Source organism: Luteimonas colneyensis (assembly GCF_014836665.1).
In the GTDB taxonomy this organism is placed as follows: domain Bacteria; phylum Pseudomonadota; class Gammaproteobacteria; order Xanthomonadales; family Xanthomonadaceae; genus Luteimonas; species Luteimonas colneyensis.
In genome coordinates this window covers 8,950-228,739 of record NZ_JACSQJ010000005.1, presented here as the reverse complement: position 1 = coordinate 228,739, position 219,790 = coordinate 8,950, and the positions used below count along the sequence as shown (strand labels likewise).

Sequence of the window (219,790 nt, the reverse complement as noted above, 5' to 3'; positions counted from 1 at the left end):
CGGCCATGGATGGCCGGCGGCCGGAAGTGGGAGCAGGACAGCGCAGATTCCGGCTGGGCATCCCCCCTGCGTCCGCGTCGGGCCGCCGCAGCCCGAAAAACACCAACGCGAACATTCCCCACGATTGGGCGAAGAACCAAGAAAAAGCCGCGGCCCCCCGGGGAGCCGCGGCTTCGTGCTTGCCTGATCCCCTCGCGGGAAGTCGGCGGGCCTCAGTCGAGGCTGTTTGGAGAGTCCTCGCCCGCGAACGCACCCAGCTTGCGCAGCGCGGCCTCGACGCCCGCGCCATAGGCCGGGTCGGCCTTCGTGCAGTTCTCCACGTGCCGGCGCTTGATGAAGTCCGGCGCATCGCCCATGGCGCGGGCGGTGTTGTCGAACAGCAGCTGCTGCTTCTCCGGGGTCATCAACCGGAACAGGTCGCCGGGCTGCTTGTAGTAGTTGGAATCGTCGTCGCGGAAGTTCCACCAGTCGGCGTCGCCGGTGATCTTCAGCGGCGGCTCGCGGAACTGCGGCTGCTCCTGCCACTGGTTGAAGCTGTTGGGCTCGTAGTGGGGCAGGCTGCCGTAGTTGCCGTCCACCCGGCCGATGCCGTCGCGGTGGTTGCTGTTGACCGGGCAGCGCGCCTTGTTGACCGGGATCTGCTGGTAGTTGGTGCCCAGGCGGTAGCGCTGCGCATCGGCGTAGTTGAACAGGCGCGACTGCAGCATCTTGTCCGGCGAGGCGCCGATGCCCGGCACCAGGTTCGACGGTGCGAAGGCGCTCTGCTCGACGTCGGCGAAGAAGTTCTCCGGGTTCCTGTTGAGCTCGAACTCGCCGACCTCGATCAGCGGGTAGTCGCCCTTCGGCCACACCTTGGTCAGGTCGAAGGGGTGGTAGGGCACCTTCCCGGCGTCCTCCTCCGGCATGATCTGCACGTACATCTTCCACTTCGGGAAGTCGCCGCGCTCGATCGCCTCGTACAGGTCGCGCTGGTGGGTCTCGCGGTCGTTGCCGATGGCCTCGGCGGCCTCGGCGTCGCTGAGGTTCTCGATGCCCTGCTGGGTGCGGAAGTGGAACTTCACCCAGTAGCGCTCGCCGGCCTCGTTCCAGAAGCTGTAGGTGTGCGAGCCGAAGCCGTGCATGTGGCGGTAGGACTTCGGGATGCCGCGGTCGCTCATCACGATGGTGACCTGGTGCAGGGCCTCGGGCAGCAGGGTCCACCAGTCCCAGTTGTTGGTGGCCGAACGCAGGTTGGTACGCGGGTCGCGCTTCACCACCTTGTTGAGGTCGGGGAACTTGCGCGGGTCGCGGATGAAGAACACGGGGGTGTTGTTGCCCACCATGTCCCAGTTGCCTTCCTCGGTGTAGAACTTCAGCGCGAAGCCGCGGATGTCGCGCTCGGCATCCGCCGCGCCGCGCTCGCCGGCCACGGTGGTGAAGCGGGCGAACATCTCGGTCTGCTTGCCGACCTTGGAGAAGATCGCCGCGCGGGTGTATCGGGTGATGTCATTGGTGACGGTGAAGGTGCCGAAGGCGCCCGAGCCCTTGGCGTGCATGCGGCGCTCCGGAATCACCTCGCGCACGAAGTTGCCGAGCTTCTCGTGCAGCCACACGTCCTGCGAGAGCAGTGGCCCGCGCGGGCCGGCGGTCAGGCTGTTCTGGTTGTCCGGCACCGGGGCGCCGAAGTCGGTGGTCAGATAGGTGACGGGACACTTCTTGTCGCGGTCGTGGTTGCTCATGCTGCTGGCTCCCCTTGGAGTTGGGTGGCGGACGAGGATCTGCAATCGACTCTACGGCGATGCGATAGAAAGTTGAAATCGAATGATGGAACTCGATTGATAGATGTTCTCTATCGAAGGATGGGTCACTTCCTGCCGAACAGTCCGCCGAGCTTCATCAGGTCGCCGATGCCGAGTTCGCCATCGCCGTCCTGGTCGAGCACGGCGCCGAGCAGGCCGCCGCCGAGGCCGCCTTCCTGCCGGATCTGCTGCTGCTCCTGGCCGAGAAGACCGCCCAGGGCCTGGGCGCTGCCGGCCTGCTGCGTGGATCCGCCGGACATCACCCGCCTGGCCAGGTAGGCCATCACGATCGGCGCCAGCATCTTCAGCAGCTGGCTTGCCTGGCCCTGGCCCAGGCCGGTGGCCTGGGCGATGCCGGCTTCGGCGCGCGGCTGGCTGCCGCCGAAGATATGGCCGAGGATGCCGGCGCCGTCGGTCTGCCGGCTGCCGGCGCCTCCCAGCACCGCGCCAAGCACGCTGCCGATGTCCATGCCGGCGTGGTCCTTCTGCAGCGCACCCAGCAGGGCCTGCGCACCCTGCGGCTGGCTGGCGCTCTTTCCGAGTGCTCCCATGAGCAGCGGCAGCGCGGCGCCGATCGCCGCGGACGACTGCTCCTGGCTGATGCCCAGCTGCTGGGCGAACTGGCTGGCGGGCACGCCCTGCAACTGGGCGGCAAGGTCATCGGTAAGGGTGGCCATCGGCGGGGCTCCTGTCAGTGGAACGTCCGATGGTACGCGCCGTGCCCTGCGCTGCGGCGACCGTCAGTCCTTCGGTGGACCGTCGATGCGTCGCGCCCAGTCCTCGACCTGGCGGGACTCCAGGCGGCGCTCCACCAGCGTCCGCCACGAGGGCACCAGCGGCAGTTCCAGCGCTTCGCGCAGCGGCCCGTGGTCGAGCACGCGATCGGCCAGCAGGCGCATCAGCCGGCGCAGCGGCCATGACGGCCAGGGGCGCTCGATCAGCGCCAGCATGTCGCCCGCCTGCGCGGCGCCGGGCTGCACGACGCGGTAGTACCAGCCGGTGCGCCCGGTGTCCTGCACGCGCCTGGCCATGTCGCGCACGCCGAAGCGGTCGTTGAGCTTCCAGCAGGGCTGCCGGCCCTGGCTCACTTCCAGCACGGCGCTGCCCAGCGCGTACCGGTCGCCGATGCAGACCGTGCCCTCGTCGAGGCCGTGGCTGCTCATGTTCTCGCCGAAGGCGCCGGGCGCGGCCAGCACCGGCAGCTCGCCCAGTTCGGCGCGCCAGGCGACGTAATGCTCGAAGGGGTAGTGGTGCACCGCCTTGTCGACGCCGCCGTGTACGCGGGTGTCACCCTGCTCGTCGCCTTCCAGGCCAAGCCTGCCGATGCGCACCGGGCCGCTGCGCGGGGCCTTGGCGATGCCGCTGCGGCTGCCCGGGCGCGTGTATGGCACGGCGACGCCGGTGAGCAGGGCATCGATGCGCACGCCGGCTCCCGCATCCAGCGGATGGCCGGCGCCGGCGGCATCGCCGCTGTGCGGCGTGTTCACGTCAGCGCCTTGAGCCGGTACAGCGCCTCGAGGGCCTGCTTCGGCGTCAGGTCGTCCGGGTCGATGCCGGCCAGGGCTTCCAGCGCCGCGGACGAGGGTGCGAACAGCCCGAACTGCTGCGGAGCATCCAGGACTTCCGGCGACAGCGGCGGCGAGGCCGGCGGCCCCTGCTGCTCAAGCTCGGCCAGCCGTGCGCGCGCCTGCCGCAGCACCGGCTTCGGCAGCCCCGCCAGCGCCGCCACCTGCAGGCCGAAGCTGCGGTTGGCCGGGCCGTCCTTGACCGCGTGCATGAACACCAGCGCATCGCCGTGCTCGACCGCGTCCAGGTGCACGTTGGCGATGCCGCTGCCGGGCGCGGCCAGCGCGGTGAGTTCGAAATAGTGGGTCGCGAACAGCGTGTAGCAGCGGTTGTGCCCGGCCAGGTGGCGCGCGCAGGCCTCGGCCAGGGCCAGGCCGTCGTAGGTCGAGGTGCCGCGGCCGATCTCGTCCATCAGCACCAGCGACTGCGCGGTGGCGTGGTGCAGGATGTGGCTGGTCTCGCTCATCTCGACCATGAAGGTCGACTGGCCGCGCGCGAGGTCGTCGCCGGCCCCGATGCGGGTGAGGATGCGGTCGATCGGGCCGATGCGCGCGGCGCTCGCCGGCACGAAGCTGCCGATGTAGGCCAGCAGCACGATCAGCGCGTTCTGGCGCATGTAGGTGCTCTTGCCGCCCATGTTCGGGCCGGTGATGACCAGCATGCGGCGCTCGTCGCCCAACACCAGGTCGTTGGGTTCGAAGGGCTCGTCTCGCACGGCCTCCACCACCGGATGGCGGCCGCGCTCGATCTCGAGGCAGGGGGCGTCCACCAGCTCGGGCCGCGCCCAGTCCAGGGCCTGCGCACGCTCGGCCAGGCCGGCGAGCACGTCGAGCTCGGAGAGCGCGCCGGCGCAGCGCTTCAGCGACTCCAGGTGCAGGTTGAGTTCGTCCAGCAGCTGCTCGTACAGCAGGCGTTCGCGGGCCAGCGCGCGCTCGCGGGCGGACAGCACCTTGTCCTCGAAGCCCTTGAGCTCCTCGGTGATGTAGCGCTCGGCGTTGGCCAGCGTCTGCCGTCGGGTGTAGTGCGTCGGCGCCTTCGCCGAGTGCGCCTTGCCGATCTCGATGTAGTAGCCGTGGACGCGGTTGTAGCCGACCTTGAGGCTGGCGATGCCGCTGGCTTCGCGCTCGCGGGCCTCGAGGTCGACCAGGAACCGGTCGGCATTGGTGGACAGCCGGCGCAGCTCGGCCAACTCGGCGTCGAAGCCGTCGGCGAAGACGCCGCCGTCGCGCGCCAGCACCGGCGGCTGAGCGACCAGGGCATCGGCCAGCAGCGCAGCCTGCGCGGCGTGCTCGCCCAGGCTGTCGATGAGCGCCTGCAGCCGCGGCGAATCGACCCGCGCGAGCTGCGCGCGCACGCCCGGCAGCATGCCCAGCGCGTCGCGCAGCGTGGACAGGTCGCGCGGCCGCGCCGAACGCACCGCGATGCGCGACAGGATGCGCTCGACGTCGCCCAGGCCCCGGAACAGCTCGCGCAGGTCGCCTTCGGCGCCGGCGTCGATCAGCGCGGCCACCGCCTGCTGGCGCTGGCCCACGGTGCCGCGGTCGCGCAGCGGGCGGTGCAGCCAGCGTCGCAGCAGGCGCCCGCCCATCGGCGTCACGGTGCTGTCGAGCACGCCGAGCAGGGTGTGCTTCTGCTCGCCGTCGATGCGCGTGTCGAGCTCGAGGTGGCGGCGGGTGGCGGCGTTCATCGCGATCGCGCCGTCGCTGGACTCGAGCGCGATCGAGGTGAGGTGGGGAAGGCGCTGCTTCTGCGTCTCCTCGACGTAGCCGAGCAGGGCGGCCGCCGCGGCGATCGCCTGCGGCCGGTCGTCGATGCCGAAGGCGGTCAGGTCATGCAGCTCGAAGAAGCGCAGCAGCTGGCGGCGGCCGCTGTCGGCGTCGAACAGCCAGGGCGCGCGGCGACGCACGCCGCTGCGCGCGGTGGCGCAGGCCGGCCAGCCTTCCTCGTCGGGCAGCAGCAGCTCGGCGGGGTCCAGCCGCGCGAGCTCGGCCTCCAGCGCGTCGTCGCCGACGACCTCGTTGGCGAGGAAGCGCCCCGCCGACAGGTCGGCCCAGGCCAGTCCGTAGCCGTCGCGGCCGCGGCTGAGCGCAAGCAGCAGCGTGTCGCGGCGCTCGGACAGCAGGGCCTCGTCGGTCACCGTGCCGGGCGTGACGATCCGCACCACCTTGCGTTCGACCAGGCCCTTGCTGGTGGCGGGGTCGCCCACCTGCTCGCAGATGGCGACCGACTCGCCCAGCGCGACCAGGCGCGCGAGGTAGCCTTCGGCGGCGTGGTGCGGCACGCCGGCCATCGGGATCGGCTGCCCGCCGGAGCTGCCGCGCTGGGTCAGGGTGATGTCGAGCAGGCGCGCGGCCTTGCGCGCGTCGTCGTAGAACAGCTCGTAGAAGTCGCCCATGCGGAAGAACAGCAGCACGTCGGCGTGCTCCGCCTTGGCGGCGAAGAACTGCTTCATCAGCGGGGTGTGTTCGGGCGTCTTGTCCAGCGTCATGCGTCCGGCGTGCGGGGCGCGCGGCGGTCGCGCGCGGGACACCGGATTGTAGCCGGGCAGGGTCGGGGCTTCAGCGCTGCAGGGCGCGGACGCCGGGCGGGTCCGGCAGGCCGCCATCGTCCACGACGACGCGGTCGCGTCCGGCCCGCTTGGCGGCGTACATCGCGGCGTCGGCGCGCGCCAGGACGCGCTCGTAGTCCGGGTGCCCGTCCTGGATCGCGGCGCCGATGCTGCCGGTGAGCCGCAGCGTGCTGCCGTCGGCCAGCGTCACCGGGGACGAGGCGATCGCGTTGCGCAGCCCTTCGGCGATCGCCAGTGCGTCGTCGCGGGAGACCGAGCCCAGCACCACCACGAATTCCTCCCCGCCGTAGCGGAAGAGGTAGTCGCTGCCGCGGGTGTTCTGCACCAGCAGCGCCGCGACGTGCTTGAGCGCACGGTCGCCGGCCTCGTGGCCGTGGGTGTCGTTGATCGCCTTGAAGTGGTCGAGGTCGAGCATCAGCACGGCGAACTGGCGCCCGGTGTTGGCCTGCAGCGCGATCTCGCGGCGCAGGATGGTCGGCAGGAAGCGGCGGTTGAGCAGGCGCGTCAGTGCGTCCCGGCCGGACTCGAGGTCGCCGATGCCATCGAACATGATCGACACGAGGCTGCGGATGGCGTCGGCCGGAGCGCAGTTCGTCCAGTAACTCGCGGCGTTCGGCCATGCCGGTGGCGTCGGGCAGGCGCGCGCGCAGGATGCTGTCCAGGCGCGCGGCGATGAGGTTGACTTCGCGGGTCTCCGCCGTGTCGCCGAAGCTCGCCATGCCCTTGTGCAGGAACCACAGCCCGAACTCGGAGCGCGAGATCTGCAGCGGCGCCGGCGGGCCGGGGTGCTCGGAGGTCAGGGCATAGATCAGCGCGTTTTCCCAGGTCAGCAGCAGGGCGCGCTGGCGTTCGCGTTCGGTGCCGATGTTCTGGATCAGGGAGAACAGCCGGAACGCGCCGTCGATCTGGCCCGAGGCCTCGCGCGAACGGCTGTAGGCGCGGGTCATGGACTCCAGCGCCAGGTCGACCAGGCCGTCGGCGCAGACGATGGCGTCCAGGGCCTGCGGAGCGTTGGCGGCGTGCCGGCGGATGCCGGCGTGGAGGTCGTCCTTGAGCCTGCGGCCACCGCGGGCGACGAGGTCGACCGGGATGCCGATGCGGGCGTGGACCTTGCCGACGTGTTCCTGCGTGGCCTGCAGCGCGTCGATGTCGTCCGGGCGGGCCGACAGCAGCGCCGAGAGCCAGCGCTGGAGCGACGGCTTGAGGCGCTCGCGCACCTGGACGACGTCGAGATAGCGCGACGCCCGCGGGTCTTCGAGCATCTCGCCATAGAAGTGGTCGGCCACGGTGGGGCCGCCCTCGGCGACCACCGCGGCCAGCAGGTCGCGGATCCCGTCCGACAGCGCTCCGACCCGGCGCGCCCAGTCGGCGGCCAGCCTTGGATCGGGCGGGGATTCCGGCGCGGGACCGGCGTCGTCGGAGGCGTCGGACGCGGGGTCGGCGTGGGCGTTTCTGAAGGACATCGGCATATTGTCCACCGCCCGCGCGCCCGGTTGGTGAACGTGCCAGGCCCGGCGCTGGAACGCACATACGCGTGCGTCCGGAATTGTGCTAGCGTCGCCCGCAAGGTCGCGGTACCGCAGCGCCAGGCCAGTCCCCCACGCAGGCCCGGCGCATCCACCATGGATCGCATGGTGGCGCCCGCACCGACGTCGATGACATCAATCCGTAGGGGGACACCATGGTCTCAGGCCATCCGCAACGCCACGCGCTCGCAACCGCGCTCCTCGCCATCCTCGCAAGTCCCGTCCTGCTGTCCACGGCGCACGCCCAGGACGCCGCGCCCGCGGCCGAAGACGAGCGACCCACCACGCTTGCCGGCATCACCGTCACCGCGCAGAAGCGCGAGGAGGCGCTGCAGGACGTGCCGATCGTGGTGAACGTGCTCGACGGCCAGCTGCTGCAGGACACCGGGGTGCGCGACATCAAGGACATGCAGGTACTGGTGCCCGGCCTGACGGTGACCAGCACGCAGTCCGCGGCGCAGACCACCGCGCGCATCCGCGGCATCGGCACCGTGGGCGACAACGCCGGCCTCGAATCCTCGGTGGGCGTGGTCATCGACGGCGTGTACCGCGCGCGCAACAGCGTCGGCTTCGGCGACCTCGGCGAGGTCGAGCGGATCGAGGTGCTGAAGGGTCCACAGGGCACGGTGTTCGGCAAGAACACCTCGGCCGGCGTGATCAACGTGGTCACCCGCCGCCCGAGCTACTCGCAGAGCGCCGAGGCCGAGGTCACCGTCGGCAACTACGGGCTGCTCGGCGTATCGGGCGCGTACAGCGACGCGATCGGCGAGTCGGCCGCGTTCCGGGTGTTCGCGGCCAAGCGCGAGCGCGACGGCGTCGACGAGGTCGGGACCGGCGGCGGCCCGCGCCGGGAAACCGACGACGGCGACCAGAACTACCACACCGTGCGCGCCCAGCTGCTGCTGGAGCCGACCGATACCCTCGACATCAACTTCAGCGCCGACTACACCAGCCGCGAGGAAAACTGCTGCGTCACCGTCACCACCCATCGCGGGCCGACGGCGGCGATCATCAACGCGCTGACGCCGGGCGGCGAGGGCATCATCCCGGTCGCCGATCCCGACCGGCGCCTGGCCTATGCCAACCGCTCCACCGAGCAGGACCTGAAGGACAAGGGCGCGTCGGTGCAGGTCGACTGGGACTCGTCCTGGTTCGGCGACGCGACCCTGACCTCGATCACGGCCTTCCGCGACTGGCAGGCCATCAATGGCCTGGACTTCGACTACAGCGGCGCCGACATCCTCTACCGCGCGCCCGATGCCGACGAGTCTCTGACGCGCTTCGAGACCTTCAGCCAGGAGTTCCGGCTGACCGGCTCCACCGATCGCCTCGACTGGATGGTCGGCGTGTTCTATTCGGACGAGGACCTGGACCGCAACGATTCGTACCGGTTCGGCGCGGCCTACGAGCCCTACCTGTCGACCCTGGTGGGCAGCCAGGTGCTGGCCGGCGTCGCCGCGCAACTGGCGCCGCTGGGCCTCACGGTCAACCAGGCGAACCCGGCGACCTTCCTGTCGCAGGTGTCGGGGCAGCCGTTCGGGACCAACTACCAGGGCCTGGCCGCGCTCGACCGCCACGACCAGAACGCGCGCAGCACGGCGATCTTCACCAACAACACCTTCCACGCCACCGATGCGCTCGATTTCACCCTCGGCCTGCGCTACACGCACGAGAAGAAGGAGCTGCATTCGGTCTACAGCAACCCCAACGGCAGCATCGGCTGCGGCTCCACGCTGGCCAACCCGGCCGCGCGCGTGGGCGGGGCGCTGGCGCAGCGCATCGACAACTTCGCCTTCCTGCCGCCTGCCCTGCAGCAGCAGCTGCTCGGCGCGCTGGTGCCCGCGGTCGCGCCGCAGGTCGCCGGCTTCATGTGCCTGCCGTGGGCCAACATCGCCCACCACGGCCGCGACGTCGGGCAGTCGCGTACCGAGAAGGAGTGGTCGGGGACCTTCAAGGCGGCCTACGACTGGTCCGACGAGGTCATGACCTACGCGTCGGTCGCGCGCGGCTACAAGGCCGGCGGCTTCAACCTCGACCGCGTGCAGTCGTCCAACGGCCTGTCGAGCGGCGTCCAGGGCATCACCCCGGTGGACGACACCTCGTTCCCGGGCGAGTTCGTCAACAGCTTCGAACTCGGCATGAAGACGATCTGGGCCGGGGGCAACCTGCTGTTCAACGCCGCGCTGTTCTACCAGGACTACGAGGACTTCCAGCTCAACAGCTTCCTGGGCACGAGCTTCGTGGTGCGATCGATCCCCGAGGTGGTGTCGCAGGGCTTCGAGGCCGACCTGATGTGGCAGACGCCGGTGCAGGGCCTGATGCTGCAGGGTGGCCTCACCTACGCCGAGACGGAGTACGGCGACGACCTGCTGCCCGATGCCGACCTGGCGCTGCTGCCGGGCAGCCAGATGAGCTTCGCGCCGAAGTGGTCGGGCAATGCCTCGGCCACCTACGAGTGGGATTTCGGCGCCGACTACCAGGGGCGCTTCAACATCGGCGCCAAGTACATGTCCGACTACAACACCGGATCCGACCTCGATCCGCAGAAGGCGCAGGAGGCCTACACCCTGCTCAATGCGCGCATCGGCTTCGGTCGCCAGGACAAGCGCTGGATGGTCGAGTTCTGGGGCCAGAACCTGACCGACGACACCTACAAGCAGGTGGGCATCGACGCGCCGATCCAGGCCGGCTCGTGGAACGCCTTCCTCGGCGCGCCGCGCACCTATGGCGTGACGTTCCGGGTCAACTATTTCTGATCCCGTCCCGACCCATCGCGACACCGGACGGCCCGCCCATGCGGGCCGTCCTTTTTCCGGCGAGGCGACAAACCCCGTCCCGAGCGCGGATACTGCGCGCTTTCTTCACGGATTCACGCCATGCACGCTCCCGGCGACGAGGCCCTCGCACAGCTCGCGCACGACACCGGCCGTCGACTCCAGGCCAGCCGCGACATGCTGGTCACGGCCGAGAGCTGCACCGGCGGCTGGATCGCCAAGGTGGTCACCGACATCGCGGGCTCATCGGCCTGGTTCGATTGCGGCATGGCGGTGTACAGCTACGAGGCCAAGCAGGCGCTGCTGGGCGTGCGCCCGCAGACGCTGGAGGAACACGGCGCGGTCAGCCGCGAGACCGCGATCGAAATGGTCTCGGGCGCGCTGGTGCATTCGGGCGCCACCGTCGCGGTGGCCGTGACAGGCATCGCCGGCCCGGGCGGCGGCACCGGGGACAAGCCCGTGGGCACGGTGTGGATTGCATGGAAGCGTCGCGGTGGCTATCCACAGGCGGAAGTCTTCCACTTCGATGGCGACCGCGATGCGGTGCGCCGGCGCACGGTCGCCGAGGCCCTGCACGGCCTGGACCGGCTGCTGTGAGCGGGCGCGCGCCGTGACCATGCTCGACGCGCTCGCCGGCGTCCGCGACCTCGGCCGGCTGCAGGAGATCGCCAGCGTCTTCGTGCGCCACGGCTTCGGCGACCTGGTCCGGCGAAGCGGCATGGCCGGGGTGCTCGAGCGGGCCGGGCGCCTGCTGCACTGGGAGCACGCGGAGGAGCGCCCTGCATTGCTGCCGCCGGCGCGCCTGCGCCGCGCGCTGCAGGAGCTGGGGCCGACCTTCGTCAAGCTGGGCCAGGTGCTGGCCACGCGCGTGGACCTGCTGCCGCCGGAGTGGATCGCCGAGCTGGGGCTGCTGCAGAACGCGGTCCCGGCGCTGCCCTGGGAGACGGTGTATCCGCAGCTGGTGGAGGACCTGGGCATGGCGCCCGAGGTGGCCTTCGCCCGCGTGGAGACGGTGCCGGTGGCCGCGGCATCGCTGGCGCAGGCGCACCGCGCGTGGCTGCACGACGGCAGCCCGGTGATCCTGAAGGTGCGGCGGCCTGGAATCACCGCCACGGTCGAGGCCGACCTGCGACTGATGGCGCGGCTGGCCGAGGTGATCGAGTCGCAGCTCCCCGACCTGCGCCGCTATCGCCCGGTGGAGGTGGTGCGGCAGTTCCGCGACTCGCTGCGCCGCGAGCTCGACTTCGCCGCCGAATGCCGCAACGCCGAGCGCATCGCCGCCAACTTCGCCGACGACCCCGGCCTGGTGGTGCCGCGGGTGCACTGGCAGTGGACCTCGGAGCGGCTCAACGTCCAGGACTTCATCGACGGCATCCCGGCAGGCGACCTGGCCGCCGTCGATGCCGCCGGGCTGGACCGCACGGCGCTGGCGCGCGCGGGCACCGGCATGGTGCTGGAAATGCTGCTCGAGGACGGGCTGTTCCATGCCGATCCGCATCCCGGGAACATCTTCTTCCTGCGCGACGGGCGCATCGCGCTCATCGATTTCGGCATGGTCGGCCACCTCGGCGAGCGCCGCCGGCTGGAGATCGCGCGCCTGCTGCACGGCATGGTGGTGCAGGACGCCGAATCCGCCGCCGACATCCTGCTGGACTGGAGCATGGGCGGCGAGGTCGACGAGGAGCGGCTGGAGTCCGACACCGCGACCCTGGTCGACCGCTACCGCGGCGTGCCGCTGAAGGACCTGCGCATGGGCACGATGCTGTCCGACGCCGCCGGCCTGCTGCGCGCCCATGGCCTGGTGCTGCCGCCAGACCTGGCACTGGTGATCAAGGCCTTCCTGACGCTGGAAGGATTCGGGCGCCAGCTCGATCCCGGCTTCGACATGGCGACGGAGGCGAAGCCCTGGCTGGAGCGGGTGCTGATGCGGCGGTTCGCGCCCTCGGTGCTGGCGCGGCGCGGCCGCCGCGGCCTGGCCGGGATGCTAGAGTTCGGCGCCGAGCTGCCGCGCGACCTGCGCCGGCTGCTGCGCGCCGCCCGCGGTGGGCGCCTGGGTGCACGCATCGACATTCCCACGCTCGACGCTTTCGGCGACCGCATCGACCGGGCGGCCAGCCGGCTGACGATGGGCGTGATCACCGCGGCGCTGATCATCGGCTCCTCGATCGTGATGAACAGCGTCGGCGGCGGCGCGCGCAACCAGTGGCTGATGGCGCTGGGCGTGGCCGGCTTCGTGGGCGCGGCGGCGCTGGGCGTGTGGATCGTCTATTCGATCTGGAAGGGCGCGCACCGGCGTTGATTCCGTGGTCGGTTAGTAGTATTACTACTAACCATGGACATCACCGAGACCCAGCAGGCGGTCCTCGCCCTGATCGCCGAGCGCATCGCGGAGGAGGGCATGCCGCCCTCGCAGGCCGAGATCGCCCGTGCCTTCGGGTTCAGCAGCGTGCGCGCGGCGCAGTACCACCTCGAGGCGCTGGAAGCCGCCGGCGCCATCGAGCGCGTGCCGGGTCGCGCGCGGGGCATCCGGATCCTGCGCGCCCCGGCGCTGCCGCAGACGGCCCTCGATTTCCCCGAAGCCGTCGCCGGAGCCACTGCCGGAGACGACGTGCTCGAACTCCCCGTCCTCGGCCAGGTCGCCGCCGGCGTCCCCATCGGCGCCGACATCGGCAGCGACCAGATGGTGCTGATGGACCGTGCCTTCTTCTCCCCCGCGCCGGACTACCTGCTGCGCGTGCGCGGCGACTCGATGCGCGACGAGGGCATCTTCGACGGCGACCTGATCGGCGTGCACCGCACCGCCAACGCGCGCTCGGGCCAGATCGTGATCGCGCGCATCGACGACGAGATCACCGTCAAGCTGCTGAAGGTCGGCAAGGACCGCATCCGGCTGCTGCCGCGCAACCCGGACTACGCGCCGATCGAGGTCGCGCCGGGCCAGGACTTCGCCATCGAGGGCCTGTACTGCGGCCTGGTGAGGCCGAACCGGTGAGTGGCCGGGCCCTGCGACGCAAGCGGCGACAGGCGCGACCGCCGTTCCCCCACGCAACCGCGGGCGATCGACTGCTGTCCGGCGCCATTGCCACGCCCTAGTTTGAAACCGGCACTCCACGTCGCAGCTCCTGCGACCACCCGCCGGCACACTGACCACATTCCCCGAGACATGAACTGAGGACACCACGATGGACGAGAACAAGAAGCGCGCGCTGGCCGCCGCACTGGGCCAGATCGAGAAGCAGTACGGCAAGGGCTCGGTGATGCGCATGGGTGACCGCGTCGCCGAGACCATCCCGGTGATCCCCACCGGCTCGCTGCTGCTCGACGTCGCGCTCGGCATCGGTGGCCTGCCCAAGGGCCGCGTGGTCGAGATCTACGGCCCCGAGTCCTCGGGCAAGACCACGCTGACCCTGCAGGCCATCGCCGAGTGCCAGAAGCAGGGTGGCACCGCGGCCTTCATCGACGCCGAGCATGCGCTCGATCCCACCTATGCGCAGAAGCTTGGCGTCAACGTCGACGACCTGCTGGTCTCGCAGCCCGACACCGGCGAGCAGGCGCTGGAGATCGCCGACATGCTGGTGCGCTCGAACGCGGTCGACATGGTCGTGGTCGACTCGGTCGCCGCGCTCACGCCCAAGGCCGAGATCGAGGGCGAGATGGGCGACCAGCTCCCCGGCCTGCAGGCGCGCCTGATGAGCCAGGCCCTGCGCAAGCTCACCGGCAACATCAAGCGCTCCAACTGCCTGGTGATCTTCATCAACCAGCTGCGCCACAAGATCGGCATCATGATGCCGGGCCAGAGCCCGGAGACCACCACCGGCGGCAACGCGCTGAAGTTCTACGCCTCGGTGCGCCTGGACATCCGCCGCATCGGCGCGATCAAGAAGGGCGACGAGATCATCGGCAACCAGACCCGCATCAAGGTGGTCAAGAACAAGATGGCGCCGCCGTTCAAGCAGATCATCACCGAGATCCTCTACGGCGAGGGCATCAGCCGCCAGGGCGAACTGATCGACATGGGCGTGGATGCCGGGCTCGTGGAGAAGGCCGGCGCCTGGTACAGCTACGGCAGCGAGCGCATCGGCCAGGGCAAGGAGAACGCCCGCCAGTACCTCAAGGAGAACCTGGCGGTGGCCGAGCGCCTGGAATCCGAACTCCGGGCGAAGATGGCGCCGCTGGCGGGCGCGGTGGCCGACGTCGACGACGAGGATGAAGCCGCCGGCGACGAAGGCGCGGGCGAGCCGACCGCGAAGCGCGGCCGGGGCGCCAAGGCCTGAGCATGGGCGGTGCCGGCGCCTTTGGTGGCCGTCGCCGCGGCCCCGGTTCCAGCGACGGGGGAGGGGAGGGCGCGGCCGGTCCCGGACGCAGGCGCCGGCCCGAGCCGACGCCCGCGCAGCGGGCGATGGGCCTCCTGGTCCGGCGGGAGCATTCGCGCAAGGAGCTGGCACGCAAGCTCGAGGCCCGGGGGGTGGACGGCGACGAAGCCGAGGCCACGGTCGCGCGCATGGCGGAGGCAGGCTGGCAGGACGACGCACGCTTCGCGGCGGGGCTGGCGCGTTCACGCGCGCTGGCCGGATACGGTCCGCTGCGCATCCGCGCCGAGCTGGGCACCCACGGACTGGGCGAGGACCAGGTCCGGGCCGCATTCGAGGCCCTGGCCGAATCCGGTGACGACGACTGGCGGGCCATGGCCCGCGGCCTGGTGCAGCGCCGGCACGGTCCGGGCGTCGCCGATGATCCGGTGCTCCGCCGCAAGGCCGCCGACTTCCTGTTCCGCCGGGGCTTCGACGGCGACACCGTGCGCGCCGCCACCGCCTTCGACCTCGACGACGCCTGAGGGCGGCGGGTCCCGGCGCCTCGGGGCGTGACGGTCCTGCTAACCTAACGGGGACCCGAGCGCCAGCGCCCGGCACCCCCGCGGGCCACGGCCGGCAAGGGCGCCGGGATTTCCGCGCCCCCACCTTGTCCGCAGCCGCACATGCCTTCCGAACAGACCCCCGCGCGTCCCACCACGGCCGATATCCGCCGTGACTTCCTCGAGTTCTTCAGCACCCGTGGCCACACTATCGTGCCCTCGGCGCCGCTGGTGCCCGGCAACGATCCGACCCTGCTGTTCACCAACTCCGGCATGGTGCAGTTCAAGGACGTGTTCCTGGGTGCGGAGAAGCGCAGCTACGTGCGCGCGGCCGACGTCCAGCGCTGCCTGCGCGCCGGCGGCAAGCACAACGACCTCGACCAGGTCGGTTACACCGCGCGCCACCACACCTTCTTCGAGATGCTCGGCAACTGGTCGTTCGGCGACTACTTCAAGCGCGATGCCATCGCCTGGGCCTGGGAGCTGCTGACCGGCGTGTGGAAGATCCCGGCCGAGAGGCTGGTGGTCACCGTCTACCACACCGACGACGAGGCCTACGGCATCTGGCGCGACGTGATCGGGGTGCCGGAGGACCGCATCATCCGCATCGGCGACAACAAGGGCGCGCCGTTTGCCTCGGACAATTTCTGGCAGATGGCCGACACCGGCCCCTGCGGCCCGTGCACCGAGATCTTCTACGACCACGGCGCGCACCACTTCGGTGGCCCGCCGGGCTCGCCGGACGAGGACGGTGACCGCTTCATCGAAATCTGGAATCTGGTGTTCATGCAGTTCGACCGCCAGCCCGACGGCCGCCTCGAGCCGCTGCCCGCGCCCTGCGTCGATACCGGCATGGGCCTCGAGCGCCTGGCCGCCGTGCTCCAGGGCGTGCACGGCAACTACGAGATCGACCTGTTCCAGGCCCTGATCGCCGAGGCCGCGCGCCTCACCGGCACCGCCGACCTCGGCAACAAGTCGCTGCGCGTGATCGCCGACCACATCCGCGCCTGCAGCTTCCTCGTCGCCGATGGCGTGCTGCCCTCGAACGAAGGCCGCGGCTACGTGCTCCGCCGGATCATCCGCCGCGCGCTGCGCCACGGCTGGATGCTGGGCGTCCGCCAGCCGTTCTTCCACCGGCTGGTCGCCACCCTGGACGCGCAGATGGGCGAAGCCTACCCGGTGCTGCGCGACCAGCGCGCGCTGGTCGAGCGCGCCCTGCTGGCCGAGGAGGAGCGCTTCGCCGAGACCCTCGACAGCGGCATGCGCATCTTCGACGAGGTCGCGTCCCGCAGCGATGCCGCCTCCAGCGGCGTGATCCCGGGCGCCGATGCCTTCCGCCTGTACGACACCTACGGCTTCCCGCTCGATCTTACCGCCGACATGGCGCGCGAGCGCGGGATGGAAGTCGACACCGCGGGCTTCGACGCCGCGATGGCGCAGCAGCGCGAGACCGCGCGCGCCGCCGGCAAGTTCGGCGGCGGCACCACGCTGCCCGCCGAGCTGGTGGCGCGCATGCAGCCCACCGGCTTCCTGGGCTATGACCAGGTGCAGGCCGGGGGCCTCGAAGTCGTGGCCCTCCTGCGCGATGGCGTTCCGGTCGAGCGGATCGACGCCGGCGACGAGGCCATCGTCTTCCTCGACCGCACCCCGTTCTACGCCGAGTCCGGCGGCCAGGTCGGCGACACCGGCGAGCTGGACGGGCAGGGCGTGGCCTTCGCCGTCGAGGACACCCGCAAGTTCGCCGGCCAGTTCCATGGCCACGTCGGCCGCCTGCGCAGTGGCGCGCTGGCGGTGGGCGACCACGTGCTGGCCAGCGTCGACGCGGCCCGCCGCGCCACCACGGTGCTCAACCACAGCGCCACCCACCTGCTGCACGGCGCGCTGCGCGAGCGCCTGGGCACCCACGTCGCACAGAAGGGTTCGCTGGTCGCGCCCGACCGCCTGCGCTTCGACTTCTCGCACTTCGAGCCGATCAGCGCCGACGAGCTGCGCGACGTCGAACGGCGCGTCAACGACGAGGTCCGGGCCGACCATGGCGTCGAAATCCGCGAGATGGGCATGCAGGAGGCGATCGACGCCGGCGCCATCGCGCTGTTCGGCGAGAAGTACGGCGAGCGGGTGCGCGTGGTGACGATGGGCGACTCGGTCGAGCTCTGCGGCGGCACCCACGTCGGCCGCACCGGCGAGATCGGCCTGTTCAAACTGGTGTCCGAAGGCGGCGTGTCCGCCGGCGTGCGCCGCATCGAGGCCCTGACCGGCCGCGCCGCGCTCGAGCATGTCGCGCGCGGCGAAGCGCGCCTGGACGAGGCCGCGCGCCTGCTGGGCGGCACCGCGGCCGAAGTCGGGGACAAGCTGCGCACGCTGCTCGACCGCCAGAAGAAGCTGGAGCGCGAGCTCGAGACGCTGAAGGCGCGCGCGGCCAGCAGCGCCACCGCCGACCTGTCCGCGGGCGCCGTGGACGTCGGCGGGATCAAGGTCCTGGCCGTCCGCATCGAAGGCCTCGACGCGCGCGCGCTGCGCGACGCGCTGGACCGCTTCAAGCAGCAGCTCGGCGACGCCGTGGTGCTGCTGGCCGGCGCCAGCGACGGCCGCGCCGCGCTGGTGGCGGGTGTCAGCGGAGCTGCGCTGGGACGCGTCAAGGCCGGCGAGCTGCTGTCACACGTGGCGGCCCAGGTCGGGGGCAAGGGCGGCGGCCGCCCGGACATGGCCCAGGGCGGTGGCGAGGACGGGCCCGCGCTGCAGGCGGCGCTCGCCGCCGTGCCCGGCTGGGTGGCGGCGCGACTGGCCTGAACCCTCACGCTCCCCGTTACTTTTTGCATACAGCACGGCGGGCTCGTCGCTCGCTATCATGTTCAGCTGAAGCATCACGGACGGCGCCGCCCGGCGCCGTTCTTCCAGGACCGGGCGCAGACCCGGCGCAGGAGTACCCCACATGTTGATTTTGACCAGGCGGGTTGGCGAGACGCTCATGATCGGTGACTCGGTCACCGTGACCGTGCTGGGCGTCAAGGGCAACCAGGTGCGCGTCGGCATTACCGCGCCGAAGGATGTCTCGGTCCACCGCGAGGAGATCTACCAGCGCATCCACCGCGACGACGACGTTCCGGCGGTCGACCAGGAGGAAGGCGCCAACTGAGGTTTGCCGGTTTCGCATCAAGCCGGTATCCTTGCGCCCCTCGACGGCGCAAGCCAAGAGAGCATCACCCGGAGACTTGCCCGAGAGGCCGAAGGGGCTCCCCTGCTAAGGGAGTATGGGGTCAAAAGCTCCATCGAGGGTTCGAATCCCTCAGTCTCCGCCATCTCCAACGAGATGGGTTCCACCGAGATGATTGACGAACGTCATTCGCCTCTTCATAATTCCGCTTCTGCACAACGCGCCCGTAGCTCAGCTGGATAGAGCACCAGGCTACGAACTTGGGGGTCGGAGGTTCGAATCCTTCCGGGCGCGCCAAGTGCAGACCGCATCGTGGACGTGACCGATGCGGATGCTCGACCAGCAGGTCGAAGCCATCTCCTCATTTTGTGAACCCGGTCACCCATGGCCGGTGACCGTGCGCCCGAACGCACGAATTTCCCGGGCGTGGCTGCTAAAACGTCGTTTGGCGTTAAGTCCGGCCATGTCATAGTCTCCGGGCTCCCGGCCACTGGATCCGGCCTGGTCCGACAGGGCCAGGCACGGACTGCTGCTGGGGGAACAGGGGGGAACCTGTCTATCCTGGAGCCACCATCGATGCATCGATTATCCACCTGCGTCACGCTGGCATGCGCCGGCCTCTTCTTACCCTCACTGGCGCTCGCCGCCACGTACACCGTCGGTCCCAGCGGCCGCGACTACACCCAGCTGACCACCCTCGTCGACAACGTCAACCTCGAGCCCGGCGATGTCGTGCTGGTCGACGGAGGCGCCACCTACACCGGCGGCGTCGTCATCCGCAGCAATGACGGCGGCAGCGCGCAGAATCCCGTGACCTTCCGCTGGAGCGGCACCGGCTCCTCGCGGCCGCGGATCCAGGGTGGCACGCATACCGTCAAGTTCCAGCAGTCGAACCATGTGGTCTTCCAGGGCTTCGACGTCCGTGGCGGCAGCAGCACCTGCCTTTTCAACGAGGCCAACGACGTGGTGGTGCGCGATTCCATCATCCGCGACTGCCCGGGCCACGGCATCCTCGCTGCCGACCAGCTTTCCGGCTCGTTCACGCTCGAGCACAGCGAGATCTTCAACGCGGGCGCCGGCTCCACGAAGCACGCGATCTACATGCAGTCCGACGAAGTGGCGTTCCCGAACGCCGTCTTCACCATGCGCTTCAACTACGTGCATGACGGCAACGGCGGCAACCTGCTGAAGACGCGCCACCAGCGCAGCCTGGTCCACTACAACTGGTTCGAGGGCGCCGCCTACCAGGAAATCGAACTGATCGGCCCCGACTGCTTCACGCAGCAGGATGGCTGGTCCCCGGAACTCAAGCGCGAGGACGCCGAACTGGTCGGCAACGTCATCGTGCACACCTCCGACTGGGGCAATGCGATCCGTGCCGGCGGCGACCTCAACGGCCGCAGCAACGGCCGCGTGCGCATGGTCAACAACACGATCCTGTTCAACCGGTCGGGCAGCGCCACGGCGTTCCTCGCGCAGCTCGGCGTGGGCTCGGTGGAGATGCACAACAACGTCGTGTACCAGACCACCGGCGGTGCTCCGAGCATCCTCCGCGAGAATCCCGCGTCCGGCATGGAAGATCCCTATTGCGCGCCTTACTCCCGCGAGCCGTGGGCGGCGGGCCGCAAGGTGGCGGGCAGCAACAACTGGGTGCAGTCGGGCGCCACCAACGTCCCGGGCGAGTGGACGGGAACGGTGTACGGCTCCAATCCCCAGTTCGCCAACGTCGGGCAGCTCCAGCTGAAGCCGGCCGAAGGCAGCGCGCTGGTGCTCGCGGGCAATCCGTCGCCGCAGACGGCGAGTGCCTTCCCGTTCCCGTCTCCGCTGGCGCGGCCGCTGTTCAACGCGCCGGCGAGGGCGAAGCTCGCGATCGGTGCCCAGACGGCGCGTCCGGCCGCCGGGCAGATCGACATCGGTGCGGTGGCCTCGGGCCAGGCGCCGGTCAGCCAGGTGCCGAGGTCGCTGCGCGGTTCCAAGCCGCTCATCCCCGGCAACAGTCCGGCCCCCGGCTTCATGCGCTCGAAGGATGTCGCGGCTCCGGCGGCGGGTCCGTCGGCTGCCGCGCCGGTGGTGACGCAGCCGCAGGCGGATGCCGCGGTGGCGCCGGCCGCGAAGTCCCTGAGGATCACCCCGCCGATCCTGCTGCTGTGGCAGCGGATCCAGGGACTGTGGGACGAACAGCTGCGCTGATCCCGCAGCCAGCCTGGCGGGTTCCGGGGCGAGTGCCACCGGCGCCCGCCGAGGCTGTCCTCGAGCCGCCGTTCCTTTCGTTGTCCCCAGCGTTCCCCCGCTGGGGGAGGACCGGTGGCGAGGGGAACGATCCCGATGCATGACGCAGCACGACCCGCCGCCACGTGCGGCGGCAGGCCGTTCCCACGACCCGTGGCGGCCGACCCGCGGCCGCTGCGCATCCTGCATGTCGTCGACTCACTGGAATTCGGCGGTCTCGAACGCGTCGTGACCGACCTCGCGATCGCGCAGCAGGCGCGCGGCCACGATGTGGGCGTACTCAGCATCCTCGATACGAGGGGCTTCCGTGACGTGCTCGAAGCCGCGGGCATTCCCGTGGACGTCGCCGGCAAGCAATCGGCCATGGACCTGGGCGTGCTGCGTCGCATCCGCGACGTCGTGCGCGCGCGCCATGTCGACGTGGTGCACACCCACAACTTCGTGCCGAACTACTACGCGGCCGCCGCGACGCGATTCGCGGGTGGGCGGCACGTGCTCGTCAACACCTGCCACAACATGGGATCGCGGCTGGCCGGCCGCAAGCTGCGCTGGCTGTACCGGATCTCGCTGCGCGCGACCGCGCGCGTCGCCCTCGTCGGCGACATGGTCCGCGACCATCTGGTCGCGACCGGCATCGTGCCCGCCGCGCGCGCCACCGCCGTGTTCAACGGCATTCCCACCGCGCGGTTCGGCCCGGATCCACTGCGTCGCGCCCTCGCGCGAACGGCCCTCGGCGTGTCACCCGACACCGTGCTGCTCGGCTGCGTGGGGCGGCTGGTCGAACTCAAGAACCATCGCTTCCTGCTCGAGCGGATGCCGGCGCTGTGCCGGGTCCACCCGGGCATCGCCCTCGTGCTCGTGGGCGGAGGGCCGCTGGAGGACGAGCTGCGGGCCCACGCCGATGCGCTCGGGCTGGGGGACCGGGTGCGGATCCTCGGCGCCCGCACCGACACGGCCGAACTGCTGTCGGCAATGGACGTCTTTGTGCTGCCGTCGCTGACCGAAGGCCTTTCGATCGCGCTGCTCGAGGCCTGCGCCGCGGGGCTTCCCGTCGTCGCCACGGCCGTCGGCGGCAATCCCGAGATCGTCACGGACGGCGTGACCGGCCGCCTGGTCGAGCCCGGTGACGCCGGCGCGCTGCACGACGCGCTGCTCCAGCTGGCGACCGACGCCGGCATGCGCCATCGCCTCGGCGACTCCGCGCGTCGATGGGTCGAGGCGCATGGTTCGGTGGAGGCGATGCAGCAGCGCTACCACGCGCTCTACCTCGATGCGCTGGACGGGGCCGCGGCACCCGCCTGAGCGCGGATGCGCCACCCCGGCGACGCACCGCCATCAGGCCATCGCCTCCCGGATCACCGTGCCGCTCATCCACTGGCTGGCGTCGATGCCCTGCAGCGCCAGCAGCGTCGGCGCCACCGAGGTCAGCGGCACGACGTTCCCGGCGCGCCGGTGCCGGCGGCTGCCGGCGTTGCGGATCCAGAGGCAGCCTTCGCCGTGGTGAATGCCGCTCTTGAGGCCGTCGATCGCATAGAAGAGGTCGGACATGGCGCGGACCGGGCTTCCCGCCGCGGTCAGGCGGGCATCGGGCGCGACCTTCGAGAAGATCCCGCAGCCCACGGTGAGCGCCGCCTCTTCGCGGCGGACGGTCAGCGCGCGGACGCCGTCGATCGCCACCGTGGCCAACTGCGCTTCCGCGGCGGACGCCTCGGCGGCGGACGGGAACAGGAGGCGGAACTCCTCCGACATCACCGGCTGCACCTCGCAGGGTCCGGCCACGCCGGCCCACTGCCGGAACGCGTCGCAATCATGCGGCCGGTAGGCGACCTTGCCGCCCTGTCCCTCGTACTTCAGGCAGGGCTGCTGGCCCAGGGCGGATGACAGCACCACGGCGTGCCTGTCGCCCGCCAGCGCCAGCGCCTGGCCGACGATGCGGTCCATCTGCCGGTAACCGAACAGCACCGCGTCCGCGTACTCGTCCTGCTCGGCCTCCGACGGCCTGACCTCGAACTCGCCCGGCTCCATGTTCCGCCAGTAGACGTGCTGGAAGTGCGCCGTGCTGTTGAGGAAGAACGTGCTGAAGTCGGGGCGACCGCGCCTGAAGTAGTGGCGGAACACGTCCCACTGCAGGCGGTCGAGCAGCACCGCGCGCTGCCAGCGGAAGCGACCGGACACGCGTTCACGCGCGAGCTGCCTGGCGATCGCGGCCAGGGTGCCGGCCGAGAGGCCGTGGCGCAGCATCCAGGCCAGGAAGCCCAGCTGTTCGCGCAGGCCGATCCGGGCGCTGGCATTGGTGTGCTCCTGGACGTTGCTGCGCACGAAGCGGACGTAGGGGCCGAACTCGTCCTGCGGGTGGGCGTCGGCACCGACCGTCCACGGGTCGGGCAGCAGGTGGCCATTGAACCCCTGGGCGTAGCCGGTGTTCATCGAGCCGCAGATCCAGTTGGCGCGGCCATGCGCGGAGAGGATGTCCCAGACCCGCGGCCGCGTGCACTGCGGGCCGTCGCCCAGGAAGAACACCTTGTGCTCGGCGAACGGCAGGCCGCTGTGCACCGTCACCCACTGGATCCAGGGCTCCAGCCGGTCCTGGGGCTCGCCGGCGTCGGTGACGCAGACCAGGGCTTCGTCGTGCAGCCGCTTGAAGTTGGGAAGCAGGCCCTGGCCCATGAAGCGTTCGAGCAGCCGCGGCGACAGCTCGTTGAACTCCAGGTGCAGGATCGGTTGGGGGGTCGTCATGGTGCTCGCTCCAGTGCTTGCAGGAACAAACGCAAACCGGGCCCGGGACATGACAGCCCGGGCCGCCAGCCCGCCTGTCCGCTTGTCGCGGGCAGGTGCGTTCTGACCGGTAACAGGCCACCAGCGTGGCCCCAGGGCCGGCGTCCCGGTTCCTGGCGACCAGTGGGGGGGATGGCCGTGATCACTGCGTTTCCTGGGCGGATCAACCGCATCATGCGCCTGGTGTGGTTCGCCGAGCTGTCCCTGCTGTACCTGGCGGTCCTGGTCGCGGTCTGGCTGCGCTACCTGGACGAGCCCGACAACCTCGCGGTGTTCATGCAGACGCTGCCGCTGCGCGCGCCCCTGCTTGCGCTGTCCATCACCGCGGCGATGGCCGCCTTCGGGCTGTACCAGCCGCATGTCCGCCATGGCTGGATCGACCTGTTCCTGCGCCTGGGGCTGGCGTTCGCGCTCGGTGGCGCGGCGCTGTCGGTCGTGTACTACCTGGTGCCGCAGACCTACATCGGCCGCGGCGTGGTCGCGATCTCGCTGGTGCTGGGCTTCCTGCTGGTGGCCGGGCTCCGGCTGGCGCTGTTCGGCCTGCTCAACATCGAGGCGCTCAAGCGACGGATCCTGGTGGTGGGGGCGGGCGACAACGCCGACTGGATCAACCGTCGCCTGCGCCGGCGCAGCGACCGCAAGTCGTTCACCATCGTCGGCTACCTGCCGATCGGCGACCAGAAGGTCACGGTCGGCAGCGACCAGCTGGTGCCGGCCGGCCGCGACCTGCGCGAACTGGCCCGCGACCTCGGCGTCAACGAGATCGTGATCGCGCCGGACGAGCGCCGCGGGAGCCTGCCGATGGACGAGATCCTCGGCTGCGCGCAGAACGGCATCTCCGTGATCGACCTGCCGGGCTTCTTCGAGCGCGAGGCCGGCCTGATCAAGCTGGAGGTGGTCGATCCGTCCTCGCTGATCTTCTCCGGCGGGTTCGACCACTCGCTGGTCCGACGCCTGAACAAGCGCTTCTTCGACCTGGCCGCGGCCTCGGCGCTGCTGCTGCTGGCGTGGCCGGCGATGCTGCTGGTCGCGCTGGCCGTCCGGCTCGAGTCCCCCGGGCCGGTGCTCTACCACCAGGTCCGGGTGGGCGAGGGCGGGCGCAGCTTCCGGCTGACCAAGTTCCGCAGCATGCGCACCGACGCCGAGAAGAATGGCGTGGCGCAGTGGGCCACGACCAACGACGACCGCACCACGCGCGTGGGCCGCTTCATCCGGCAGACGCGGCTCGACGAGCTGCCGCAGCTGTTCAACGTGCTCATCGGCGACATGAGCTTCGTCGGGCCGCGCCCCGAACGCCCCCAGTTCGTCGACCAGCTCAACGACGCGATCCGCTATTACCCGGTCCGCCACTCGGTCAAGCCTGGCCTGACGGGATGGGCGCAGCTGCGCTATCCCTATGGCGCCTCGGTGGAGGATGCGAGGGAGAAGCTCACCTTCGACCTCTTCTACGTCAAGAACCAGGGCCTGATATTCGACATGATGATCCTGCTGCAGACGGTCGAGGTGGTCCTGTTCCGGCGCGGCGCGCGCTAGCGCCGCACCACCGCCACGCCATCGCCAGGCGCGCGCGCGGCAGCCTGCGGCTCCCCGGCCAGCAGCAGCGTCGAGAGGATGCCCACGAACGCCTGGTTCTCGGCGAAGCCGGTGACCCGGCCCGCGCGCGCCTTCTCGTAAAGGCGGGTCGTCGCGGCGACGTCGAACAGGCCCGAGGCGCGCAGGTGGGAGGCGTCGAACAGCGCCGCCACGTAGTCCAGCGGCCGGCCGTCGACGAAGAAGCTCAGGCTGTCGGGGGCGCGATAGGGCTGCTTGGTGCGATGCAGGATCTCCGCGGGCAGCAGGTCGGCCAGCGCCCGCCGCAGGAGGTATTTCTCGGTGAGACCCCGGATCTTGTACGAGGGCGGGAGGCGGTTGGCGAACTCGACCAGGGTGTGGTCGAGGTAGGGGAAGCGGGCCTCGATCGAGCCGGCCATGGCGGCGCGGTCGCCCTGCGACGCGAGCAGGTAGCCGGCCAGCAGCGACTTCGCCTCCACGTACTGGTCCCGGGCCAGTGGCGACCAGCGCATGATGCCGTCGGGCAGCCGCGACTCGGCGAAGGCCAGCGCGTCCCAGGGGCCCGCTGCGGCCCGCAGCTCCGGTGACAGGAACGCCAGCGCGCGCTGCGAGGTGGTCCATCGCGGCACGTGCGCGAAGACCGGGCGGTCGAGGTGCTCCATGCCCTGGCCGAAGAACGCCGACGCGAAGGCCGGATGGCTGGCGGGCGACCTGTCGAGATAGCCGTAAAGCCGGCCCAGCAGCTTCGGGCGCAGGGTCGAACCGGGCTGGCGTGCCCAGAAGCGCCGCACCTTCGCCTCCTTGAACAGGTCGTACCCGCCGAAGACCTCGTCCGCGCCCTCGCCGGTGAGCACCACCTTGAAGCCGTGCCGGCGGACGCTGTCCGCCAGCAGCATCAGCGGGACCGCCGCGGTGCGCAGGACAGGGGTTTCGGCGTGCCTGACCAGCCGCGGGAACGCGTCGCCGATCGCAGCGGTGCCGATCCTCAGCGTGGTGTGCTCGGTGCCCAGGTGCCGCACCATCGCCTGCTGGTGTGCGCTCTCGTCGAACTCCGCGGCGTCGAACGCCACCGAGAACGTCCGCACCGGGGTGCGGGTGAAGCCGCGCGCCAGCGCCACGATGCCGGACGAGTCCAGGCCCCCGCTCAGGTAGGCGCCGACCGGGACGTCGGCGCGCAGCTGCAGGCGCACGGCGTCGACCAGGCGCTCGCGCAGCTCACCGGCGGCGTCCTCGAGGCTGGCGAACCCCCGCGCGCGGGTGGATGCCTCGTCCGGGAAGGTCCAGTCCCAGTAGCGGACCAGGCGTTCGCTGCCGTCGGCCTCAATCGCGAGCAGGTGGCCGGGTGGAAGGCTGTGGACACCGGTGTAGACGGTGTCGGGGTCGGACGGAGCCCAGTAGGAGAACGTCTGCAGCAGCCCCCGCGGGTCGAGCTGCCTGCGTTCGGGCACGACGGCGAACAGGGCCTTCATCTCCGAGGCGAACCACAGGCTGCCGCGCGCACGCGTGTGGAACATGGGCCGGATGCCGGCACGGTCGCGCGCCAGCACCAGGCGGCCGCGCCGCGCATCCCACAACGCGATCGAGAACTGGCCGTTGAGGCGTTCGACGAAGGCGTCGCCGTCGCGATCGTAGAGGTGGACGATGACCTCGGTGTCCGAGCGGGTGTAGAACCGGCGGCCTTCGGCTTCGAGCTCCGCGCGCAGTTCGACGTAGTTGAAGATCTCGCCGTTGAACACCGTCCAGACGCTCCGGTCCGGATTGTGGATCGGCTGGTCGCCGGTCGCGAGGTCGATGATCGACAGTCGTGCGTGCGCCAGGCCGACGCCCGGCTGCACGTGGAAGCCGTAGCCGTCGGGCCCGCGGTGGGCGAGGGTGTGGATCATCCGCTCGAGGAGGGCGTGGCCCTCGTCGGAAGACGTGGGACCGCCCAGGTAGCCCGCCAGGCCGCACATGCCTCAGGCCCCCGGCACGGCGGCGGGACAGGGAAGGGGCGACCGCGGCTGCGGCGAGGCATCCGCCTGCGGTCGCATGGACGTGGTGCGCAGCGGCTTCAGCCGTGAGCTGTACCAGTCCACGACCACGCCGCATTCGAAGCGGATCCAGGAGGGACCATAGATCCAGCGTCCGTCCGATTCGCGGCTGATCGGTGCACCCTGCAGGTCCATCACCGCGTCGGCCTCCATGCCGCGCTTCAGGCGGATGGGGTCCGCGTGCTCCGCGTCCGGAGGCCATGGCCGCGTGGCATGTGGCGGACCGGCCTGTGGACCGGATGCATCCGCCGCCGGGCCGTCGTCCCGTCCGTCGCCGGAGTCCGCTCCCAGCATCCACGCCCCGGAGATGACCGCCAGCGCCGCCAGAAGCCGTTTGCTCCAACGTGGGGAGGCGGAGGCGGGCACGTCGCGCGGATCGGGGATGGAAGGACTGGCCGCATGCACCGGCGCGGCGGTCCGCGGCGGCAGCCCGGGCAGGCGCCCGTGCAGCCGGTGGAAGTCGAGTGCGGCGGCGTAGGCGAGGTTGAGTTCCTTGAGCCGGTCCGTGGTCTGCGCCGCGGCGTGCGTGCGGTCAGGATGCAGCGCCGCCACCTGTCGCCGGTAGGCCTGCTTGAAGGCGTCCAGGGTGCAGCCGGGATCGATCCCGAGCACGCGATAGAGCCTTCCGAAATCGGTCATGGTCCGGGTCCAGTTACGAAGAGGGTTGGAAGAAGATGCTTCGACATGCGGCGTTCCCCATCGCGATACGCCGATCCACGCGGGAAAAAACGGGAATGGCCGCGACGGGCGGACAACCTGCGGTCGCGGCAAGCGCGGGGCGCCGGTCTCGATGAAGCCGCTGTTCAACGCGGATTCCGCGATGCGCTCGGCGGTGGTGGTGATGGTGTCCACCTATGTCGCCTTCGCCCTCGGCCTGGTGACCAGCGCGCTGGTGGCGCGAAGCCTCGGCCCCGAGGACTTCGGACGCTATTCGTACCTGGTCTGGCTGGTCGGACTGCTGGTGGTGCTGGGCAACAACGGCCTGCCGACCACGGCGATCAAGTTCGTGTCCGAGGCGCTGGGCCGCGATGCCATCGGCTCCGCGCGCGAGGTGCACGGCCTCCTGGAGCGCAGGAGCTGGCTGTTCCTCGGCATCCTGTCGCTCGCCTTCTTCGCGCTGGTGCCGTTCTTCCTTCCGACGGGATGGGAAAAGGCCCGGTGGGTGTTCATGGCGATCGCGGTGTTCTCGGTCGTCACCAAGGCGGGCTACATCTTCAAGGTGTCGGTCGCGAAGGGCTACGGTCGCTTCGACGTCGAGGCCTGGACGACCGTCGCCGCGAGTGCCCTCAACGTGGTCGCGGTGGGCGTGCTGATGGCGCTGCGCGCGCCGCTGCTGGCGTTCATGGCGCTGTTCGCGGCGATGTGCCTGGTCCACCTGCTGCTGTCGGCGGCGATGCTGCGGCGCGGGGGCATCGTGGCCGCGAGGACCGCGGCCGTGCCTTCGGACCGGGTGCGGCGCCACCTCTTCTGGACCGCCGTGGTCACGATCGTCTACGGACTCAGCAACCGCGCGATCGAGACCTACATGCTCAACCGCTTCGCCGGCCCGGCCGCGGTCGGCCATTTCTCCATCGCGCACGCGCTCAGCGGGGCGGGCATCTCCCTGCTGGCCTCGGGGCTGACCACGATCCTGATGCCCATGATGTCCCACGGGCTCGGTGCTGGCGGCCCGGGTCGGGTCAACCAGATCATGGCGGCGTCGCTGCGCTACTTCACCTTCCTGGGGCTGCTTGCGGCCGGCATGGGCGCCTTCCTCTCCGCGCCCGTGGTGGAACTCATGTACGGGACGCGCTATGCGCCCGCGGTTCCGGCGCTGCAGGCACTGTTCGTGGTCGCGGGCGCGACCATCGCCGATGGCGCCTTCTACGCGCTGTTCGCGACCATGGACCTGCAGCGCGAGCGCGTCGTGCTGACGATGGCGTCGGTGCTGGTGACGCTCCTGCTGTCGCTGGTGCTGATCCCGCGCTTCGGCCTGGCCGGCGCGGTCTGCGCCTATGCGGCCACGCGCGTCTTCGTGTTCGCGGGCCTGGTCGCGTGGACGCGTCGCGCCACCGACCTGGACATTCCATGGAAGGAACTGGCGCTGCTCTACCTGTCGGCGCTGCTGGCCGCGGCGTCGGCGCTGGCGGTGGCGGCGGCCTGGGACGGCTACTGGGCGGACATCGCGTGCTGTGCGCTGTTCGCGGGCATCTTCGTGTCCACCACGCTGCTGCTCAAGGCCTGGTACGCCGAGGACGTCCTCCGGCTCGAGGGGCTGCTGCAGCGCCACCCGAGGCTGTCCGCGATGTTCGGCGCGCGCCTGGCCTGGCTGGCGGGGCGGCTGCCATGACGGGGCCGCACGCATGAGCGTGGTCTTCTGGCTGGGTGCGGGGCTGCTGCTGTTCGCGTTCGCGGGGTATCCGGCATGGGTGCTCGCCCAGGCCAGGCTGCGCCCGCGTCCGGTGGCGCTGGCCGATGTCACGCCTGCCGTGACCGCGATCCTGGCCGTCCACGACGCCGGCGACGCGGTCCGCGACAAGCTGCTGAACCTGCTCGCGCTGGACTATCCGGAGTGCCTGTTCGATATCGTCGTCGCCTGCGACGGCTGCACGGACGGCACCGCGGACGCCTGCCGTTCCATCGGCTCCGACCGGATCACGGTCCTCGAGTTCGACACGCGACGGGGCAAGAGCGCCTGCCTCAACGATGCCGTCGCCCGCGCGCGCGGCGAGGTGCTGCTGATGGTGGACGTCCGCCAGGTGCTCGATCCCGCCACCCTGCGGCTGCTGGTCCGCAACCTCGGCGATCCCGGGGTCGGTGCGGTCAGTGGCCGGCTGGCCTTCAGGGACGTGGACGGAGGCTTCGCGGCCAGCGTCGACGCCTACTGGCGCTACGAGTCCCTGGTGCGCGCCGCCGAAGGCAGGAGCGGATCCGTCGTCGGCGTGACGGGTGCGCTCTATGCGGTACGACGGCGGCTGTTCCCGCGCCTGTCGGACGGCACGGTGCTGGACGACGTGCTGGTGCCGATGGCGGTGGCGAAGTCCGGGCACCGCGTGGTCATCGAGCCGGCCGCCATCGCCTGGGACCGGCCCTCGCAGGACGCGCGCGCCGAGCGCGCGCGCAAGGTCCGGACCCTGGCCGGCAACTACCAGCTGGTGCGGATCGCGCCGTGGCTGCTGCTGCCCGGGACCAATCCGCTGTGGTTCCGCTTCGTGAGCCACAAGCTGCTGCGCCTGGCCGCGCCCTGGCTGACGCTCGCCGTCGGCGTCTCGGCGCTGGCGCTGGCGCCCCGCGACGGCTTCTACGCTGCCTGCCTGGCGGCGCTTCTTGGCTGCCTTGGCGCGGTGCTGGCCGGCAAGTGCTCGCCCGCCGTCGCCCGCCTGCTTCCGGTGAGGCTGCTGACCGCGTACTGGCACATGAACGCCTACGCCGCGCGCGCCCTGTTCGCGTTCGCGTCGCGTCGGCGGCTCCACCTCTGGTAGCACGTGCACTGGCCGGATCGCGGGCCGCGCCGCGTTGTCCTGGTGGGGCCACGGCCGCGTCGACCGCCTGCCAGGCAAGGCGTGGCCGCCCATGGAATGGATCACATGCACCGGAAGACGCCCCCGCCAGTCCGCTTTGCTTCGTTCGCCTGCGCCTGCGCGCTGGTCGTGTGCGCGGTCGCCACGGATGCCGCCGCCGCGGAGTGGCACGTGTCCACCTCGGGCGACGACGGCGACGGCGACGGCAGCCTGCAGCGCCCGTTCCGGACGCTGGACCACGCCGTCGATGCGGGCAACGGCGTGGTGGCCGCGGGCGACACGGTCATCGTCCACGCCGCGCCCGGGAACGGCCGCTACGAGGAATGCATCCGCATGCGGATCCCGCTGACGATCCGCGCACGCCAGGGCGAGCGCCCGCACATCCACTGTCCGCTCGACACTCCCGACACGTCGACCATCCGCATCGACGCCGCTGCGTCCGGCTCCCGCCTGATCGGGCTCGAGATCAGCGGCGGCCACGAGTACGGCGTGATGATGCACACCGACTGGTATGCCGGCGGCGGCGAGGAGTGGACCGGAGCGTCGGACGTCCTCATCGACGACCTGCTGATCCACCACACCGGGCGCGACGGCATCAAGATCGCCCCGCGGGCCGACCGCGTGACGATCCGGCGCACGCGCATCCACCACACCGGTGCGCGCTATCCCGCGGGCACGCCGGCGGCCGATCGCAACGCCGACGGCATCGACAACGTCAACGGCGCGCGCATGGTCGTGGAGGACTGCCATATCCATGACGTCCCCAGCAACGGCCTCTACTTCAAGGGCGGGGCCAGCGACGTGGTCGTGCAGCGCAACCGGGTGGAGGACATCGGGGCCGCCGGCATCCGCGTGGGCTTCGACACCAGTCCCGAGTTCTTCGACCTGCGGGCCAATCCCGACTATTACGAGGCGGTCCGCGGGATCGTTCGCAACAACGTGGTGCGCAACACGCGCTACGCGGGCATCGCCATGCATGCCGCCAAGGAGCCCGTCATCGCCAACAACACGCTGGTCGACACCGCCAGGGACGGGCAGGCGGCGATCTTTTTCGGGCTGACGTTCCAGGACGGCGCCGAAGAGGCCGGCCGGCCGGCCACGGTCGATCCGAAGATCGTCAACAACATCATCAGCCAGCGCTCCGGCGGCGACTGCGTGGCGATCGCCTGGTCCGACGAACATGGCGGGCTCTCCGCACTGGCCGGTGCGACCGGCATGGACTGGAACGGCTACCAGGCAGCGGGGGGCTGCCGCTTCGTCGACCAGCGCAAGGGCGACGCGATGCCGTGGGAGGGCACGCTCGAGCAATGGCGGATGCGCCTGGCCGCGGATGCGCATGCGGTCGTCGGCGACTTCCGGCTCGACGCCGAGGGGCGTCCGGCGGCGGGCAGCGCGGCGGCGGGCGTGGGCGTGGCGGTCGACGAGGTCGTGGACGATTTCGACGGGCGCCCGCGCCCCGGCATTCCTGGCCTGGGAGCCTTCCTGGCCTCAGGGGCCGCGGCGGCCGGCGTCGTGGCGCCCGCGGCCGCGACCACCCTGCCTGCGGCGGCGCCGGACCCGGCCCTGGCCGCGGAGGCGCCCGCGATGCTGCTGGCCGGGGCGGGTCCGCTGGAATGGCTGCTGGTCGCGCTCGGACTCGTACTGCTCTCACTGGGCCTGCTTGCCGTCCAGCTGGTGCGCCGGCGCAACGTCGCCGGCTGGCTGCCGGCCTACCTGAAGCAGGACTGGCGCGGGAAGGTCGCGCCCGGCACGACTCGGCACCTCATGTTCTGCTTCGTCGACCACTACGAGCCGGCGTGGCGCAAGCCCCCGTACGAGCGCGAAGTCGCCCGCGTGGCGCGTTGGCACCAGGATCTGCCGCGGGTATGCGCGGGCCACGTCGATGCCGATGGTTCGCCGCCTGTGCACACCTTCTTCTATCCGGAGGAGGAGTACCGGCCCGAACACATCGACCGGCTCGTCGACCTCTGCCGGGCAGGCCTGGGCGAGATCGAGATCCACCTGCACCACGACCACGACACCGAAGCCGGGTTCCGGGAAAAGCTGTCGCGCTTCACCCGGGTCCTCGCCAACCGCCATGGCGCCCTGCCGGTCGATCCGGTGACGGGGCAGCCACGCTGGGCCTTCATCCACGGCAACTGGGCGCTGGACAACAGCGATCCCTCGGGCCGGCACTGCGGGCTGGACAACGAACTCACGCTGCTGCGCGAAGAGGGCTGCTACGCGGACTTCACCCTGCCGTGCGCGCCGAACCCCTGCCAGACCAGCACCATCAACCGGATCTACTACGCCAAGGACGATCCGTCGCGTCCCAAGTCGCACGACCGTGGGCCGCGGGTGCGCGTGGGCGGCGCGCCGGAAGGCGACCTGATGATCATCCAGGGGCCGCTGGGGCTGCGCTGGCGGAGCCGCAAGTTCGGCATCTTTCCCCGCATCGAGAACTCCGACGTGCGCACCAGCCACCCGCCGACGCGCGACCGCATCGATGCCTGGGTCCGGACCGGCATCCACGTCGAGGGCCGGCCGGAGTGGACCTTCGTGAAGATCCACACGCACGGGGCCGAGGAGCACGACATGGACGTGCTGCTGGGGCCGGCGATGGACGAGGCCTTCAGCTACCTGGAGTCGCGCTACAACGATGGGCGCGACTGGAAGCTGCACTACGTCAGCGCGCGCGAGGCCTACAACATCGCGCGGGCCGCCGAGGCGGGCGTGGCCGGCGAGCCCGGCGAATACCGCGACTTCGTGATCCCGCGCCCGGCCTGCCGCGAGTCGATGCGGGGTGCGGCGTGAGCGTGGATGCACCGGCGCCTGTGCGGCCACCGCGCGGGGCGACGCGCTTTCGGGCCGGGGCATGAAGCGGGACCTCGCGGCCAACTTCTTCGGCGTCACCGGCCTCGGCCGCGCGCTTGCCTCGACCTGGCGCGACCAGCGCGTGGTGGTGCTGAACTACCACCGCATCGGGGATGGCAGCCGGTCCGAGTACGACCGCGAGCTGTGGAGCGCGACGGAGGAGGTCTTCGACGAGCAGGTCGCGTTCCTGGCCAGGCACTGCGACGTGATCGGGCCCGGCGACATCGAGGCCGCGCTCGGCTCGCGCCGCGGGCGCCACGTCCTGATCACGTTCGACGACGGCTACCTCGACAACTACGAGCTCGCCTTCCCGGTCCTGCGGCGCCACGGGGTGCCGGCGGTGTTCTTCGTGGCGACCGGCTTCATCGACCGGCCTTCGCTGCCCTGGTGGGACGCGATCGCCTGCCGGGTACGGCGTACGCACGCCGCGCGGCTGGACCTGCGGCCCTGGATCGCCGAGCCGCTGGTCCTGTCCGACGACAGCCGCGCGCAGCCGGTCAAGCGGATCCTCACCGCCTACAAATCGCTGCCGGAGGACGAGGCGCGGCGGTTGCTCGCGCGCCTCGCGGAAGAGACCGCAGTGGATGTCCCCGGGCGCGTCGACGGGCACTGGATGGACTGGGACATGCTGCGCGAGATGAGCCGGGCGGGAATGACGATCGGCGGCCACACCGTGAACCACCCGGTGCTGGCCCGCCTCGCGCCTGGGCGCCAGGCCGAGGAGATCGAGGGATGCGCGGCGCGCATCGCCGGGGAGATCGGGCGGCCGATGGAGTACTTCGCCTATCCCGTGGGGAGCAGGGACGCCTTCGACGACGCCACCGAGGAATGCCTTGGCAGGCTCGGCGTGCGTTATGCGTTCTCCTACTACGGCGGCATCGTGTCGCCGTCGTCGCGCCGGTACGACATGCAGCGGGTCGCAGTCGAATCGGACGTGCACAGGAATCTTTTCCGCTCGATGCTGCAGGTGCCGCGCGTGTTCTGCCGTGAACCATGAACGTCCGTACCGCCATCGCGCTCCGCGCGGCCCGGGGCGCTTCGCCCGTGCCGTCGCCGTCGTCCGGTACGCCGCGGCGCGCCGACATCCGCCTGAAGATCAGGCTGGGCGAGATGGTGCTGGCCAGCCCCGCCCTGCGCGCGATGGTGCTGGACTGCGATCCCTTCGCCAGGGAGCGCCCGGCCTGGCCACTGCGGCAGCTGCGGGACCTGCCCGGCGACGTCGACGCGGCCTTCCTGCCGTCGTGGCCGCTCGCCGCCGGCGAGGCCGTGCCGGACGTGCCGGGGCTGTGGCGCTACGTGCCCGCGCGCTATCGGCGCTACTACATCGACCTGGGGATGGGCTTCGATGCCTACATGGCGACGTTTTCCGGCAAGTCGCGGTCGACGCTGAAGCGGAAGGTCCGCAGGTTCCGCGACGCCGGCGGCGGCGAGCTCGACGTGCGCGAGTACGCCACGCCCGAAGCGATGCCGGAGTTCCATGCGCTGGCGCGCTCGCTGTCCGAGCAGACCTACCAGCACCGGCTGATGGACGCGGGGATGCCTGAAGGCGATGCCTTCCGGGAAGAGCTCGTGGCGCGTGCCGCCGCGGGGCGGGCGCGTGGCTTCGTGCTGATGATGCAGGGACGCCCGGCGGCCTACATGTACTGTCCAGTCGACGACGGCGTGGTGGCGTACGAGCGCGTGGGCTACGCCCCGGAACTGCGCCACCTGTCGCCGGGCACGGTGCTGTTCCAGCACGCCATCGCGACGCTGTTCGCCCTCCCGGGACTCGCCGTGTTCGATTTCACGGAGGGCGAGGGAGAGCACAAGGAGTTCTTCTCCACCGGCTGCGTGGAGTGTGCCGACATCTACTTCCTCCGCCGGAACCTCCGCACCTGCGTGCCGGTCACCGCCCAGCGCGCGGCGGCAGCGGGTTCCAGGCTGGCGGCCGCGGCGCTGGACGCGCTCGCGGTCAAGCCACTGGCCAAGCGGCTGCTGCGGCGCCTGGGCCGCGCTCCCATCCACTCTGATCGCAATGGAACATCGTCATGAGCCTGGATTCAACGTTGAAGGTCATCGGGAAGTCGCTGCGGATGCGCGGCGCATGGGGGACGCTCGTGTTCGCGGGCGGGGTCGCGAAGGACGGCGTCTCGCAGATGATGCCGGCGCGGCGCGCGGCCCCGCGCGCCGCGCGGCGTGCGGACGAGGCCTTCGACGAGCAGTTCGGCACCGATACCGCCGGTCGGATCAGCACCTCCAAGCTCGACATCGAGTCGAGCGACTGGGTGTTCGGCCACGGCTACCAGGCGGCGTCGGCCGAATGGCTGCGCGAGGTGATCGGCAGGCTGGGCATCCGTCACGCTGACTACCACTTCTTCGACCTGGGCTGCGGGAAGGCGCGGCCGGTGCTGGTCGCGTCGGACTTTCCCTTCGCCCGGGTGGTGGGCGTGGAATGGTCGCCGGAGCTCGTCGAGGTCGCGCGGAAGAACCTCGAGGTCTATGCGCACCCCGCGCAGGGCTGCCGCGACATCGAGGTGCGCCGTGGCGACGCCACCACCACGGCGTTGCCTGCGGCACCGCTGGTGATCTACATGTACAACCCGTTCACCAGCGAGATCATGTCGCGCTGCATCGAGAACATCGAGCGCCGGGTCGAGGGCGGCGGCGGGCCGGTGGTGGTGCTGTACGCGAATCCGCTGCACCTGGATCTCTGGACCGCCTCGCCGGCCTTTCGCCTGCTGCACACCGAAGAGGACCTCGCGGTGCTCGTCGACCACGGCCATGCCGACGGCTTCCCCTGGCGCGCCGATGAGTGAACTGGAGGATGGCGTGCTGCAGGTCCTGATCACGATCGACACCGAGGTCTATCCGCTGCTGCCGGGATGGCGCGACGACGGCCTGCGGCGCGACATCGACCGGGACATCTACGGGCTCACCCCGGAGGGCGAGGTGGGCCTGCGCCACCAGGTCGAGACCTTCGCCAGGCACGGCATCAAGGCCGTGTTCTTCGTCGAAAGCCTGTTCGCATACTTCGCGGGGCCGGGCCCGCTCCGGGAGATGGTCGGGCTGATCCAGGGTGCCGGCCACGAAGTCCAGCTGCACCTGCATCCGGAATGGCTGCAGTGGGTCGATGATCCGATCATGGCGTTCGAGGGCCGGGAGACGATCCGCGAGTATTCGGCCGACGAGCAGTCGCGGCTGGTCGGCGCCGCGCTGCACAACCTGCGCGCCGCCGGTGCCGTGGATGTCTGCGCGTTCCGCGCAGGGGACTTCGCGGCCGGCAGCGACACGCTCGATGCGCTCGTCCGCAATGGCCTGCGCTTCGATACCAGCCTGAACCATCATTACCCCGCCTCGCTGCCCGAACTCGGCGCGCGCCGGCGGGAGACGCAGCCCTTCGCCGTGCGCGGGCTCACCGAGCTGCCGGTCAGCTACTGGCATACGCCGCCCATGGGCAGCCGGCCCGCGCAGCTGACCAGCGCGTCGTTCGCGGAAATGAAGGCTTCGCTGCTGCACGCGCACCGCGAGGGCTGGGCGGCCTTCACGATCGTCAGCCACAGCTTCGAGCTGCTGCGCGCCCGCCGCCGGAATCCCGCGCGCCCGGTCGCCGACCCCGTCGCCGTGTCGCGGCTGGAGAGGCTGTGCGAGTTCCTGCAGCGGAACCCGGACAGGTTCAGGACCTGCGGCTTCAACGACCTGCGGCTTCCGCCGCCGCACGCGGTGCCGAAGCCCGCGCTGCGCTCGCCGCTGCTGCGCACGCTCGCGCGGCAGGCGGTGCAGGCGCGGCGCCGGCTGGCCCGCGCCTAGGTCTGCTCTCACGCCATCGCGAGCAGCACCTTGACCACGATGTAGAAGCCGACCACGGCCAGGGCGCCGACCGTGGGCCAGAGCAGGATGCCCTGTCGAACCGGGAAGCCCTGGATCCCGGGGAAGCGGTCGCGGACGCCGGAAAAATGCGCGACGACGAAGGCCGCGATCAGGTACAGCAGGATGTTGTAGCTGCGGCTGAGGAAGAAGGCGCAGGAGAAGAATCCCACCAGCGAGATCAGCAGCGTCAGCGCGATCGAGCGGTCCAGGACGAAGACCTCCAGCGACTCCTCGTCCTCGATGTCCGGGACCGTGGCAAGGATGCGCATCATCATCCAGAAGCAGTAGCCGATGAAGGCGAGCCACAGCACCAGGCCGATGAAGCCGTTCTCCGACAGCACCAGGATCAGCGAGTTGTGCGCGGTGAGGTGGTGGTATTCGATGAACCGCCCGGTGCCGACGCCGAACAGCGGGCTGGACAGGAACATCTCGATGCCGTGGTACCAGGCATAGACGCGGTCCATCGCCGACGCCTCCTGCACCTCCAGCTCGCTCAGGCGCGACGGCAGCAGCTGCAGGACCAGGAAGGCGCCTCCCGCCAGCAGGCCCGCGGTCATCGGGCCGCGCCTGAGGAGGATGTAGGCCCCGACCATGGCGATGATCGCGAGCATCGAGCCGCGGGAGTCGGTCAGCAGGATCCCGTAGAGGAGCAGCACCAGCACCGCGCCCCAGAACAGGGTCCGGAAGCCGAAGCCGCCGCGCAGGGCGAGGAACACCGACATCGGCACGCAGGCCACGAACAGCAGCCCGAGGTCGTTGGGGTCGGAGAAGATGCCGACGTACTGGATGCGGGACGTGCCGAGGATGCCCGTCATGCCCGTCCAGCCGGTCCCGGTCAGGGAGATCTGGATGCCGTGCATGGCCAGGACCGCCGCGCTCAGCGCGAAGACCTTCATCACGAAGAGGGTGCGCGCCTGCGTGGTCGCGACATTGGCGAGCACCGTGAAGCCCACCAGCGTCGGATAGAAGGCGATCAGCTGCGCATAGGCGCCGCCCGGCCAGCCGCTGACCACCAGCGACATGCAGGTGGCGAGGGTGAACAGCAGCAGCAGCACGTATTGCGGCGCGTCGAAGCGCTTGTCCCTGGAAAACAGCCAGGTGACGAAGGCGGCCACCAGCGCGATGGTCAGCACCGGCGGGCCCGACCAGCCCGGGTAGTCCTGCGGGCGCAGCAGGACCAGCGCCAGGTAGATGACGATCAGGACGTAGGGGAGCATGGGAACTCTTCGTCCGCGGGGGTGATGGCCCGGCCCAGGGCGGCGGTCCTGCCGAGCACGGTGGCGGCGAGCCGCTCGGCGACCATGCGCGGCCCGCGCGGGCGGATGTCGATCCAGTGCAGCGTCCTCGACGACGTGGCCAGGCGCCGCTTGTAGTCCTGGCTGCCGGCGAGGAAGTCGATCGCGTCGTATCCCTGGCCGATCCCGGCCTCGATCAGCGCCAGCAGGGACACGGTGCCCGGGTTGTCGTAGCGGTCCAGCAGGCCGTAGTCGAGGCCTGCGTTGTAGAAATACAGGGTTCCGCGCCACTCGAGGTTGTAGAGATAGCCGACCACCAGTTCTCCGGCGGAGATGCGGGTGATCCGGGTGAAGCCGGATGGGGCCCCCTGCGCGACCAGGCGCTGGTGGAAGGCCTCGAAGAAGCGGCTGCTGAACGCTCCCGCCCCGCTGCGCGCGGTCCAGCGGCGCTGGTGCAGCTCGCGCAGCCTGTGCAGCCAGTCGAGCGCCTGCGCCGGGTCCGTGGCCACCTCGACGCGCAGCGGCCCATGGCGCTCGTAGGCGCGACGGATCCTGCCGAGGTTGCCCCGGGTCTTCCGCGGCAGGGTGGCGGCGTAGGGCGTTCCCCGCATCCGCAGCCCGGCCAGGTCGACGAAGTAGGACGGCTGGCGGCTCACGGAGCTCGCCTGCAGCGTCGCGGGAATCACCGCGTCGATCACGGCTGCATCCGCGGTCGCGGCGATGCGCAGGCGCCGCCAGTCCCGGGGTCCGTCAGCCAGGCATGCGAGGAAGGACGCATAGGCGGCGGATTCGCCGCCGCGCCGGGCCAGGAGACCGGTGTACTCGACGGTGATCTCGTCCATGTCCACGTCGCCGGTGCCCTGCATGTGCAGGGACCTGCGCCAGACCAGCCTGCCGGGGCCACGCTGCCTGCGCTCCACGACCAGGCCGAGCGCCAGGAGACCGGTGTCGTCGGTGGCGCGGAATACCGTCGGCCGGATCGCCTCGGGCAGCAGCTCCAGCCAGGTCGACACCCAGTGCCACGAGGTGAAGGGAGCGCCTGCGGCACGCTCCTGGAGCGCGGTCCAGTCGCCGGCCAGCGTGGGGTAGGCGTGTGCGGGGATCAGTTCGCCACGGACCGGGCCGTGGCCAACGGGCGCACGGTGCGGGTGTGCGGTCGTCATGCGGGTCCTTCCGCGTGGTGGGGAGGGCTACTCATCTTCATCGGCCGCGGTGATGTGCAGCGGCCCGTCCGCGGGCAGGGAGCCCGCGAGGGCGCGCCCGTACAGCGGGCGCCTGCCGCGCTCCACGAAGCCGGCGCCGGTCCAGCCGGCCAGCATCGGCGGAGGCGCCGCATACTCCACCGCCACCGAAGCGGCACCCGCCCGCCAGGCCGCCAGCAGCAGCGCGTCGACGAACCGTCGACCGATGCCGTGCGCGGCGTCCACCGACCAGAAGTCGATGACGTCCAGGCTGCCGTTGGCCCCGTCCTGGCAGGCGAACCATGCCAGCAGCCGGTCGTCGCCGGGGCTGGACAGCAGCAGGTAGCGCGTCTTCCCGAGCGGGGACTGGTCGAAGCGCCAGCGGGCGAAGGCTGCGTCGTGGATGCCGCACATGCCCTGCCGCGGGGCCGAGTCCGACCAGAGATCGTCGAAGCGGGGATCGGCGGAGTCCGCCCACTGCACGCGCAGCGCGTCGCGTGCCAGCACCCGGGAGGCCAGCACGAGGTGGCGGGCCCGGTCGACCAGCACGCCGGCCGCGCCGGCGAGCGCTGCGGGGACGTGTCGCGCGAGGTAGCGGGCGTGGCGCAGCACGCGCACGTACCGGACCATCTCGCCCAGGCGCACGTGGCCTGCGCGGCGGAACACCGGCTCGGCCTTCCCGTTGGGGAATCCGTAGAGCATGTCGAAGCGTTCATCGCCGTGTTCGACGAAGTGCCCCTGGAGCATCAGTGCGGGTCCGAAGGCGCGGTGGCTGGGGGCGACCGCGAGGTCGACGAGCAGGCCTCCTCGCACCTCGCGTCCGTCCAGCAGCATCCTCCGTGGCCCGGCGCTGGCGGCGCCGACGACGCGGCCGCCGGGAACCAGGCGCAGCAGGCCGAGCATCGGCGGCCCGCCCGGCGAGCCGAGGTAGAACCAGCCGTACTTCCGCCGCATCCGCTCGTCGTGGCCGAGGTTGCCGCTCCACACGGCCAGCACGGCGTCGCGGTCGCGCTCGACCACGCCGCGCGTGACCTCGTAGGCCAGGGCGTTCACGGCGCCATGCCGTCTTCGATCAGCACCGGAGCCAGGTGCAGGTAGCGGGTGGTCCGGCGCTTGTTGCCGATGTCCACGTACACCGCCTCCGCCTGCGCCACGGTGATGGACAGCGCCGCGGCCAGCTCCTCCGGGGGACGTCCGTGCTCGAGCGCCCACAGCGCGAGGTCCATCTCCCGGTACGGCAGCGCGAAGTAGAACTCGTCCTGTCCCTGCGCAAGGCTGTAGGTGTCGGTGGTGGGCACGGCGTCGCAGACGCGCGCCGGCAGCCCGAGGTGGCGCGCCATGCCGTAGACCTGGCTCTTGTAGAGGTGGGCGATGGGCTTGACGTCGGCCGAACCGTCGCCGTTCTTGACGAAGAAGCCCTGGTCGTATTCCAGCCGGTTGGGCGTGCCCACGACGGCGTAGTTGAGGCGGTCGGCGTGGTAGTACTCGAGCGTCTTGCGGATGCGCTGCTTGAAGTTGGTGGCCGCGACGATCTGCAGGTACTCGGGCAGGGCGAGCCGGCACCCGTGCACGGCGCCCTGCGGGTCTTCGGCAACCAGCCGGAACTGGTTGATGCGGCCCTCGAGGCCGCCGTCGATGACGATCTTGAAGCGCCAGCCTTCGCCGTAGGCCGGCAGCGCCCGGCGCACCGCCTCGTCGCGCGCGGCGTAGCAGCCGATGGCCGCGAGGGTCGGGGCGATGTCCACGGTCCCGGTGGCCACGCCGAGGTGCGCCGCAAGGATCCGCGCGCGCGCAGCGCTGTCGTCCGAGGAGTCGCGCTCGGGAAGGATCAGCGCATGGACCCGTTCGGGTCCGACCGCGCGCACCGCGAGGGCCAGGCAGCAGGACGAGTCGATGCCGCCCGAGATCGCGACCACCAGGCCGCGGCGGCGCAGCGTCCGCGCCGTCGTCTCGCGCAGCCAGGCCGCGATGCGGTCGGCCTCCTTGGCATAGTCCAGGTCCAGGACGTCGAAATCGAGCCTGCTCACGTGTGCTCCTCGGGGATGGGGTCGGCCAGTGCGAAACGCCGGATCTTTCCGGACGCGGTCCTGGGGAGGTCTTCGACGAACCGGACGTCGGCCGGCACCTTGTATCCGGCAAGCCGCGACCGGCAGTGGCGCTTCACGCGGTCGGCATCGAGCACCGCGCCGGCGGCGGGCACCACGAACGCCCGGATCGACTGGCCGAGGGCGTCGTCGTCGACCCCGACCACCGCGGCTTCGCTCACTTCGGGAAGCTCGCAGATCGCCTCTTCGATATCCACGGGATGGATCCGGTGGGCGCCACTCTTGATCATGTCGCTGCGGCGGCCGGAGAGATACAGGTAGCCGTCGGCGTCGAGATGGCCCATGTCGCCGGTCCGCAGCCAGCCATCGACGAGCACCTCGCGGCTCGGCCCGGGAGCGTTCCAGTAGCCGGCCATGATGTTCGCGCCCCTGGCCCAGACCTCGCCGTGCGTGCCGGGAGGCAGGGGGCGCCCGGCCTCGTCGCGGACATCGAGCACCACCCCGTCGATCGCCTTGCCGGCCGAACGCGGCCTGGCGGCGCGCTCCTCCGGGGGCAGCCAGGCGAGGCGCGCGGTGGCCTCCGTCTGCCCGTACATCACGAACAGGCGCGCCTGCGGGAAGGCCTCGCACACGCGCTGCGCCAGCGCCGGCGCCATGGCGCCCCCGGCCTGGGTCAGGTAGCGCAGCGAGGACAGGTCGTAGTCGCCGATCGCCACCCGGTCGAGCAGCAGCGCGAACGTGGAGGGCACGCCGGAGAAGCCGGACGCGCGGTGGCGCGCCATCGCGTCCATCACCGCGTGCGGGAACACGAAGTTCGGGTGGATCACCACGCGCCCGCCCACCCGCAGGTGGGTGTGCAGCACGGACGCGCCATACGAGTAGTAGAACGGAAGGACCGACACGATGACGTCCGCCGCGGTCAGGCCCAGGTATCCGACGATGGACTCGACGTTGCTGGAGAGGTTGCGGTGGGTCAGCGTCACGCCCTTGGGGCTGCCGGTGGTGCCCGAGGTGTAGAGGATCGCCGCCGGCGCATCGGGATCCACGTCAGGGGCTTCCAGCGGCGCGTCGCCCTGCGGCAGGCCCAGGCGGACCCGCGGCGCGGCGTCGGCATCGGCGCCCAGGGTGATGGCGAGGCTGCGCTGGCCATTCTCCAGCAGGGCGGTCATCGCCTCCGGGTTGCCGGCCTCGTGGACGAGCACGCGCGCGCCGCAGTTGGCGAGCTGCGGCGCCAGGTCGCGCGACTTCGCCTGTGCGTTCAGCGGCACGAAGGCGCAGCCCGCCAGCCAGGTGCCATAGCAGGCGACCACCGCCTCGAGGCCGTTGGGCAGGTGCACGGCGACGCGGTCGCCGGCGCGGATACCCCGTGCCTGCAGGTGGCGTGCGAACGCCATCGCGTCGCGGGCAAGCCCGCCGTAGCCGAGCTCGCGCCGGCCGTCGACGAGCGCGACCGCGTCGGGCGTGTCCGCCGCGCGATCGAGGAGGTGATGCACGAGCGTGTCCAACGCGGGCATCCTCAGCCGCCGACGCGCCGGCCGAGGAAGGTGCTGATCGCGTCGATGGACTCGAAGTTGGCCGGGACCATCTCTTCGGCGGCGACCCGGATCCGGTACGACTCCTCGATGAATTCGATGAGCTCCAGGATGCCGGTGGAATCGATGATCCCGCCGCTGATCAGCGGACTGTCGTCGGCCAGCAGGCTGTCGTCGTCGGAGAAGAGGTAGTTCTTCAGCACGAAGGGCTTGATCGTCTCTTTGAAAGTCATCTGCGTCCCCTGTCACGGATGGGTGGGTTCGGGTGCCGGTACGGCTGCGGCTTCGTGCGTCGTGGCGTGGCGGGCGCGCTTGACCCGCATGACGTTGGCCTCGATGCGCGCGATCTGGTGTTCCCAGTCCTCGTCCTGCATGGCCGCCGAGCGGGCGCGCCTGGCCTCCGGCGAATCGGCGAGGATCGCCTGCTCGCACAGCGCGATGAATTCCTCCGGGTCGTGGGCCACGCTGCACCAGTCGCCGCAGAGCTCGACTTCGGGCAGCGCCGTGGACACCACAGGCAGGCCCGCGCTGAGGTATTCGCGCAGCTTGATTGGATTGACGTGCCGGGTGAGCTCGTTGATCCGGAACGGGATGATGCCCACCGAGAAGCCACGGCAATACGCCGGCAGTGACTCGTAGGTGCGGCGGCCGATCCAGTGGACGTTGGGCAGTCCCGTCGCGCGCGCGATGTCGGTCTCGACCCGGCCGATCATCACGATGTTCCAGTCCGGACGGCGGCGGGCGACGTGCGCCACGAGGTCGATGTCGATCCAGTCGTGGATGAAGCCGAAGAAGCCGATGATCGGCCCCCTCAGTCCGGCGAGATCGGGCGCGACGGGGGCATCACCCTCCAGCGCCGTGGCGAAGTGCGCGTGGTCGACGCCGTGCGATGCCAGGTGCGTTTCCCGGTTGAACGGGCGCTTGGCTTCGAGGAGCGAGCGCGAGGTCGTGAACACGATGTCGGCCTGCTCCATCAGGCGCCGCTCCTTCTCGACCATCGCCTTGCCGTCCATGTACGAGAACTGCGAGAACTCGTCGGTGCAGTAGTAGACGCGAAGCTGCTCGCCGAGCATGCCGAAGTACTCGACCGAGTTCGGCAGGAACGCCCAGAGCTGGAAGTCCTCCATGTCGAACCTGCGACGATGGCGATTGATGTCGGCCTTGAGGATCCGGCGGTTGGCGGCGATCGCCATGCGGTTGTGCGGGAAGGGCAGGACCAGCGGGGTGAAGACGTGCAGGTCGTCCTTCACCCGCTTCGGGCCGCCCGCGTACTGCGCGATCTTGCGGCGGATCTTGCCGAGGTCGCCGCGGTTGCCCAGCGCCGGCGCCCGCATGGAGATGGAATTCAGCCAGAGGACGCGGTTGCGCCGGGCGAGCATCCGCATGACGTGGTTGTTGGACGTGGGATCCTCGGTCCAGTCCTTGGCGAAGCAGACGATGTTCTCGCCCGCCATGCGCGCGTGCGGGGACGTGCCTGGCAATGGGTCGTTCATGGTGTTCCGTGGCAGTGGCAGTGGCAGTGGCGATGGCAGGGCCGGCATGTCCATCAGGCGCGGCGTCCGGTTGCGCGTGCGGAGGCGTGCTCCACGACGGCGGCAAGCAGGGTGGCGGAGAGCTGCTCGACGTTCGTCGACCACCTGAAGCCGGCGCCGTGTGCCGCGATCGCGTCGCGGTCCCAGCGTCGCGCGATCGTCTCGCCGAGCGCATCGGCGAGCGCGGCCGGTTGGCGCGGTTCGACGAGGATTCCTGCATGCGGAGGCACCACCTCGGGGATGCCGCCGACGCTGGTCGCGACCACCGGCGTGCCGCAGGCCATCGCCTCCAGCAGCACGTTCGGCACGCCTTCGCTGTGGCTGGGCAGGCAGACCACGCTGGCCGCGCGCATCAGCGGCGCCAGCCCGGCGTGCTCGATGGTGCCCGCGAAGCTGACGCTGGACGCGATCGCCAGCGAAGCAGCGCGCCGGCCCAGGCGCGGCCGGTCCGAGCCGGAGCCGGCGAAGACCAGCCGCGCGCCGGGATGGCGCTCCAGGAGCATCGGCATCGCCTCGAGCAGGTCGAAGCAGCCCTTCGAGGCCAGCAGGTTGCCGACGAAGAGGATGACCGGGGCGCGCGGGTCGCGCTCCTGGCCGCGCCCGTCCGCGGGAGACGGGGCGAACAGGCTGGTGTCGACGCCGTTGTAGATGACGTCCACGCGCTCGGCGCCCAGCGCGCGGCACTTGGCGGCCAGCGCCCGGCTCACCGCGACCACCCTGCGGCACTGCCCGAAGGCCTTCGACACCTGCCGCCCCCGCGCCGGGTCGGCGGCCGCGACGTTGATGTCGTTGCCGTGGACCTTGACCACCAGCGGGATGCCCAGCCAGCGCGACACCCAGGCGGCGCCGACGCCGTCGGGATGGGCCCAGCTCGCCAGGATGCAGTCGTAGGACGAGGTGCGCAGCCGCAGCCCGCGCTGGAGCAGCAGCGACGCCAGCCAGAAGGCCGGATGCAGGCGGCGCAGCAGCACCGGGAGGTACCACGACACGACGTAGTCGACCTTGATGCCCTCGAGCGCCGGTTCGCCCCTGCGCCCGCGCAGCCAGTCGCGGAAGCCGACGCCGGCGATGACCTCGACCTCGTGCAGCGCCGCCAGCCGCGTGAACTGCTGCCGGTTGAACGGGGCCCGGTGCGGCAGCCACGGACTCGGGAACAGGTTGGTCAGGATCAGCACTTTCACGGGTGTTCCAGGCTCCGGCGCGCCGGTCATGGGCGCGCCCGTGGTCAATGGTTGCTGTACGCGATGCTCAGGTAGATCAGGGTCTGGTCGACGTCGCTGCCGAGCACGGGGTTTTTCCAGCGGTTGTGCTCCACGGCCAGGCTGGAACTCCAGCGTCGCGACCACTGCTTGCTCAGCGCGAGTCCGTAGCGGGTGGTGTGGAAGCGTCCGTCGACGAGGTCGTAGCGGATCCGCTCACTCGAATAATGCAGGCCCAGCGACAGCGTCGGGCGCAGCGTGCGGCCCAGGTCCAGGGCCACGCCCTCGCGGTCCTCGTCGGGGTCGACGGCGTCGATGTAGTCGAGCCGGCGCGCGTATGCACTTGCGCCGAAGGTCGTGGCGTCACCCAGGTAGGTATAGCCGGCGGTGGCGCTGCGCTCCTCGTAGACGGCGGCGGTGATGATGTCGGTGCCGATCAGGACGCTGGTGGGGATGCCGCCGGGTGCCTGCACGCCGCCGAGGAAGGTGGTGGCCGCGTCCGAGTACTGGTCGACGACGTCCAGCGAGAAGCGGCTGCGCTCGCTCGGGCGCCAGGTGAGCCCGGCGCGCAGCAGGGGCGCGGAGTGGTGGTCGCCGTCGTCGAACGACACGCGCGACCAGCCGGCATCCAGGCTGAGCGAGAGGATGTTGAAGCCGTGCTCGTAGCGCGCGAACAGGTCGTCGCGCCGGTGGTCGCGCGCGAAGGCGTCGTCATCGAAGTCCACGTCCTGGGACTGGACGTTGATGGAGGCGCGGCGGGATTCATCGAATTCCTTGAACGCCCTGGCGGCGAGCCCGATGCGCTGCGAGTTGAACTCCTCGGTCTCCTCGGCGCGGCTGTCGATATAGCGCATCTCGAGCTGGCCCTGGAACGTGGAGCCGCGCATGAAGTACAGGTTGGGACCGATCGAGAACACGTTGACCTGCTGCCGGTTGTCCGGCGTGTCCTCCGCGAAGGGATTGATCGCCTGCAGCTCGAGCCGGTTCTCGGCGGTGATGCTCAGCCGGTCGGGGATCGCGAACCAGTTCGCGAGCGCGCCGAGCTCGCCTTCGACGCCGTCGGAGTACAGGTCGTCCTCGTGGTTCCGGTACTCGGCGCGACCCTCCACCCGCAGCTGCAGCGCCGAGGTGTCCTCGGTCGCGAGGAAGCCGAGCCCGGTGCGGAGGATGTTCTGGCTGACGGGTGCGCCGTCCACCAGGGTCACGTTGTCGTTGTGCTCCACGCCGGCGTCGATCGTGTAGTCGATCCGGACGGCCTCGGCGCTGCCCGGCGGGAGCGCCAGCAGGACCGTGCCCACGGCCAGTACGCAGTTCTTTTTCGACATGTCGCTTCCTCGGAGAGTGCGTCTGCGACGGCTAGACCCGGTTGTTGAACACGATGCCGGCGACCTTCTCGGCGCTGAAGTTCGCCATGGCCTTGTCGATCTGCTCCTGGGTCGTGCGGCCGTAGCCGGCGACCAGCACGACGAAATCGGACAGGTCGGCCAGGATCCGCGCGTCGGGGCTGGTGAGCGCCGGCGGGCTGTCCAGGATCGGATAGACGCCGGGCGACGTGCTGCGCAGCGAATCGATCATGGTCCGTGCCCGCACCGAGCTGAAGTGCTCGCCGGTCGATTCGCGGCGCGTGCCGCTCGGGACCACCCGCAGCCTCGGGATGCCGGTGTCGTACTGGATCTCGGAGAGCTGGCGGCCCTCGTCCTCGAGGTAATCGACCAGGCCGCAGTGCGCGGCGTCGACGCCGAAGGCGGCGCGCTGGCTCGGGTAGAGCACGTCGCAGTCGAGGAGCACCGCCATCTTGCTCTCGTCGAACGCGAACGCCAGCGCCAGGTTCCTGGCCACGAAGCTGCCGCCGCAGCCGGCGGTCACCGGCACCACCAGGGTGACGAAGTTGCGCTGGTCCGACAGCGCCAGCAGCTGCGTGCGCAGGTCGCGGAACGCGTCGGCCTGGGCGCGGACGGAGTCGTTGCGATGGATGAGTCGGCGATCCTCCAGCGTCCTGGGGCTCGGCAGCGCGGGCATGGCCATGTGCGTCGCCGTGCCGGTGGCGCGGGGCAGGGCGACGGCGAGGGAGTCGTGCTGTGCGTGCATGCTTGCTTCCTGGGACGGGCGATCGCCGCGGACCGCGTGGTGGTCAGGCGGAGGCGATCTTGTAGGCATAGACCAGGCCGTAGGTGACGAAGACGCCGGCCACCATGGCCATCGCGCTGGCCAGCCGCATGAACGTCCGCCGGCGTTCCCGCGGCGTCGGGAAGGAGGGGATGGTGGTCAGCAGCCGGTGTCGGTCGGCGATCAGCTGGGGCGAGCGGATCCGCGGGTCGAAGCGGACGAGCGCGAACACCAGTGCCAGCGGCAGCAGCACCGCCACGAGCATGCCGGCCGCGGCGATATGCATGAAGCGCAGGCCGGACGGGCGGAGCGGCATGACCGCCGGGTCCTGGATGCGCAGCGTCAGGCCGCGGTTCTCCTGGTCCAGCCCCATGGACACGCGCGCATTCTCGCGGCGACGCAGCAGGTCCTGGTAGATCTCGCGGTTCACCTCGTAGTCCCGCGTCAGCTCGGCCAGCGCGCTTTCCGACGAGGCGATGCGGCGGCTGCGGTCCAGCTCGTCGTTGAGCATGGACTCGGCGATGCCCATCCGCGTCCGCGTCGCCGCGATCTCGCGGCGGATCAGCGACAGCTGGCTGCGCAGCTCCTGGTACATCGGGTTGAGCTGTGCGTCCTCCGAGATGGCGTTCGGCCGCCCCGAGGTCTCGCGTCGCTCGCGTTCGGCCACCAGGGTCCGCTGGATGTCCTCGAGCTGGTGGTTGATCCGGCGCACGTCGGGATGCTGCTCGGTGAACTGCAGCAGCAGCCGGTCGCGTTCGGCCTGCAGCTCGATCATCCGCGTGCGGTACAGGGTCTCGCGGCTCTGCACGGCGGTGACCGCGGCCTCGCCGCTGAGCTGCGCCTCGATCGAGGACTGGCGCGACTCCTGCTCGAGCAGCGACATGCGGGTCTGCTCGAGCTGGGTCCTCAGCGCGCTGATGCGCGCGCTGACGTCGTCGGCGCTGCCGGGCTGGGCATCGGCGTTGCGGGACTGGTAGTCCTGCAGGTTGCTTTCGGCATCCGTCAGCTTGCGGTGGTACTCCTGCACCTGGGCATCGATGAACTCGTAGGCTTCGCGGCTTTCGCGCTCCTTCGTGGCCAGGGCCTCCGAGATGAAGAGCGACCCGAAGGCCTGGGCGAGCTCGAAGCTGCGTTCCGGGTCGACATCGCGGTAGCTGATCTCGACCAGGTCCGGACGCGGGCTGACGATGACCGTGCGCTTGCGGATCTCCTCCATGGCCATGTCTTCCTGGATCGGGCTGAGATCCTCGGCGGCCCAGCCACCGATCTTCAGCGCCTCGGACATGACCTTCTGGCCGTAGATGATCTGGCGCGCCATGCCGGCGCGGTCGGTCACGCCGGTGGGCACCGCGCGCCCCTCCAGGAGCGGCTGGATGATGTCGCTTTCCTGGGCCAGCACGGTGACGGAGGTGGTGTAGTAGCGTGGGATGACGAAGAGGCCGATGACCAGGGTCAGCAGTGCGATCGTGGTGAAGATCGCCGCCATGCCGAAGGCGCGGATGCGGAACTCCTTCAACAGCACCAGCACCAGGTCGTGCGGGGACAGCTCCGGGTTGCGCGGCCGCGCGACGGAGCCGACGCGCAGCGACGGGAGCATGGCGGCCTTGATCACAGGACGCGCTCCGGGATGGTGATGACGTCGCCCGGCGCGACCCGGTGATTAGTGGACAGGTCGCCGCGGTTGAGGATGCGGTCCAGGCGGATCGCATAGGGCGTGGTCGCGCCGCTGCTGCTGTTGCGCCGGAACAGCGACGCGCGGTCGGGCGCGGCGAACTCGTTCAACCCGCCCGCCGCCAGCACGGCGTCGAGCACCGTCATCCCCTGGCGGTAGGGCAGGGAGACGGGTTGGCGCACCGCACCGGTGACGCGGACCCGCGACAGGTACTCGTGGCTGCGCAGGTCGGTCAGGATCACCGCGACCTGGGGATCGCGGACATAGGCGGCGAGCTTGCTTTCGATGTCGCGCGCCACGGCCTCGGGCACCAGGCCGCCGGCGACCACGTCGCCGACCAGCGGGACCGAGATCCGCCCGTCGGGCCGGACCGGGACGGTGACCCCGAGCTCGGGGTTGCGCCAGACGGTGACCTGGACGATGTCGTCCACGCCGATCAGGTAGTCGGCGACGGAGGCGTCGCTGTCGGGCGGCTGCGGCACGCTGCTGCTTCCGCCGCCGGAGGCACAGGCGGCGAGGACCAGCAGGAGCAGCAGGGCGGACGCGTGCCGGATCAGGCGCATGGCGGATTTCCAATCGAGTGATTCCCAGCCATGGAATACGTTGTTCGCGCACGGATGCGGCCAGCGGCGCGCACGTCGCGCCGGCCGTCATCGAGAGCGTGCGGCGGCATTTGCCGTATCCTCCCGAAGCTGATCCAAGGGGGAAGGTGCCGATGCGAATCCTGGTCACCGGCGGCGCCGGCTACATCGGCAGCCACACATGGACGGTCCTCGCCGAGCGCGGCTTCGAGGCCACCATCGCCGACAACTTCTGCAACAGCTCGCCGCGGGTGCTCGGGCGCCTGGAGGCGATCGCCGGCCGGCGTCCGGACCTGCGCCGCGTGGACCTGCGCGACCGCGCGGCGGTGGACGCGCTGTTCGCCGGCGCCGGCTTCGACGCGGTCATCCACTTCGCGGCGCTGAAGGCGGTGGGCGAATCCTGCGAGCGCCCGCTGGACTACTTCGACAACAACATCGCCGGCACCATCCACCTGCTGCAGGCGATGCGGGCGCATGGCGTCGGGCGCCTGGTGTTCAGCTCGTCGGCGACGGTCTACGGGGACCCGGACTCGGTCCCGGTGCGCGAGGATGCGCCGCTGCGCGTGACCAATCCATACGGCCGGACCAAGCTGGTGATGGAGCAGCTGATCGGCGACCTGTGCGCCAGCGACCCGGGCTTCCACGCCGTGAACCTGCGCTACTTCAACCCGGTGGGGGCGCATGCGTCCGGCCTGATCGGCGAGGCGCCGGGCGGCGTGCCGAACAACCTGATGCCCTATGTCTGCCAGGTCGCCGTGGGCCAGCGCGAGCGGCTGTCGGTCTTTGGCGGCGACTGGCCGACCGTGGACGGCACCGGCGTGCGCGACTACATCCATGTCGTCGACCTGGCCCGCGCGCACGCCGATGCGCTCGATTTTCTGGTGCGGGAGAGGCGCAGCGCCAACATCAACCTCGGCACCGGGCGCGGCTCCAGCGTGCTGGAGCTGGTGCGGGCCTTCGAGAGCGCGTCGGGGCGCGAGGTGCCGTTCGAGGTCGTCGCGCGCCGGCCCGGCGATGTCGCCGAGGTCTACGCCGATCCTTCGCTTGCGCACGAGCTGCTCGGCTGGCGCGCCGGGCACGACATCGACGCCATGTGCCGGGACGCCTGGCGCTGGCAGTCGCGCAATCCGCGCGGCTACGAGGACGGGGCCGGCGGCGACTGAGGCCTCGCCGCGTCGGGCCGCGCTCCGCGCCCGGGCTCAGCGGTCGAAGAAGTCCGCGACCGCGCCGGGCGACTTCATCCACTGGAAGTGGTCGGCCGGCACGCCCAGCGCCGCCGTGTCGAGGGTGGCGACCTCGGCCTTCGCCTGCGGCAGCCTGGAGAGCAGGTGGCGCAGCGACGAGGCCGGCGCCAGCCAGTCGCGATCGAAGAGCACGGCGCGCAGCTGCACGCGCGCCGCGGCCATGCCCGGTTCCAGGTCGCCCAGCCCGGCCGCGGCATAGCGGCCGCTGAGGGCGGTGCCGGCCCAGTCGCGCATCACGCCGCGGGCCTCGTTGCCGCCGAAGCCGATGCGGCGTCCGGGCAGGCTCCCGGCGCGGTCCGCGAGCCACGGCAGCACGCGGTAGGCCAGTGGCAGCCACAGCCGCTCGCGTGCGGGGAAGGCGCGCCAGTACGGGGCGCCGCAGCCGGCCAGCCAGAGTTCGCCGCAGGCGTCGGGCGCCAGGCCGGCGCGGCAGGCGGCGAGCTGCCCGCCCAGGCTGTGGCCGCCGGCCACGCGCGGCAGCGCCGGGAGCGCGGCGGCCACCGCGGCCTCGCTGGCCGCCAGGTCGAGCTGCAGCAGTTCGCGATAGCCCCAGTCGCAGTCGCGGCCGGCGCGCAGGCTGCTGCTGCCGTGGCCACGCCACTCGTGCAGGAACACCGCCGTACCGCGCCGGGCGAGGGCCTGCGCCAGCGGCAGGTAGTGGCGCGCGGCCACGCCCAGGGCCGGCAGCCAGAGCAGGCTGCGCCGGGCGTCCGCGGGAATGATCGCGATGAGTTCGAAGCGGTGGCCGTCGCCGGCCTGCAGCGGGATGGCAGCCGGCGCCGCGTCTCCGCCGGCTGGCGTCATGCCGACGGGCGCGCCGCGAAGTGGCCGAGGACCAGCACCTCGCTGCGGCCGGGGCGGATGCCCAGGCGCAGCGCGTCGCGGATGTAGTCGACCGCGCCCGCGCAGGCCTCGGGCAGGGTCTGGCCGAGGCAGAGGTTGGCCGCGATCGCGGACGCCAGGGTGCAGCCGGTGCCGTGGCCGTCCACGCGCAGGCGCGGGCCGCGGAACGACCTGCGGAATCCCGCGTCGGCATAGCGGTCGACCACGTCCGCGCCCTCGTCGAGATGGCCGCCCTTGAGCAGCACCGCGGCGCTGCCGGCGGCCAGCAAGGCGTCGAGCGCGCGCTCGGCGTCGGCGGCGTCCGCGATGCGGCGGCCCAGCAGCAGTTCGGCCTCGGGGACGTTGGGCGTCAGCAGGCTGGCCATCGGCAACAGGCGGGTCCGCATCGCGTCCAGCGCATCCGCTTCGAGCAGGCGCGCGCCCGAGGTCGCCACCATCACCGGGTCGACGACCAGGTGGGACGGGCGATGCGCCTCGAGGGCATCGGCGACGGCATGGATCACCTCCGCCGACGCCAGCATACCGAGCTTGACCGCGCCGATCCGGAAATCGTCGAAGCAGGCGTCGATCTGGGCGCGCAGGAAGTCCGGCGGCGGCACGTGCACGGCGGTGACGCCGCGGGTGTGCTGGGCGGTGAGCGCGGTGATCGCCGACAGGCCGTGCACGCCATGCGCGGCGAAGGCCTTGAGGTCGGCCTGGATGCCGGCGCCGCCGCCGGAGTCGGAGCCGGCGATGGTCAGCGCGGAGACGATGTCGGTGCTTGGCATCCCCCGATTATGCCCGATGGGCAGGGCCGGCCCGCCCGCACGGCCGGGTCCGGAGCGGGCGGGCTTGCCGGACGCGCCGCGTTCCCGCGTTTGCGGGGGAGCGGCGCCACGTCGGCAGCCGGCAATGGAGGATCCACATGCCGCGCCATCTTCCCGGGCTGGATGGCGTGCGCGCCGTGGCGGTCCTGATGGTCATCGCAGGGCATGCGTCGCGGCTGCCGGGATTCCCCGAGGCAATGAAGGCCCTGCTGGTGGTGGACATCGACGAACTGGGCGTCACCGTCTTCTTCGTGCTGTCGGGCTTCCTGATCACGACCCTCCTGATCGACGAGCGCGAGCGGACCGGGCGCGTGTCGCTGCGCGACTTCTACGCGCGCAGGACGATCCGGATCTTCCCTGCCGCCTATGCCTATATGGCCGTCGTGGCCCTGGCCGCGCACGCGGGACTGGTGGTCCTGGCGCCGGGCGACATGCTGCATGCGCTCACCTACACCATGAACTACCACCATGAGGCCGCATGGACGCTCGGGCACCTGTGGTCGCTCGCGGTCGAGGAGCAGTTCTACCTGCTCTGGCCACTGGCCTTCGTGTGGGCCGGGAGGCGGGCGCTGGTGGTGGCACTGCTCGTGCTCTGCGCCGCGCCGCTCCTGCGCGTGGTCGGCTGGGTGGTCCTTCCCTTCCCGCACGAAGGCCTGGACCGGCAGTTCCAGTTCGTGTGCGATGCGCTGGCGACCGGCTGCGTGCTGGCCCTGGTGGCGCGCCAGGTCGGCCTGCAGCGCCTGGGCGCGATGGTGCCCGGGCGACTGGTGGTCCTGGCCCCCGTGGTGGCGCTGGCGGCGGCGGCGTGGAAGGACCGGCCCTCGTTCTACCTGCCGCTGGGGGTCACGATGATCCACGTGGCGATCGCGGCGTGCATCCTGTGGGTGGTGGCCAACCCCTCGGCGCGGGTGGGACGCGCGCTGAACTCCCGGGTCGCGGTGGTGATCGGGGTGATGAGCTACTCGCTGTACCTCTGGCAGCAGCTGTTCCTCGATCCGGACACGTTCAGTGCGACGCTCGCGACGCGTCTGCTGCTGGTGCTGGGCGCGGCCGCGGCCAGCTTCCATCTCGTCGAGAAGCCGCTGATGGCGCTGCGTTCCAGGTATCGGCCCTGAGCCTGGTGGCATCCGGCGCCCGGTGCGTCAGAATGGTGGGCCACGGAATTCGCACGGGATTCCTCCGGGGAGGACGCGCACATGATCGCCATCGTGGAGGCCGGCCGCGCAGGCCTGCTCGGGCCGGCCAACTGGGCGCGGAACATCTCCGCCGGCGTGGTCGTCGGCGTGGTCGCGCTGCCGCTGGCGATGGCCTTCGCCATCGCCTCGGGGGTGAAGCCGGAGCAGGGGCTGTACACCGCGATCATCGCCGGCATCGCGGTGTCGCTGTTCGGCGGATCGCGCGTGCAGATCGCGGGGCCCACCGGTGCCTTCATCGTGATCCTCGCCGGCGTGGTCGCGCAGTTCGGCATCGGCGGCCTGCTGGTGGCGACGCTGATGGCGGGCGTGATCCTGGTGGCGATGGGCCTGGCGCGCCTGGGCGGCGTGATCCGCTACATCCCCGACCCGGTCATCGTGGGCTTCACCGCGGGCATCGCGGTCATCATCTGGGTCGGGCAGTGGCAATCCTTCTTCGGCCTGCCGGCGCCCGATGCCGGCCCGTTCTACCTCGAGACCTGGCGCCTGCTGGGGTCCTTCGCGCAGCTGCACTGGCCCACCACGCTGCTCGGGCTGGGCAGCCTCGCGCTCGCGCTGTACGGACCGCGGGTTCCAGGGCTGGCGAAGGTGCCGGGACCGCTGCTGGCGATGGTCGCGGCAACCGTGGTGACGGTGGTCTTCGAGCTTCCCGGCGTCGCCACGATCGAGTCCACCTTCGGCGCCATCCCGCGCTCCCTGCCCACGTTCGCGGTGCCGTCGATCGGCTTCGACGACGTGATGCTGCTGCTCCCATCGGCCTTCACCATCGCCATGCTGGGCGCGATCGAGTCCCTGCTGTCGGCCGTGGTCGCCGACGGCATGGCCGGAACCCGGCACGACGCCAACCAGGAGCTGGTGGGGCAGGGCATCGCCAACATCGTCTCGCCGCTGTTCGGCGGCATCGCGGCCACCGGCGCGATCGCGCGCACGGCCACCAACATCCGCAACGGCGGCAATGCCCCGATCGCCGGCGTGGTGCACGCCCTGGTGCTGGTGCTGGTCCTGCTGGTGTTCGCGCCCTGGGCGGGCAAGGTGCCGCTGGCGTCGCTGGCCGCGATCCTGTTCGTGGTGGCCTGGAACATGAGCGAGGCGCCGCGCTTCATCCGCATGGTGCGCAGGGCGCCGACGGCGGATGCGGTGATCCTGCTGATCACCTTCGCGCTCACCATCCTCACCGACCTGGTGGTGGCGGTGAACATCGGCGTGATCCTGGCGATGCTGCAGTTCATGCGCCGGATGAGCGCGTCGGTCGAAGTGGTCGAGCACACGCAGTCGAGCCTGCGCCACGAGCTGGCGGATGCGGGCATGGACTCGCTCCCGAAGGACGTGCTGGTCTACTCGATCGACGGGCCGTTCTTCTTCGGTTCGGTGGATTCGCTGGAGCGTGCCCTGTCGTGGTCGCGGCAGCCGCCGCGCTTCGTGGCCCTGCGCATGGAGCGGGTGCCCTTCATCGATGCGACCGGATTGAAGCGGCTGGAGTCCACCATCGGCAGCCTGCGTGCGCGCGGCGTGCAGGTGCTGCTCAACGGCGCGAACATGGCGGTGCTGCGCAAGCTGGTGCGCGCGGAGGTGGTGAGCCGGGACATTCCCGGCAGCTACTTCAAGGACCTGTCCGAAGCGCTCCTGTATGCCGAGGCGCAGCGGGTTTCGAATGACGACGAGGCTGCGGCTTCAAAGGTGCCCTGACCCGGTTGGCGTAGCCTGTATGCGTTGGCAACACCGCGGCGTGGCGGATCGATGGGGATTCCGTGGGCGTCGCGATGAAGCCGCTCCCAATTGCCCACTCCATCCCCATCGACCCGCCATCGGGACGCTTTCGCAGTCCCGGTTCAAGCGCGCTCCTGCTCCTGCCCCTCCTCCCACCCCACGGGACGGGTGGCAGGCGGAGGGTGTGCGGGTTCCTGGCCGGCAATCAGGAGCAGCTCCACCGCGACGCCGGCCAGGTGCCTGCACACCCTCCGCTTCCCGACACCCGCCCTACAACACCTCGGACGCGTAATCGGCCAGCCGCGAGCGCTCGCCCCGGCGCAGGGTGACGTGCGCGCTGTGCGCCCAGTGCTTGAAGCGGTCGACCGCATAGGTCAGGCCCGAGGTGGTCTCGGTGAGATACGGCGTATCGATCTGCTCGACGTTGCCCAGGCACACGATCTTCGTGCCAGGGCCGGCGCGGGTGATCAGCGTCTTCATCTGCTTGGGCGTCAGGTTCTGCGCCTCGTCCAGGATCAGCCAGCGGTCGAGCAGGGTGCGCCCGCGCATGAAGTTCAGCGAGCGGATCTTGATGCGCGAGGCCAGCAGGTCGTTGGTCGCCGCGCGGCCCCAGCTGCCACCGTCCTTGTTGTTCGGCAGCAGCACCTCGAGGTTGTCGGTCAGCGCGCCCATCCAGGGCGTCATCTTCTCCTCCTCGGTGCCGGGCAGGAAGCCGATGTCCTCTCCGACGCTGATGGTGGCGCGGGTCATGATGATCTCGCGGTAGCGCTGCGCGTCCATGGTCTGCGCAAGGCCTGCCGCCAGCGCCAGCAGCGTCTTGCCGGTGCCGGCGGTGCCGAGCAGGGTGACGAAGTCGATCTCGGGGTCCATCAGCGCATTGAGCGCGAAGTTCTGCTCGCGGTTGCGCGCGGTGATGCCCCAGACCGCGTGCTGCTGGCTGCGGTAGTCGTCGACGATCTGCAGCACCGCGCGCTCGCCGTCCACCGAGGCCACGCGGAATTCGGACTCCTCGTCGCCGGGCAGGTACAGGTACTGGTTGGGATGCCAGCCGTCGTCGTCACCGTGGCGCACTTCGTAGAACGTGCGGCCCTTGTCGGTCCACGAGCGCAGGTCCTTGCCGTGGCGCTGCCAGAAGTCGTCCGGCAGCGCGGTGGCGCCGGTGTAGAGCAGGCTGAAGTCGTCCAGCGCGCGGTCGTTCTCGTAGTCCTCGCTGGCGATGCCGGCGATCGCGGCCTTGATGCGCAGGTTGATGTCCTTGGACACGAACACCACCGGCAGGTCGGCGCCCGCTTCGGCGCGCAGGGCGAGGATCGCGCCGAGGATGCGGTTGTCCGGGGCCACCGCGCCGAACGAGGTCTTGTCCTCCTTCGGCACCGTGGTCTGGAAGCGCAGCACGCCGCTGGAGCCGGCGCCGCGCAGCTGCAGGCCGCCCGGGCGCTCGAGCCGGAGGCCCGGGGCGATGCGGTCGGCGCCCTGTTCCTCGATCAGCTCGTTGATGAAGCGGCTGACCTGGCGCGCGTTGCGGCTGGCCTCCGAGGTGCCCTTCTTGCCGTTGTCGAGTTCCTCGATCACCTGCATCGGCAGGTAGACGTCGTGCTCCTCGAACTTGAACAGCGCGGTGGGGTCGTGCATCAGCACGTTGGTGTCGAGTACGTAGATCCGCTTGCCGTGGTTCATCAAGGCCTCAGTCCGTGCGGGTGTGCGTTGCGAAGGGTGGCGCTGGAACGCGTGTGGCCCACGCGAAGGCCGCCGCGGCCCGCGGGGCGGGGCGGCGCAACGGGCGGGCGGGGCGGTGGGTCACCGGGCGCGGGCTTGCTTCAGCGCCTCGAGCACGGCATCGGCATGCCCGGGGACGCGCAGCTTGCGCCAGGCGCGCGCGACGCGGCCCTCCGGGTCGATCAGGAAGGTGCTGCGCTCGATGCCCATCACCTTGCGGCCGTACATGTTCTTCTCGCGGATCACGTCGAAGGCGCGGCACAGCGCCTCGTCGGCGTCGCTGACCAGGGGGAAGCGGAAGCCCTGCTTCGTGCAGAAGTTGTCGTGCGACTTCACCGAGTCGCGCGAAACGCCCATCACGCCGGCGTCGAGCGCCTCGAATTCCGGTAGCAGGGCGTTGAAGTCCAGGCCCTCGGTGGTGCAGCCCGGCGTGGAGTCCTTCGGATAGAAGTACAGCACCAGCCAGCGGCCGGCGTGGTCGGCGAGGGTCGCCTGCGCGCCACCCGACAGCTGCAGCGGGAGCGCCAGGGTGCCGGGGTCGAGCGTGTCGCCTTCGTTCATTGGTTCCTTCGCCTGCGCGATCAGAACTTCATCGGGTCCATGATCGCGTCGAGATTGAGGTGGTCGCAGAACTCGAGGAAATCGTCGCGCAGCGCGGCGATGTGCATGTCCGCCGGCACGCCGATGGTGACCTGGGCCGAGAACATGTCGGCCCCGGTCTGCATGGCGCGGTAGCGCGAGCAGTGCAGGCTCTCGATGGTGATGCCCTGGCGGTCGAAGAAGTCCGCCAGCTGGTAGAGGATGCCGGGCTTGTCGGACGCCACCACCTCGACGATGTAGGGCAGCAGGTTGGACTGGATCGGCTTCGGCCCGGTGCGGTACCAGACCAGCTTCAGGCCTTCCTCGCGCTCGAGACGGGTGAGCATGGCCTCGAGCTTGGCGACCGCGTCCCACGAACCCGTGGCCAGCGCGGTGACCGAAACGTCGCGCCCGACCGTCGACAGGCGGGTGTCGACCAGGTTGCAGCCGCTGTCGGCGATGCGCCGCGACACCGCCAGCAGGGGCGAGCGCGGATGCGTCGTGTAGGCGTTGATCAGGAGGTGGTTCTCGGTCGGCGCGGGCCGGGATGTCTCGGTGTCGGTCAAAGCGGAGTCCACGGAGTGCGGTGGGGGCGCCGGTTGCCGGCTGCCGTGCGGCCCTGGACGCGGGCGCTGTCGCCGCCCTGAGGCTGCGGCCAGCATACTTGCCCGTGCTTCGAGGCCGCAAGTAAGATCCCCGGAGCCGCGCGGCAGCCGCGCGGCGCTCCGCACGGCTTCCCAAACGCAGGTCCAGCTTGCATCTTTCCGGCAGCATCACCGCGCTGGCGACGCCGTTCACGGCCGCCGGCGACCTCGATACCGACGCCTGGCTGCGTCTGGTCGACGCGCAGCTCGCGGGCGGCACCCAGGCGCTGGTGGTGGCCGGATCCACGGGCGAAGCCGCCGCGCTCACGACGGCGGAATACGAGGCGCTGCTGCGCGCCGCGGTCGAGCGCGTCGCCGGGCGCGTGCCCGTGGTCGCGGGCACCGGCCAGTCCGCGACCGCACACACCATCGAGCGCACGCGCCTGGCCGCGGCCTGCGGCGCCGACGCCGCGCTGGTGGTCACGCCACCCTACGTGCGCCCGACGCAGGCCGGCCTGCTGGCGCATTACCGCGCGGTCGCCGACGACGGCGCGCTGCCGGTGGTGCTGTACAACGTGCCGCCGCGCACCGGCTGCGACATGCAGCCCGGCACGGTCGCAGCGCTGGCCGGCCACGAGGCGATCATCGGCATCAAGGAGGCGGTGGCCGACGAAGCGCGGATGCAGGCGCTGCTGGCGCTTGCCGGCCAGGGCTTCACGATCCTGGGCGGCGACGATGCCACCGCGGCGCGCGCGATGCTGGCCGGGGCCGATGGCCTGGTCTCGGTGGCGTCGAACGCCGCGCCGGCCGCGTTCCGCCGCCTGTGCGACCTCGCCCGCGGCGGTGACGCCGCCGGCTGCGCCGCGCATGCCGCCGCGCTTGCCGCGCTGGTGGACTTCTGCGGCGTAGAATCCAATCCCATCCCGGTGAAGGCGCTGCTGGCGCGGCTCGGCTTCGGCCACTCCGACGGCATCCGCCTGCCGCTGCTGCCGCTCCCGGCGGCACACGCGGCCGCCGCCGACTGCATCGCCGGCGACATCACCGCACTCGAACAGACCTGCCGCGACGCGCTCGCGGCCTGACCGATCCAGCAGGAGACAGCCATGCAGCCTTCCCGTTCCATGATCCGTCCGGCGCTCGCCGTGGCCATCGCCGCGACCCTGGTCGCCACCGCCGGCTGCAGCTGGTTCCGCAAGGACAACGCGCTGTATGCCGCCGCCCCGCAGGACCGCCCGCTGGAAGTGCCGCCGGACCTCGACCGTCCCGACACCAGCTCGGCGATGGCGGTGCCGTCCACCGGCACCACCAGCGTGTCGCGCTCGGACATGGCGTCGCCCGCCGCGGCGCCGCAGGCTTCGAACGGCTTCAGCCTGGCCGCGCCGCGCGACGAGGTCTTCGGCCGCATCGAGCCGGTCCTGGCCGGCATCGAGGGCGTGACGGTGGTCAGCAAGGCGCAGCTGCTGGGCACCTACGACGTCGATGCCGGGGACAGCAAGTTCCTGGTGCGCGTCAGCCAGACCGATTCGGGCAGCTACGTCTCGGCGGTCGATCCGCGCGGCGTGGCGGCGACCGGCGCGGACGCGGTGCGGGTGATCGAAGCCCTGCGCGCGGCGCTGGCGCAGTAATCCCGGGCGGGATTCCGCCCCGGAACGCGAAAGGCGCGGCCATGGCCGCGCCTTTTCCGTGTCCGGACCGATTCCGGCCTCCCGGATCAGCGCTCCAGCAGCGGAAGCTTCCCGGGTTTGCCGTCCCAGTCCTCGGCGCCGGGCAGCGGCTCCTTGCGGGTGGTGATCACCGGCCATTCCTTCGACAGTTCGGCGTTCAGGGCCACGAAGCCCTCCTGCCCGGCGGGGACGTCGTCCTCGGCGTAGATGGCGTTGATCGGGCACTCCGGCTCGCACAGGGTGCAGTCGATGCACTCGTCGGGGTCGATCACCAGGAAGTTCGGGCCTTCGTGGAAGCAGTCCACCGGGCACACCTCGACGCAGTCGGTGTACTTGCACTTGATGCAGTTCTCGGTGACGACGAAGGGCATGGTTCGCTGGGCTCGCTGCGATGAAGAGGGCGGGATGCGCATTGTAGCGCCGGGCCGCCGGCGATGAACGGCGCGCGACGGGTGCCGGACCAGCACGTGCCGGACCGGCGCATCCTGGTCCTGAAACGGACAGGGCCCGCGACGTTGCCGGCGCGGGCCCTGGGAAGATGGCGCTCCCTACGGGATTCGAACCCGTGTTTTAGCCTTGAGAGGGCCACGTCCTGGGCCTCTAGACGAAGGGAGCGGGTGGTGCTTGCCGCGATGCCGGGAACTTCCCGGAGCCGTGGCGCCGGCTGGACGGCCGACCCGCGAAGCCGTGCTGGCCTTGCGAGCTTGCTAGTATAGCAACGACAGGCTGCCGCTGGGCAACCCGAGCAGGTACTTTTTTCCAGATGCCCAACGACACTCCATACGACACCCCCGTCCTGCGGGCGATCCCGCGCGAACAGCACACCATCTCCCGCAAGGACATCAGCCCCAACGCGCTGCGGGTGCTGTACCGCCTGCGCGAGGGCGGCCACGAGGCCTACCTGGTCGGCGGCGCCGTGCGCGACCTGCTGGCGGGCGGGCGGCCCAAGGACTTCGACATCGCCACCGGCGCCACCCCGGAAGAGGTGAAGGCGCTGTTCCGCAACTGCCGGCTGATCGGCCGCCGGTTCCGCCTGGCGCACGTGGTCTTCGGCCGCGAGATCATCGAGGTCGCGACCTTCCGTGCCAACAGCGACGACGGCAGCGGCGACCGCGAGACCCACGAGGACGGCCGCCTGCTGCGCGACAACGTCTACGGCACGGTGGAGGACGACGCGGTGCGCCGCGACTTCACCGCCAACGCCCTGTACTACACGATCGAGGACTTCTCGGTCCGCGACTACGTCGGCGGCTTCGAGGACGTGCAGAACCGCGTGCTCAAGCTGATCGGCGACCCGGAGACGCGCTACCGCGAGGACCCGGTGCGGATGCTGCGCGCGGTGCGCCTGGCCGCCAAGCTCGACTTCAGCATCGATCCGGCCACCGCCGCGCCGATCCGCGCGCTGGCCCCGCTGCTGTCCGAGGCCGCCCCGGCGCGGCTGTTCGAGGAGTGCCTGAAGCTGTTCCTGTCCGGCCACGGCGTGGCCAGCTTCGAGGGCCTGGAGCGCCACGGCCTGCTGCCGGCGCTGCTGCCCGAGGCCGCTGCGGCGATGAAGGCCAACCGCAGCGGCGCGCTGCGCGCGGTGGTGCTGGAAGGCCTGCGCGGCACCGACGCGCGCGTGGCCGCCGACGAGCCGGTATCGCCGGCCTTCCTGTTCGCGCTGCTGCTGTGGCCGGCCTACTGCCGCACGCTGATGTCGCTGCAGGCGCAGGACGTGCCGCCGGCCGATGCCCAGCGCCGCGCCGCGGACCGGGTGACCGTGCACGAGCTGCAGGCGGTGGCGTTGCCGCGCCGGTTTTCGGTGCCGATGCAGGAGATCTGGCTGCTGCAGTCGCGATTCGGCCTGCGCCAGCGCAAGCGCGTGATGCGCATGCTCGCGCACCCGCGCTTCCGCGCCGCCTTCGACTTCCTGCAGGTGCGCCAGGCCGGTTCCAGCGAGCACGCCGCCGACATCGCCTTCTGGCGCGAGGCCCAGCTCGATCCCGACATGGCGATCGCCCACACGCCGCCGGCCGAGGACGGCGAGGCCCCGCGCGCACCGCGCCGGCGCCGGCGTCGTCCGGCCTCCGCGTCCGCGGGATGAGCGCGCCCGTCCGCGCCTGCATCGGCCTCGGCGGCAACATCGGCGATGTCGACGCGGCGCTGCGGGCCGCGCTGGCGGCGCTCGACGCGCTGCCCGGCACGCGCCTGCTGCGCGCCTCGCGCTTCTACCGCACGCCGGCCTGGGGCGTGGAGGCGCAGCCGGACTTCACCAACGCCGTCGCCGTGCTGGACACCACGCTGCCCGCACGCTCGCTGCTCGACGCCCTGCTGGACATCGAGCGCGCGCACGGCCGCGAGCGCGCGGCCGACGGCAGCCGCTGGGGGCCGCGCCCGCTCGACCTCGACCTGCTGCTGTACGGCGAGTCGGTGATCGACGAACCCGGACTGGTCTTGCCGCACCCGCAGCTGCATGCGCGCGCCTTCGTGCTGGTGCCGCTGGCGGAGGTCGCGCCGGATGCGATGGTGCCGGGGTGGGGAGGCGTATCGACCCTGCTGGCAGGGCTGGAAACGGACGGCATCGTTCCGGCCTGAGCGGTCTCAGCGCCATGTCGCGGGCGTAAGATGGCGTCGACCCGACCACACCATGGATGCACGTCGCCATGAGCAAACGCGCTGCCGCAGGGCAGGACGTCCGCCGCCCGATGACCGTGCCCGGCCTGGCCGAGGCGCGCGCCGCCGGGCACAGGCTTTCGATGCTGACCGCCTATGACGCCGGCTTCGCCAGGGTGTTCGATGCCGCGGGCGTCGAACTGATCCTGGTCGGCGACTCGCTCGGGATGGTGGTGCAGGGACGCACGTCGACCCTGCCGGTGACCGTGGACGACATCGAGTACCACACCGCATGCGTTGCCCGCGGACTGACGCATGCGCTGCTCGTCGCCGACCTGCCGTTCCAGGCCGACGCCACGCCGGAGCGCGCGCTGGATGCGTCGACGCGCTTCCTGCGCGCCGGCGCGCAGATGGTGAAGCTGGAAGGCGCGGGGCCGAAGCTCGAGGTCATCCGCTTCCTGGTCGAGCGCGAGATCCCGGTCTGCGCGCACCTCGGCCTGACCCCGCAGTCGGTGCTGCGCTTCGGCGGCTTCAAGGTCCAGGGGCGCGAGCAGGCGGCGGCCGAGCGACTGCTCGCGGAGGCGCGCGCGGTGGCCGAGGCCGGCGCCGCGCTGATCGTCCTCGAGGGCGTGCCGGCACCGCTGGCCGCGGCGATCACCCGCGACAGCGCGGTGCCGACCATCGGCATCGGCGCCGGCGCGGACTGCGACGGGCAGGTGCTGGTGATGCACGACATGCTCGGCCTGGATTCGGGCCACCGGCGCCCCAAGTTCGTGAAGGACTTCCTGGCCGAGGGCGGTTCGGTCGCCGGCGCGGCGCGCGCCTTCGTCGCCGCCGTGCGCGACGGCAGCTTTCCCGGTGCCGAGCACGCCTACGCATGACGGGCGCGGTCGAAGCGGTAAGCCGGCTGGACGCGCTTCGCGCGCGTATCGACGGCTGGAAGCGCGAGGGCATGCGCATCGGCTTCGTGCCGACCATGGGCAACCTGCACGAAGGCCACTACAGCCTGGTGCGGCTGGCGCGGGCCCATGCCGATCGCGTGGTCGCGAGCGTGTTCGTCAATCCCACCCAGTTCGGTCCGGGCGAGGATTACGAGCGCTATCCGCGCACGCCCGATGCCGATGTCGCCGGACTCGCCGCCGCGGGCTGCGACCTGGCGTGGATGCCGGCGGTGGACGCGATGTACCCGCTCGGGCTCGAGTGCGCGGTGCGCGTGCACGTGCCGGGCATCACCGGCGTGCTCGACGGTGCGCATCGTCCGGGCCACTTCGACGGCGTGTGCACGGTGGTCGCGCGCCTGTTCAACCAGGTGCGGCCCGACGTGGCCGTGTTCGGCCGCAAGGACTACCAGCAGCTGGCGGTGATCCGGCACATGGTCCGCGACCTCGCGTTCCCGATCGAAGTGCTGGGTGCCGACATCGTGCGCGAGGACGACGGCCTGGCGCGCAGCTCGCGCAACCAGTACCTGTCGGAGGAAGAGCGCGCGAAGGCCCCGGCGATCCACCGCGCGCTGCTGGCGATGCGCAACGCGGTGCAGGGCGGGCAGGGTTGGCGCGAGGCGGAGTCCGCAGCGGCTTCGCAGCTGCAGGCCGAGGGCTTCGAGGTCGACTACGCCGTGCTGCGCACGCCGCTGCTGGCCGAGCCGCCGGGCGCCGGGGCACCCGGCGACGACGGCCAGCGCGTGGCCCTGGTCGCCGCGCGCCTGGGCCGCACGCGCCTGATCGACAACCTCGAGTTCAGCTCCAACAGCTGAATCGTTGCCGCGAGCGCGGAGCCGCGGCGCCCCGCGCGTCACTGGGCGCCCGCCGCCATCTTGTAGAATCGACGGTCGACGCCGGAGTCCCGGCCCCCAGCGGTTCCCCACGATGCTCCTGACCCTCCTCAAAGCCAAGATCCACCGCGCCACCGTCACCCACGCCGAGCTGCACTACGAAGGCTCCTGTGCGATCGACGGCCTGCTGCTCGACCTGTCGGGCATCCGCGAGTACGAGCGCATCGAGATCTACAACATCAACAATGGCAAGCGTTTCGCGACCTATGCGATCCGCGCCGAAGAGGGCAGCGGCATCATCTCGGTCAACGGTGCGGCGGCGCACCAGGCCGAGCCCGGCGACCTGGTGATCATCTGCGCCTACGGCGCCTGCGACGAGGCCGAGGCGGCGGCGTTCAAGCCCAGCCTGGTCTACGTCGACCGCCAGAACCGGATGACGCATACCAACGACGCCATCCCGGCACAGGCCGCCTGAGGCGTGGCCGGCGAAGCGCTCGTCCGGCAATTCCTCGACCACGCGGAGCGCCTTGCAGGCGCCCGCATCCCCGATCTCGTCGCGGCCGATCCGGCACGCGCGGGCGCGCTGTCGCTGCGCGTGGGGCCGGTGTACGCGAACTTCGCGCGCCAGCGCATCGATGCCGCGACCCTCGCCACCCTGGGCGGCCTCGCGGGCCACGTGCGCCTGTCGCTGGCGCTGCGCGCGCTGGTCGACGGCGCCGAGGTCAATGCGTCCGAGGGCCGCGCCGCCCTGCATACCGCGCTGCGCTCCGACCTCGGCCGCGGCGACGTCGCGCGCGCCGCGCACGCCGAGGCGCTGGCCGCGCGCGGACGCATGGCCGGCCTGGTGGACGGGCTGCGCGCATCCGGCGTCACCGACGTCATCAACATCGGCATCGGCGGTTCCGACCTGGGCCCGCGACTGGCCGTCGATGCGCTGAAGGATTTCGGCGACGGGCGCTTCCGCCTGCACTTCGTCAGTAACGTCGACGGCAGCGAGGTGCAACACGTGCTGCGCGGGCTGGACCCGGCGCGCACCGCGGCGATCCTGGTGTCGAAGAGCTTCGGCACCCAGGAGACGCTGCTCAACGGCGCCCTGGTGCGCGACTGGCTCGGCGGCAGCGAGCGCCTGTTTGCGGTCAGCGCCAACGTGCCGGCGGCGGAGGCCTTCGGCGTCGACCCGGCGCGCGTGCTGCCGATGTGGGACTGGGTCGGCGGCCGCTACTCGCTGTGGTCGTCGGTCGGTTTCGCGATCGCGCTGGCGATCGGCATGGACGGCTTCGAGGCGCTGCTGGCCGGCGCGGCGGAGATGGATGCGCATGCGGTCGAGGCGCCGCTGGAGGCGAACCTGCCGATCCTGCACGCGCTGGTGGCGGTGTGGAACCGCAACGCGCTGCGCCTGCCGACGCAGGCGGTGCTGCCCTACGACCAGCGCCTGGCGCGGCTGCCCGACTACCTGCAGCAGCTGGTGATGGAGAGCCTGGGCAAGTCAGTGCGCAGCGACGGCCGTTCGCCGGGCGTGGCCACCGTGCCCGTGGTCTGGGGTGGCGCCGGCACCGGCGCGCAGCACAGCTTCTTCCAGGCCCTGCACCAGGGCACCGACGTGGTGCCGGCCGATTTCATCGGCGTGGTGCGTCCCGCGCACGGTTACCGCGGCAACCACGAGGCGCTGCTGGCCAACCTGCTGGCGCAGGCCGAGGCGCTGGGCAATGGCCACGCCGCCGAGGATCCGCAGAAGGCGTACCCGGGCAACCGTCCGTCCACGCTGTTCCTGCTCGACGAACTGACGCCGCGTTCGCTCGGCGCGCTGCTGGCGATGTACGAGCACAGCGTCTACGCGCAGTCGGTGCTCTGGGGCATCAACGCCTTCGACCAGTGGGGCGTGGAGCTGGGCAAGCGCATCGCCGGCGAGCTGCTGCCCGCGCTGCGCGGCGAGGGCGACGCCGGCGACGCGGTGACGCGCGCGCTGATCGGCGAGATCCGCGCCCGCCGCTGATCGCAACCCGCCTCCTGTAGGAGCAGCTACAGCTGCGACCCGGCCCGCGCGAAACCCGGCTGGCGCCCGATGCGTCGCTCGCAGCTGTAGCTGCTCCTACAGGGGAGGGGCGGTGGAGTGCCGTGCAAGCGCCCAAGCCACGTGTTCGCGGATCACCGGGTCCGGATGGTCCCGGCGCGTCTCCAGGGCAGCCAGCACGTCCGGCGTGGTCGGTGCGTTGCCCAGCGCCACCGCGATGTTGCGCAGCCAGCGCGCATGGCCGCTGCGGCGCAGCGCGGTGCCTTCGGTGCGGCGCAGGAACTCGTCCTCCTCCCAGGCGAACAGGCTGGCCAGGCTGGCGGTGTCGAGGTCGTTGCGGGCGCGGAAGTCGGGCTCGTCGCTGCGGCGCGCGAACTTGTTCCAGGGGCACGCCAGCTGGCAGTCGTCGCAGCCGAAGATGCGGTTGCCCATCAGCGGCCGCAGCTCCTCGTCGATCGATCCTTCGTGCTCGATGGTCAGGTAGCTGATGCAGCGCCGCGCATCCAGCACGTTCGGCCCGAGGATCGCCCGCGTCGGGCAGACGTCGATGCAGCGCGTGCAGCTGCCGCAGTGCGCCGTGGCCGGCGGGTCCGGCGGCAGTGGCACGTCGAGATAGATCTCGCCGAGGAAGAACCAGGAGCCGCCGTCGCGGTCGATCAGGCAGGTGTGCTTGCCGATCCAGCCCAGGCCGGCGTTGCGCGCCAGCGCGCGCTCGAGCACCGGCGCCGAGTCGACGAACACGCGGTGGCCGAACGGGCCGATCTCGGCGGCGATGCGTTCGGCCAGCTTCTGCAGGCGGTTGCGCATGAGCTTGTGGTAGTCGCGGCCCAGCGCGTAGCGGGCGACGTAGGCGCGCTCGCCGTCGGCCAGCGTCTCCCAGGCCTCGACGTCGTCGCGGCGGCCGTAGTCGAGGCCGACCGAGAGCACGCTGATCGTGCCCGGCACCAGTTCCTGCGGGCGCGAACGCTTGTCGCCGTGGCGCGCCATCCAGTCCATCGAGCCGTGGAAGCCGCGCGCGAGCCAGTCGCGCAGGTGGGCTTCGTCGTCGCCGAGGTGGATGCCGGTGATGCCGCAGCGCTGGAAGCCCGCCTCGCGCACCAGCGTCCGGATCCGCGCGGCGAGCGCGGACGGGTCGGGCCGGCCCGCGGCACCCGCGGTGGCGGGTGCGGCGCCGTCGTCGGAGGAGGGCGGGAGCATGCGGCAAGTATAGAATCCACGCGATGCACGCTCCCCGCGCTGACGCCACGACGCCGCTGTACGACATCGCCGGCGTGCGCCGCGCGGAGGCGCAGGCGATCGCGGCGCTGGGCGGTGACGGATTCGAGCTGATGCGGCGCGCCGGTGCGGCCGGCTGGCGCGTGCTGCTCGAGCACTGGCCGCAGGCGCGGCGCATCGTCGTCGCCTGCGGGCCCGGCAACAACGGCGGCGACGGATACGTCCTGGCCCTGCATGCGCTGCAGGCGGGGCGCGAGGTCCGCGCGCTGCACGCCGAAGGGCACCCGCCGCGCAGCGTGCTGGCGCGGCGCGCCTGCGCGGCCTTCGTCGACGCCGGCGGCGTGGCCCTCGCGGCGGACGCGGCGCTGCCCGACTGCGACCTGGTCGTGGATGCGATGTTCGGCATCGGCTTCGACGGACGCGCCGACGACGCGGCCAGCGCGATGCTCGCGGCCCTGGCCGGCTGCGGGGTCGACGTGCTGGCGCTGGACGTGCCTTCCGGCGTGGATGCATCGAACGGCAGCGTCCCGGGCATCGCGGTGCGCGCCACGCGCACCCTGCAATTCATCGCCGACCACGCCGGCCTCGCCACCGGTGCCGCGCTCGACCACGTCGGCGCGCTGGCGATGGCGCCGCTCGAACTGCCTGGGGGCAGCTTCGAAGGCGTCCGGCCGGTCGCCTGGCGGGTGCGCGCCGCGGCCCTGGACGCGCTGCTGCCGCGGCGCGCACGTACGGCGCACAAGGGCGGCGCAGGCCACGTGCTGGTGGCGGGCGGCAACCACGGCATGGGCGGGGCCGCGCTGCTGGCGGCCGAAGCGGCCCTGCGCGCGGGAGCGGGACTGGTCAGCGTGGCCACGCGCGCCGCCCACGTGGCGCCGCTGCTGGCGCGCACGCCCGAAGCGATGGCGCACGCGATCGAGGATCCGGAAGACCTGGTGCGCCTGTCCGCGCCCGCCGACGTCTGCGCGATCGGCCCCGGCCTGGGCCGCGACGCCTGGGCCGCGGGCATGCTGCGCGCGGCGATCAACCGCGCGCATGCGCTGGTGGTGGACGCCGACGCGCTCAACCTGCTGGCGACCAGTCCGCGCGGGCTTCCCGCGGACACCGTCCTGACCCCGCATCCGGGGGAGGCCGCGCGCCTGCTCGGCCGTTCGACGGCGGAGGTGCAGCACGACCGCCTCGCCGCGGCGCATGCGCTGTGCCTGCGCTTCGGCTGCGTGGTGGTGCTGAAAGGCGCGGGCAGCGTGGTCGCCGCGCCGGACGGGCAGGCCTGGATCGTCGATGCCGGCAATCCCGGCATGGCGGTCGGCGGCATGGGCGACGCGCTGACGGGCATCATCGCGGCCCTGCGCGCGCAGGGGCTCCCGGCCGCGGAGGCGGCGGTGGCGGGCGCGCTGCAGCACGCCGTGGCCGGCGACCGCGCCGCGGAGACGGGCGGCATGCGGGGCCTTCTGCCCAGCGACCTGATCGCGGCCCTGCGCCAGCCGGGTGGCACGCCATGAGCCTGACGCGCAGCCTGTTCCTCCCCGATCCGGAGGCCACCGACGCGCTCGCGGCCGCGCTCGCCGCCAGCCGGCCCGCTTCGGCCGTGGTGTACCTGCATGGCGACCTGGGCGCGGGGAAATCGACGCTGGCGCGTGCCTGGCTGCGCGCGCTGGGCATCACTGGACCCGTGCGCAGCCCCACCTACACCCTGGTGGAGCGCTACCCGCTGGCCGAAGGGGGCGAGGCGCTGCATCTCGACCTGTACCGGATCGGCGACGCCGGAGAGCTCGAATTCCTCGGGCTCGACGATGCCGACGCCCGCCTGTGGCTGGTGGAATGGCCCGAGCGCGGCGCGGCGGCGCTGCCGGCGGCCGACCTGGAGGTGGCGCTGGAGGTCAGCGGGAGCGGCCGCGGCTGCCGGTTGGCGTTCCGGGGGCCTGCCGGAGCCGCATGGCTGTCCGCGTTCGACTCCGAGTGTCGTTTGCGGGGGGTTCCTGAACCGTAGCCGCAGGAAGGGTGGGCAGGTGACGGATTCCTAAGGGAAAAGTGGTTGCAAAGATCGCGGCATGGTGCTTCACTTGCGGCCATGCGCGTCCGGGGAATCCATCTCCAGCAAGTCCTGCTTGGTGCGGCCCTCATTGCCGCGCTGGCCTGGAATCTTGCAAAAGCGTCCGAAATCAATGACCTGCGCGTGAGCGCTGGTCCAACCGGCACCCGCGCCGAACTGAAGCTCGATGCCGAGGCGGAGTACAGGCTGATTCCGCTGTCCGCGCCCGACCGCCTCGTGGTCGACTTCCCCGGCAGCCGCCTGGCGCCGCGCGTGTCGCCGCCCGCCGGCACCGGAGTGGTCAAGGCGGTGCGCACCGGCCAGCCCACGCCGGGCACCACCCGCATCGTCTTCGACCTGGCCATGCCGGTGGTCGCGCTGAAGCCGCGTTTCGAGACGGGCGCCGACGGCGTCCGCCTGGTGCTGGAATGGCCGGGCGACCACGGCCCCGGCCCGGCCGCAGCCGCGCCTGTGGCCACCGCAACGCCGGCGGCCGCCGATCCGATCGCGCGCATCGCCGCGGCGACCCAGTCCGGCACGGCTTCGGCCGCTCCGGCACCGACACCCGCGGACACCGCGCGCGCCTCCGCGGATGCCACCTCGCGCCTGATTGCAAGCCTTCCCGCCGCCGGCGCCGGCGCGCCGTCGGCTACGTCCACGGCATCGCCGCAGCGGCCGCAGCCATCGAGCGATCCGTCGCCGCGGCCGGCGGTGCCGACCACCGTCGCGACCGGTGTGCCGACCACGGTGCAGCGCGAGCCCGCCGCCCAGGCTGCGCCGCCGCCGCGTGGCAATGCCGCGGAGGCCGCCGCGGCGGGCGCCACCCGGCCGCTGGTCATCGCCATCGACGCCGGCCACGGCGGCCAGGATCCCGGCGCCGTCGGCCCCACCGGCAAGCGCGAGAAGGACATCACCCTGGCCATCGCCCGCGAACTCGCGCGCCAGGTGAACGCCACGCCGGGCCTCAAGGCCCACCTGGTGCGCGACACCGACGTCTTCATCCCGCTCAACCGCCGTGCCCAGCTCGCGCGCGCGGCCGGCGCGGACATGTTCATCTCGATCCACGCCGACGCCGCCGAGAACCGCAACGCCAAGGGCTCGTCGGTGTACGTGCTGTCGCTGAAGGGCGCGTCCTCGCAGCGCGCGCGCTGGCTGGCCGACAAGGAGAACGCGGCCGACCTGATCGGCGGCGGCAAGGTGGCCACTTCGGACAGCACGCTGACCAACGTCCTGCTCGACCTGACCCAGAGCGGGCAGATGAAGGCGTCCGAGGATGCAGGCAACCACATCCTGGCCGGCCTCAAGCGCATCGGGAACAACCACAAGCCGCACATCGAGCGCGCCAACTTCGCCGTGCTGCGCACCTCCGACATGCCTGCGATGCTGGTGGAGACCGCCTTCCTGTCCAATCCCGAGGAAGAGCGCCGCCTGATCGACCCGGCCTTCCAGGCCAACGTCGCGCGCGCGGTGCTGGACGGGGTCAAGACCTACTTCACCAGCCAGCCGCCGCCGGGCACGCTGTTCGCGACCCAGGCCGCCGAGCGGGGCGGATCGTCCGCCGGCGTCAGCGGCGGCAGCCGCTGAGGGCAGCCACCTCGCTTATCATCGGGGCTGGCCCACACCGGCCCGGCGCACATGCCGGGTGACCGCTTTCCTTGAGCATCCGCCAGCTTCCCGACACCCTCGTCAACCAGATCGCTGCCGGCGAAGTCATCGAACGCCCCGCGTCCGTGGTGAAGGAACTGGTGGAGAACGCGCTCGACGCCGGTGCGCGCCGCGTCGACATCGACCTCGAAGAGGGCGGCGTGCGCCTGGTGCGGGTGCGCGACGACGGGCTCGGCATCCCGCCCGACGAGCTGCCGCTGGCGGTGTCGCGTCACGCCACCAGCAAGATCGCTTCGCTCGATGACCTGGAGGTGGTGGCCACGCTCGGCTTCCGCGGCGAGGCGCTGCCGTCGATCGCCTCGGTCAGCCGCTTCGTGCTCAGCTCGCGCCGCGTCGGCGCGGAGCACGGCGCGTCGCTGCAGGTCGACGGCGGGCGCGTGGGCCAGGTCGCGCCGCGCGCACATCCGCAGGGCACCACGGTCGAGGTCCGCGACCTGTTCTACAACGTGCCTGCGCGGCGCAAGTTCCTGCGCGCCGAGCGCACCGAGCTCGGGCACATCGAGGAGTGGCTGCGTTCGCTGGCGCTGGCGCGGCCCGAGGTCGAGCTGCGGGTGTCGCACAACGGCAAGCCCTCGCGTCGCTACCGCGGCGGCGGCGAGGAGCGCCTGGACTTCGACGACGGGGCCGCGCGCCTGGTCGAGACCCTGGGCGAGGCGTTCGCGCAGGCGGCGCTGCGGGTCGAGCATGCGACATCGCCGCGGCCGGCGGAGGATGGACGCGAGGCCGCCCCGGCGCTGCGCCTGCACGGCTGGATCGCGCAGCCGACCTATTCGCGCGCCAGCGCCGACCAGCAGTACCTCTACGTCAACGGCCGCGCGGTGCGCGACCGCAGCGTCGCGCATGCGGTGAAGCAGGCCTACGCCGACGTGCTGTTCCACGGCCGGCAGCCGGCCTACGTGCTGTTCCTGGAGCTGGACCCGGCGCGCGTGGACGTCAACGTGCATCCCGCCAAGCACGAGGTGCGCTTCCGCGACGCGCGCATGGTCCACGACTTCGTCTATCGCGCCCTGCACGACGCGCTCTCGGCCACGCGCGCGGGCAACGCGCCGCTGGTGGCGGCGGTGAGCACGCAGGCGCAGGTCTCGCGCGAGCTGGCCGCGCGCGTGGGCGCAGGCCAGTCCAGCCTCGCGCTGCGCGACGAGGCCACGCGCGATGCGATGGCCATGCTCTACGGGGCGGGTGCCGGGATGGGCGCGGCCGCCGCCAGCGGCGCGGGCGACGCCTCCACGGACGGGTGGAGCCAGACCGCGGGCACTGCATCCGACGCCGCCGGGGCCGCCGGCCGCGCCTGGCCGCAGGCGGGCGCGGCAGCGGGGTCGATGCCGGACACCGGTGACGACGGCATCCCGCCGCTGGGGTTCGCGATCGCCCAGCTGCACGGCATCTTCATCCTCGCCGAAGCCGCCGACGGCATGGTCGTGGTCGACATGCACGCCGCCCACGAGCGCATCGGCTACGAGAAGCTGAAGGCCGCGCACGACGGCAGCGGCTTGCGCGTGCAGCCGTTGCTGGTGCCACAGGCGGTGGCGGTGAGCGAGCGCGAGGCCGACATCGCCGAGCGCGAGGCGGCGACGCTTGCCGAGCTCGGCTTCGAGGTCACGCGCACCGGCCCGCAGTCGCTGCTGCTGCGCGGCGTGCCGGCGCTGCTTGCGCAGGGCGACACCGAAGCCCTGCTGCGCGACGTGCTGGCCGACCTGCGCGAGCACGGCGAAAGCCGCCGCGTGCGCGCCGCCCGCGACGAACTGCTCTCCACGATGGCCTGCCATGGCGCGGTGCGCGCCAACCGCCGCCTGACCATCGCCGAGATGAACGCACTGCTGCGCGACATGGAGGCGACCGAGCGCTCCGGGCAGTGCAACCACGGCCGTCCGACCTGGACGCGCATTCCGCTCGCCGATATCGACCGCTGGTTCCTGAGGGGACGCTGATGACCCGATCCATCCCGCGCACGGCCTCCGCCGTCGCATGCCTCCTCGTCGCCGCAGGACTTGCCGCGTGCGGTGCCGGTTCTCCGGGTGGCGCATCCGCTGACGCCACCGTGCCCGAGCCCCAGGTCAGCGCGGCCTTCGCCGCCTCCGAGGCCGAATGGCGGGAGGAACGTCGCGCGAAGCTGCTGGCCGAGGACGGCTGGGCCAGCCTGGTCGGCCTGCACTGGCTGGAACTGCGCGCGCACTACGTCGGCAGCAGCGCGACCAGCGGCATCCGTCTGGCGCAGGGGCCGGAGAAGCTCGGCCTGGTGCAGCAGGACGGTGGCCGGGTCTGGTTCACACCGGAGCGCGATGTCGCCGTCAGCGTCGACGGCGAGGCGGTGAAGGGCCGCATCGAGCTGTGCGACGATCGTGACGCCGAACCCACCGAGCTCCTGTTCGACGAAGGCCGCGGACGCATGTCGCTGATCCGCCGCGGCGAACGCCGCGCACTGCGCGTCAAGCATGCCGATGCGCCGGCGCGCACCGGCTTCGGCACGATCGAGCACTGGCCGGTCGATGCCGGCTGGGTGCTCGAAGGCCGGTTCACGCCGCACCCGCCGGGTCGCACGCTCGAGATCGCCAACATCGTCGGCGGGGTGGATGCGATGCCCAATCCGGGCACCGTGGCCTTCACCCGCGACGGCGTGGAGTACCGGCTCGAAGCCCTGGGAGGCACCGACGGCGGCCTGTTCCTGGTGCTGGCCGATCGCACCAGCGGACAGGGCAGCTACGGCGCGGGCCGCTACCTCGACACCGTGGCCCCGGATGCCCAGGGCCGCGTCATGCTGAACTTCAACCGCGCCTACAACCCGCCCTGCGCCTTCACCGCCTTCGCCACCTGCCCGCTGCCGCCGCCGGACAACCGGCTGGACCTGGCGGTGACCGCCGGAGAGCGCGCCTACGCGAAGCCGGCGAGCTGATCCCGCCTGGCGGGTCACCCCGCGGCCCGCCGACCACCGAACCGAAAGGAAGCACATGACCATGTTCCGCACGCGCACCCCGTCTCCCGTCCTCGCGGCGGCGCTGACCGCCTCGATCGCCGTCGTCACCGCGACCGCCGCGCTGGCCGCGCCGCAGGCCGCTCCGCCCGCCACTGCCGCCGCCCCCTCCGCCGCCACGGCGCCCCCGGTGCCGCTGCTGTGGAAGGTCTCCGACGACGACAACTCGCTGTACCTGCTCGGCTCCTTCCACCTGCTGCTGCCCGGCGACTACCCGCTGTCGCGCGACGTGGACATGGCCTTCGCCGACGCCGAGAAGCTGGTGTTCGAGATGTCGCCCGACGAGCTGGCCTCGCCGCAGCTGGCGATCCAGATGGCGCAGGCGGCGATGCGCACCGACGGCAGCACGCTCGACCAGCAGCTCGGCCCGGAGCTGGCCGCCAAGCTGGCCAGCTGGGGCCAGGCCAACGCCGCTCAGCTCGCCGCCACCGGGATGACGGTCGAGGTGCTGCAGCGCTTCGAACCCTGGTTCGTCGGCATGATGGTGACCATCACCCAGATGATGGGCATCGGCTTCGACCCGGCGCTCGGCCTCGACGCGCACATGGGCGGGCTCGCCTACCAGGCGCAGAAGCCGGCCACCGGCCTGGAGACCGGCGCGCAGCAGATCGCCTTCCTCGACGGCATGGAAGCCGGCGAGCAGCTGCAGATGCTGGAGCAGGCCCTTGACCAGGCCGGGGCGGGCGCGGAGCAGACGCTGGCGCTGCACGCCGCGTGGCGCGCCGGCGACGTCGACGCCCTCCTCGCCGGCACGGTGGCCGAGCTGCGCCGCGATTTCCCCGCGCTCTATCGCGCGATCAACGTCGAACGCAATGACGCCTGGCTGCCGAAGCTCGAGGCGCGCCTGCGCGAGGACGGCGACGACGACACCCTGGTCGTGGTCGGCGCCATGCACCTGCTGGGCGAGGATGGCGTGGTCGAGAAGCTGCGCGCGAAGGGCTACACGGTCGAGCGCGTGTGCTCGGCCTGTGCGCGGCCGTGAGCGCGGATCCGCGCACGCGCTATCACCAGGCCTTCGATGCACTGAACCGCTCCGACTGGAGGACGGCGCAGTCACTGGCGATGGCGTTGTTGCGCGAGGTGCCGCCGCACGCGGGCGTGTGCTTCGTCGCCGGCGTGGCGTCGCGCGAGTTGCAGCAGCTTCCGCTCGCGATCGAGCTGCTGGAGCACGCGGTGCGGCTCGATCCGGTGCGGCCGGACTGTGCCGCGCAGCTGGCGCGCGCCCTGGCCCAGGCGGGAGAGCCGGCCAAGGCGCGCGCGATGGCGGAGCGCGCGGCGACGCTGCCGGGCGGGGATGCCGCCACCTTCGACGCGCTGGGCCTGGTCTACACCACGATGCACGCCTACGCCGACGCCGCCCGGATGTTCGAGCGGGTCGCCGCACTCGCGCCCGGCTCGGCGCGGGCGCAGTACAACCATGGCGTGGCGCTGGTGCATGCCGGAGAGTCCGGAGCCGCCGCGCAGGCGTTCGACGCATGCCTGCGCCTCGATCCCCGGTACTGGAAGGCCTACCTCTCGCGGGCGCAGCTGCGTCGCTGGGGACCCGGGGACAATCATGTCGCGGAGCTGCGGGTGGCGCGCGAGCAGGCAGGCGACGATGCGCTCGGCGCGCTGTACGTCGACCTGGCGCTGTCCAGGGAACTCGAGGACTGCGACCAGCACGCGGAGGCCTTCGCGCGCCTGCTGGCCGGAAAACAGGCCTGGCGCAGGCCATCGCCACCGCATGCCGGCGCCACCGACGAAGCCCTGATGGACGCGCTGGTGCAGGCCTGCCCATCTCCTGCGCCCGGCACCGGCGCGGCCACCGACGAACCCGTGTTCGTCATCGGCCTTCCGCGGTCGGGCACGACGCTGGTCGAACGGGTCCTCACCAGCCATTCGCGGGTGCAGGGCGCCGGCGAACTGCGGAACTTCAGCGTGGCGCTGAAGCGCGCCAGTGGGAGCACCAGCCCGTCAGTGCTCGACCTGGACGTGGTCGAGCGGACGCGCGGCGGGCTGGACTGGACCCGGCTGGGCGAGGACTACCTCGCCAGCACCCGTCCCGGCACGGGTGCCACCCCGCACTTCGTGGACAAGCTGCCGCACAACTTCCTCTATGCCGGCTACATCGCCGCGGCGCTACCCAACGCGCGGATCATCTGCCTGCGGCGCAATCCGATGGACAGCGTGCTGGGGAATTTCAGGCAGCTCTTCGCGCCCGGCTCGCCGATGTACGCGTACTCCTTCGACCTGATGGACACCGCGCGCTACTACCTGCTCTTCGACCGGATCATGCGGCAGTGGCAGGAGCGCCTGCCGGGGCGGATCCTCGAGGTGTCCTACGAGGCGCTCGTGGACGACTTCGAAGGCGGCGCCCGCCGGATGCTCGACTTCTGCGGCCTGCCGTGGGAAGAGGCCTGCCTGCGCTTCGAGGACAATCCCATGCCGGTGGCCACCGCCAGCGCGATGCAGGTGCGGGAGCCGGTGCATCGCCGCGCGATCGGACGCTGGAAGCGTTACGAGCGCGAGCTCCAGCCGGTGCGCGAGCTGCTGGAGTCGGCCGGCATCGCGATCGCCTGAACCGGCAGCATCACGATGCAGTCCACCGGGCAGGCCGGCACGCACAGCCGGCAGCCGGTGCACAGCGGTTCCAGCACTACGTGCATGCGCTTGTTGCCCCCGACGATGGCGTCGACCGGGCAGGCCTGGATGCACTTGGTGCAGCCGATGCAGTCGGCCTCGACCACCAGCGCGACCTCGGGCGGCCGGTGCTCGCCCAGCGCGCGGTCGTAGGGCAGGGGCGTGACGCCTAGCAGGCGCGCGAGGGCGCGTGCACCGGCGTCACCGCCCGGCGGGCAGCGGTCGATGCCCGCGGAGCCCTGGGCCATCGCTTCGGCATAGGGCCGGCAGCCGGGATAGCCACATTGACCGCACTGGGTCTGCGGCAGCAGCCGGTCGAGGCGTTCGACCAGGGCGTCGGCGTCGAGCGCGCCCATCGGGATCTCAGCGCACCGGCATCCCGGGCGCCGCACCGTCGTCGGCGTCCAGGAGCGCCAGCGCGCCGCCGTCGAAACCGGCCGACAGGATCATCCCCTCGCTCAGGCCGAAGCGCATCTTGCGCGGCGCGAGGTTGGCGATGAACACCACGTGGCGCCCGACCAGCGCGGCCGGATCGCCATAGCTCGCCCGGATGCCCGAGAAGATCTGGCGGGTGCCGAGCGGACCGGCGTCGAGCTCGAACCGGAGCAGCTTGTCCGAGCCTTCGACGAACTCGCAGGCGGTGACGCGACCGATGCGCAGGTCGAGTTTCGAGAAATCGTCGATGGCGATGGTGGGCGTGGCCGTTTCGGCTGCCGTGGCCGGGGTCGAGGCCGCGGCGGTCGCGGCGGGGGCTGCTCCTGCCCCCGCCGAGGCTGCGGTTCCCGTCGCCTTCGCCGGGGCTCCCGTCTTCGCAGGCGCTGCGTCGGCGGGCTTCAGGTCGTCGCGGCTGGCTTCGGTCATGGCGTCGATGCGCTTCGGGTCGATGCGGGTGAACAGCGGCTTGTAGTCCGCGATGCGGTGGCCCAGGAGCGGGGCTTCGAGGTCCTCCCAGCGCGCCATCGGCGCGGCGAGGAAAGCCTCCACGTCCGCTGCCATCGCGGGCAGCACCGGGCGCAGGGCGCCGGCGAGCACGCGGAACAGGTTCAGGCCCTGGGTGCACACGGCCTGCAGTTCGGCGTCGGCGCCGTCCTGCTTCGCGATCACCCAAGGCTTGCGCTCGTCGATGTAGCGGTTGGCCTCGTCGGCCAGCGCCATCACCTGGCGCAGCACGCTGGCGGGCTCGTTGGCCTCGTAGGCCTCGCGGATCGGCGTCAGCGCGGCGGTGAAGCGCGCGTACATCTCCGGCTCCGGCAGCGCGGGCGCCAGCAGGCCATCGAACCGCTTGCCGATGAAGCCGGCGCAGCGGCTGGCGAGGTTGACGAACTTGCCGACGATGTCCGAGTTCACCCGCGCCACGAAGTCGGCGAGGTTGAGGTCGATGTCCTCCACGCCGCCGCCGGACTTGGCCGCGAAGTAGTAGCGCAGCGCCTCGGCCGGCAGTCCGGCGTCGAGGTAGGTCCGCGCCATCACGAAGGTGCCGCGCGACTTCGACATCTTGGCGCCGTCGACGGTCAGGTAGCCGTTGACGTGCAGGCGCGTGGGCGCGCGGTGGCCGCTGCCGTGCAGCACCGCCGGCCAGAACAGGCCGTGGAAGTTGACGATGTCCTTGCCGATGAAGTGGTGCAGCTCGGCGGCGCTGTCCGGCGCGGTGAACGCGGCGTAGTCCAGGCCCTCGCGCTCGCACAGCGACTGGAAGCTGGCCAGGTAACCGATCGGGGCGTCGATCCAGACGTAGAGGTACTTGCCGGGATGGCCGGGGATCTCGAAGCCGAAGTAGGGCGCGTCGCGCGAGATGTCCCAGGCGCGCAGGCCGCCCTCGCCGTCGACCCACTCCATGAGCTTGGCCTTGACGCCCGGCACGGCGACGTCGCCGGCCAGCCACTCGCGCAGGAAGGCCTCGAAGTGGCCGAGCTCGAAGAAGAAGTGCTCGCTCTCGCGCAGCTCGGGGGTGGCACCGCTGACCACCGAGTACGGCTGCAGCAGCTCGGTCGGCGAGTAGGTGGCGCCGCAGTGCTCGCAGTTGTCGCCGTACTGGTCGGCGGTGCCGCAGCGCGGGCAGGTGCCCTTGACGTAGCGGTCAGGCAGGAACATGCCCTTGGCCGGGTCGTAGAGCTGCGCCACCGAGCGTCGGCTGACGTGCCCCGCCGCCTCCAGGCGGCGGTAGATGTCCTCGGTCAACGCGCGGTTGCGCTCCGAGTTCGTCGAGTCGTAGTTGTCGAAGGCGACGCCGAACTCGGCGAAGTCGCGCTCGTGCCCGGCCTGGATGCCGGCGACGAAGGCCTCGGGCGTGGTCCCGGCCTTTTCCGCGGCGAGCATGATCGGCGTGCCGTGGGTGTCGTCGGCGCAGACGTAGTGCACGGTGCCGCCCGCCATCCGCCGCGCGCGCACCCAGATGTCGGCCTGCACGTAGCCGACCAGGTGGCCGATGTGCAGGGGACCGTTGGCGTAGGGCAGGGCATTGGTGACGAGCGCGGGGCGGGGCATGGCGGGACTGCGTGCGGAAAGGCGCCGATTATCGCATGCCAACCACCGCCGGCCGGGCGGTGCCCCGGACCCTGGAACGACGAGGCCCGGCATCCGCCGGGCCCGTGCGTGGACGCTGGGGTGCCTCCGGGATCAGATGCGTTCCCAGAGCTGCGACTTGCAGATGAAGGCGATGCAGCCCGACACCTTGAGCTTCGCCCCGTTCTCCACCAGCTCCATCTTGGACTTGTAGACCTTGCCCTCGTCGGGCTTGAGGATGGTGCCACCCGACCAGGATCCGCCGTCGGGCTTCATGCCGCGGATGATCTCCATGCCGGTGATCGGCTTGTCCTTGCGGTCGTCCCGGCACTTGTCGCAGGTCGGGTTGGGCCGGCTGGGGTCGAGCAGCTCGACGATGCGGCCGGTCAGGGTGCCGTTCCCGGCGCGGGTGATCTCGACGATCGACTTGGCCTGGCCGGTCTCGTCGTCGATGGTCTTCCAGCGCCCCGTCGGCGAGGCCTGGGCGAAGGCGAGGGTGGGCAGGGCGAGCAGCAGCGGCAGGGCGAGACTGGTGATGCGCATGGTGGGGATCCGGTGACGGCCGACGGGCCACGATGGTGCCCGTTATACCGCAACCCGCGCGCCCGGCAAGCGGGCAGACGGAAAGGCCCCCGCATCGCTGCGGGGGCCCGGTGCAACGGCAGGCTGCGGAGGGCTTACTTCCCGCCGAACTTCAGCTTGGCTTCCAGGTAGATCGAGCGGCCCAGGATGTCGTAGTAGTAATTGTTCCAGGGCGTGCTGGAGGTGCCCGGGAAGTTGGCCGCCTGGTCGTCCGGCATCTTGTTCAGCAGGTTGTTGACCATCAGCGAGAGCGTCAGGTCGTCCGTGGCGCGGTAGTTCAGGCTGGCGTTGTAGGTGGTGTAGGAACCCCACTTGCCCGCGCGCTGGCCCGACGGGTGCTCGTAGTCGTAGCTGCCGCCGGCGTAGGCCAGGTAGTTCGGCGTCGAACCGATGCGGTTGGCGTAGAGCGTCGTCGTCCAGTCACCGGTCGCCCACGCCATCGATGCGTCGAGACGCGTCTTGGCATAGGAATCGTAGATCCACATGGAGTAGGGATCGCGAAGCAGGTCGACGGCCGGGCTCTCCGGATCGGTCTGCAGGCGGTGGCGGATCTTGTTGGTGTAGTTGCCCGCGAATGCGAGGCTGCCGAACCTGCCGATGTCCAGCATGTAGTTCAGTTCGGCCGTGACCAGCTCCAGGCTCTGCTTGGCGATGTTGACCTTCGGCGTGAACAGCGAGATCAGGTCGCCGGACGGGCCGCGGTTCACCCATTCGGCGATGTTGGCGCACGAAGTGATCGGCGTGCCCGCGGCACCGGTGCGGCAGTAGTACTCGCCGAGCAGGAGCTGGTCGCCGCTGATCGCGGACACCTCGTTCTCGATCTGCCAGCTGTAGTAGTCCATCGAGATCGAGAAGTTGTGCGTCGGCGCCCAGACCACGCCGGCGTTCCACACGTCGGCCTCGATCGGTTCGAGTTCTTCGTTGCCCGCCTGCTGGCCGAAGTACTGCACGGAGTCGTAGGTGCACCCTTCGGTGTCCTCGGGCGTATAGCCCTCGCCGGAGCAGCGGTAGTAGTCGGTCGCGAAACTGTAGAAGCCGCTTACGCCCTGGAAGGTGTCGGCCAGGGACGGTGCACGGAAGGCCGTGCCGATCTTGCCGCGCAGCAGCAGGCTTTCCACGGGCCGGTACTCGATGCCAACGCTCCAGGTCGGCTTGTCGATCGTCTCGCCGGCGATGTCGAACGAGTCGTAACGGGCCGATGCGGTCACGGTCAGCGGATCGAACAGCGGCATGCGCAGTTCCGTGGTGAGGGCGTAGCGGCTGCGACGTCCGTTGCCGCTGACCGAGGTCTGGCCCCAGATGTCGGAGAGCAGCGTGTCGGGGTCGGCGACCATGCGCGAGTCGGGCGTGTAGTCCCAGCCCTCGTTGCCTACTTCGCCGACCACCGCGAAACCGGCGTCGCCACCCGGCAGCGTGAACAGCGCGGTGTTGGTGAACTGGACGTGGGCGAGGTTGTCCCAGGTGCGCGACTTGTTGTCGACGAAGCCGGTGAACGAACTGAAGTCTTCCGGGCTGATCGGGCTGTAGAACGCCGCGTAGTCGGGAGTGAAGACCGGGTAGACGCCGAAGAAGGGATCCACGCCCTGCTGCGGCCCGAGCACGTTCTCGAGGAAATAGTTGTCGATCGGGCCGCGGAAACGGACCCAGTTGTTTTCGGTCAGGCGGTATTCCGCGCGCGACACGTAGGCGTCGTAGTCCCAGTTGCCGAGTCCGCCGCGGGCACCGAGCGTGACGGTGTACGCCTTGTTGGTGTCCGTGTTCATGATGTCGCGGTACCCGCCGCCACCGATGTCCTCGGGGCCGAAGGCGCGCTGCAGGTTCACCAGGGTGTCCGGCAGGCGCGGATCGTAGAACGCGCCGAAGCTCGTGCCGGTGCCCCACCAGGTGTAGTTGGAGCCGGTGGCGTACTCGACGTCCTCGTACAGGCCCATCACCTCGGCGTAGAGCTGGGTGGTGTCGCTCACGTCGAACGTGCTGTAGGAGTAGATCTGCCCGGCGTCCTTGCCGTTGCGGATGGTGCGGTAGCCCGGGGAAATGTAGGAGCCGCAGTACGAGCCCAGGCCCGGCCGCGTCCACAGCTCGGTGGTGCCGCCGAAGTTGCCCGCCGCGTTCTCGCAGTTGTTCGGGTCCATGAAGTAGTAGCCGCCGGTGAAGGCGTCCAGCACCACGAAGTCGCGGCTGGCCGGCGAGAAGTTGTAGCCCTCGGCGTTGTAGCTGTCGGACAGGTCGCGCTGGTAGCCCCAGACCGGGTCTCGCGTGTCGAGCTGGATGCCCAGCAGGGAGTTGAAGCGGCCGTCATCACTGCCGAAGCTGTTGGCGAAGGTCAGGCGCACGCTGTCGCCGCCGCCTTCGCTGAAGAAACCGCCGCGCACCGAGAGCTCGGCCTGGTCCACCGACTTCTTCAGGATCACGTTGACCACGCCGGCGATGGCGTCCGAACCGTACAGCGACGACTGGCCGCCGGGCAGCACTTCGATGCGCTCGATCAGCGCCACCGGGATGCCGCTGATGTTGTTGAACACGTCCGCGCCGTTGTAGAGCGCGGGATAGTTCGCCATCGGGCGGCCGTTGATGAGGTATTTGGTGTAGCCGGGATCGAGGCCGAACATGCTGGCGGCTTCGGCGCCCTGTGTGAACGAGGCGCTGGTCTGGCCGCCCTGGACGCCGCCGGTGGAGAAGCTGGACTGCTGGAGGACGTCGGCGACGCTCTGGAAGCCGCGCATCTGGATGTCCTCGGCCGAGATCACCATGACCGGCGTCGCGGTCTCGATCTGCGTCTGGGGAATCAGCGAGCCGGTGACCATCACGCGGTCGAGGGTGGTCGCGTCCGCCTGCGTCGCCTCGTCGGCGGGCTGCGGCGTGTCCTGCGCCAGTGCCAGGCTGCTGGCACCCATGGCGAGTGCCGCGACCAGCGCGACGCTGAGGGAGCTGGGCTTGAGGCTGCTACGACGTCGTTCAGTCATTCGATATCCCCTGGTAGATCCAACTGGTTGATCCCGAAAGGCATTTCATGGCTGGAATGGTGCATTCCAAGCCATGTCACCGAACGTTAACATGGCCTTAACCGCATTTCCACGCGAAGCGCAAGAGCGGATCCACGTGCCGGCGCCCTGCCGTATTCGCCCCCACGCGTGCATTGGCGCAAGCTATGGGCATCACGTTCCCAAGGAGACGTTGTGCCGTCCTCGAACAACCCCCTGCGTTCCGGGGCCCGCATTCCCGCCCATGCCGTCCAGGGCAGCCTCAAGCCCCTGCCGCAGGTCCGCAACATCATCGCCGTCGGCTCCGGCAAGGGCGGCGTCGGCAAGTCCACCACCGCGGTGAACCTGGCGCTGGCCCTGGCCGCCGACGGCGCCCGGGTCGGCATCCTCGACGCCGACGTCTACGGGCCCAGCATCCCGACGATGCTCGGCCTGTCCGGCCGCCCGGAGAGCCCCGACAACAAGACGATCCTGCCGCTGCGCGCGCACGGCATCGAAGCGATGTCGATCGGTCTGCTGGTCGAGCAGGACACGCCGATGATCTGGCGCGGCCCCATGGCCACCTCGGCGCTGACCCAGCTGCTCAATGACACCCGCTGGGGCGGCGACGACGGCCTGGACTACCTGATCGTCGACCTGCCGCCGGGCACCGGTGACATCCAGCTGACGCTGGCGCAGAAGATCCCGGTGGCCGGGGCGGTGATCGTCACCACGCCGCAGGACGTGGCCACGCTCGACGCCCGCAAGGGCCTGAAGATGTTCGAGAAGGTCGAGGTGGCGGTGCTCGGCCTGGTCGAGAACATGGCCGTGCACGTGTGCACGCAGTGCGGGCATGCCGAGCATGTGTTCGGCGAGGGCGGCGGCGCGCGCATGGCCGAACAGTACGACGTGCCGCTGCTGGGCTCGCTGCCGCTGGAGCGCGGCATCCGCGAGCACGGCGACGCGGGCACCCCGGTGGTGCTGGCGGCGCCGGATTCGCCCGCGGCCGCGGCCTACCGGCAGCTGGCCGCGAACCTGGCCGCCGAGCTGGCCAAACGCCCGCGCGCGCCGGCGGGGATCTCCGCTTCGCTGCTGTAGTCGAGGAGGGCGGCCGCGGCCGGGGTGCCGGGGCGGCCGCCATTCCCTACAATCGCCGGTCCTGCTCCGCGGCGCCCCGTCGCCGGAGCGTCGCACGCCGCACGGGAATCGCATGAGCATCAAGTCCGACCGCTGGATCCGCCGCATGTCCGAACGGCCGCAGGGCATGATCGAGCCGTTCGAGCCCGACCAGGTCAAGCAGGCCGGCGGCCAGCGCATCGTCAGCTACGGCACCTCGAGCTACGGCTACGACGTGCGCTGCTCGCGCGAGTTCAAGGTCTTCACCAACATCAACTCGACCATCGTCGACCCCAAGCACTTCGACCCGAAGAGCTTCGTCGACATCGAGGCCGACGAGTGCATCATCCCGCCGAACTCGTTCGCGCTGGCGCGCACCGTCGAGTACTTCCGCATCCCGCGCGACACCCTGGTGGTGTGCCTGGGCAAGAGCACCTATGCGCGCTGCGGGATCATCGTCAACGTGACCCCGCTCGAGCCCGAGTGGGAGGGCCACGTGACGCTGGAGTTCAGCAACACCACGCCGCTGCCTGCGCGCATCTACGCCAACGAGGGCGTGGCGCAGATGCTGTTCTTCCAGTCCGATGCCGACGACGTCTGCGAGACCTCGTACAGGGACCGCGGCGGCAAGTACCAGGGCCAGACCGGGGTCACCCTCCCGCGCACCTGAGGCCTCAGGTCAGCAGGGCGGACTGCAGCTCGCGCACGCGGGCGACCAGGGCTTCGGGCGGGTAGGGCCGGGCCGCCACGCGGCCCCAGACCGGTGCCGGCCAGGCCGGATCGTGCTCGAAGCGCGCGATCACGTGCACGTGCAGCTGCGGCACCAGGTTGCCCAGCGCGGCGACGTTGAGCTTGTGCGGTTGGAAGACATCGAGCAGCAGCTGCTCGCAGCGGGCGATCTCCTCCATCAGCAGGCTGCGCTGGCCGGCGTCCAGGTCGGTGAGTTCGCGGGCGCCCGGCACGCGCGGCACCAGCACCAGCCACGGGTAGTTGTCGTCGTCCATCAGCTGCAGGTCGCACAGCGCCAGCGCCGCGACCGGATGGCTGTCGGCGGCCAGCTGCGGATGCATCGCATGGGGCTCGGGCGGCTGTGGCTTGCGCCTGGTCATGGCGGTCTCCCGGTCAGGGGCTTGCGGCGGGTGCGGACGCGCGCCGCAGGAAGTCGAGGGTGCGGGCGTGGGCGAGGCGGGCGGCGGCGGCATCGTGGTGGCGGGGGTCGACGTCGCGGTTGAAGCCGTGGCCGGCATCGTAGACGTGCAGCTCGGCGCCGGAATGGGCGCGGCGGTGGGCCTCGACGTCGGCGGGCGGGATGCTGTGGTCGCGGGCGCCGAAATGGAACAGCATCGGCGCCCGCAGCGGCTCGCCGAGGAAGGGCACGGTACGCGCGCCGTAGTAGCTCGCGGCCGGCAGGCCGAGGCGGGTGTTGGCCAGGTAGGCGACGCTGCCGCCCCAGCAGAAGCCGACCACGGCGACGCCCGCGCCGGCCTCCGCAGGACCTGGCCCGGCGGCGGCCGCGGCGGTGCCGATGGGGGCTGCGGCCAGCAGGGTCCGCAGCCGGACCGCCGCGGCATCGACGATCGCCACCGCGCGGTCGAAGCCCAGCGCGGCGGCCAGCGCCCGCCCGCGCTCGAACCCGGCCTCGTCATAGGCCAGTTCGGCGTCGCGCTCGACCGGATCGAACAGGGCGGGGGCGAGGGCCAGGAGGCCTTCGCGGGCGTAGCGCTCGGTGACCGCGCGCATGTGCGCGTTGACGCCGAAGATCTCCTGGACCACGACCAGTGCGCCCCGGGGCGGACCGTCGGGCCGTGCCAGCCAGCCGCCGACCCCGCCGATCCCCGGCACATCGAGCTGCACGCGCGCTCCCATCGTCGCCTCCGGGTGGCCGGCCGGGCGAGGCCGGCCCTCGGGCGGATTCTAGCCCGCCGGTATAATCGCCGCCCGGACCCCGGGTCCGTCTCCCGCCGTTCCCACACCGCGCTCCGCCCCCCGGCGGACCGCACCGCCGAGCCGTCGCCAGCGCATGACCGATACCGCCACCTCCAACCCGCCCCGCGTGGGCTTCGTCAGCCTCGGCTGCCCCAAGGCCCTGGTCGACTCCGAGCGCATCCTCACCCAGCTCCGGGTCGAGGGCTACGACCTGTCGCCCAGCTACGACGACGCCGACGTGGTGGTGGTCAACACCTGCGGCTTCATCGACTCCGCCGTGGCCGAGTCGCTGGACGCGATCGGCGAGGCTATGGCCGAGAACGGCAAGGTGATCGTGACCGGCTGCCTGGGCAAGCGCGCGGACGTGATCCGCGAGGCGCATCCCGGGGTGCTCTCGATCAGCGGCCCGCAGGACTACGCCAGCGTGATGGACGCCGTGCACGCGGCGCTGCCGCCGCGGCACGATCCCTTCGTGGACCTGGTGCCCGCGCCGCGCCTGTCCGGCGAGGACTACGCCGCCGGCATCAAGCTCACGCCGAAGCACTACGCATACCTGAAGATCTCCGAAGGCTGCAACCACCGCTGCAGCTTCTGCATCATCCCGTCGATGCGCGGCGACCTGGTCTCGCGCCCGGTGGACGAGGTGCTGCGCGAGGCCGAGCGTCTGGTGCACGGCGGCGTGCGCGAGCTGCTGGTGGTGTCGCAGGACACTTCGGCCTATGGCGTCGACCTGCGCTATGCGCCGCGCACCTGGCGCGGCCGCGAGTACGCCACGCGCATGAAGGCGCTGTGCGAAGGCCTGTCGGAGCTGGACGCCTGGGTGCGCCTGCACTACGTCTATCCGTATCCGCACGTCGACGACGTCATCGAGCTGATGACGCAGCGCAAGCCCGACGGCACGCCGCGCCTGCTGCCCTACCTCGACATCCCGTTCCAGCACGCCAGCCCGCGCATCCTCAAGCTGATGAAGCGCCCCGGCGCCGTCGAGCGCACGCTGGAGCGCGTGCAGTCCTGGCGCGCCGCCTGCCCGGAGCTGACCGTGCGCTCGACCTTCATCGTCGGCTTCCCGGGCGAGACCGATGCCGAGTTCGAGGCGCTGCTGGACTTCCTCGACGAGGCGCAGCTCGACCGCGTCGGCGCCTTCGCCTACTCGCCGGTGGAGGGTGCCGCCGCCAACGCGCTGCCCGACCCGGTGCCCGACGAGGTCAAGCAGGAGCGCCTGGCGCGCTTCATGGAGCGCCAGGCTGAAATCTCCGCGCAGCGTCTCGAAGCGAAGGTCGGCACCGTCCAGCGCTGCATCGTCGACGCGATCGACGGTGAGCTGGCGATCGCGCGCTCGATGGCGGACGCGCCCGAGATCGACGGTCTGGTCCAGGTGCAGGACGGCCGCGACGCCGGGCTGGTACCGGGCGAGTTCGTCGACGTGCGCATCATGGGCAGCGACGAGCACGACCTGTACGGCGAGGTCGAGTACTGAGGTCCGCGGCGCCGACGGGTCGATCTGCAAAGGGTCCCGGCCTGCGGACGTCGCCGCGCGCGGTGGCCTGCCGCGATGGCCGATACGGCTGCCGCTACGGAGTCGCCGATCCGGCGGCAGGGTAGTTGACCGAGACCACCGCGAAGCGACGCACGCCGCCGGGCAGCGCCGCCTCCAGCTCGTCGTCCACGCGCTTCTTCAGCAGCGCGCGCGCCAGCGGCGAGTCGATGCTGATCCAGCCGCGCGCGGCATCGGTCTCGTCCGGCCCGACGATGCGGTAGGTGGCGCATTCGCCGCTGTCGGCGTCCTCGACCTCGACCACGGCGCCGAAGTAGACGGCCCCGGGGTCGGACGGGACGGTGTCGACCGCGCGCAGTTCCTGCAGCCGCTTCGACAGGTAGCGCACCCGGCGGTCGATCTCGCCGAGCTGTTTCTTGCGGTAGGTGTATTCGGCGTTCTCCGAGCGGTCACCTTCGGCGGCCGCGGCCGACAGCGCGCGCACCACCTCCGGCCGGCGCACGCGCCAGAGCTCGTCGAGCTCGGCCTTCAGGCGCGCGTGGCCCTCAGGCGTGACCAGCGCCGTGGACTTCTCGGCGGGCGGACGCCAGCGCGACATCGCGCTCAGCGCCCCGCGGGCACGGCGGTGGGGTGGTTCCCGGGCACGGTCACCTCAGGCACGTCACTTCCTGCCGGTGATCCCGCCGAAGATCCCGCGCAGGATCTGTCGGCCGATCTGGTTGCCGACGGTGCGCGCGGTCTGCTTGGCCATGGTCTCGACCATGCCCTGGCGCCGCTTCGTGCCGAACACGGCGTCCTTCACCGCCTGCGCGAAGCCGCCGCCGGCCTCGTCCTCGTCCTGCTTCGCGGTGCGGGCCTGCGGCGCGTCGGCCTGTTCGGCCAGGCCCCCGGCCTTCTTCGCCAGGATCTCGAACGCCGACTCGCGGTCTACCGGCGTGTCGTACTTCGCGCCCACCGGGCTGCCCGCGCGCACCTGGGCGCGCTCGGCGTCGGTGATCGCACCCATGCGGCAGCGCGGCGGCGCGACCAGCGTCTGCTCCACCGGCATCGGCGCGCCCTTGCCCTGCAGCGTCGACACCAGCGCTTCGCCGGTGCCGAGCTGGCCGATGGCCTTGGCCACGTCCAGGCCCGGATTGGACACGAAGGTCTCGGCCGCAGTGCGCACCGCCTTCTGGTCGCGCGGTGTGTAGGCGCGCAGCGCGTGCTGCACGCGGTTGCCGAGCTGGCCGAGCACGTCGTCGGGCACGTCGTCGGGGAACTGCGAGCAGAAGTACACGCCCACGCCCTTGGAGCGGATCAGGCGCACCACCTGCTCGATGCGCTGCAGCAGGGCCGGCGGTGCATCGTCGAACAGCAGGTGGGCCTCGTCGAAGATGAAGGCGAGCTTCGGCTTGTCGAGGTCGCCGACCTCGGGCAGCGTCTCGAACAGCTCCGACAGCATCCAGAGCAGGAAGCTCGAGTACAGCCGCGGCTTCAGGATCAGCTTGTCTGCGGCCATGATGCCGATCACGCCGCGGCCGTCGGGCGTGGTGCGCATGATGTCGGCCAGCTCCAGTGCCGGCTCGCCGAAGAAGGCTTCGCCGCCGTCGGACTCCAGGCGCAGCAGGGCGCGCTGGATGGCGCCGATCGAGGGCGTGCTGACCAGGCCGTACTGCGCCGAGACCGCCTTACGCTCCTCGGCCACCAGCGCCAGCAGCGCGCGCAGGTCGGCGAGGTCGAGCAGCAGCAGGCCGCGGTCGTCGGCGAGCCTGAACACGATGTCGAGCACGCCCGACTGGGTGTCGTTGAGCTCCAGCATGCGCGCCAGCAGGGTCGGGCCGATTTCGCTGACCGTGGTCCGCACCGGGTGGCCGAGCTTGCCGTAGATGTCCCAGAAGACGACCGGGCTGGCCTCGGGGCCGTAGCTGTCGACGCCGATCATCGCGGCGCGCTCGCGCAGCTTGTCGCCGATGTCGCCGGGCACCGCCAGGCCGGCCACGTCGCCCTTCACGTCGGCCATGAACACCGGCACCCCGATCCGCGAGAAGCCTTCGGCCAGGGTCATCAGGGTCACCGTCTTGCCGGTGCCGGTGGCGCCGGCGACCAGGCCGTGGCGGTTGGCAAGCTTCGGCTGCAGGAAGACGCGACCGCCGGTGTCGGGCAGGGAATCGGGGGTGGTGACGGCCTTGCCGACGAGGATCGGGTGCATGTGAGCTCCTGGCGTGATGGGGCGATTCTAGCCACAAGCCGTGGCGACTCCCCGGCCAGTCGCGGTCTTTGCGCTGGGCGCGGGGCCTCGATACCCTGCTGTTCGCGTTCTTGCAGTCCCGGTCGTCGCATGTCCCCACATTCCGCTGCCCTCCGCCGGCTCGTGCTCGCCACGGCCGTCGTGCTTTCCCTGTCCCACACCCCCGATGCCGCCGCGCAGTCCCGCCGCGACCGCGCCGCGGCCGCCGGCCTGGCCGAGCGCATGTCCGCCGCCGAGGCGCGCTACCGCGAGTCCCTGGTCAAGGCCGCCAACGCCGATCCCGACGCGCTCGCCCAGGGCGACGCCGCGCTCGAGGACATGGAGGACGTGCTGCTGGACTGCGAGAAGCAGCGTGGCTGCCAGCTGGCCTCGCTGCTGCCGGGTGTGAAGCGGCTGCTCAAGGCCCAGGCGGACGACGCCGCCGGCCTCGATGGCGCGGATGGCGAGGACGAGGACGTCCTGGCCGCGGATGGCATGCCCACGGGCGAGGTGCCGGAGGCGGCAAGTGCCGCCGCGCTCCTGAGCGAGGACGGCCAGCGCTTCGTGCGCATGGTGCAGTTCAACCCGGCGGTGCAGGAGGGCATCCGCCGCTGGCTGACCGACATGCGCGTGTCGCTCATCACCAGCCACGAGAACTACCAGTACATGCGCCACCTGATGGCGCCGGCCTTCGAGAAGCGCGGACTGCCCGAGGCGCTGCTGTTCGGGATCATGGCCAAGGAATCCACGGGCCGGGTGCACGTGGGCTCGCGCGCCGGCGCCGTGGGACCGCTGCAGTTCATGCCCGCCACCGGCCGCCGCTTCGGCCTGGGCCCGGACGGCAGCGGCTTCGACACCCGCTACGACCCGGCGCAGTCGGCCGACGCCGCCGCCAGCTACCTCAGTGAACGCTTCGCCGAGTTCGGCAACGAGGTCGAGAAGTGGCTGGCGGCCTACAACGGCGGCGAGGGCCGGGCCAGGCGCATCCACGAGGCCAGCGGCGGCCGCCAGTTCTGGGACGCCGACGTCTACAGCCAGTTCCCGGCCGAGACCCGCGACTACGTGCCGATGGTGATCGCCGCCGCCTGGCTGTACCTGCATCCGAAGGAGTACGGGCTGAACTTCCCGAAGATCGACGTGCGGCCCGCGAACTTCGCGCTGTCGCGGCCGGCGTCGATCTACGAGTTGACCATCTGCATGGGCGACAGCGGCAGCCGCCACGGCTACATGCGCCAGCTGCGCAACCTCAATCCGCGCTTCGAGGCCGACCAGGTGATCCCGGCCGGCGCCGTACTCGCCGGCACCACGCGCATGGCGGCGCTGTACAAGCGCTGGTGTGCCCAGGGCCGGCGCGCGGACCTGGCGCAGCAGCTGATGGGCAGCCGGGTCGATGCGGCCCTGGTGCGCACGGGCCCGGTCGAAGTGGTGCGGCCCGCCGGCACCACCGTCGCCACCGGCGTGCCGACGCCGACCGCGGCGCCGCGCGAGCATCGCGTGGTGCGCGGCGAAACCCTGGTCGGCATCGCCCGCAGGTACGGCTGCGAGGCCCGGGAACTGGCCCAGGCCAACCGCCTGAAAGCCCCGTCCTACGCGATCCGCGTCGGCCAGCGGCTGCAGCTGGAGGGCTGCGGCGGCTGACGCGCACGGCGCGTTCGCGCGCCGCGCGTCAGGCTGTGCGTATGCGCCTGCGCTTCGACAACGCCTTCCTGCGCGAGCTGCCGGGGGATCCCGCCACCGGGCCGGGGCTGCGCCAGGTCCACGGCGCCGCCTGGTCGCGCGTCGAACCGACCCCGGTCGCGGCGCCGCGCCTGGTCGCGCATGCGGCCGAGGTCGCCGGCATGCTGGGGCTCGCCGCGGGCGACGTGGAGTCCCCGGACTTCGCGGCGGTGTTCGGCGGCAACGCGCTGCTTCCCGGCATGGACCCGTGGGCCGCGAACTACGGCGGCCACCAGTTCGGCCATTGGGCCGGCCAGCTCGGCGACGGCCGTGCGATCAGCCTCGGCGAAGCGCTGGCGGCGGACGGTGCCCGCCACGAATTGCAGCTGAAGGGCGCGGGGCCGACGCCGTACTCGCGCAGCGCCGACGGCCGCGCGGTGATGCGCTCGTCGATCCGCGAGTTCATCTGCAGCGAGGCCATGCACCACCTCGGCGTGCCGACCACGCGCGCGCTGTCGCTGGTGGCGACCGGCGAGGCGGTGGTGCGCGACATGTTCTACGACGGCCACCCGCGGCCCGAGCCGGGCGCGGTCGTGTGCCGGGTGGCGCCGTCGTTCATCCGCTTCGGCACGTTCGAGCTGCCCGCCTCGCGCGGCGACGTGGCCCTGCTGCGCGCGCTGGCGGAATTCTGCGTCTGGCGGGACTTCCCGTGGCTGCTGGGCGAGCACGCGGGGCGGCCGCTGGGGCACCTGCGGCTGGAGCAGCTGTTCGACGAGACACTGTTGGCCGCCTGGTTCCGCGAAGTCTGCGAGCGCACGGCCAGGCTCGTCGGCCACTGGATGCGAGTGGGCTTCGTCCACGGCGTGCTCAACACCGACAACATGTCGATCCTCGGGCTCACCATCGACTACGGCCCTTACGGCTGGATCGACGACTACGACCCGGACTGGACGCCCAACACCACCGACGTGCAGCACCGCCGCTACCGCTTCGGCTGGCAGCCGCGGGTCGCGCACTGGAACCTCGGGCGGCTGGCGCAGGCGCTGTCGCCGCTGTTCGCCGACGCGGCGCCGCTGCAGGCCGGGCTCGACGCCTACGCGGCCACCTGGGCGGAGTGCGAACGCGACAACGCCTGCGCCAGGCTCGGGCTGCAGGCCGGCGACGATGACGGCCTTGCGCTGATGCGCGAGCTGCAGGCGCTGATGCACCGGGCCGGCGCCGACATGACGAACCTCTTCCGCGCGCTGTCGGATGTCGACGTCGAGGCCGATGCCCCGTCGCTGGAGCCGCTGCGTGCGGCCTTCTATGCTCCGGAACGGCTCGCAGCGGAGGCGGCCGCGCTCGAAGCCTGGCTGGCGCGCTACGCCGCGCGCTGCCGCGCCGACGGCCTGCCGCGCGAGGCGCGGGTGGCCCGGATGCACGCGGCCAGCCCGCGCTACGTGCCGCGCAACTACCTGGCGCAGCAGGCCATCGACCGTGCGGCCGCGGGCGACGAGGGCGGCATCCACGAGCTGCTCGATGTGCTGCGCGATCCCTACGGCGAACAGCCCGGGCGCGAGGCGTTCGCCGCGCTGCGTCCCGACTGGGCGCTCGACCGGGCCGGCTGCTCGATGCTCTCCTGCAGCTCCTGAGCCGCCGGCCTCCGGGCGCCGCCCGGTAGAATGCGCGGATGCCTCTCATCACCCTGAATGCCGTCGACTACAGCGTCGGCGGCCCGCTCCTGCTCGAGAAGGTCGAGCTGTCCATCGACTCCGGCGAGCGGATCGCGCTGATCGGCCGCAACGGCGCCGGCAAGTCCACCCTCATGCGCCTACTGTCCGGCGAGATCCGTCCCGACGACGGCGACATCCGTCGCGACGGCAGCGTCCGCGTCTCGCGCCTGGAGCAGGAGGTGCCCGCGGGCGCCTCGGGCACGGTGTTCGACGTGGTCGCCGAAGGCATGGGCGAGCTCGGCGCCTGGCTGGCGGAGTTCCACCACCTGAGCCACGGGGACCACTACGACGCCGATGCCATGGCGGCGGTGCAGGCGAAGATCGATGCCGCCGATGGCTGGGCCGCCGACCAGCGGGTCGAGGAGACCCTGCAGAAGCTCGACCTCGACGGCGAGCTGGCGTTCTCGCGCCTGTCCGGCGGCATGAAGCGCCGGGTGCTGCTGGCGCGCGCGCTGGTCTCGGCCCCCGACCTGCTGCTGCTCGACGAGCCCACCAACCACCTCGACATCGAGGCCATCGACTGGCTGGAAGGGTTCCTCAAGGGCTGGTCGGGCGCGCTGGTGTTCGTGACCCATGACCGCCGCTTCCTGCGCGCGCTGGCCACCCGCATCGTCGAGATCGACCGCGGCCAGGTCACCAGCTGGCCCGGCGACTGGGACAACTACCTGCGCCGCAAGGAGGAGCGGCTCAACGCCGAGGCGCAGGAGAACGCGCGCTTCGACAAGCTGCTGGCGCAGGAGGAAGTCTGGATCCGCCAGGGCATCAAGGCCCGCCGCACCCGCGACGAAGGCCGCGTGCGTCGGCTGAAGGCGATGCGCGTCGAGCGCGCCGCGCGCCGCGAGCAGGTCGGCACCGTTCGCATGGACACCGCGCAGGCCGGTGCCTCGGGCAAGAAGGTGATCGAGGCCAAGGACGTGTCCTTCGCGTTCGGGGACCGCGTCATGGTGCGCGACTTCTCCACCACCATCCTGCGCGGCGACCGCATCGGGCTGATCGGCGCCAACGGCAGCGGCAAGACCACCCTGCTGAAGCTGATGCTCGGTGAACTGGAGCCGCAGGCGGGCGAGATCCGCGTGGGCACCCAGCTCCAGGTCGCGTACTTCGACCAGTACCGGGCCACGCTCCGCGAGGACTGGAACGCGCTGGAGAACGTCGCCGAGGGCCAGGATTTCGTCGAGGTCGGCGGCAAGCGCAAGCACGTGATCGGGTACCTGCAGGACTTCCTGTTCACGCCGGAACGCGCGCGCGCGCCGATCACGCGGCTGTCGGGCGGCGAGCGCAACCGCCTGCTCCTGGCGAAGCTGTTCGCGCAGCCCTCGAACCTGCTGGTGATGGACGAGCCCACCAACGACCTCGACGTGGAGACGCTGGAGCTGCTGGAAGAGCTGCTCGCCGACTACCCGGGCACGCTGCTGCTGGTCAGCCACGACCGCGACTTCCTCGACAACGTGGTGACGTCGACCCTGGTGATGGAGGGCGACGGGCGCGTGGGCGAGTACGTGGGTGGCTACAGCGACTGGCTGCGGCAGCGCGGCACGGAGCGACCGCCGGTCGCCGCGCGCCCGCAGCCCGCGGAGCGCTCCGCGGCACCGGCCGCGGGCCCGGGTGCATCGGCGGCGACACGTCCGGCCGCGTCCGTGACCCCGGCCACGGCCGGCAGCGCGCCGGGTGAAGCCCGCCGCAAGCTCTCGTTCAAGGAAACGCGTGAGCTCGAGGCCCTGCCCGAACGCATCGAAGTCCTCGAGACGCGCCTGGCGGAGATGGCGGCCACGATGTCCGACCCCGACTTCTTCCGGGCCGACACCGCAGCCATCGCCGCGCACAACGCGGCGATGGCGGAAGCCCAGACCGAGCTGGACGCCGCGTACGCGCGCTGGGAGGCGCTGGACGCGGCGTCGGGCTGAGGCCGGCACTCAGCGGTAGGACGGGAAGATGCCCTGGTCGCAGATGTAATACGTCATGTTGTTGGGCGCGACCGGGCGCAGGTCCGGTAGCCGGAAGGTGGTCATGCCATCACCGCCGTAAGTGGTGCCCAGCAGTGCGAACAGCGCAGTGTTCTGGGAGATGGAGAGGACCTGCCCGTTGGCGGGGATGCCCTCGCCGACCCGGGCCGCACTCAGCATGATCGTGCCCATCACGCACATGCCACTGCCGTTGCCGGCGCCGCCCTGGCCGGTATTGGCACCGAAGTGGCCCGAGAGCTGCGAGTTGCCCGGGAGGCCCTGCGGCCCCATGGGTCCCGTCGGGCCCTGCGGTCCGGCGGGTCCCGTGGCGCCGGCCGGACCCGTGGGCCCCTGGGTGCCCGGTTCGCCGGACGGGCCGGCCGGTCCCGTGGCGCCCGCGGGACCCGCGGCACCCTCCGGGCCGGCAGGGCCGATCGCACCGGGAGCGCCCTGGACGCCCTGGGGACCGCGTTCACCCGTCGCGCCCGCGGGCCCGATGGGGCCGGCAAGGCCGGTGGCGCCGACTGGACCCACGGGACCCATGGGACCCTCGATGCCGGCTGGGCCGACTGGACCGACTGGACCGACGGGGCCTGCGATGCCTGCGGGGCCGACGGGACCTTCGGGGCCGACGGGTCCCTCGGGACCTGCGGGGCCAACCGGTCCGGCGGCGCCGGCAGGGCCGACGGGTCCGGCCGCACCCGAGGGACCGGCCGGCCCCGTCGGTCCGGTTTCGCCGCGCGGCCCCTGCGGGCCGACCGCGCCGATGGTCAGCGCGTACTCCGCGCCGCTGCCGGAGCGGGTATTGGCGACGCGCAGCAGGTAATCGCCCGTCGGCGGCAGCCCGCCGGCGAAGCGGCAGGTGACCGCCCGCATCAGCGGCGAGACCGGCTGGCAGGAGGCGCTGATGTCGCCGGGTTCGCCGGCCGCGCCGAGATGCACCGACAGGTCGCGGCGGTTGGCGGGCAGGTTGCGGCCGACGATCGCGATGGCATCGATGTCGTCCATCACCACGACGGTCTCGATGGCGGGCGAATCGTAGCTCTCGGCAGCGAGCGCGCCGAAGGGCAGGATCGCGAACGCGATCGCGGACGCGAGGCGCGCCCGGACTGGACTGGTCATGCTGGTTTCCCCCTGGAGGCCGCCCGGAGCGGGCGGACGGCCGGATGGTAAACCCGGAAGGGGGGCGCACGGAACAATCGTGACGCAGTTCCCCCCCGACTTGCCGGCCCCTGCGTTCACGCCCACTCTGCGCGGATGCAACTGACCGAAGATAGCCACCTGCGCCAGCGCGAACTCCGTTTCGCGGGGCGCGTGCACCACGTGCGGACGCTGGGCGGCGCGCTCTCCGCGCTGCTGGTGGCCTCGGTGCTGGCGGGCAACGGTGCCCCGGCCTGGGCCTGGGCGCTGTGGGCGTTCAACGGCTTCGCGTGGCCGCTGCTCGCCAACTGGCTGACCCTGCGCGCGCCCGAGCCGTCGCAGGCGGCGCACCGCTACCTCGTGGTCGACTCCGCGGCCGCGGGCATGTGGATCGCGGTCATGCAGTTCAACCTGGTGCCGAGCGCGGTGCTGCTGGCCATGGTGTCGACGGACAAGATCGCCGTCGGCGGCTGGCGCTTCCTGGCGCGGACGACGCCGGCGCTGCTCGCGGCCTGCGTGCTGACGTCGGCGGTGCTGGGCTTCCCGGTCCGGCTCGACAGCAGCATGTCCAACGTGCTGGCCACGCTGCCGTTCCTGTTCGTCTATCCGGTGGCACTGGCCACGATCACCTACGGCCTCGGCCGCAGCGTGGCGCTCAAGAACCGGCAGCTCGAGCGCCTGAACCGCATCGACGTGCTCACCGGCCTGCAGAACCGCCGCGGCTGGAACGAGACGCTGGGCGCCGAACTCGCGCGCCATGCGCGTACGCGCAGGCCGGCGGTGCTGATGCTGGTCGACGTCGACAACCTGAAGGCCGTCAACGACACCCACGGCCACGCGGTGGGCGATGCCGTGCTGCGCAGCGTCTCGTCGGTGCTGCGCGCCTGCACGCGCGAGATCGACACGCCGGCGCGCTACGGCGGCGACGAGTTCGGCGTGCTGCTGGCGGAAGCCAACCTGGTCGATGCGATGCGGGTGGCGGAACGGGTGAGGACGGCCTTCATCGCGGGGCGCCCTGCGCAGGCGGCCGCCGAGGACTGCACGCTGAGCATCGGACTCGCGCAGGCCGACCTCTCCGTGGTCAACGCCGACGAATGGCTCAAGCGCGCCGACACCGCCATGTATCGCGCCAAGGCCGGCGGGCGGAACCGGGTCGAGCCGGACGCGACCCTGGTCCGCCAGCTGCGCTGAGCGCCTGGCCGGCCGCTCAGCGCGGCACGGTGGCGGTGCGGAAGACCGGATAGAGGCCGAGGCGCTCGTCCCAGCTGGAGTGCCGGCGGTGGAACCACTCCAGGCGCGCGGCCGGGCTGGCGGCAAACTCCGGATCTTCGGCCAGCCTGCGATCGAAGGCCGCGCGCACTTCCGGATCGCGAAGCATGTCGAGCGCGACGTCTTCGGCGACGTAGGCCTCCATGTATTCCTTGCGCTCGAAGGCGTTGTTGAACGCGCCCCAGGCCAGCATCGAGTCGGGCGCCTGCGGCTCCAGGACGGCCATCGCGAGGCGCGCGCGCGGCTGCGCGATCGGCACGAACAGCGCGCCCGCGCCCAGCGTCCGCGTCTCCGGGGCCCAGGCGCCGTCGACCTCCAGCCGCTGGTGGCCTTCGGTGGACGTCGCGGACGGCCGCCATGCGCTGGCCCTGAAGACCTCGAGCGCGGCGTCGGGCAGTGGGGTGTCGAGGCGGCGATAGCCGATCCCGTGCAGGTCGAGCGAGCGCGACACGGACGCCGCGTGTGCGGCCGGCACCAGATAGCCGCCGGCGGGCGCGTCCACGCTGCGGCCGGGCACGACCTCGTCGCGCAGTGGCATCTTCCAGATCTGCGGCGTGTTCTCGTCGTAGCGGGTGGCCAGCGCGCCGGAGACGTCGGAGGGCGTGCGCGTCCAGGCGTAGCCGCGGAAATCGACGGTGCGCACGCGGTCGGTGGCCACCCAGTCGAGCGGCACGTCGCGTCCGCCCAGCGCCGCGGCACGCGCGTCGGCGTCGGCCGCCGCGCGCAGCCAGTCGCGGCCGTGGCGCGCGGTCTGTTCCAGCATGCCCACCACCAGGTTGCGGGTCACGCGTACCCGCACCGGGTATTCCTTCCAGGAGTGGGTCTCGACGAGGATGCCGAAGCGGTTGCGCAGCGCAAAGTAGCCGTGCGAGAAGCGCGGTGGTGCGACCCCGTCGACGATGCCCGAGGACGGGTCGTCGTGGGTCTCGAACGAGGGGTAGAACGGCAGCGGCAGCGAGCCCTTGGCCTCCAGGTCGGCCAGCAGCGCGTCGCGAAGCGCACGTCCGGCCTGCGCGAGCGCGGGGTCGCCGGAATGCAGCGGCTCGATCTGGACCGAGATGTCGTGTTCGAACTGCGCGCCGTTGGTGGCGTGCAGGTCGACGTAGGCGATCGGGTCCCAGGCCTCGACCAGGCCGAGCATCGCCTGCATCTCCGGCGCATCGGCCTTCACGTAGTCGCGGTTGAGGTTGTAGTTCTGCGCCGTGGTGCGCCAGCCCATTTCCTCGGGCCCGCGCTGGTTGGGCCGGTTCCAGCGGCCGAAGCGCTCGTGGCCGTCGGCGTTGAACACCGGCACGAAGACCAGCACCACGTCCTCCAGGGCGCCGGGCGCGGCCTCGCCCCCGAGCACCTCGCGCAGCGCCAGGAAGCCGGCGTCCTTGCCGTCGACCTCGCCGGCGTGGATGCCGCCCTGGACCAGCAGCACCGGCAGGCCGCGCGCACGTGCGGCTTCCGGCGTGAGCGCGCCGCTGCGCGAGGCCACCAGCGCCTTCATCGGCCGGCCTTCCGGCGTGGTGCCGAAGTCGATGCAGCGCACGGCATCGGGATGGCGGGCCGCGAAGGCGTCGCAGAGGGCGATGACCTCGGCATAGCGCCCGGTGCGGAGGAAGCCGGAGCGCTCGGCTTCGGTCACGAGCGTGGCGTCCGTCGCGGCGGAGCCGGCCGGCGCCGGGGCCGCGTGCCCCGGCGTGGCGGGCATGATGGCCAGAAGCAGGGCGAGTGCAAGTGCGGCGGGCGCAGCGGGGCGGGGACGGATCATCGGACGGACAGCCGGGCTGGAAAGGACCCGCCCATGATGACCGCACATGACCTTTCGGCCAAAGCGCCGCGGTTCCCGATGCGCTAGCCTTCACGCTTCCGCCCCGAAAAGCGCCCGTATCGCATGAGCACAGCCCAGGTTGCCACCGACTCCGGCAGGATGCCGCGCCAGATCCGCTACATCATCGGCAACGAGGCCTGCGAGCGCTTCAGCTTCTACGGGATGCGCAACATCCTGGTGCCGTTCCTCATCAGCTCGGTGCTGCTCGGCTACCTGCCCGCCGGCCCGGACCGCGAAGGCGCCGCCAAGGACATCTTCCACAGCTTCGTCATCGGCGTGTACTTCTTCCCGCTGCTGGGCGGCTGGCTGTCGGACCGCTACTTCGGCAAGTACAACACCGTGCTGTGGTTCTCGCTGGTGTACTGCGCCGGCCATGCCTGCCTGGCGCTGTTCGAGAACAACGCCACCGGCTTCTACACCGGCCTGTTCCTGATCGCGCTGGGCTCGGGCGGCATCAAGCCGCTGGTGGTGAGCTTCTGCGGCGACCAGTTCGACCAGAGCAACAAGGACAAGGCGAAGCTGGTCTTCGACGCGTTTTACTGGATCATCAACTTCGGCTCGTTCTTCGCCTCGCTGCTGGCGCCGCTGTTCCTGCGCCACTATGGCCCGGCGGTCGCGTTCGGCATCCCCGGCGTGCTGATGTTCATCGCCACCTTCGTGTTCTGGATGGGGCGCAGGCAGTACGTCAACGTGCCGCCGTCGACGAACGACCCGCACGGCTTCATGAAGGTGGTGCGCAGCGCGCTGGCCTGGCGCGCGGACGGTGGCAACGCGGGCGGCATCGTGGCCCGCGGCGCGCTGGTGCTGGCGGTGGCCATGCTGCTCGGCTGGGCGGGGCATGCGACGGCGGGCTGGCCGACGTGGTGGCCGGAGTCCTTCGGCTTCGTCATCACCGCCTGCCTCGCGCTGGGCGTGATCATCGCCGGCGGCGGCATCGGCGCCTCGATGCAGCTCGAGCGCGCGCGCGGGGCGCATCCCGACGCCGCCGTCGACGGCGTGCGCGCGGTGCTGCGCATCCTGATCGTGTTCGCGCTGGTGACGCCGTTCTGGTCGCTGTTCGACCAGAAGGCGTCGACCTGGATCATCCAGGGACGCGAGATGGTGATCCCGCACGGCGCCTGGTGGTGGCCGAGCTGGCTCATCCAGGACGCGGCGCAGATGCAGGCGCTCAATCCGCTGCTGGTGATGCTGCTCATCCCGTTCAACAACCTGGTGCTGTACCCGGCGCTGCGGCGCATGGGCTTCCAGGTCACCGCGCTGCGGCGCATGGGCTGGGGCATCGCGATCTCCGGCGTCTCCTGGATCGTGGCCGGCGTGCTGCAGCTGTGGATCGACGGCGGCGAGCAGGTCTCGATCACCTGGCAGGCGCTGCCCTACCTGCTGCTGACCTTCGGCGAAGTGCTGGTGTCGGCAACGGCACTCGAATTCGCCTACAGCCAGGCGCCGATGGCGATGAAGGGCGTGATCATGGCCTTCTGGTACCTCACCAGCACCTTCGGCAGCCTTTGGGTGCTGCTCACCAACGCCGGCGTGCGCAACGACGCGGTGACCGCGGCCATCGCCAACACGGGGCTCAGCGAGAACGCGTTCCTGATGTTCTTCTTCGCCGGCTTCGCCTTCGTGGCGGCGGCGGCGTTCGCGGCGTACGCGCGACGCTATCCGATGCAGGACAACTACCGCGTGTCGGGAGCCGGCTGATGGGCGAGGGGATGGTGACGCTTGCGATCCTCGCACTGACGGTGCTGGTGTCCTGGCAGGCCTTCGGCAACCGGCGCCTGCTGGAGCGGCTGCTGCTGTGGCCGCCGGCGGTCGAGCGGCAGCGCCAGTACGACAGGCTGGTCACCCACGGCTTCGTGCACGCCGACTGGCAGCACCTGCTGTTCAACATGATCACGCTGTACTTCTTCGGGCGCCACGTCGAAGCGCTGTTCACGCCCTACATCGGGGCGCTGGGCTTCGCGCTGTTCTATCTTTCGGCGATCCTGGTCGCGATCCTGCCGACCTACCTGCGGCACCGGCGCGATCCGTCCTACCGCAGTCTCGGCGCTTCCGGCGCGGTGTCGGCGGTGCTGTTCGCGTTCATCCTGGTACAGCCGTGGACGCTGATCTTCGTGTTCTTCATCCCGGTGCCGGCGATCGTCTACGCCGTGCTCTACGTCGGCTATTCGATCTGGATGGACCGGCGCGGTGGCGACAACGTCAACCACAGCGCCCATCTCTGGGGCGCGGGCTACGGGGTGCTGTTCACGGTGATGATGGAGCCGCGGGTGGTCGAGGTGTTCCTCGCGCGGCTGGCGTCGCCGTCGTTCTGAATCAGGAAATCGACTCGCCGCCGGTGCCGGCCTGGTCGAAGTCGTAGGCCTCGAGCAGGCGGGAATAGACCAGCGAGTCCAGCTGGTTGAACTCGATGTTGTCGACGGCGCCGGTGCGGGCGAGTTCGAACAGGCGGGTGACGGCTTCGTGCTCGGCGCTGGTATCGAGGTTGGCGTGCATGGCGGGAACTCCCCGTGGTGTGCGTCCCCTTGGCGATGCATCAAGCGTGCCAACCGCGTCCGCGCGGCGCTGTGCCCGCTGCCGGGTGACGCTGCAGGTCACACCTGGATCCGCTCCGGCGGGCTGTGACGTGCCGGGACCCGCTCACCGGGCCTGAATCATCCGCGTGCTAAGCCTCTTGGCATCCCACCCGATGGAGGTTGCCCATGGCGTTTACCCGAGCCCAGGCGAGCGCGCTGCTCAACACGTCCGAGATGCGGCTGTTCGACGACAGCCGCGCCAATGCCCTCCGTGGCTTCGACCGCGTGGCCCTGGCCAGCCGGGTCGAGCGGACGCGGGCGGCACGCGACCGCGCCCGCGACCTGCTCAAGCGCCAGCGCCTGGCGGCCCGGAAGCGTGGCGACGCCCGGGATGGCGTCGCCGACCGCACCGCCCGCAAGGAAGCCCTGCTGGTGGAGCTGCTGCAGCGCTTCAGCGACGCGCGCCGGGAGGCGCCGCTGGGCAGGGCGGCCGCGCGGGTCGCGAAGAAGGCCCCCGCCAGGAAGGCCGCTGCGAAGAAGGCCAGTGCGAAGAAGGTCGCTGCGAAGAAGGTAGCCGCGAAGAAGGTAGCCGCGAAGAAGGTCGCCGCGAAGAAGGCCAGTGCGAAAAAGGTCGCTGCCACAAAGACGGCTGCGAAGAAGGTCGCGGCCAGGAAGGCCTCCGCGAAGAAAGCCCCGGTCGGGAAAGCCCCGGCGAGGAAGCCCGCCACCCGCAAGGCGGCCCGGCGCGTGTCGCCGGAGCGGGCGTTGGAAAACACCCGCCGCCTGCTCGAGGAAAAGCAGGCCCGCGCCCGCAGCCCCCAGCCCTGGCAGTCGCTGGATCCCGTCGCCGACCACGTTCCCCAGCCCGGATTCCAGTCGCCGCAGGCCGCCGGCAAGGCCCGGGACCTCCATGCCGGCGAGTCGCGGATGGCCTCGATCCACGGCAGCAGTTCGACGCGCGACCGCTACAATCAGGGCAAGCGCGACCATCGCGGCGACACCGAATAGGAGCCGGCCATGTCCGCCATCGACATCACCCACCACGGCATCCCGGGCCGCTTCGTCACCGAGGTCGACGGCCACGTCGCCAACCTCGATTACGAAATGGCCGACGGCATCATGCACATCACCCACACCCGCGTGCCGTCGGCCATCGGTGGCCGCGGGATCGCCGGCAAGCTGGTGGAGGCCGCCTTCCACCACGCCCGGGCCGAAGGCTGGAAGGTGCGGCCCCTGTGCGACTACGCCAACACCTGGGTGGGCCGGCACCCGGAGTACGCCGACCTGGTGCGCTGAACGGCACTGCGGGCGCGGGCGTCCGCGATCTGGCAGACTTGCGCCCCCTTTTCGCAAGGCTGCCCCGTGTCGATCCGCCTGAACAAGCACATCAGCGAGACCGGGGCCTGCTCGCGCCGCGAGGCCGACCGGCTGATCGGCGAGGGCCGGGTCACCGTCAACGGGATCCGCGCCCGGGTCGGCGCCGAGGTGGGCGAGGGCGACCAGGTGCTGGTCGACGGCCAGCCCCTGCGCGCCCGCAGCACGGCGCCCGGCAAGCGGCGCCACGTCTACATCGCGCTCTACAAGCCGGTGGGGATCACCTGCACCACCGAAACCGGCGTGGCCGGCAACATCGTCGACTTCGTCGGCCACCAGGAGCGGATCTTCCCGATCGGCCGCCTGGACAAGGACTCCGAGGGCCTGATCCTGCTCACCAGCAACGGCGACATCGTCAACGCCGTGCTGCGCGCGGAGAACAGGCTGGAGAAGGAGTACCTCGTCGGGGTGAACAACCCGGTGACCGACGAGTTCCTGCGCGGGATGGCCCGCGGCGTCCCGGTGCACGGCGAGGTCACCCTGCCGTGCCGGACCGGCAAGCTCGGCCGCTACGGCTTCAGGGTGACCCTGGTGCAGGGCCTGAACCGCCAGATCCGCCTGATGGCCGCGCACTTCGGCTACCGGGTGAAGCGCCTGGTGCGGGTGCGGATCGGCCCGGTCCAGCTCGGGCACCTGAAGCCCGGGCGCTGGCGGAACCTCAGCGACGCGGAGCTGGCGGCGCTGCTCCCCAGCCGCGAGGCCTGGTAGCGGTGCCTCGGTGGCCGGCGCGCCGACGGCCGGCATCCGGCATTCACATTTGCAATCGAAAGTGCGGTATGGTGCGTCCACTGTTCAAAGCGGGATCACGGTACATCGTGGCTCCGGTGCGGTAGATCCAAGGTTTCAAGGCCGGTCACGGCCGGGTCCTGACGATCCGCTCCATCGTTCCTGTGTTACCCCTTGCTTCGCAGTCTCGGATCCGCATCGCGGACCGTGCCAATCCAAAAACTGTTCCAAGGAGTAACACCATGTCCGATCGTCAGACCGGCACCGTCAAGTGGTTCAACGACGCCAAGGGCTTCGGCTTCATCACCCCCGAGAGCGGCCAGGACCTGTTCGTGCACTTCCGTTCCATCCAGGGCACCGGCTTCAAGTCGCTGCAGGAAGGCCAGAAGGTCTCGTTCAAGGTCGTGCAGGGCCAGAAGGGCCTGCAGGCTGACGAGGTGCAGGCCATCTAAGGCCCGCGTTCCTCGCGAAAGACCAGGCCCCGGGCGGCGACGCCCGGGGCTTTTTCGTGTGCGCGAGGGCTTGTGATCGCAGGCATCACGCGCGCCGGGCTAGCCTTTTCACACAGCTGACTGGCACGGGGGGATACGGGATGCATCGCACACACAGGGTCGTGGCGCTGACGCTGCTGCTGGCGCTTGCGCTTGCAGGCTGCCGCCGGGAGGCCGACGTCGCGGACGCCGGCACCGCAGACAGCCCTGCGGCTCCGGAGGCGGCGGTCGGGGGCACGGCCGCGGCGGAAGGCCCGGTCCGGCTGGAGGACGTGATGGAGAGCGATCCGCGCTACATCCTCGGGATCAGCTATCCGCCGGGCATGGAGCGCTACCCGGGGCTGGCCGCGGAGCTCAAGCGCTACGCCGATGCCGCGCGCGGCGACCTGATGGAGGCCGTCGAGGCCCACGACCCCGCCGCCGGCAGCGCAGGCATTCCCTATGACCTGACCCTTGCCTACGAAGTGCTGATGGACACGCCCACCGTGGTGGCCGTGCAGGCCTGGGGCACGCTCTACACCGGCGGGGCCCACGGCAATCCCCTGGTCGCGCGCTTCGTGTGGCTGCCGCAGCGCGACGAGATGCTGCGCGCCGAGGCGCTGCTCGCCGACCCGGGCGGCTGGGACGAAATCTCCGCCTTCGTGCGCGACTCCCTGCATGCGGCGCTGTCGCAGCGCCTGGACGCCGACGCCGTGGAGCCGGCCGACCGCGCGAAGCTCATGGGCAGCGGCAGCCGGATGATCGATGACGGCACCACCCCTGAACCCGGCAACTTCGCGCAGTTCGAACCGGTGCCGGGCGAAGGTGGGCGCCTGCGCGCGCTGCGCTTCGTGTTCCCGCCCTACCAGGTCGGCCCGTACTCGGACGGCATGCAGACGGTGGAAGTGCCGGCGTCCGTGCTCCTGCCGCACCTCGCCCCGGAGTACCGCGACCTCTTCGTCGCCGGCTGAGCCGCACCCTCCGCCCGCCGCCGCTGGCCTGCGCCCGCGGTGGGGGCTAGGATCCGCAGCGGGCCCTTCGGGAGCGTGCGATGCACCCGTTCAGGGATCGCGTCCACGGCCTGCTGGCGGCGGCCGACGTGCGGATCGACGGCGACAGGCCCTGGGACATGCTGGTCCACGATGCCAGGCTGCCGGCGCGACTGCTGGCGGGGGGATCGCTCGCGCTGGGCGATGCCTACATGGATGGCTGGTGGGACGCGCGCTCGCTCGACGGGTTGCTGGCGCGCCTGCTGGCCACGCGCGTCGACCGCCGCGTGCGCGGCGCGGCCGACCTGCGCGACGCGCTGGCCGCGCGGCTGCGGAACCTGCAGCTTGGGCGGCGCGCCTTCGCCGTCGGCGAGCGCCACTACGATCTCGGCAACGACCTCTACCAGGCCATGCTCGGCCGCCGCCTCGTGTACAGCTGCGGCTACTGGCACGACCGCGACGGCCGGCGTGCGGCCTCGCTCGACGTCGCCCAGGAAGCCAAGCTCGACCTGGCCTGCCGCAAGCTGGGCCTGCGCCCGGGCATGCGCCTGCTCGACATTGGCTGCGGCTGGGGCGAAATGCTGAAGTTCGCCGCCGAGCGCTATGGCATCGAGGGCGTCGGCGTGACCATCTCGCGCGAGCAGCAGGCCTTTGCCGCCGCCCTCTGCGAAGGCCTGCCGGTGGAATTCCGGCTGCAGGACTACCGCGGACTGCGCGGCGAACGCTTCGACCGGGTGCTGTCGATCGGCATGTTCGAGCATGTCGGCGTACGCAACTATCGCGGCTATTTCGACCTGGTGCGCTCGCTGCTGCCGCCGGACGGACTGTTCCTGCTGCATACCATCGGGAGCAACCTTTCGCGCCGGCGCACCGACCCGTGGATCGCGCGGCACATCTTCCCGAACTCGATGCTGCCGTCGGCGCGCCAGGTGGCGCAGGCCAGCGAGGGCCTGTTCGTGATCGAGGACTGGCACAACTTCGGGGCCGACTACGACCTGACGCTGCAGGCCTGGCGTGACAACGTCGAGGCGGCCTGGGAGCGGCTGCCGGCCCGCTACGACGAGCGCTTCCGGCGCATGTGGCGCTACTACCTCGCCGGTTCGATGGCCAGCTTCCGGACCCGGCGGATCCAGCTGTGGCAGCTGCTGCTGTCGCCGGAGGGCGTGCCCGGCGGCATCGTCGTGCCGCGCTGAAGGGGTGCCGGTCGGCGGAGCCCGGGCGATGGCAAGGATCGATGTCGCTCCGGCCGCTGTTGCCCGGCCGCTGGCGATCCGATCGATGCCGCTTCCATCGATGCCGCTTCCATCGATGCCGCTCCGGTCGATGCCGCTCCGGTCCCTGCAGGAGCAGCTACAGCTGCGACCGGTTGTTGCCGGCACGTCGGGTCGCAGCTGTAGCTGCTCCTACAGGAGGGTGGCGCGGAAGGGTGGCGCGCGGAAGGGTGGCGCGTGTGGAAAGCACTTCCCCCGCCGGAGCGGGGGAAGTGGGGGTCGCGTCAGTCCTGCTGGGTGGCTTGGGCCGGCGGGGCGCCGTCCTCGACCGCGCCGTCCAGGCCGCGCTTGACCAGCAGCGGGCGGATGTCCGGCTCCTTGCCCGAGAAGTCCTTGAACAGCTGCAGCGCGTCCTTGCTGCCGCCCTGCGACAGCAGCGTGGCGCGGAAGCGGTCGCCGTTGGCACGCGTCAGGCCGCCGTTCTCCTCGATCCAGGCCACGGTGTTGGCGTCCAGCACCTCGGACCAGATGTAGGCGTAGTAGCCGGCCGCGTAGCCGCCCATGATGTGGCTGAAGTAGGTGGTGCGGTAGCGCGGCGGCACCGCGGCGAAGTCCACGCCCGCGGCCTTGAGCGCGGCGGCCTCGGTGGCGAGGATCTCGCCGGCTTCCGGCAGCTGGTCGGCCGGCAGCTGGTGCAGGTACTGGTCGAGCATGGCCGCGCCCAGGTACTCGGTGGTCGCGAAACCCTGGTTGAACTTGGCGGTCGCGACCACCTTGTCCAGCAGCGCCTGCGGCATCGGCTCGCCGGTTTCGTGGTGCTTCGCGTAATTCGCCAGGATCGACGGCCAGTCGGCCCACATCTCGTTGACCTGCGAGGGGAACTCGACGAAGTCGCGCGGCACGCTGGTGCCGGAGAAGTAGGGGTACTTCACGTCCGAGAACATGCCGTGCAGGGCATGGCCGAACTCGTGGAACATCGTGGTGACCTCGTCCCAGGTCAGCAGCGTCGGCTTGCCGGCCTCGGGCTTGGGGATGTTCTGGTGGTTGGCCACCACCGGCTTCGTACCCTCGAGCTCCGACTGCGAGACGTAGGAGTTCATCCAGGCGCCGCCGCGCTTGGAGTCGCGCGCGTAGGGGTCGAAGATGAAGAAGGCGAGCTGGCTGCCGTCGGCGTTGGACACCTCGTACACCCAGGTGTCCTCGTGGTACTTCGGCAGGTCGTTGCGCGGCTTGAAGGTGATGCCGTAGAGCTGGGTGGCGGCGAAGAACACGCCGTTCTCCAGCACGTTCTTCATTTCCAGGTAGGGCTTCAGCTGCGACTCGTCGAAGTCGTACTCGGCCTTGCGCACCTTCTCGGTGTAGTAGGCCCAGTCCCAAGGCTCGAGCTGGAAGGTCGGCTCGCCCTTGGCCTTCTGCTCGGCGTCGATCATGGCCTGCAGCTTGCCGGCCTCGCGGCGGGCGTTGGCGACGGCGGCCGGGGCCAGCTGGCCGAGCATGGCGTTCACGGCTTCGGTGGTCTTGGCGGTTTCGCCGTCGAGCACGTAGTCGGCGTAGGTGTCGAAGCCCAGCATCTTCGCGCGCTCGGCGCGCAGCTCGAGCACGCGCGACACCAGCGCGGTGTTGTCCCACTGGTTGCCGCGCGCGCCGCGGACCACCGAGGCCTTGTGGATGCGCTCGCGCAGTTCGCGGTTGGCGAGCTGCGACAGCGGCGGCTGGCCGGTGGTGTTGAGCAGGGTGATGACGTACTTGCCCTCGTGGCCGCGAGCCTTGGCGGCGTTGGCGGCGGTCTGGATCTGCTCCGGGGTCAGGCCTTCGAGCTCGGCGGCGGTGTCGACCACCACGGCGGAATCGTTGACCTCGGCCAGCACGTTCTGGCTGAAGGTGGTGCCGAGCGTCGCCAGCTCGGAGTTGATCTCCTTCAGGCGCGCCTTCTGGCCCTCGTCGAGCGCGGCGCCGGCGCGGACCAGGTCCTTGTAGTACTCCTCGACCAGGCGCACGCCCTCGGCGTCCAGGCCCAGGCTGTCGCGCTTGTCATGCAGGGTCTTGATGCGCGCGAACAGCTTCGGGTCCAGCGCGATCGCGTCGCGGTGGGCCGCGAACTTCGCCGAGTAGTCGGCCTGCAGCTTCTTGCGGGTGTCGTTGGTGTCGGTGCCGACCAGGTTGAAGAACACGCGCATCGCGCGGCCCAGGGTCTCGCCGTTGGTCTCCAGGGCGAGGATGGTGTTCTCGAACGTCGGCGCTTCGGGGTTGTCGGCGATCGCGCGGACCTCGGCCAGCTGCTCGGCCATGCCGGCGTCGAAGGCCGGGGCGAAGTGCTCGTCCCTGATGCGGTCGAAGTGCGGGTACTGCAGCGGCAGGGTGCTTTCGGCCGCGAAGGGATTGCCCTTGAGGGCCTCGGCGCTGGCGGACATGGCGGACTCCGCGCTGCTGGTCTGGGCGAAGGCGGGCGACATGGCCGCGCCGGCGAGGGCGACGGCCAGGGCGAGGGACAGCGGATGCTTCATCAGGGAATTCCTTGCGGGGCTGAGTCCCCTAGGGTACCCCGGGCGGCCGCGGCGGCTCCCGTGACGAATGGCACGGTGCCGCTGCCGCCGTGGTCAGCGGACGATCGTGACCGGGATGTCCGTCTGGGCGATCACCTTGCTCGACACCGAGCCGAGCAGGATGCCCTTGACCGAGCCGCGGCCGTGGGAGCCCATCACCACGATGTCGACCCTGTTGCTGCCGGCGGCGGCGAGGATGGCCTCGGCCGGCTCGCCGACCACGGCCAGCTCGCGCACGTCGGCCTTGCTGCGGGCCAGCGCCTTGCGTGCGGGGGCCAGCATGCGCTCGTGGTTTTCGGCATGGATCCTGTCCATCGCATCCTTGCCGATCTTGCTGACCACGCCCGGGAAGGGAGCCGCGTCCACGGCCACCAGGAAGATCTTCGCGGGCTTGGCCAGGCTTTTCGCAAGCGCATTGGCGTGCTTCGCGGCGCGGACGCTGATATCGCTGCCGTCGACGGCGACCAGGATCTTCATGCGGGGTTTCCTCGGCTCGTGCGTGATGGGCGGGATTCTACGCGGTGGCGGGCGCCTGGGCACGGCGCCTGCCGGCTCACTTCTCGACGAAGGCGCGCTCGAACACGTAGTCGCCGATCGCGCCGATGCGCATCGAAGGCTTGAAGCCGCGGCCATCGAGCAGGGCGCGGAAGTCGGCGAGCATGGCCGGGCTGCCGCAGATCATCGCGCGGTCGCGCGCGGGATCGAGCGGATCCAGGCCCAGGTCGGCCATCATCTGCCCGGTGGCCATCAGGTCGGTCAGGCGCCCACGCTGCGGCCGGCCCTCGAACACGAAGTCCTCGCGGGTCACGGCCGGGTAGTACACCAGGCGCTCGCGCAGGATGTCGCCCAGCAGCTCGTGCTGGGGCAGCTCGCGGGTGATGTAGTCGCGGTAGCAGAGGTCGGCCTCGTGGCGCACGCCATGGCACAGCACCACGCGCTCGAAACGCTCGTAGGTCTCGGGATCCTTGATCACCGACATCCACGGCGCCAGGCCGGTGCCGGTGCCCAGGAGGTAGAGGTTGCGGCCGGGGTGCAGGTCGGTGATCAGGAGCGTCCCGGTGGGCTTGCGGCCGATCAGGATCTCGTCGCCGGGCCTGATGTGCTGCAGGCGCGAGGTCAGCGGGCCGTCCTGCACCTTGATGCTGAAGAACTCGAGCTGCTCTTCCCAGTTCGCGCTGGCGATCGAGTAGGCGCGCATCAGCGGCTTCGTGCCGCCGCCGGGCTGCTCGACCGGCAGGCCGATCATCACGAACTGGCCGTTGTCGAAACGGAAGCCGTCGTCGCGGGTGGTGGTGAAGCTGAAGTAGTCGTCCGTCCAGTGACGGACGTCCAGCACCGTCTCGGTGCCAAACGCGGAGGACATGCGGGACCATCTGAAGGGGAGGAAGCCCGCCCATTGTACGCCGCCCCCGCCTCCGCCCTGTAGGAGCAGCTACAGCTGCGACCCCGATCTGGCGACAGCGATACGGGTCGCAGCTGTAGCTGCTCCTACAGGGCGGGGGCGGGCAGGAGGGAGGGGCTGGCTCAGCGGTATCCGGCGGCCTGGAGCTCGAACAGCTCGGCGTAGCGGCCGCCGGCGGCCATCAGCTCGTCGTGGGTGCCGCTGGCCTCGATCCGGCCGTCGGCCATCACCAGGATGCGGTCGGCCATGCGCACGCTGGAGAAGCGGTGCGAGATCAGGATCGCGGTGCGGTTGTCGGACAGCTCGCGAAAGCGCTGGAACACCTCGTACTCGCTGCGCGCGTCGAGCGCGGCGGTGGGCTCGTCGAGGATCATGACCTGGGCGTCGCGCATGTAGGCCCGGGCGATGGCGATCTTCTGCCACTGGCCGCCGGACAGGTCCACGCCGGTCTTGAAGCGGCGGCCGATGACCTGGTCGTAGCCGAGCGGCAGGCCGGCGACGACCTCGTCGGCCATGGCGCGGCGGGCGGCGGCCTCGATCCGGTCGCGGTCGCCCATGGCGTCGATCTGGCCGACGCCGATGTTCTCGGCCGCGGTCATGTGGAAGCGCACGAAGTCCTGGAAGATCACGCCGATGTTGGCGCGCAGGTCGTCGAGGTCGTAGTCGCGCAGGTCGCGGCCGTCGAGCAGGATCCGGCCCTCGTCGGGGTCGTACAGGCGCGCCAGCAGCTTCACAAGCGTCGTCTTGCCGGCGCCGTTCTCGCCGACCAGGGCCAGCACCTCGCCCGCGCGCAGCTCCAGGTCGACGTGGCGCAGCGCCCAGCGGGCGGCGTCGGGATAGCGGAAGCCGACGTTCTCGAACACGAAGCCGGCGGTGATCGGGCGCGGGATGGCGGAGGCGCCGGGCTTCGAGACGATTTCCGGCTGGATCTCGAAGAAGGAGTACAGGTCGTCGAGGTACATGGCCTGGCCGGCCACCTGCGAGAAGCCCACCAGCAGGCCCTCCAGCAGCTGGCGCAGGCGCCGGAAGCTGCCGGCGAGGAAGGTCAGGTCGCCGATGGTGAAGTCGCCGCGCACCGTGCGCCAGGCGATGTAGGCATAGGCCACGTAGTAGCCCAGCGTGCCCAGCGCGGCCAGCAGCGTGCCCCAGAACGCACGCCGCCGCGCGAGCCTGCGGTTGGCGACCAGGAAGGCCTGCGACAGCGTGCGGAAGCGCTCCACCAGGAAGCGGTGCAGCCCGAAGATCTTCACTTCCTTGGCGGTGTCGACGCTGGCACCGGTCTGGCGGAGGTATTCCAGCTGCCGGCGCTCGGCTGTCCACTGGAAGTTGAGCGAATAGTTCAGCGCGTTGAAGTGCGATTCGCCGATGAACGCCGGGATCAGGGCCACCGCCAGCAGCAGGATCAGCCAGGGCGCGTAGACCAGGAGGCCGGCGGCGAAGCTGATGATGGTGACGATGTCCTGCACCTGGCCGAACAGCTGGCCCATCAGGCTCATGCGGCCCATGGTCTGCCGCCGCGCGCGGTCCAGCCGGTCCTGCAGCTCGGGGTCCTCGAAGTCCTCGAGGTCGAGCGTGGCCGCGTGCTCCATCAGGCGCACGCTGGCGGCGTTGGTGAACATCTCCGACAGCACCTGGTCGCAGTAGGACACCAGGCGGCCGAGCAGGTCGGACAGGATCGCCAGCCCGAACTCGGCGGCCAGCAGCAGGGCCAGGTGGTCGAGGACGCCGCTGCGCCAGGCCTCGGCGATGCCGCCGCCGATGGCGCCGGCCCCCACCAGGCCGATGGCCTCGTCGATGATCAGCTTGCCCAGGTAGAGCATCGCCACCGGCAGCAGCGCCCGCAGCAGGCGCAGCGTCATGGTGGCGAGGGTCAGCGGCCGGCTGGTGCGCCAGATCTCGCGCAGGAAGGGCGGCAGGTTGCGCAGGGCGTTGACGCGCTCGCGGAACGAGGGGCGTCCGGCCTGCGGATCGGGTGGGGGAGCGGTGCGGGCGGCGGCGCCGGGGGCTGGGGTCGACATCGGGGCATCATGCCGCGAGCGGCGTGAGCGTGGGAGTGAGGCGGAAGGCCACCTGGCCGCCGCGACCGGGCGTCGCGGGCAGCGGCCGCCACCGCGGTCGGCGGGACCTGCTCCCGCCGACCGTACGGACGATTACTCCAGGACCACGCGCACGTCGCCCGAGAACGTCTCGATCGCGATCGACGCATCGCCCTTGCCGTAACGGTGCTCGAGGCTTGCACCCGGCCCGTAGCGCTTGCGCACCACGTTGGCGCCGGGGGCGTCGATGTCGCCGCTGAAGGTCGAGGCCTCGACCCGCGCCGAGGCGCTGGCCGGAAGCGAAAGGCGGAGGTCGCCGCTGACCGATTCGAAGCTGAAGCGGCCGGCGTCGGCGATGCCGCTGCGCACGCTGGCGTCGCCCGACACCGTGCTCAGCTCCAGCCGCGACGGGCGTTCGCCGCGGGTGTCCACGTCGATGTTGCCCGACACCGTTTCCACCTCCACCGCGCCGGCGATGCGGCCGCGCAGCGAGACCTTGCCGCTCACGCTGTCGACCTCGACGTCGCGGCTGTTGAGGTTGAGCCTCAGGTCGCCGCTCACGCTCTCGATCCCGGCCTTGCGCGGCGCCCCCACGGCCACCACCGTGCCGCTGACGCTGTCGATGTCGAGCTCCTCGCCGGCGATGCCCTGCACGTCGACGCTGGCCGCGACCGAATCGACGTCGAGGCTGGCTTGGCGCGGGACTTCGAGCACCAGGACGGTCTCCTCGGTGTTGTGGCTGTTGCGCGGGTAGCGCACGCGCACTGCCAGCTTGCGTCCGCTGCCGTCGATCTCGAGGCGCTCGACGCCCTCGCCCAGGCTGCCGGTGATGCGGACCTCGTTGCGGTCCCAGGTGCGCACTTCGATGCTGCCCTTGAGGTTGGACACTTCGATCTCGCCGCGGGCATCCAGCGGGCGGGTCTCGTTGATGGGGGTGGCCGCGAAGGCGGGCAGGGCAAGGCCGCCGAGGACGAGGCCCGCGAGGGCGAGGCCGGAAAAGGATCGGGACATGGGAAGGCTCCTTGGTCAGGCCTGGCGCAGGCTGAGCGCCAGGCGGTGGGCGTAGATGCGCTGCAGCCGATGGAACAGGTGCAGCGCGTCGGGATCACGGGCGAGAGCGGCGCGGACTTCGGTTGCGCTGCGTTCGAGCTCGGCGTCGAGGGTGGTGACGACCCCGGCGTGGCTGGCGCCGGCCAGCGGGTTCGCGGCACCGGCGTCGACCTCGCGCAGCGCGCCCTGGTACTCGCGCGCCAGCGCATCGGCGGCGCGCAGCAGCGGGGCGTCGGCTTCGGCGACCGCGCCGGTGGCGACGATGGTGCCGGGGGGCGGAAGGGTCCCGGGTGCGTCCGCCGGCGGCCACAGCTGCCAGCCGATGCCCGCGGCGAGCACCACGGCGGCCGCCGCGGCATAGCCGGCGTTGCGGCGCCGGACGCCCGGGTGCCGGACGGCGCGCCGTGAGGCGCGGGGGGGTGGCGACACGGTCGTGGCCATGCCTGCAGCGGTAGCGCGCGGCTCCAGCCGGCCCGCGATCGCCGGCCACAGGTCGCTGCGCGGGGGAGTGTCGACCCGCAGCGCGCGCAGTCCGGACGCGAGCGTGTCGGGCAGGGGAGCGGGGTGGTCGTCGGGCCGGTCCGGGCCGATGTTCATGGCGTCTCTCCTAGGCGCGCGCGGAGCAGGCCGCGCGCGCGGTGCAGCTGGGACTTGGAACTGCCGGTGGCCATGTCGAGGGCCGCGCCGATCTCGCCGTGGGTCCAGCCTTCGACGTCGTGCAGCACCAGCACCGCGCGGGCGCGCGGCGGCAGGGTGGCGACGGCGCGCTCGAGGTCGATGGCCAGCGCGGCGGCGTGTCCCGGGGAGTCCAGGGTCGGCAGGGCGTCGAGCGCGTCATCGTCGTCGCCGTCGAGGACCGGCCGGACGCGGCGGGCGCGCAGGTCCATCAGCGCGACGTTCACCGCCAGCCGGTGCAACCAGGTGCCGAAGGCGGCCTCGCCGCGCCAGCCCGGCAGGGCCTCCCAGGCCCGCAGGAAGGCCTCCTGCACCAGGTCCTCGGCCCGGGCGCGCTGCCAGCCGGCCAGGCGCAGCACCACGCCGTGGACGCGCGCGCTGTGGCGGCGGTACAGCGCCTCGAAGGCCTCCGTGTCGCCGGCCGCCGCGGCCAGCGCCAGGGCGTGGTCGCCGTCCCCGGCGTCGGCGGCCTGGGCTTGCGGGCTGTCGGTCATGGCGGCATCGAGCATATCGGGTCGGATGCACCGTCGCGGCGAAGGGTTCAAGCCGCGCGTGCGGACGGGCTTAAAATGGGCGTTCCAAGCCCGCCATCCGAGCCCGCCGTGACCGAGATCCGCCAGGAAGACTTCATCCAGAGCGTCGCCGACGCCCTCCAGTACATCAGCTACTACCACCCGGTGGACTACATCCGGAACCTGGCGGCGGCGTACGAGCGCGAGGAGTCCCCGGCGGCCAAGGACGCGATGGCGCAGATCCTGATCAATTCGCGCATGTGCGCCGAGGGCCACCGCCCGATCTGCCAGGACACCGGCATCGTCACCGTCTTCCTCGAGATCGGCATGGACGTGCGCTGGCCCGACGCCACCATGGGCGTCGAGGACATGGCCAACGAGGGCGTGCGCCGCGCCTACAACCTGCCCGAGAACAAGCTGCGCGCCAGCGTGCTGGCCGATCCGGCCGGCAAGCGCCGCAACACCGGCGACAACACGCCCGCCATCGTCAACTTCAAGGTGGTCCCGGGCGGCAAGGTCGACGTGATCGTGGCCGCCAAGGGCGGTGGTTCAGAGGCGAAATCGAAGTTCGCCATGCTCAACCCGTCGGATTCGATCGTCGACTGGGTGCTGAGGACCGTGCCGACCATGGGTGCCGGCTGGTGCCCGCCGGGCATGCTCGGCATCGGCATCGGCGGCACCGCCGAGAAGGCGATGCTGCTGGCCAAGGAAGCGCTGATGGAGCCGATCGACATCGTCGACCTCAAGGCGCGAGGCCCGGCCAACCGCCTGGAGGAGATGCGCCTGGAGATCTTCGACGGCGTCAACGCGCTGGGCATCGGCGCCCAGGGCCTGGGCGGCCTGACCACCGTGCTCGACATCAAGATCAAGGACTACCCGACGCACGCGGCGAACCTGCCGGTGGCGATGATCCCCAACTGCGCGGCCACCCGCCACGCGCACTTCACCCTCGACGGCAGCGGCCCGGTGATGCTGGATCCGCCTTCGCTGGAGGACTGGCCGCAGATCACGTACGACGCCTCGAAGGGCCGCCGCGTCGACCTCGACACGGTGACGCGCGAGGACGTCGCGACCTGGCAGCCGGGTGAGACCCTTCTGCTCAACGGCCGCCTCCTGACCGGCCGCGACGCCGCGCACAAGCGCATGGTCGACATGTTGAACAAGGGCGAGGCGCTGCCGGTCGACCTGGCGGGCCGCTTCATCTACTACGTCGGCCCGGTCGATCCGGTGGCCGGCGAGGTGGTGGGCCCGGCCGGCCCGACCACGGCCACGCGCATGGACAAGTTCACCGACCAGATCCTGTCCCAGACCGGCCTGCTGGGCATGGTCGGCAAGGCCGAGCGCGGCCCGGCGGCGATCGAGGCGATCCGGAAGCACGGTTCGGCCTACCTGATGGCGGTGGGCGGCTCGGCCTACCTGGTGTCGAAGGCGATCAGGGCGGCGAAGGTGGTCGCGTTCGAGGACCTCGGCATGGAGGCGATCTACGAGTTCACCGTGCAGGACATGCCGGTGACGGTGGCGGTCGATTCGACGGGCGTCTCCGTGCACGAGACCGGGCCGCGCGAGTGGCAGTCCCGGATCGGGAAGATTCCGCTGCAGGTGATCGAAACCGCCTGATCACAGCCGCCTCCGTAGGAGCAGCTACAGCTGCGACCGGATCGGCCTGACGAACTTCTCCGCAAGCTTCTCGCGTAGAGGCCGGTTCTCCCACATCTCGTGGGAGTACTGGACCGCGTGTTGCAGGTCGCGCTCGAACACTTCGGTCATGCGCGCCGCGAAGCCGCGGTCGTAGACATTGAGGCTGGCCTCGTCGTTGAGGCGGAACGAGCGGATGTCGAAGTTGGTGGAGCCCAGCGACACCAGCTCGCCGTCCACGACCAGCAGCTTCACGTGCAGCATCGTCGGCTGGTATTCGTGGATCTCGATGCCGGCCTCGAGCAGTTCGCCCCAGCTGGCCTTGGACGACAGCCGCACCGTCTCCGAGTCGATGTGCTTGCCGGGCAGGAGCACGCGCACGCGCACGCCGCGCTTCCGCGCCGCCACCAGGGCGGTCATGATCAGCTCGTCCGGGACGAAGTAGGACGCGGTGAGGTCGATCGTGTGCTCGGCCGCGGCGATCGCCGACAGATACATCAGGTGCATGCTCTCGCTGCCGCCGGCGGGCGAGGCGATGAAGAGATGGGCATCCATGTCGCCGACGCGCTCGAGCGGCGGGAAATAGTCCGGTCCGTTGAGCAGGGTCCCGGTGGTCTTGATCCAGTTGTCGTTGAACGCCGACTGCATCTGCGCCACGGCCGGCCCCTCGATGCGGAAGTGCGCCTCGCGCCAGTGGTCGGGATCCTGGGCGTGCCCGGTCCACTGGTCGGCGATGCCGACGCCTCCGGTGAAACCGACCTTGCCGTCGATGACCAGCAGCTTGCGGTGGGTGCGGTTGTTCATGCGGCCGAGGTTGTACCAGTGCAGCGGACGGTAGCGCTCGACCTCGACGCCCGCGTCCTGCATCGACTGCAGCATCTCCTCGTCCATCTTGATGCTGCCCACCCAGTCCACCAGCAGGTGCACCCTGACCCCGGCGCGCGCGCGCTCGGACAGCGCGAGCTCGAACTTCCTGCCGATGTCGCCGGACCAGTAGATGTAGGTCTCGAAGGTGATGGTCTTCTGCGCCGAAGCGATGGCGCCCAGCATCGCGGGGAAGATCTCGTCGCCGTTCTCGTAATCGATGACATGGTTCCCGGGCAGGATGGCCGGGCCCAGCAGCACCGACATCTCGCGCCGGAACTGCGGGTCGGCGATCGCGTGCCGATGCTCGATCTTGCGTTCGATCTTCTTCTCCGGCGTGGAGAAGTTCATCGCCAGCACCACGGCGAGCACCGTGATCGCGGCGGTCAGGACGATCGTCCAGGCCATGTGCTTGCGGCTCCAGGTTCTGAGGCTCATCGGCTTCCTCGGCGATGGACGCCGGAGCCGCACTGTGCCCCGGCCGCATTCAGCGGCGCGTGAAACCCCCGTTGCCGCGGCTCAGAACCAGTCCAGCACCGAAATGCCCAGGCCGACGTAGGTGGCCCTGTGGTCGTAGTCGAGCATGCTCTCGCCGTAGCCGCTGAAGAGCTGCAGATGGCCGTGCAGGTGGCTGCTGATCGGGAAACCCCAGTCGAACTGCAGCGCGCCGCGGGAGCGGTCGCCGCCGCGCAGCGAGTGCCGCGCCATCAGCGAGAAGACCTGGTCGCCGCGCGTGTGCACGACGGTCACGTCGCCGCGGCCCATGTAGTCCTCGATGCCGGGATTGTCGTCGTCGCTGCCGTCGCCGATGCGGATCCATGGCCGGAAGGTCACCGCCCAGTCCTCGCGGTCGAGGCCGACGTTGAACATGATCCGGTTCCAGCTGCGCGACATCGGGTCGCCGCGGCCGTTGGACTGGTGGTTGATGCCCACCGCGGCCATGCGGCCCTTCCAGCCGCCGATCGAATAGTTGTTGCGGAAGACCAGCAGGACTTCCGGCTCGTAGTTGGTTTCCCGGAACGGCCGCGAGTTGTCGGTGTTGTAGACCTGCCAGCGCGAGCTCTGGGTGTAGCCCATCCAGATGTCGCCGTTGTCGCCGAACAGGTTCTCCACCGCCTTGGTCTTGAAGCTGATCTGGAACTTGGTCTCGATGCTGTCGGTGCCGTCCATCTCCAGCGGTTGCCCGTCGAGGGACGAGGTCGGGCGGCGGTTGGGATCGCTGCTCCAGAACGCCGGCAGCAGGTACACCGGCTTGTAGGCCCGCATGTTGAAGGTGCCCAGCTTGGAATCGGCCGCCAGTTCCCAGCGGCTGTCGAGCAGCGAACCGCGGCCGGCGTTGGCGAGCGCGCGCCGCGGGTCGGCGTCGTGCGGGAACATGTCGCTGCTGGTGTCCGCTGCCCGCACCGGTGCGTCGGGGACCACCGCGGCGGCCGCGGCTGCCGCCGCGTCGGCTTCCTGCGGGCTCGGAGCCACGCGCCGCGCGACGGCGTCGTAGCAGGCCAGGCGCTCGGCGGCGGTTTCGATGGCGACGCAGGCCTCGAGCGCCGTGGGCGCTGTGGCCGCGGGCGTTTGCGCGGGGGCCGTGACCGGGAGCACGCAGGCCAGCAGCAGGGGTGCGGAGTGGCGTCGTTCCATGGCGTCGGGTTCCGGAGGCGTCGGCGCGGAAGTGTATCGTCCCGCCCGCCCGGCCGCGGCCCGGCGATCGCCGCGGCGGATCAGAACACCCAGGCCAGCACGAACAGGCCCACCATCGTGAACGCGAGCGCCAGCTTGAGGACGGTGCCGAACACCACCCCGAGCCAGGTGCCGAAGCCGACCCGCGTGGCCTGGCCGACGTCGCGCCCATGCAGCAGTTCGCCCGCGAGGGCGCCGATGAATGGCCCCGCGAACAGGCCGATGGGGCCGAAAAAGATGCCCACGAACGTGCCGATGACCGCGCCCGCGACCGCCTTGCCGCTGGCGCCTACCCGCTTTGCGCCCAGCGCCGTGGCCCAGAAATCCACCACCAGCGAAAACGCCGTCAGGACACCCAGCACCACCAGCGTGGGAACGCCGATATAGGCGAAGTCGCCGGCCCATGCGCCCAGCAGCATGCCGGCAAACACCAGCGGCAGGCCGGGCAGCGCCGGCAGGATAGTGCCGGCGATGCCGACCAGCACCAGGATCACCGCGATGGCGTAGTAGAGGGTCTGCAGGTCCATGGGCGCAGTCTGCCAAAGAAGGACGGCCCGCGTGGCGGGCCGTCAAAGGGAGAGAGAATGGATCGTTGGGGATTAGCGGACGAAGGCGCGCCCGTTTGCGACGTTGACGTACGAACCTTCGCGGATGCCGCCCAGATCGTTCTGGGTGACCACCGTCATACGGCCGTTGTCCAGCCGGACGTGGATGTCGTAGACCGACTGGCCCTGCACGCGGTTCTGGATGGCGTTGCCGGCGACGGCGCCGCCGACCGCACCCGCCACGGTGGCGGTGTTGGTGCGGCCATCGCTGTCCGTATTGCGTTCCGCGATCTCGCGCGCGGCCACGGCACCGACGATGCCGCCGAGCACGGCGCCGGTGGCGTTGGGCGTATTGGACGCACGTGCGCGGTGGTCGATGCGGGTGACCACGCCGCAGGTGTCGCAGCGGGCGGACGTGCCATAGCTACCGGCGCCGTAGCCGCCGCTGGAATACCCGGGGGACGTGCTTGCGCAGCCCACCAGGGTGGCTGCGGCGATGATCGCGCTGGCGCTGATCAGTCTGGCCTTCATCGGGGGAGACTCCTGCATGGCATCCGGGGAGATGCCTCGCAGCCGACGTTAGTCAGGCGGCCGTGAACGGCCAATCAATCGGGGCGGCCGTCGCGGCCGGCCGGCGTCCGCGTGCAGGCGTCGTTCATCCTGCGCGCGCCGGGCCGGCGCGCGGAGGGTCCGCGGGTCAGCCGCGGAAGTCGGTGTGGCAGGCCTTGCAGTCGCTGCCGATGGCTTCGAGCGTGCTCTTGAGGCCGGCGCAGTTCATCGGCGGTGATGCCAGCGCGTCGTCCAGCGTCGCGCGGAAGCTGCCGGTGTGGCCGGCGAAGCGGGTGTTGTCGCGCAGGTCGGGGAAGGCCGGGTCGAGGTCGTTGCCCAGGGTGCGCAGCGCCTGCAGGTGCGGCAGCACGTCGGTGGCCGCGCAGCGGTTGGCCTCGAGCTTCTGGCGCAGCTGCGCGGAATGCGCCGACATCAGCTGCATCGCCGCGGTGGGGTAGTGGTCCTGCCAGGTCTTCCGGCCCTCGAGGGCGCGCAGCAGCATGACCACCGCGATGATGCCGAGCACCAGGCCGAGGAGGAACAGGAACAGGTAGCGTCCGGCCGCCGACGGCGCCTTGCGCGGCGGGCGGGGCCTGGTGGGATCGACCGGCGTGGCTTGCGGCTGGGGCGTCGACATGCGCTGCTTCCTGTGGTGCAGATGACGGAAGCGGGATTGTATGCGGGCGCACCGGTAAAATGCGCCGATGGACGCAGACTGGAACGAGCGGTTCGCCGGCATCGACCGCCTCTATGGCCGCGGCGCGGTCGAGCGCTTCGCCGCCTGCCATGTCGCCGTGGTCGGCCTCGGCGGCGTCGGCTCCTGGGTGGCGGAAGCGCTTGCGCGCAGCGGCGTGGGCACGCTGACGCTGATCGACGCCGACGATCTCTGCGTCTCCAACACCAACCGGCAGCTGCCGGCGCTGGCGGGCCAGTACGGCCGCGCCAAGGTCAGCGCCATGGCCGAGCGCTGCCGCGCGATCAATCCGTCGATGGTGGTCCATGAAGTGCCGAGCTTCCTGACGCCCTCCAACCTCGCGGAGCTGCTCGACCGGGGCCATGACCTCGTGGTCGACGCCTGCGACAGCTTTCGCAGCAAGGTCGAGATGATCGCGTGGTGCCGGCGCCGCAAGCTGCCGCTGGTGGCGGTGGGCTCGGCCGGCGGCCGGGTCGATCCGACCCTCGTGCGTATCCGCGACCTGTCGAGGACCGAGCACGACGCGATGCTCGCGCTGGTGCGCAAGAAGCTGCGCGCGGAGTTCAACTTCCCCAAGGGCCCGAAGCGCTACTTCGGCATCCCGGCGGTGTATTCGCTGGAGAATGTGCGCTACCCGCAGGCGGACGGCAGCGTGTGCGGCCTGCGGCCACAGGTCGGCGGCGAGGACGGTTTCAAGCTCGACTGCGGCGGCGGCCTGGGGGCGGCCACCCATATCACCGGCGCATTCGCGTTCGCGGCGGCGGGCAAGGCACTGGAGATGCTGCTGGCACGCGCGCAGCCGCGGGACGCCGCGCCGACCGGCACCCGCGTTGACGCGGACGCATAGACCTCAGCCTGGCAGGTCGAACAGGCGGCGCGCGTTGGCCGTGGTCGCCGCCGCCACGTCCTCCGGCGCCACGTCCCGCAGGCCGGCGATGGTGTCGCAGACCATGCGCAATCTCGCCGGCTCGTTGCGCTGGCCGCGATGGCCGGCGTCGGGCTGGTCGGGGGCGTCGGTCTCGAGCAGGAGGAACTCCAGCGGCATGTCCGCGGCCAGCGTGCGCAGCCGGTTCGCGCGCGCGTAGGTCACCGGTCCGCCCAGCCCGAGCATGAAGCCGAGTTCCCAGAGCTTCTCCGCCTGCTGCCGGCTGCCCGAAAAGCTGTGCACGACGCCGCGCAGGCCACCGATGCGGCGGATGGCGGCGGTGACCTGGTCGACCGCGCGGCGCGCGTGCACGATCACCGGCAGCCCGGCGTCGCGCGCGATGGCGAGCTGGCCCTCGAAGAAGCGCGATTGCGCATCCGCGTCCAGGTCCTCGACGAAGAAGTCGAGTCCGCATTCCCCCACGGCGACCGGGCGCTCGCGTTCGATCCACTCCTCGAGCAGGGCCAGGTGCGACTCGCGGTGGTGGCGCAGGAAGGTGGGATGCAGGCCGTAGGCGGGATGCAGCCCGGGGTCGAGCGCAGCGGCCTCGCGCAGTGCCGGCCATTCGTCGGCGTGGGTGGCGGGAAGCACCTGCATCGCGACGCCCGCGGCGCGTGCCCGGGCGACCACGTCGGCGCGGTCGGGGGCGAATTCGTCGGCGTCGAGGTGGCAGTGCGTATCGACCAGCATGGCGTTCAGCCGCGGCGCGCCTCGCCGTCGATGACGCGGCCGCCGGCCGGCGGCGCCGGCTTGCGCTTGCGACGCGAGATGAGCAGGGCGCCCATGCCCAGCAGCAGTTCGTCGACGAAGGGCAGGGGATCGGGCAGGACCACGCTGATGGCGAACAGCACGACGGCCAGCGTGAACAGCTTCGGGTAGCTGAGCCGGCCCAGCCAGACCAGCAAGGGGGCGAGGATGGGATTGGCCACGGTGGTTCTCCGGCAGAGCGCGTTCATCCGCACGCTAGCACGGGCCCGATGGCGGCAGGGTTCACGGTCCGTGCAGTCCGGGGCCCTCCAATCGGCACCCGTTCAGCCGGGAAGTGTTCGAATCCACCCGTCCCCCACCCGTGGACCGTGCAAGCGCCGGTTTCGCCCCCGAGGAGCCTTCCATGAAAAACAACACGCTCGCCATCGCCCTTGCCTCGCTGCTCGTCGGCGGCGTCGCGGTCGCCGCCTTCCAGGGCAATCGCGACGACGGCCCGCGCGCCGACGTCGCCTCGCTTGCCGCCGATGATGCCCGCGTGGGCGACGCCTTCGGCGACGCCAGTGCCCTTCCCGCCGAGGGCCGCCTGGAGTACGCCCGGGTGCTCGCCATCGAGCCCGTTACCGAGCGCGAGCCGCAGTACGCCACGGTCATCGGTTCCGAGGCCATCCGCGAAACCAGCACCACCAGCTCGCCGCGCGAGGTCTGCGAGGACGTCGTGGTGCAGGAGCGCCTGCCCGAGCGTGACGGGCTGACCGGCGGCACCGTCGCCGGCGCCGTGATCGGCGGCCTGGTCGGCAACCAGGTCGGCAGCGGCAACGGCCGCAAGCTGGCCACCGTGGCCGGCGCCGTTGGTGGCGGCTTTGCGGGCCGCGAGGTCGACCGGCGCCACGTCGGCGGCCGCGTGGTCGAACGCGTCGACCGCCAGTGCCGCACCGTGCACGACAGTTCCCAGTCCTCGCGCGTGGTCGCGTACAACGTGACCTACCGCAACCCTGACGGCACCACCGGCAGCATGCGCACCGACAGCAAGCCGGCCAACCGCATCGCCCTTGGCGACACCGAGGTCACCGTCGGCTACGACGTGACCTACGAGTACGACGGCGTCGAGCGCATCATCCGCATGGACGAGCGCCCCGGCGACCGGCTGCCGGTGATCGACGGCCAAGTGGTGACCCAGGTCGCCGCCGTGGAGGGCGGCGCCACGCGGGGCTGAGTCCCGCCGCCAGCCGTACCTCCGGCATGGCCGCGCTCCTCCGGGGCGCGGCCATTTCATTGGCGTGCCGCGCGGCTACAATGCGAGGTTTCCGCCCACCGGTAACGCTTCCATGGCCCTGAACCCCTACGACCTCTACGACGTCCGCTCCCTGCTCAGCGAGGAGGAGCGCGCCGTCCAGGACACCGTGGCCCGGTTCACTGACGAGCGCGTGCTGCCGATCATCGGCGAGTGCTTCGACGAAGGCCGCTTCCCGACCGAGCTGATCCCGGAGATCGCCGGCCTCGGCCTGCTCGGCGCGACGCTTCCGGCCGAGTACGGTGGCTCGGAGCTCAACTACGTCAGCTACGGCCTGATCTGCCAGGAGCTCGAGCGCGGCGACTCCGGCCTGCGCAGCTTCGCCAGCGTGCAGTCCTCGCTGTGCATGTACCCGATCTTCGCCTACGGCAGCGAGGAGCAGAAGAAGCGCTGGCTGCCGGACATGGCCGCGGGCAAGGTGATCGGCTGCTTCGGCCTGACCGAGCCGCACGGCGGTTCCGACCCGGCCAACATGAAGACCCATGCCAAGCGCGACGGCGACGACTGGATCCTCAACGGTTCCAAGATGTGGATCACCAACGGCAACCTGGCCGACATCGCCATCGTCTGGGCGCAGACCGACGACGGCATCCAGGGCTTCGTGGTGGAGAAGGACTTCGCCGGCTTCAAGGCCCAGCTGGTCAAGCACAAGATGAGCCTGCGGGCCTCGGTGACCAGCGCGCTATTCTTCGACGGCGTGCGCGTGCCGGAGGCCAACCGCCTGCCGAACGTGAAGGGGCTGAAGGGCCCGCTGGGCTGCCTGACGCAGGCCCGCTACGGCATCACCTGGGGCCCGATCGGCGCGGCGATCGCCTGCCTGGACGAGGCGCTGGAGTATTCCAAGGAGCGCATCCTGTTCAACCGCCCGGTGGCCGCGACCCAGAGCGCGCAGATCAAGATGGCCGACTGGGCGCGCCGCATCACGTCCGCGCAGCTGCTGAGCCTGCAGCTCGGCCGCTTGAAGGACGCCGGCAGGATGCAGCCGACCCAGGTGTCGCTGGCGAAGTGGAACAACTGCCGCATGGCCATCGACATCGCGCGCGAGGCGCGCGACCTGCTGGGCGGCGCCGGCATCACCACCGAGCATTCGCCGATCCGCCACGCGCTCAACCTCGAATCGGTGATCACCTACGAGGGCACCGAGACCGTGCACCAGCTGGTGGTGGGCCGCGAACTGACCGGCATCAACGCCTTCGGCGGCTGAGCGCCCATCCGGCCGCGCACCGGCGCGGCCCGTATTGCTGCCGGAGCGCCACATGTCCCTGGCCGACCTCAGGATCGAAACCGAACGCCTGGTCCTGCGCCTGCCGCAGGCCGGGGACTTCGAGCGCTACGCCGAACTGCAGGCCGACGAAGAGGCGGCGCGCTGGATCGGCGGCCACCTGCCGCGCGCCGCGGCCTGGCGCAAGTTCCTGCAGCAGCCGGGCGCCTGGATGATCCAGGGCTTCGGCATGTTCTCGATCATCGACCGTGACAGCGGCCTCTGGCTGGGGCAAGGCGGGCCCTGGAAGCCGGACGGGTGGCCGGGCAACGAGATCGGCTACATGCTCCACCGCGATGCCTGGGGCAAGGGCTACGCCACCGAAGCACTGCCGGCGACCATCGACTGGGCGCTGGCCAACCTCGGCTGGGACGACTTCATCCACTGCATCGCACCGGAGAACGAGGCCTCGAAGCAGGTGGCGCGGCGCCTTGGCTCGACCCTGCTCGGGCCCGGCAAGCTGCCGCCGCCGCACGAGGACGCCGCCTGCGAGATGTGGGGCCAGACCCGCAGGCAGTGGCTCGCGCGCCGACAAGGCTTGCCCGCATGACCGCTGCAGAGACATCAGGCTTCGTGCCCGAGCATTCCCAGACCCCCGAAGTCGCCGCGCTGCCGGCGACGCCCTGACCACGGAACCCGTATCGCCATGCCGCAGGCCGTTTCCAACCCCATCCCCGCCCGCATGCGCGGCCTCAACCGCGCCGAGATCTGCGACGTCAACTTCAGCGAGTTCGTGCGCGGCTGGGAAGGCCGCGCCGGGCAGGCGCCCGGTGATGACGAAGCCGTCCTCTCCGGCAGCGCGCTCGACGCCCGCGGTTTCCGCGAGCTGTTCGAATCGCAGCTGATCAGCCGCCACCTCGACCTGATGGCGCGCGTGCTGCGGGTGCAGAACAAGGTTTTCTACACCATCGGTTCCAGCGGCCACGAAGGCAATGCCATGGTCGCGCGCGCGACGCGCCACACCGATCCGGCGTTCCTGCACTACCGCTCCGGCGGCTTCATGGCCGAGCGCTTCCGCAAGCTGCCGGGCATGGATCCGGTGATGGATTCAGCGCTGTCGTTCGCGGCCTCGAAGGAGGATCCCGCGTCCGGCGGCCGCCACAAGGTGTGGGGCAGCAAGCCGCTGTGGGTGCTGCCGCAGACCTCCACCATCGCCTCGCACCTGCCCAAGGCCTTCGGCACGGCGGTGGCGATCGAGCAGGCGCGACGCATCGGCCATGCGCTGCCGATCCCGGCCGACAGCATCGCCATCTGCTCCTTCGGCGATGCGTCCAGCAACCACGCCACCGCGCAGACCGCGTTCAACGTCGCGGCGTGGACCGCGTACCAGAAGCTGCCGGCGCCGGTGCTGTTCGTGTGCGAAGACAACGGCATCGGCATCTCGGTGAAGACGCCCGACGGCTGGATCGCGCGCAACTTCAGCCAGCGCCCGGACCTGGACTACTTCGCAGCCGACGGCCTCGACCTCGCCTCGGGCTACGGTGACGTGCAGAAGGCGGTCGAGCACTGCCGCCGCACCCGTCGCCCGACCTTCCTGCACCTGCGCACCACCCGGATCATGGGTCACGCCGGCACCGACTTCGAGATCGAATGGCGTTCGATCGAGGAGCTGTGCGCGGTCGAGGCCACCGACCCGCTGCTGCGCTCGGCCGCGATCGCGCTGGAATCGGGGCTGATGTCGAAGGACGATGTCCTCGACCTGTACGAAGCCACGCGCGCGAAGTGCTTCGCCGCCGCCGAGGACGCCGACCGCCGGCCGCGCCTGGACTCGCTGGAGGACGTGATGGCACCGCTGGCGCCGTACACGCCGGACGCGGTGGCCGCCGAAGCCGCGCGCGCCGACTATGGCGACCGCCGCCTCGAGGTCTTCGGCGGCGAAGCGAAGCTGCCCGAGCACCAGCCGCCCAAGCACCTCGCCATCCAGATCAACCAGGCGCTGCACGACCTGTTCGCGAAGTACCCCGAGACCCTGCTGTTCGGCGAGGACGTGGCGCAGAAGGGCGGCGTCTACACCGTCACCAAGGGCCTGCAGAAGGCCTTCGGCCCGCGTCGCGTGTTCAACACCCTGCTCGACGAGACCGTGATCCTCGGGCTGGCGCAGGGCTACGCGAACATGGGCCTGCTGCCCATGCCCGAGATCCAGTACCTGGCGTACTTCCACAACGCCTGCGACCAGATCCGCGGCGAAGCGGCGTCCCTGCAGTTCTTCAGCAACGGCCAGTACCGCAACCCGATGGTGATGCGCATTGCCTCGCTGGGCTACCAGCGCGGCTTCGGTGGGCATTTCCACAACGACAACTCGATCACCGCGCTGCGCGACATCCCGGGCCTGGTGGTCGGCTGCCCGAGCCGCGGCGACGACGCGGTCACCATGCTGCGCACGCTGATGGCGCTGGCGAAGGTCGACGGCCGCGTCTGCGCCTTCCTCGAGCCGATCGCGCTGTACATGGCCAAGGACCTGCACGAGGCCGGCGACGGCGGCTGGCTGACGGAGTTCCCGGCGCCGGGCGAGGCGATGCCGCTGGGCGAGGGCCGGGTCTACGGCGACGGCGCCGACGACCTGGTGGTCTTCACCTTCGGCAACGGCGTGCCGATGAGCCTGCGCGCGGCGCGCGCGATCGAGGCGAAGCACGGCTGGAAGGTACGCGTGGTTGACCTGCGCTGGCTGGCCCCGCTCAACGAAGGCTTCATCCGCGAACAGGCGGCGGGTGCGAAGCGCATCCTCGTCGTCGACGAAGGACGTCGCAGCGCCGGCGTGGGCGAGGGCATCATCACCGCGCTGGTGGAGGGCGGCCTGGCCGACATCCCGCTGCAGCGCGTGGTGGGCGCGGACACCTTCACCCCGCTCGCGGGTGCCGCCTTCCTGGTGATCCCGTCCGAAGAGCAGATCGTCGCCGCCGCGGACCGGCTGGCGGGCTGACCGCGAGGTTCATCGCGATCCCCTGCCTCGCGCCGGCCACGCGCAGGCCGGCGCGGGCTGGCAACCCGTAGGAGCAGCTACAGCTGCGACCTGTGTCTCGACGGCGTCAGTGTCTCCACGCCGTCGGCTGACCGTGGCCGCCGGTCGCAGCTATAGCTGCCTACAGGGAGGGGCGTATCAGGGGGCGAGTGTCAGGGGGCGACGACCCGTACCTCCACGCGACGGTTGGGCGCCAGGCAGTCGATCAGCGCCTGGCCGCGCTCGCCTTCGCAGGTAGCGACCGGCTCGACGCTGCCGCGGCCCACGGCGGTGACCTTGTCCTCCGGCACGCCGGCGGCGACCAGGTGGTCACGCACCGCGGCCGCGCGCTTGCGCGACAGCTCGACGTTGGCCGCGTCCCGGCCGATGCGGTCGCTGTGGCCGATCACGTGGACCATGTCGATCCCCGGTGTCGCCAGCACGCGCGCGGCCAGCGCGTCCAGTTCGGCGCGACCGGCGTCGCTCAGGTTCGCCACGCTGGCCTTGCCGAACGCGAACAGCGCATCGCCCGAGAGCGTGTGCTCGAACGAGGCCGGCGCGGGCGGCGCGGGATCAGGTGCGGGTGCGGGCGCCGGCGTGGTGGAGCAGGCGGTGGCGAGGCAGGCGGTGGCGAATGCCGCCAGCAGCGGCTTCGTGCATCGATGCATGGATGGTCCCCTTGGTGTGCAGCTGCGCCAGGCACCATGCCTGGCGTCCCTCCGGATCCCCTGTGCCCGAGCATAGCCCGCACGCGTGACGCTTCTGCAACCTGGGTCGCGTTTCCAGGAACTGCGGGATCAGCGGGCGAGGCCGTCCCGCAGCGGCAGTGGCACCAGCGGCATCCCGTCAACGGCAAGCCCCGGGGCGTCCGCGGGCCGTTGCAGCGGCAGCACGGCCAGCACCAGCGCCGCATGCCCGTCCGCCTCCCCGGCGGCGGCTGCCGCGGAGGCCACGGTGCCGATCGCGCGCTCGCCTTCCATCACCTGGGCCTCGACGGCGGGCGCGGAGTCGGCGGCGAACAGCCCGAGCCCGCGCTTCGCCTGCCCGAGGAAGTGCGTGCGCGCGACGATCTCCTGGCCCGGGTAGCAACCCTTGCGCACGCTGTAGGCATGCAGGCGGTCGAGCGACAGCTGCTGCGGTGTCCAGGCCTCCAGGCCATCGGGTCCCGGGCGCGGCAGGCCATGCACCAGGTCGAAGGCGCGCCAGCGGGCGAGGGCGGCGCTGTCCGCCGGCGCGGAGCAGCCGGGGCAGATGCGCAGCGTCCGCGGGCTCGTGCCGTCGCCGAGGTCGAGTTCGACGCGTCCCCCGGCATCGGTCGCCGCCATCGCGCCGGACGCCGCGCCGGGGGCGGTGAACGAGCCGCACAGCGACAGCTCCCCAGGCACCCGCAGCTTCACCTTGCTGCGGAACACGAAGCGCTCCATCGCCGCCTTCAGCGCGCCGGCATCGCCGTCGGGCAGCAGCAGCCAGATGCTCTCCGGGCCCGTGCGCAGCAGTGCGAACAGCGCCTGCACGCGGCCCTTGGGCGACAGCCAGCCGCTCCACTGCCACTGGCCGTCGGCGAGGGATGCGACGTCGCTCATGCACTGCGCCTGCGCGAACGCGATCGCGTCGCGCCCCTCGAGGGCGAGCAGGGCGTGGTCGGAAAGGGCGAAAAATGGCGCCTTGGCGGCGGCTGGCTTGTCCAAACTGTGCTCCGGGACGTAAACTTCGGCTCGTGCCAGACCCCGCAATCATAGGCGAAACGCCGCCTGAGGCCGCCCCGGACACAGCATCGGGCGGGACGAAGGCCACCCCTGCGACGCCGCCCGCGGCGCCCGAGCACGGTGGACGCGAAGGTCTGGATCCGACGCGCTACGGGGACTGGGAAAAGAACGGACGCTGCATCGATTTCTGATGCCGCGGGCCGCAGGACGCGGCCGACGTACCACTTGTCGTAGAAGCCAACGCGGCGCCAGCGCCGCCCAGCGAGAGATGCCTGCCGCGATGACACACCCCAACCGCCCCCTGTCGCCGCACCTCCAGGTGTACCGCTGGCAGATCACCATGCTCATGTCGATCCTGCACCGCGCCACGGGCATCGCCCTGGTGGTCGGTGCGTTCGGGCTGGCCTGGTGGCTGCTCGCGGTCGCCGCCGGTGGTGAAGCCTATGCCTCCGCGGCCGCCTGCCTGGCCTCGCCCCTGGGCAAGCTGGCGCTGTTCGGCTTCTCGCTGGCGCTGGTCTACCACCTGCTCAACGGCGTCCGCCACCTGCTCTGGGATGCCGGCTGGGGCTTCGAACTGCCCGAGGTCTACCGCTCCGGCTACCTGGTCTTCGGCCTGACCGTGGTGCTGACCGCGCTGATCTGGTTCTTCGCGATGGGAGGTGCGGCATGACCGACGTCCAGTCCAAGGCCATCCCGGACTACCGCACGCCGCTCAAGCGCGCGCGCCGCCTGGGTTCGGCGAAGTCCGGCACCGGCCATTTCTGGTGGCAGCGCGCCACCGCCGTGGTGCTGGCGCTGCTGGTGCCGTGGCTGGTCGGGACCCTGGTGTCCTTCGTCGGCGCCGACCTGGGCCAGGTGCACGAGGTCTTCTCGCGCCCGTACAACGCGATCCTGATGGCGCTGTTCGTGGCCGCGCTGTTCTGGCACGCCAAGCTCGGCATCCAGGTGGTGATCGAGGACTACGTCCACAACCGCGCCGCCGAGCTGGCCCTGCTGCTGCTCAACATCCTCCTTTGCAGCCTCGGCGCGCTGGCGTCGCTGTACGCGATCGCCCGCATCGCGCTGCTCGCCTGACGCGGACGACGACATGACCAACGCCTACAAGATCACCGAACACAAGTACGACATGATCGTGGTCGGCGCCGGCGGCGCCGGCCTCCGCGCCACCTTCGGCCTGGCGCAGAAGGGCCTGCGCACCGCCTGCATCACCAAGGTCTTCCCGACCCGCTCGCACACGGTGGCGGCGCAGGGCGGCATCTCCGCCGCGCTCGGCAACATGGGCGAGGACGACTGGCGCTTCCACTTCTACGACACCATCAAGGGCTCCGACTGGCTGGGCGACCAGGACGCCATCCAGTACATGTGCCGCGAGGCCATCCCGGCGATCATCGAGCTCGAGCACCAGGGCGTGCCGTTCTCGCGCACCGAGGAAGGCAAGATCTACCAGCGCCCCTTCGGCGGCATGACCACGCACTACGGCAAGGGCATCGCCCAGCGCACCTGCGCCGCGGCCGACCGCACCGGCCACGCCATGCTGCACACGCTGTACCAGCAGTCGCTGGCGCACCAGGCGGAGTTCTTCATCGAGTACTTCGCGCTCGACCTGATCATGGACGAGGAGGGCGTCTGCCGCGGCGTGCTCGCCATCGACATGGCCGAGGGCACGCTGCACCTGTTCCGCGCCCAGGGCACGGTGCTGGCGACCGGCGGCTACGGCCGCGCCTACTTCAGCGCGACCTCCGCGCACACCTGCACCGGCGACGGCGGCGGCATGGCGCTGCGCGCCGGCCTGGGCCTGCAGGACATGGAGTTCGTGCAGTTCCACCCGACCGGCATCTACGGCGCCGGCTGCCTGATCACCGAGGGCGTGCGAGGCGAAGGCGGCATCCTGCGCAACAGCAACGGCGAGCGCTTCATGGAGCGCTATGCGCCCAACGCCAAGGACCTCGCCAGCCGCGACGTCGTCAGCCGCTCGATGACCATCGAGATCCGCGAAGGCCGCGGCGTCGGCGAGCACAAGGACCACATCCACCTCGACCTGACCCACCTCGACCCGAAGGACATCCACGAGAAGCTGCCCGGCATCGCCGAGAGCGCGCGGATCTTCGCCGGCGTCGACGTCGAGAAGCAGCCGATCCCGGTCATCCCCACCGTCCACTACAACATGGGCGGCATCCCGACCAACTACCACGGCGAAGTGGTGCAGCTGAAGGACGGCAATCCCGATGCGGTCGTGCCGGGCCTGTACGCCATCGGCGAGGCGGCCTGCGTGTCGGTGCACGGCGCCAACCGCCTGGGCTCGAACTCGCTCCTCGACCTGGTGGTGTTCGGCCGCGCGGTCGCCAACCGCTGCGCCGAGACCATCAGGCCGGGCGCGCCGCACAAGCGCCTGGCGGGCGATGCCTGCGACAAGGCGCTGGCCAACCTCGACCGCCTGCGCAACGCCAACGGCGGCACGCCGACGGCGGTGATCCGCGACAACATGCAGCGCACCATGCAGGCCGACGCCGCGGTGTTCCGCACCGGCGAGACCCTGGCCGAGGGCGTGGCGAAGATCCGCGAGATCCACGCCTCGTTCGCCGACGTCAAGGTCAGCGACCGCTCGCTGGTCTGGAACTCGGACCTGATCGAGACCATGGAGCTGCAGAACCTGCTCGGCCTGTCGCTGGCGACCATCGTGTCGGCGGAGAACCGCAAGGAGTCGCGCGGCGCCCATGCCCGCGAGGACTTCCCGGACCGCAACGACGCCGAGTGGCAGAAACACACGCTGACCTGGGTCGACGATGCCGGCAACACCCGCATCGACTACCGCCCGGTGCACATGTACACGCTCGACGACGAGGTCGAAGTCGTCCCGCCCGTTGCGCGCGTCTACTAGGATCGATAAGCAGATGGCCGAATTCTCCCTTCCCAGGAACTCCAAGGTCCACAAGGGCAAGCACTTCGCCGCGCCGGCGGGGTCCACGCGCGTGCGCCAGTTCAAGGTCTACCGCTGGAGCCCCGACGACACCGAGAACCCGCGCACCGACACCTACGAGGTCGACCTCGACAAGTGCGGCCCGATGGTTCTCGACGCGCTGATCAAGATCAAGAACGAGATCGACCCCACGCTGACCTTCCGCCGGTCCTGCCGCGAAGGCATCTGCGGTTCGTGCGCGATGAACATCGACGGCACCAACACGCTGGCCTGCACCAAGGCGATCGACGACTGCAGCAAGGGCAAGGGCGAGGTGCCGATCTACCCGCTGCCGCACATGGAGGTGGTCAAGGACCTGGTCCCGGACCTGACCCATTTCTATGCGCAGTACGCCTCGATCCAGCCCTGGATCCGCACCCAGAGCTCGCCGCCGCCGGACCGCGAGCGGCTGCAGTCGAAGGCCGACCGCGCCAAGCTCGACGGCCTCTACGAGTGCATCCTCTGCGCCTGCTGCAGCACCTCGTGCCCCAGCTACTGGTGGAACGGCGACCGCTACCTCGGCCCGGCGATCCTGCTCCAGGCCTACCGCTGGATTGTCGATTCCCGCGACGAGGACACCGGCAAGCGCCTGGACGACCTCGAGGATCCGTTCAAGCTCTACCGCTGCCACACCATCATGAACTGCACCCGGACCTGCCCGAAGGGGCTGAACCCCGCCAAGGCGATCGGCTCGATCAAGCAGCTGATGCTGGAGCGCCAGGTCTGATCCACGACGCGCCGGCCACCGCCGGCGCGATCGTTCCGGGCACGCGATGACCATGCACGACGACGAGGCCGAGCTCCGCCGCCTGCGCTGGCGCTGCCGCCGCGGCATGCGCGAGCTCGACCGGCTGCTCGAGCGCTGGCTGGAGCAGGGCTGGCGGGATTCCCCGACGCACGAGCGCGAAACCTTCCTGCGGCTGCTCGACAGCGAGGACGATAGGCTGTGGAAATGGTTCCTCGGCCACGAACGTCCGGATGACGCCGCACTCGAAGCCCTCGTCCGCAGGATCGCCGCCCTGCCGCATTGACTGGCGGCCCTCGCGCTGGCTGCTGGCCGCGCTGCTGGTGCTGGCCGTGCTGGCCCCGCTCGCGGTGCTGGCCAGCGAACTCGCGCGCCCGGCGTCCTGGCTGCTCGCGGCCGCGGCCCTGATGCACGGCCTGCACCTGGCCTGGCGCGAATGGCGGCGTCCCGCCACCAGCGTGCTCTTCACCGCGGACGGCCGCGTGCTGGTCGGGGACGTCGAGGCCGCCGATGTCCGGCTGCAGTGGCGCGGGCCGCTGGCCTTCATGGCCTGGCGCGACCCGGCCGGCCGCCGCATGCGCCTGGCGTGGTGGCCCGACACCCTGCCGTCGCGCTGGCGCCGTGAACTCCGACTGGCCGCCGATCGGGCCTGCACTGCGCGCAGACGGCCATCGGTGGCACCATAGCGGCCTTCGAGCCGGCGAGACCCGATGTTCAAACCACTGCCTGTCGCCATCGGCCTGCGCTACCTGCGCGCCAAGCGCCGCAACGGCTTCATCTCCTTCATCTCCCTGGCCTCGATCCTCGGCATCGCCATCGGCGTGACCGCGCTGATCACCACGCTCGCGGTCATGAGCGGCTTCCAGCGCGAGATCCGCGACCGCATGCTGCAGATGACGCAGCACGCGACGGTCAGCGCCCACGGCGAGCCGATGGCCAACTGGCGCGAGGCCGTGGACGCCGGCAACGCCGACCCGCGCGTGGCCGCCGCCGCGCCCTACATCTCCACCGAGGCCCTGCTGTCGGGCAAGCGCCGCGAGCCGGCGATGCTGCGCGGCGTGCGCCCGGACGACGAGGCCAGGGTGTCGATCCTCGGCGAACGCATGGTCGAGGGCAGCCTCGAGACGCTGACGCCGCGCAGCTACAACATCGTGCTCGGCCGCGAACTCGCGCTGTGGCTCGGCGTGCGCCTGGGCGACAGCGTGGTCGCCACCACCGACTTCCAGGCCACGCCGATGGGCGCGGTGCCGCAGCTCAAGCGCTTCACCGTCAGCGGCATCTTCGAGGCCGGCTACCAGGACTTCGACCGCGGCCTGGCCGTGGTCAACATCGAGGACCTGCAGCGCCTGCTGCGCATGGGCGACGGCGTCACCGGCGTGCGCCTGCAGATGCACGACATGGACCAGGCCTACGCGGTCGCGCGCGACCTCGCGCTGAAGCTGGAAGGCCCCTACATGGTCAGCGACTGGACCATGGAGAACGCGCACCTGTTCCGCGCGCTGAAGCTCGAGAAGACCATGATCGCGATCCTGCTGTCGCTGATCATCGCGATGGGCGCGTTCAACCTGGTGTCCTCGCAGGTGATGCTGGTCACCGACAAGCAATCCGACATCGCGATCCTGCGCACGCTCGGTCTCACCCCGCGCGGCGTGATGCAGGTGTTCATGGTGCAGGGCACCCTGATCGGCGTGCTGGGCACGGTGCTGGGCGTGGTCGGCGGCGTGCTGCTGACGCTCAACCTCGAACACATCCTGCGCCTGATCGAGAAGGTCACCGGCGCCGAGCTGATGCCGGCCGACGTCTACTACATCACCGGGCTGCCGACCGACCTCAGCCCCCGGGACATCACCATCGTCGCGATCGTGGCGCTGGCCATGGCCTTCCTGGCCACCATCTACCCGGCCCGGCGCGCGGCGCGCACGGCGCCGGCGGAGGCGCTGCGCTATGAGTAGGACGGCCCTGGGATCCGCCGCGGACGCCGGCGTGGACGCGGCCCGTCCGGCCGACGAGGTGGTCGGCGCGCACGCCCTCGGCAAGACCTACGCCGAAGGCCGCATGCACACGCCGGTGTTCGACGGCCTGGACCTGACGGTCGCCGCGGGCGAGACCGTGGCCATCCTCGGCGCGTCGGGCGCGGGCAAGAGCACCCTGCTGCACCTGCTCGGCGGACTCGACACGCCGACCGCGGGCGAGGTCTACGTCGCCGGCCAGCGCATGAGCGCGCTCTCCGACGCCGACCGCGGCCGCCTGCGCAACCGCGCGCTCGGCTTCGTCTACCAGTTCCACCACCTGCTGCCCGAGTTCACCGCGCTGGAGAACGTGATGCTGCCGGTGCTGCTGTCGGGAGCGGGCGTGCCCGATGCCGCGACGCGGGCGCGCGCGCTGCTCGAAGGCGTCGGCCTGGGCCATCGCCTCGAGCACAAGCCGGGCGAACTCTCCGGCGGCGAGCGCCAGCGTGCCGCGGTCGCGCGCGCCCTGGTGAACCGTCCCGCCTGCGTCCTCGGCGACGAGCCCACCGGCAACCTCGACGAGAAGACCGCCGCGACCGTGTTCGAGCTGATGCTCGAGCTCAACCGCGCCGAGCGCACCAGCCTGGTCCTGGTCACTCACGACCGCAGCCTGGCCCGCCGCCTCGACCGCGTCCTCGAACTGCACGAAGGCCGCCTGCGCGAGATCGCCCCCGCAGACGCGTAGTCCGACCGCCGCCGCACCACCCTCGACCGACCCCACGCCACGCCCCCGGCCGCCGAACCCTCTCGGCGCCCAACTCTCCGCGCCCGACCTTTCACCGCCACGCCCTCCGCCGCTCCTCCTCCCTGTAGGAGCAGCTACAGCTGCGACCCTCTCGGCGAGGGCGCACCCCGCCGGCCGGCGGCGGATCCCTACGCACCACCGCGGCGTCCGCCGCTGCCGGCGGGTCCGGCGGTCCGGCAAGCTGCCGGGCATGTTCCCGTGCAGCTTCCATGCGGTCCGCGAAGGTCGTGCTCCGGGGCGCGGCTGGTTCGGCATTGGGGCACGGGGGCTGTCGTGGTCGCAGCGGTAGCTGCTCCGACAGGGACGGACCCGGGCCAGATCCCCGCCCAGGTCCCGGCCCAGGTCCCGCTCCCGCTCCCGGTGGCGGCGTTCGGGGCCGGGGCCGCGGGCGCGCTGGTGCTGGGGGCGCTGGGGTGCCTGGCGCTGCCGGCGCTGCCGCACGTGGCCGTGCTCCTGGTGCTGCTGGCCGCGGGATGTGCGGGCTGGTGGCGCATGCCCGGGCGTTGGCGCTGGGGCGGGGCGGCGGTGGCGGGCTTCGCCCTCTGCGGCCTGCACGCGCTGGCCTCGCTGGGCGGCCAGCTGCCGGCGCAGCACGAGCGCGGCGACTTCACCGTCGAGGGCCGCATCGTCGGCCTGCCCGAGGCCGAGGCGCGCCGCACCCGCTTCCAGCTCCGCGTCCACGACGATCCCGCCCTCCCGCGCGCCCTCCGCGGCGCGAAGCTGCGCCTGACCTGGTACGACAACGAATGGTCCGACGAGCCCTCGCGCCGCCATGAACTGCGGCCCGGCGCCGAGTGGCGGCTGCAGCTGCGCCTGCGCGCGCCGCGCGGCCTGCGCAATCCCGGTGGCTTCGATGCCGAGCGCCACGCGCTCGCCGCGCGCATCGCGGCCAGCGGTTACGTGCGCGAACAGGCGACGGCGCTGCAGCTGTCGCCGCCGCGTGGCCTCGATGCGTGGCGCGACCGCGTCGCCATGCGCATCGCCACGGTGGTGCCGGGCGGGGCGTCGCGCTACGTGCGCGCGCTCGCGCTCGGCGACACCCGTGCCCTGGACGACGACGACTGGCATCTGCTGCGCGCGACCGGGCTCACCCACCTGATTGCTATCTCAGGCTTCCACGTCGGCCTGGTCGCCGGTGCGTTCGCGCTGCTGGGCGGGGCGCTGTGGCGGCTGTTCCCCGCGCTCGGCCATGCCATGCCGCGCCCGCAGGCCGCGGCCCTGGCGGCGCTGGCCGGTGCGGTCGCCTACGCGGGCGTCGCCGGATTCGCCCTGCCCACCGTGCGCACGGTGCTGATGATCGCGGTGGCGGTCGCGGCGCGGCTCGGACGGCGGCCGCTGCGCCTGTCGGGATCGCTGGCGCTGGCCGCGATCGTCATCGTCCTGGTTGATCCACTGGCGCTGCTGTCCGCCGGCTTCTGGCTCAGCTTCGGCGGCGTGGCCTGGCTGCTGTGGTGCCTGCCCGACGCGGGGCGCAGGCCGCTGCGCGACTTCCTTTCGGCGCAGTGGGTGGCCACGCTGGGGCTGCTGCCGCTGACCGCGATCCTGTTCGGCCAGGCCTCGCTGGCCGGTCCGCTCGCGAACCTGGTCGCGGTTCCGTGGTGGAGCCTGGTGGTGGTGCCGCTGTCGCTGCTGGGCACCGCGCTCGACGCGCTGCACGCGGGCTGGGGCACCGGCGCCTGGCGCCTGGCCGCGGCCGCGTTCGAGCTGTCCTGGCCGCTGTTCGAGCGCCTGGGCCGCAGCCCGTTCGCCCTGTGGTGGCTGCCCGAACCGGCCTGGTTCGCGCTGCCGCTGGCGCTGGGCGGCGCGTTCTGGCTGCTGCTGCCGCGCGGTGTTCCCGGCCGTCCGCTGGCCCTGCTGCTCTGGCTGCCGCTGCTCTGGCCCGACCGCGACCTGCCGCGCCACGGCGAAGTCGAGCTGGTGATGTTCGACGTGGGGCAGGGGACGTCGCTGCTGCTGCGCACCGCCGGCCACGCCACGCTCTACGACATGGGGCCGGCCGTGCGCGACGGCTGGGACGCCGGCGAGCGCGCCGTGGTCCCGGCGCTGCAGGCGCTGGGCGTGCGCCGCATCGACACCATGGTGGCCAGCCACGCCGACGCCGACCATGCCGGCGGCCTCGACGCGGTGCGCCGCCGCTTTCCCGGTGCGCCGCTGTTCGCGCCGGCCGGCGCCGGCATCGAGGGCGCCGCCGACTGCCTCGCCGGCAGCGGGTGGCAGCGCGATGGCGTCCGCTTCCGATTCCTGCACCCGCCGCTGCACTTCCCCTACCTGCGCAACGAGGCCAGCTGCGTCCTGCGCATCGAGACCGCCCACGGCGCGATCCTGCTGCCGGGCGACATCGGCGAGGCGGTGGAGGAGCGGCTCGCCGGCCGCGTCCCGGGCGATCTTCCGGCGGACGTGGTGGCGGTCCCGCACCACGGTTCACGGCACTCGTCGAGCGCCGGCTTCGTGTCCGCGACCCGGGCGCGGCTGGCGCTGGTGTCGGCGGGGCATGCCAACCGATTCGGGCATCCCGACGCCGGCGCGGTGGCGCGGTGGACCGGCGCCGGTGCCCGCGTGCTCGGCACGCCGGAGGGCGGCGCGCTGCGGGTGCGGCTGGGGGCGGATGGGCTGGAGGTCGAGGCGGAGCGTCGGCGCAGGCGCCGGCCGTGGGATGCGGTGGCTCGCGAGGGCGGATCGCGGGCGGCGTCGCTGGCGGTATCCTATGCGCCCTTGTTTCCCCCGCGGGCCCCCCGGCCCCAGGAGTCGATACGTGCTGGAACTGGTCAAGGCAGGCGGGTGGCCGATGCTGCCCCTGCTGCTGCTGTCGGCGGTGGCGCTGGCGATCATCGTCGAACGGTTCTGGACGCTCCGCCGTAGCCAGGTGCTGCCTCCCGGCCTCGGCCGCGAGGTGCGCGACTGGGTCGGCCGCGGCGGCCAGCTCGACCCGGCGCACATCGAATCCCTGCGCGGCAACTCGCCGCTGGGCACGCTGCTGGCCAGCGTGCTCGACATGCGCCACCACCCGCGCGAGGAGATGCGCGAGCGCGTCGAGGACGTCGGCCGCCACCTCGCGCACCGCATGGAGCGCTATCTCAACGCGCTCGGCACGATCGCCGGCATCGGCCCGCTGCTGGGGCTGTTCGGCACCGTGGTCGGCATGATCCAGATGTTCCTCGGGATCATGGACGTCGGCGTGGGCGACGTGAACGAGCTTGCCGGCGGCATCGGCAAGGCCCTGGTCTGCGCCGCCGCGGGCATGGTGGTGGCGGTGCCGGCACTGATGTTCCATCGCTACTTCCGCGGCCGCATCGACGGCTACATCGTCGAGATGGAGCACGAGGCGATCGCGCTGATGGACGCGCTGGATCCGCGCAACCGCCGTTCCGCGGCCACGGCCGCCGCCGGCGCCCCGGTGCAGGGCGGCGCGAACGCCGCGCCCGCCGGCCACGGCGCCGCACGCCCCGCCGAGGCCTGAGCCGCGCATGCGCATCCGCGACCGCCGCGCCGAGGACATCCCCGAGATCAACCTCGTGCCGCTGATCGACGTGATCCTGGTGCTGATCATCTTCTTCGTGGTCACCACCACCTTCGACACGCGTTCGATGCTGAAGCTCGAGCTGCCGCGCGCCGACGCCCGCCCGGTCGACAGCGAGCAGCCCGCGCTGAGCGTGCTGGTCAATGCCGAAGGCCGCTATTTCATCGATGACCGCGAGGCGCTGCGCACCGACGTCGAGTCGATCAAGGCCACCATCCTGGAAGTCGCCGGCGAGGACCGCGAGCGCCCGGTGCTGCTGCGCGCCGATGCCCGCACCCCGCACCAGGCCGTGGTGACCGCCATGGATGCGCTCGGCCAGCTCGGCTTCCGCCGCGTCTCGATCGCCACCGCGCCCGAGGCCGGCGCCGCGGCGGTGCAGGGCGCCGCGCAGTGAGCAGCGCGGGCGAGCGCACGCCGCCGCAGCGTCCCGCCACGGGGCCCGCCGCCGGTCCGGCCGGGACGACGGCCGACGCCAGCGCTGGCCCGGCCGGCGCCGCCCCGCCCGCGGCCGAAGCGTCGCCGCCCTCCGCCTGGCAGACCTACCGCCGCCTCCTCGGCCACACCGTCAACTACCGCGCCCTGCTGGTCGTGGCGATGATCGGCATGGTGGTCGAGGCCGCCGCCGGCGCGGCCTTCGTCTGGCTGATGGAGCCGCTCACCAACGAGGGCTTCGTCGATCCGCAGCCGCGCATGGCGCTGATCCTGCCGGCCGCGATCATCGGCCTGTTCCTGCTCCGCGGCGCCGCCACCTTCTGCACCGACTACGGCATCGCGCGCGTGGGCCGCAGCGTGGTGCGCGACCTGCGCGAACTGGTGCTCTGCAAGTACCTGCGCCTGCCCAGCAGCCGCTTCGACACCGAAGCCGTGCCGCAGATGGTCAGCCGGCTGAACTTCGACACCGAGCAGGTCACCCAGGCCAGCGCCGACGCGCTGAAGATGATCATCGCCGACGGCCTGACCATCCTGTTCCTGTTCGGCCTGATGCTGTGGACCAGCGTCAAGGTCACGCTGGCGATGATCCTGATCGCGCCGCTGATCGGCGTCGTGGTCTGGTACGTGGGCGGCCGCTACCGGCGCATCAGCCGCGGCATCCAGACCGGCATGGGCGACCTGGCGCACAGCGCCGAGCAGTCGCTGGCCGCGCAGCAGGACGTCAAGGTGCACGGCGCGCAGGGCTTCGAGCAGTCGCGCTATTCCGCGCTGGCCAACCGCGTGCTGGGCCTGAACATGAAGGTCGAGGCCACGCGCGCGACCTCGTCCGCGCTGGTGCAGATCCTGGCCGCGACCGCGCTGGCGGCGATCGTCTGGGTCGCGATCCACGAGTCGCTGGCCGGGCGCCTGAATCCCGGCGAGTTCATCAAGCTGATGACCGCGATGATGGGCATCATCCCGTCGCTGCGCCGGATCACCAACGTGCAGAGCGTGCTTGGCCGCGGCGTGGCCGCCGCCGAGCGCCTGTTCGCGATCCTCGACGACGAGGAGGAGGACGACCGCGGCCGCAATCGCGTCGAGCGCGCGCGTGGCGAGCTGGTGTTCGACGACGTCGGCCTGCGCTACGCCCGCGGCGACGGCAGCGCGCTGGATGGAGTGAGCTTCCGCGCCGCGCCCGGCACGGTGACCGCCATCGTCGGCCGCTCGGGCAGCGGCAAGACCAGCCTGGTGCGCCTGGTGCCGCGCTTCTACGAGCCGACCTCGGGCCGCATCACCCTCGACGGCGTGCCGCTGGCCGACTACCCGCTGGCCGACCTGCGCCGGCAGATCGCGCTCGTGGGGCAGCGCGTGGCGCTGTTCGACGACACCGTGGCCGCGAACATCGCCTACGGCATCGAGGCGCCGCGCGAGTCCATCCGCGCCGCTGCCGAAGCCGCCAACGCCTGGGAGTTCATCGAACGCCTGCCGCAGGGCCTGGATACGCCGATCGGCGAGAACGGCTCGCTGCTCTCGGGCGGCCAGCGCCAGCGCCTGGCGATCGCGCGCGCGATCCTGCGCGACGCGCCGATCCTGATCCTCGACGAGGCCACCGCCGCGCTCGACACCGAGTCCGAGCGCCTGGTGCAGGACGCGCTGCAGCGGCTGATGCCCGACCGCACCACGCTGGTCGTCGCGCACCGGCTGTCGACCATCGAGCACGCCGACCAGGTGCTGGTGTTCGACCAGGGCCGGATGGTGGAGCAAGGCACGCATGCCGAACTGCTCGCGCGCGGCGGCCTGTACGCGCACCTGCACGCGATGCAGTTCCGCGAGGGCGGAGCGCCATGACGCCACAGCGGCTGCCGAAGCCCTCAAGCGCGGGCGCCGCACTGTGAGTCGCCAGGCGCCGAAGTGGTGGTACCAGCCCGGCGCGCGGGTGCCGCTGTGGGCGGCCGCGGTCGCGCCGCTGTACGCCTCGGCGGTCGCGCTGCGCCGGCGCCTGTACCGCATCGGCCTGCTGCGCCGGCAGTCGCTGAAGGTGCCGGTGCTGGTGGTCGGCAACCTGGTGGCCGGCGGCAGCGGCAAGACGCCGCTGACCATCGCCATCGTCGAGCGCCTGCGCGCCGAAGGCTGGACGCCCGGCGTCGCCAGCCGCGGCTACGGCCGCGCCGACGCCTCGAAGGCGCTGTGGGTGGAGCCCGGCACGCCTCCGGCGCAGGCCGGCGACGAACCGGTGCTGATCGCACGCCAGTCGGAGGCCCGCGTGCGCGTCGACCGCGACCGCGTCGCCGCCGCGCGCGCGCTGGCCAGGGCCGGCTGCGACGTCGTGGTCTGCGACGACGGCCTGCAGCACTACGCGCTGGCGCGCGACATCGAGATCGAAGTCATCGACGGCCGCCGCCGCCACGGCAACGGCCGTCCGATCCCCGCCGGCCCGATGCGCGAACCGGCCGCGCGCGGCGAAGGCTGCGACTTCCGCGTGCTCAACGTCGGCAACGACCCCGACCTCGCCGCCGGCTTCGGCGAATGGCCGATGTGGCTGGCGCCCGGCGATGCCGTGCCCCTGGTCGGCGGCCGCCACCTGCCGCTGTCGGCCTTCGCCGGCCGCCGCGTGCACGCCGTGGCCGGCATCGGCGACCCCGAGCGCTTCTTCGGGATGCTGCGCGCGCTGGACATCGCGGTGGTGCCGCACGCGTTCCCGGACCACCACGCCTACGTCGCCGACGACCTGCGCTTCGGCAGCGACCTGCCGGTGCTGATGACCGCCAAGGACGCGGTGAAGTGCGCCGCCTTCGTTACCGACCGGCACTACGCCGTGCCGGTGCAGGCCGAGCTGCCCGAAGCCTTCTGGGTCGCCCTGCTCGCCAGGCTTCCACGCCCGGCCACGCCCCTGTAGCCGCTCCTGCACGAGCGCGGGCACAATCCCGGGATGAGCCATCCCTTCGTCGTCGCCATTCCCGCGCGCCATGCCGCTTCGCGCCTGCCCGGCAAGCCGCTGCGCCTGCTCGCCGGCGAGCCGCTCGTCCTCCACGTCGCCCGCCGCGCGCTCGCCGCCGGCGCCGACGCGGTCTGGGTCGCTGCCGACGACGCGCGCATCGCCGACGCCCTGGCCGGCAGCGGCGTCCGCATCGCCATGACCTCGCCCGACCACGCCTCGGGCAGCGACCGTCTCGCCGAATGCGCCGCCATCGCCGGCTGGCCGGACGACACCGTGGTCGTGAACCTGCAGGGCGACGAGCCCTTCGCGCCGGCCGCCGGCATCCGCGCCGTGGCCGCGGCCCTGGTCGAGTCCGGCGCCGACATGGCGACCCTGGCCACGCCGGTCGAGGACGCCGCCACGCTCGCCGACCCCAACGCGGTGAAGCTGGTGCGGGCCGCCAGCGGCGACGCCCTGTACTTCAGCCGTGCGCCGGTCCCGTGGCCGCGCGACGCCTGGTCCACCGCCGAAGGCCGTGCCCGGCTGCCGGACGGCCACCAGTGGCTGCGCCACATCGGCATCTACGCCTACCGCGCCGGCTTCCTGAAGCGCTTCGCCGCGCTGCCACCGACGCCGCTGGAGCGCACCGAGTCGCTGGAGCAGCTGCGCGCGCTCGAGCACGGCTACCGCATCGCCGTGGCGCTGTCGCCGGAGCCGTTCCCGCCCGGCGTCGATACGCCCGCCGACCTGGAACGCGCGGAGCGGCGCATGGCCGCGCCCGGCGCGCGGGGACAGGCATAATCGGGAGCATGGATGCTGCCGCGCTTGCCCCGGAATTCCCACCCGGCCTGGAATGGTTGAACACCACCGCGCCGCTGCGCATGTCGCAGCTGCTTGGCCGGGTGACCGCGTTCGCCTTCGTCAACGCGGGCTCGGCCTGGTGCAACCAGACCCTGGTCGACCTCGACCACCTGCGCAACCGCCATCCCGACCGGCTGAACGTGGTCGCGGTGAACGTGCCGCGCTTCGACCACGAGCGCGAGCCGCGGCGCGCGGGCAAGCGCCTGGCGCGCCACCGCTTCGACTTCCCGATCGCCCATGACGCCGACTGGGTGCTGTGGCAGCACTACGGGATCGAGGCCTGGCCGACCGTGGTCCTGGTCGACGCCGAGGGCCACGTGCGCGAGCGCTTCGTCGGCGACGGCCAGCTGCGCGCGATCGACGCCGCGGTCAGCCGGATCCAGGCCGAGGGCACGCCGCGCTCGCTCAACGCCGAGCGCATCGAGATGCGCCGCGGCGGCGAGCCGATGCTGCCGCTGCGCTTCCCCACCGGACTGGCGCTGTCGGGCGGCTACCTCTACGTCGCCGACAGCGGCCACCACCGCGTGCTGGAGTGCGACCTCAGCGGACGCGTGCTGCGCCAGTTCGGCAGCGGCGGCTCCGGTTTCATCGACGGCCCGGCGGAGCTGGCGGCGTTCAACCGCCCGCAGGGCCTGTCGATCGAGCGCGACACCCTCTACATCGCCGACGCGGGCAACCACGCCGTGCGCCGCATCCAGCTGCGCAGCGGCGACATCGACACCGTGGTCGGCGCCGGCCGCCCGGGCACGCCCGCCGAGGGCCCGGTGACCGACCCGCGCATGGTCGCGCTCGACCAGCCCCGCGCGGTGGCGGCGTCGCTGGCCACGGGCAGCCTGTACATCGCCACCGCCGGCGACAACCGCGTCTGGCGCTTCGACCTCGGCGCGCCGGGGATCTCGCTGGTCGCGGGCTCGGGCGAGCTCGCGGTGGTCGACGGCACCGGCGCCGCGGCGGCCTTCGCCGAGCCGGTCTCGCTGGCACCGGTGCAGCAGGTGGTCTACGTCTGCGACGCCGCGGGGTCGGCCATCCGCTCGGCCAACGCGCGCAGCGGCCAGGTCGCGACCCTCGTGGGCGCCGACGCCTGGAGCCACGGCAATGCCGATGGCGTCCGCAGGGAGGCGCGCCTGCAGCAGCCGCAGGCCATCGCCCTCGATCCGGGCTCGCCGGTGCTGTGGGTCGCCGACAGCGGCAACGACTGCCTGCGCGCCCTGCGCCTGGGCGGCGGCGAGCTCAGCACCGTGCAGCTGCCGCAGCGCCTGCATGGGCCCTGTGGCCTCGCGGCCGCGGACGGCGCGGTCTGGATCGCCGACACCGATGCCCATGCGGTGCTGCGCTACGACACCCGGGACGGCAGCCTGAAGCACGTTCCGATCGGCGAATGACCGGCGCGGGCGGCCCCGCCGGGCCCACCGGGCCCACCGCTCCGGCCCCGCCTGCCTTCGACGGCAAGGCCTTCGTGCGCGGCCTGAGCACCGCGCCCGGCGTGTACCGCATGTACGGCGCCGACGACGGCGTGCTCTACGTCGGCAAGGCCGGCGCGCTGAAGAAGCGCGTCGCCAGCTACTTCAACGCCAGCCCCAAGAACGCGCGCACCGCGGCGATGCTGTCGCAGGTCGCGCGCATGGAGGTCACGGTCACCCGCACCGAGGCCGAGGCGCTGCTGCTCGAGAACCAGCTGATCAAGTCGCTGAAGCCGCGCTACAACGTGCTGCTGCGCGACGACAAGAGCTACCCCTACCTGCTGCTGACGCGCGAGGACTGGCCGCGCGTGGCCCTGCACCGCGGCCCGCAGTCGGTGCCGGGGCGCTACTACGGCCCGTACCCGGGCGTGCTCGCCGTGCGCGACACCCTCAACCTGCTGCACAAGCTGTTCAAGCTGCGCAGCTGCGAGGACAGCGTCTTCAGGAACCGCACGCGGCCCTGCCTGCAGTACCAGATCGGCCGCTGCAGCGCGCCCTGCGTCGGCCTGGTCGACGCCGACGACTATGCCGCCGCGGTGCGCCGCGTGCGCCTGTTCCTCGAAGGCCACAGCGACGACCTGCTGACCGAACTCGGCGCCGCGATGGAGGCCGCCGCCACCCGCCTCGACTTCGAGGAGGCCGCGCGCCTGCGCGACATCCTGGCCAGCCTGCGCAGCATGCAGGCCCGCCAGTACGTCGATGGCCGCGCCGCCGACCTCGACGTCCTCGCGATCGCCACCCAGGGGCCGCACGCCTGCGTGCTGCTGCTGGCCTTCCGCGACGGCCGCAACTTCGGCACGCGCGCCTTCTTCCCGAAGACCAACGGCGAAGAGGATCCGGCCGAGGTGCTGGAGGCCTTCGTCGCCCAGTACTACACCGCGCACTCGCCGCCGCGCGAGATCGTGCTCGACCGCGCGATCGCCGACGTGGCCGTGCTGGAGGAGGCTTTCGCGCTCAACGCCGGCCACAGGGTCGTGGTCAAGACCAGCGTGCGCGGCGAGCGCGCCGGCTACCTCGACCTCGCGCGCCGCAACGCCGAAAGCTCGCTGGCCGCGCAGCTCGGCAGCCAGGCGGCGCAGGCCGCGCGTGCGGAATCGCTGCGCGAACTGCTGGGCCTGCCCGAGCCGGCGAAGCGCATCGAGTGCTTCGACATCAGCCACACCATGGGCGAGGCCACCGTCGCCTCGCAGGTGGTGTTCGACGCCGAAGGCCCGGTGCGCGGCCAGTACCGCCGCTACAACATCGCCGGCATCGAACCCGGCGACGACTACGCCGCCATGCACCAGGCGCTGACGCGCCGCTTCAAGCGCGCCGCCGGCAATCCCGACGCCGTGCTGCCGGACCTGCTGCTGATCGACGGCGGGGCAGGGCAGGTGGCCCAGGCCAACGCGGTGCTGGCCGAGCTCGGCATCGACGGGGGGATCACGATCGTCGGCGTGGCCAAGGGCGAGGCGCGCAAGCCCGGCGACGAAACCCTGCTGCTGCCCGACGGGCGCGAACTGAAGCCCGGCGCCGCCTCGCCGGGCCTGCAGCTGGTGCAGCAGGTGCGCGACGAGGCGCACCGCTTCGCGATCACCGGCCACCGCGGCCGCAGGCAGAAGGCGCGCAGCACCAGCCGGCTGGAGGACATCCCCGGCATCGGCCCCCGGCGGCGCGCGGCGCTGCTCAAGCATTTCGGCGGACTGGGCGGCCTGCGCGCCGCCGGCGTCGAGGAGATCGCCCGCGTGGAGGGCGTCAACCTCGCCCTCGCCGGACGGATTTACGCCACACTGCACGGGTTGGACGCCCCCGGAACCGCATGAAACTGACGCTCCCCACCTGGCTGACCCTGCTGCGCATCGTCCTGATCCCGGTGCTGGTGCTCACGTTCTACCTGCCCTGGCAGTGGAGCAACTTCGCGTCCGCCGGCGTGTTCGCGCTGGCCGCCGTCACCGACTGGCTCGACGGCTGGATCGCGCGCCGCTACGGCATGAGCTCGGCCTTCGGCGCCTTCCTCGATCCGGTGGCCGACAAGCTGATGGTGGCCACCGCGCTGTTCCTGATCGTGCAGGGGCACCCCACGCCGTGGATGGCCTTCTGGGCGGCGGTGATCGTGGGCCGCGAGATCGCCGTGTCCGCGCTGCGCGAATGGATGGCCGAGCTCGGCCAGCGCGCCACGGTGAAGGTGGCCGCGATCGGCAAGTTCAAGACCGTGGTGCAGATGGTGGCCCTGCTGTGCCTGCTCTACGCCGTGACCCCGGACAAGAACCCGCCCCGGCCCGAGCCGTGGCTCGGTGAGCCGATCTTCCACGTCGGCGACTGGATGCTGGCCGTGGCTGCGCTGCTGACGCTCTGGTCGGCGTTCCTCTACCTGCGCGCCGCCTGGCCCGCACTGAAGGCCGGCGAGCGCCACTGACCAGGAACAAAACCTGTTGCCGCCTGCGCGCGGGCGATGCATAATTTCCCCGTGCCCGACGCCGGCCTCCGGCGACAGACCACGGTAACAAAGTGTTGACAGACACCCAGTTAACCGTACAATGGCGGGCTCAACGCGGGAATAGCTCAGTTGGTAGAGCACGACCTTGCCAAGGTCGGGGTCGCGAGTTCGAGTCTCGTTTCCCGCTCCAGATTTTGACAAGGCCCCGGAAACGGGGTCTTGTCGTATCAGCCCATCGGCCTGATGGCAGAGTGGTCATGCAGAGGACTGCAAATCCTCGTACGCCGGTTCGATTCCGACTCAGGCCTCCAGACGAAAGCCGCCCCTCCGGGGGCGGCTTTTTTCGTTGCGTGCTGGCTGTTGCGGGAGCCGGCACCCCCGCACACAGACGGGCGCATCACTGCCTCTGCACGGCTGACGGCGCGGCGCCTCAGCCGCCTGCGTCGACGTGGTAGCGGTTGCGTCCGGCGCGCTTGGCCACGTACAGCGCGGCGTCGGCGCGGGCCATCAGGCTCGCGGATTCGACCGGCCGGCGCGCGCAGGCGATGCCGATGCTGGTGCCGACCACCAGCGTGGTGCCCTCGGCCTCGATCGGCACCTGCGTCGCCTCCAGCACCTTGCGCGCCACCGTTTCCGCGCCAGCGGGGCCCGGATCCTCCAGCATCAGGACGAACTCGTCGCCGCCCGGGCGCGCCACCAGGTCGGTCACGCGCACGCTCTCGCGCAGGCGGCGCGCGAGCTCGCGCAGCAGGGCATCGCCGGCCGCGTGGCCGAGGCTGTCGTTGACCTGCTTGAAATGATCGACGTCCAGGTACAGCAGCGCCACCGGCGGGCCGCCGCGTCCCAGCCGCGCCAGCGCCTGCGCCAGGCGTTCGTCCAGCTGGCGGCGGTTGGCCAGGCCGGTCAGCGGATCGGTGCGCGACATGCGCTCGAGTTCGCGGCGGCTTTCGGCCAGCGCCTCCTCGGCCTCCTTGCGGCGGGTGATGTCGCGCACGCTCAGCATCACGTCCAGCGCGTTGGCGTCGTCGTCCGCCGGCAGGCAGCGCGCCACCGCCTCCACCCAGACGTAGTGGCCGTCGCGGTGGCGCAGCCGGTAGACGTCGGTGCGCGGATGGCCGGTGTCCAGCACCTCGGCCATGGCCTGCTGCTGCCGCGGGCGGTCGTCGGGATGCATCAGGTCCCAGCGCGAGCCGAGCATCTGCGCGGGCTGCCAGCCCAGCAGTTCGGCCACCGACGGCGAGACGTACAGCCGCTCGCCGTCGGCGCGGATGCGGGCGATGACGTCGTGGGAGTGGTCGGCCAGCATCCGGTAGCGGCGCTCGCTGTCGGCCAGGTGCCGGGTCAGCCGGTTGCGCTCGGCGGTGGCCAGGCACATCGGGATGGTCATCAGGCAGCCGCCGGCCAGGAAGATCTGCAGCAGCGCGATCCGCCCGTGGTCGTCCAGTCCCTCCTGCAGCCACAGCGGGCCGTGGCCCAGGTGGGTGGCGATGCCGCCGACCAGCCCCAGCACGATCACGCCCAGGGCCACGCCGGCGAAATCATGGCGTGTGGCCACCAGCAGCAGCGGTGGGTAGGCGAGGAAGAGCAGCGGCAACGAGGTCAGGAACACGGTCACCGCCACCGCCACCAGCAGCGCCATGGTGGCGACCAGGCTGCCCCGGCGCCCCTTCTCCAGGAACAGTCCGAGGCCGCCGCGCTGCATCACCAGGGTCGTGGTGGCCACGATCACCATGCCCACCACATGGGCGGCGTACCAGCCCAGTAGCGCCATCCGGAAATCCTGCCCGTGCAGCAGGTGCGCCACCGCCGCGGCGGCGGTGCCGGACACCGCGCAGGCCAGCAGGGTGGCCGCGGTGGCCAGGCCGCCCATCGCCATCCAGTCCTTCGGCGCGCGTACGTCGGGGACGTGGCGTCGGACGATGCCCGCAAGCAGCAGCGCTTCCGTGGCGTTGCAGGACGCGATCACCAGGGCATAGCCCGGCGCGTCCCCCACCAGCAGGCGCGCGCCCGCGTCGGCCGCCAGCGTCGCCGCCACGTAGCCAGGCCAGCGGCGCGTGGGCCGCGACAGCAGCCAGCCGGCGAGCAGGCCGCTGCCGATCCAGATGCCCGACAGCTCGCCCGGCCCGCGCGCCAGGGTGAGCGACAGCCACGCGCTGCCCGCGACCAGGATGGCCAGCAGGGGCGCATCGGCCCAGCAGCGACGTGGAGGCGTGGGGGGGCGGGGCATGGGACTCTCGGGACGCGGGCCGGCACTCTATCGGCAATGCCGTGAATGCCAGGGTGGGACAAGCAAGGAGCGCGCCAGAACCTGCCGGAACCGCTCGTCGACATGGTGCCGCGACTTCAAGCTGGTAGAGTCCGCACCTCTCCGGGCTGACATGGAAGCGCCCCGTGTACGACCTCCACTGCCACCTGCTGCCGGCCATCGACGACGGCGCCACCGACCTGGCGATGTCGCTGGAGATGGCGCGCATGGCCGTGGCCGACGGCATCACCGTCACCGCCTGCACCCCGCACATCTATCCCGGCCTGTACGAGAACACCGGTCCGGGCATCCGCGCCGCCATCGCCGCGCTGCAGGCCGAACTCGACGGTGAAGGCATCGCGCTGAAGCTGGTGGAGGGCGCCGACGTGCACCTCGACCAGCACCTCGTGGCGGGCATCCGCGACGGCCGCGTGCCCACGCTCGCCGGATCGCGCTACCTGCTGTTCGAGCCGCCGCACCACGTCGCCCCGCCGCGCCTGGAAGAGACGCTGTTCGAGCTGCTCGCGGCCGGATATGTGCCGGTGATCACACATCCCGAGCGACTCACCTGGGTCGAGCAGCATTACGAGACCTTCGTCGCGCTTTCGCAGCGCGGCTGCTGGATCCAGGTCACCGCCGGCGCGCTGACCGGCCGCTACGGGCGCCGGGCGAAGCACTGGGGCGAGAAATTCGTGGGCGAGGGCCACTGCCACATCCTGGCCACCGACGCCCATCATCCCGAGCGCCGTCCGCCGTTCCTGGCCGAAGCGCGCGAGGCCGCGGCCGCCCTCGTGGGCGCCGAAGAAGCTGATCACATGGTGAAGACGCGGCCTGCCGGCATCGTGGCCAATGCCGCACCGGATACACTGCCCCCCCTGGGCGCGCCGGTTCCGCGCGCCCGCCATCGCGGCCTGCTGGCCCGATTCCTGCGTTCCGCCTGAAGTCCAGCCGCTCCACCGAGGTCCCCCGATGAAACAAGTCAGCCGACTCCTGATCGCGGCCGTGTTCGCTTTGCTGCTTGCGGCCTGTGCCTCGTCGGGCAACCGCAGCGCGGCCCACGGCATCACGCTGCCGCCCCCGGACACCACCGCGGCCTCGGGCGCCTACGAGGGCGCCACCGACTACCGCGTCGGCTCGCAGGACCTGCTCGAGATCAGCGTCTTCGGTGTGTCGGAGCTCACCCACCAGGCGCGCGTCAACTCCAACGGCATGATCAACCTGCCGCTGATCGGCGGCGTCATGGCCGGAGGCCGGACCGTGCCCGAGCTCGAGAAGGAGCTGGGCGAGAAGTACGCCGACGGCTACCTGCAGAACCCGCAGGTCACCGTGTTCGTCAAGGAATACACCAGCCAGCGCGTGACGCTGGAAGGTGCGCTGGAGAAGCCCGGCATCTACCCGCTCACCGGCAAGACCTCGCTGCTGCAGGCGGTGGCGATGGCCGGCGGTACGGACGAATTCGCCGATCTCGAAGGCGTGGTGCTGTTCCGCCACATTGACGGCAAGCGGATGGCCGCCGCCTACGACCTGACCAAGGTACGCCGCGGCGAACTGGAGGATCCGCAGGTCTACGGCGACGACATCATCGTGATCGAGCGTTCGGGCAGCAAGTCCGCGTTCCGCGAGTTCATCCGCTCCGTGCCCGCGCTGGGCCTGTTCCTGGCCCTCTGAGCCACACCGTTACGGACGACGCAAACCGATGCAAGACGACAATCTTCCCGCGCGCCCCGAGGGCGATCCCCAGGACCGGCTGCCGGTCCAGCGTCCCGGGCAGCTCGCCGTCGGCGGTGGCCAGCGCGGGATCTCCCTCGACGTGTTCGAGGACAAGCGCGGCGGCGACGAGGACGAGATCGACCTGCTCGCGTACTGGCGCATCCTGGTCAAGCGCAAGTGGCTGGTGCTGGGCGTGCTCGGCACCGTGGTCGCGCTGGCGCTGATCGCCACGCTGATGATGCCGCCGGTGTATCGCGCCACCGCCACGCTGCAGATCGATCGCGAGTCGGTGCAGATCCTGCAGGTGGAAGGCGTGGGCAATGCCGAAGCCGCGGCCCCGGACTTCCTGACCACCCAGTACGAGCTGCTCAAGAGCCGCGCGCTGGCCGAGCGCGTCGCCAACGAGCTGGCGATCGACGCCGCCACCGTCGAGCGCCTGGACTCCACCACCTGGTGGCAGCGCGCCACCGGCGCGCTGCGGCCGCAACCGGCCAACGCCGCCGACGCCGGAGAGGCGGAAAGCGAGGCCGATGCCATGGCCGACCTTGGCCAAGCCGTCGGCATCGTGCGCAGCGGCCTGACCGTGGAGCCGGTGCGCAATTCGCGCCTGGTGCGGATCCATTTCGACTCCACCCTGCCGGCGTTCTCGGCGCGCGTGGTCAACGCGGTGGCCGACGGCTTCATCGCCCATGCGATCGAGCGCAAGTTCGACGCCTCGTCCTACGCCAGCAAGTACATCGAGGAGCAGCTGGCGCTGGCCAAGGGCCGCCTCGAGGAATCCGAGCGCGCCCTGGTCGCCTTCGCCACCAAGGAGAACATCGTCACCAGCGGCGAGGGCAGCCAGAGCCTGGAAAGCCAGAACCTCGGCGCGCTCAACGCCTCGCTGGCCGCGGCGCAGGACGAGCGCATCCGAGCCCAGGCGGCATGGAGCCAGGTTTCCGGCGGCGGCCAGCTGCCGGCGGGCGCGATCAGCAACTCGATCCTCAACTCGCTTCAGCAGCAGCGCGCGACCCTCAACGCCGAGTACCAGCAGCAGCTCAAGACCTACAAGCCCGAGTATCCGAGCATGCTCGCGCTGAAGGGCCAGATCGACGAGGTCGACCGCCAGATTGCGCAGGAGCGCAACGCCGTGCGCGCCTCGATCAAGGCCGAGTACGACGCCGCGCAGGCGCGCGAGAACATGCTGGTGGCGCAGATCGACGCGCTCCGCGGCCGCACCCTCGACGTCGACAACCGATCGATCGACTACAACATCCTGCGCCGCGAGGTCGACACCAACCGACAGCTCTACGACAGCCTGCTGCAGCGCTACAAGGAGGTCGGCGTGGCGGCGGGCGCCGGCGTCGGCACCAACAACATCTCGATCGTCGACCGCGCCATGGTCCCGACCGGGCGCTTCAAGCCCAACCTTCCGCTCAACCTTGCCATCGGCCTGATGCTGGGCCTGATGCTGGGCGTGCTGGTGGCCTTCGTGCTCGAGTTCCTCGACGACACCCTGAAGGGGCCGGAGGACATCGAGCAGCACCTGCGCATGGCCGTGCTGGGCATCATCCCGCACCTGAAGAAGCAGAGCGTGGCCGATGCCATGGGCGACCCGCGCTCGGCCTTCGCCGAGGCCTACCGCTCGGTGCGCACCGCGCTGCAGTTCTCCACCGATCACGGCGTGCCCAAGGTGCTGCTGGTCACCAGCGCCAGCGCCTCGGAGGGCAAGTCCACCACCGCGACCACGCTGGCGCGCAACTTCGCGCAGCTGGGCAAGCGCGTGCTGCTGATCGAGGCCGACCTGCGCAACCCGTCGCTGCACCGCGTGATGGGCGTGCGCTCGGAGACCGGCCTGTCCAGCCTGCTGGCCGGCGCCGCCAGCGCCAGCCAGGTGATCATGGACACCGACGACGAGCGCCTGAAAGTGGTGCTGGCCGGCCCGCTGCCGCCCAATCCGGCCGAGCTGCTGTCGGGCAGCCGCCTGCTGTCGATGCTGACCGTGGCCGCCGAGAAGTACGACCAGGTGATCATCGACGGCCCGCCGGTGCTGGGCATCGCCGACGCGCCGATCCTGTCGAACGTGGCCGGTGGCACGCTGATGGTGGTGCAGGCCGGCGAAACGCGAATCAAGACCGCGCAGGCCGCGCTCAAGCGCCTGGCCGCCGCGCGCGCCCACGTGCTGGGCGCGATCCTGACCCACTACGACGCCAAGGTCGCCGGCTACGGCTACGACTATTCCTCGTACTACTCCTACGGCACCCAGCCAAGGCTGGCCGGGAAGTAAGGGCGGCGTGGGGGCGCGCACGGGGATGGCGGGGCAGGGCGGGGAGGCGCTGGAGCTGGCGCTGGGCCTGCTGCGCGCGCCCGCCTTGCGCACGTCCCTGCGCACGCGGGCCCTGCCCGAGGGCATCGGCGAAGTGCTGGCGGTCGCATCGGGGTCTTCCGAAGCGGCCCGTGAGGCATCCGCCCGCACCGGCCACCCCGAAGCCGAACTGGTGGAAGCCTCGCGCTTCTACATCCAGCAGGTGCTGCTGGCCGAAGGCGCCGACGCCTACCGCAACCTCGGCGCCGCGCCCGACGCCCCGCAGGCCGTGCTGCGCCAGCACCACCACCTGCTGATGCGCTGGCTGCACCCCGACCGCAGCGAAGGCGCCCAGTGGGACTCCGCGCTGTCGACCCGCGTCAACCAGGCCTGGAACCACCTCCGCACCCCCCACGCCCGCGCCACCTACGACGCCACCACCCCTCCTCCAACCCCGCCATCCGCTCCCCCTGTAGGAGCAGCTACAGCTGCGACTGTCCCCCCCATCCCCTACACCCACCTCCCACCCCCGACCCCCATCCCCACCGGCCCCATCGCCGTCGCCTTCCTCACCATCGCCTGCCTCGCCCTGGCCTGGCTGGCCCTGACCCGCGAAGACCGCCTGGACGCCCTGCGCGACGCCAGCCACGTCCCCGCGCAGGGCATCGACGTGAGCGCCCGCATGGCCGCGCCCCTGCCGCGCGTGCTGGCGGAGGTGGACGTGCGTGCGCCTGCGCCGCGGGAGGCCTTGCAGGCGGCAGTGGCGGCAGTGGCGGCGGAGGAACCGCAGCTGGTGCAGCTGCCGGAAGCCGAAGAGCAGACGCTGATGCAGCTGCGCGAGGCCGAGGAGCAGACGCTGATGCAGCTGCCGGAGGCCGAGCACGGTCGGCTCCAGCCGGCCCCCGTCGCCATCGAATGGAGTGATCGCAGCGGCGCAGCCACAGTCGATCCCAACCCCACCCCTGTAGGAGCAGCTATAGCTGCGACCCGCCCCAAGACCACCGCCCAGGTGGAAGAGGACGGCGTTGGGGAACAGGTCGCAGCTATAGCTGCTCCTACAGGGGCGGGCACGGCGGACCCGGTCCGCCTCTTCCGCGACGCCGAGACGGCGCTCGATAGCGTCACCACCTGGTTCGCCTCCGCGGGCGGCGCCGAGCCCTTCTGGCTCGACCTCCCCGTCAGCATCGAAGCCGCCGCCCTCCGCCAGAACCTCCAGGCCCGCCACCCGCCTGCCGCGCGCAGCCGCATGACCGTCGTCCAGCCCAACTGGACCCTCGGCAGCGGCACCGCCTCGGTATCCGGCGCCTACCGCCTCGGCGGCCGCCGCGGCACCGTCGAAACCGGCGTGCTCAGCGTCCAGCTCGCCCGCCGCGGCGAACACTGGCGCATCGCCCACCTGCACCTGGAGCCCGCGCGATGAGCGCCGTCCGCTGGATCGCCTTCGCCGCCCTGGTCGCCGCCCTCATCGCCACGGGCGTGGCCCTCGTCACCACCCGCCACGACCAGCAGCGCCTGCAGGACGACCTCGCCGCCGCCCGCGCCGCGCTCGAGGCGGGCGACGGCCCGCGCGCCGCCGCCATCGCCCGCGACGTGCTGGCGCGCGAACCCGCCCTGGGTCGCGCCTTCGGCCTCATCGCCCGCGCCGAAGACGGGCAGGGCGGCCCGGACGCGACGCGTGCCCGCTACGAAACCGCCGTGCGCCGCGCCCCGCGCGATCCCCAGGTGCGGGGCTGGCTCGCCACCGACGCGCTGCAGCGGGGCGACTTCGCCGCCGCCGCCGACCAGCTCGATGCGCTGCTCACCGTCGCGCCCGCGCAGCGCAAGCCGCTGCTGGAGCTGATCGCCCAGCTGGCCCAGGACCCCGCGTTCGCCGACGCCCTGGCCACCCACCTCGTGCAGCGCCCGCAGTGGCGCAGCGCGATCCTGCGCGCCACGACCGCCAGCAAGCTGCCCGACGCCGCCGACAACCTGCACGGCGCCCTGCGCGCGCACGGCGCCCTGGACGCCCAGGACACCGCGCGCTGGATCGACGGCATGCTCCGCGACGGCCGCTGGGGCAGCGCCTATGCCCGCTGGGCCAGCGGCCTCGACGGCGCCCCCGCGCGCCTGCCGGTGCCGTGGAACGGCGACTTCGGACGCGCACCGTCCTCGGCCGGGTTCGACTGGCGCGTGCGCCGCGTGCCCGGCGTGCTGTTCGACCGCATCGAAACCGGCGAGGGCCGCCACGCCGCGCGCCTGCGTTTCCTCGGCCGCCCGGTGGCCAACACCGGCCTCGAAGTCCCGCTGCTGCTGGCGCCGGGCGAACACGTGCTGCGCCTGCGCGCGCGCACCGAAGGCCTGCGCTCGGACCAGGGCCTGGAATGGCGGCTGACCTGCAGCGACGGCCGCACCGCCATCGCCAGCGGCGCCCGAGTGCGGGAGGCGCGCGACTGGGTCGCGCTTGAACTCGCCTTCACCGTGCCGGAAGGCGAGGGTTGCGAAGGCCAGTGGCTCCGGCTGGTGAACCCTGCGCCGCGTGGCGTCGCCCAGACCCTGCGCGGCGAAGTGCACTACGCCGATATCCACGTCGGGACGTGAGCTGGCACGGTTATTGCGGTAGAATTCACGCCGTTGACCGGCGAACAAGGACGCTCACCCCCATGCCACTGCGCCAGACCCTGATCGGCTTCGGCCTGACCCTCGCCATCGCGCCCCTGGCCGTACAGGCCCAGGAGCCCGCCGCGGCCCCCATCGGGCTGCAGGTCGATGGCGGATCGGTCCTCGTCAGCACCGGCGGCGAGTTCGTCCAGGCCGTGCCCGGCCAGGTCGTCGCGCCGGGCCACCGCGTGATGGTGGCGGAGGGCGGCAAGGCCTCGCTGGCCTACGGCAACGGCTGCAGCAAGGCGCTGTCCGAGCCGGGCGTCTACACCGTCAGCCCCGATTGCAGCGTGGCCACCACCGGGCGCAATGTCAGCACCGGTACCGTGGTCGCGGGCGTGGTGGGCGGCGTGGCCGTGATCGCCGCCGTCGCGGGCGGCGGCGGCAGCGACGATCCCAGGCCGGTCAGTCGCTGAAGGCTGAACGGGGTACCGTCACGCAATTAGCACATTCGTCTGTTAAAACAGGCACATCCGGCGTGTCGCAGCTTGCATCGGACCCATCGGTCCCGTAATGTTTGTCGCACTGCAGCATCCGCTGGATCCTCACGTCGTCAGGGAAGAAAGCCATGAAGAAGCCCCATCTGTTTGTCCTCGCCCTGGCCGGTGCGCTTTGCACCGCGCCCGCGTTCGCCCAGGACGGTGGCGCCGCCACGCTTCGAGTCGACATCGGCAGCGCCATGGTCAGCAACGGCGGTGAGTTCGTCTCGGCATCCTCGGGCACCCAGGTCACGGCGGGCAGCCGCGTGATGCTGGCCGAAGGCAGCCGCGCCACCCTCGTCTACCCGAACGGCTGCACCCAGCCGCTCTCCAGCGCCGGCGTGTACGGCGTGCCGGCGACCTGCGTCGCCGCTGCCGGCAGCTCCGGTGCCGGCGCCGCCACCGCGGCCACTGGCGTCGACGGCGGCGGAATCGCCATCGTCGCGGGCATTGCCGCGGCCGGTGCCGCGGGCCTGGCCTCGATGGACGATGTCGAATACGTGGAGCCGCCTCCGGTCAGCCGCTGACCACTGGCGGATTGACAGCAGGATCGACGGGACGGGGCCACCCCGTCCCGTTTTTTGTTGAGGCAAGGACACCCGATGCGCGGCGCGGATGCCGACCACCACCACGGCGGGCACACCCATGACCTCCAGTCCCGCGCCGGACTGATGGCGGCGTGCGCGCTGCTGGTGCTGTGCGTGGTGTCGGGGGGCAGTTCGCAGGAATCGGGCGCGGGCGTATTCGCCGCCCAGCTGCTGGCGCTGCCGTTGCTGGGCTGGGCAGGCTGGCGCCTGCTGCACGCCACTCCCCGCGCCGCGAATCCACATCGATATGCATGGCTCGCATTCGCCGGCCTGCTGTTCGCCATTCCCGTCCTCCAGTCCGTCCTGCCGGCCGGGATGGCGGGAGGCGAGGGCCGGACGGCGCTTGCCGCCGACCTGGGCCGGTTCGGCGTCGAAGCGCCGTCGCGCTGGTCGCTGGCGCCCGCGGCCAGCCTGGCCGCGGCCTTCCACCTGCTGCCCGCGCTTGCCATCTTCGCCATGGCCTTGTCGCTGCCTGCTGCCGCGCAGCGCCGCCTGGCGCAGCTGGTCGTCGCGCTGGCCGTTGCCAGCCTGGTGCTGGGCGTCGCCCAGCTCGGCGCACCGCAGGAAAGCGCGCTCAATCCCTATCCGCAGTGGGCGGCGGCGATGAACGGCTTCTTCGCCAATCCCAACCACCAGGCCACCCTGTTGGTGGTGGCGGCCACGCTGGCCTGCGCCCGCCTGGCGATGGTGGTGGGTGCCTGGCGTCCCGGCCGTCCGCACCGCGTGACGCACGGCGTGGTCGCGGCCCTGGTGATGCTGCTGGCGGCGGTGGCGCTTCCGCTCACCGGCTCGCGCGCGGGCGTGGTGCTGCTGATCCTGTCCTGTGCGCTGGTGGTCGCGGCGCACTGGCCGGCCTGGCGCGGCGGCGTGCGCAGCCGCGCGGTGCTGGTGGCGAGCATGGCCATCGCCGCCATCGCGCTGTTCCTCGCGCTCCGCTGGATGCAGGTCGAAGCCATCGACGAGCTGCGCGGCCCGCTGCGCGCGCTCACCGGCGAGATCGCCGCGCGCTACGCGCCCATGGGCGCCGGCATGGGCAGCTACGTGCCCCTGTTCGAGCAGGAGGCGCCGCGCGAGCTGCTGATGGCGAACTACGTCAACCATGCGCACAACGAGTACGCACAGTGGTGGTTTGCCGCCGGCGCGCCCGCCCTGCTGGCGATGGTGCTGGGCAGCATCGCCTTGGCACTGACCTTGCGTATGCTGCTGCGCCAGCCTGCACAGCTGCGCGGACTCGGCGTGACCGCCCTAGTGGCGCTGGGCGCGATCCTGGCGCACTCGTGGGTGGACTACCCGCTGCGCACCCCGGCCATGCTGGCCGTGGCGGCCGCGCTTGCGGGCATCGCGGTGGGGCAGGCCATCCGCGACGACGGCACACATAATGGCGGGAGGCGCCACGCAGGCGCGGCCGCCATCGACAGATCACAAAGGGGTATGACACCGTGACGCAGACGTTCCCGTCCAAAGAAGACACCCGCATCGCCGTCGTGGGCCTGGGCTATGTCGGCCTGCCGCTGGCGGTCGAGTTCGGCAAGCAGTACGACACCGTCGGCTTCGACATCAACACCGCCCGCGTCGCCGAACTGCGCGAAGGGCGCGACAGCACGCTGGAAGTGGAGCCGGAGCTGCTGGCCGAGTCCGCGCGGCTGTCGTTCGCCGACAGCCTGGACGACATCCGCGGCTGCAACGTCTACATCGTCACCGTGCCCACGCCCATTGACAGCGCCCGCCGCCCGGACCTGACGCCGCTGCGCAAGGCCAGCGAATCCCTCGGCCAGGTGCTGGCCAAAGGTGACACCGTGGTCTACGAGAGTACCGTCTACCCCGGCTGCACCGAGGAAGTGTGCGTGCCGATCCTGGAGCGCGTGAGCGGGCTGAAGTTCAACCAGGACTTCTTCGTCGGCTACAGCCCGGAGCGCATCAACCCGGGCGACAAGGAGCACCGCGTCACCACCATCCTCAAGGTGACCAGCGGCAGCACGCCTGCGGCCGCGAACTTCGTAGACGCGCTGTACGCCAGCATCATCACCGCCGGGACCCACAAAGCCAGCAGCATCAAGGTGGCCGAGGCCGCCAAGGTGATCGAGAACACCCAGCGCGACCTCAATATCGCGCTGGTGAACGACCTGGCGATGCTGTTCAACAAGCTCGGCATCGACACGCTGGAAGTGCTGGAAGCCGCCGGCACCAAGTGGAACTTCCTGCCGTTCCGCCCGGGCCTGGTGGGCGGGCACTGCATCAGCGTGGATCCGTACTACCTGACCCACAAGGCGCAGGAAGTGGGGCACCACCCGGACGTGATCCTGGCCGGCCGCCGCACCAACGACGGCATGGGCCAGTACGTGGCCAACGAGGTCATCCGGCTGATGGTGCGCAACGGTATCAACCCCGTGCGTGCGCGCATCCTGATCTTGGGGCTGGCGTTCAAGGAGAACTGCCCGGACCTGCGGAATACTCGCGTGGTGGACATCATTGGCGCGCTGCAGGGTTACAACGCGCGCGTGGATGTGTGCGACCCGTGGGTGGATGCGGGCGAGGCGAAGCACGAGTACGGGCTGAGCCTGTGCGCGCCGGGCGAGGGCGAGTACGACGCCATCATCGTGGCGGTGGGGCACGAGGAGTTCCGGAAGCTGGGCGCGGCGGGGATCCGCGCGCATGGCAAGCCGGGGGCGGTGCTGTATGACGTGAAGTATGTGTTGCCGCGGGAAGCGGTGGACGGGCGGTTGTAGGGACATTTCGATCGTGCATGATCTGCCAGACCAGCGGCGCCTCACGTCGCGTCCGTCGATGTCGATCTGCGGCAAGTTTTTGGCGCGCTTGTCAGGATCGGGTGCTTCCAGGAAGGTGTTCAAGGCGAGCGCTGCCGCACTGGTGGTGAAGTGCGCAGGCCTTGGTATCAGCTTTGCCCTGACACTGGTTCTGACCCGCGCTCTTGGTGTTACGGGCTTTGGTGCGTACTCGTTGGCTATCAGCTGGGTGTTGTTGTTCGCGGTTCCGGTGCAAGCCGGCCTCGTCGGTGTCGTGGTGAGGGAAACTGCCGGCTACAAGGCGGTGGGCGACTGGTCATCCGCAAAAGGTCTGTTGCTGCTAGGCAATGTCACCTGCTTCATTGTGTCGGTGTCGTCTGCGTCAGTCTTCGCTCTGTACTGGACGCAAGTTGAGGTCTCACAGTCGGGCCTCAGTAGCGAGATCCTGATCTGGATTGCCCTGTTGGTTCCGGTCTACTGCCTGTCCGCGTTGCGGTCAGCAGTTTTGCGCGGTCTGGGGCGAGTCACCGAAGGGCTGGCCCCCGAGCAGGTGCTGAGGCCAGCGATGCAGCTTGCCGTGATCATCTTCATCGTTTCCTTCCTTGATAAAGGGCTGGATCCGGAAACCGCACTAAGGGCCCATTTCATTGCAGCCGTGACAACGTTCGTCGTCGGAGTGGCGCTCCTTCTCAGGGCGACACCTTCCGAAATCAGGGGGGCGACGCCTGCCTATCATGCTTGGAAGTGGTTGAAGCCAATGCTGGCATTCGCACTTGTGTCCGGGTTTGGCAGCATCCTGCAGAGTCTGGTAACCGTCATACTCGCGGCGAGTGCTTCGACACAGGATGTCGGGCTGCTCAAGGCGAGCCAGCAGCTAGCCATGTTGTCCGGCTTGGTGGTTCTAGCTGTCAACTCTGCGGCAGCGCCTCATGTCGCGAGTTTGCTTCGTCTGGGTGAGCTCCAGGAGCTGGCGCGCCTGCTTCGCCGATTCGCCAGGATCATGTTCATTGGAACCTTGGTCCCTGCCGTGGTCCTCATGATCTGGGGCGGTGAAGTGCTCTCCTTCCTGTTCGGCGAGGATTTTGCTAAGGGCGGCACGACACTGCTGGTGACTACAGTCGGTCAGGTACTCCTTTCAACCCTTGGTCTCGTCGGCTTGACGCTGAACATGGCGGGATTCGAGCGCGATACCCTCGCTTGTTGCGTGATCGCGATGGTCATCGCCATCGCCAGTGCATTTCCCTTGACGACGGAATTTGGCGCGGTTGGTGCGGCGTTGGCAATCGTTATCGGGCAGTTCGTCATGCAAGGACTGCTGTTAAGGCGGCTGAAGAGCCGTGTCGGCATCTCGTCCTCGGTTCTTCCTGGAGCGCGCCATGGTGAATGATCCCATTGATTCCCTTGTTGTATTCAGGGTGGGCGGTAGGGAATTCTTGTCGAGATTCTTTCGGAAGTGGGTGACCAAGGCACTTACGCGCAGGCGTAACTCGTTGAACAGTCACAAAATCGCCTGTATCCCAGGGGATGACATCGGAGATAATCTGATCGCGCATGGCTGGTACGAGGACATGTTGCTGCGCGCCATCTTCGATGGTCTCTTGAGGAACGAGCGCGACCAATTCCTCGCCGGTGTGGCCCTCGACGTTGGCGCAAACATCGGGAACCACTCGATCTGGTTCTCAAAGCTGTTCGCCCGGGTCGTCGCTTTCGAGCCGAACCCGATCTGCTGGCGGATCCTGGAAGCGAACCTGTTGCTAAATGACATCTCGACCGTCGTGTTGGTGCGGTCGGGGTTAAGTGATCAGAATGCGCGCGCCAGTTTCTACATGAACGGCGAAGGGAACATCGGGAATTCCGGCGTTAACGCCGATCTCGTAAAGAATGCCAGCACAAAGTTTGAGGTTGATCTGGTGGTCGGCGACGTCGCTCTGAACCAGGACGTCTTGGGGAGCCTCCCGGTCAGGCTCCTGAAGATCGACGTCGAAGGACACGAGATCTCCGTGCTCAAGGGGTTGTCCGGGGTCCTTCGCGAGCATCATCCAATCGTACTGTTCGAATCCCACGGGGCTACCGGTGCGACGGGGAGCGACGAAGTGGTTCGTTTCCTGAAGGAGCACGGGTTTGGGCACTTCTACGTGATTGAACGGGATCGCCCTCAACTCGCCAGCAAGCTTCTGCGGGGCATCCGAAGGGCATTCAAGGGCGAGAGGCTGATCGCGCGGAGCGTGGCGCGTCCCGAGGACCGACCGCATGGGCTGGTGATCGCCAGCTGCAGAAACTTGATTGCAACGGGGGATCAGGATCGCAAGGAAGTGACGCTATGAGCCAGGTGCAATCTCAGAAGGTGGCAGAAGATTTCGTGATTCGGGAGCTTGACCGCAGCGACGACGTCATCGAAGCAGTGTTCGCGATCTGCTCTGGGGCCTTCACCAATGTTTCCTTGGATAAGCTGCGTTCTAACTGGTTGAGAAGCCATCCCGGTTCGACTTTCCTGGGAGCCTTTCATGATGGAAAGCTCGCTGCCGTGAATGGCTTCCTTGCCCATCCCATCATGATCAAGGGCACGCCTTCTTTCGCCTTCCAGTCATGCTGGAGCGCGACAAAGCCCGATTATCGCGGGAAAGGCCTGTTCACCAGGATCATAAACGAAGCCAAGTTGCTGCTCGCTGGGCGATGCGCATTCCTCTGTGGGTTCCCGAATGCGGTTTCTGGGCCAATCTTCAGCGGGAAACTCGGATTTCACTCAGTGCCCATGGTCCGCAACTTGATCTGGGTTCGCGGCACGGAACAGGCGCTGCAGGCACAGATCGACATCGGTCGCTGGTTCGCTGGTCTGGAGAACGACAACCTCATTAGGTTTGACCAGTATGCAATCTCGGACTGGAAGCTTGCCGAGGGCGGAGGTCACGTCGCGGTGGAGCACAATACGAACTTCATCTGGGGCAGAGTGGGCGTGCGCCGCATCGCGGGCGTAAAGTTCAAGGTTCTCCTTGCAGGAGGAGTTGAACTGAACAAGCCCCAGCTTTTTGGACGGCTGATGCAAGAGGTGAGGAAGGCGTCTGGAGTTTCCATTGTCCGCTTTGTGTCTGCCAGCGGAAGCCTAGTCGATGAAGCATCCCGTTGGACGCGCCATGGCGACAGGACAGAACCGTTCATCTTCTTCCCGGTTGACAGCGAAATTGACGGGCTGGACTTTGACGCCCATACCGGCATGAAGGATGTTTATTGATGCTGTCCCATGTCGTCGATTCTGTTCTTTTGGCCGCAGCCGGCGCCGGTATCCAGCCGCTTCTCGGCGTCGGGTTCGTGCCGGTGTTGCATGTCGAACGTCTACAGGATGACGACAGCTTTGCCCGCGTTCTGGAATTCTGCCGCACCTACGAGGTGATGACGTCGCGCAGGGCGATCTCGACTGTCATTACGCCGCTTGCGCCAATCCTGGCCAATGAGCTCCTGAGCGTTGGGTTCTCCCATCAGGCGTATATGGGCCGCATCGCGGCCGTCGCAGAACACTCGGACATTGGCCTCCATGGCCACTTTCTCAGATGTCCCGTCGAGTCGCGGCGCCCGGTGCACAACTACTGGAGCGATTCCGGGCTTGTCGCAAAGCAGATGCGCGAAGAAAGCAGCTGGCTCGAGACACACGGACTGATGCGGACACGGGTTTACTCAGGTGGGTGGTGGCATCTGAACAGATCCGTCGTCGCTGCGCTCGTAGCGAACGGGTTCGAATTCGACTTCACTCCGTCGGTAGGAAGGTACAACGACAGTCCAACGGCACGTTTTCATAGACGTGGTAGCCCGAACCCCGCGTTGTTCGAGATGGCTCCTGGGTTGCACGGTGCCTGGGCGGTGTCTGGAATCTGTGGATCCCCACGGATTTCTGCCGTGCCCCGCAGAACTTTGGCAGCATTCGGGGGGGGCGTGCGAGGGGCGGGACGAGTGGTGACACTGTACAGCCATGATTGGGACATGGACGTGCCGTCCGCGGTTCGAACGCTCCAGGACCTTCAGTCGCACGGAGCCCATTTCCTGTCCCTCGGTGAACTGGCTTCGATGCGTGCTGTGGGCTCAACCACCAAGGAGCGGTGACGTGATCGCGGGAGGAGGAACGACGCGGCCTCTGCGAATCGCAGTGGTCCTCCCCGATCTCCGGCCCGGGGGGGCGGAAAAGTTGCATGTGCTCCTGGCTGCCGAGTGGTTGCGGTTGGGTTTCTCGGTCAATTTCGTACTGCGGCAGAGGCGGGGCGCGCTTCTGGACCAACTGCCACAAGGGGCTGGCGTTGTGGACCTGAGGGCGCGTCGCGTAAGGAACGCAGTTCCGGCGCTGGCGAGCTATTTGCGAAGTAACCCGCCAGACGTGCTCCTGGTCGCAATGTGGCCGCTCACGACGGCGGCGGTCCTCGCTGGATGGCTGGCGCGATATCGAGGACGCCTTGTCGTCAGCGATCATTCGCCGCTCTCACTGGCGTACGCGGGGCGAGGCTGGTGGCATCGTCTGTTCCTCAGGAGCAGCATCCGCCTTGCGTACGCAAGAGCCGATGTGCGCATCGCCGTGACCTCCGGCGTCGCCGACGATCTGGCAACCCTTTCCGGCCTGGACAGGCGTCTGTTCCGGGTGATCCACAACCCTGTAGCTGGGGAGGGGGCAGGGTCGCGCAACCTGGAGCTGCCGGCGCTTCTCAGGCCAAGATGCGGGCCGGTCATCCTGACCGTCGGGACGCTTAAGAAGGTCAAGCGTCAGGATCTGATCATCAGTGCCTTCGCTCGCATCAAGCCGTCATTCAACGCCACGTTGTGCATCGTGGGTGATGGCCCCGAACGGAATCGCCTGGTTTCACAAGCCGCCTCCGCTGGCCTGGGAGGACGCGTGGTGTTTCCGGGCCACGTTTCCGACCCGGCGCCGTGGTACGCGCATGCCGACGTCTTCGTTCTGGCTTCGAGCTACGAAGGGTTCGGGAATGTCCTTGTCGAGGCTATGGCTCACGGCCTCGCGATCGTCAGTACGGATTGCCCCGTCGGGCCGCGGGAAGTCTTAGCCGGTGGGCGCTACGGGCGACTAGTCCCAATCGACGATGCAGGAGCGCTCGCGAACGCCATCGAGGAGGTACTGGAAGCGCCGCCGGACCCAGGGCCGGGAAGGGAGTGGGCCCGAACGTTTGCACCGGACGCGGTGTCCATGCATTACGTTTCGGCAATGATCAACACCAACTTGCAGCTTGCTGGGGAAGATTCTTGATAGCTCAAGCTGGAACCGCGACGCCGTTTCCCCCGTCGGCAACGTCCCTGGTCCGAACCTTCCACGGCATGAACTTCATGCGTGGTATCGCGGCAATCGCTGTCGTCGTCTTTCATGGGGATATGCTCTTTGGCCGCCAACTTGTTGAGTCGGGATACTGGTTGATGCGTGGCATAGTAGAGAAGCTTGGTCCGGAAGCTACTTTTGTTTGCGGCGTCGCTCTTGTTTTAGTTCTTCCAGTCGCATGCGTGGTTGCCGAGAGGAAGTTCGATCTTCCCCTCAGGCGTAGAATCGGTCGCTGGATTACGGGCCGGGCCGGGTGATGCTGTCATGAGCGTTGGCGTTCTTCTCATTTCATATACCGGCCTGCTGGAGCCGCTTGGTCAGTCGCAGGTACTTGCTTACCAGGAGAACCTAGCCTCCGAAAGACCGGTGCATATCCTCAGTTTCGAACGCCCCATCGACCTTGCCGATCGAGCGAAGGTAGAGGCCGTTCGGCGCCGTATACGTGCAGCTGGCATCCACTGGCATTGCCTCCGCTACCACAAGCGGCCGTCGACGCTGGCCACGCTTTGGGACATCGGCTGGGGCGCGGCATTGGGCATTCGGTTAGCCAGGCGTCACGGCCTCGGCATCGTGCATGCGCGCAGCTACGTCGCTGGGATCATGGCGTTGCTTGTCAAAAAGGCGGTTGGTGTTCGTTTTCTGTTCGATATGCGTGGCTTCTGGGTCGATGAGCGAGTTGACGGTGGGTTGTGGCCTCGGAATGGCCGGATGTATCGCGTTGCGAAGTGGTTCGAGCGCAAGCTGCTTATCGACGCCGACCACGTTGTGTCCCTGACACATGCTGGGGTGACTGAGATGGCCGGGTTCGATTACCTGCAGGACCGCGCACCGCCCATGTCCGTCATTCCCACCTGTGCGGACCTAGCGCGCTTCAGTCCGGTAGCAGACAGCAAGGACGAGCCGTTCACCCTCGGCTACGTGGGATCCGCCGGCACTTGGTATCTGTTCGACGCGGCCGTTGCTGCTTTCGGGGTGGTGCGGCGGCTTCGTCCGGATGCACGGTTCCTTATCATCAATCGGGATGCGCACGCCTATATCCGGGAGCGGCTCGACGCTGCCAGAGTTCCGGAGGACGCTGTCGAGCTGATGCAGGCATCCCACACGGAAGTGCCTGCACAGATGCGGCGGATGCATGCCGGGGTGTTCTTCATCAAACCGGTGTTCTCCAAGCAGGCGTCCGCGCCCACCAAGCTTGCCGAGTTCCTCGGCTGCGGGATCCCCTGCCTCTCGAATACGGGGGTCGGAGACATGGCTCAGGTTCTCGTAGGTGACCGGGTCGGAGTCGCCGTGGATGCTATGGACCCCGCAGGACTGGAGTCCGGCGTATCGGCGTTGCTGGATCTGTGCGGCGAGCAAGACGTGGCCGAGCGGTGCGTCGCCAGTGCGCGCCGGCATTTTTCCCTGGACGAGGGCGTGAAGCGCTATCGAACGATCTACGAGGCGATGGCAAGTGGTTGATCCGGCATCCCTCCGCGTACTGTTCCTCACCCGATACCCGATCGCCGGAGCTTCCAGTCGTTACCGGGTGCATCAGTACCTGGCGTATCTCGAGGAGTTCGGGGTCCAGTGCGAGGTGCAGTCGTTCATGGATGATGCGTTGTATGCGTTGAGCTTCTCCCCCGGTCGAACAGGGAACAAGCTCGTGCGGACCTTCGTCGCCGTGCTCCGCCGATTGTGGGTGCTGCGCCGGCACCGACGATACGATGCGATCTATATGCAGCGTGAGTTGCTTCCGTTCGGTCCCCCTTGGCTCGAACGCTGGCTGAAACGTTCTGGCGCACGGCTAGTCTTCGACTACGACGACGCGCTGTTCATCGCCAAACCCAGCCGCTACAACCCGCTGGCAAGCCTCTTTAGGGCGCCGGGTAAAGTTCGCGATCTGTTCCAGTTGGTTGACCTGGTGGTTGCCGGCAACAACTGGTTGCGGGACCAAGCGGTCGCGCATGGCGCGACAGCAGTCACGCTGGAGGTGGCCGAGGATGCCAGCCGCTTCAGTGGGCCGACAACCAAAGCACCGGGCGAGCAGATTGTGATTGGCTGGCTGGGCTCTACTTCCACCGTTAAATACCTGCGGCTCATTGAGCCGGTGCTGCAGGACGTCGCCCGTCGCTACCCGCACGTAAGATTCGAGTTGATGGGCGGTGGGGACTTCGCAATGAAAGGCGTGCCCTGGACCCTCCTGCCCTGGTCGTTGGGCGGCGAGGTCGAGGCGCTCGATCGTTGGGACATCGGACTCATGCCTCTTCCAGAGGAGGACTGGGCGAAGGGTAAATCCGGCGGTAAGGCGCGTACCTACATGGCGGCCGGCGTGGTTCCGGTATGCACAGGCATCGGCTACAACTTGGAGCTCATCCACCACGGGGCGACCGGACTGTTGTGCCGGACACCCGATGACTGGGCCTCTGCCTTGGCGCTGCTCGTCGATCAGCCCGCGGAACGCGCCGCTATGGCAGTCGCGGCACGCCGCGTGGTGCAGGAGCGGTTCGCGCCCCGTGTCATCGCTGGTCAGATGTCCACATTGCTGAGGACGGTCGTCACGGATGGGCGGTTCGGTAAGGGAAGCGCCTGATGCACGTCTACTTGTTGGTCTACCTACTGGCCGCCGGATCTGCCTTCCTCGTCCGATCACCTCGGCGGAGTTGGCACCTGGCGATCCTGACCGGTGTTTTCCTTGCGCTATTTATCGGTACTCGGCATGAGGTCGGCTGCGACTTTACTGCCTACGCCGCGCGCTACGAGTCTCTGTATCCCGCTACTGTTGGCTGGCTTCAGGGTTTGCAGATGGGGGAGGGCGGCTTTCACATCATCAATATCCTGTCGCGGGACTTGGGCTGGGGGTTCCGTGGCGTGGTGATGCTTTGTGCGATCCTGTACGCGTGGGGGCTGGTCCGTTTTTCGCGATTGGCCCCGAGGCCGATGGCATTTGTGGCGATCGCCATCCCCATCCTCGTGGTGCAGCTGGGTATGTCGGGCATGCGGCAGGCCACTGCAACGGCCCTATTGATGCTCGCCTACGTTGCATTCACCCAGCGTCGGCAGTGGCTCACCGCTGGCTGGATTGGGCTGGCGTTCCTGTTCCATGAATCCGCCATCGCGTTCCTGCCCATGGCTCTTCTTGCACGTCGACAAATCTCGGCTAAGTACTTGGTAGTGGGCGTGATCCTGCTTGCGCCGCTGGCTGGCATGCTGTTGGGCGAGCGGCTCGATGTCTACAGCGCCCGTTACGTGGACCAGATCTATGGAGAGAACTCCGCTGGTGGCGCATGGATTCGCTACGCGATCGCGGCAACTCCCCTTTTTCTGTGCTGGTGGAAGCGAGGGAAGGTGCAAGCGGCGTTCCCCACGCTTTATCCGCTCTTGTGGATTTTCATGCTGATCACGATGGCACTGGTCTTGGTTGGTGGCGTCTCGAGTGTCGCCTTGCACCGCCTGACTTTCTACGTGCTTCCGGTAAGCCTATTGGCCCTGCTGTGCGTGGTGGAGTGCGCGTTCGCGCCCACCAGTCGGCGGCTTGCGTGGGGGATCCCCTTTGCGATGTATGGGCTCTATATCGTGTCCTGGTTCACGATGTCGCGCCACGGGACGAGTTGCTATATCCCCTATCAGAGCTGGTTGCTGCAATGAGCGTATCGATCGATGTTGTAGTGCTTGGCAGTTCTCCGACAGGGCTCTACGCGGTGCGCGAAGCGTCGCGGGCAGGACTTCGGGTTGGGGTGCTGGATACTGCCCCTGGATGTGCTTTCAGCTCTAGGTTCGTGTCCATTCGACATGTGCTTGGAACCGATGGGCTCGTTGACTGGTTGCGCGCGAATGCGAGAGATGGCCGTCGACCATTGCTTATTCCCACCAGTGATCAGTGGATCGAGAGGGTGATGCTAGCCGCTCCCCATATCGCTGAACATGCGCAGTTCTTCTCTGCCTACACCGGACTGGCTGAGTCGCTTCTTGACAAGCAGCGTTTCAATGCGTTGTGCCACCAGCACGGCGTCGATACACCTGGTGTTTGGCAGGCGGACGGTCGAGAATCCCTTCGCGCTTTGGGTGATGCGATTCCCTTTCCCTGCATTCTCAAACCGGCGCTTATCCACCGGGCGCGCCATTACTTGCAAGGCAAGAAGGTACTGCTGGCGAGAACTCGCGGGGAGTTTTTCTCTCACGTTGATGCTATGCCGGAGGAGTTAGGCGGATGGTTGGTGCAGGAGATCATCCCCGGTGCGGAATCTGAGATCACGTTGTTCGGAGGATACATCGCGCGTGACGGGGAGCCGCGGCAGGTTTTCACTGGGAGGAAGCTGCGGCAGTACCCTTCGGGCTTTGGCTCTGCCTCGCTCGTGACTAGCCAGCCTTGTCGTGAAACCTTAGATCTCACCCTGCGGTTTCTGGACAGGATTGGGTTCCATGGCATCTGCGGTGCTGAGTACAAGCGCGACCCGCGCGATGGGCGCCTCAAGATGATCGAGATCAATCCGCGGCCAACCCTGTGGTTCCAGATCACGCATGATGCCGGCTGCAGGATCATCGAGGCTGCCTTGCGGGATATGACCGACCAGCCCGTTCTGAACGAGTCAGAACCCAGCCAAGACGTTCTTTGGCGCTATCTCTTCAAGGATGTTGCGTCATCGGGGTTCTATCGGCGGACCCGGAATTTCATCTTCCCTTCGCCGGACATCTCGAGTGCAGGCGCGGCGGGAAAGCGTAGCTGGCCGGTGTTCCAGGCCCGGGATCCCGTTCCTGCACTGGTGGAACCATTCGGGTTCGTGCGCAAGGCTCTGGAGCGCTGGGCATGAGACTTTTGATCGTCAATGCTGACGACTTCGGGCTAAACGCGGCGGCCAATGCCGGCATCATCGAGTGTTTCCGAGCCGGTAGCGTTTCCAGCACGACCCTGATGGCCAACACGCCCGGGTTCGCGGAGGCGGTAACGCTCGCAAAGGCCAATCCAGGGTTGGGCGTCGGCCTGCATTTCAACCTCACATGGGGCAAGCCGCTCCTCGGCCTCCCTGCCGTTCTCACGCTCGTCGACTCGGCCGGGAACTTTCGCGACCGCGGTCGACTTGGACGACAGGCATTGGCCGGGCGGTTGCCGCAGGACGCCGTTGAGCAGGAGTTGGAGGCACAGTTTCAGCGTCTCCGTTCACACGGCTTGCGCGTCACTCATGTGGATAGCCATCAACACGTGCACGCGTTTAGCCCGGTCTTCTCGGCCGTGGCTAAGCTTTGCGCACGCGAGCGGATCCCGATGCGCGTGCCATGGGTTGCATCTGGCCAAGCTGGCAGCTTGGCAAGACGGGCACGCCGTGCCGTGCTTGGCGCTGCCTTAGGGACATCCGTGCGGCGTTGGCGCGGTCGAGTACGCTGGAATGACGGGTTAGGGAGTGTGTTCGATCTCGGAGGCGCAGGCGGCCATCTTTCCATCGCGAATTACAGAGAGATCCTGAAGAACGCGCCGCCTGGTGTTTTTGAGCTTATGGTCCACCCGGTCACGAGCGCTGCAGCAATGGAGGGGTATACGAGGGTCGGGGCGGTCGGTGAGGCGGAGTATCGGTGGCTTCGCCGTGGGGAACTGGGTGAGCTTGCGCGGTCACTCGGTTTTCGTATCGGAAGCTACGACGACCTGCCCGCATGAAGCTCGTCCTCTTCGCCAACACCGACTGGTACCTCTACAACTTCCGCCGCTCACTCGCCCTGGCGCTGCAGCAGCGTGGACACGACCTGCTGCTGATCTCACCCCCCGGCCCCTATGGCGAGAAGCTGCGCGCGCTCGGCTTGCGCTGGGAACCGGTTCCGATGAACCGTCGCAGCCTCAACCCCCTGCGCGAAGTCAGGCTCTTGGCGTGGCTGGTGTCGCTGTTCCGCAAAGAGCGCCCAGCGCTGGTCCACGGCTTCACCATCAAGTGCGCCGTATACGGCGCGCTTGCCGCGCGGCTGGCGGGTGTGGCGGGCCGCGTCAACGCGGTGGCCGGCATGGGGTACGTCTTCATCAGCGATTCGCCCAAGGCCCGGCTGCTGCGCCCCGTCGTGCGCGCGCTGCTGCGGCTGGCCCTCGGCGGACAAGGTGCGCGGCTCGTCCTGCAGAACCCGGACGACGTTGCACTGTTCGCGCAGGCGGGTCTGGTGGATCCTGCACAGGTGCGCCTGATCGCGGGTTCCGGGGTGGATTGCGGGCGCTTCCTGGTGCGTCCGTCGGCGCCGGCCGGCCGGCCGCTGCGCGTCCTGCTCGCCGCGCGCCTGCTGTGGGACAAGGGACTGGCCGAGTACATCGCCGCCGCCCGCCGCCTGCGGGACGAGGGCAGGACGATTGAGTTCCTGCTGGCCGGCGATCCGGATCCCGGCAACCCCGCCGCCGTGCCCGAGACCACGGTGCGCGAGTGGGTGGCCGATGGCACCGTCGAGTGGCTCGGGCACGTGGACGACATGCCCGCGCTGTTCGCGTCCGTCGACATGGTGGTGCTGCCGAGCTACCGCGAGGGCCTGCCCAAGGGCCTCATCGAGGCCGCGGCCTGCGCGCTGCCGCTGGTCACCACCGACGTGCCCGGGTGCCGCCACGTCGTGACCGACGGCGTCGACGGGCTGCTGGTGCCCGCGCGCGATGCGGATGCGCTGGCGCGGGCGATCGCGCGCCTGCAGGACGATCCGGAGCTTGCGACCCGCCTCGGCAAGGCCGCGCGCGCCAAGGCGCTGGCGGAATTCGACGAGAAGATTGTGATCGAACGCACCCTTGCCGTGTACCGCGAGCTGCTGCCCGCGTCATGACCGGGGCCGACCTGCTGCTGGCCGTGCTGGCGCTCGGCGTCGCGATCCTCCTGGGACGTGGCAGCCACCCGCTGGTCGCGGCCCTGCTGGTGGCATCCGCGCTGGCGGTCTCCGCGGTGCTGTTCCTGCCGACGGCCATGCTCGCGGGCCTGGTCGGCATGGAGCGCGTCCACGGGTGGTACGACCTCACGCGCGCGACGCCGCTCGATCCGCCGGAGTGGGTCCATCTGATCGTTTTCGGCTGGCTCGGGTTCCTGCTGTGGCTGGCCCGCCGGGACATCCGCAACTGGCGCGGGGTGGCGCTGGTCGCCGCGCTCGGCGTCGCCGCGGAGCTGTCGCAATGGCTGACCGACGGGCGCCAGCCCAAGGTCGAGGACGCGGCGCTGAATGTGCTGGGCGGGCTGGTGGGCGTCTTGCTCGGGTCGGTGTGCTGCGTGGTTGCGGCGAGGGCGCGCCGCGCGAGTGAGGGGAAGGGCGGGTAAGGGGGAAAGCTGGCGCGAGAATTGCTTAAGATGGCTGCGTCGGACCCACGGATGATGCACGGCTTTCAATGACCAGGCGCCCGCTTCTCAACAAGCGCATCGAACAGCTTGAAGACATGGTGCGGAACGTCGACGAAGGGACCCATCCGTGGTCCCTCGACCAGATTGCCGCCGAACTGCGGTACCGGCGGGTGCCGAGAGCCCAGACGCTCGCACGCAAGGTCGAGCGCCTGCAGAAGCGGGCCAAGGGCGGCACCCTCGTGGCAAACACCCCGCCGGATGCAGCATTGGAGCCGGCCCCGGGGATACCGGCGACCGGAATGGAAGACGTGATCGAACCGGCGGAAGCGTCGGCTGAACAGGGGGACCCCATGATCGTGACGCGGTTGCGCGAGCTGCTGGACTTCGTCAAGCAGACGGCTTTGCTGCGTGGACAGCCTCCACGCACCATCGAGCAGCACGACGATTTCCGGCGCTATGCGGGCGAACTGTCGGGTCTCCCGGGCATCAGCTTTCCTGCGCGAGACGGCGACCACGACGAGGTGTGGATCCGCGTCGAGCGCCTCCGGGAGACCGAACCCCCACCGCCAAGCGACCGGTTGTTGCGGGCAGTCATCGCGCAGTCGACCAATCCGGCAGCAGTTCCGGTACTGCAGAAGCGCCTGTCGAAGGAACGCGCTGTCGAGCTGGGCCTGACACTGCCGGAGCCGGGACAAGACGCGCCAACCGACTTCTTCACGCTGGACGCGCTTGGAATCAGGGAAGAGGCGGACATCCAGTTGGCGGCCTATCTCCGCGGCACCTGGCAGCCGTGGGCGGCGGAGGAGAAGACCCGGCGCCGGAGCATTGCTCTGTACGCGGACCTGTTCGCGTTGCACCAGAAGCTGCAAGGCAACATTGTCGAATCCGAGCTGGAGCTGGTGATGGGCATCGGCGTGGCGGTCTGGGACTGCCCTGGCGGGCCCATTCGCTATCCGCTGATCACCAAGCTGGCCGAGCTTTCGGTGGATGGGGACGACCACGCGATCAGTGTTCGGCCTCGCCTGCTCGAGGCCCGGGTGGAGCTCGATCTCTACCGGGTGATGGAGTTGCCGCGGGTGGCCGATGTAGCCCGGAGCGGCAAGGAGTTCCTCGCCTCGCTGGAGGCCAGCGTCAATCCGTTCGAGGCCAGCACGTTCGAGCCGGTTCTCAAGACCGCGAGCGGACTGCTGGACGGACGGGGTACGTTCGTCCAATTGGACTTGGCCGGTTCCGGCGCGAAGCTCCCGCCGCCCACGGATCAGCTCGTGGTGACGAACACCTGGGCGCTGTTCGCGCGGCCGCGAAGCAGAAGCCTCTTCGTGCATGACCTGGAGCGGTTCGAGACCCTGCTGCAGCAGGACGTGCACCTGCTGCCGCCGGCGATCGCTTCCATCGTGTCGGATCCTGGAACCGAGGTCTCGGACCTGCCCCTCCAGGCCTATCGTGGCCTTTCCAATATCGACTGGAACGCCGGGAAGTCGGAGCGGGCGCGGGATCTCTACTTTCCGATGCCGTACAACGACGAGCAGGTCCAGATCGTCCAGATGCTCGACGCCTACGATGGCGTGGTGGTGCAGGGGCCTCCGGGCACTGGCAAGACCCATACGATCGCCAACGTCATCTGCCACTACCTCGCCAACGGAAAGCGGGTGCTGGTGACGTCGATGAAGGACCCGGCGCTCGCGGTGCTGCGGGACAAGCTTCCGGACGATATCCGTGCCCTCGCAATCAGCCTCCTGAGCAGCGAAGCCGACGGGATGAAGCAGTTCGAGCACGCGATCGCAAGGATCTCCGCCGAGGTGGCGAGGATCAACCGTCCGGCAGAGATGAAGGCGGTCCAGCGCCTGGACGCGGAGGTCGACCAGACCCACGCCAGGATTGCGGCCGTGGATGGGGCCATTGCGAAATGGGCGCGCAAGAACCTGGAGCCCGTGGTGATGGACGGCGAGGAGATCCGTCCCGTGGACCTTGCCCGCGAGGTCGCGACGGACATGGCGGCTGCCACGCTGATTCCTGATCCGCTCACCCCCCAGGACATGCACCGGCCCGGGTTCGACGATGAGGACATCGTGGCCCTGAGGGACGCCCGCAGGCGGCTGGCCGATGACATGGCGCTGGTGCGGGAATCGCTTCCGAAGGTCGAGGCCTTCCCGTCCACGGACAGGCTGATCCAGGCGCACGCTGATCTGTGCCGCCTGGCCGAGTTGAACGCGCAGGTGGCGTCGGAGGAGGTGCCAGCGCTGCGTGATGCCGAGCAGCAGACGATCGAGGCGGCGCTCGTGGCTGCCGCGAAGGCCGAAGCGCTGCTTGTGGAGCGCGCCGCGGTCGACGCTGTAGGGGATGACTGGCTGTCCCGCCTGGAAGCGCGCGTCCGACAGGTCGGCATGACGGAAGGGCTCCTGCCGGTCTTCGATGCACTGGGCGGTGAGGTCGTCATTGCGCTGGAAGAGAGGGCGCGGCTTCTCGCCAGACCGGTGGAGATCCCGGACGAGGCCCTGGCCGATGCCGAGGTCGTCGCCGGCATCGGGAATCTTGCCAAGGGGCAGCGTCCCTTCGGTGTCGCCGGGCTGTTCGGCAAGTCGGCCGGGAAACAGCGGCTCGGCAGCATCCGCCTGGAGGGCATGGCGCCGGCAACCCCCTCGGACTGGGCGCACGTGGCGCGCCACGTGGCCCTGCTGCAGGACCTGACGCGTCTGCTGGCACGGTGGAACGCGCTGGTGCCGGACCTGGGGATTCCGGCGATCGCAACGGTCCACGCGTTCCCCACGCGTGCGGAAGACGTCATCAAGGGGTGGCGGAAGATGCTCCGCGTCGTGCACGGCGAAGCCGAGCTGCTCGGGCTGCTTGTCGACCTTTTCCCGGCGTGGGCAGACCGGCCGCGGGTACCGCTCGACCAGGACGGGATCGCCGGTGTCCGCCAGGTCCTCGAGCACAACCTGACGCGGAATCGCCTGGCCAGCATCTGGCAGGTCAAAGACGCATTCCTGGGTGCGCTCGATGGCGCGCACGGTCGACTGGTGGGGCGGATCAGGCAGTTCCTCGAGGAACGCGTCGGTGCTGGGAGCGTGGACGAGAGCACGCTCAGGTCGGAATGGCTCGCGATCCTGGAGGAGCTGCGACGCTGCCATAGGCTGCTGCCCGCCGTGGGGACGGTGTCCGCGACGACGCAGCTGATCGCGGCCAGCGGTGCCGTGCGGTGGGCGGAGCAGCTGAGGCACGATCCTCCGCATCCGCAGCATGACCCGCTCCTGCCCGACAACTGGCGGCAGTGCTGGAGGCTGCGCCGCCTGTTGAGCGCGGTGCAGGACATGGACGGGCGGCAGGAGCTCGAGCGGCTGAGCCGGGAGCGCGCGGATTTCGAATCAGCGCTCGCCAGGCTGTACGAGGAGGCGGTGGCGCGCCGCACGTGGCTGGAGATGGCCCGGAAGGCCAGTCCCGCGGTGCGTTCTGCGCTGGAAGCGTATCGCACGGCCATCAAGAGGATCGGCAAGGGGACCGGCATCCGCGCCCCGCGTTTCAGAAAAGACGCTCGCGAGGCTGCCGACAAGGCCAGTCCAGCCGTGCCCTGCTGGATCATGCCGCACTACAGGATCTGCGAATCCCTTCCGGTGGAGCTGGGCGGCTTCGATCTGGTCATCATCGACGAGGCGTCGCAGTCGGACCTGACCGCCCTCCCGGCGATCCTGCGTGCAAAGAAGGTGTTGATCGTCGGCGACGACAAGCAGGTTTCGCCGGACGGCGTCGGGATCGATGCGGCACGCGTGGGCGCGCTGATGACCCAGCATCTCCAGAACCAGGTCGACATCTACCGGGCGCAGATGTCGCCGGACCGTTCCATCTACGACCTGTTCAAGGTGGTGTTCGCCCAGGGCGCCGTGATGCTGCGCGAGCATTTCCGCTGCGTGGAGCCGATCATCGAGTACTCGAAACGGGAGTTCTACGACCATGAACTGAGGCCGCTGCGTGTTCCCAGGCAATCCGAGCGGCTGGATCCTCCCCTGGTCGACGTCCACGTGCTGGATGGAGCGCGTGGAACCGGCAAGACGAACCGGGCGGAAGCGCAGTTCATCGTGCGCGAGATCGGCCAGATCGTGGCCGACCCGGCGATGGCGACCAAGACGATCGGCGTGGTTTCGCTGCTGGGCAGCGAGCAGGCCAAGCTCGTTTGGGACCTGGTGAACAGCGAGCTCGGCGAGGCGGTGGTGGAGCGCCACCAGCTGGCATTCGGCGACGCGCGGACGTTCCAGGGCAAGGAGCGCGACATCATGTTCCTGTCGATGGTGGTCTCGGACCGTCCCGCGGTTGCGTCCGAGCATTTGTTCGCGCAGCGGTACAACGTCGCGGCGTCACGCGCGCGGGACCGGATGTATCTGGTGCGCAGCGTCGCCCTGGAGGATCTAAGCCCGAACGATGTGTTGCGACGGCGGCTTATCGAGCACTTCCGCGCTCCCTTCGCCCAGAACGAGGAGGAGGCAGTCGATCTGCGGTCGCGCTGCGAATCCCCGTTCGAGCGGGAAGTGTTCGACGAGCTGGTGCAGCGTGGCTACAGGGTGATTCCGCAGGTGCGGGTCGGCAGCTATCGGATCGACATGGTGATCGAAGGCGAGAACGACGCCCGCCTGGCGGTCGAGTGCGACGGCGACCGGTATCACGGCCCCGACCAGTGGGAACACGACATCCGTCGCCAGCGCGTGCTTGAGCGGGCCGGGTGGACGTTCTGGCGTTGCTTCGCTTCCAACTTCGTCCTGCACCGCGCTGATGTCGTGGAGGATCTGTTGGCGACCTTGCGGCGCCATGGTATCGAGCCTTTGGGCGCCGCCGCGGCTTTCCGTAGCCTTCATGCGCGGTCCATGACGTTCTGTGCATTTGATCCAGATGCGGGTGTTGAGGTGGACTCGGATACCCTCGTGGCCTCCTGACGCGCGAGACGATCCGGGTGCTGGCCGCATTTTCGATCGGGATGATTGCCTTGAGGCAAGCGCACCGCTTGCTGGATTATCCCGATCGGGAACAGCAAGGCTGCCCCGGTCTGATGACGGACCCATTGTCCCGTACGGGTTCATCTGTGGTGCTGGCCGATGCCGGCCCTCTGGGCGGTGCCGCGCGCCAGGCCCGCAAGGCCTACGGCCTGGCTCAGCCCGATCTGGCCGGTCTTCCCGGCACCGGCCCCCGCTTCATTAGCGAGCTGGAGCGTGGCAAGGTCAGCGCCGAGCTGGACAAGGTGCTGGATATGCTCGCCGTGCTCGGCCTGCGCCTGCTTGCGGGGGTGGACTCATGATCGAGGAAACCCAAGCGCTAGCGTTCACCCGCACAGGTGCAGTATCGAGGCGAATGTGACCTCGATCGCCTATCGCAATCCGCCATGTGCTACTCCGCCCTCGTCCACGCCGAAATCCGCAAACTCGAACGCACGCTCGGCGTCAAGATCGACCCCGACTGGTACGTCGAGGAATTCTGGATCCGCAAGGGCAAGGACCCCGGCAAGCGCCCCAGGATGCCCCGCGTCGTCGAGCGCGAAGCCATGGCGCTCGCCCCCGCCAGCATCGCCGCCGCCATCGCCGCTGCCGACCAGGCCGAGATCGACCAGCTCACCCAGCTGGTCTTCGCCCAGCGCAAGCGCGTCGCCGACGCAGAGCGCTCGCTGCAGGCGCGCGAGACAAAGAAGGCCCGTGACGACATTCGCATCGGCACCGGCAAGGTCGAGGCCGCGATGCGTCGCCTGGACGAACTCCGCGCGCCGACCGCCGACGCCGGTCCCGGCCGCATCTATCCCGGTTACTGGTGCCCGGTGGTCATCCGCGAGCGCGGCCGCTACGTGGCGCGCCTGATGCGCTACCAGTGCCGGCTGCCCGACTGGACCGAGGCCATCGAGCGCCGATACCCCGGCACCTACAACGCCCGCCGCGACAACCTGGAGAAGTCCTGGGGCAAGGTCTTCGGCCACGGCCACGGGGTGATGGTGGCCAGCGCCTTCTACGAACACGTCGACCGCGGCGGCCACGACCAGGTCCTCGAGTTCCGGCCCAGCGACGGCCGCGACATGATCGCGGCCTGCCTGTGGACGCGGACCGCGGAGGCGGACGGCTCGGAGCTGTACTCGTTCGCCGCCATCACCGACGCGCCGCCGGCCGAGGTGGCGGCGGCGGGGCATGACCGCTGCATCGTGCCGATCAAGGCGGAGCACCTGGAGGCGTGGCTGACGCCGGACCCCGGCAACCTGGCCGCGCTGTACGCGATCCTCGATGACCGGGAGCGGCCGTATTACGAACATCGCGAGGCGGCCTGACCATGGAAGCGCGGGACATCTGATGGCGTCCGGCCGTGGGGCCGGTTGACGTTGGTGTAGCTGGAACCCCCGCATCGTCCGATGCCTTCCGGCCTACGCAATGCTCATCGACATCATCGCGGGCGCGCGCCCGAACTTCATGAAGATCGCGCCGATCATCCAGGCGCTCGATGCCCGCCGGGCCCAGGGGGGGCGGCTCCGCCACCGGCTGGTGCACACCGGCCAGCACTACGATCCGCGGATGTCGGGGGACTTCTTCGAGCAGCTCGGGATCCCGGCGCCGCAGGTCAACCTGGAGGTCGGCTCCGGCAGCCAGGCCGAGCAGGCCGCGGGGATCATGGTCGGCTACGAGCGGCTGCTGCTGGCCGAGCGCAGCGCGCTGTGCCTGGTGGTCGGCGACGTGACCTCGACCATGGCCTGCGCGATCGCCGCCCAGAAGCTGCACGTGCCGGTGGCGCACGTGGAGGCGGGCATCCGCTCGGGCGACTGGGGCATGCCCGAGGAGATCAACCGCATGGTGACCGACGCCATCACCAACTGGTTCTTCACCACCAGCGAGGTGGCCAACGCCAACCTGCGCGCGGCCGGGGTGGGCGCGGAGCGCATCTTCTTCGTCGGCAACACCATGATCGACACGCTGCTGGCCAACATGGACCGGCTGCGCGCGCCGGGCTTCGCGGCCGCGCAGGGCCTGGAGCCGGGCGGCTATTTCGTGCTGACCCTGCACCGGCCCTCGAACGTGGACGCGACTGGCACCTTCGCGGCGCTGCTGGCGGCGATCGCCGAGGGCACGCGCGGCATGCCAGTGGTGTTCCCGGTCCACCCGCGCACCGCGAAGACGCTGCGCGAGTTGCCGGGCTTCCCGCCGTCGATCCGGCTGGTGGATCCGCAGCCCTACCTGGAGTTCAACTGGCTGGTGAAGCACGCGAAGGCGGTGATCACCGACTCGGGCGGCATCACCGAGGAGACCACGGTCATGGGCGTGCCCTGCATGACGCTGCGCACCACCACCGAGCGGCCGGAAACCATCACCACAGGCACCAACGAACTGCTGGGCACCGATCCGGCGGCGCTGAAGCCGGCGCTGGACCGGCTGTTCGCGGGACAGTGGAAGCGCGGCGCGATCCCGGAAAAGTGGGACGGGCGCACGGCGGTGCGGATCGTGGCGGAGCTGGAGCGGCTGCTGGGCGTGGCGGAGGTGGAAGGGCAGCGGGTGCTGGAGGCCGTCTGATCACGGCGCAGGCGTGATTCAAAGCGGAAGGGTGGAACGATGAGTGGCGTTTGTGCCACTTCGTTCTGCAGGGTGCGGCTCCACGTTGGAGGTGTGACTTACAACCTCCAGGAGCGACACGTCATGAACAAGACCCCTTTCCTTGCCGGTACCGTCCTTGCCGCCGCCCTCGGCGCGCTGTCGTTCGGCGCCCAGGCGGCCGAGCCCGTCGGCTTCTACGCCGGCGCCGGCGTCGGCCAGTCGATGATCGACGAGGGCATCCTCGACGAAGAAGAGACCGGCTTCCAGGTCTACGGCGGCTACCAGCTGCACCCGAACTGGGGCTTCGAGCTGGGCTACACCGACTTCGGCAAGATCGAGTACGGCGACGTGGCTTCGCTGGAAGCCGACACGGTCTCGCTGGTCGCGGTCGGCACGCTGCCGTTCACCGACAAGTTCTCGGGCTACGCCAAGGCCGGCGTGCACAGCTGGGACGCCGACGCCCGCGCCGCCGGCATCGGCAGCGCCTCCGACGACGGCACCGACCCGACCTACGGCCTGGGCCTGCAGTACCGCTTCACCGACACCTTCGCGCTCCGCGGCGAGTACAGCCGCTTCGAGCTGGATGACGTGGACGTGGATCTGGCGCAGGTGCAGGTGCGGTTCGATTTCTGATCGATTGCGGATTGTCGTGATGCGAAAGGCCGGGCTCATGCCCGGCCTTTTTCTGCGTCCGTTTCGGTTGCCTGCATTGGGAACACCTGCGCCATCGCGGGAAGCAATTCACGATCGACGCGGCCGGACGGAATTGATCGGGCTGGGCCCTCGCGAGACTTGTATATACATCGTGGTTTATATACAATCGACAGCCGCCAAGGCAAAGGATGCTGCATGGCCATCCGGATCTCGGATCAGATTCGCGCCAAGCTGGCTGCCGAACATGATGTTGGAGTGCCGGAGGTTGAGCAGTGCTTTGCCAATCGCACCGGTCATCTGCTGATAGACACCCGGGAGGAACATGCCACTGATCCTCCGACACGCTGGTTCATAGCGCCGACCAACAAGGGTCGGCTTCTGAAGGTCTGTTATGTCCCGCGCGGGGATTACTTCATCCGTACCTGCTACGAGCCCAATGAAGCCGAGCTGGCCATCTACCGGCGGCACGGAAAGCCCCATGACTTCTGAGGAACCCGCCATGACGACACGTGCCCTTGATGCAGAAGTAACCGCCAAGTGGGAAAGCGGCGAGTATGGGCGTAGCGATGCGCACGTCGCGGTGGTGCCTGAGGACGAGTCTCTGCAGCTCGATACCAACCTGGCGATGAAGCTGGTCTCGATCCGGCTGCCCATCCCGTTGATCGACGCGCTGAAAGCGATTGCGAGCCATCACGGCATCGCTTACCAGCCGATGATCCGCGACCTGCTGATGCGGTTCGCACGCTCGGAGTTCCAGCAGATCCAGGCAGACCTGAGCAACCGCATGGACCAGGCCCAATCGGCTGACGAGTCGAGTCCCCCGGTGGAAGCGTTCATCGAGCGCACCAGGAAGGCCGCTGCGCAGTAAAGCGGCTGCGACCCGAGTGGTTACCAGACCAGATCGTCGGGAACCTTGAACTGCGCGTAATAGGCGTCGTCTTCGGACGTGGCGGCGAGGGCCTCGTCGCCCGGCTGCCCATGATCCAGCACGATCCAATCCGGCACGCGCTCGCGCACCTTATCGCCAGCGCCGCGCGGCAGCAGTTCGTACCGGTCGCCGAGGCGCGCGATCACCAGCGCGCCTGACGACAGCTTCTTCCGCAGCTCGTCGTTCACCAGCAGCGTCCGGATCGCGCCGTCGGCGGTGAAGCGGTACTCGCTCTCGCCGCTGCGCGGCACCTTCTTGTCCTGGATGATCTGTCGCGCCTGGGCCTGGAGTTCGGCGTCGCGGGCCCTGGCCTTGCGCTCGGCTTCAAGGGCACGGTCGCGTTCGATCTTCTCGAGGCGGGCGCGTTCGGCGTCGCGCTGGATCTCGGCGTCGGTCGGCGGGGCCTTGCCCTGGCGGGCCTTGGTTTGCTGGCGGGCGACTTCGGCGACCTTGGACTTCTTGGCCAGGCCGGCTTTCAGGAGTTGTTCCTGGAGGGGGTTGAGTTTGGCCATGGGTGGTCGGGCGGCGGGAGGGGCGGACCATGATAGCGGTGGGGTGGGTTGGGGTCGCAGCTGTAGCTGCTCCTACAGGGAAGGGGTGTGGAGAGGCGTCAGTCCCCGTTGGACCAGGCGGCGAGGTTCTGCTTGAGCTTGTCGATGTCGGCCCAGGGGTCCTTGCGGCGGCGCTTCAGCATCGCCGGCACGTCCTTGATCGTGTACGGATCCGGGCGCTCCAGCTTCGACAGCGCGCTCCAGGCGATCGGCATCGCCACCGGCGCGCGCGGGCGGGCGCGCAGCGAATACGAGGCCACCGCGGTGGCGCCGCGACCGTTGCGCAGGTAGTCGACGAAGATGCGCTTGTTGCGCTTGGCCTTGGTGGCGGTGGCGACGAAGCGGTCGGGCTCGCTCTGCGCCAGCGCCTGGGCGAAGCCCTGTGCGAAGCGCTTGGTCAGGTCCCAGTCGCAGCCCGGATTGAGCGGCACCACCACGTGCAGGCCCTTGCCGCCGGAGACGCGCAGGAAGGATTCGAGTTCGGCCTGGTCGAGCAGGCGGCGGATGTGGGTGGCGGCGCGCTTCACTTCGGAGAACGGCACGCCCGGGCCGGGGTCGAGGTCGAAGATGACGCGGTCGGCGGTGTCGGGCGTGTCGGCGTGGGCGCCCCAGGGGTGGAACTCCAGCGCGTTGAACTGCACCAGTTCCAGCAGGCCGGCGGCGTCCTCGATCACCAGGTAGTCGGCGTTGATGCCGCTTTCCTCCTTCAGGCGCTGCGTGGACACGAGTCCAAGTCCCGCGGTGAGGTGCTTCTGGAAGAAGCAGGGTTTGTCGGTGCCGGACGGGCAACGGATGATCGAGACGGGACGGCCCTGCACCTCGGGCAGCAGGTGGTCCATGACCGCGGTGTAGTAGTTCCAGACGTCCTGCTTGGTGGCGCGGATATCGGCGTAGAGGATCTTGGTGGGGCTGGAAAGGGCGGGGGGCTGGCGGTCCGGGCGCGCTTTCGCTCCACGCGGCGTGACCTTCTTCGCAGCCACCTTCGAAGCATTCTTCGCGGAGGCCGTTTTCGTGGCCTTTTTCGTCGCCTTCTTCGTCGCCGCTGCCGCCGATGTCTTCTTCGCCTTCTTCGCAGCCTTCTTCGCGGCCATCGGCCTCTCCTCCGTCGTTCCGTGGTCGCTGTCCGCCAGGTCCGCCACGTCCTTGTCCCGGCGCAATCCCTTCAGCGATGGCTGCCGCAGCAGCTGCTGCCGGCCGATGCCGCGGAAGAACACCTCGACCACGAAGCGCGGCGCGAACCAGGTCGCCGTGCGCAGGTCGGTGTCGGTGGTGCCGACGTGGGCGGTGGGCTGCCTGGCGCCGCGCTTCGGCAGCCTGGCGGTGACCTCGGCCATCAGCCTGTCGTTGAAGCCGCTGCCCACGCGCCCGACGTAGCGCCAGCCATGTTCGGCATCGGGCTTCGCCAGCAGCAGCGAGCCGAAGCCGGTGCGGCTGCCCTTGGGCGCGGTGTAGCCGACCACGGCGAACTCGTCGCTGGCCAGCTGCTTGGTCTTGCGCCAGTCGTCGCTGCGGCCGGGATGGTAGGGGCGGTCGGCGCGCTTGGAGATGATGCCCTCGAAGTCGTTCTCGCCGGCCAGCTCGAACGCGGCCTCGCCGTCGCCCACGGTGTGCGAGCTGTAGGCGAGGTGCCCGGTGGCCCCGGCCAGTAGCGACTGCAGCAGCGCCTTGCGCGCGACCAGCGGGGCGCCGGAGACGTCGACGCCGTCGATGTGCAGCAGGTCGAACAGCGCGTAGGCGAGGCTGCCCTGGCGCTCGCCCGAGAGCGTGGCCTGCAGCAGGTTGAAGTCGTCCTTCGTGCCGCCGCCGGCGATCAGCTCGCCGTCGAGCGCGCCGGCGTCCAGGCGCAGGGCTTCGATGGCGGCGCGGATCTCGGGCAGCTTCGCGGTCCATTCCAGCGCGTTGCGCGACCACAGCCGCACTTCGCCCTTCGCAATGGTGGCGAGGATGCGGTAGCCGTCCCACTTGATCTCGTGCAGCCACTGGTCGCCTTCGGGCGCGCGCTCGTGCAGCTTCGCCAGCTGCGGCTCGAACGGGCCGTCGGGCGCCTTGCCCTTGCGCGCGCCGGCGAGCTTCAGCGCCTGCTTCGCCCAGTCCTTGCGGCGACCCTTGCGCACGGGCACCGCGGCGAGCTTCTTCTTGACGGCCTTGCCCGCGCCGGCGCGCTTGAGGTCGGCGGCGGGCGGCGCGGTGACGTCGGCCAGCAGGTCGTCGGCCTCGAGCGTGCCCGCCCACGCATCCTTGTCCTTGAACAGCAGCCACTGGGGCTGCTTCGCCGGCTTGCCCGAGCGCACCAGGTGCCAGCCGCCCTTGAGCTTGTCGCCGAAGAGTTCGAAGCGGAGATGCCCCTTCGCGAGCTGCGCCTCGGGATCGCCCTCGGTGGACCATACGCCGTGGTCGAAGCGCGCGACGTGGCCGCCGCCGTACTCGCCCTTGGGGATCTCGCCCTCGAAGCCGGCGTAGTCGACGGGGTGGTCCTCGACCTCCACCGCCATGCGCTTGACGTCGGGGTCGTAGCTCGGGCCCTTGGGCACCGCCCAGCTCTTGAGGGCGTCGCCCACCTGCAGCCGGAAGTCATAGTGGCGACGGCTGGCGTGGTGCAGCTGGACGACGAAGATGGCGCGCTGGCCGCGCGGCAGCGGCTTGCCCGGCTCGGGTTCGCGCGTCTTGTCGAAGCTGCGCTTGCGGCGGTATTCGACCAGGCTCATGCGGCGGCACCTGCGTGCGGGCGGGCCACCCACCTTCCCGCCGCCGCCGTGAACGGCCGGTCAGCCCAGCGGGTCGGCGACCGGCACGCGGATGCGCTTCAGGGCCTCCAGCGCGGAGGCGCGGCCTTCGGCGAGGTCGACGATGGGGCGCGCGGGATACAGGCCGGTCGGGCGCGAGCCGCTCGGGACCTCCCAGGGCGCGTGCCGCGCCTTCGCAGGCAGCCCGCGCAGCTCGGGGACCCAGCGCGCGATGTACTCGCCCGCGGGATCGAACTTCCGCGCCTGCAGCACCGGGTTGAAGATGCGGAAGTACGGCGCGGCGTCGACGCCGGTGCCGGCCACCCACTGCCAGCCGAGCGTGTTGTTGGCGAGGTCGGCGTCGACCAGGTGGTCCCAGAACCAGCGCGCGCCGTGGAGCCAGTGGAGGCGCAGGTGCTTGGTGAGGAAGCTGGCGACGACCATGCGCACGCGGTTGTGCATCCAGCCGGTGGCGCGCATCTCGCGCAGGCCGGCGTCGACGATCGGCACGCCGGTGCGGCCGCGCTGCCAGGCCGCGAGCAGGGCCGGATCGGGCGCGGCCCAGGGGAAGTCGTCGAAGCGCGGGTTGAAGTTGGCGTCGGGCGTCTGCGGGAAGTGGTGCAGCACGTGCACGCCGAACTCGCGCCAGGCCAGCTCGCGCACGAAGGCGGCGCGCTCCTCCACCGGACCCGCGTGCGCGACGGCGTCGACGATGCGCCAGGGCGCGATCTCGCCGAAGTGCAGGTGCGGCGACAGCCGCGAGGTCAGGGGGCGGTCGGGCCGGTCGCGGCCGTCGCGGTAGTCGTGCAGGCCGTGTTCGATGAAGGCCTGGAGCGCGGCGTCGGCACCGGCTTCGCCCGGCGTCCAGTGCGCCCAGAAGCTGGCGTCCCAGGGGATGTCGGGCGCGAGGCCGAGGGCGTCGAGAGCGGTTTCGCCCGGCAGACGGTCGAATTCAGGCAGGGCGTCCGGCGCCGGGTATGGCGCCTGCGGCGACCACGCGCGGCGGGCGGCGTTCCAGAACGGGGTGAAGACGCGGAAGGGATCGCCGGCGCGGGTCTCCAGCTGCCAGGGCTCGAACAGCAGGCTGGCGTTCCAGGCATCGGCGCGCAGTCGCTGCGCGCGCAGGGCGCGGCGCACCGCCTCGTCGCGCCGCGCGGCGGCGGGCTCGTGCCGGCGGCTCCAGTACACGGCGCCGGCGCCGGTAACCGCGGCGATCGCCTGCAGCGTGGCCAGGCTGTCGCCGGCGAAGACGTGCAAACGCGAGCCACGCTGGCGCAGCGAGGCGTCCAGCGCGGCCAGCGAACGGTGCCGCCAGGCATTGGAAGTCGCTCCCGGCGCCCATCCACCGTCTTCGTGGGGGGCATGGATGTACACCGGGAGCGGGGCGAAGCCGGCCCTGGCTGCGGCCTGCAGCGCAGGGTGGTCACGCAGGCGCAGGTCGTCGCGGAACCAGATGACCGCGGTAGGCAGGTCGCGTGGCGGCATGTGGATCAGCGACGAGCCTCCGCCCGCACCTGTCCGGCACTGCCGGCCTGCAGCAGCGGCACGATCTGCCAGAGTGCGGACAGGCCGACCAGCACGTAGACCACGCGGGCGAGCAGGGCGTCCTGGCCGCCGAAGATCGCCGCCACCAGGTCGAACTGGGCGAGGCCGACCAGGCCCCAGTTGATGCCGCCCACGATCACGAGGACCAGGGTGATGAGGTTGATGGCTTTCATGGCATGAGCACCTTGTCGATGACGTGGATGACGCCGTTGGTGGCGGTGACGTCGGCCTGGATGACGCGGGCCTCGTCGACCATCACGGTGCCGCCGTCGGCCTTGATGTCGATCGTGCCGCCGTTGACGGTGGCGGCGCTGTCGATGCCGGCGACGCGGGCGGCAGGGTAGCGGCCGGGGACGACGTGGTAGGTGAGGATCGCGGTGAGCTGCTCGCGGTTTTCCGGCTTCAGCAGCGACTCGACGGTGCCGGCCGGCAGCGCGGCGAAGGCGGCGTCGGTGGGTGCGAACACGGTGAACGGACCGGGGCCCTTCAGGGTGTCGACCAGGCCGGCGGCCTTCAGGGCGGCGGCGAGGGTTCCGAACTGGCCGGCGGCCACGGCGGTGTCGACGATGTCGGCCTTGGCCTGTGCAGGCTTGCTGGCGGCGGCGTCGCCGGACGGGGCGGCGTGGGCCAGGGGCGCGGCGAGGCCGATGGCCAGCGCGGCGGCGAGGAGGCGGAGGCGGGACGGGGCGTGCATGGCGATGTCCTTGGGGTGTGGGTGACGGCGCCAGTCTCCCGCCACGGCGGTTAGATGTGTGTACAGGCGATGATTGTATTTTGGTTGTACAGTCCTCGGCATGTACCCGGTCAAGGCCGCCGCCGAACTCAGCGGGCTCACGCCCGAGACGCTGCGCGCGTGGGAGCGCCGGCACGGCGCCGTGGTGCCGATCCGCGACGCGCAGGGACGCCGGCTGTACGACGCCGCGATGGTCGAGCGCCTGGCGAAGCTGCATCGCCTGACCGATCGCGGACACCCGATCCGCGACCTCGCACGGCTTGACGACGCCGCGCTCGATGCCCTGCTCGAGGAGCGCCGCAACGCCGGCTACGGCGGACTCGACGGACTGCCCGGGCAGCTGCTGGACGCGGTCGCCGACTACCGCGTCGACGTCTTCGATCGGGAGCTCTCCGTGGCCATCGCCACGCTGCCGCTGCCGGTGCTGCTCGCGCGCGTGGTGATGCCGCTGCTGGGCGAAGTCGGCCAGCGCTGGGCCGACGGACGCCTGGCGATCGCGCAGGAGCGGCTGGTCAGCAGCATGCTGCGCGCGCGGCTGCTGTCGATCCTCAACCAGCATCCGCGCGAGCGACGCCCGCGCGTGCTGTTCGCGACGCTCAGCGGCGAGCCGCATGAACTCGGCCTGCTCGGCGCGGCGCTGCACCTGCACGAGCTCGGACAGCCGGTGCTGTACCTCGGCACCGAGCTGCCGGCGCCGGAGCTGGCGCGCGTGGCCAACCGGCTGGGCGCGGCGTCGGTCGCTGTCAGCTCGGTGGATCCGGGCCAGGCGCGCGCGGCGCTGGACGCGCTGCGCGAGCTCGACGCCGCGCTCGATCCGGGCATCCCGGTGTGGCTGGGCGGCGCCAATGCGCGCTATCTCGGCGAGGCCCTGGCGCTGCCTCGGGTGCGCGCGGTGACGGATCCGCAGGTCTTCGCCCGCCACGTCTCGCACGCCCGTCGCGCTGCCTGACCAGCACGCCACGCCGGACTCACGGGGTGGTCCGCAGGATCGTCCGTCCACGCCGCACGCGGCGCAGCGAGGAGACTCCCCATGCGGGCATTGACCTACCAGGGCGCGAAGGACGTGCGCGTCGAGACGGTTCCGGATCCGGCGCTGGTCGCCGCCGACGACATCATCCTGCGCGTCACCGCCACCGCGATCTGCGGCTCCGACCTGCACATCTACCGCGGCAAGATCCCGAAGATGGAGGACGGCGACATCCTCGGCCACGAGTTCATGGGCATCGTCGAGGACGCCGGCCCGGCGGTGACGCGGGTGAAGCGCGGCGACCGGGTGGTGATCCCCTTCGTGATCGCCTGCGGCCAGTGCTTCCACTGCCTGCTCAGCGAGTACGCGGCCTGCGAGACCACCAACACCGGCCGCGGCGCGATCCTCAACGCCAAGCAGATCAAGCCGCCGGCGGCGCTGTTCGGCTACAGCCACCTGTACGGCGGCGTGCCCGGCGGACAGGCCGAACTGGTGCGCGTGCCGCAGGCCAACGTCGGCCCGCTGGTCATCCCGGACGTGCTGTCCGACGAGCAGGTGCTGTTCCTGTCCGACATCCTCCCGACCGGCTACCAGGCCGTGGTCAATGCCGGCGTGGAGCCCGGGTCGACGCTGGCGATCTTCGGCGCGGGCCCGGTGGGCCTGATGGCGGCGGCCTGCGCGCGCATGCTCGGCGCGGAAACCATCTTCATGGTCGACGAGCACGCCTACCGGCTGGAGTTCGCGCGCGCGACGTACGGGATCATCCCGATCAACTTCGACGAGGTCGACGACCCGGCCGAGGCGATCGTCGAGGCCACCGCGGGTCGCGGCGTGGACGCCACGATCGAGGCCGTGGGCTTCGAGGCCAAGGGCAGCGCGACCGAAACCGTGCTGACCAACCTCAAGCTGGAGGGCTCCAGCGGCAAGGCCATCCGCCAGGCGATCGCGGCCACGCGCCGCGGCGGCACGGTGAGCGTGCCGGGCGTGTACGCGGGCTTCATCCACGGCTTCCTGTTCGGCGACGCCTTCGACAAGGGCCTGACGTTCAAGATGGGCCAGACGCACGTGCAGCGTTTCATGCCGGAGCTGCTGGAGGCGATCGGCGAGGGGCGGCTGGCGCCGGAGGTGATCATCTCGCACCGCATGAAGCTCGACGACGCGGCCAAGGGCTACGAGATCTTCAACGGCGCCGAGGACGACTGCCGCAAGGTGGTGCTGACGCCGTGAGGCCGTGACGCCGTGACGCCGTGACGCCGGGGCAGGGGCGGTATCATGCCGCCCTGTCTCCGGGAGTCACGCAATGAAAGTCCTCGTCACCGGCACCGCCGGCTTCATCGGCAGCCATGTCGCCCTCAAGCTGCTGGCGCGCGGGGACGAGGTCATCGGCTTCGACAGCCTCAACGACTACTACGACGTCAACCTGAAGAAGGCGCGGCTGGCGCGCTTCATGGACCATCCCGGCTACACCCACGTGCAGGCCGACCTGGCCGACCGCGCGGCGGTGGAGGCGGTGTTCGCGACGCACCGGCCGGACCGCGTCGTGCACCTGGCGGCGCAGGCGGGCGTGCGCTACGCGGCGGAGAATCCGCACGTCTACGTGTCGAGCAACGTCACCGGCACGCTGCACGTGCTGGAAGGCTGCCGCCACCACGGCGTCGAGCACCTGGTGTTCGCCTCCACCAGTTCCGTCTACGGCGCCAACCGCGCCATGCCCTTCAACGAGCACCAGGCCACCGAGCATCCGCTGACGCTGTACGCGGCGACCAAGAAGGCCAACGAGATGATGGCGCACTCGTATGCGCACCTCTACGGCGTGCCGTCGACGGGGCTGCGCTTCTTCACCGTGTACGGGCCCTGGGGTCGCCCGGACATGGCGCTGTTCCTGTTCACGAAGGCGATCCTGGCCGGCGAGCCGATCAAGGTCTTCAACCATGGCCACCACCGCCGCAGCTTCACCTACGTCGACGACATCGTCGAAGGCATCGTGCGCGCGCTGGACCGGCCGGCCACCGCCGATCCGGCGTGGAACGGCGAATCACCGGATCCGGGTTCGAGCGGCGTGGCGCCGTACCGGATCTACAACATCGGCAACGAGCAGCCGGTCGAGCTGCTGCGCTACATCGAGGTGCTGGAACAGTGCCTGGGCCGCAAGGCGGTGATGGAGCTGCTGCCGCTGCAGGCCGGCGACGTGCCCGACACAGAGGCCGACGTCTCGGCGCTGGTCGCGGACGTCGGCTATCGGCCGGTGGTGGGGGTGGAAGAGGGCGTGGCCAACTTCGTGCGCTGGTACCGCGACTACTACTGAAGCGCCGCTGGGGGGCACTTGGTGGCGCCCGCGGGCGCAGGGTGCCGGACGGCTATGCTGCGGCGCAACAATGCCGTAGTATGAAGGCCTTGCCGCCGATCCTGTCACGGGTCGTCCACGTCGGGCTGGCATGCTGGACGTGCGACCGCCGCGTCGTATGCCCTTTCGCGCCGGGCCACCGTCGAGTTGGCCTGGTTCTTGCATGCACAAGGTCGGACGGGCGCTCCCGTGGCAGCGCAGACCAGCGAATGGAGTCGTGATGGATTGGGTGCTGGAAATCGGGCTGGGTTACGCACTGCTGGCCGCCGTGATCGCCTGGGGCATGCTGAAGCTGCTGCACCCGCTGGCGCCGCGCCTGAACCTCCTCGATTTCCCGCAGGGCCGGAAGGACCACGCCCATCCGACCCCGATCATTGGCGGCCTGGCGATGGTCGTGGGCTGCCTGGTGGTGCTGCCGCTGCTGCCCGCGCACGCCACCTCGACCATGCTCGCGTTCCTGGCCGCCTCGCTGCTGCTGGTGGGCGTGGGCCTGTACGACGACCGCCATGACCTGCGCTGGTACTGGCGCGTGCTCGCCCAGGTGGTCGCCGCGCTGATCATGATCTACGGCGCCGGCGTGCGCGTGGCCAATCTCGGCGGCGTGTTCGGCATGGGCGAGCTGGGCTGGATCTCGGTGCCGTTCACCGTGTTCGCCACCGTCGGCATCATCAACGCGATCAACATGGTCGACGGTGCCGACGGCCTCGCGGGTTCGCTGGTGGCGGCCTGCCTGGTGATGCTGGCCGCCGCCGCCGTCTACGCCGGCAACCCCTCGCTGGCGCGGATCTCGCTGGTGATCGCCGGCGCCGTCTGCGCCTTCCTGCTCTACAACATGCGCTTCCCCTGGCAGCCGCGCGCGAAGACCTTCATGGGCAACGCCGGCAGCGCCTGGCTGGGCCTGCTGGTGGCGTGGGTGGTGTTCCGCCTGACCCAGAACTCCGGCCATCCCGTGAACCCCGTGCTCGCGCTGTGGCTGATCCCGATCCCGGTGATGGACTGCCTGGTGCTGACCGTGCGCCGCACGCGCGAAGGCCGCTCGCCGTTCTCCGCCGGGCGCGACCACATCCACCACTTCATGCAGGACGCCGGCTTCGGCCCGACCCAGGCGGCATTGACGCTGATGGTCTTCAGCTTCGCGACCGGCGCGGTGGCCGGACAGATGATGCGCCTGGACGTGCCGAACATGGCGATCCTGGCCGCCTTCGTCGCCCTGTGCGTGGGCTGGTATGCGCTGAGCTGCAACCGCGCGGCGACGCTGCGCTTCTTTGGCGCGCTGCGCGCGCTGCCGGTGTTCGGGCCGCTGCCCGAGCGCATCCGTGGCCGCCAGGACGGAGGCGGCGAGCCGCCGCGGGCGGCCTTGGGCGTCGCCGCCGCGAGCATCGCGGGACGCACCATGCCGTCCCGCGACGGTACGCATCCGGCCGGTCCGTCCGCGACCGGGGCCGAGGCCGAGGGCAAAGGCGGCCAGGATTCCGACGACCAGCGTTTACGCCGCAGCGCCTGAGGCCGGAATCCGCCATCATGGCGGACTGTCCAGCCCGCCCGGATGGCGGAATCGGTAGACGCAGGGGACTTAAACTCCCTGGGCCTTGCGGCCATTGCGGGTTCGAGTCCCGCTCCGGGCACCATTTCGAGCGCCTCGCGCATTCAGCCGCGGCCGCATCGCCTGCCTTTATGCGTTGAACCCGGGTGCGCATCCGGGACACCGGGCCGCGCCATCGGCCCGGGTGGCGAAACCAGGTAGACGCAGGGGACTTAAAATCTTCCGGCCGCAAGGCCTTGTGGGTTCGAATCCCACCCCGGGCACCAGACTGTCGGGCGGCCACGCACGCTGTGGGATCATGCCCCGGCGCCAGCCCGGCGCGACTCCGGTACCGCCGATGACCTATCGCCACGCCGCCTGGATCGCCTGCATCGCCGTCACGCTGGCCAGTATCGCGCTGGCGCTGGCATGGTCACCGGGGTGGTGGTGGGTGGCGGGCGTGGCCGGCGCGCTGTCGGTGCTGGGCCTGGCCGACGTAAGCCAGCGGACCAGCACGCTGCGCCAGCTGTATCCGGTGCTGGCGCACTTCCGCTTCGGGCTGGAGTCGGTGGGGCCGGAGATCCGGCAGTACTTCATCGAGCGCGATACCGAGGAGGTGCCGTTCTCGCGCGAGCAGCGTGCGCTGGTGTACCAGCGGGCGAAGCGGATGCAGGACACGGTGCCGTTCGGGACGATCCACGACGTCTACGGCAACGAGTACGAGTGGATCAACCATTCGCTGGTGCCCACGCACCTGTCCGACCACGACTTCCGGGTCACGGTGGGTGAGGGCGGAAACGCGCCCTACGAGGCCAGCCTGTTCAACATCTCGGCGATGAGTTTCGGCTCGCTGTCGGCGAACGCGATCCGCGCGCTGAACCTGGGCGCGAAGCGCGGCGGGTTCTACCACGACACCGGCGAGGGCTCGATCTCGAGCTACCACCGCGAGCACGGCGGCGACCTGGTGTGGGAGATCGGCTCGGGCTACTTCGGCTGCCGCGACGCGGAGGGGCGCTTCGATCCGGCGCGCTTCGCCGACAACGCCGCCGACCCGCAGGTGAAGATGGTCGAGATCAAGCTGTCGCAGGGCGCCAAGCCCGGACACGGCGGCATGCTGCCGGCGGCCAAGGTGACGCCGGAGATCGCGCTGGCGCGCGGGGTGGCGGCGGGCGTGGACTGCATCTCGCCGGCGCAGCATTCGGCCTTCGGGTCGCCGATCGGGCTGCTGGAGTTCGTGGCCGGGCTGCGCGAGCTGGCGGGCGGCAAGCCGGTGGGCTTCAAGCTGGCGATCGGGCATCCCTGGGAATGGTTCGGCGTGGCCAAGGCCATGCGCGAGACCGGGATCCTGCCCGACTTCATCGTGGTCGACGGTGCCGAGGGTGGCACCGGCGCGGCGCCGGTGGAGTTCGTCAACCACATCGGCGTGCCGCTGCAGGAAGCGCTGATGCTGGTGCACAACACCCTGGTGGGCGTGGACCTGCGCGACCGGATCCGGGTGGGCGCGGCGGGAAAGATCACCTCGGGCTTCGATATCGCGCGCACGCTGGCGATGGGCGCGGACTTCTGCAACGCGGGGCGCGCCTTTATGTTCTCGCTGGGCTGCATCCAGGCGCGCAGCTGCCACAACGACCGCTGCCCGACCGGCATCGCCACCCAGGATCCGCGGCGCTGGACCCACCTCGACGTCGCGGGCAAGGCCGAGCGGGTGGAGCACTACCACCGCAACACCATGCTGGGCTTCCGCGACCTGCTGTGCGCGGCGGGGCTGTCGTCGCCGGCGGAGCTGGGGCCTGAGCACATCGTGCGCCGGGTGTCCGGCAACCACGTGAGCTCGCTGGCCAACATCTACCAGTTCCTGCAGCCGGGCGAACTGCTGGGCGACGTGCCCGAGCGCCACGCCGTGTTCCGCTCGTTCTGGGCCGACGCCCGCGCCGACACCTTCGCCCCGCCGCCGCGCGTGCTCGAGATGCGCGCCTCCAAGAGCCGCTGACCGCGCCTGCGGTGGCGGCTACGCGCCGCCCTCCAGCCGGTTCACGATGGCGGTCGCGGTCAGGTCGCCGGTGACGTTGCCGGTGGTCGAGAACACGTCGGGGATGTTGTCCACCGCCAGCAGCAGCCCCAGCGGCTCCACCGGCAGGCCCATCGCCTGCGTCACCGGCAGGTTGTTGGTCATGAAGCTGACCTGGCCGGGCAGGCCGACCGAACCCATGCTGATCAGCGCCGACAGCACGATGGCGGTGCCGACCTGCAGCCCGCCAAGGTCGAGGCCGTACATCCAGGCGATGAAGCTCACCACGCCGATGTACTGGACCGGGCTGGTGATGCGGAACAGCGAGACCGCCATCGGCAGCACCAGCGCGGTGACGTGCAGCGGGTAGCCGAGGCGGCTGCGCGCGCAGTCGATCATCGCCGGCAGCGACGCCAGCGAGGACTGGGTGCTGGCCGCGATCACCTGGGCAGGGAAGATGCCGACCATGAAGCGGCGCACCGGCTCCTTCGCCACGAGGCGCGCGACGCCGTACAGCAGCACGGTCACCATGACGTACAGCGTGCACAGCAGCAGCACGTACCAGCCGAGCGCGCCCAGCACCGCCAGGCCCACGCGCGCACATACCGCCAGCACCAGGGCGAACACGCCCAGCGGTGCCGCCAGCAGCACCCAGCGCACGACCTGGATCATGGTGTCGGCGATGGCCTGCACCAGCTCGAGCAGGCGCGCGCGGCGCTCGGGGTCGATGCGGGTGGCGGCGAAGCCGAAGAACAGCGAGAACACCACCAGCGGCAGCATGGCGTTGGCGGCCGCGGCCGCGAGCGCGTTGCTGGGGATGACCGTGGTGATCCATTCGCCGAAGGAGGGCGCGCGGCCGATCACGGTTTCGTCGGCGCCGATGGCGAGCCGGAACGCGTCGACCAGGGCCTGGTCGCGCGGTACCAGCGACAGCAGGCCCGGGGCCATGAAGGCGGTGAAGCCGCCGGAGGCGATCAGCAGCACGGCGAACACGGCCATCGCCCGCCGCGCGGTGCGGCCCGAGGCGGCGGCGTCGGTGGCGGAGTTGACGCCCAGCACCACCAGCGCCGCCACCAGCGGCACCACGGTCATCTGCAGGGCGTTGAGCCAGAGGCGCCCGACGGGCTGCACCAGGTCTGCCGCGCGCGCGCCGAGCGCGGGATCGTTCCAGGCCAGCAGCAGGCCGGCGATGGCGCCCAGGGCCAGTGCCAGCAGCACGCGGGCCGCGTTTGAAAGCCGCGGCATCCTCAACGCCTCCCCGATGCAGGGTTGCGGCTTCGACCGGCGGTTGTCGCGGCTACAGCCGCTCCTGCAAAGGCGTTGCGAGGTGCTGCCATGGGCGTCTCATTCGATGGGTGCGGCGTTCTCGACCAGCATACGCAGGTGGGCCTCGTCCTCGCACAGCAGCAGGAACACCAGGTCCAGCAGGTGCTGGAGGGCCGCGTGGTACAGCAGCAGCTCCACCTGCGGGCGCGGGTCGTGCGCGCTGACCAGCAGGGCGATGTCGGCATGCGCCCGCAGCGCGTTCGCGGTGTGCCGGGTGATCGTGACGACCTTGCCGCCGCGCTGTCGGAACAGGCGCGCGGTGTGGCACAGCGCGGCTTCCTGGCCGTGTTCGCAGAGCACCAGCAGGACGTCGCCGGTGCCGGCCGAGGAGCTGCCGACCGCCATCAGCGCCGGGTCGAACAGGTGGATGGCGGTGCGCCCGATCATCGCCAGCTTGATCGCGATCGAGCGCGCGTGCAGGCCGTCGTTGCCGACGCCGATGGCGTAGACCTTGCCGGCCGCGCGGATGGCCTCGGCCACCCTGGCGACGTCGGTGTGCGCGTTGAGCGCGCGGGTGACGGTCACGGCCTCGGCCTTGGCGCGCCACAGCGATTCGGCAAGCTGCGCCCCCGGATCATCGTCGCGCGCGGCCAGTGCCGTGCCGGCGTCGCCGTTGTCGGAGTCGAGCCTCGCCAGCGATTCGCCGATGGAGAACTTGAGGTCCGGGTAGCCCTTGAAGCCGAGCTTCTGGCTGAACTTCACCACGCTCGACTGGCTGATGCCGAGCGCGTTGGCCAGCTGCTGCGAGGAGTAGTCGCGCAGCAGGTGGGCGTTGTCGAGCATGAAGTCGGCGATGCGGCGCTCGATCGCCGACATCCGGTCGCGTTCGCCGCGGATCCTCGCGAGCGGGGGCATCGGCGCCTCAGCCGGTGGTGATCGGCTCGAGCCCGCGCACCGAGCGGATGCCCAGGCCCGGCGCGTCGCTGATGGCGATCTCGGCCTCGTTGAACTCGACGCCGCCTTCGACCGGGTCGAAGGTGCACAGCGAGGGTCCGTCGAGGTCGACCTTGGTGATCGCGCCCGCCTTGGCCACGGCCAGGTGCACCGCGGCCGCGACGCTGATGGCGGACTCGATCATGCAGCCGATCATGCAGTCCACGCCGTGCACCGCGGCGATGTCGGCGATGCGGACCGCATTCGAGATGCCGCCGGTCTTCATCAGCTTGATGTTGATGATGTCGGCGGCGCGCCGCTGGATCAGGTCGATGACCTGGGACGGGCCGAACACGCTCTCGTCGGCCATCACCGGCGTATGCACGCGCTCGGTGACGTACTTGAGCCCTTCGATGTCGCTCGCCGGCACCGGCTGCTCCAGCAGTTCCAGGTGGATGCCGGCGTCCTCCAGGGCGTGGATGGCGAACACCGCCTGCTTCGGCGTCCAGCCCTGGTTGGCGTCCAGGCGGAGCAGGGCGCGGCCGTCGACCGCGGCGTGGATCGCCTTGACCCGTTCGATGTCGAGGCCGATGTCCTTGCCGACCTTGATCTTCAGCGACTCGAAGCCGCGGTCGATCGCGGCCAGCGAGTCGGCCACCATCTTGTCGATGTAGTCGACGCTGATGGTGAGGTCGGTGGTGACCACGGGGTCGCCGCCGCCGCCGAGCATGCGGTAGAGCGGGGCGCCGTACAGCTGGGCCCACAGGTCGTACAGCGCGATCTCGACCGCGGCCTTGGCGCTGGTGTTGCGCTCCATGGCGGTCTGCACCAGCTGCACGTTGCGGTTGAGGTCGGCGACGTCGCGGCCGATGAGCCGCGGGCCGATGACCCGTGCGACCGCTTCGATCATGGAGCCGTGGGTGTCGCCGGTGATCACCGCCGTGGGCGCGGCCTCGCCGTAGCCGATGCGGCCGTCGTCGGTGTGGATCATCACCACGATGTCCTCGACGGTGTCGACGGTGCGCAGCGCGGTCTTGAACGGCGTCTTCAGCGGGACCCGCAGCATCGCGAGCCGGATATCGGTGATCTTCATGTGCGGCGGGTCTTTGTCTGGGCGGGATCCGGTCAGGGCCGGATGCGCTGGATGCTGGTGATGCGGTCGACGGTGGGCGTGGTCGCGTTCGACATCATCGGCAGGATGGGGGTGACCACCACGCCGTTGAGGTGCAGGCGCACCAGGTCGTCGGTGCCCTCGGGCTTCCAGCTCATGCCGCTGGTGTCGTGGATGGCGACGGGCTCGCCGTCGACGTGGCCGATCACCATCATCACGTGGCCGGGGATGTAGACCAGGTCGCCCGGGCGGGCTTCGCGCAGCGCCTGGACGCGCTCGGCGTGGCTGTCGCCGGCGTCGAAGGGCAGGCGGTTGAGCGCGGGGCTGACGGCCTGCGCGCTGGTGTTGCGCGGCAGCAGCACGCCGAAGCTGCGGTAGATCTCGGAGGCGAAGCCGCTGCAGTCGCGGGTGTTGTACGAGTGTCCCCAGCCGTAGCGCTCGCCGAGGAACTTGAAGGACTGGCGGATCAGGTTGGCTTCGGTCAGCGGCAGGTAGTCACTGGCGACGTCGGCCGAGCGCGGCAGCAGGGCGGGCTGGAACGACAGGCGGCCGTCGTCGCCACGCACCGGCAGTTCGATGACGTGGGCCGCGGCGGGCAGCTGGCCGTTGACCTCGTCCATCGCCGGCCAGTCGGCCAGCACCGGCACGCGCACGCCCATCTCGAGCTGCACGTCGGAGACGGCGGGGTTTTCCGGCGTGTACGCGGTGCGCGCGGTGGCGCCGGTCACCACCAGGAAGGGCGCGCGGCGGCCCCAGGCGTGGATCGCGTCGCGCTCGCCCTCGGCGATGGACTGCTTCTCGATCCACGCGGCGTAGCGCTGGCTGACGATGAAGGCCCAGTCGCCGTCGCGGCTCTCGTGGACGATGGCCACGGGATCGCCCGGGAACAGGGCGCTTTCCTGGAAGCGGTCGATGTCGGTGTCGCCGGCGGTGCTGAAGACGCGCAGGCGGGTGGGGAAGGTGCGCAGGTCGGCGCGGCGCACGACCATGCCGTGGCGCAGCGGCTGGCTGGCCGGGATCGCGTCGAGGTCGAGCGAGGCCTGCAGGCGCTCGAGTTCGCCGCGCTCCACCGGCTGGCCGTGGACGTCGAACAGCGTGCGTTCGGGCAGCTTCGACAGGCCTTCGATCCAGGCGCGAACCTGCGTGCCGTCGACGTGGCCGGGCAGGGCCTCGAGGTCGTGGATCGAGCCGTCCTCGGCCTGCATGCGTGCGTTCTGCGCGGCGATCTGCGCCGGCGTCAGCACCACGCGGTCGGCGTCGGCGAGCGCGTCGATCCAGAACCCGGGCGAGAGATGGGCTTCGGCCAGCCCCGGGACCGCCAGCGGCGGCGACGCCTGGACCGGTTCGCGCGCGGCCAGCGAGGCGGGCAGTGCGAGCAGGAGGCTGAGGAGCAGCGCAGTGGATCGCATGGATCGTCCCCTTCCGGCGATATCGGAGCCGGAGGGCATCATGGAATACATGATTCGGACAAATCAACCAATAAGAATAAATTATTGACGCCCCATGAAGCCCATGTTACACAGCCCCGACGCAGTTCCGGGGCCAGGAGAGGGGCTTTCAGCGATGCCTGCAGTCGATCCAGCACACATGCTTGCCAGCGCGGGCCCCGCCCCGCGCCGATGGCGTGCCCGTGCCTTGGCCCTCGCCCTCGCCGCAACCCTCCCTGTAGGAGCGGCTATAGCCGCGACCGCCGTTTCGTCGGTGGACGTGGCAGCGGTCGCGGCTATAGCCGCTCCTGCAACAGCAACAACAACGGCCACCGCCGACAGCGACGACATCGGCGCACGCCTCGCTGCTCCGCCCGCCATCATCGACCTGGTCGACTCCGGCGACTTCATCGGCGCCGAAGCCGCCATCGCCCGTGCGCTCGAAGACGCGTCGCTCAACGCCGACCAGCGCACCGCGCTCGAGTTCCAGCGCGAACGCATGCGCCGCATCCTGCTCGACTTCCGCCTGGACGAGGCCGGCGCCAAGGCGCGCCTGCGCCGCGACATCCCCGACCTCACCGACGCCGAGTTCGCGCGCTGGGACGCCGAGGGCCTGATCGAGGCGCGGGTGATCGACGGCCAGCGCCGCTGGTTCAGCCGCGGGCCCTCCAACCTGTTCCGGCTGAGCGAAGAGGCGCGCAAGCGTCGCGCGACGCCGCTGGTGTTCTACGACAGCCCGCTGGAAGTGGCGCATCCGCAGCACGCCCGCGTGCGCGAGGCCGCGCTGGCCAGCGGAGAAAGCGCGGTCGCGCCGCAGCGCGTGCGCGTGACCCAGTCGCTGACGGTCAAGCCCGACGCGGTGCCCGCCGGCGAGACAGTGCGCGCCTGGCTTCCGTTCCCGCGCGCCATCGCCGGGCAGCAGGAGCACATCGCGCTCCAGTCGACGGTGCCGGCCGCGCATCGGCTGGCGCCCGAATCCGCGATGCAGCGCACCGTGTACATGGAGGCCCCGGCCGTGGCCGGCGAGCCGACCGCGTTCTCGGTGACCTACGAGCTGACCGTGCACGCGCAGTACCACCGGATCGACCCCGAACGCGTGGTGCCGGCGGAGATCACGCCCGAGCTCGCGCCCTTCGTGGCCGAGCGCGCGCCGCACGTGGTGTTCAACGACGCCATGCGCCTGGAGTCCGCGCGCATCGTTGGCGACGAAACCAACCCCTACCGCATCGCGCAGAAACTGTTCGCCGCCGTCGACCGCATTCCCTGGGCCGGCGCCCGCGAGTACTCGACCATCACCAACATCGGCCAGCACGCGCTGGAGCAGGGCCACGCCGACTGCGGCCAGCAGACCCTGCTGCTGATCACCCTGCTGCGGATGAACGGCATTCCGGCGCGCTGGCAGTCGGGCTGGATCTTCTCCGACGGCGAATACAACAACATGCACGACTGGGGCTGGATGTACCTGGCCCCCTACGGCTGGGTGCCGATGGACGTGACCTTCGGCCGCCTGCCCGGCGCCGCGCCGGAGCTGCAGGACTTCTACCTGGGCGGACTCGACGCCTGGCGCATCGCATTCAACGACGACTGGTCGCGCGAGTTCGTGCCGGCCAAGCGCCACCCGCGTTCCGAAACCGTCGACCTGCAGCGCGGCGAAGCCGAGTGGGACGGCGGCAACCTGTATTTCGACCAGTGGAATTACGACTTCGAGTGGCAGCTGCTGCCACCGGTCACGGACGACGGCACCTGAGCCAAGCCAACCAACAACGCACACCTGTTCCGGGGAGAACCGCAATGAAGGCCAGCCACACCCGACTCCGCAGAGCCGCGCTCTGCATCGCCCTGGGCACCTGCCTGTCCGCAATGGCGCCGGTTGCGCTGGCGCAGAGCGCCACCGGCGCGGTCGCCGGCCGCGCCAACGCCGGTGACCAGGTGCAACTGGTGAACGCCACCACCGGCGCCACGCGCACCGTGACCGTGGGCGCCGACGGGAGCTACCGCCTGGGCCAGCTGCAGGTGGGCGACTACAGCGTGCAGGTGGTGCGTGACGGCGCGCCGGTCGGCGAGCCGGTGCCGGTCAGCGTCGCGCTGGGCGGCACCACCACCGTCAACCTCGGCAGTGAGGGCGGCATCGCCAACATGGCCGCGGTGCAGGTGGTCGGCGCGCGCGTCGTGAACCGCGTCGACGTGCGCTCGACCGAATCCGCCACCAACGTGACCCGCGAACAGATCGCGCAGCTGCCGGTGGACCAGAGCCTGGCCTCGGTGGCCCTGCTCGCACCCGGCGTGGTGTCGTCGGGCGCCACCTTCGGCGGCCTGACCTTCGGCGGTGCCTCGGTGGCCGAGAACGCGGTCTACATCAACGGCCTCAACGTCACCGACCCGTATCGCCGCCAGGGCTTCTCCTCGGTGCCGTTCGGCTTCTACGACGAATTCCAGGTCAAGACCGGCGGCTATTCGGCGGAGTTCGGCCGCAGCACCGGTGGCGTCATCAACGCGGTGACCCGGTCGGGCGGAAACGAGTTCCAGTCCGGCGTCGAGCTGACCATGGAACCCTCGGCCTGGGCGTCGTCCAAGGACGACCATTTCCATTCGGATGGTTCGCTCGACGAGCGCGATCGCACCAGCCGCGACTCGAACTCGTTCTACAAGGCCAATGTCTGGGCGTCGGGTCCGATCGTGAAGGACAGGCTGTTCTTCTTCGCGATGTACGAGGTGCGCGACAGCAGTCCGAAGGACGTCGACGAGAACGAGGTCTACATGACCAAGGGCGACAACGACTTCTGGGGCGCGAAGCTCGACTGGCAGATCAACGACAACCACCTGCTGGAGCTGCTGGCGTTCTCCGACAAGGCCGAGAGCGAGACCAGCATCTACGACTACGACTGGGACACGGGCGAGAGCGGCGACCTCAATGGCGGCTCGGTGTCGGGCAGCGGCGGCGAGAACTGGTCGGTGACCTATACCGGCCACTTCGGCGACAACTTCATGGCCAAGGCCATGTACGGCGTCAACGAGCGCAGCACCAACACCAGCAGCCCGTGGGACGGCGACTGCAGCATCGTGACCGTGGCCAACCAGGCGCGGGTGAACTGGGGCTGCCACCCGACGAACTCCAGTTTCAACGGCCGCGTCGATGAGCGCGAGGCCGCGCGACTGGACTTCGAGTGGACCCTGGGCGACCACCTGCTGCGCTTCGGCGTCGACCACGAGGTGCTCGATTCCACCAGTTTCGTGCGCTACCCCGGCGACGGCCGCAGCTACCAGGTGCAGACCGTGACCCCGGGCGCGCCGCTGAACGGCACCTTCGTGCCGCCGGGCGTCACCCAGATCGTCGATGCGCGCCGGTACATCACCGGTGCGCCGGTGAGCACCGAGATGCAGGCCTTCTACATCGAGGACAACTGGAGCGTCACGCCGAACGTCCTGCTGAACCTGGGCGTGCGCTTCGACAAGTTCCACAACAAGCTGGCCTCGGGCGCGACCTTCGCCCGCGCCGACTTCGAGGACATGGTCTCGCCGCGCGTGGGCTTCAGCTGGGACATGAGGGGTGACGGCACCACCAAGCTGTTCGCCAATGCCGGCCGCTACTACCTGCCGCTGACCAACAAGCTGACCGACTATTTCGGCGGCGGCACCACCGACGAGCACTCCTACTACGTGTTCAACGGCTGGACCGAGCTCGACGATCCGATCACCGGCAAGCCCTACCTCTCGCCCAACCTTGGCGCGCAGATCGGCCCCGTCAACACCGACATGAACGCACCGCCGCCGGACGACGTGCGCACCGCGGTGGCGCGCGACCTGAAGCAGGTGTACCAGGACGAGTTCATCCTCGGCTTCCAGCAGGCGATCAACCAGGCCTGGTCGTACGGCGTCAATGCGACCTATCGGGAAGTCACCCGCGCCGTGGAGGACGCCCGCATCAACCACGTCGAAGGCTGCGGCTGGTACTCGGGCGACTGGCCGATCATCAACCCGGGCGAGAAGGTCACCCTGTGGTGCCCGGACACCGAGGACTGGGTGGAGTTCGATTCGTCGCAGGACGGCTACGTGGCCTCCTATGGCGCCGGCGCGGTCATGGGCTACAAGCGGCCCAAGCGGACGTACAAGGCCGTCGAGTTCCAGCTCGACCGCGCCTGGGACGACAAGTGGGCGGTGAACTTCAGCTACCTCTGGTCGAAGAGCGAGGGCAACCTCGAGGGTCCGGTCAACTCGGATACCGGCTATGCCGACACCAACCTGGTGCAGCATTACGACCATCCGGCCAACAACGAGCGCTTCGGCGTCCTGTTCAACGACTTCCGCCACCAGTTCAAGCTGCGCGGCAGCTACAAGCTCAACGAGATGTGGAGCTTCGGCGCCACCGCGACGGCGCGCTCGGGTGGCCCCATCACGGCGTTCGGCGTGGTCTGGCCGGATGACAGCCGCCCGGGCGGCGGTTCCGGCGAGTTCAGCGGCGGCGGCACCGGCTGGCTTTGCGTGGCCAACTGCGCCGACCCGGCCACGCGCCAGTTGGTCTACTCCGAGCGCGGCGCCTTTGGCCGCATGCCTTGGGTGAAGGACGTGGGCGTCAACGTGACTTGGACGCTGCCGGTGGAGGACATCGACCTGAAGGCGCGCTTCTCGGTCTACAACCTGTTCAACAGCCAGACCGTGGTCAACGTGCATTCGCGCTACGAAAGCACGCCGGGTACGCGGATGCCCTACTTCGGCGAAGGCACGGTCTGGCAGGCTCCGCGCTACGCGCAGCTGGTCGTGACCTGGAACTTCTGAGCACGGCGTGACGGAGGGCGGCGGCGGGGGCCGTCGCCCTCCGGTTCCGGAAGGAGACAAGGTGGCGGGAACGGGTGTCCTCTTCGCGGCCGCAGCCACGGCCGCGATTTTTTTTGCATCGGCAGCGGCGACCGCTGGCACGGATGATGGCTGGCCCCGGCAGGCCGTGGCCGCGGCGGTGGACGACGCCACCGCCCGCTACGCGCTTCCCGGCATCGCCGTCGGCGTGGTCGTGGACGGCGAAGTCCGGCACGTCGAACTGCGCGGCGAGACCGTCGCCGGCAGCGGCGAGGCGATCACTGCCGACACGCTGTTCAAGGTCGCCTCCAACACCAAGGCCATGACCGCGGCGCTGCTGGCGCGGCAGGTCGATGCCGGCGTGCTGGCCTGGGACGACCCGGTGGTGAAGCACCTGCCGGGCTTCCGCATGCACGAGGACTGGGTGACGCGCGAGATGCAGGTGCGCGACCTGCTCATCCACAACAGCGGCTTGGGGCCGGGCGCCGGCGACCTGATGCTGTGGCCGGAGCCGAACGCGTTCTCGCGCGACGAGGTGATCGCCGGCCTGGCGCACCTGAAGCCGCGCTGGAGCTTCCGCTCGCGCTATGCCTACGACAACACGCTGTACATCGTCGCCGGCGAAGTGGCGGCCGCGGCCGGCGGCGCGCCCTACGACGTGCTGCTGCGGCGCGAGGTGTTCGAGCCGCTGGGCATGCAGGGCTGCCGGGTCGGGGAATGGCGCGTGGACGGGGCAGGGCCCGTGGCCGCGCCGCACGTGCGCCGCGGGGATGCCTGGGAGCCGCGCGCGGAGGGCGAGGTCGTGGCCGACATGCCGATGTCCGCCGCGGGCGGGGTGCGCTGCACGCTCGACGACATGCTGCGCTGGGTGCGCGCGTGGCTCGATCCGGACACCGCCGGGGGCGATGGCGCGCGATGGCTGTCCGCCGCGCAGCGCGACGAGGCGTGGACCGCGCACATGCCGATGCCGCTGTCGGCGCGGATGCGCGCCTGGAATCGCAGCCATTTCCACGCCTATGGCTACGGCTGGCGGCTGAGCGACGTCGACGGGACCTGGAAGGTCGCGCACACCGGGACGCTGTCGGGCATGTATTCCGCGGTGAGCCTGCTGCCGGAGCTGGACACCGGCTTCGTGATCCTCGTCAACGGGGATGCGGGCGATGCGCGGACGGTGCTGGAACAGTCGCTGTCGAAGATCTTCACCGCGTGTCCCGGGGCGGCCTGTCCCCGGGCGGACGGTCTGGTCGCGCACTACGCCTCGCTGCTGGCCGCGGAGCGCTCCGCGGCCGTCGCCGCGCAGGACGCACCGGATGGCGATGCAGCCCACTCGGAGCGCGCGCCCGCCGCCGCCGGTGCGCTGAGCGGCAGGCTGGGCCGCTACCGCGATCCCTGGTTCGGCGAGGCCACGGTGTGCGAAGCGGACGGAGGCGTGCGCTTCGAATCGCTGAAGTCGCCGCGGCTCGCCGGACCGGTGCTGCGTGCGGGAGAGCGCCTGCTGGTGGATTTCGACACGCTGGGCCCCGACGCCGATGCCTGGCTCGAGTTCGCCACCGCGACGGTCGGAGGACCGGCAACGCTGGCGATGGCCAAGGTCGATCCCGAGGCCGACTTCAGCTACGACTACGAGGATCTCGCGTTCGTGCGGGTGGGCGACTGCCCCTGAGATCACTGCACCCGGCATGTCCGCTCTGTGACGGTGCGCACGGGAGGGATGGCGCGCGCGCCGCTACCATGTTGCGTAGCAGCATCCATCATTCCGGCTGCTCCATGGAGAGGGAGCTTGACGGAGTTTCGAGCTGACGCATGCCGCATCCTGGTCGTCGAGGACGACCCGACGAACCGCAGCGTCCTGGCCCGCCAGCTGGCCGTGGTGGGCGTCGAAGCGGACATGGCGGGCAACGGGGAAGACGGCCTGTCGCGCTGGCTCGGCGGCGGCTTCGCACTGGTCCTGAGCGATCTCCACATGCCGGTGATGGACGGCTTCGGCCTGGTCCGCGCGATCCGCAGCCGGGAGGCCCGTGGCACCAGGACGCCCGTGCTCGCCTTCAGCGCCGACGTGCGCATCGGACAGGCCGAAAGGGCGCGCGAGGCGGGGTTCGACGACTTCTTGGCCAAGCCGATGCAGCTCGATGGCCTCCGTGCCGTGCTTGGCCGCTGGCTGGCCGCGGCGCCGGTGCAGGCCGGCACCGCCGCGACGACGCCTGGCGATGCATCCGGCGCCGGCCCGGGGGCGGTGCCCGTGTTCGAGGTCGCCGCACTGCGCGAGCTGGTCGGCGGCGAGCGGGGACTGATGCTGGAGATCCTCGGCTATTTCGACGAGGTCGCGACCGGCATGCGCGACGACCTGCTGCGCGCGGCGCGCGCCGGCGACGCCTGCGGGGCAGGCATGCTCGCGCACCGGCTCAAGGCCTCGGCGCATTCGGTGGGGGCGGTGCCACTGGCCGTGCTGTGCGCGCGGCTCGAAGAGCACGTGGATGGGGGGCGGCGCGATGGAATCGCTCCGCTGGTGCAACAGGTGGTGGTTGCGCTGGATGCGGCGCTGGCGGCGATGCGCCGCTGGCGCGCCGCGGCCGGCGCGCCGGCACCGGACATGACGAGGTACGCGCTATGAAGATCCTGGTTGTCGATGACGATGATTTCACCACCCGCCTGCTGCAGATCCAGCTGCGGGCGATGGGGCTGAGGAAGAGCGGCTATGCCGCGATCGAGCTGTGCTCGCGAGGGGAGGATGGCCTGGCGCTGGTGTCGACCGACCCTGCCGGCTTCGGCCTGGTCTTCTGCGACCTGAGAATGCCCGGCATGGACGGCGTGGAGTTCGTCCGGCACCTCGCCGAAGTGGGATTCGCGGGCGCCCTGGTGCTGATCAGCGGGGCCGAGCCGCGCGTGCTGCAGGCGGCCGAGCAGGTGGCGCGGGCGCAGGGGCTGAACGTGCTGGGCACGCTGCCCAAGCCGGTGCAGCCGGCGGCGCTGCGCGACATCCTGCACCAGGAAGCGGCGGGTGAGGAGCCGGCCGGGCCGGCCGACGAGGCGTTGCCGCTGGTCTCGGGACAGGATGCGTCGGCGCTGGAGGCCGCCATCACGTCGGGTGAGCTGTTCAACCTGTACCAGCCGAAGGTGGACCTGGCGACGGGCGAGGTGGTCGGCGTCGAGGCGCTCGCGCGCTGGCAGCACCGGACGCGCGGCATCGTGATGCCCACGGAGTTCGTGCCCCTGGCCGAGCGCGCCGGACTGATCGGTCCGCTGGCGCGCGTGGTGCTGTCCAACGCGCTGCACGACGCGCGCCACTGGACCACCCCCGGCGGCGGGCTCGACGTCGCGGTGAACCTGACGATGGCCAACCTCTCCACGCTCGACATGCCCGAACGCGTGGCGCGCCTGGCGGCCGCCGCCGACTTCCCGCTCGAACGCCTGGTGCTCGAATTGTCGGAAACCCACCTGCCGACGCAGCCGAAGGCCCAGCTCGACATCATGACCAGGCTGAGGCTCAAGGGCGTGCGCCTGGCGATCGACGAGTTCGGTACCGGCTTTTCCAACCTGGCGCAGCTGCGCGACATGCCGTTCTCGGAGCTCAAGATCGATCGCGGCTTCGTCCGCGGCGTGGCCCAGGATCCGTCGCGCCGCGCGATCGTCCAGGCGGCGCTGGCGCTGGCGCGCGAGATCGACGTCCAGACCGTGGCCGTGGGGTTGGAGGCGATGGACGACCTCGCCTGCCTGCGCGAGCTGGGCTGCCAGCTGGGCCAGGGCGTCCTGGTCGCCGAGCCCATGCCGGCGGCCGAGGTCATGCGCTGGACGCGGGAGTGGCCGGTCCTGCGCGACGGACTGCTCGCCGCCTGATGCACGGCAGCGGCACCGGCGCCGGTGCCGCTGCCCGCTGGCACGCGGCTACGGGCGGAGCGCCCGCGCGTAGACCCAGTCCGCCACCTGCCGCCCCTGGCACAGGCCCGCGGTGCAGCCCTCGAAGAAGTGCAGGCCGCCGTAGACGCGGCTGAGTGACTGTCCGCTCTCCAGCTGCGACAGCCTCACATGCTGCCATCGGTCCAGGCCGCGGTTCGCCACAGCGAGCCCGGGCGGCACCGTCGGAGGCAGGGGCCCCAGCATCGCGAGCAGGTTGGTGCGCGCAGCCGCTGCGATCGCGGCATCCGGCGAGGCGGCCGCCGGGGCGGGCGGTGGATCAGAGTACGTGTCGTAGCGCGGCTCGATTGAGTTCAGCGCATCGTGGATCGCGAGGTGCGTGACGGCGAGGGCGCGCGCCTGCTGCTGGGGGCCGCCGAAACGCGGCGCGACCACGGGTCCGCCGGCGAGCGCGTGCATGGCAGTGTCCGGGTGGGGGAAGACCGCGCCTCCCCCCAATGCCGTCACCCGGGCAGTTCGGGCTGCGGCGGCCCGGCGCGGACGCAGGGGGGATGCCCAGCCGGAATCTGCGCTGTCCTGCTCCCACTTCCGGTCGCCGGCCATCCATGGCCGGCTCTGGTCATCCCCCCTGCGCCCGCACCGGGCACCACCTTTCCCGCGGTCTGGAAAGACGTTGGACCCTGACTGCGCGATTGCTTCCCGACCCGGTCTCGCCACTCCCTGTCGCGGCTGCCGCCGCGATCGCTGTCGCCCTGCTGCTGATGCTCGGGTGCGGTTTGCTGCGGTGCTGGTGCTGTCACTACTGTTGCTGTTGCTGCCCTCGATCTTTGCCGAGGCCGGACCTCGCTACAGCCCGTCGCGCGCACAGGGGGTGTGCGGACAGCGGGCCAGGGATGGCCGGCGGCCGGCAGTGGGAGCAGGACGCGGAGATGCCGGGGGAGCACACCCCCTGTGTGCGCGACGGGCCGCGTACGCCACCACGGAGCCGACTTGCATCTCGACCCAACCCGCGAGCATCTCTGGCCGTAGCAGACGCCGATCCAGCATCACCACAGCCAGCTCGACCGCGAGCCTCTTCCCTTCACCTGGGAGAAAAGCCAAAAGAAAACCCCTGGAGGCCAGGGGTTTCTGCTTGGATCTGGTGGGCGGTGCAGGGATCGAACCTGCGACCCTTGCCGTGTGAAGGCAATGCTCTACCGCTGAGCTAACCGCCCGAAGTGGCCGCGCAGTATACAGCAGCGGGGCCCGGGTCCCGCAAGTCCCCGCACCCGCTCCGTGGCACGGCGGGTCCGCTTCACCGGCGTCTCACCACGCCACGCCTAGCGTCGTGGGTCCGCCCCTTCGAACGCGAGGCCCCCATGGCGCGCCCCATCTGGACCGGGACCCTGAGCTTCGGGCTGTTGAACGTGCCGGTTTCGCTGATGTCGGGCGAACGACGGATCGACATCAGCTTCCGCATGCTGGACTCGCGCGACCGCAATCCGGTGCGCTACGAGCGCGTCAACGCCGAGACCGGCGAGGAAGTGCCGTGGAAGGACGTGGTCAAGGCCTTCGAATACGACAAGGGCAGCTACGTGGTCCTGGAGCAGGACGACATCAGGTCGGCCGCGCCGGAGAGCCATGAAACGGTGGAGGTCGAGACCTTCGTCGATGCCGCGGACATCCCGCCGACCTACTACGAGAAGCCCTACATCCTGGTGCCCGCGAAGAAGGCCGAGAAAGGCTACGTGCTGCTGCGCGAGACCCTGCGCGATACCGGCAAGGCCGGCATTGCGCGCGTGGTGATCCGCACGCGCGAGTACCTGGCCGCGGTGCTGCCGCAGGGCGATGCACTGGTGCTGATGCTGCTGCGCTATCCGCAGGAGGTGGTGGACGCGTCGGAGTACCGGCTGCCCGAGGGCGAGGCCGGCGACTACCGGATCAATGCGAAGGAGCGGGAGATGGCCACTCAGCTCATCAAGGCGATGAGCGGGGAATGGGATCCCTCGCAGTACCGCGACGAGTTCCGCGGGCGGCTGGAAAAGGTGATCCGCGAGCGCATGAAGTCCGAGGGCGTGGTGTCGCGTCCTGACGACCAGGAGCACGAGGTGCCCGAGGACGCGACCACCAACGTCGTGGACTTCATGGCCCTGCTGCAGAAGAGCATCGGCGCCAACAGGCGCACGCCCGCGAAGAAGCGCGGCGCGGGGACCTCGGCCGCGGATGGCGACGTGCCGGCGTCGAAGCCCGCGAAGAAGGCAGCGGCGAAGACCGCGAAAAAGCCGGCGAAGAAAGCCACGAAGAAGGTGGCGAAGAAGGCCGCCAGGAAGACCGCGAAGAAGACCGCCAGCGCATCGCGCGGGACGGCCGGCAGCGCGGCCCGCAAGGCCGGCTGAGGCTCGCGCCGCCTGCACGCGGCGATGACGGGGCGCCAACGGCCCCCGGCGTAGCGTCGACCGTCCAACGGCACTCCCGGGAGGCGGTTCGATGGCGACGAGGAAGACGGGCAAGGCGACGAAGGCGGCCAAGGCGGCGAAGGCGGCCAAGGCCGGTGCCGCGCGCGGCGGCAGCGGCAGGAAGACGGCGGCGCGTCAGCGCGACATCCAGGAAGAGGCACTGCGCTCGGCCAGGCAGGCGAAGAAGAAGGCGCCCGCGAAGAAGTCGCCGGCGCAGGCGGGCGCGCGCCGGCAGCCGACCACGCTGCCCGCCCAGCACCTGCCCAAGCCCGGCGTGGAAGGAGACCTCGACCTGCAGCCGCGCTTCAAGGCGCCGGACTACGCGGGCAGCGGCAAGCTCGACGGCATGGCGGCGATCGTCACCGGCGGTGACTCGGGCATCGGCCGGGCGGTGGCCGTGCTGTTCGCGCGGGAGGGCGCCGACGTCGCCGTGCTGCATCTCGCCGAAGACGGTGATGCAGAGGAGACCCGCCGGCACGTCGAGGCCGAAGGCGCGCGCTGCCTGGTGATCGCCGGGGACGTGCGCGACCCGGCGTTCTGCGAGGACGCAGTGGGGCAGGTGGTCGACGCCTTCGGGCGGCTCGACGTGCTGGTCAACAACGCCGCCTTCCAGCAGCACGTGGAGCGCCTCGAGGACCTCACCGACGAGCACCTGCAGGAGACCCTGCAGACCAACATCGCCGGCTACTTCCACATGGCGCGCGCCGCGCTGCCGCACATGGACGATGGCGCCAGCATCATCAACACCGGGTCCGAGACCGGGATCTTCGGCAGCCCGAAGCTGCTCGACTACTCCGCGACCAAGGGCGCGATCCATGCTTTCACCAAGGCGCTGGCGAGTAACCTGCTCGGCCGCGGCATCCGCGTGAACTGCGTGGCGCCGGGGCCGGTGTGGACGCCGCTCAATCCGGCCGACAAGCCGGCCGCCGACGTGGCGAAGTTCGGCAAGGACAGCGACATGGGGCGTCCCGCGCAGCCGGAAGAGCTGTCGCCGGCCTATGTGTTCCTGGCGTCGCCGGTGATGTCGTCGTACGTGAACGGCGCGATCCTGCCCGTGATGGGCGGGCCGCGCGGATGATCGGGACCATGCTGAAGTCAGGAGGTGCGTGATGACCAGGGGCGACAAGTCGGCCTATACCGACAAGCAGAAGCGCAAGGCGGAGCACATCGAGGACAGCGAGCGCGGGAAAGGCCGCTCGAAGGAGGATGCGGAGCGCATCGCCTGGGCGACGGTGAACAAGCAGGACGGCGGCGGCAGGAAGTCCGGCTCCGGCCGCAATTCCTCCTGACCCGGCCCACGCCCCCGCGCTACCCCTGCAGGAGCAGCGACCGACGTATGTGGATGGGTCGGGATTCGGGTCGCAGCTATAGCTGCTCCTACAGGGAGGGGCGGCGGGCAGGAAGGGGCGGCGGGGCGACGGCTCAGGCCAGGCGCTGGATCCCATGCACCAGCGCGTACAGCACCCCGCCGATCAGCGCGCCGACGGCGGTGCCGTTGTAGCGGATGAACTGCAGGTCCGAGCCCACCGCGAGTTCCAGCTCGCGGGTCAGTTCGTCGGCGCTCCACTGGTGCACGCGCTCGACGATGAAGCCGCGGATGCCCTCGCGGTAGCGCTCGACCTCGGGCAGCACCAGGCCGACGATGCCGTCGTTGATCCAGGCACGCATGTCGTCGTCGGCGGCCAGGCGCGAACCGATCTCGGCGCCGACCGACGAGATCCTGGCGGCGATGGCGGAGTCGTCGCGCGCGGCGTCGTCGCGGATCCAGGTGGCGAGGTCGCGCCACAGGCTGCGCAGGTAGCGCGACAGGTCGGAGTCCTCGATCAGCTGGTCGCGGAAGGCGTTGACGCGCGCGCGCAGCGACGGATCGTCCTCGAGGCGCAGGATCAGGCGCTCGAACTCGGTGCCGATGCGCTGGCGCATCTCGTGGTCGCGGTCGTTCGCCATGTCGCCGACCATGCCGGTCATGCCCGCGACCAGCTTGTCGGCGACCTTGTCGGCCACCACGCCGTCGAGCTTCAGGTAGCGCAGCACCTTCCACAGTTCGCGGCCCGCCACGCCGGAGATGCGCTCGTGCGTACCGGGCGCGGCCAGCACCTCGCCGGCGTATTCCAGCCCGGCGTCCACCAGCGCCTGGTGGCGGCCGTCGGCGGTGAGCTGGCGGAGGATGACCGCGACCACGCCCGACAGGTCGACCTGGCGCAGCCGCGCTTCGGCGATGCGATGCAGGAAGCCGTGCAGCTCCTCGCTGTCGAGCGCGTCCAGGATGCGGGGCAGGGCATTGGCCAGGGCGCGGCCCATGCTGCCGGCGAAGGCCGAGTCGGCGAGCTTGGCGGCGATCGAGCCGGCGATGTCGACCGACTGCAGCTTCTCCGCCACCTGGCGGGTGCCGAGGAAGTGGTCGCAGATGAAGTCGGCGAGGCTGGCGCCGAGGGCGTCCTTCTTCGACGGGATGATCGCGGTGTGCGGGATCCAGCGCATGCCCAGCGGATGCCGGAACAGCGCGACCACCGCGAACCAGTCCGCCAGCCCGCCGACCAGTGCGGCCTCGAACACCGCGGCCAGGAAACCGAAGGCCCAGTGCGGATGCGTGCGTTCGAGCACGGAGACGACTGCAAGCCCCAGGCCGGCGATGCCGAGCAGGCCGAGCGCGATGGCCTTGCGGCGGCGCAGCGCGGCTTCGCGGGGATCGGTGGTCGTCGGCATCACTACAGGGTAGCGAAGGCCGGGCGACGGTGAAGTGGGTTCGTCTGGATGCTTGCCTCGGCGAGGTCTGCTCCCGTATCATTCCGGGCTCGCCAGTGGCCGGGTAGCTCAGTTGGTAGAGCAGGGGATTGAAAATCCCCGTGTCGGGGGTTCGATTCCCTCCCCGGCCACCACTTGGCAGCGAAGGGCCCGCAGAGATGCGGGCTTTTCTGTTTCTTATCGTGGCTGAACGCCGGGCGCTGCCCGTGCGCAGCGGGGCCGCGAGTGCGCGATGATCGAAAGCCGATTCCAGCGCCGCGCCGCGGCGGGAGAGGCATCATGAAAGGCACGCCTACGGCCGCGCTTGCGGCCATCGCACTGATGGCGCTGCAGGGCTGCGCCACCACCGGGATGACGGAGGCTGAAAAGCTGGCGACCTATCGCGCGGCCGCCGGCGAGCCCGTGTCCAGCTTTACCTACCTCGGGCGGATCAGCGGCTGGACGCCGCTCGACGACGAGCACATCGCGGTCTGGACGCGGCCGAAGGAGGCCTGGCTGCTGTCCTTCAGCGGCATCTGCCAGGACATCGAATTCACGCCGATGATCGGCCTCACCAGCCAGGGTAGCCGGGTGTACGCCGGCTTCGACAAGGTACTGGTCGACAGCCCCAACTCGATGCGGCTGCCGTGCCGCATCCGGGAGATCCGGCCGCTCGACGTCACCCGCATCCGCGAGGCCGAGAAGGCGGCGCGGGAAGAGGCTCAGGACGCGTCTTCGGGGACGTAGCCGGCGGGCTTGTCGGCGCCGCCCTCGAACAGGAACTTCTCCATCTCGCGTTCGAGGAACGCGCGGTGCTCCGGGTCCATCGGCGACAGGCGGTTCTCGTTGATCAGCATGGTCTGGTGCGCCAGCCATGCGTTCCAGGCCGGCTTGCCGATGCCGGCGAAGACGCGCTTGCCGAGCGCGCCCGGCCAGGGCACGAAGTCGAGGCCTTCGGCTTCGCGCTTCTCGTATTCGCAGTGGACGGTGCGGCTCACGGTTGTTCCTCCTGGTCCTGTTCGAACTGCGCCTCGACCAGCGTGCGGACGGGCGCAGGGATGCCGAGGCCGGCGAGCGCGTCGCGTGGCACCCAGCGCAGGTCGTCATTGTCCCGCACCGCGGCCGCGGTGGCGACCGGACGCCAGCGCCGCGGGTGCATGTTGAAGCGGTAGTGGCTGAAGACGTGGGCGATGCTGTCCAGCGGTTCGCCACGCGCGTAGTCGCCGTCCACGTGCATGGCGAACCAGGTGCGCGCCGCGTCGTCGGATCCGGCTTCGGGCAGCGACCACAGCTGCGCCCAGACCCCGGCCGGGGGGCGCCGCTGCAGCAGCACGCGGCCTTCGGCGTCGCGCAGCAGGAGCAGCGTCGCCTCGCGCGTGGGCAGGGCCTTGCCGGGCTTCGGCGTCGGCAACTCCCCGGTCCGCGCCTGGGCGTATGCCGCGCAGCCGGGCCGCAGCGGGCAGTCGGCGCAGGCCGGCGCGTGGCGGGTGCAGAGCGTGGCGCCCAGGTCCATCTGCGCCTGGGTGTAGTCGGCCAGGCGCTCGCGCGGCAGGTGCGCCTGCGCGAAGCTCCACAGGCGCTTTTCCACCGCGGGCTGACCCGGCCAGCCGTCGATGCCGTGGTAGCGCGCGAGGACGCGCTTGACGTTGCCGTCTAGGATCGCGAACCGGTCGCCCCAGGCCTGGGCCAGGATCGCGCCGGCCGTGCTGCGGCCGATGCCCGGCAGCGCGACGAGGGCGTCGAAGTCGCGCGGCAGTTCGCCGCCATGGGCCTCGGCGCAGGCGAGCGCGGCAGCGTGCAGGTTGCGCGCGCGGGCGTAGTAGCCCAGCCCCGACCACAGCCCGAGCACGTCGTCCAGCGGCGCGCCGGCGAGCGTGGCGACCGTGGGCAGCGCCGCCACGAAGCGCTCGAAGTAGGGGATGGCCACGCGCACCTGGGTCTGCTGCAGCATGATCTCTGACAGCCAGACGCGGTACGGCGTGCGCGGGTGCTGCCAGGGCAGGTCGTGGCGGCCGTGGTCGTCGAACCATGCCAGCAGCGGGGTCGCGAAGGCGTCGGTGCCGTCAGCGGCGGGGCCGGCCTCCGCATCGGGACCGTTCATCGCGCACCGTCCGGGTCGATCTCGATTTCGACGCCATCGAGCACCGCGCCTGCGATCTCGATGCGTGGGGCGCTGGCGCGTGCCGCGACCGGCGGCAGCGGACTGCCCGAAGCGGCGGCGTCCATCCATTCCAGCACTTCGGCGATTCGGACCCCGGCGCGGGCTTCGGCATCGGCGCGCCGCAGGTGCAGGCCGACGGGGCCAGACAGGTCGCGTGCGCCGGCATAGGCGAGCGCGACGGCGATCGGCGACGCTGACGTGTCCAGCGGCGCCGGCAGCGCGAGCCATGCGGCGGGCCACTCCCGCAGGGTGCCGACGAGTTCGAGCAGCAGGGCGCGGCCGAAGGCGGCGCGACCGGTCGCATCCACGTCGGGGACCATGCCGTCGCCGCGCAGCGCGAGCGACGCCGGCACCAGCGTCCAGGTGCCGTCGCGCAGGCGCAGCGGGCCGTGCGCGCCGAGCGTGAAGCGCAGCGGCTCGCCTTCGCCGCGGTATTCCGCGGACATGCCGAGGCGCAGCGGCGTGACGCGCAGGGTGCCGCCGCCGAAGTGCGAAGGGCCCGACGCGGTGACCGTGGCGGGAAGTTGCCAGTCCGCGCCTTCGATGCGCACGCGGCCGCGCGCGCTGGCGCCGGCGCCGTCGGCGGGCTGCGTGGCCGCGAGGTCAAGATCGAAGTGGATGCGGGTGGGAGCGGCCAGCTCCAGGACGCCGCGAGCCTGCGCGGCGAGCGGCTGGCCCTCGGCGAGCGAGGGCAGGTCGAGCTGAAGTCCCTGCAGCGCCCAGCCGTCGCCCAGCAGACGCCCGTCGCGCACGCCGACGCCGCCGGTCAGCGTTGGCACGCGGCCTTCGCCCGGCGGCCGGCTGGCAAGCCACGCCTGCAGCAGCGCCAGGTCCAGCACCGGCGCGTCGAGCTCGATGCGCTCCAGCACCAGCGGCGCGGCGCGGTCGCGCAGGGTCGACCACGGCAGCGACACCAGCACGCGATCGGCGCGCAGTAGCGGCGCGCCTGCACCCGGCGCGCGCACCACGACATCACGCACTTCGAGCAGCGGCGTGCCGCGCAGGCGATAGCGCGCCTCCCCTTCGAATCCGATCCCGAGCCCGAGCGCGTCGCCGACGCTGCCCAGCGCGATGCGCGCGAGTTGCCGCGGCTGCATGAGGATCGCCGCGGCCAGCGCGACCAGCAGCAGCACGATCACGGCGATGCCGGCGGCGAGCGCGAGCCCGCGGCGCAGCCTCACGCCCCCAGCGCCTCCGGCAGCAGGGCGTCGACGAAGGCCTCGGCGTCGAAGACGCGCAGGTCCTCGGGGCGCTCGCCGATGCCGGCGAAACGGATCGGGATTCCGAACTCCTGCGCCAGCGCGAACACCACGCCGCCCTTCGCGGTGCCGTCGAGCTTGGTCACCACCAGCCCGGTCACGCCGGCGGCCTGGTGGAAGTGGCGCAGCTGGCTGAGCGCGTTCTGGCCGGTGGTGCCGTCGATCACCAGCAGCACCTCGTGCGGCGCGGCGGCGTCGAGCTTGCCGAGCACGCGCTTGATCTTCGATAGCTCGGCCATCAGGCCCTGCTGGGTGTGCAGGCGGCCGGCGGTGTCGGCGATCAGCACGTCGGTGCCGCGCGCCTTCGCGGCCTGCAGCGCGTCGAAGGCGACCGAGGCCGGATCGGCGTCCTGGCCCTGGGCGACCACGGCCACGCCGTTGCGCTGGCCCCAGGCCTGCAGCTGCGCCACCGCGGCGGCGCGGAAGGTGTCGCCGGCGGCCAGCATCAGGCCGCGGCCCTCGTCCTTGAAGCGCTTGGCCAGCTTGCCAATGGTGGTGGTCTTGCCGACGCCGTTGACGCCCACGGTGAGGATGACGAAGGGTTTCGCGGCCGGGTCGATCGCCAGCGGCTTCGCCACCGGCTCGAGCATGCGGATCAGCTCCAGCCGCAGCGCGCCGCGCAGCGCGTTGGCGTCGGCGAACTCGCGGGCCTTCATGCGCTTGCGCAGCGACTCGACCAGGCCGGTGGTGGCGGCAACGCCGACATCGGCGGTGATGAGCGCGGTCTCGATCTCGTCGAGCAGGTCGTCGTCCAGGCGCGGGTTGCGCGAGAACAGGCCGCCGAGGCCGCGCGCGATTCCGCTGCCCATGAGGCGCTCGCGCCAGCCCGGCTTGCCGGGGGCGGCCGCGGGCTTTTCCTGGGTGGCGTGCGGCGACGGTGCGTCGGCGGGGACGACGGGAGGGTGCGCGGGCGCCGGGTCGACGGGTATCGGCGCCGGCGGCGGGGCGGCGATGGTCGCGGGCGCGGGCGCGGGCGCAGCCGCAGCCGGAGGAACCTCGATCTGCAGCGGAACCGGCGCTGCCCGCGAAACGGCATCGGATACGGTCGACGCAGGCGCGTCGGGGGCCGCATCGGCGGTCGCTGCGGCGACATCCGCTGGCGCTGGCGCAGCGTCATGCACCTCGCGTCGCGCGCTCCACGCGTCCTCGACGGCGGTGGCCACGTCGGTCGCGGCCGGCTGGGCCGCGTCGCCCATCCGGCGCGCGGCCTCGATGGCCTCGGCGGCGGCGCTCAGCGAGGAGCGTTCGTCCTTCGCCGGCTTCGCCTTGTCGGCGTCGGATTTCCAGCGGCGGAACAGGCTCATCGCGATCGGGACCAGACGGGAACGGGGGAGGGTGCGCATGTGCGCACAAGCGCGGACAATGCCGCGTCATGGTACCACCCAGCCCTCGCGCGCCCTCCCGTCCCGCGGCCTCCGGCAGCGTGCGCATCATCGCCGGCCGCTGGCGCGGATCGAAGCTTCCGGTGGCGTCCGCGCCGGGCCTGCGGCCGACCTCGGACCGCGCCCGCGAGACCCTGTTCAACTGGCTGCAGCCGATGCTGCCGGGCGCGCGCGTGCTCGATCTGTTCGCCGGCAGCGGCGCGCTGGGCCTGGAGGCGCTGTCGCGCGGCGCGCGCGAGGCCTTGCTGGTGGAGCGCGACCCGGCGCTGGTGCAGTCGCTGCGCGACACCTGTGCGCGCCTGGACGCCGGCGATGCCGCCACGGTGCTGCGCGCCGACGCGCTGGAGCTGCTGCGCGCGCCGCTGCACGGCCGCTTCGACCTGGTGTTCCTCGACCCGCCCTTCGATTCCGGCGCCTGGGACACCGCGCTGGAGCGGCTCGGCCCCTGGGTCACGGACGCGGCCTGGCTCTACATCGAGTCGCCGTCGGCCACGCCGGCGGCACCCGGCCCCGGCTGGCGCCTGCACCGCGAGTCCTCGACCCGGGACGCACGCCACGCCCTGTTCCGGCACGCGCCGGCACCCTGACCACCATCGTGCCGCGCTGATACACTCCGGCCGGCGGATCAGCACCCCGAGGCACGGCGCGACCAGGCATGAGCACAGCCCGACACAGGATCGCCGTCTATCCCGGCACCTTCGACCCGATCACCAATGGCCACGTCGACCTGGTCGACCGCGCCGCCCCGCTGTTCGACCGGTTGATCGTCGGCGTGGCCGAGAGCCCGGCCAAGGGCCCGGCGCTGGCGCTCGACCTGCGCGTCGGCCTGGTCCGCGAGGCGCTGGCCCACCACGCCAACGTCGAGGTCCGCGGCTTCGATTCGCTGCTCGCCCACTTCGTCTCGGAGGTCGGCGGCGGCGTGCTGCTGCGCGGCCTGCGCGCGGTGTCCGACTTCGAATACGAATTCCAGCTGGCGAGCATGAACCGCCACCTCATTCCCGAGGTGGAGACGCTGTTCCTGACGCCGGCCGAACAGTACGGCTTCATATCCTCGTCGCTGGTGCGCGAGATCTCCCGCCTCGGCGGCGACGTCTCGGGCTTCGTGCCGGCGGCGGTGGCCGAAGCGCTCCAGGCCGAATGGCGGCGCGCGGGATAGACTGACCACCAACGCAACGATCTCCTGGGGAACACGAATGAAGACCACCACCCGCCTGCTCCTGTCCGCCTGCCTCGCGCTGCCGCTGCTTGCGGCCTGCAAGAAGGACGAGGCGCCCGTCGTTGCCGTCGCCGCGCCGCTGGCCGCGCCGACCACCGCCGACGACACCGCGTGGCGCGCCTACGTCTCCGACGTGGTGACGCGCAACATGGAAGGCATCGCCAACCAGCCCTACGTGTACTACCTGCCGGCGCCGACCGGCGACGAGGCCGCCGACGCCGGCAACTACGAGCGCCTGTCCGACAAGGCCACCAGCGACGTGTCCCGCGGCATCGTGCGCGGCAACATGCTGGCCTACGCCTCGTCGGACTCCGCGAAGATGGCCGACATCATCGTCAACGCCTTCGCCGGCGTCGAACCCGACACCATGAAGGGCGTGCGCGTGGTGTTCATCGGCGCCGCCGCCGACCGCGAGCGCGTGTCCGCCGCCGTGGCTCCGGCCGGCGTCGAGTTCATCTTCGTCGACGCGAAGTAGGCCGCCGCGTCCGCCGCCGGCCCCGTGCCGGCGGCGGCCCGCACGCCCAGGG

The 219,790-nt window shown here is 70.6% G+C and carries 189 protein-coding genes, 9 tRNA genes and 2 pseudogenes; 127 read left to right on the top strand and 73 right to left on the bottom strand.

From position 1 onward, the window contains the following. Positions 1-212: 212 nt before the first annotated feature. The 6 genes and pseudogenes from H9645_RS10545 to H9645_RS14370 form a co-directional block, all read right to left on the bottom strand. Positions 213-1,718 (bottom strand): catalase, encoded by a 1,506-nt coding sequence (locus H9645_RS10545; RefSeq protein WP_191729652.1) that lies wholly within the window; start codon positions 1,716-1,718, stop codon positions 213-215. A gap of 125 nt (positions 1,719-1,843) precedes the next feature. After that, complete coding sequence (locus tag H9645_RS10540) at positions 1,844-2,455, bottom strand: DUF937 domain-containing protein (RefSeq protein ID WP_191729651.1); 612 nt, start codon at positions 2,453-2,455, stop codon at positions 1,844-1,846. 63 nt (positions 2,456-2,518) lie between these two features. Beyond that, a complete protein-coding gene (locus tag H9645_RS10535; RefSeq protein WP_425490236.1) occupies positions 2,519-3,265 on the bottom strand; it encodes an MOSC domain-containing protein in 747 nt (248 codons plus the stop codon). Beyond that, positions 3,262-5,832 carry a DNA mismatch repair protein MutS gene (gene mutS / locus H9645_RS10530; RefSeq protein ID WP_191729650.1) on the bottom strand — a complete coding sequence of 857 codons (2,571 nt, stop codon included), beginning with the start codon at positions 5,830-5,832 and terminating at the stop codon, positions 3,262-3,264. Before mutS ends, H9645_RS10535 begins: the two co-directional genes overlap by 4 nt. A gap of 70 nt (positions 5,833-5,902) precedes the next feature. Then, positions 5,903-6,463: a GGDEF domain-containing protein gene (locus H9645_RS14240; protein ID WP_225218192.1), complete on the bottom strand. Its 561-nt coding sequence runs from the start codon at positions 6,461-6,463 to the stop codon at positions 5,903-5,905. Positions 6,464-6,557: 94 nt separating this feature from the next. Further along, a pseudogene (locus tag H9645_RS14370) lies at positions 6,558-7,175 on the bottom strand (protoglobin domain-containing protein); the annotation flags it as partial. Between the two features lie 419 nt (positions 7,176-7,594). On the opposite strand from H9645_RS14370, the gene H9645_RS10520 reads away from it, so the two are divergent. The 12 genes from H9645_RS10520 to H9645_RS10465 all read left to right on the top strand — a co-directional run bounded on the left by H9645_RS10520 (position 7,595) and on the right by H9645_RS10465 (position 21,750). Continuing rightward, complete coding sequence (locus tag H9645_RS10520) at positions 7,595-10,195, top strand: TonB-dependent receptor (protein WP_191729649.1); 2,601 nt, start codon at positions 7,595-7,597, stop codon at positions 10,193-10,195. 120 nt (positions 10,196-10,315) lie between these two features. After that, positions 10,316-10,810 carry a CinA family protein gene (locus H9645_RS10515; protein ID WP_191729648.1) on the top strand — a complete coding sequence of 165 codons (495 nt, stop codon included), beginning with the start codon at positions 10,316-10,318 and terminating at the stop codon, positions 10,808-10,810. A gap of 19 nt (positions 10,811-10,829) precedes the next feature. Then, positions 10,830-12,512: an ABC1 kinase family protein gene (locus H9645_RS10510; protein ID WP_191729666.1), complete on the top strand. Its 1,683-nt coding sequence runs from the start codon at positions 10,830-10,832 to the stop codon at positions 12,510-12,512. Between the two features lie 33 nt (positions 12,513-12,545). Next, positions 12,546-13,205, top strand: a complete 660-nt coding sequence (gene lexA, locus H9645_RS10505) for a transcriptional repressor LexA (RefSeq protein ID WP_191729647.1) — start codon at positions 12,546-12,548, stop codon at positions 13,203-13,205. Positions 13,206-13,395: 190 nt separating this feature from the next. Further along, the gene (recA, locus tag H9645_RS10500; protein ID WP_191729646.1) at positions 13,396-14,487 is read left to right on the top strand and encodes a recombinase RecA; all 1,092 of its coding nucleotides are present in this window, start codon (positions 13,396-13,398) and stop codon (positions 14,485-14,487) included. Between the two features lie 125 nt (positions 14,488-14,612). Next, positions 14,613-15,047, top strand: a complete 435-nt coding sequence (locus H9645_RS10495) for a regulatory protein RecX (protein ID WP_225218176.1) — start codon at positions 14,613-14,615, stop codon at positions 15,045-15,047. Positions 15,048-15,188: 141 nt separating this feature from the next. Next, positions 15,189-17,855 carry an alanine--tRNA ligase gene (alaS, locus tag H9645_RS10490; protein ID WP_191729644.1) on the top strand — a complete coding sequence of 889 codons (2,667 nt, stop codon included), beginning with the start codon at positions 15,189-15,191 and terminating at the stop codon, positions 17,853-17,855. A 142-nt stretch (positions 17,856-17,997) separates the two neighbouring features. Next, the gene (gene csrA / locus H9645_RS10485) at positions 17,998-18,201 is read left to right on the top strand and encodes a carbon storage regulator CsrA (RefSeq protein WP_191729643.1); all 204 of its coding nucleotides are present in this window, start codon (positions 17,998-18,000) and stop codon (positions 18,199-18,201) included. Positions 18,202-18,271: 70 nt separating this feature from the next. Then, positions 18,272-18,364 (top strand) — tRNA-Ser (locus H9645_RS10480). Between the two features lie 75 nt (positions 18,365-18,439). Continuing rightward, positions 18,440-18,516 (top strand) — tRNA-Arg (locus H9645_RS10475). A 279-nt stretch (positions 18,517-18,795) separates the two neighbouring features. Then, positions 18,796-20,409, top strand: coding sequence for a right-handed parallel beta-helix repeat-containing protein (locus tag H9645_RS10470; protein ID WP_191729642.1), 1,614 nt, complete (start codon positions 18,796-18,798; stop codon positions 20,407-20,409). 192 nt (positions 20,410-20,601) lie between these two features. Further along, positions 20,602-21,750, top strand: coding sequence for a glycosyltransferase (locus tag H9645_RS10465; RefSeq protein ID WP_191729641.1), 1,149 nt, complete (start codon positions 20,602-20,604; stop codon positions 21,748-21,750). 33 nt (positions 21,751-21,783) lie between these two features. On the opposite strand, the gene H9645_RS10460 is transcribed toward H9645_RS10465, so the two are convergent. Then, positions 21,784-23,184, bottom strand: a complete 1,401-nt coding sequence (locus tag H9645_RS10460; RefSeq protein WP_191729640.1) for a hypothetical protein — start codon at positions 23,182-23,184, stop codon at positions 21,784-21,786. A gap of 171 nt (positions 23,185-23,355) precedes the next feature. Here H9645_RS10460 and H9645_RS10455 point away from each other — a divergent pair, with 171 nt between their 5' ends. Continuing rightward, complete coding sequence (locus H9645_RS10455; protein ID WP_191729639.1) at positions 23,356-24,756, top strand: TIGR03013 family XrtA/PEP-CTERM system glycosyltransferase; 1,401 nt, start codon at positions 23,356-23,358, stop codon at positions 24,754-24,756. Here the strand turns inward: H9645_RS10455 and asnB are convergent. Then, on the bottom strand, positions 24,753-26,726 hold the full coding sequence (gene asnB, locus H9645_RS10450; protein ID WP_191729638.1) for an asparagine synthase (glutamine-hydrolyzing): 1,974 nt from the start codon (positions 26,724-26,726) through the stop codon (positions 24,753-24,755). The genes H9645_RS10455 and asnB overlap by 4 nt on opposite strands. A gap of 3 nt (positions 26,727-26,729) precedes the next feature. Continuing rightward, positions 26,730-27,443 (bottom strand): J domain-containing protein, encoded by a 714-nt coding sequence (locus H9645_RS10445; RefSeq protein ID WP_191729637.1) that lies wholly within the window; start codon positions 27,441-27,443, stop codon positions 26,730-26,732. 151 nt (positions 27,444-27,594) lie between these two features. Between H9645_RS10445 and H9645_RS10440 the strand changes: the two genes are divergently transcribed. The 7 genes from H9645_RS10440 to H9645_RS10410 all read left to right on the top strand — a co-directional run bounded on the left by H9645_RS10440 (position 27,595) and on the right by H9645_RS10410 (position 36,943). Further along, positions 27,595-29,133 (top strand): lipopolysaccharide biosynthesis protein, encoded by a 1,539-nt coding sequence (locus H9645_RS10440; RefSeq protein ID WP_191729636.1) that lies wholly within the window; start codon positions 27,595-27,597, stop codon positions 29,131-29,133. 13 nt (positions 29,134-29,146) lie between these two features. Then, positions 29,147-30,265 (top strand): glycosyltransferase family 2 protein, encoded by a 1,119-nt coding sequence (locus H9645_RS10435; RefSeq protein ID WP_191729635.1) that lies wholly within the window; start codon positions 29,147-29,149, stop codon positions 30,263-30,265. A gap of 105 nt (positions 30,266-30,370) precedes the next feature. After that, a complete protein-coding gene (locus H9645_RS10430; RefSeq protein ID WP_191729634.1) occupies positions 30,371-33,097 on the top strand; it encodes a right-handed parallel beta-helix repeat-containing protein in 2,727 nt (908 codons plus the stop codon). 61 nt (positions 33,098-33,158) lie between these two features. Continuing rightward, positions 33,159-34,154, top strand: a complete 996-nt coding sequence (locus H9645_RS10425; protein ID WP_191729633.1) for a polysaccharide deacetylase family protein — start codon at positions 33,159-33,161, stop codon at positions 34,152-34,154. Continuing rightward, entirely contained in the window at positions 34,151-35,188 is a 1,038-nt protein-coding gene (locus H9645_RS10420; RefSeq protein WP_191729632.1) for a GNAT family N-acetyltransferase, read from the top strand. The genes H9645_RS10425 and H9645_RS10420 overlap by 4 nt, the downstream gene beginning before the upstream one ends. Then, positions 35,185-35,952: a class I SAM-dependent methyltransferase gene (locus H9645_RS10415; protein WP_191729631.1), complete on the top strand. Its 768-nt coding sequence runs from the start codon at positions 35,185-35,187 to the stop codon at positions 35,950-35,952. Before H9645_RS10420 ends, H9645_RS10415 begins: the two co-directional genes overlap by 4 nt. Further along, positions 35,945-36,943 (top strand): polysaccharide deacetylase family protein, encoded by a 999-nt coding sequence (locus tag H9645_RS10410; RefSeq protein ID WP_191729630.1) that lies wholly within the window; start codon positions 35,945-35,947, stop codon positions 36,941-36,943. Before H9645_RS10415 ends, H9645_RS10410 begins: the two co-directional genes overlap by 8 nt. Positions 36,944-36,951: 8 nt before the next feature. On the opposite strand, the gene H9645_RS10405 is transcribed toward H9645_RS10410, so the two are convergent. Genes H9645_RS10405 through H9645_RS10350 form a run of 12 tightly spaced genes read right to left on the bottom strand, consistent with a single transcriptional unit; the run spans position 36,952 to position 50,068 of the window. After that, a complete protein-coding gene (locus tag H9645_RS10405; RefSeq protein ID WP_191729629.1) occupies positions 36,952-38,220 on the bottom strand; it encodes an O-antigen ligase family protein in 1,269 nt (422 codons plus the stop codon). Further along, positions 38,202-39,401, bottom strand: a complete 1,200-nt coding sequence (locus tag H9645_RS10400; RefSeq protein WP_191729628.1) for a GNAT family N-acetyltransferase — start codon at positions 39,399-39,401, stop codon at positions 38,202-38,204. The genes H9645_RS10405 and H9645_RS10400 overlap by 19 nt, the downstream gene beginning before the upstream one ends. 27 nt (positions 39,402-39,428) lie before the next feature. Further along, positions 39,429-40,472 (bottom strand): GNAT family protein, encoded by a 1,044-nt coding sequence (locus tag H9645_RS10395; protein ID WP_191729627.1) that lies wholly within the window; start codon positions 40,470-40,472, stop codon positions 39,429-39,431. Further along, the gene (gene nadE, locus H9645_RS10390) at positions 40,469-41,446 is read right to left on the bottom strand and encodes an NAD(+) synthase (protein ID WP_191729626.1); all 978 of its coding nucleotides are present in this window, start codon (positions 41,444-41,446) and stop codon (positions 40,469-40,471) included. Before nadE ends, H9645_RS10395 begins: the two co-directional genes overlap by 4 nt. Continuing rightward, complete coding sequence (locus tag H9645_RS10385; RefSeq protein ID WP_191729625.1) at positions 41,443-42,957, bottom strand: class I adenylate-forming enzyme family protein; 1,515 nt, start codon at positions 42,955-42,957, stop codon at positions 41,443-41,445. Before H9645_RS10385 ends, nadE begins: the two co-directional genes overlap by 4 nt. Positions 42,958-42,980: 23 nt before the next feature. Beyond that, positions 42,981-43,229 carry an acyl carrier protein gene (locus H9645_RS10380; RefSeq protein ID WP_191729624.1) on the bottom strand — a complete coding sequence of 83 codons (249 nt, stop codon included), beginning with the start codon at positions 43,227-43,229 and terminating at the stop codon, positions 42,981-42,983. 12 nt (positions 43,230-43,241) lie between these two features. After that, positions 43,242-44,489 carry a glycosyltransferase gene (locus H9645_RS10375; protein WP_191729623.1) on the bottom strand — a complete coding sequence of 416 codons (1,248 nt, stop codon included), beginning with the start codon at positions 44,487-44,489 and terminating at the stop codon, positions 43,242-43,244. Between the two features lie 53 nt (positions 44,490-44,542). Further along, on the bottom strand, positions 44,543-45,709 hold the full coding sequence (locus H9645_RS10370; RefSeq protein ID WP_191729622.1) for a glycosyltransferase family 4 protein: 1,167 nt from the start codon (positions 45,707-45,709) through the stop codon (positions 44,543-44,545). A 44-nt stretch (positions 45,710-45,753) separates the two neighbouring features. After that, entirely contained in the window at positions 45,754-47,052 is a 1,299-nt protein-coding gene (locus H9645_RS10365; protein ID WP_191729621.1) for a porin family protein, read from the bottom strand. A gap of 31 nt (positions 47,053-47,083) precedes the next feature. After that, positions 47,084-47,815: a P-loop NTPase family protein gene (locus H9645_RS10360; RefSeq protein WP_191729620.1), complete on the bottom strand. Its 732-nt coding sequence runs from the start codon at positions 47,813-47,815 to the stop codon at positions 47,084-47,086. Positions 47,816-47,858: 43 nt separating this feature from the next. Further along, positions 47,859-49,445: an XrtA system polysaccharide chain length determinant gene (locus tag H9645_RS10355; protein WP_191729619.1), complete on the bottom strand. Its 1,587-nt coding sequence runs from the start codon at positions 49,443-49,445 to the stop codon at positions 47,859-47,861. Beyond that, a complete protein-coding gene (locus tag H9645_RS10350) occupies positions 49,442-50,068 on the bottom strand; it encodes an XrtA/PEP-CTERM system exopolysaccharide export protein (protein WP_191729618.1) in 627 nt (208 codons plus the stop codon). Before H9645_RS10350 ends, H9645_RS10355 begins: the two co-directional genes overlap by 4 nt. 152 nt (positions 50,069-50,220) lie before the next feature. Here H9645_RS10350 and galE point away from each other — a divergent pair, with 152 nt between their 5' ends. Next, positions 50,221-51,249 carry a UDP-glucose 4-epimerase GalE gene (gene galE, locus H9645_RS10345; protein ID WP_191729617.1) on the top strand — a complete coding sequence of 343 codons (1,029 nt, stop codon included), beginning with the start codon at positions 50,221-50,223 and terminating at the stop codon, positions 51,247-51,249. Between the two features lie 36 nt (positions 51,250-51,285). Here galE and H9645_RS10340 read toward each other — a convergent pair whose 3' ends face one another. Next, positions 51,286-52,134, bottom strand: coding sequence for an alpha/beta hydrolase family protein (locus H9645_RS10340; RefSeq protein ID WP_191729616.1), 849 nt, complete (start codon positions 52,132-52,134; stop codon positions 51,286-51,288). Then, on the bottom strand, positions 52,131-52,940 hold the full coding sequence (gene thiD, locus H9645_RS10335; RefSeq protein ID WP_191729615.1) for a bifunctional hydroxymethylpyrimidine kinase/phosphomethylpyrimidine kinase: 810 nt from the start codon (positions 52,938-52,940) through the stop codon (positions 52,131-52,133). The genes H9645_RS10340 and thiD overlap by 4 nt, the downstream gene beginning before the upstream one ends. A gap of 137 nt (positions 52,941-53,077) precedes the next feature. On the opposite strand from thiD, the gene H9645_RS10330 reads away from it, so the two are divergent. Both H9645_RS10330 and H9645_RS10325 read left to right on the top strand, forming a co-directional pair. Then, a complete protein-coding gene (locus H9645_RS10330; protein WP_191729614.1) occupies positions 53,078-54,094 on the top strand; it encodes an acyltransferase family protein in 1,017 nt (338 codons plus the stop codon). An 81-nt stretch (positions 54,095-54,175) separates the two neighbouring features. Beyond that, the gene (locus tag H9645_RS10325; protein WP_191729613.1) at positions 54,176-55,858 is read left to right on the top strand and encodes a SulP family inorganic anion transporter; all 1,683 of its coding nucleotides are present in this window, start codon (positions 54,176-54,178) and stop codon (positions 55,856-55,858) included. 291 nt (positions 55,859-56,149) lie between these two features. On the opposite strand, the gene H9645_RS10320 is transcribed toward H9645_RS10325, so the two are convergent. From H9645_RS10320 to H9645_RS10310, 3 genes are all read right to left on the bottom strand, one after another. Further along, positions 56,150-57,556 carry a PhoH family protein gene (locus H9645_RS10320; protein WP_191729612.1) on the bottom strand — a complete coding sequence of 469 codons (1,407 nt, stop codon included), beginning with the start codon at positions 57,554-57,556 and terminating at the stop codon, positions 56,150-56,152. A 120-nt stretch (positions 57,557-57,676) separates the two neighbouring features. Next, complete coding sequence (locus tag H9645_RS10315; RefSeq protein ID WP_191729611.1) at positions 57,677-58,156, bottom strand: peroxiredoxin; 480 nt, start codon at positions 58,154-58,156, stop codon at positions 57,677-57,679. 20 nt (positions 58,157-58,176) lie between these two features. Continuing rightward, positions 58,177-58,740: a glycine cleavage system transcriptional repressor gene (locus H9645_RS10310; RefSeq protein ID WP_225218173.1), complete on the bottom strand. Its 564-nt coding sequence runs from the start codon at positions 58,738-58,740 to the stop codon at positions 58,177-58,179. Between the two features lie 188 nt (positions 58,741-58,928). On the opposite strand from H9645_RS10310, the gene dapA reads away from it, so the two are divergent. Then, positions 58,929-59,840, top strand: coding sequence for a 4-hydroxy-tetrahydrodipicolinate synthase (dapA, locus tag H9645_RS10305; protein ID WP_191729609.1), 912 nt, complete (start codon positions 58,929-58,931; stop codon positions 59,838-59,840). 21 nt (positions 59,841-59,861) lie between these two features. Beyond that, positions 59,862-60,383: a hypothetical protein gene (locus H9645_RS10300; RefSeq protein ID WP_191729608.1), complete on the top strand. Its 522-nt coding sequence runs from the start codon at positions 59,862-59,864 to the stop codon at positions 60,381-60,383. A gap of 86 nt (positions 60,384-60,469) precedes the next feature. Here the strand turns inward: H9645_RS10300 and fdxA are convergent, their stop codons facing one another. Both fdxA and H9645_RS10290 read right to left on the bottom strand, forming a co-directional pair. Beyond that, on the bottom strand, positions 60,470-60,793 hold the full coding sequence (gene fdxA / locus H9645_RS10295) for a ferredoxin FdxA (RefSeq protein WP_189494371.1): 324 nt from the start codon (positions 60,791-60,793) through the stop codon (positions 60,470-60,472). 168 nt (positions 60,794-60,961) lie between these two features. Continuing rightward, positions 60,962-61,037, bottom strand: a tRNA-Glu gene (locus H9645_RS10290). A gap of 148 nt (positions 61,038-61,185) precedes the next feature. Here H9645_RS10290 and pcnB point away from each other — a divergent pair. The 6 genes from pcnB to pgi all read left to right on the top strand — a co-directional run bounded on the left by pcnB (position 61,186) and on the right by pgi (position 66,778). Next, positions 61,186-62,505, top strand: coding sequence for a polynucleotide adenylyltransferase PcnB (gene pcnB / locus H9645_RS10285; protein ID WP_191729607.1), 1,320 nt, complete (start codon positions 61,186-61,188; stop codon positions 62,503-62,505). Then, the gene (gene folK / locus H9645_RS10280) at positions 62,502-62,996 is read left to right on the top strand and encodes a 2-amino-4-hydroxy-6-hydroxymethyldihydropteridine diphosphokinase (protein ID WP_191729606.1); all 495 of its coding nucleotides are present in this window, start codon (positions 62,502-62,504) and stop codon (positions 62,994-62,996) included. Before pcnB ends, folK begins: the two co-directional genes overlap by 4 nt. Before the next feature lie 68 nt (positions 62,997-63,064). Further along, a complete protein-coding gene (gene panB / locus H9645_RS10275; RefSeq protein WP_225218172.1) occupies positions 63,065-63,895 on the top strand; it encodes a 3-methyl-2-oxobutanoate hydroxymethyltransferase in 831 nt (276 codons plus the stop codon). Beyond that, positions 63,892-64,767, top strand: a complete 876-nt coding sequence (gene panC / locus H9645_RS10270) for a pantoate--beta-alanine ligase (RefSeq protein ID WP_191729605.1) — start codon at positions 63,892-63,894, stop codon at positions 64,765-64,767. The genes panB and panC overlap by 4 nt, the downstream gene beginning before the upstream one ends. A 112-nt stretch (positions 64,768-64,879) precedes the next feature. Beyond that, positions 64,880-65,260, top strand: a complete 381-nt coding sequence (gene panD / locus H9645_RS10265; protein WP_189494382.1) for an aspartate 1-decarboxylase — start codon at positions 64,880-64,882, stop codon at positions 65,258-65,260. A gap of 3 nt (positions 65,261-65,263) precedes the next feature. Further along, positions 65,264-66,778: a glucose-6-phosphate isomerase gene (pgi, locus tag H9645_RS10260; protein WP_191729604.1), complete on the top strand. Its 1,515-nt coding sequence runs from the start codon at positions 65,264-65,266 to the stop codon at positions 66,776-66,778. Between the two features lie 96 nt (positions 66,779-66,874). Here pgi and queG read toward each other — a convergent pair whose 3' ends face one another. Beyond that, positions 66,875-67,993 (bottom strand): tRNA epoxyqueuosine(34) reductase QueG, encoded by a 1,119-nt coding sequence (gene queG, locus H9645_RS10255; RefSeq protein WP_191729603.1) that lies wholly within the window; start codon positions 67,991-67,993, stop codon positions 66,875-66,877. A gap of 23 nt (positions 67,994-68,016) precedes the next feature. Between queG and H9645_RS10250 the strand changes: the two genes are divergently transcribed. The 7 genes from H9645_RS10250 to H9645_RS10220 all read left to right on the top strand — a co-directional run bounded on the left by H9645_RS10250 (position 68,017) and on the right by H9645_RS10220 (position 77,235). Then, positions 68,017-69,513 (top strand): NAD(P)H-hydrate dehydratase, encoded by a 1,497-nt coding sequence (locus H9645_RS10250; RefSeq protein WP_191729602.1) that lies wholly within the window; start codon positions 68,017-68,019, stop codon positions 69,511-69,513. Beyond that, positions 69,510-70,001 (top strand): tRNA (adenosine(37)-N6)-threonylcarbamoyltransferase complex ATPase subunit type 1 TsaE, encoded by a 492-nt coding sequence (tsaE, locus tag H9645_RS10245; RefSeq protein WP_191729601.1) that lies wholly within the window; start codon positions 69,510-69,512, stop codon positions 69,999-70,001. The genes H9645_RS10250 and tsaE overlap by 4 nt, the downstream gene beginning before the upstream one ends. Before the next feature lie 81 nt (positions 70,002-70,082). Further along, a complete protein-coding gene (locus H9645_RS10240; RefSeq protein WP_191729600.1) occupies positions 70,083-71,627 on the top strand; it encodes an N-acetylmuramoyl-L-alanine amidase in 1,545 nt (514 codons plus the stop codon). Positions 71,628-71,698: 71 nt separating this feature from the next. Beyond that, the gene (gene mutL / locus H9645_RS10235; protein ID WP_191729599.1) at positions 71,699-73,636 is read left to right on the top strand and encodes a DNA mismatch repair endonuclease MutL; all 1,938 of its coding nucleotides are present in this window, start codon (positions 71,699-71,701) and stop codon (positions 73,634-73,636) included. After that, positions 73,636-74,598 (top strand): DUF1684 domain-containing protein, encoded by a 963-nt coding sequence (locus H9645_RS10230; protein WP_191729598.1) that lies wholly within the window; start codon positions 73,636-73,638, stop codon positions 74,596-74,598. Before mutL ends, H9645_RS10230 begins: the two co-directional genes overlap by 1 nt. A 55-nt stretch (positions 74,599-74,653) precedes the next feature. Then, positions 74,654-75,658 (top strand): TraB/GumN family protein, encoded by a 1,005-nt coding sequence (locus tag H9645_RS10225; RefSeq protein ID WP_191729597.1) that lies wholly within the window; start codon positions 74,654-74,656, stop codon positions 75,656-75,658. Continuing rightward, positions 75,655-77,235 carry a tetratricopeptide repeat-containing sulfotransferase family protein gene (locus tag H9645_RS10220; protein ID WP_318240533.1) on the top strand — a complete coding sequence of 527 codons (1,581 nt, stop codon included), beginning with the start codon at positions 75,655-75,657 and terminating at the stop codon, positions 77,233-77,235. Before H9645_RS10225 ends, H9645_RS10220 begins: the two co-directional genes overlap by 4 nt. Here the strand turns inward: H9645_RS10220 and rnfB are convergent. The 4 genes from rnfB to H9645_RS10200 all read right to left on the bottom strand — a co-directional run bounded on the left by rnfB (position 77,172) and on the right by H9645_RS10200 (position 83,342). Beyond that, entirely contained in the window at positions 77,172-77,651 is a 480-nt protein-coding gene (gene rnfB, locus H9645_RS10215; RefSeq protein WP_191729596.1) for an Rnf electron transport complex subunit RnfB, read from the bottom strand. The genes H9645_RS10220 and rnfB overlap by 64 nt on opposite strands. 7 nt (positions 77,652-77,658) lie before the next feature. After that, complete coding sequence (gene metG / locus H9645_RS10210; RefSeq protein ID WP_191729595.1) at positions 77,659-79,779, bottom strand: methionine--tRNA ligase; 2,121 nt, start codon at positions 79,777-79,779, stop codon at positions 77,659-77,661. Between the two features lie 132 nt (positions 79,780-79,911). Continuing rightward, positions 79,912-80,340 carry a DUF2147 domain-containing protein gene (locus H9645_RS10205; protein ID WP_191729594.1) on the bottom strand — a complete coding sequence of 143 codons (429 nt, stop codon included), beginning with the start codon at positions 80,338-80,340 and terminating at the stop codon, positions 79,912-79,914. A 134-nt stretch (positions 80,341-80,474) separates the two neighbouring features. Then, the gene (locus H9645_RS10200; protein WP_191729593.1) at positions 80,475-83,342 is read right to left on the bottom strand and encodes a TonB-dependent receptor plug domain-containing protein; all 2,868 of its coding nucleotides are present in this window, start codon (positions 83,340-83,342) and stop codon (positions 80,475-80,477) included. Positions 83,343-83,576: 234 nt separating this feature from the next. On the opposite strand from H9645_RS10200, the gene apbC reads away from it, so the two are divergent. Together apbC and dcd are read left to right on the top strand one after the other, a co-directional pair. Then, complete coding sequence (apbC, locus tag H9645_RS10195) at positions 83,577-84,437, top strand: iron-sulfur cluster carrier protein ApbC (protein WP_191729663.1); 861 nt, start codon at positions 83,577-83,579, stop codon at positions 84,435-84,437. Positions 84,438-84,549: 112 nt separating this feature from the next. Then, positions 84,550-85,125: a dCTP deaminase gene (dcd, locus tag H9645_RS10190; protein ID WP_191729592.1), complete on the top strand. Its 576-nt coding sequence runs from the start codon at positions 84,550-84,552 to the stop codon at positions 85,123-85,125. Positions 85,126-85,129: 4 nt separating this feature from the next. On the opposite strand, the gene H9645_RS10185 is transcribed toward dcd, so the two are convergent. Both H9645_RS10185 and H9645_RS10180 read right to left on the bottom strand, forming a co-directional pair. Further along, a complete protein-coding gene (locus H9645_RS10185; protein ID WP_191729591.1) occupies positions 85,130-85,564 on the bottom strand; it encodes an HIT family protein in 435 nt (144 codons plus the stop codon). A 13-nt stretch (positions 85,565-85,577) separates the two neighbouring features. Beyond that, positions 85,578-86,321 (bottom strand): dienelactone hydrolase family protein, encoded by a 744-nt coding sequence (locus H9645_RS10180; protein WP_191729590.1) that lies wholly within the window; start codon positions 86,319-86,321, stop codon positions 85,578-85,580. 154 nt (positions 86,322-86,475) lie between these two features. On the opposite strand from H9645_RS10180, the gene rimO reads away from it, so the two are divergent. Further along, on the top strand, positions 86,476-87,858 hold the full coding sequence (gene rimO / locus H9645_RS10175) for a 30S ribosomal protein S12 methylthiotransferase RimO (RefSeq protein ID WP_191729589.1): 1,383 nt from the start codon (positions 86,476-86,478) through the stop codon (positions 87,856-87,858). Positions 87,859-87,952: 94 nt separating this feature from the next. Here the strand turns inward: rimO and greB are convergent, their stop codons facing one another. Together greB and H9645_RS10165 are read right to left on the bottom strand one after the other, a co-directional pair. Continuing rightward, positions 87,953-88,474, bottom strand: a complete 522-nt coding sequence (gene greB / locus H9645_RS10170; RefSeq protein WP_191729588.1) for a transcription elongation factor GreB — start codon at positions 88,472-88,474, stop codon at positions 87,953-87,955. Between the two features lie 63 nt (positions 88,475-88,537). Continuing rightward, a complete protein-coding gene (locus H9645_RS10165) occupies positions 88,538-90,064 on the bottom strand; it encodes a helicase HerA-like domain-containing protein (RefSeq protein ID WP_191729587.1) in 1,527 nt (508 codons plus the stop codon). A 129-nt stretch (positions 90,065-90,193) separates the two neighbouring features. Here H9645_RS10165 and H9645_RS10160 point away from each other — a divergent pair, with 129 nt between their 5' ends. The 3 genes from H9645_RS10160 to H9645_RS10150 are packed head-to-tail and all read left to right on the top strand — an operon-like array spanning position 90,194 to position 95,354. Continuing rightward, a complete protein-coding gene (locus H9645_RS10160; protein WP_191729586.1) occupies positions 90,194-91,720 on the top strand; it encodes a transglycosylase SLT domain-containing protein in 1,527 nt (508 codons plus the stop codon). A gap of 41 nt (positions 91,721-91,761) precedes the next feature. Then, positions 91,762-93,369 (top strand): protein adenylyltransferase SelO, encoded by a 1,608-nt coding sequence (locus H9645_RS10155; protein WP_191729585.1) that lies wholly within the window; start codon positions 91,762-91,764, stop codon positions 93,367-93,369. A gap of 38 nt (positions 93,370-93,407) precedes the next feature. Then, positions 93,408-95,354, top strand: coding sequence for an ATP-binding cassette domain-containing protein (locus H9645_RS10150; protein WP_191729584.1), 1,947 nt, complete (start codon positions 93,408-93,410; stop codon positions 95,352-95,354). Positions 95,355-95,363: 9 nt separating this feature from the next. Here H9645_RS10150 and H9645_RS14410 read toward each other — a convergent pair whose 3' ends face one another. Next, positions 95,364-96,515, bottom strand: a complete 1,152-nt coding sequence (locus H9645_RS14410) for a tail fiber protein (RefSeq protein ID WP_425490233.1) — start codon at positions 96,513-96,515, stop codon at positions 95,364-95,366. 135 nt (positions 96,516-96,650) lie between these two features. Between H9645_RS14410 and H9645_RS10140 the strand changes: the two genes are divergently transcribed. After that, complete coding sequence (locus tag H9645_RS10140; RefSeq protein WP_191729583.1) at positions 96,651-97,724, top strand: sensor domain-containing diguanylate cyclase; 1,074 nt, start codon at positions 96,651-96,653, stop codon at positions 97,722-97,724. A 16-nt stretch (positions 97,725-97,740) separates the two neighbouring features. On the opposite strand, the gene H9645_RS10135 is transcribed toward H9645_RS10140, so the two are convergent. Then, a complete protein-coding gene (locus H9645_RS10135) occupies positions 97,741-99,558 on the bottom strand; it encodes a M14 family metallopeptidase (RefSeq protein WP_425490232.1) in 1,818 nt (605 codons plus the stop codon). Between the two features lie 123 nt (positions 99,559-99,681). On the opposite strand from H9645_RS10135, the gene H9645_RS10130 reads away from it, so the two are divergent. Next, positions 99,682-101,316 carry a POT-type proton-dependent oligopeptide transporter gene (locus H9645_RS10130; protein ID WP_191729582.1) on the top strand — a complete coding sequence of 545 codons (1,635 nt, stop codon included), beginning with the start codon at positions 99,682-99,684 and terminating at the stop codon, positions 101,314-101,316. Between the two features lie 11 nt (positions 101,317-101,327). Then, positions 101,328-101,930, top strand: a complete 603-nt coding sequence (locus H9645_RS10125; RefSeq protein ID WP_191729660.1) for a rhomboid family intramembrane serine protease — start codon at positions 101,328-101,330, stop codon at positions 101,928-101,930. Position 101,931: 1 nt separating this feature from the next. Here the strand turns inward: H9645_RS10125 and H9645_RS10120 are convergent, their stop codons facing one another. After that, positions 101,932-102,111, bottom strand: coding sequence for a hypothetical protein (locus tag H9645_RS10120; protein WP_191729581.1), 180 nt, complete (start codon positions 102,109-102,111; stop codon positions 101,932-101,934). 206 nt (positions 102,112-102,317) lie between these two features. Here H9645_RS10120 and H9645_RS10115 point away from each other — a divergent pair, with 206 nt between their 5' ends. The 6 genes from H9645_RS10115 (at position 102,318) to cfa (ending at position 106,883) form a co-directional block, all read left to right on the top strand. After that, positions 102,318-103,139 carry a hypothetical protein gene (locus H9645_RS10115; RefSeq protein ID WP_191729580.1) on the top strand — a complete coding sequence of 274 codons (822 nt, stop codon included), beginning with the start codon at positions 102,318-102,320 and terminating at the stop codon, positions 103,137-103,139. A gap of 9 nt (positions 103,140-103,148) precedes the next feature. Continuing rightward, the gene (locus H9645_RS10110; RefSeq protein ID WP_191729579.1) at positions 103,149-103,427 is read left to right on the top strand and encodes a GNAT family N-acetyltransferase; all 279 of its coding nucleotides are present in this window, start codon (positions 103,149-103,151) and stop codon (positions 103,425-103,427) included. Positions 103,428-103,493: 66 nt separating this feature from the next. Then, positions 103,494-104,213 (top strand): pseudouridine synthase, encoded by a 720-nt coding sequence (locus H9645_RS10105; protein ID WP_191729578.1) that lies wholly within the window; start codon positions 103,494-103,496, stop codon positions 104,211-104,213. Between the two features lie 260 nt (positions 104,214-104,473). Then, positions 104,474-104,683: a cold-shock protein gene (locus tag H9645_RS10100; protein ID WP_132999490.1), complete on the top strand. Its 210-nt coding sequence runs from the start codon at positions 104,474-104,476 to the stop codon at positions 104,681-104,683. 140 nt (positions 104,684-104,823) lie between these two features. After that, positions 104,824-105,672 carry a DUF3298 and DUF4163 domain-containing protein gene (locus H9645_RS10095; protein WP_191729577.1) on the top strand — a complete coding sequence of 283 codons (849 nt, stop codon included), beginning with the start codon at positions 104,824-104,826 and terminating at the stop codon, positions 105,670-105,672. A gap of 80 nt (positions 105,673-105,752) precedes the next feature. After that, positions 105,753-106,883: a cyclopropane fatty acyl phospholipid synthase gene (cfa, locus tag H9645_RS10090; protein WP_191729576.1), complete on the top strand. Its 1,131-nt coding sequence runs from the start codon at positions 105,753-105,755 to the stop codon at positions 106,881-106,883. 302 nt (positions 106,884-107,185) lie between these two features. On the opposite strand, the gene H9645_RS10085 is transcribed toward cfa, so the two are convergent. The 7 genes from H9645_RS10085 to H9645_RS10055 all read right to left on the bottom strand — a co-directional run bounded on the left by H9645_RS10085 (position 107,186) and on the right by H9645_RS10055 (position 115,116). Further along, entirely contained in the window at positions 107,186-109,405 is a 2,220-nt protein-coding gene (locus H9645_RS10085; protein ID WP_191729575.1) for a M3 family metallopeptidase, read from the bottom strand. 93 nt (positions 109,406-109,498) lie between these two features. Next, positions 109,499-109,921, bottom strand: a complete 423-nt coding sequence (locus H9645_RS10080) for a universal stress protein (protein WP_191729574.1) — start codon at positions 109,919-109,921, stop codon at positions 109,499-109,501. Between the two features lie 76 nt (positions 109,922-109,997). Beyond that, the gene (locus tag H9645_RS10075; protein WP_191729573.1) at positions 109,998-110,807 is read right to left on the bottom strand and encodes a ferredoxin--NADP reductase; all 810 of its coding nucleotides are present in this window, start codon (positions 110,805-110,807) and stop codon (positions 109,998-110,000) included. Positions 110,808-110,968: 161 nt separating this feature from the next. Further along, positions 110,969-112,864 carry an ABC transporter ATP-binding protein gene (locus tag H9645_RS10070; protein ID WP_191729572.1) on the bottom strand — a complete coding sequence of 632 codons (1,896 nt, stop codon included), beginning with the start codon at positions 112,862-112,864 and terminating at the stop codon, positions 110,969-110,971. Between the two features lie 132 nt (positions 112,865-112,996). Then, a complete protein-coding gene (locus tag H9645_RS10065) occupies positions 112,997-113,893 on the bottom strand; it encodes a DUF4097 family beta strand repeat-containing protein (protein ID WP_191729571.1) in 897 nt (298 codons plus the stop codon). A gap of 15 nt (positions 113,894-113,908) precedes the next feature. After that, on the bottom strand, positions 113,909-114,529 hold the full coding sequence (locus H9645_RS10060; RefSeq protein WP_191729570.1) for a hypothetical protein: 621 nt from the start codon (positions 114,527-114,529) through the stop codon (positions 113,909-113,911). After that, positions 114,526-115,116, bottom strand: coding sequence for an RNA polymerase sigma factor (locus H9645_RS10055; protein WP_191729569.1), 591 nt, complete (start codon positions 115,114-115,116; stop codon positions 114,526-114,528). Before H9645_RS10055 ends, H9645_RS10060 begins: the two co-directional genes overlap by 4 nt. Positions 115,117-115,209: 93 nt before the next feature. Here H9645_RS10055 and H9645_RS10050 point away from each other — a divergent pair, with 93 nt between their 5' ends. After that, a complete protein-coding gene (locus H9645_RS10050; RefSeq protein ID WP_191729568.1) occupies positions 115,210-116,736 on the top strand; it encodes a fumarate hydratase in 1,527 nt (508 codons plus the stop codon). Between the two features lie 24 nt (positions 116,737-116,760). Here H9645_RS10050 and H9645_RS10045 read toward each other — a convergent pair whose 3' ends face one another. The 5 genes from H9645_RS10045 to H9645_RS10025 all read right to left on the bottom strand — a co-directional run bounded on the left by H9645_RS10045 (position 116,761) and on the right by H9645_RS10025 (position 121,023). Further along, complete coding sequence (locus H9645_RS10045) at positions 116,761-118,026, bottom strand: phospholipase D-like domain-containing protein (protein ID WP_191729659.1); 1,266 nt, start codon at positions 118,024-118,026, stop codon at positions 116,761-116,763. Positions 118,027-118,137: 111 nt separating this feature from the next. Continuing rightward, the gene (locus H9645_RS10040) at positions 118,138-119,253 is read right to left on the bottom strand and encodes a phospholipase A (RefSeq protein WP_191729567.1); all 1,116 of its coding nucleotides are present in this window, start codon (positions 119,251-119,253) and stop codon (positions 118,138-118,140) included. Positions 119,254-119,333: 80 nt separating this feature from the next. Further along, entirely contained in the window at positions 119,334-119,819 is a 486-nt protein-coding gene (locus H9645_RS10035) for a DUF456 domain-containing protein (RefSeq protein ID WP_191729566.1), read from the bottom strand. 72 nt (positions 119,820-119,891) lie between these two features. After that, the gene (locus tag H9645_RS10030; protein WP_191729565.1) at positions 119,892-120,368 is read right to left on the bottom strand and encodes a glycine zipper 2TM domain-containing protein; all 477 of its coding nucleotides are present in this window, start codon (positions 120,366-120,368) and stop codon (positions 119,892-119,894) included. A 166-nt stretch (positions 120,369-120,534) separates the two neighbouring features. Beyond that, positions 120,535-121,023, bottom strand: coding sequence for a hypothetical protein (locus tag H9645_RS10025; protein WP_191729564.1), 489 nt, complete (start codon positions 121,021-121,023; stop codon positions 120,535-120,537). 67 nt (positions 121,024-121,090) lie between these two features. Between H9645_RS10025 and H9645_RS10020 the strand changes: the two genes are divergently transcribed. Further along, positions 121,091-121,927 (top strand): tRNA threonylcarbamoyladenosine dehydratase, encoded by an 837-nt coding sequence (locus H9645_RS10020; RefSeq protein ID WP_191729563.1) that lies wholly within the window; start codon positions 121,091-121,093, stop codon positions 121,925-121,927. Positions 121,928-121,930: 3 nt separating this feature from the next. Here the strand turns inward: H9645_RS10020 and H9645_RS10015 are convergent, their stop codons facing one another. Together H9645_RS10015 and H9645_RS10010 are read right to left on the bottom strand one after the other, a co-directional pair. After that, positions 121,931-122,695 (bottom strand): TatD family hydrolase, encoded by a 765-nt coding sequence (locus H9645_RS10015; RefSeq protein ID WP_191729562.1) that lies wholly within the window; start codon positions 122,693-122,695, stop codon positions 121,931-121,933. 5 nt (positions 122,696-122,700) lie between these two features. Then, entirely contained in the window at positions 122,701-122,934 is a 234-nt protein-coding gene (locus H9645_RS10010) for a DUF6116 family protein (protein ID WP_191729561.1), read from the bottom strand. A gap of 182 nt (positions 122,935-123,116) precedes the next feature. On the opposite strand from H9645_RS10010, the gene H9645_RS10005 reads away from it, so the two are divergent. The 4 genes from H9645_RS10005 (at position 123,117) to H9645_RS09990 (ending at position 128,185) form a co-directional block, all read left to right on the top strand. Further along, complete coding sequence (locus tag H9645_RS10005; RefSeq protein ID WP_191729560.1) at positions 123,117-123,926, top strand: glycine zipper 2TM domain-containing protein; 810 nt, start codon at positions 123,117-123,119, stop codon at positions 123,924-123,926. Positions 123,927-124,038: 112 nt separating this feature from the next. Next, a complete protein-coding gene (locus tag H9645_RS10000; protein ID WP_191729559.1) occupies positions 124,039-125,208 on the top strand; it encodes an acyl-CoA dehydrogenase family protein in 1,170 nt (389 codons plus the stop codon). A 52-nt stretch (positions 125,209-125,260) separates the two neighbouring features. Beyond that, positions 125,261-125,815 carry a GNAT family N-acetyltransferase gene (locus tag H9645_RS09995; RefSeq protein ID WP_191729558.1) on the top strand — a complete coding sequence of 185 codons (555 nt, stop codon included), beginning with the start codon at positions 125,261-125,263 and terminating at the stop codon, positions 125,813-125,815. A 96-nt stretch (positions 125,816-125,911) separates the two neighbouring features. Beyond that, the gene (locus H9645_RS09990; RefSeq protein ID WP_191729557.1) at positions 125,912-128,185 is read left to right on the top strand and encodes a thiamine pyrophosphate-dependent enzyme; all 2,274 of its coding nucleotides are present in this window, start codon (positions 125,912-125,914) and stop codon (positions 128,183-128,185) included. 191 nt (positions 128,186-128,376) lie between these two features. Here H9645_RS09990 and H9645_RS09985 read toward each other — a convergent pair whose 3' ends face one another. Further along, complete coding sequence (locus tag H9645_RS09985; RefSeq protein WP_191729556.1) at positions 128,377-128,871, bottom strand: OmpA family protein; 495 nt, start codon at positions 128,869-128,871, stop codon at positions 128,377-128,379. Between the two features lie 129 nt (positions 128,872-129,000). Further along, positions 129,001-129,891, bottom strand: a complete 891-nt coding sequence (gene ygfZ / locus H9645_RS09980; RefSeq protein WP_225218170.1) for a CAF17-like 4Fe-4S cluster assembly/insertion protein YgfZ — start codon at positions 129,889-129,891, stop codon at positions 129,001-129,003. Between ygfZ and H9645_RS09975 the strand changes: the two genes are divergently transcribed. From H9645_RS09975 to H9645_RS09880, 20 genes are all read left to right on the top strand, one after another. After that, positions 129,861-130,100 (top strand): DUF1674 domain-containing protein, encoded by a 240-nt coding sequence (locus H9645_RS09975; RefSeq protein ID WP_191729555.1) that lies wholly within the window; start codon positions 129,861-129,863, stop codon positions 130,098-130,100. The genes ygfZ and H9645_RS09975 overlap by 31 nt on opposite strands. An 89-nt stretch (positions 130,101-130,189) precedes the next feature. Next, entirely contained in the window at positions 130,190-130,579 is a 390-nt protein-coding gene (sdhC, locus tag H9645_RS09970) for a succinate dehydrogenase, cytochrome b556 subunit (RefSeq protein WP_191729554.1), read from the top strand. After that, positions 130,576-130,983 (top strand): succinate dehydrogenase, hydrophobic membrane anchor protein, encoded by a 408-nt coding sequence (sdhD, locus tag H9645_RS09965; protein WP_225218169.1) that lies wholly within the window; start codon positions 130,576-130,578, stop codon positions 130,981-130,983. Before sdhC ends, sdhD begins: the two co-directional genes overlap by 4 nt. Positions 130,984-130,996: 13 nt before the next feature. Beyond that, positions 130,997-132,787, top strand: a complete 1,791-nt coding sequence (gene sdhA / locus H9645_RS09960; protein ID WP_191729553.1) for a succinate dehydrogenase flavoprotein subunit — start codon at positions 130,997-130,999, stop codon at positions 132,785-132,787. A gap of 13 nt (positions 132,788-132,800) precedes the next feature. Further along, entirely contained in the window at positions 132,801-133,592 is a 792-nt protein-coding gene (locus H9645_RS09955; protein WP_191729552.1) for a succinate dehydrogenase iron-sulfur subunit, read from the top strand. 46 nt (positions 133,593-133,638) lie between these two features. Continuing rightward, positions 133,639-133,896, top strand: a complete 258-nt coding sequence (locus H9645_RS09950) for an FAD assembly factor SdhE (RefSeq protein ID WP_225218168.1) — start codon at positions 133,639-133,641, stop codon at positions 133,894-133,896. Continuing rightward, positions 133,844-134,296, top strand: a complete 453-nt coding sequence (locus tag H9645_RS09945; RefSeq protein WP_191729551.1) for a hypothetical protein — start codon at positions 133,844-133,846, stop codon at positions 134,294-134,296. Before H9645_RS09950 ends, H9645_RS09945 begins: the two co-directional genes overlap by 53 nt. Positions 134,297-134,320: 24 nt before the next feature. Next, positions 134,321-135,562 carry a lipoprotein-releasing ABC transporter permease subunit gene (locus H9645_RS09940; RefSeq protein ID WP_191729550.1) on the top strand — a complete coding sequence of 414 codons (1,242 nt, stop codon included), beginning with the start codon at positions 134,321-134,323 and terminating at the stop codon, positions 135,560-135,562. Then, positions 135,555-136,304, top strand: a complete 750-nt coding sequence (gene lolD, locus H9645_RS09935) for a lipoprotein-releasing ABC transporter ATP-binding protein LolD (RefSeq protein ID WP_191729549.1) — start codon at positions 135,555-135,557, stop codon at positions 136,302-136,304. Before H9645_RS09940 ends, lolD begins: the two co-directional genes overlap by 8 nt. Before the next feature lie 333 nt (positions 136,305-136,637). Further along, on the top strand, positions 136,638-139,223 hold the full coding sequence (locus H9645_RS09930) for a DNA internalization-related competence protein ComEC/Rec2 (protein ID WP_191729548.1): 2,586 nt from the start codon (positions 136,638-136,640) through the stop codon (positions 139,221-139,223). Then, complete coding sequence (locus H9645_RS09925) at positions 139,117-139,821, top strand: MotA/TolQ/ExbB proton channel family protein (protein ID WP_191729547.1); 705 nt, start codon at positions 139,117-139,119, stop codon at positions 139,819-139,821. Before H9645_RS09930 ends, H9645_RS09925 begins: the two co-directional genes overlap by 107 nt. A gap of 7 nt (positions 139,822-139,828) precedes the next feature. Further along, positions 139,829-140,275, top strand: a complete 447-nt coding sequence (locus H9645_RS09920) for an ExbD/TolR family protein (RefSeq protein WP_191729546.1) — start codon at positions 139,829-139,831, stop codon at positions 140,273-140,275. Between the two features lie 200 nt (positions 140,276-140,475). Continuing rightward, a complete protein-coding gene (gene msbA / locus H9645_RS09915) occupies positions 140,476-142,140 on the top strand; it encodes a lipid A export permease/ATP-binding protein MsbA (RefSeq protein WP_425490238.1) in 1,665 nt (554 codons plus the stop codon). Positions 142,141-142,183: 43 nt separating this feature from the next. Next, positions 142,184-143,188, top strand: a complete 1,005-nt coding sequence (gene lpxK, locus H9645_RS09910) for a tetraacyldisaccharide 4'-kinase (RefSeq protein WP_318240531.1) — start codon at positions 142,184-142,186, stop codon at positions 143,186-143,188. Positions 143,189-143,221: 33 nt separating this feature from the next. After that, the gene (gene kdsB, locus H9645_RS09905) at positions 143,222-144,010 is read left to right on the top strand and encodes a 3-deoxy-manno-octulosonate cytidylyltransferase (protein WP_191729543.1); all 789 of its coding nucleotides are present in this window, start codon (positions 143,222-143,224) and stop codon (positions 144,008-144,010) included. Between the two features lie 8 nt (positions 144,011-144,018). After that, the gene (locus tag H9645_RS09900; RefSeq protein ID WP_191729542.1) at positions 144,019-145,452 is read left to right on the top strand and encodes a redoxin family protein; all 1,434 of its coding nucleotides are present in this window, start codon (positions 144,019-144,021) and stop codon (positions 145,450-145,452) included. Further along, a complete protein-coding gene (uvrC, locus tag H9645_RS09895; RefSeq protein ID WP_191729541.1) occupies positions 145,449-147,332 on the top strand; it encodes an excinuclease ABC subunit UvrC in 1,884 nt (627 codons plus the stop codon). Before H9645_RS09900 ends, uvrC begins: the two co-directional genes overlap by 4 nt. Beyond that, complete coding sequence (gene pgsA / locus H9645_RS09890) at positions 147,329-147,925, top strand: CDP-diacylglycerol--glycerol-3-phosphate 3-phosphatidyltransferase (RefSeq protein ID WP_191729540.1); 597 nt, start codon at positions 147,329-147,331, stop codon at positions 147,923-147,925. The genes uvrC and pgsA overlap by 4 nt, the downstream gene beginning before the upstream one ends. 135 nt (positions 147,926-148,060) lie before the next feature. Next, positions 148,061-148,136 (top strand) — tRNA-Gly (locus H9645_RS09885). A gap of 47 nt (positions 148,137-148,183) precedes the next feature. Further along, positions 148,184-148,257, top strand: a tRNA-Cys gene (locus H9645_RS09880). A 119-nt stretch (positions 148,258-148,376) separates the two neighbouring features. Here the strand turns inward: H9645_RS09880 and H9645_RS09875 are convergent. Beyond that, on the bottom strand, positions 148,377-150,173 hold the full coding sequence (locus H9645_RS09875; protein ID WP_191729539.1) for a sensor domain-containing diguanylate cyclase: 1,797 nt from the start codon (positions 150,171-150,173) through the stop codon (positions 148,377-148,379). A 164-nt stretch (positions 150,174-150,337) separates the two neighbouring features. On the opposite strand from H9645_RS09875, the gene H9645_RS09870 reads away from it, so the two are divergent. The 28 genes from H9645_RS09870 (at position 150,338) to H9645_RS09735 (ending at position 182,253) form a co-directional block, all read left to right on the top strand. After that, a complete protein-coding gene (locus H9645_RS09870; RefSeq protein ID WP_191729538.1) occupies positions 150,338-151,132 on the top strand; it encodes a tyrosine-protein phosphatase in 795 nt (264 codons plus the stop codon). Between the two features lie 28 nt (positions 151,133-151,160). After that, the gene (locus H9645_RS09865) at positions 151,161-151,859 is read left to right on the top strand and encodes a polysaccharide biosynthesis/export family protein (protein WP_191729537.1); all 699 of its coding nucleotides are present in this window, start codon (positions 151,161-151,163) and stop codon (positions 151,857-151,859) included. Between the two features lie 28 nt (positions 151,860-151,887). Beyond that, positions 151,888-154,167, top strand: coding sequence for a GumC family protein (locus H9645_RS09860; RefSeq protein WP_191729536.1), 2,280 nt, complete (start codon positions 151,888-151,890; stop codon positions 154,165-154,167). A 7-nt stretch (positions 154,168-154,174) separates the two neighbouring features. Then, positions 154,175-155,605 (top strand): J domain-containing protein, encoded by a 1,431-nt coding sequence (locus H9645_RS09855; protein WP_191729535.1) that lies wholly within the window; start codon positions 154,175-154,177, stop codon positions 155,603-155,605. Beyond that, entirely contained in the window at positions 155,602-156,762 is a 1,161-nt protein-coding gene (locus tag H9645_RS09850) for a hypothetical protein (protein WP_191729534.1), read from the top strand. Before H9645_RS09855 ends, H9645_RS09850 begins: the two co-directional genes overlap by 4 nt. 62 nt (positions 156,763-156,824) lie before the next feature. Beyond that, positions 156,825-157,238: a hypothetical protein gene (locus H9645_RS09845; protein ID WP_191729533.1), complete on the top strand. Its 414-nt coding sequence runs from the start codon at positions 156,825-156,827 to the stop codon at positions 157,236-157,238. A 152-nt stretch (positions 157,239-157,390) separates the two neighbouring features. Next, positions 157,391-157,828: a hypothetical protein gene (locus H9645_RS09840; protein WP_191729532.1), complete on the top strand. Its 438-nt coding sequence runs from the start codon at positions 157,391-157,393 to the stop codon at positions 157,826-157,828. A 75-nt stretch (positions 157,829-157,903) separates the two neighbouring features. Beyond that, the gene (locus H9645_RS09835; protein ID WP_191729531.1) at positions 157,904-159,331 is read left to right on the top strand and encodes an O-antigen ligase family protein; all 1,428 of its coding nucleotides are present in this window, start codon (positions 157,904-157,906) and stop codon (positions 159,329-159,331) included. After that, positions 159,328-160,614, top strand: a complete 1,287-nt coding sequence (gene tviB, locus H9645_RS09830; RefSeq protein ID WP_191729530.1) for a Vi polysaccharide biosynthesis UDP-N-acetylglucosamine C-6 dehydrogenase TviB — start codon at positions 159,328-159,330, stop codon at positions 160,612-160,614. Before H9645_RS09835 ends, tviB begins: the two co-directional genes overlap by 4 nt. A gap of 13 nt (positions 160,615-160,627) precedes the next feature. Further along, on the top strand, positions 160,628-162,019 hold the full coding sequence (locus H9645_RS09825; protein ID WP_191729529.1) for an oligosaccharide flippase family protein: 1,392 nt from the start codon (positions 160,628-160,630) through the stop codon (positions 162,017-162,019). Further along, positions 162,009-162,956: an FkbM family methyltransferase gene (locus tag H9645_RS09820; RefSeq protein ID WP_191729528.1), complete on the top strand. Its 948-nt coding sequence runs from the start codon at positions 162,009-162,011 to the stop codon at positions 162,954-162,956. Before H9645_RS09825 ends, H9645_RS09820 begins: the two co-directional genes overlap by 11 nt. Continuing rightward, positions 162,953-163,861 carry a GNAT family N-acetyltransferase gene (locus H9645_RS09815; RefSeq protein WP_191729527.1) on the top strand — a complete coding sequence of 303 codons (909 nt, stop codon included), beginning with the start codon at positions 162,953-162,955 and terminating at the stop codon, positions 163,859-163,861. Before H9645_RS09820 ends, H9645_RS09815 begins: the two co-directional genes overlap by 4 nt. After that, a complete protein-coding gene (locus H9645_RS09810; RefSeq protein WP_191729526.1) occupies positions 163,861-164,724 on the top strand; it encodes a hypothetical protein in 864 nt (287 codons plus the stop codon). The genes H9645_RS09815 and H9645_RS09810 overlap by 1 nt, the downstream gene beginning before the upstream one ends. Beyond that, positions 164,675-165,871, top strand: a complete 1,197-nt coding sequence (locus H9645_RS09805; protein WP_318240529.1) for a glycosyltransferase — start codon at positions 164,675-164,677, stop codon at positions 165,869-165,871. The genes H9645_RS09810 and H9645_RS09805 overlap by 50 nt, the downstream gene beginning before the upstream one ends. A gap of 330 nt (positions 165,872-166,201) precedes the next feature. After that, positions 166,202-167,395, top strand: a complete 1,194-nt coding sequence (locus H9645_RS09800) for a glycosyltransferase (RefSeq protein WP_191729524.1) — start codon at positions 166,202-166,204, stop codon at positions 167,393-167,395. After that, on the top strand, positions 167,388-168,506 hold the full coding sequence (locus tag H9645_RS09795; RefSeq protein ID WP_191729523.1) for a glycosyltransferase family 4 protein: 1,119 nt from the start codon (positions 167,388-167,390) through the stop codon (positions 168,504-168,506). The genes H9645_RS09800 and H9645_RS09795 overlap by 8 nt, the downstream gene beginning before the upstream one ends. Beyond that, entirely contained in the window at positions 168,506-169,561 is a 1,056-nt protein-coding gene (locus tag H9645_RS09790; protein ID WP_191729522.1) for an EpsG family protein, read from the top strand. The genes H9645_RS09795 and H9645_RS09790 overlap by 1 nt, the downstream gene beginning before the upstream one ends. Next, positions 169,558-170,724, top strand: a complete 1,167-nt coding sequence (locus tag H9645_RS09785) for a carboxylate--amine ligase (RefSeq protein ID WP_191729521.1) — start codon at positions 169,558-169,560, stop codon at positions 170,722-170,724. The genes H9645_RS09790 and H9645_RS09785 overlap by 4 nt, the downstream gene beginning before the upstream one ends. After that, positions 170,721-171,563 carry a carbohydrate deacetylase gene (locus H9645_RS09780; RefSeq protein WP_191729520.1) on the top strand — a complete coding sequence of 281 codons (843 nt, stop codon included), beginning with the start codon at positions 170,721-170,723 and terminating at the stop codon, positions 171,561-171,563. Before H9645_RS09785 ends, H9645_RS09780 begins: the two co-directional genes overlap by 4 nt. Continuing rightward, a complete protein-coding gene (locus H9645_RS09775; RefSeq protein WP_191729519.1) occupies positions 171,560-172,690 on the top strand; it encodes a glycosyltransferase family 4 protein in 1,131 nt (376 codons plus the stop codon). Before H9645_RS09780 ends, H9645_RS09775 begins: the two co-directional genes overlap by 4 nt. After that, positions 172,687-173,172: a VanZ family protein gene (locus H9645_RS09770; RefSeq protein ID WP_191729518.1), complete on the top strand. Its 486-nt coding sequence runs from the start codon at positions 172,687-172,689 to the stop codon at positions 173,170-173,172. Before H9645_RS09775 ends, H9645_RS09770 begins: the two co-directional genes overlap by 4 nt. A gap of 68 nt (positions 173,173-173,240) precedes the next feature. Beyond that, positions 173,241-178,112, top strand: a complete 4,872-nt coding sequence (locus H9645_RS09765) for an AAA domain-containing protein (protein ID WP_191729517.1) — start codon at positions 173,241-173,243, stop codon at positions 178,110-178,112. Positions 178,113-178,129: 17 nt separating this feature from the next. After that, entirely contained in the window at positions 178,130-178,471 is a 342-nt protein-coding gene (locus tag H9645_RS14220; RefSeq protein ID WP_225218166.1) for a helix-turn-helix domain-containing protein, read from the top strand. Positions 178,472-178,555: 84 nt separating this feature from the next. Beyond that, on the top strand, positions 178,556-179,479 hold the full coding sequence (locus tag H9645_RS09755; RefSeq protein ID WP_191729516.1) for an SOS response-associated peptidase family protein: 924 nt from the start codon (positions 178,556-178,558) through the stop codon (positions 179,477-179,479). Between the two features lie 100 nt (positions 179,480-179,579). After that, on the top strand, positions 179,580-180,710 hold the full coding sequence (gene wecB, locus H9645_RS09750) for a non-hydrolyzing UDP-N-acetylglucosamine 2-epimerase (protein ID WP_191729515.1): 1,131 nt from the start codon (positions 179,580-179,582) through the stop codon (positions 180,708-180,710). 123 nt (positions 180,711-180,833) lie between these two features. Beyond that, on the top strand, positions 180,834-181,364 hold the full coding sequence (locus tag H9645_RS09745; RefSeq protein WP_191729514.1) for an outer membrane beta-barrel protein: 531 nt from the start codon (positions 180,834-180,836) through the stop codon (positions 181,362-181,364). Positions 181,365-181,580: 216 nt separating this feature from the next. After that, the gene (locus tag H9645_RS09740; RefSeq protein ID WP_191729513.1) at positions 181,581-181,874 is read left to right on the top strand and encodes a BrnT family toxin; all 294 of its coding nucleotides are present in this window, start codon (positions 181,581-181,583) and stop codon (positions 181,872-181,874) included. 10 nt (positions 181,875-181,884) lie between these two features. Then, complete coding sequence (locus H9645_RS09735; RefSeq protein ID WP_191729512.1) at positions 181,885-182,253, top strand: CopG family antitoxin; 369 nt, start codon at positions 181,885-181,887, stop codon at positions 182,251-182,253. 20 nt (positions 182,254-182,273) lie between these two features. Here the strand turns inward: H9645_RS09735 and H9645_RS09730 are convergent, their stop codons facing one another. From H9645_RS09730 to H9645_RS09710, 5 genes are all read right to left on the bottom strand, one after another. After that, positions 182,274-182,825 (bottom strand): DUF2058 domain-containing protein, encoded by a 552-nt coding sequence (locus H9645_RS09730; RefSeq protein ID WP_191729511.1) that lies wholly within the window; start codon positions 182,823-182,825, stop codon positions 182,274-182,276. A gap of 98 nt (positions 182,826-182,923) precedes the next feature. Then, a complete protein-coding gene (gene ligD / locus H9645_RS09725) occupies positions 182,924-185,569 on the bottom strand; it encodes a DNA ligase D (RefSeq protein WP_191729510.1) in 2,646 nt (881 codons plus the stop codon). 60 nt (positions 185,570-185,629) lie between these two features. Then, a complete protein-coding gene (locus H9645_RS09720; protein ID WP_425490231.1) occupies positions 185,630-187,072 on the bottom strand; it encodes a cryptochrome/photolyase family protein in 1,443 nt (480 codons plus the stop codon). A 5-nt stretch (positions 187,073-187,077) separates the two neighbouring features. Further along, a complete protein-coding gene (locus H9645_RS09715; protein ID WP_191729509.1) occupies positions 187,078-187,305 on the bottom strand; it encodes a DUF378 domain-containing protein in 228 nt (75 codons plus the stop codon). Further along, on the bottom strand, positions 187,302-187,826 hold the full coding sequence (locus H9645_RS09710) for a fasciclin domain-containing protein (RefSeq protein ID WP_191729508.1): 525 nt from the start codon (positions 187,824-187,826) through the stop codon (positions 187,302-187,304). Before H9645_RS09710 ends, H9645_RS09715 begins: the two co-directional genes overlap by 4 nt. 100 nt (positions 187,827-187,926) lie before the next feature. Between H9645_RS09710 and H9645_RS09705 the strand changes: the two genes are divergently transcribed. The 7 genes from H9645_RS09705 to H9645_RS09675 all read left to right on the top strand — a co-directional run bounded on the left by H9645_RS09705 (position 187,927) and on the right by H9645_RS09675 (position 194,688). After that, on the top strand, positions 187,927-188,814 hold the full coding sequence (locus H9645_RS09705) for a MerR family transcriptional regulator (RefSeq protein WP_191729507.1): 888 nt from the start codon (positions 187,927-187,929) through the stop codon (positions 188,812-188,814). 81 nt (positions 188,815-188,895) lie between these two features. Next, positions 188,896-190,059 carry a zinc-dependent alcohol dehydrogenase gene (locus H9645_RS09700; RefSeq protein WP_191729506.1) on the top strand — a complete coding sequence of 388 codons (1,164 nt, stop codon included), beginning with the start codon at positions 188,896-188,898 and terminating at the stop codon, positions 190,057-190,059. Between the two features lie 73 nt (positions 190,060-190,132). Continuing rightward, positions 190,133-191,137 carry an NAD-dependent epimerase gene (locus tag H9645_RS09695; RefSeq protein ID WP_191729505.1) on the top strand — a complete coding sequence of 335 codons (1,005 nt, stop codon included), beginning with the start codon at positions 190,133-190,135 and terminating at the stop codon, positions 191,135-191,137. Positions 191,138-191,396: 259 nt separating this feature from the next. Further along, complete coding sequence (locus tag H9645_RS09690) at positions 191,397-192,680, top strand: MraY family glycosyltransferase (RefSeq protein ID WP_191729504.1); 1,284 nt, start codon at positions 191,397-191,399, stop codon at positions 192,678-192,680. A 36-nt stretch (positions 192,681-192,716) separates the two neighbouring features. Further along, positions 192,717-192,804: transfer RNA gene (locus H9645_RS09685), tRNA-Leu, on the top strand. 93 nt (positions 192,805-192,897) lie between these two features. Continuing rightward, a tRNA-Leu gene (locus H9645_RS09680) sits at positions 192,898-192,985 on the top strand. Positions 192,986-193,056: 71 nt separating this feature from the next. Next, positions 193,057-194,688 (top strand): FMN-binding glutamate synthase family protein, encoded by a 1,632-nt coding sequence (locus tag H9645_RS09675; RefSeq protein WP_225218165.1) that lies wholly within the window; start codon positions 193,057-193,059, stop codon positions 194,686-194,688. Between the two features lie 18 nt (positions 194,689-194,706). Here the strand turns inward: H9645_RS09675 and H9645_RS09670 are convergent, their stop codons facing one another. The 4 genes from H9645_RS09670 to H9645_RS09655 all read right to left on the bottom strand — a co-directional run bounded on the left by H9645_RS09670 (position 194,707) and on the right by H9645_RS09655 (position 199,425). After that, positions 194,707-195,951 carry a dicarboxylate/amino acid:cation symporter gene (locus tag H9645_RS09670; RefSeq protein ID WP_191729502.1) on the bottom strand — a complete coding sequence of 415 codons (1,245 nt, stop codon included), beginning with the start codon at positions 195,949-195,951 and terminating at the stop codon, positions 194,707-194,709. Positions 195,952-196,050: 99 nt separating this feature from the next. Further along, positions 196,051-196,887, bottom strand: a complete 837-nt coding sequence (locus H9645_RS09665; protein ID WP_191729501.1) for a MurR/RpiR family transcriptional regulator — start codon at positions 196,885-196,887, stop codon at positions 196,051-196,053. A 7-nt stretch (positions 196,888-196,894) separates the two neighbouring features. Continuing rightward, positions 196,895-197,998, bottom strand: coding sequence for a dipeptide epimerase (locus H9645_RS09660; RefSeq protein WP_191729500.1), 1,104 nt, complete (start codon positions 197,996-197,998; stop codon positions 196,895-196,897). A 32-nt stretch (positions 197,999-198,030) separates the two neighbouring features. Next, entirely contained in the window at positions 198,031-199,425 is a 1,395-nt protein-coding gene (locus H9645_RS09655; RefSeq protein ID WP_191729499.1) for a C40 family peptidase, read from the bottom strand. A gap of 316 nt (positions 199,426-199,741) precedes the next feature. Between H9645_RS09655 and H9645_RS09650 the strand changes: the two genes are divergently transcribed. From H9645_RS09650 to H9645_RS09630, 5 genes are all read left to right on the top strand, one after another. Beyond that, on the top strand, positions 199,742-201,190 hold the full coding sequence (locus tag H9645_RS09650) for a transglutaminase-like domain-containing protein (RefSeq protein WP_425490237.1): 1,449 nt from the start codon (positions 199,742-199,744) through the stop codon (positions 201,188-201,190). A 44-nt stretch (positions 201,191-201,234) separates the two neighbouring features. After that, on the top strand, positions 201,235-204,216 hold the full coding sequence (locus H9645_RS09645; RefSeq protein ID WP_191729497.1) for a TonB-dependent receptor: 2,982 nt from the start codon (positions 201,235-201,237) through the stop codon (positions 204,214-204,216). A gap of 61 nt (positions 204,217-204,277) precedes the next feature. After that, positions 204,278-205,897: a serine hydrolase gene (locus tag H9645_RS09640; RefSeq protein ID WP_484497236.1), complete on the top strand. Its 1,620-nt coding sequence runs from the start codon at positions 204,278-204,280 to the stop codon at positions 205,895-205,897. 117 nt (positions 205,898-206,014) lie between these two features. Beyond that, positions 206,015-206,845, top strand: coding sequence for an Hpt domain-containing response regulator (locus H9645_RS09635; protein WP_191729496.1), 831 nt, complete (start codon positions 206,015-206,017; stop codon positions 206,843-206,845). After that, positions 206,842-208,068 carry an EAL domain-containing response regulator gene (locus tag H9645_RS09630; RefSeq protein WP_191729495.1) on the top strand — a complete coding sequence of 409 codons (1,227 nt, stop codon included), beginning with the start codon at positions 206,842-206,844 and terminating at the stop codon, positions 208,066-208,068. Before H9645_RS09635 ends, H9645_RS09630 begins: the two co-directional genes overlap by 4 nt. A gap of 48 nt (positions 208,069-208,116) precedes the next feature. On the opposite strand, the gene H9645_RS09625 is transcribed toward H9645_RS09630, so the two are convergent. Together H9645_RS09625 and H9645_RS09620 are read right to left on the bottom strand one after the other, a co-directional pair. After that, positions 208,117-208,545 (bottom strand): phosphatase PAP2 family protein, encoded by a 429-nt coding sequence (locus tag H9645_RS09625; protein ID WP_191729494.1) that lies wholly within the window; start codon positions 208,543-208,545, stop codon positions 208,117-208,119. 680 nt (positions 208,546-209,225) lie between these two features. Then, a tRNA-Val gene (locus H9645_RS09620) sits at positions 209,226-209,300 on the bottom strand. Between the two features lie 144 nt (positions 209,301-209,444). Between H9645_RS09620 and ku the strand changes: the two genes are divergently transcribed. From ku to H9645_RS09605, 3 genes and pseudogenes are all read left to right on the top strand, one after another. Beyond that, positions 209,445-210,461: a non-homologous end joining protein Ku gene (gene ku / locus H9645_RS09615; RefSeq protein ID WP_191729493.1), complete on the top strand. Its 1,017-nt coding sequence runs from the start codon at positions 209,445-209,447 to the stop codon at positions 210,459-210,461. 91 nt (positions 210,462-210,552) lie between these two features. Further along, a complete protein-coding gene (locus H9645_RS09610) occupies positions 210,553-211,599 on the top strand; it encodes an SDR family oxidoreductase (protein WP_191729492.1) in 1,047 nt (348 codons plus the stop codon). 31 nt (positions 211,600-211,630) lie between these two features. Next, positions 211,631-211,807 (top strand): annotated as a pseudogene (locus H9645_RS09605) (HupB); the annotation flags it as partial. Between the two features lie 136 nt (positions 211,808-211,943). Here the strand turns inward: H9645_RS09605 and H9645_RS09600 are convergent. Further along, complete coding sequence (locus H9645_RS09600; protein WP_191729490.1) at positions 211,944-213,227, bottom strand: DUF445 domain-containing protein; 1,284 nt, start codon at positions 213,225-213,227, stop codon at positions 211,944-211,946. Between the two features lie 97 nt (positions 213,228-213,324). Between H9645_RS09600 and H9645_RS09595 the strand changes: the two genes are divergently transcribed. Both H9645_RS09595 and H9645_RS09590 read left to right on the top strand, forming a co-directional pair. After that, positions 213,325-213,400, top strand: a tRNA-Phe gene (locus H9645_RS09595). Positions 213,401-213,545: 145 nt separating this feature from the next. Further along, a complete protein-coding gene (locus tag H9645_RS09590; RefSeq protein WP_191729489.1) occupies positions 213,546-213,992 on the top strand; it encodes a DUF6491 family protein in 447 nt (148 codons plus the stop codon). On the opposite strand, the gene H9645_RS09585 is transcribed toward H9645_RS09590, so the two are convergent. From H9645_RS09585 to ftsY, 4 genes are read right to left on the bottom strand one after another with little or no spacing between them, the layout of a single operon-like run. Next, positions 213,968-214,243 carry an oxidative damage protection protein gene (locus H9645_RS09585; RefSeq protein WP_191729488.1) on the bottom strand — a complete coding sequence of 92 codons (276 nt, stop codon included), beginning with the start codon at positions 214,241-214,243 and terminating at the stop codon, positions 213,968-213,970. The genes H9645_RS09590 and H9645_RS09585 overlap by 25 nt on opposite strands. Next, positions 214,240-215,346 (bottom strand): A/G-specific adenine glycosylase, encoded by a 1,107-nt coding sequence (gene mutY, locus H9645_RS09580; protein WP_191729487.1) that lies wholly within the window; start codon positions 215,344-215,346, stop codon positions 214,240-214,242. Before mutY ends, H9645_RS09585 begins: the two co-directional genes overlap by 4 nt. After that, positions 215,343-216,587: an AsmA family protein gene (locus tag H9645_RS09575; RefSeq protein WP_191729486.1), complete on the bottom strand. Its 1,245-nt coding sequence runs from the start codon at positions 216,585-216,587 to the stop codon at positions 215,343-215,345. Before H9645_RS09575 ends, mutY begins: the two co-directional genes overlap by 4 nt. Continuing rightward, a complete protein-coding gene (gene ftsY / locus H9645_RS09570; RefSeq protein WP_191729485.1) occupies positions 216,584-217,969 on the bottom strand; it encodes a signal recognition particle-docking protein FtsY in 1,386 nt (461 codons plus the stop codon). Before ftsY ends, H9645_RS09575 begins: the two co-directional genes overlap by 4 nt. Before the next feature lie 68 nt (positions 217,970-218,037). On the opposite strand from ftsY, the gene rsmD reads away from it, so the two are divergent. The 3 genes from rsmD to H9645_RS09555 all read left to right on the top strand — a co-directional run bounded on the left by rsmD (position 218,038) and on the right by H9645_RS09555 (position 219,738). Then, entirely contained in the window at positions 218,038-218,634 is a 597-nt protein-coding gene (rsmD, locus tag H9645_RS09565) for a 16S rRNA (guanine(966)-N(2))-methyltransferase RsmD (RefSeq protein WP_191729484.1), read from the top strand. Positions 218,635-218,702: 68 nt separating this feature from the next. Next, a complete protein-coding gene (gene coaD / locus H9645_RS09560; protein WP_191729483.1) occupies positions 218,703-219,203 on the top strand; it encodes a pantetheine-phosphate adenylyltransferase in 501 nt (166 codons plus the stop codon). 37 nt (positions 219,204-219,240) lie between these two features. Beyond that, positions 219,241-219,738 carry a hypothetical protein gene (locus tag H9645_RS09555; RefSeq protein WP_191729482.1) on the top strand — a complete coding sequence of 166 codons (498 nt, stop codon included), beginning with the start codon at positions 219,241-219,243 and terminating at the stop codon, positions 219,736-219,738. Positions 219,739-219,790: the final 52 nt, after the last annotated feature.

Excerpts from the sequence above, each read along its gene's own strand:
- pgsA (WP_191729540.1), top strand. The coding sequence starts at position 147,329 with ATGAAACTGACGCTCCCCACCTGGCTGACCCTGCTGCGCATCGTCCTG.
- H9645_RS09775 (WP_191729519.1), top strand. The coding sequence starts at position 171,560 with ATGAAGCTCGTCCTCTTCGCCAACACCGACTGGTACCTCTACAACTTC.
- rimO (WP_191729589.1), top strand. The coding sequence starts at position 86,476 with ATGACCGATACCGCCACCTCCAACCCGCCCCGCGTGGGCTTCGTCAGC.
- H9645_RS09590 (WP_191729489.1), top strand. The coding sequence starts at position 213,546 with ATGAAAGGCACGCCTACGGCCGCGCTTGCGGCCATCGCACTGATGGCG.
- dcd (WP_191729592.1), top strand. The coding sequence starts at position 84,550 with ATGAGCATCAAGTCCGACCGCTGGATCCGCCGCATGTCCGAACGGCCG.
- H9645_RS09800 (WP_191729524.1), top strand. The coding sequence starts at position 166,202 with ATGAGCGTTGGCGTTCTTCTCATTTCATATACCGGCCTGCTGGAGCCG.
- H9645_RS10400 (WP_191729628.1), bottom strand. The coding sequence starts at position 39,401 with ATGACGACCGCACACCCGCACCGTGCGCCCGTTGGCCACGGCCCGGTC.
- H9645_RS09940 (WP_191729550.1), top strand. The coding sequence starts at position 134,321 with ATGTTCAAACCACTGCCTGTCGCCATCGGCCTGCGCTACCTGCGCGCC.
- H9645_RS10455 (WP_191729639.1), top strand. The coding sequence starts at position 23,356 with ATGGCCGTGATCACTGCGTTTCCTGGGCGGATCAACCGCATCATGCGC.
- H9645_RS10350 (WP_191729618.1), bottom strand. The coding sequence starts at position 50,068 with ATGCGCCTGATCCGGCACGCGTCCGCCCTGCTGCTCCTGCTGGTCCTC.
- H9645_RS10140 (WP_191729583.1), top strand. The coding sequence starts at position 96,651 with ATGCAACTGACCGAAGATAGCCACCTGCGCCAGCGCGAACTCCGTTTC.
- folK (WP_191729606.1), top strand. The coding sequence starts at position 62,502 with ATGAGCGCGCCCGTCCGCGCCTGCATCGGCCTCGGCGGCAACATCGGC.
- H9645_RS09810 (WP_191729526.1), top strand. The coding sequence starts at position 163,861 with ATGCTGTCCCATGTCGTCGATTCTGTTCTTTTGGCCGCAGCCGGCGCC.
- H9645_RS09730 (WP_191729511.1), bottom strand. The coding sequence starts at position 182,825 with ATGGCCAAACTCAACCCCCTCCAGGAACAACTCCTGAAAGCCGGCCTG.
- fdxA (WP_189494371.1), bottom strand. The coding sequence starts at position 60,793 with ATGCCCTTCGTCGTCACCGAGAACTGCATCAAGTGCAAGTACACCGAC.
- H9645_RS10040 (WP_191729567.1), bottom strand. The coding sequence starts at position 119,253 with ATGGAACGACGCCACTCCGCACCCCTGCTGCTGGCCTGCGTGCTCCCG.
- panC (WP_191729605.1), top strand. The coding sequence starts at position 63,892 with ATGACGGGCGCGGTCGAAGCGGTAAGCCGGCTGGACGCGCTTCGCGCG.
- H9645_RS09820 (WP_191729528.1), top strand. The coding sequence starts at position 162,009 with ATGGTGAATGATCCCATTGATTCCCTTGTTGTATTCAGGGTGGGCGGT.
- H9645_RS10330 (WP_191729614.1), top strand. The coding sequence starts at position 53,078 with ATGCCGCGCCATCTTCCCGGGCTGGATGGCGTGCGCGCCGTGGCGGTC.
- H9645_RS09765 (WP_191729517.1), top strand. The coding sequence starts at position 173,241 with ATGACCAGGCGCCCGCTTCTCAACAAGCGCATCGAACAGCTTGAAGAC.
- H9645_RS10130 (WP_191729582.1), top strand. The coding sequence starts at position 99,682 with ATGAGCACAGCCCAGGTTGCCACCGACTCCGGCAGGATGCCGCGCCAG.
- H9645_RS10495 (WP_225218176.1), top strand. The coding sequence starts at position 14,613 with ATGGGCCTCCTGGTCCGGCGGGAGCATTCGCGCAAGGAGCTGGCACGC.
- H9645_RS09860 (WP_191729536.1), top strand. The coding sequence starts at position 151,888 with ATGCAAGACGACAATCTTCCCGCGCGCCCCGAGGGCGATCCCCAGGAC.
- H9645_RS09865 (WP_191729537.1), top strand. The coding sequence starts at position 151,161 with ATGAAACAAGTCAGCCGACTCCTGATCGCGGCCGTGTTCGCTTTGCTG.
- H9645_RS10460 (WP_191729640.1), bottom strand. The coding sequence starts at position 23,184 with ATGACGACCCCCCAACCGATCCTGCACCTGGAGTTCAACGAGCTGTCG.
- pcnB (WP_191729607.1), top strand. The coding sequence starts at position 61,186 with ATGCCCAACGACACTCCATACGACACCCCCGTCCTGCGGGCGATCCCG.
- H9645_RS09900 (WP_191729542.1), top strand. The coding sequence starts at position 144,019 with ATGGATGCTGCCGCGCTTGCCCCGGAATTCCCACCCGGCCTGGAATGG.
- H9645_RS10340 (WP_191729616.1), bottom strand. The coding sequence starts at position 52,134 with ATGACGCCAGCCGGCGGAGACGCGGCGCCGGCTGCCATCCCGCTGCAG.
- lolD (WP_191729549.1), top strand. The coding sequence starts at position 135,555 with ATGAGTAGGACGGCCCTGGGATCCGCCGCGGACGCCGGCGTGGACGCG.
- H9645_RS09875 (WP_191729539.1), bottom strand. The coding sequence starts at position 150,173 with ATGCCCCGCCCCCCCACGCCTCCACGTCGCTGCTGGGCCGATGCGCCC.
- H9645_RS10515 (WP_191729648.1), top strand. The coding sequence starts at position 10,316 with ATGCACGCTCCCGGCGACGAGGCCCTCGCACAGCTCGCGCACGACACC.
- H9645_RS09675 (WP_225218165.1), top strand. The coding sequence starts at position 193,057 with ATGACCTATCGCCACGCCGCCTGGATCGCCTGCATCGCCGTCACGCTG.
- H9645_RS09745 (WP_191729514.1), top strand. The coding sequence starts at position 180,834 with ATGAACAAGACCCCTTTCCTTGCCGGTACCGTCCTTGCCGCCGCCCTC.
- H9645_RS10405 (WP_191729629.1), bottom strand. The coding sequence starts at position 38,220 with ATGCTCCCCTACGTCCTGATCGTCATCTACCTGGCGCTGGTCCTGCTG.
- H9645_RS14240 (WP_225218192.1), bottom strand. The coding sequence starts at position 6,463 with ATGTTCGATGGCATCGGCGACCTCGAGTCCGGCCGGGACGCACTGACG.
- H9645_RS09630 (WP_191729495.1), top strand. The coding sequence starts at position 206,842 with ATGAAGATCCTGGTTGTCGATGACGATGATTTCACCACCCGCCTGCTG.
- H9645_RS09975 (WP_191729555.1), top strand. The coding sequence starts at position 129,861 with ATGGCGCCTTGGCGGCGGCTGGCTTGTCCAAACTGTGCTCCGGGACGT.
- sdhD (WP_225218169.1), top strand. The coding sequence starts at position 130,576 with ATGACCGACGTCCAGTCCAAGGCCATCCCGGACTACCGCACGCCGCTC.
- H9645_RS10445 (WP_191729637.1), bottom strand. The coding sequence starts at position 27,443 with ATGACCGATTTCGGAAGGCTCTATCGCGTGCTCGGGATCGATCCCGGC.
- H9645_RS10325 (WP_191729613.1), top strand. The coding sequence starts at position 54,176 with ATGATCGCCATCGTGGAGGCCGGCCGCGCAGGCCTGCTCGGGCCGGCC.
- H9645_RS10070 (WP_191729572.1), bottom strand. The coding sequence starts at position 112,864 with ATGTCGACCCCAGCCCCCGGCGCCGCCGCCCGCACCGCTCCCCCACCC.
- metG (WP_191729595.1), bottom strand. The coding sequence starts at position 79,779 with ATGCCCCGCCCCGCGCTCGTCACCAATGCCCTGCCCTACGCCAACGGT.
- thiD (WP_191729615.1), bottom strand. The coding sequence starts at position 52,940 with ATGCCAAGCACCGACATCGTCTCCGCGCTGACCATCGCCGGCTCCGAC.
- H9645_RS10185 (WP_191729591.1), bottom strand. The coding sequence starts at position 85,564 with ATGACCAGGCGCAAGCCACAGCCGCCCGAGCCCCATGCGATGCATCCG.
- H9645_RS10205 (WP_191729594.1), bottom strand. The coding sequence starts at position 80,340 with ATGCGCATCACCAGTCTCGCCCTGCCGCTGCTGCTCGCCCTGCCCACC.
- H9645_RS10155 (WP_191729585.1), top strand. The coding sequence starts at position 91,762 with ATGCGCCTGCGCTTCGACAACGCCTTCCTGCGCGAGCTGCCGGGGGAT.
- H9645_RS09645 (WP_191729497.1), top strand. The coding sequence starts at position 201,235 with ATGAAGGCCAGCCACACCCGACTCCGCAGAGCCGCGCTCTGCATCGCC.
- coaD (WP_191729483.1), top strand. The coding sequence starts at position 218,703 with ATGAGCACAGCCCGACACAGGATCGCCGTCTATCCCGGCACCTTCGAC.
- H9645_RS09815 (WP_191729527.1), top strand. The coding sequence starts at position 162,953 with ATGAGCCAGGTGCAATCTCAGAAGGTGGCAGAAGATTTCGTGATTCGG.
- H9645_RS09755 (WP_191729516.1), top strand. The coding sequence starts at position 178,556 with ATGTGCTACTCCGCCCTCGTCCACGCCGAAATCCGCAAACTCGAACGC.
- H9645_RS10015 (WP_191729562.1), bottom strand. The coding sequence starts at position 122,695 with ATGCTGGTCGATACGCACTGCCACCTCGACGCCGACGAATTCGCCCCC.
- recA (WP_191729646.1), top strand. The coding sequence starts at position 13,396 with ATGGACGAGAACAAGAAGCGCGCGCTGGCCGCCGCACTGGGCCAGATC.
- H9645_RS09920 (WP_191729546.1), top strand. The coding sequence starts at position 139,829 with ATGCGCATCCGCGACCGCCGCGCCGAGGACATCCCCGAGATCAACCTC.
- cfa (WP_191729576.1), top strand. The coding sequence starts at position 105,753 with ATGCACCCGTTCAGGGATCGCGTCCACGGCCTGCTGGCGGCGGCCGAC.
- rsmD (WP_191729484.1), top strand. The coding sequence starts at position 218,038 with ATGGTACCACCCAGCCCTCGCGCGCCCTCCCGTCCCGCGGCCTCCGGC.
- H9645_RS09785 (WP_191729521.1), top strand. The coding sequence starts at position 169,558 with ATGAGCGTATCGATCGATGTTGTAGTGCTTGGCAGTTCTCCGACAGGG.
- wecB (WP_191729515.1), top strand. The coding sequence starts at position 179,580 with ATGCTCATCGACATCATCGCGGGCGCGCGCCCGAACTTCATGAAGATC.
- H9645_RS10545 (WP_191729652.1), bottom strand. The coding sequence starts at position 1,718 with ATGAGCAACCACGACCGCGACAAGAAGTGTCCCGTCACCTATCTGACC.
- H9645_RS10160 (WP_191729586.1), top strand. The coding sequence starts at position 90,194 with ATGTCCCCACATTCCGCTGCCCTCCGCCGGCTCGTGCTCGCCACGGCC.
- uvrC (WP_191729541.1), top strand. The coding sequence starts at position 145,449 with ATGACCGGCGCGGGCGGCCCCGCCGGGCCCACCGGGCCCACCGCTCCG.
- H9645_RS09660 (WP_191729500.1), bottom strand. The coding sequence starts at position 197,998 with ATGAAGATCACCGATATCCGGCTCGCGATGCTGCGGGTCCCGCTGAAG.
- H9645_RS10420 (WP_191729632.1), top strand. The coding sequence starts at position 34,151 with ATGAACGTCCGTACCGCCATCGCGCTCCGCGCGGCCCGGGGCGCTTCG.
- H9645_RS09995 (WP_191729558.1), top strand. The coding sequence starts at position 125,261 with ATGTCCCTGGCCGACCTCAGGATCGAAACCGAACGCCTGGTCCTGCGC.
- ftsY (WP_191729485.1), bottom strand. The coding sequence starts at position 217,969 with ATGAGCCTGTTCCGCCGCTGGAAATCCGACGCCGACAAGGCGAAGCCG.
- H9645_RS10065 (WP_191729571.1), bottom strand. The coding sequence starts at position 113,893 with ATGTCCCGATCCTTTTCCGGCCTCGCCCTCGCGGGCCTCGTCCTCGGC.
- panD (WP_189494382.1), top strand. The coding sequence starts at position 64,880 with ATGCTCCTGACCCTCCTCAAAGCCAAGATCCACCGCGCCACCGTCACC.
- H9645_RS10315 (WP_191729611.1), bottom strand. The coding sequence starts at position 58,156 with ATGAACGAAGGCGACACGCTCGACCCCGGCACCCTGGCGCTCCCGCTG.
- H9645_RS09990 (WP_191729557.1), top strand. The coding sequence starts at position 125,912 with ATGCCGCAGGCCGTTTCCAACCCCATCCCCGCCCGCATGCGCGGCCTC.
- H9645_RS10165 (WP_191729587.1), bottom strand. The coding sequence starts at position 90,064 with ATGCACCCGATCCTCGTCGGCAAGGCCGTCACCACCCCCGATTCCCTG.
- H9645_RS14410 (WP_425490233.1), bottom strand. The coding sequence starts at position 96,515 with ATGACCAGTCCAGTCCGGGCGCGCCTCGCGTCCGCGATCGCGTTCGCG.
- H9645_RS09840 (WP_191729532.1), top strand. The coding sequence starts at position 157,391 with ATGAAGAAGCCCCATCTGTTTGTCCTCGCCCTGGCCGGTGCGCTTTGC.
- H9645_RS09600 (WP_191729490.1), bottom strand. The coding sequence starts at position 213,227 with ATGCCGACGACCACCGATCCCCGCGAAGCCGCGCTGCGCCGCCGCAAG.
- H9645_RS09780 (WP_191729520.1), top strand. The coding sequence starts at position 170,721 with ATGAGACTTTTGATCGTCAATGCTGACGACTTCGGGCTAAACGCGGCG.
- panB (WP_225218172.1), top strand. The coding sequence starts at position 63,065 with ATGAGCAAACGCGCTGCCGCAGGGCAGGACGTCCGCCGCCCGATGACC.
- lexA (WP_191729647.1), top strand. The coding sequence starts at position 12,546 with ATGGACATCACCGAGACCCAGCAGGCGGTCCTCGCCCTGATCGCCGAG.
- H9645_RS10510 (WP_191729666.1), top strand. The coding sequence starts at position 10,830 with ATGCTCGACGCGCTCGCCGGCGTCCGCGACCTCGGCCGGCTGCAGGAG.
- H9645_RS10125 (WP_191729660.1), top strand. The coding sequence starts at position 101,328 with ATGGTGACGCTTGCGATCCTCGCACTGACGGTGCTGGTGTCCTGGCAG.
- H9645_RS10250 (WP_191729602.1), top strand. The coding sequence starts at position 68,017 with ATGCACGCTCCCCGCGCTGACGCCACGACGCCGCTGTACGACATCGCC.
- H9645_RS10055 (WP_191729569.1), bottom strand. The coding sequence starts at position 115,116 with ATGCTCGATGCCGCCATGACCGACAGCCCGCAAGCCCAGGCCGCCGAC.
- H9645_RS09555 (WP_191729482.1), top strand. The coding sequence starts at position 219,241 with ATGAAGACCACCACCCGCCTGCTCCTGTCCGCCTGCCTCGCGCTGCCG.
- mutY (WP_191729487.1), bottom strand. The coding sequence starts at position 215,346 with ATGAACGGTCCCGATGCGGAGGCCGGCCCCGCCGCTGACGGCACCGAC.
- H9645_RS10540 (WP_191729651.1), bottom strand. The coding sequence starts at position 2,455 with ATGGCCACCCTTACCGATGACCTTGCCGCCCAGTTGCAGGGCGTGCCC.
- H9645_RS09770 (WP_191729518.1), top strand. The coding sequence starts at position 172,687 with ATGACCGGGGCCGACCTGCTGCTGGCCGTGCTGGCGCTCGGCGTCGCG.
- asnB (WP_191729638.1), bottom strand. The coding sequence starts at position 26,726 with ATGTGCGGCCTGGCGGGCTACCTGGGCGGTCCCACGTCTTCCGACGAG.
- H9645_RS10520 (WP_191729649.1), top strand. The coding sequence starts at position 7,595 with ATGGTCTCAGGCCATCCGCAACGCCACGCGCTCGCAACCGCGCTCCTC.
- H9645_RS09735 (WP_191729512.1), top strand. The coding sequence starts at position 181,885 with ATGACGACACGTGCCCTTGATGCAGAAGTAACCGCCAAGTGGGAAAGC.
- H9645_RS10135 (WP_425490232.1), bottom strand. The coding sequence starts at position 99,558 with ATGATCCGTCCCCGCCCCGCTGCGCCCGCCGCACTTGCACTCGCCCTG.
- H9645_RS09695 (WP_191729505.1), top strand. The coding sequence starts at position 190,133 with ATGAAAGTCCTCGTCACCGGCACCGCCGGCTTCATCGGCAGCCATGTC.
- kdsB (WP_191729543.1), top strand. The coding sequence starts at position 143,222 with ATGAGCCATCCCTTCGTCGTCGCCATTCCCGCGCGCCATGCCGCTTCG.
- H9645_RS10410 (WP_191729630.1), top strand. The coding sequence starts at position 35,945 with ATGAGTGAACTGGAGGATGGCGTGCTGCAGGTCCTGATCACGATCGAC.
- H9645_RS09715 (WP_191729509.1), bottom strand. The coding sequence starts at position 187,305 with ATGAAAGCCATCAACCTCATCACCCTGGTCCTCGTGATCGTGGGCGGC.
- H9645_RS10180 (WP_191729590.1), bottom strand. The coding sequence starts at position 86,321 with ATGGGAGCGCGCGTGCAGCTCGATGTGCCGGGGATCGGCGGGGTCGGC.
- rnfB (WP_191729596.1), bottom strand. The coding sequence starts at position 77,651 with ATGGGCGCGCTCGACGCCGACGCCCTGGTCGAACGCCTCGACCGGCTG.
- H9645_RS09790 (WP_191729522.1), top strand. The coding sequence starts at position 168,506 with ATGCACGTCTACTTGTTGGTCTACCTACTGGCCGCCGGATCTGCCTTC.
- H9645_RS10030 (WP_191729565.1), bottom strand. The coding sequence starts at position 120,368 with ATGAAGGCCAGACTGATCAGCGCCAGCGCGATCATCGCCGCAGCCACC.
- H9645_RS10440 (WP_191729636.1), top strand. The coding sequence starts at position 27,595 with ATGAAGCCGCTGTTCAACGCGGATTCCGCGATGCGCTCGGCGGTGGTG.
- H9645_RS10470 (WP_191729642.1), top strand. The coding sequence starts at position 18,796 with ATGCATCGATTATCCACCTGCGTCACGCTGGCATGCGCCGGCCTCTTC.
- H9645_RS09690 (WP_191729504.1), top strand. The coding sequence starts at position 191,397 with ATGGATTGGGTGCTGGAAATCGGGCTGGGTTACGCACTGCTGGCCGCC.
- H9645_RS10150 (WP_191729584.1), top strand. The coding sequence starts at position 93,408 with ATGCCTCTCATCACCCTGAATGCCGTCGACTACAGCGTCGGCGGCCCG.
- H9645_RS10080 (WP_191729574.1), bottom strand. The coding sequence starts at position 109,921 with ATGAAGATCCTGGTCGCCGTCGACGGCAGCGATATCAGCGTCCGCGCC.
- msbA (WP_425490238.1), top strand. The coding sequence starts at position 140,476 with ATGATCGGCATGGTGGTCGAGGCCGCCGCCGGCGCGGCCTTCGTCTGG.
- H9645_RS10000 (WP_191729559.1), top strand. The coding sequence starts at position 124,039 with ATGGCCCTGAACCCCTACGACCTCTACGACGTCCGCTCCCTGCTCAGC.
- H9645_RS09985 (WP_191729556.1), bottom strand. The coding sequence starts at position 128,871 with ATGCATCGATGCACGAAGCCGCTGCTGGCGGCATTCGCCACCGCCTGC.
- H9645_RS09670 (WP_191729502.1), bottom strand. The coding sequence starts at position 195,951 with ATGCCGCGGCTTTCAAACGCGGCCCGCGTGCTGCTGGCACTGGCCCTG.
- sdhC (WP_191729554.1), top strand. The coding sequence starts at position 130,190 with ATGACACACCCCAACCGCCCCCTGTCGCCGCACCTCCAGGTGTACCGC.
- sdhA (WP_191729553.1), top strand. The coding sequence starts at position 130,997 with ATGACCAACGCCTACAAGATCACCGAACACAAGTACGACATGATCGTG.
- tsaE (WP_191729601.1), top strand. The coding sequence starts at position 69,510 with ATGAGCCTGACGCGCAGCCTGTTCCTCCCCGATCCGGAGGCCACCGAC.
- H9645_RS10300 (WP_191729608.1), top strand. The coding sequence starts at position 59,862 with ATGCAGCCTTCCCGTTCCATGATCCGTCCGGCGCTCGCCGTGGCCATC.
- H9645_RS09835 (WP_191729531.1), top strand. The coding sequence starts at position 157,904 with ATGCGCGGCGCGGATGCCGACCACCACCACGGCGGGCACACCCATGAC.
- ligD (WP_191729510.1), bottom strand. The coding sequence starts at position 185,569 with ATGAGCCTGGTCGAATACCGCCGCAAGCGCAGCTTCGACAAGACGCGC.
- H9645_RS10425 (WP_191729633.1), top strand. The coding sequence starts at position 33,159 with ATGAAGCGGGACCTCGCGGCCAACTTCTTCGGCGTCACCGGCCTCGGC.
- H9645_RS10020 (WP_191729563.1), top strand. The coding sequence starts at position 121,091 with ATGGACGCAGACTGGAACGAGCGGTTCGCCGGCATCGACCGCCTCTAT.
- H9645_RS10320 (WP_191729612.1), bottom strand. The coding sequence starts at position 57,556 with ATGAACCACGGCAAGCGGATCTACGTACTCGACACCAACGTGCTGATG.
- H9645_RS09945 (WP_191729551.1), top strand. The coding sequence starts at position 133,844 with ATGACGCCGCACTCGAAGCCCTCGTCCGCAGGATCGCCGCCCTGCCGC.
- H9645_RS10120 (WP_191729581.1), bottom strand. The coding sequence starts at position 102,111 with ATGCACGCCAACCTCGATACCAGCGCCGAGCACGAAGCCGTCACCCGC.
- H9645_RS09850 (WP_191729534.1), top strand. The coding sequence starts at position 155,602 with ATGAGCGCCGTCCGCTGGATCGCCTTCGCCGCCCTGGTCGCCGCCCTC.
- ku (WP_191729493.1), top strand. The coding sequence starts at position 209,445 with ATGGCGCGCCCCATCTGGACCGGGACCCTGAGCTTCGGGCTGTTGAAC.
- H9645_RS10375 (WP_191729623.1), bottom strand. The coding sequence starts at position 44,489 with ATGAACGACCCATTGCCAGGCACGTCCCCGCACGCGCGCATGGCGGGC.
- H9645_RS10225 (WP_191729597.1), top strand. The coding sequence starts at position 74,654 with ATGACCATGTTCCGCACGCGCACCCCGTCTCCCGTCCTCGCGGCGGCG.
- H9645_RS10240 (WP_191729600.1), top strand. The coding sequence starts at position 70,083 with ATGCGCGTCCGGGGAATCCATCTCCAGCAAGTCCTGCTTGGTGCGGCC.
- H9645_RS10110 (WP_191729579.1), top strand. The coding sequence starts at position 103,149 with ATGTCCGCCATCGACATCACCCACCACGGCATCCCGGGCCGCTTCGTC.
- galE (WP_191729617.1), top strand. The coding sequence starts at position 50,221 with ATGCGAATCCTGGTCACCGGCGGCGCCGGCTACATCGGCAGCCACACA.
- csrA (WP_191729643.1), top strand. The coding sequence starts at position 17,998 with ATGTTGATTTTGACCAGGCGGGTTGGCGAGACGCTCATGATCGGTGAC.
- queG (WP_191729603.1), bottom strand. The coding sequence starts at position 67,993 with ATGCTCCCGCCCTCCTCCGACGACGGCGCCGCACCCGCCACCGCGGGT.
- H9645_RS10115 (WP_191729580.1), top strand. The coding sequence starts at position 102,318 with ATGGCGTTTACCCGAGCCCAGGCGAGCGCGCTGCTCAACACGTCCGAG.
- mutS (WP_191729650.1), bottom strand. The coding sequence starts at position 5,832 with ATGACGCTGGACAAGACGCCCGAACACACCCCGCTGATGAAGCAGTTC.
- H9645_RS10360 (WP_191729620.1), bottom strand. The coding sequence starts at position 47,815 with ATGCACGCACAGCACGACTCCCTCGCCGTCGCCCTGCCCCGCGCCACC.
- H9645_RS10045 (WP_191729659.1), bottom strand. The coding sequence starts at position 118,026 with ATGGCCTGGACGATCGTCCTGACCGCCGCGATCACGGTGCTCGCCGTG.
- greB (WP_191729588.1), bottom strand. The coding sequence starts at position 88,474 with ATGTCGCGCTGGCGTCCGCCCGCCGAGAAGTCCACGGCGCTGGTCACG.
- H9645_RS10380 (WP_191729624.1), bottom strand. The coding sequence starts at position 43,229 with ATGACTTTCAAAGAGACGATCAAGCCCTTCGTGCTGAAGAACTACCTC.
- H9645_RS10200 (WP_191729593.1), bottom strand. The coding sequence starts at position 83,342 with ATGACTGAACGACGTCGTAGCAGCCTCAAGCCCAGCTCCCTCAGCGTC.
- H9645_RS10060 (WP_191729570.1), bottom strand. The coding sequence starts at position 114,529 with ATGAACATCGGCCCGGACCGGCCCGACGACCACCCCGCTCCCCTGCCC.
- H9645_RS10430 (WP_191729634.1), top strand. The coding sequence starts at position 30,371 with ATGCACCGGAAGACGCCCCCGCCAGTCCGCTTTGCTTCGTTCGCCTGC.
- H9645_RS10230 (WP_191729598.1), top strand. The coding sequence starts at position 73,636 with ATGACCCGATCCATCCCGCGCACGGCCTCCGCCGTCGCATGCCTCCTC.
- H9645_RS10085 (WP_191729575.1), bottom strand. The coding sequence starts at position 109,405 with ATGAAGCATCCGCTGTCCCTCGCCCTGGCCGTCGCCCTCGCCGGCGCG.
- H9645_RS09955 (WP_191729552.1), top strand. The coding sequence starts at position 132,801 with ATGGCCGAATTCTCCCTTCCCAGGAACTCCAAGGTCCACAAGGGCAAG.
- H9645_RS10025 (WP_191729564.1), bottom strand. The coding sequence starts at position 121,023 with ATGTCGACGCCCCAGCCGCAAGCCACGCCGGTCGATCCCACCAGGCCC.
- alaS (WP_191729644.1), top strand. The coding sequence starts at position 15,189 with ATGCCTTCCGAACAGACCCCCGCGCGTCCCACCACGGCCGATATCCGC.
- H9645_RS09610 (WP_191729492.1), top strand. The coding sequence starts at position 210,553 with ATGGCGACGAGGAAGACGGGCAAGGCGACGAAGGCGGCCAAGGCGGCG.
- H9645_RS09625 (WP_191729494.1), bottom strand. The coding sequence starts at position 208,545 with ATGCACGCGCTCGCCGGCGGACCCGTGGTCGCGCCGCGTTTCGGCGGC.
- H9645_RS09665 (WP_191729501.1), bottom strand. The coding sequence starts at position 196,887 with ATGCCCCCGCTCGCGAGGATCCGCGGCGAACGCGACCGGATGTCGGCG.
- H9645_RS10435 (WP_191729635.1), top strand. The coding sequence starts at position 29,147 with ATGAGCGTGGTCTTCTGGCTGGGTGCGGGGCTGCTGCTGTTCGCGTTC.
- H9645_RS10100 (WP_132999490.1), top strand. The coding sequence starts at position 104,474 with ATGTCCGATCGTCAGACCGGCACCGTCAAGTGGTTCAACGACGCCAAG.
- H9645_RS09710 (WP_191729508.1), bottom strand. The coding sequence starts at position 187,826 with ATGCACGCCCCGTCCCGCCTCCGCCTCCTCGCCGCCGCGCTGGCCATC.
- H9645_RS10095 (WP_191729577.1), top strand. The coding sequence starts at position 104,824 with ATGCATCGCACACACAGGGTCGTGGCGCTGACGCTGCTGCTGGCGCTT.
- H9645_RS09655 (WP_191729499.1), bottom strand. The coding sequence starts at position 199,425 with ATGCGATCCACTGCGCTGCTCCTCAGCCTCCTGCTCGCACTGCCCGCC.
- H9645_RS10035 (WP_191729566.1), bottom strand. The coding sequence starts at position 119,819 with ATGGACCTGCAGACCCTCTACTACGCCATCGCGGTGATCCTGGTGCTG.
- H9645_RS10075 (WP_191729573.1), bottom strand. The coding sequence starts at position 110,807 with ATGTCCTCCGCGTTTGGCACCGAGACGGTGCTGGACGTCCGTCACTGG.
- H9645_RS09700 (WP_191729506.1), top strand. The coding sequence starts at position 188,896 with ATGCGGGCATTGACCTACCAGGGCGCGAAGGACGTGCGCGTCGAGACG.
- H9645_RS09705 (WP_191729507.1), top strand. The coding sequence starts at position 187,927 with ATGTACCCGGTCAAGGCCGCCGCCGAACTCAGCGGGCTCACGCCCGAG.
- H9645_RS10415 (WP_191729631.1), top strand. The coding sequence starts at position 35,185 with ATGAGCCTGGATTCAACGTTGAAGGTCATCGGGAAGTCGCTGCGGATG.
- H9645_RS09845 (WP_191729533.1), top strand. The coding sequence starts at position 156,825 with ATGCCACTGCGCCAGACCCTGATCGGCTTCGGCCTGACCCTCGCCATC.
- H9645_RS09720 (WP_425490231.1), bottom strand. The coding sequence starts at position 187,072 with ATGCCGCCACGCGACCTGCCTACCGCGGTCATCTGGTTCCGCGACGAC.
- H9645_RS10005 (WP_191729560.1), top strand. The coding sequence starts at position 123,117 with ATGAAAAACAACACGCTCGCCATCGCCCTTGCCTCGCTGCTCGTCGGC.
- H9645_RS09950 (WP_225218168.1), top strand. The coding sequence starts at position 133,639 with ATGACCATGCACGACGACGAGGCCGAGCTCCGCCGCCTGCGCTGGCGC.
- H9645_RS09740 (WP_191729513.1), top strand. The coding sequence starts at position 181,581 with ATGGCCATCCGGATCTCGGATCAGATTCGCGCCAAGCTGGCTGCCGAA.
- H9645_RS10365 (WP_191729621.1), bottom strand. The coding sequence starts at position 47,052 with ATGTCGAAAAAGAACTGCGTACTGGCCGTGGGCACGGTCCTGCTGGCG.